The organism is Sulfolobus tengchongensis (assembly GCF_036967215.1).
GTDB classification, from domain to species: domain Archaea; phylum Thermoproteota; class Thermoprotei_A; order Sulfolobales; family Sulfolobaceae; genus Saccharolobus; species Saccharolobus tengchongensis_A.
The window spans coordinates 1,997,152-2,227,837 of sequence record NZ_CP146016.1; the positions used below are offsets into that span (position 1 = coordinate 1,997,152).

Annotated in this window: 246 protein-coding genes, 8 tRNA genes, 1 rRNA gene, 1 other RNA gene and 2 pseudogenes (2 of these 258 running past the window's edge); 113 read left to right on the forward strand and 145 right to left on the reverse strand. The window is 33.7% G+C overall.

Features of this window, described 5'->3' with window-relative positions:
- On the forward strand, window positions 1-574 hold the 3' portion of the coding sequence (locus V6M85_RS09465; protein WP_338599196.1) for a DUF981 family protein. Its footprint begins 35 nt before the window's first position; the window shows 574 of its 609 coding nt (coding positions 36-609); its start codon lies off the left edge, out of view; it ends in the stop codon at window positions 572-574.
- A 78-nt stretch (window positions 575-652) separates the two neighbouring features.
- Here the strand turns inward: V6M85_RS09465 and cedA are convergent, their stop codons facing one another.
- Window positions 653-1,450 carry a DNA import protein CedA gene (gene cedA / locus V6M85_RS09470; protein WP_338599200.1) on the reverse strand — a complete coding sequence of 266 codons (798 nt, stop codon included), beginning with the start codon at window positions 1,448-1,450 and terminating at the stop codon, window positions 653-655.
- 67 nt (window positions 1,451-1,517) lie between these two features.
- Here cedA and V6M85_RS09475 point away from each other — a divergent pair, with 67 nt between their 5' ends.
- Window positions 1,518-2,762 carry an MFS transporter gene (locus V6M85_RS09475; protein WP_338599203.1) on the forward strand — a complete coding sequence of 415 codons (1,245 nt, stop codon included), beginning with the start codon at window positions 1,518-1,520 and terminating at the stop codon, window positions 2,760-2,762.
- On the opposite strand, the gene V6M85_RS09480 is transcribed toward V6M85_RS09475, so the two are convergent.
- From V6M85_RS09480 to V6M85_RS09500, 5 genes are all read right to left on the reverse strand, one after another.
- Window positions 2,748-3,725: an amidohydrolase family protein gene (locus V6M85_RS09480; protein ID WP_338599206.1), complete on the reverse strand. Its 978-nt coding sequence runs from the start codon at window positions 3,723-3,725 to the stop codon at window positions 2,748-2,750. The two genes, V6M85_RS09475 and V6M85_RS09480, sit on opposite strands and share 15 nt — an antisense overlap.
- Window positions 3,726-3,748: 23 nt before the next feature.
- A complete protein-coding gene (locus V6M85_RS09485; RefSeq protein WP_338599208.1) occupies window positions 3,749-4,771 on the reverse strand; it encodes an NAD(P)/FAD-dependent oxidoreductase in 1,023 nt (340 codons plus the stop codon).
- Window positions 4,772-5,035: 264 nt separating this feature from the next.
- Window positions 5,036-6,163, reverse strand: coding sequence for a CaiB/BaiF CoA-transferase family protein (locus V6M85_RS09490; protein WP_338599211.1), 1,128 nt, complete (start codon window positions 6,161-6,163; stop codon window positions 5,036-5,038).
- Between the two features lie 204 nt (window positions 6,164-6,367).
- On the reverse strand, window positions 6,368-7,780 hold the full coding sequence (locus V6M85_RS09495; RefSeq protein WP_338599214.1) for an MFS transporter: 1,413 nt from the start codon (window positions 7,778-7,780) through the stop codon (window positions 6,368-6,370).
- 131 nt (window positions 7,781-7,911) lie between these two features.
- Window positions 7,912-9,066: a hypothetical protein gene (locus V6M85_RS09500; RefSeq protein WP_338599217.1), complete on the reverse strand. Its 1,155-nt coding sequence runs from the start codon at window positions 9,064-9,066 to the stop codon at window positions 7,912-7,914.
- Window positions 9,067-9,121: 55 nt separating this feature from the next.
- Here V6M85_RS09500 and V6M85_RS09505 point away from each other — a divergent pair, with 55 nt between their 5' ends.
- On the forward strand, window positions 9,122-11,032 hold the full coding sequence (locus V6M85_RS09505) for a protein kinase domain-containing protein (RefSeq protein WP_338599220.1): 1,911 nt from the start codon (window positions 9,122-9,124) through the stop codon (window positions 11,030-11,032).
- Here the strand turns inward: V6M85_RS09505 and V6M85_RS09510 are convergent.
- The 8 genes and pseudogenes from V6M85_RS09510 to V6M85_RS09545 all read right to left on the reverse strand — a co-directional run bounded on the left by V6M85_RS09510 (window position 11,029) and on the right by V6M85_RS09545 (window position 17,072).
- Window positions 11,029-11,799, reverse strand: coding sequence for an ABC transporter permease (locus V6M85_RS09510; protein ID WP_338599223.1), 771 nt, complete (start codon window positions 11,797-11,799; stop codon window positions 11,029-11,031). The genes V6M85_RS09505 and V6M85_RS09510 overlap by 4 nt on opposite strands.
- On the reverse strand, window positions 11,796-12,758 hold the full coding sequence (locus V6M85_RS09515) for an ATP-binding cassette domain-containing protein (protein ID WP_338599226.1): 963 nt from the start codon (window positions 12,756-12,758) through the stop codon (window positions 11,796-11,798). The genes V6M85_RS09510 and V6M85_RS09515 overlap by 4 nt, the downstream gene beginning before the upstream one ends.
- Window positions 12,759-12,809: 51 nt before the next feature.
- Window positions 12,810-13,203 (reverse strand): annotated as a pseudogene (locus V6M85_RS09520) (universal stress protein).
- A 98-nt stretch (window positions 13,204-13,301) separates the two neighbouring features.
- Window positions 13,302-14,705: an APC family permease gene (locus V6M85_RS09525; protein WP_338599229.1), complete on the reverse strand. Its 1,404-nt coding sequence runs from the start codon at window positions 14,703-14,705 to the stop codon at window positions 13,302-13,304.
- Between the two features lie 194 nt (window positions 14,706-14,899).
- Window positions 14,900-15,217: a hypothetical protein gene (locus V6M85_RS09530; protein ID WP_338599232.1), complete on the reverse strand. Its 318-nt coding sequence runs from the start codon at window positions 15,215-15,217 to the stop codon at window positions 14,900-14,902.
- Between the two features lie 37 nt (window positions 15,218-15,254).
- On the reverse strand, window positions 15,255-15,746 hold the full coding sequence (locus tag V6M85_RS09535) for a DUF2299 domain-containing protein (RefSeq protein WP_338599234.1): 492 nt from the start codon (window positions 15,744-15,746) through the stop codon (window positions 15,255-15,257).
- Window positions 15,739-16,641 (reverse strand): glycolate dehydrogenase, encoded by a 903-nt coding sequence (locus V6M85_RS09540; protein WP_338599236.1) that lies wholly within the window; start codon window positions 16,639-16,641, stop codon window positions 15,739-15,741. The genes V6M85_RS09535 and V6M85_RS09540 overlap by 8 nt, the downstream gene beginning before the upstream one ends.
- Window positions 16,642-16,682: 41 nt before the next feature.
- Window positions 16,683-17,072 (reverse strand): winged helix-turn-helix domain-containing protein, encoded by a 390-nt coding sequence (locus V6M85_RS09545; protein ID WP_338599239.1) that lies wholly within the window; start codon window positions 17,070-17,072, stop codon window positions 16,683-16,685.
- 231 nt (window positions 17,073-17,303) lie between these two features.
- Here V6M85_RS09545 and V6M85_RS09550 point away from each other — a divergent pair, with 231 nt between their 5' ends.
- The gene (locus V6M85_RS09550; protein ID WP_338599242.1) at window positions 17,304-18,851 is read left to right on the forward strand and encodes an APC family permease; all 1,548 of its coding nucleotides are present in this window, start codon (window positions 17,304-17,306) and stop codon (window positions 18,849-18,851) included.
- 45 nt (window positions 18,852-18,896) lie between these two features.
- Here V6M85_RS09550 and V6M85_RS09555 read toward each other — a convergent pair whose 3' ends face one another.
- The 6 genes from V6M85_RS09555 to V6M85_RS09580 all read right to left on the reverse strand — a co-directional run bounded on the left by V6M85_RS09555 (window position 18,897) and on the right by V6M85_RS09580 (window position 26,309).
- Entirely contained in the window at window positions 18,897-20,666 is a 1,770-nt protein-coding gene (locus tag V6M85_RS09555) for a molybdopterin-dependent oxidoreductase (RefSeq protein WP_338599244.1), read from the reverse strand.
- Window positions 20,667-20,744: 78 nt separating this feature from the next.
- Complete coding sequence (locus V6M85_RS09560) at window positions 20,745-21,674, reverse strand: sodium:calcium antiporter (protein ID WP_338599246.1); 930 nt, start codon at window positions 21,672-21,674, stop codon at window positions 20,745-20,747.
- A gap of 48 nt (window positions 21,675-21,722) precedes the next feature.
- Window positions 21,723-23,252, reverse strand: a complete 1,530-nt coding sequence (gapN, locus tag V6M85_RS09565) for an NADP-dependent glyceraldehyde-3-phosphate dehydrogenase (protein ID WP_338599248.1) — start codon at window positions 23,250-23,252, stop codon at window positions 21,723-21,725.
- 38 nt (window positions 23,253-23,290) lie between these two features.
- The gene (gene kdgK, locus V6M85_RS09570) at window positions 23,291-24,226 is read right to left on the reverse strand and encodes a bifunctional 2-dehydro-3-deoxygluconokinase/2-dehydro-3-deoxygalactonokinase (protein ID WP_338599251.1); all 936 of its coding nucleotides are present in this window, start codon (window positions 24,224-24,226) and stop codon (window positions 23,291-23,293) included.
- Between the two features lie 9 nt (window positions 24,227-24,235).
- Window positions 24,236-25,120, reverse strand: coding sequence for a bifunctional 2-dehydro-3-deoxy-phosphogluconate/2-dehydro-3-deoxy-6-phosphogalactonate aldolase (locus V6M85_RS09575; RefSeq protein ID WP_338599254.1), 885 nt, complete (start codon window positions 25,118-25,120; stop codon window positions 24,236-24,238).
- A gap of 1 nt (window position 25,121) precedes the next feature.
- Window positions 25,122-26,309 carry a mandelate racemase/muconate lactonizing enzyme family protein gene (locus tag V6M85_RS09580; protein ID WP_338599257.1) on the reverse strand — a complete coding sequence of 396 codons (1,188 nt, stop codon included), beginning with the start codon at window positions 26,307-26,309 and terminating at the stop codon, window positions 25,122-25,124.
- A gap of 37 nt (window positions 26,310-26,346) precedes the next feature.
- Between V6M85_RS09580 and V6M85_RS09585 the strand changes: the two genes are divergently transcribed.
- Entirely contained in the window at window positions 26,347-26,733 is a 387-nt protein-coding gene (locus V6M85_RS09585) for a phosphate-starvation-inducible PsiE family protein (RefSeq protein WP_338599260.1), read from the forward strand.
- Here V6M85_RS09585 and V6M85_RS09590 read toward each other — a convergent pair.
- The 3 genes from V6M85_RS09590 to V6M85_RS09600 are packed head-to-tail and all read right to left on the reverse strand — an operon-like array spanning window position 26,722 to window position 29,508.
- Window positions 26,722-27,102, reverse strand: coding sequence for a GIY-YIG nuclease family protein (locus V6M85_RS09590; protein WP_338599263.1), 381 nt, complete (start codon window positions 27,100-27,102; stop codon window positions 26,722-26,724). The two genes, V6M85_RS09585 and V6M85_RS09590, sit on opposite strands and share 12 nt — an antisense overlap.
- Window positions 27,099-27,698, reverse strand: a complete 600-nt coding sequence (locus V6M85_RS09595) for a sulfite oxidase-like oxidoreductase (protein ID WP_338599265.1) — start codon at window positions 27,696-27,698, stop codon at window positions 27,099-27,101. Before V6M85_RS09595 ends, V6M85_RS09590 begins: the two co-directional genes overlap by 4 nt.
- Window positions 27,699-27,747: 49 nt before the next feature.
- Window positions 27,748-29,508, reverse strand: coding sequence for a chloride channel protein (locus V6M85_RS09600; protein ID WP_338599269.1), 1,761 nt, complete (start codon window positions 29,506-29,508; stop codon window positions 27,748-27,750).
- Between the two features lie 380 nt (window positions 29,509-29,888).
- On the opposite strand from V6M85_RS09600, the gene acs reads away from it, so the two are divergent.
- Window positions 29,889-31,847, forward strand: coding sequence for an acetate--CoA ligase (gene acs / locus V6M85_RS09605; RefSeq protein WP_338599271.1), 1,959 nt, complete (start codon window positions 29,889-29,891; stop codon window positions 31,845-31,847).
- On the opposite strand, the gene V6M85_RS09610 is transcribed toward acs, so the two are convergent.
- Window positions 31,836-32,918, reverse strand: coding sequence for a glucose 1-dehydrogenase (locus tag V6M85_RS09610; RefSeq protein ID WP_338599274.1), 1,083 nt, complete (start codon window positions 32,916-32,918; stop codon window positions 31,836-31,838). The genes acs and V6M85_RS09610 overlap by 12 nt on opposite strands.
- A gap of 22 nt (window positions 32,919-32,940) precedes the next feature.
- Window positions 32,941-33,390 (reverse strand): 8-oxo-dGTP diphosphatase, encoded by a 450-nt coding sequence (locus V6M85_RS09615; protein WP_338599276.1) that lies wholly within the window; start codon window positions 33,388-33,390, stop codon window positions 32,941-32,943.
- Window positions 33,391-33,424: 34 nt separating this feature from the next.
- On the opposite strand from V6M85_RS09615, the gene V6M85_RS09620 reads away from it, so the two are divergent.
- Together V6M85_RS09620 and V6M85_RS09625 are read left to right on the forward strand one after the other, a co-directional pair.
- Complete coding sequence (locus V6M85_RS09620; RefSeq protein WP_338599278.1) at window positions 33,425-34,258, forward strand: CBS domain-containing protein; 834 nt, start codon at window positions 33,425-33,427, stop codon at window positions 34,256-34,258.
- Between the two features lie 24 nt (window positions 34,259-34,282).
- Window positions 34,283-34,663: a RidA family protein gene (locus V6M85_RS09625; protein WP_338599281.1), complete on the forward strand. Its 381-nt coding sequence runs from the start codon at window positions 34,283-34,285 to the stop codon at window positions 34,661-34,663.
- Here V6M85_RS09625 and V6M85_RS09630 read toward each other — a convergent pair.
- The 5 genes from V6M85_RS09630 to V6M85_RS09650 form a co-directional block, all read right to left on the reverse strand.
- A complete protein-coding gene (locus tag V6M85_RS09630; RefSeq protein WP_338599285.1) occupies window positions 34,660-34,848 on the reverse strand; it encodes a hypothetical protein in 189 nt (62 codons plus the stop codon). The two genes, V6M85_RS09625 and V6M85_RS09630, sit on opposite strands and share 4 nt — an antisense overlap.
- Window positions 34,849-34,885: 37 nt before the next feature.
- Window positions 34,886-36,898 carry a protein kinase domain-containing protein gene (locus V6M85_RS09635; RefSeq protein ID WP_338599288.1) on the reverse strand — a complete coding sequence of 671 codons (2,013 nt, stop codon included), beginning with the start codon at window positions 36,896-36,898 and terminating at the stop codon, window positions 34,886-34,888.
- 218 nt (window positions 36,899-37,116) lie between these two features.
- On the reverse strand, window positions 37,117-38,301 hold the full coding sequence (locus tag V6M85_RS09640; RefSeq protein ID WP_338599290.1) for a hypothetical protein: 1,185 nt from the start codon (window positions 38,299-38,301) through the stop codon (window positions 37,117-37,119).
- Window positions 38,302-38,326: 25 nt separating this feature from the next.
- Window positions 38,327-39,124, reverse strand: coding sequence for an aldo/keto reductase (locus V6M85_RS09645; protein ID WP_338599292.1), 798 nt, complete (start codon window positions 39,122-39,124; stop codon window positions 38,327-38,329).
- 3 nt (window positions 39,125-39,127) lie between these two features.
- Window positions 39,128-40,741 carry a thiamine pyrophosphate-requiring protein gene (locus V6M85_RS09650; RefSeq protein ID WP_338599295.1) on the reverse strand — a complete coding sequence of 538 codons (1,614 nt, stop codon included), beginning with the start codon at window positions 40,739-40,741 and terminating at the stop codon, window positions 39,128-39,130.
- Window positions 40,742-40,897: 156 nt separating this feature from the next.
- On the opposite strand from V6M85_RS09650, the gene V6M85_RS09655 reads away from it, so the two are divergent.
- Window positions 40,898-42,154, forward strand: coding sequence for an acetyl ornithine aminotransferase family protein (locus V6M85_RS09655; RefSeq protein ID WP_338599298.1), 1,257 nt, complete (start codon window positions 40,898-40,900; stop codon window positions 42,152-42,154).
- On the opposite strand, the gene V6M85_RS09660 is transcribed toward V6M85_RS09655, so the two are convergent.
- Window positions 42,151-42,543 (reverse strand): hypothetical protein, encoded by a 393-nt coding sequence (locus V6M85_RS09660; RefSeq protein ID WP_338599301.1) that lies wholly within the window; start codon window positions 42,541-42,543, stop codon window positions 42,151-42,153. The two genes, V6M85_RS09655 and V6M85_RS09660, sit on opposite strands and share 4 nt — an antisense overlap.
- A 134-nt stretch (window positions 42,544-42,677) precedes the next feature.
- Here V6M85_RS09660 and V6M85_RS09665 point away from each other — a divergent pair, with 134 nt between their 5' ends.
- Window positions 42,678-43,466 (forward strand): cytochrome C oxidase assembly protein, encoded by a 789-nt coding sequence (locus V6M85_RS09665; protein ID WP_338599304.1) that lies wholly within the window; start codon window positions 42,678-42,680, stop codon window positions 43,464-43,466.
- Between the two features lie 11 nt (window positions 43,467-43,477).
- On the opposite strand, the gene V6M85_RS09670 is transcribed toward V6M85_RS09665, so the two are convergent.
- The 3 genes from V6M85_RS09670 to V6M85_RS09680 are packed head-to-tail and all read right to left on the reverse strand — an operon-like array spanning window position 43,478 to window position 46,313.
- Window positions 43,478-45,793, reverse strand: coding sequence for a tRNA(Met) cytidine acetyltransferase TmcA (locus V6M85_RS09670; RefSeq protein ID WP_338599306.1), 2,316 nt, complete (start codon window positions 45,791-45,793; stop codon window positions 43,478-43,480).
- Between the two features lie 3 nt (window positions 45,794-45,796).
- Window positions 45,797-46,042, reverse strand: coding sequence for a MazG nucleotide pyrophosphohydrolase domain-containing protein (locus tag V6M85_RS09675; protein ID WP_338604729.1), 246 nt, complete (start codon window positions 46,040-46,042; stop codon window positions 45,797-45,799).
- On the reverse strand, window positions 46,032-46,313 hold the full coding sequence (locus V6M85_RS09680) for a hypothetical protein (protein WP_422398058.1): 282 nt from the start codon (window positions 46,311-46,313) through the stop codon (window positions 46,032-46,034). The genes V6M85_RS09675 and V6M85_RS09680 overlap by 11 nt, the downstream gene beginning before the upstream one ends.
- A 122-nt stretch (window positions 46,314-46,435) precedes the next feature.
- Here V6M85_RS09680 and V6M85_RS09685 point away from each other — a divergent pair, with 122 nt between their 5' ends.
- Window positions 46,436-47,878: a gamma-glutamyltransferase family protein gene (locus V6M85_RS09685; RefSeq protein ID WP_338599310.1), complete on the forward strand. Its 1,443-nt coding sequence runs from the start codon at window positions 46,436-46,438 to the stop codon at window positions 47,876-47,878.
- Between the two features lie 8 nt (window positions 47,879-47,886).
- On the opposite strand, the gene V6M85_RS09690 is transcribed toward V6M85_RS09685, so the two are convergent.
- The 8 genes from V6M85_RS09690 to V6M85_RS09725 form a co-directional block, all read right to left on the reverse strand.
- Window positions 47,887-48,786: an N-acetylglucosamine kinase gene (locus V6M85_RS09690; protein ID WP_338599312.1), complete on the reverse strand. Its 900-nt coding sequence runs from the start codon at window positions 48,784-48,786 to the stop codon at window positions 47,887-47,889.
- A gap of 17 nt (window positions 48,787-48,803) precedes the next feature.
- Window positions 48,804-49,565 carry a sugar nucleotidyltransferase gene (locus tag V6M85_RS09695; RefSeq protein ID WP_338599314.1) on the reverse strand — a complete coding sequence of 254 codons (762 nt, stop codon included), beginning with the start codon at window positions 49,563-49,565 and terminating at the stop codon, window positions 48,804-48,806.
- Between the two features lie 155 nt (window positions 49,566-49,720).
- Window positions 49,721-51,058: an APC family permease gene (locus V6M85_RS09700; protein ID WP_338599316.1), complete on the reverse strand. Its 1,338-nt coding sequence runs from the start codon at window positions 51,056-51,058 to the stop codon at window positions 49,721-49,723.
- 59 nt (window positions 51,059-51,117) lie between these two features.
- On the reverse strand, window positions 51,118-52,236 hold the full coding sequence (locus V6M85_RS09705; RefSeq protein ID WP_338599318.1) for a glycosyltransferase family 39 protein: 1,119 nt from the start codon (window positions 52,234-52,236) through the stop codon (window positions 51,118-51,120).
- A 10-nt stretch (window positions 52,237-52,246) separates the two neighbouring features.
- Complete coding sequence (locus V6M85_RS09710; protein WP_338599320.1) at window positions 52,247-53,065, reverse strand: class I fructose-bisphosphate aldolase; 819 nt, start codon at window positions 53,063-53,065, stop codon at window positions 52,247-52,249.
- 9 nt (window positions 53,066-53,074) lie between these two features.
- Window positions 53,075-54,547 carry a teichoic acid transporter gene (locus V6M85_RS09715; RefSeq protein ID WP_338599322.1) on the reverse strand — a complete coding sequence of 491 codons (1,473 nt, stop codon included), beginning with the start codon at window positions 54,545-54,547 and terminating at the stop codon, window positions 53,075-53,077.
- A gap of 5 nt (window positions 54,548-54,552) precedes the next feature.
- Complete coding sequence (locus V6M85_RS09720; RefSeq protein WP_338599324.1) at window positions 54,553-54,789, reverse strand: hypothetical protein; 237 nt, start codon at window positions 54,787-54,789, stop codon at window positions 54,553-54,555.
- Between the two features lie 34 nt (window positions 54,790-54,823).
- Window positions 54,824-55,213, reverse strand: a complete 390-nt coding sequence (locus V6M85_RS09725) for a CBS domain-containing protein (protein WP_338599326.1) — start codon at window positions 55,211-55,213, stop codon at window positions 54,824-54,826.
- 178 nt (window positions 55,214-55,391) lie between these two features.
- On the opposite strand from V6M85_RS09725, the gene htpX reads away from it, so the two are divergent.
- Window positions 55,392-56,369, forward strand: coding sequence for a zinc metalloprotease HtpX (gene htpX / locus V6M85_RS09730; RefSeq protein WP_338599328.1), 978 nt, complete (start codon window positions 55,392-55,394; stop codon window positions 56,367-56,369).
- On the opposite strand, the gene V6M85_RS09735 is transcribed toward htpX, so the two are convergent.
- Window positions 56,370-57,473 carry an ATP-binding protein gene (locus V6M85_RS09735; RefSeq protein ID WP_338599330.1) on the reverse strand — a complete coding sequence of 368 codons (1,104 nt, stop codon included), beginning with the start codon at window positions 57,471-57,473 and terminating at the stop codon, window positions 56,370-56,372.
- A 19-nt stretch (window positions 57,474-57,492) separates the two neighbouring features.
- Entirely contained in the window at window positions 57,493-58,887 is a 1,395-nt protein-coding gene (locus tag V6M85_RS09740) for a cobyric acid synthase (RefSeq protein ID WP_338599333.1), read from the reverse strand.
- 35 nt (window positions 58,888-58,922) lie between these two features.
- On the opposite strand from V6M85_RS09740, the gene cobS reads away from it, so the two are divergent.
- Entirely contained in the window at window positions 58,923-59,690 is a 768-nt protein-coding gene (gene cobS, locus V6M85_RS09745) for an adenosylcobinamide-GDP ribazoletransferase (RefSeq protein ID WP_338599336.1), read from the forward strand.
- The gene (locus tag V6M85_RS09750) at window positions 59,663-60,580 is read left to right on the forward strand and encodes a cobalamin biosynthesis protein (RefSeq protein WP_338599338.1); all 918 of its coding nucleotides are present in this window, start codon (window positions 59,663-59,665) and stop codon (window positions 60,578-60,580) included. Before cobS ends, V6M85_RS09750 begins: the two co-directional genes overlap by 28 nt.
- Here V6M85_RS09750 and V6M85_RS09755 read toward each other — a convergent pair.
- A complete protein-coding gene (locus tag V6M85_RS09755) occupies window positions 60,509-61,525 on the reverse strand; it encodes a zinc-dependent dehydrogenase (protein WP_338599340.1) in 1,017 nt (338 codons plus the stop codon). The two genes, V6M85_RS09750 and V6M85_RS09755, sit on opposite strands and share 72 nt — an antisense overlap.
- 65 nt (window positions 61,526-61,590) lie before the next feature.
- Here V6M85_RS09755 and V6M85_RS09760 point away from each other — a divergent pair, with 65 nt between their 5' ends.
- From V6M85_RS09760 to V6M85_RS09775, 4 genes are read left to right on the forward strand one after another with little or no spacing between them, the layout of a single operon-like run.
- Window positions 61,591-62,136 carry a M48 family metalloprotease gene (locus tag V6M85_RS09760; protein WP_338599343.1) on the forward strand — a complete coding sequence of 182 codons (546 nt, stop codon included), beginning with the start codon at window positions 61,591-61,593 and terminating at the stop codon, window positions 62,134-62,136.
- Window positions 62,137-62,144: 8 nt separating this feature from the next.
- Window positions 62,145-64,277: a glyceraldehyde dehydrogenase subunit alpha gene (cutA, locus tag V6M85_RS09765; RefSeq protein WP_338599346.1), complete on the forward strand. Its 2,133-nt coding sequence runs from the start codon at window positions 62,145-62,147 to the stop codon at window positions 64,275-64,277.
- 2 nt (window positions 64,278-64,279) lie between these two features.
- On the forward strand, window positions 64,280-64,738 hold the full coding sequence (locus V6M85_RS09770) for an RNA-binding protein (RefSeq protein ID WP_338599349.1): 459 nt from the start codon (window positions 64,280-64,282) through the stop codon (window positions 64,736-64,738).
- The gene (locus V6M85_RS09775; RefSeq protein ID WP_338599351.1) at window positions 64,731-65,432 is read left to right on the forward strand and encodes a polyprenol monophosphomannose synthase; all 702 of its coding nucleotides are present in this window, start codon (window positions 64,731-64,733) and stop codon (window positions 65,430-65,432) included. Before V6M85_RS09770 ends, V6M85_RS09775 begins: the two co-directional genes overlap by 8 nt.
- Here V6M85_RS09775 and V6M85_RS09780 read toward each other — a convergent pair.
- Window positions 65,410-65,730 carry a winged helix-turn-helix transcriptional regulator gene (locus V6M85_RS09780; protein ID WP_338604731.1) on the reverse strand — a complete coding sequence of 107 codons (321 nt, stop codon included), beginning with the start codon at window positions 65,728-65,730 and terminating at the stop codon, window positions 65,410-65,412. The genes V6M85_RS09775 and V6M85_RS09780 overlap by 23 nt on opposite strands.
- Window positions 65,731-65,791: 61 nt before the next feature.
- On the opposite strand from V6M85_RS09780, the gene V6M85_RS09785 reads away from it, so the two are divergent.
- Both V6M85_RS09785 and V6M85_RS09790 read left to right on the forward strand, forming a co-directional pair.
- Window positions 65,792-66,748 carry an ornithine cyclodeaminase family protein gene (locus tag V6M85_RS09785; protein ID WP_338599354.1) on the forward strand — a complete coding sequence of 319 codons (957 nt, stop codon included), beginning with the start codon at window positions 65,792-65,794 and terminating at the stop codon, window positions 66,746-66,748.
- The gene (locus tag V6M85_RS09790) at window positions 66,721-67,863 is read left to right on the forward strand and encodes a PLP-dependent aminotransferase family protein (protein WP_338599357.1); all 1,143 of its coding nucleotides are present in this window, start codon (window positions 66,721-66,723) and stop codon (window positions 67,861-67,863) included. Before V6M85_RS09785 ends, V6M85_RS09790 begins: the two co-directional genes overlap by 28 nt.
- Here the strand turns inward: V6M85_RS09790 and V6M85_RS09795 are convergent.
- Window positions 67,860-68,225 (reverse strand): PaREP1 family protein, encoded by a 366-nt coding sequence (locus tag V6M85_RS09795; RefSeq protein WP_338599360.1) that lies wholly within the window; start codon window positions 68,223-68,225, stop codon window positions 67,860-67,862. The two genes, V6M85_RS09790 and V6M85_RS09795, sit on opposite strands and share 4 nt — an antisense overlap.
- An 85-nt stretch (window positions 68,226-68,310) precedes the next feature.
- On the opposite strand from V6M85_RS09795, the gene V6M85_RS09800 reads away from it, so the two are divergent.
- From V6M85_RS09800 to V6M85_RS09810, 3 genes are read left to right on the forward strand one after another with little or no spacing between them, the layout of a single operon-like run.
- Window positions 68,311-68,664, forward strand: a complete 354-nt coding sequence (locus tag V6M85_RS09800) for a hypothetical protein (RefSeq protein ID WP_338599363.1) — start codon at window positions 68,311-68,313, stop codon at window positions 68,662-68,664.
- A 19-nt stretch (window positions 68,665-68,683) separates the two neighbouring features.
- Entirely contained in the window at window positions 68,684-69,154 is a 471-nt protein-coding gene (locus tag V6M85_RS09805) for an AAA-associated domain-containing protein (protein ID WP_338599366.1), read from the forward strand.
- Between the two features lie 47 nt (window positions 69,155-69,201).
- Window positions 69,202-69,945 (forward strand): VIT1/CCC1 transporter family protein, encoded by a 744-nt coding sequence (locus V6M85_RS09810; protein ID WP_338599368.1) that lies wholly within the window; start codon window positions 69,202-69,204, stop codon window positions 69,943-69,945.
- On the opposite strand, the gene V6M85_RS09815 is transcribed toward V6M85_RS09810, so the two are convergent.
- A complete protein-coding gene (locus V6M85_RS09815) occupies window positions 69,942-70,868 on the reverse strand; it encodes an MBL fold metallo-hydrolase (RefSeq protein WP_338599371.1) in 927 nt (308 codons plus the stop codon). The genes V6M85_RS09810 and V6M85_RS09815 overlap by 4 nt on opposite strands.
- Before the next feature lie 25 nt (window positions 70,869-70,893).
- Window positions 70,894-71,145: a hypothetical protein gene (locus V6M85_RS09820; RefSeq protein WP_338599374.1), complete on the reverse strand. Its 252-nt coding sequence runs from the start codon at window positions 71,143-71,145 to the stop codon at window positions 70,894-70,896.
- A gap of 100 nt (window positions 71,146-71,245) precedes the next feature.
- On the opposite strand from V6M85_RS09820, the gene V6M85_RS09825 reads away from it, so the two are divergent.
- The 7 genes from V6M85_RS09825 (at window position 71,246) to V6M85_RS09855 (ending at window position 77,524) form a co-directional block, all read left to right on the forward strand.
- Window positions 71,246-72,424, forward strand: a complete 1,179-nt coding sequence (locus tag V6M85_RS09825) for a glycosyltransferase family 2 protein (RefSeq protein ID WP_338599377.1) — start codon at window positions 71,246-71,248, stop codon at window positions 72,422-72,424.
- Window positions 72,421-73,029, forward strand: a complete 609-nt coding sequence (cas4, locus tag V6M85_RS09830; protein WP_338599380.1) for a CRISPR-associated protein Cas4 — start codon at window positions 72,421-72,423, stop codon at window positions 73,027-73,029. The genes V6M85_RS09825 and cas4 overlap by 4 nt, the downstream gene beginning before the upstream one ends.
- Window positions 73,030-73,068: 39 nt before the next feature.
- Entirely contained in the window at window positions 73,069-74,268 is a 1,200-nt protein-coding gene (gene thiD, locus V6M85_RS09835; protein WP_338599383.1) for a bifunctional hydroxymethylpyrimidine kinase/phosphomethylpyrimidine kinase, read from the forward strand.
- On the forward strand, window positions 74,265-75,158 hold the full coding sequence (gene rbsK, locus V6M85_RS09840) for a ribokinase (protein WP_338599386.1): 894 nt from the start codon (window positions 74,265-74,267) through the stop codon (window positions 75,156-75,158). The genes thiD and rbsK overlap by 4 nt, the downstream gene beginning before the upstream one ends.
- Before the next feature lie 66 nt (window positions 75,159-75,224).
- Window positions 75,225-75,911 (forward strand): MBL fold metallo-hydrolase, encoded by a 687-nt coding sequence (locus V6M85_RS09845; protein WP_338599389.1) that lies wholly within the window; start codon window positions 75,225-75,227, stop codon window positions 75,909-75,911.
- Window positions 75,904-76,635 carry a class II glutamine amidotransferase gene (locus tag V6M85_RS09850; RefSeq protein ID WP_338599392.1) on the forward strand — a complete coding sequence of 244 codons (732 nt, stop codon included), beginning with the start codon at window positions 75,904-75,906 and terminating at the stop codon, window positions 76,633-76,635. The genes V6M85_RS09845 and V6M85_RS09850 overlap by 8 nt, the downstream gene beginning before the upstream one ends.
- 40 nt (window positions 76,636-76,675) lie before the next feature.
- Window positions 76,676-77,524 carry a transposase gene (locus V6M85_RS09855; protein WP_338599394.1) on the forward strand — a complete coding sequence of 283 codons (849 nt, stop codon included), beginning with the start codon at window positions 76,676-76,678 and terminating at the stop codon, window positions 77,522-77,524.
- Here V6M85_RS09855 and V6M85_RS09860 read toward each other — a convergent pair whose 3' ends face one another.
- Entirely contained in the window at window positions 77,525-78,508 is a 984-nt protein-coding gene (locus tag V6M85_RS09860) for a histone deacetylase family protein (RefSeq protein WP_338599397.1), read from the reverse strand.
- A gap of 40 nt (window positions 78,509-78,548) precedes the next feature.
- Here V6M85_RS09860 and V6M85_RS09865 point away from each other — a divergent pair, with 40 nt between their 5' ends.
- From V6M85_RS09865 to V6M85_RS09875, 3 genes are all read left to right on the forward strand, one after another.
- Window positions 78,549-79,604, forward strand: coding sequence for a Xaa-Pro peptidase family protein (locus V6M85_RS09865; protein WP_338599400.1), 1,056 nt, complete (start codon window positions 78,549-78,551; stop codon window positions 79,602-79,604).
- A gap of 192 nt (window positions 79,605-79,796) precedes the next feature.
- Window positions 79,797-82,703, forward strand: a complete 2,907-nt coding sequence (locus V6M85_RS09870) for a hypothetical protein (RefSeq protein WP_338599403.1) — start codon at window positions 79,797-79,799, stop codon at window positions 82,701-82,703.
- Window positions 82,704-83,070: 367 nt separating this feature from the next.
- Complete coding sequence (locus V6M85_RS09875; protein WP_338599406.1) at window positions 83,071-83,667, forward strand: trimeric intracellular cation channel family protein; 597 nt, start codon at window positions 83,071-83,073, stop codon at window positions 83,665-83,667.
- Between the two features lie 185 nt (window positions 83,668-83,852).
- Here V6M85_RS09875 and sul7s read toward each other — a convergent pair whose 3' ends face one another.
- A complete protein-coding gene (sul7s, locus tag V6M85_RS09880; protein WP_338599409.1) occupies window positions 83,853-84,044 on the reverse strand; it encodes a winged-helix single-stranded DNA-binding protein Sul7s in 192 nt (63 codons plus the stop codon).
- 102 nt (window positions 84,045-84,146) lie between these two features.
- Between sul7s and V6M85_RS09885 the strand changes: the two genes are divergently transcribed.
- Window positions 84,147-84,764, forward strand: a complete 618-nt coding sequence (locus V6M85_RS09885; RefSeq protein ID WP_338599412.1) for a hypothetical protein — start codon at window positions 84,147-84,149, stop codon at window positions 84,762-84,764.
- On the opposite strand, the gene V6M85_RS09890 is transcribed toward V6M85_RS09885, so the two are convergent.
- The 4 genes from V6M85_RS09890 to V6M85_RS09905 are packed head-to-tail and all read right to left on the reverse strand — an operon-like array spanning window position 84,741 to window position 87,649.
- Window positions 84,741-85,124 carry a DUF1634 domain-containing protein gene (locus V6M85_RS09890; protein ID WP_338599414.1) on the reverse strand — a complete coding sequence of 128 codons (384 nt, stop codon included), beginning with the start codon at window positions 85,122-85,124 and terminating at the stop codon, window positions 84,741-84,743. The two genes, V6M85_RS09885 and V6M85_RS09890, sit on opposite strands and share 24 nt — an antisense overlap.
- The gene (locus V6M85_RS09895; protein ID WP_338599417.1) at window positions 85,114-85,974 is read right to left on the reverse strand and encodes a sulfite exporter TauE/SafE family protein; all 861 of its coding nucleotides are present in this window, start codon (window positions 85,972-85,974) and stop codon (window positions 85,114-85,116) included. The genes V6M85_RS09890 and V6M85_RS09895 overlap by 11 nt, the downstream gene beginning before the upstream one ends.
- A gap of 39 nt (window positions 85,975-86,013) precedes the next feature.
- A complete protein-coding gene (gene queC, locus V6M85_RS09900) occupies window positions 86,014-87,408 on the reverse strand; it encodes a 7-cyano-7-deazaguanine synthase QueC (protein WP_338599420.1) in 1,395 nt (464 codons plus the stop codon).
- Window positions 87,409-87,427: 19 nt separating this feature from the next.
- The gene (locus V6M85_RS09905) at window positions 87,428-87,649 is read right to left on the reverse strand and encodes a hypothetical protein (RefSeq protein WP_338599423.1); all 222 of its coding nucleotides are present in this window, start codon (window positions 87,647-87,649) and stop codon (window positions 87,428-87,430) included.
- 33 nt (window positions 87,650-87,682) lie between these two features.
- On the opposite strand from V6M85_RS09905, the gene V6M85_RS09910 reads away from it, so the two are divergent.
- Window positions 87,683-89,911 carry a DEAD/DEAH box helicase gene (locus V6M85_RS09910; RefSeq protein WP_338599426.1) on the forward strand — a complete coding sequence of 743 codons (2,229 nt, stop codon included), beginning with the start codon at window positions 87,683-87,685 and terminating at the stop codon, window positions 89,909-89,911.
- Window positions 89,904-91,757, forward strand: a complete 1,854-nt coding sequence (locus tag V6M85_RS09915) for a 4Fe-4S dicluster domain-containing protein (protein WP_338599429.1) — start codon at window positions 89,904-89,906, stop codon at window positions 91,755-91,757. The genes V6M85_RS09910 and V6M85_RS09915 overlap by 8 nt, the downstream gene beginning before the upstream one ends.
- On the opposite strand, the gene V6M85_RS09920 is transcribed toward V6M85_RS09915, so the two are convergent.
- The gene (locus V6M85_RS09920) at window positions 91,744-92,280 is read right to left on the reverse strand and encodes a molybdenum cofactor biosynthesis protein B (protein ID WP_338599432.1); all 537 of its coding nucleotides are present in this window, start codon (window positions 92,278-92,280) and stop codon (window positions 91,744-91,746) included. The two genes, V6M85_RS09915 and V6M85_RS09920, sit on opposite strands and share 14 nt — an antisense overlap.
- A gap of 15 nt (window positions 92,281-92,295) precedes the next feature.
- Window positions 92,296-93,111, reverse strand: a complete 816-nt coding sequence (locus V6M85_RS09925) for a hypothetical protein (protein ID WP_338599434.1) — start codon at window positions 93,109-93,111, stop codon at window positions 92,296-92,298.
- Between the two features lie 41 nt (window positions 93,112-93,152).
- Between V6M85_RS09925 and V6M85_RS09930 the strand changes: the two genes are divergently transcribed.
- Window positions 93,153-94,169: an FAD-binding oxidoreductase gene (locus tag V6M85_RS09930; protein WP_338599436.1), complete on the forward strand. Its 1,017-nt coding sequence runs from the start codon at window positions 93,153-93,155 to the stop codon at window positions 94,167-94,169.
- On the opposite strand, the gene V6M85_RS09935 is transcribed toward V6M85_RS09930, so the two are convergent.
- Window positions 94,157-94,597 carry a hypothetical protein gene (locus V6M85_RS09935; protein WP_338599439.1) on the reverse strand — a complete coding sequence of 147 codons (441 nt, stop codon included), beginning with the start codon at window positions 94,595-94,597 and terminating at the stop codon, window positions 94,157-94,159. The two genes, V6M85_RS09930 and V6M85_RS09935, sit on opposite strands and share 13 nt — an antisense overlap.
- 117 nt (window positions 94,598-94,714) lie before the next feature.
- Between V6M85_RS09935 and V6M85_RS09940 the strand changes: the two genes are divergently transcribed.
- A complete protein-coding gene (locus V6M85_RS09940) occupies window positions 94,715-95,317 on the forward strand; it encodes a hypothetical protein (RefSeq protein ID WP_338599441.1) in 603 nt (200 codons plus the stop codon).
- Here V6M85_RS09940 and V6M85_RS09945 read toward each other — a convergent pair.
- Window positions 95,297-95,944 (reverse strand): phosphatidate cytidylyltransferase, encoded by a 648-nt coding sequence (locus V6M85_RS09945; RefSeq protein ID WP_338599444.1) that lies wholly within the window; start codon window positions 95,942-95,944, stop codon window positions 95,297-95,299. The genes V6M85_RS09940 and V6M85_RS09945 overlap by 21 nt on opposite strands.
- 51 nt (window positions 95,945-95,995) lie before the next feature.
- Between V6M85_RS09945 and V6M85_RS09950 the strand changes: the two genes are divergently transcribed.
- Together V6M85_RS09950 and purT are read left to right on the forward strand one after the other, a co-directional pair.
- Entirely contained in the window at window positions 95,996-96,613 is a 618-nt protein-coding gene (locus V6M85_RS09950; RefSeq protein WP_338599446.1) for a hypothetical protein, read from the forward strand.
- A 7-nt stretch (window positions 96,614-96,620) separates the two neighbouring features.
- Window positions 96,621-97,814, forward strand: coding sequence for a formate-dependent phosphoribosylglycinamide formyltransferase (purT, locus tag V6M85_RS09955; RefSeq protein WP_338599448.1), 1,194 nt, complete (start codon window positions 96,621-96,623; stop codon window positions 97,812-97,814).
- Here the strand turns inward: purT and V6M85_RS09960 are convergent.
- Window positions 97,803-98,858 carry an acetoin utilization protein AcuC gene (locus V6M85_RS09960; protein WP_338599450.1) on the reverse strand — a complete coding sequence of 352 codons (1,056 nt, stop codon included), beginning with the start codon at window positions 98,856-98,858 and terminating at the stop codon, window positions 97,803-97,805. The two genes, purT and V6M85_RS09960, sit on opposite strands and share 12 nt — an antisense overlap.
- A gap of 47 nt (window positions 98,859-98,905) precedes the next feature.
- On the opposite strand from V6M85_RS09960, the gene V6M85_RS09965 reads away from it, so the two are divergent.
- Both V6M85_RS09965 and V6M85_RS09970 read left to right on the forward strand, forming a co-directional pair.
- A complete protein-coding gene (locus tag V6M85_RS09965) occupies window positions 98,906-100,048 on the forward strand; it encodes a CBS domain-containing protein (protein WP_338599452.1) in 1,143 nt (380 codons plus the stop codon).
- Window positions 100,045-100,761, forward strand: a complete 717-nt coding sequence (locus V6M85_RS09970; protein WP_338599454.1) for a carbon-nitrogen hydrolase family protein — start codon at window positions 100,045-100,047, stop codon at window positions 100,759-100,761. Before V6M85_RS09965 ends, V6M85_RS09970 begins: the two co-directional genes overlap by 4 nt.
- Here the strand turns inward: V6M85_RS09970 and V6M85_RS09975 are convergent.
- Together V6M85_RS09975 and V6M85_RS09980 are read right to left on the reverse strand one after the other, a co-directional pair.
- Complete coding sequence (locus tag V6M85_RS09975) at window positions 100,756-101,556, reverse strand: hypothetical protein (RefSeq protein WP_338599456.1); 801 nt, start codon at window positions 101,554-101,556, stop codon at window positions 100,756-100,758. The two genes, V6M85_RS09970 and V6M85_RS09975, sit on opposite strands and share 6 nt — an antisense overlap.
- A 753-nt stretch (window positions 101,557-102,309) precedes the next feature.
- Window positions 102,310-102,801, reverse strand: a complete 492-nt coding sequence (locus V6M85_RS09980) for a hypothetical protein (protein ID WP_338599458.1) — start codon at window positions 102,799-102,801, stop codon at window positions 102,310-102,312.
- 109 nt (window positions 102,802-102,910) lie between these two features.
- Here V6M85_RS09980 and V6M85_RS09985 point away from each other — a divergent pair, with 109 nt between their 5' ends.
- The 6 genes from V6M85_RS09985 to V6M85_RS10010 all read left to right on the forward strand — a co-directional run bounded on the left by V6M85_RS09985 (window position 102,911) and on the right by V6M85_RS10010 (window position 107,434).
- Window positions 102,911-103,573, forward strand: a complete 663-nt coding sequence (locus tag V6M85_RS09985; protein WP_338599461.1) for a ParA family protein — start codon at window positions 102,911-102,913, stop codon at window positions 103,571-103,573.
- Window positions 103,570-103,929 (forward strand): hypothetical protein, encoded by a 360-nt coding sequence (locus V6M85_RS09990; protein ID WP_338599464.1) that lies wholly within the window; start codon window positions 103,570-103,572, stop codon window positions 103,927-103,929. Before V6M85_RS09985 ends, V6M85_RS09990 begins: the two co-directional genes overlap by 4 nt.
- A gap of 80 nt (window positions 103,930-104,009) precedes the next feature.
- Window positions 104,010-104,456: a hypothetical protein gene (locus V6M85_RS09995; RefSeq protein ID WP_338599466.1), complete on the forward strand. Its 447-nt coding sequence runs from the start codon at window positions 104,010-104,012 to the stop codon at window positions 104,454-104,456.
- 44 nt (window positions 104,457-104,500) lie between these two features.
- A complete protein-coding gene (locus V6M85_RS10000; protein WP_338599469.1) occupies window positions 104,501-104,950 on the forward strand; it encodes a hypothetical protein in 450 nt (149 codons plus the stop codon).
- Between the two features lie 43 nt (window positions 104,951-104,993).
- Entirely contained in the window at window positions 104,994-106,733 is a 1,740-nt protein-coding gene (locus V6M85_RS10005) for an archaellin/type IV pilin N-terminal domain-containing protein (protein ID WP_338599472.1), read from the forward strand.
- Window positions 106,734-106,987: 254 nt separating this feature from the next.
- Window positions 106,988-107,434 carry a PadR family transcriptional regulator gene (locus tag V6M85_RS10010; protein ID WP_338599475.1) on the forward strand — a complete coding sequence of 149 codons (447 nt, stop codon included), beginning with the start codon at window positions 106,988-106,990 and terminating at the stop codon, window positions 107,432-107,434.
- On the opposite strand, the gene V6M85_RS10015 is transcribed toward V6M85_RS10010, so the two are convergent.
- On the reverse strand, window positions 107,429-108,013 hold the full coding sequence (locus V6M85_RS10015) for a thiamine-phosphate synthase family protein (protein WP_338599478.1): 585 nt from the start codon (window positions 108,011-108,013) through the stop codon (window positions 107,429-107,431). The two genes, V6M85_RS10010 and V6M85_RS10015, sit on opposite strands and share 6 nt — an antisense overlap.
- A 12-nt stretch (window positions 108,014-108,025) precedes the next feature.
- Here V6M85_RS10015 and V6M85_RS10020 point away from each other — a divergent pair, with 12 nt between their 5' ends.
- Window positions 108,026-108,310, forward strand: a complete 285-nt coding sequence (locus V6M85_RS10020) for a hypothetical protein (RefSeq protein ID WP_338599481.1) — start codon at window positions 108,026-108,028, stop codon at window positions 108,308-108,310.
- On the opposite strand, the gene V6M85_RS10025 is transcribed toward V6M85_RS10020, so the two are convergent.
- The 3 genes from V6M85_RS10025 to V6M85_RS10035 are packed head-to-tail and all read right to left on the reverse strand — an operon-like array spanning window position 108,303 to window position 110,450.
- Window positions 108,303-109,031, reverse strand: a complete 729-nt coding sequence (locus tag V6M85_RS10025) for a DUF1614 domain-containing protein (RefSeq protein ID WP_338599484.1) — start codon at window positions 109,029-109,031, stop codon at window positions 108,303-108,305. The genes V6M85_RS10020 and V6M85_RS10025 overlap by 8 nt on opposite strands.
- Window positions 109,028-109,528: an NTP transferase domain-containing protein gene (locus V6M85_RS10030; RefSeq protein ID WP_338599486.1), complete on the reverse strand. Its 501-nt coding sequence runs from the start codon at window positions 109,526-109,528 to the stop codon at window positions 109,028-109,030. The genes V6M85_RS10025 and V6M85_RS10030 overlap by 4 nt, the downstream gene beginning before the upstream one ends.
- On the reverse strand, window positions 109,494-110,450 hold the full coding sequence (locus V6M85_RS10035) for an AIR synthase family protein (protein ID WP_338599488.1): 957 nt from the start codon (window positions 110,448-110,450) through the stop codon (window positions 109,494-109,496). Before V6M85_RS10035 ends, V6M85_RS10030 begins: the two co-directional genes overlap by 35 nt.
- Window positions 110,451-110,478: 28 nt before the next feature.
- Between V6M85_RS10035 and V6M85_RS10040 the strand changes: the two genes are divergently transcribed.
- Together V6M85_RS10040 and V6M85_RS10045 are read left to right on the forward strand one after the other, a co-directional pair.
- The gene (locus V6M85_RS10040; RefSeq protein WP_338599491.1) at window positions 110,479-111,216 is read left to right on the forward strand and encodes an ABC transporter ATP-binding protein; all 738 of its coding nucleotides are present in this window, start codon (window positions 110,479-110,481) and stop codon (window positions 111,214-111,216) included.
- Window positions 111,216-112,217, forward strand: coding sequence for an ABC transporter permease (locus V6M85_RS10045; protein ID WP_338599494.1), 1,002 nt, complete (start codon window positions 111,216-111,218; stop codon window positions 112,215-112,217). Before V6M85_RS10040 ends, V6M85_RS10045 begins: the two co-directional genes overlap by 1 nt.
- A 493-nt stretch (window positions 112,218-112,710) precedes the next feature.
- Here the strand turns inward: V6M85_RS10045 and V6M85_RS10050 are convergent, their stop codons facing one another.
- The 3 genes from V6M85_RS10050 to lrs14 all read right to left on the reverse strand — a co-directional run bounded on the left by V6M85_RS10050 (window position 112,711) and on the right by lrs14 (window position 114,536).
- Window positions 112,711-113,460, reverse strand: coding sequence for an enoyl-CoA hydratase/isomerase family protein (locus V6M85_RS10050; RefSeq protein WP_338599497.1), 750 nt, complete (start codon window positions 113,458-113,460; stop codon window positions 112,711-112,713).
- Between the two features lie 30 nt (window positions 113,461-113,490).
- Window positions 113,491-113,886 (reverse strand): PadR family transcriptional regulator, encoded by a 396-nt coding sequence (locus V6M85_RS10055; protein ID WP_338599499.1) that lies wholly within the window; start codon window positions 113,884-113,886, stop codon window positions 113,491-113,493.
- A 260-nt stretch (window positions 113,887-114,146) separates the two neighbouring features.
- Entirely contained in the window at window positions 114,147-114,536 is a 390-nt protein-coding gene (gene lrs14 / locus V6M85_RS10060; RefSeq protein WP_338599502.1) for an HTH-type transcriptional regulator Lrs14, read from the reverse strand.
- Window positions 114,537-114,785: 249 nt separating this feature from the next.
- On the opposite strand from lrs14, the gene V6M85_RS10065 reads away from it, so the two are divergent.
- Complete coding sequence (locus tag V6M85_RS10065) at window positions 114,786-114,950, forward strand: AbrB/MazE/SpoVT family DNA-binding domain-containing protein (RefSeq protein WP_012712036.1); 165 nt, start codon at window positions 114,786-114,788, stop codon at window positions 114,948-114,950.
- Between the two features lie 29 nt (window positions 114,951-114,979).
- Window positions 114,980-115,720, forward strand: coding sequence for a TatD family hydrolase (locus V6M85_RS10070; protein ID WP_338599531.1), 741 nt, complete (start codon window positions 114,980-114,982; stop codon window positions 115,718-115,720).
- On the opposite strand, the gene V6M85_RS10075 is transcribed toward V6M85_RS10070, so the two are convergent.
- From V6M85_RS10075 to V6M85_RS10090, 4 genes are all read right to left on the reverse strand, one after another.
- On the reverse strand, window positions 115,688-115,885 hold the full coding sequence (locus V6M85_RS10075; RefSeq protein WP_338604734.1) for a hypothetical protein: 198 nt from the start codon (window positions 115,883-115,885) through the stop codon (window positions 115,688-115,690). The genes V6M85_RS10070 and V6M85_RS10075 overlap by 33 nt on opposite strands.
- Before the next feature lie 95 nt (window positions 115,886-115,980).
- On the reverse strand, window positions 115,981-116,172 hold the full coding sequence (locus tag V6M85_RS10080; protein ID WP_338599534.1) for a hypothetical protein: 192 nt from the start codon (window positions 116,170-116,172) through the stop codon (window positions 115,981-115,983).
- A gap of 5 nt (window positions 116,173-116,177) precedes the next feature.
- The gene (locus V6M85_RS10085) at window positions 116,178-117,236 is read right to left on the reverse strand and encodes an oxidase (RefSeq protein ID WP_338599537.1); all 1,059 of its coding nucleotides are present in this window, start codon (window positions 117,234-117,236) and stop codon (window positions 116,178-116,180) included.
- A 13-nt stretch (window positions 117,237-117,249) separates the two neighbouring features.
- Window positions 117,250-119,019 (reverse strand): cbb3-type cytochrome c oxidase subunit I, encoded by a 1,770-nt coding sequence (locus V6M85_RS10090; protein WP_338599540.1) that lies wholly within the window; start codon window positions 119,017-119,019, stop codon window positions 117,250-117,252.
- 352 nt (window positions 119,020-119,371) lie between these two features.
- Here V6M85_RS10090 and V6M85_RS10095 point away from each other — a divergent pair.
- The 5 genes from V6M85_RS10095 (at window position 119,372) to V6M85_RS10115 (ending at window position 121,146) form a co-directional block, all read left to right on the forward strand.
- Window positions 119,372-119,447, forward strand: a tRNA-Pro gene (locus tag V6M85_RS10095).
- 315 nt (window positions 119,448-119,762) lie between these two features.
- Entirely contained in the window at window positions 119,763-120,200 is a 438-nt protein-coding gene (locus V6M85_RS10100) for a hypothetical protein (RefSeq protein ID WP_338599543.1), read from the forward strand.
- Window positions 120,201-120,260: 60 nt separating this feature from the next.
- A tRNA-Asn gene (locus tag V6M85_RS10105) sits at window positions 120,261-120,347 on the forward strand.
- A 364-nt stretch (window positions 120,348-120,711) separates the two neighbouring features.
- An RNA gene (gene ffs / locus V6M85_RS10110) (signal recognition particle sRNA) lies at window positions 120,712-121,020 on the forward strand.
- A gap of 41 nt (window positions 121,021-121,061) precedes the next feature.
- Window positions 121,062-121,146 (forward strand) — tRNA-Ser (locus tag V6M85_RS10115).
- 651 nt (window positions 121,147-121,797) lie between these two features.
- On the opposite strand, the gene V6M85_RS10120 is transcribed toward V6M85_RS10115, so the two are convergent.
- From V6M85_RS10120 to V6M85_RS10195, 16 genes are read right to left on the reverse strand one after another with little or no spacing between them, the layout of a single operon-like run.
- Window positions 121,798-122,769, reverse strand: a complete 972-nt coding sequence (locus V6M85_RS10120; protein WP_338599545.1) for a glycosyltransferase 4 family protein — start codon at window positions 122,767-122,769, stop codon at window positions 121,798-121,800.
- The gene (gds, locus tag V6M85_RS10125) at window positions 122,770-123,765 is read right to left on the reverse strand and encodes a geranylgeranyl diphosphate synthase (RefSeq protein ID WP_338599547.1); all 996 of its coding nucleotides are present in this window, start codon (window positions 123,763-123,765) and stop codon (window positions 122,770-122,772) included. It lies immediately after the preceding gene.
- Between the two features lie 2 nt (window positions 123,766-123,767).
- The gene (gene fni / locus V6M85_RS10130) at window positions 123,768-124,874 is read right to left on the reverse strand and encodes a type 2 isopentenyl-diphosphate Delta-isomerase (protein ID WP_338599549.1); all 1,107 of its coding nucleotides are present in this window, start codon (window positions 124,872-124,874) and stop codon (window positions 123,768-123,770) included.
- On the reverse strand, window positions 124,867-125,586 hold the full coding sequence (locus V6M85_RS10135) for an isopentenyl phosphate kinase (protein WP_338599552.1): 720 nt from the start codon (window positions 125,584-125,586) through the stop codon (window positions 124,867-124,869). The genes fni and V6M85_RS10135 overlap by 8 nt, the downstream gene beginning before the upstream one ends.
- On the reverse strand, window positions 125,526-126,260 hold the full coding sequence (locus tag V6M85_RS10140; RefSeq protein WP_338599555.1) for a hypothetical protein: 735 nt from the start codon (window positions 126,258-126,260) through the stop codon (window positions 125,526-125,528). The genes V6M85_RS10135 and V6M85_RS10140 overlap by 61 nt, the downstream gene beginning before the upstream one ends.
- Window positions 126,187-127,044 carry an AmmeMemoRadiSam system protein B gene (amrB, locus tag V6M85_RS10145; RefSeq protein WP_338599558.1) on the reverse strand — a complete coding sequence of 286 codons (858 nt, stop codon included), beginning with the start codon at window positions 127,042-127,044 and terminating at the stop codon, window positions 126,187-126,189. The genes V6M85_RS10140 and amrB overlap by 74 nt, the downstream gene beginning before the upstream one ends.
- Complete coding sequence (gene rpsB, locus V6M85_RS10150; protein WP_338599561.1) at window positions 127,041-127,721, reverse strand: 30S ribosomal protein S2; 681 nt, start codon at window positions 127,719-127,721, stop codon at window positions 127,041-127,043. The genes amrB and rpsB overlap by 4 nt, the downstream gene beginning before the upstream one ends.
- A 14-nt stretch (window positions 127,722-127,735) precedes the next feature.
- Window positions 127,736-127,936: a DNA-directed RNA polymerase subunit N gene (locus V6M85_RS10155; protein ID WP_338599564.1), complete on the reverse strand. Its 201-nt coding sequence runs from the start codon at window positions 127,934-127,936 to the stop codon at window positions 127,736-127,738.
- Window positions 127,937-127,942: 6 nt separating this feature from the next.
- A complete protein-coding gene (locus tag V6M85_RS10160; RefSeq protein ID WP_338599567.1) occupies window positions 127,943-128,356 on the reverse strand; it encodes a 30S ribosomal protein S9 in 414 nt (137 codons plus the stop codon).
- Entirely contained in the window at window positions 128,353-128,802 is a 450-nt protein-coding gene (locus V6M85_RS10165; RefSeq protein WP_338599570.1) for a 50S ribosomal protein L13, read from the reverse strand. The genes V6M85_RS10160 and V6M85_RS10165 overlap by 4 nt, the downstream gene beginning before the upstream one ends.
- Window positions 128,799-129,158, reverse strand: coding sequence for a 50S ribosomal protein L18e (locus V6M85_RS10170; RefSeq protein ID WP_338599573.1), 360 nt, complete (start codon window positions 129,156-129,158; stop codon window positions 128,799-128,801). Before V6M85_RS10170 ends, V6M85_RS10165 begins: the two co-directional genes overlap by 4 nt.
- Complete coding sequence (locus V6M85_RS10175) at window positions 129,155-129,949, reverse strand: DNA-directed RNA polymerase subunit D (RefSeq protein ID WP_338599574.1); 795 nt, start codon at window positions 129,947-129,949, stop codon at window positions 129,155-129,157. Before V6M85_RS10175 ends, V6M85_RS10170 begins: the two co-directional genes overlap by 4 nt.
- Window positions 129,950-129,960: 11 nt before the next feature.
- Window positions 129,961-130,359: a 30S ribosomal protein S11 gene (locus tag V6M85_RS10180; protein ID WP_338599577.1), complete on the reverse strand. Its 399-nt coding sequence runs from the start codon at window positions 130,357-130,359 to the stop codon at window positions 129,961-129,963.
- Window positions 130,343-130,888, reverse strand: a complete 546-nt coding sequence (locus V6M85_RS10185; protein WP_338599580.1) for a 30S ribosomal protein S4 — start codon at window positions 130,886-130,888, stop codon at window positions 130,343-130,345. The genes V6M85_RS10180 and V6M85_RS10185 overlap by 17 nt, the downstream gene beginning before the upstream one ends.
- A 10-nt stretch (window positions 130,889-130,898) precedes the next feature.
- Entirely contained in the window at window positions 130,899-131,393 is a 495-nt protein-coding gene (locus V6M85_RS10190; RefSeq protein WP_338599582.1) for a 30S ribosomal protein S13, read from the reverse strand.
- A 20-nt stretch (window positions 131,394-131,413) separates the two neighbouring features.
- The gene (locus V6M85_RS10195) at window positions 131,414-132,691 is read right to left on the reverse strand and encodes an AIR synthase related protein (RefSeq protein ID WP_338599585.1); all 1,278 of its coding nucleotides are present in this window, start codon (window positions 132,689-132,691) and stop codon (window positions 131,414-131,416) included.
- Between the two features lie 230 nt (window positions 132,692-132,921).
- Here V6M85_RS10195 and V6M85_RS10200 point away from each other — a divergent pair, with 230 nt between their 5' ends.
- From V6M85_RS10200 to dnaG, 3 genes are read left to right on the forward strand one after another with little or no spacing between them, the layout of a single operon-like run.
- On the forward strand, window positions 132,922-133,254 hold the full coding sequence (locus V6M85_RS10200) for a hypothetical protein (protein WP_338599587.1): 333 nt from the start codon (window positions 132,922-132,924) through the stop codon (window positions 133,252-133,254).
- 45 nt (window positions 133,255-133,299) lie between these two features.
- Window positions 133,300-134,385, forward strand: coding sequence for a tyrosine--tRNA ligase (locus V6M85_RS10205; RefSeq protein ID WP_338599590.1), 1,086 nt, complete (start codon window positions 133,300-133,302; stop codon window positions 134,383-134,385).
- A gap of 19 nt (window positions 134,386-134,404) precedes the next feature.
- Window positions 134,405-135,607, forward strand: a complete 1,203-nt coding sequence (gene dnaG, locus V6M85_RS10210) for a DNA primase DnaG (RefSeq protein ID WP_338599591.1) — start codon at window positions 134,405-134,407, stop codon at window positions 135,605-135,607.
- Here the strand turns inward: dnaG and V6M85_RS10215 are convergent.
- Complete coding sequence (locus tag V6M85_RS10215) at window positions 135,594-137,954, reverse strand: DNA-directed DNA polymerase (RefSeq protein WP_338599594.1); 2,361 nt, start codon at window positions 137,952-137,954, stop codon at window positions 135,594-135,596. The two genes, dnaG and V6M85_RS10215, sit on opposite strands and share 14 nt — an antisense overlap.
- 50 nt (window positions 137,955-138,004) lie before the next feature.
- On the reverse strand, window positions 138,005-138,460 hold the full coding sequence (gene rimI / locus V6M85_RS10220) for a ribosomal protein S18-alanine N-acetyltransferase (protein WP_338599597.1): 456 nt from the start codon (window positions 138,458-138,460) through the stop codon (window positions 138,005-138,007).
- A gap of 18 nt (window positions 138,461-138,478) precedes the next feature.
- Here rimI and V6M85_RS10225 point away from each other — a divergent pair, with 18 nt between their 5' ends.
- On the forward strand, window positions 138,479-139,513 hold the full coding sequence (locus V6M85_RS10225) for an mRNA surveillance protein pelota (RefSeq protein WP_338599599.1): 1,035 nt from the start codon (window positions 138,479-138,481) through the stop codon (window positions 139,511-139,513).
- Here the strand turns inward: V6M85_RS10225 and V6M85_RS10230 are convergent.
- The 3 genes from V6M85_RS10230 to V6M85_RS10240 are packed head-to-tail and all read right to left on the reverse strand — an operon-like array spanning window position 139,484 to window position 141,711.
- Window positions 139,484-140,536 carry a radical SAM protein gene (locus V6M85_RS10230; RefSeq protein WP_338599601.1) on the reverse strand — a complete coding sequence of 351 codons (1,053 nt, stop codon included), beginning with the start codon at window positions 140,534-140,536 and terminating at the stop codon, window positions 139,484-139,486. The genes V6M85_RS10225 and V6M85_RS10230 overlap by 30 nt on opposite strands.
- Entirely contained in the window at window positions 140,484-141,062 is a 579-nt protein-coding gene (locus tag V6M85_RS10235; RefSeq protein WP_338599603.1) for a DUF1122 family protein, read from the reverse strand. Before V6M85_RS10235 ends, V6M85_RS10230 begins: the two co-directional genes overlap by 53 nt.
- Window positions 141,055-141,711, reverse strand: coding sequence for a nucleotidyltransferase domain-containing protein (locus tag V6M85_RS10240; protein WP_338599606.1), 657 nt, complete (start codon window positions 141,709-141,711; stop codon window positions 141,055-141,057). The genes V6M85_RS10235 and V6M85_RS10240 overlap by 8 nt, the downstream gene beginning before the upstream one ends.
- 9 nt (window positions 141,712-141,720) lie before the next feature.
- Between V6M85_RS10240 and V6M85_RS10245 the strand changes: the two genes are divergently transcribed.
- Window positions 141,721-142,836: a site-2 protease family protein gene (locus V6M85_RS10245; protein WP_338604737.1), complete on the forward strand. Its 1,116-nt coding sequence runs from the start codon at window positions 141,721-141,723 to the stop codon at window positions 142,834-142,836.
- Here V6M85_RS10245 and lysS read toward each other — a convergent pair.
- From lysS to map, 10 genes are all read right to left on the reverse strand, one after another.
- Complete coding sequence (gene lysS / locus V6M85_RS10250) at window positions 142,817-144,295, reverse strand: lysine--tRNA ligase (protein ID WP_338599608.1); 1,479 nt, start codon at window positions 144,293-144,295, stop codon at window positions 142,817-142,819. The genes V6M85_RS10245 and lysS overlap by 20 nt on opposite strands.
- Window positions 144,296-144,365: 70 nt before the next feature.
- Window positions 144,366-144,502 (reverse strand) — tRNA-Trp (locus V6M85_RS10255).
- 64 nt (window positions 144,503-144,566) lie between these two features.
- Window positions 144,567-144,950, reverse strand: a complete 384-nt coding sequence (gene rpl7ae / locus V6M85_RS10260; protein ID WP_338599611.1) for a 50S ribosomal protein L7Ae — start codon at window positions 144,948-144,950, stop codon at window positions 144,567-144,569.
- 62 nt (window positions 144,951-145,012) lie between these two features.
- Window positions 145,013-146,749 carry a glutamate--tRNA ligase gene (locus tag V6M85_RS10265; RefSeq protein WP_338599613.1) on the reverse strand — a complete coding sequence of 579 codons (1,737 nt, stop codon included), beginning with the start codon at window positions 146,747-146,749 and terminating at the stop codon, window positions 145,013-145,015.
- Complete coding sequence (locus V6M85_RS10270; RefSeq protein WP_338599615.1) at window positions 146,739-147,425, reverse strand: phosphoglycolate phosphatase; 687 nt, start codon at window positions 147,423-147,425, stop codon at window positions 146,739-146,741. Before V6M85_RS10270 ends, V6M85_RS10265 begins: the two co-directional genes overlap by 11 nt.
- A complete protein-coding gene (locus V6M85_RS10275; protein ID WP_338599617.1) occupies window positions 147,422-148,621 on the reverse strand; it encodes an HD domain-containing protein in 1,200 nt (399 codons plus the stop codon). The genes V6M85_RS10270 and V6M85_RS10275 overlap by 4 nt, the downstream gene beginning before the upstream one ends.
- 38 nt (window positions 148,622-148,659) lie before the next feature.
- A 5S ribosomal RNA gene (rrf, locus tag V6M85_RS10280) occupies window positions 148,660-148,778 on the reverse strand.
- A 33-nt stretch (window positions 148,779-148,811) separates the two neighbouring features.
- The gene (locus tag V6M85_RS10285; RefSeq protein ID WP_338599619.1) at window positions 148,812-149,009 is read right to left on the reverse strand and encodes a hypothetical protein; all 198 of its coding nucleotides are present in this window, start codon (window positions 149,007-149,009) and stop codon (window positions 148,812-148,814) included.
- Window positions 149,010-150,140 (reverse strand): DUF1512 domain-containing protein, encoded by a 1,131-nt coding sequence (locus tag V6M85_RS10290; RefSeq protein ID WP_338599622.1) that lies wholly within the window; start codon window positions 150,138-150,140, stop codon window positions 149,010-149,012. It abuts the gene before it with no gap.
- A gap of 43 nt (window positions 150,141-150,183) precedes the next feature.
- Window positions 150,184-151,089 carry a type II methionyl aminopeptidase gene (map, locus tag V6M85_RS10295; RefSeq protein ID WP_338599625.1) on the reverse strand — a complete coding sequence of 302 codons (906 nt, stop codon included), beginning with the start codon at window positions 151,087-151,089 and terminating at the stop codon, window positions 150,184-150,186.
- 53 nt (window positions 151,090-151,142) lie between these two features.
- On the opposite strand from map, the gene V6M85_RS10300 reads away from it, so the two are divergent.
- From V6M85_RS10300 to V6M85_RS10315, 4 genes are read left to right on the forward strand one after another with little or no spacing between them, the layout of a single operon-like run.
- The gene (locus tag V6M85_RS10300; protein ID WP_338599628.1) at window positions 151,143-151,826 is read left to right on the forward strand and encodes a metal-dependent hydrolase; all 684 of its coding nucleotides are present in this window, start codon (window positions 151,143-151,145) and stop codon (window positions 151,824-151,826) included.
- A 6-nt stretch (window positions 151,827-151,832) separates the two neighbouring features.
- Window positions 151,833-153,230: a phenylalanine--tRNA ligase subunit alpha gene (locus V6M85_RS10305; RefSeq protein WP_338599631.1), complete on the forward strand. Its 1,398-nt coding sequence runs from the start codon at window positions 151,833-151,835 to the stop codon at window positions 153,228-153,230.
- Window positions 153,231-153,235: 5 nt separating this feature from the next.
- Window positions 153,236-154,867, forward strand: coding sequence for a phenylalanine--tRNA ligase subunit beta (gene pheT, locus V6M85_RS10310; protein ID WP_338599633.1), 1,632 nt, complete (start codon window positions 153,236-153,238; stop codon window positions 154,865-154,867).
- Window positions 154,868-154,896: 29 nt separating this feature from the next.
- Window positions 154,897-155,658, forward strand: a complete 762-nt coding sequence (locus V6M85_RS10315; protein WP_338599635.1) for an alpha/beta hydrolase — start codon at window positions 154,897-154,899, stop codon at window positions 155,656-155,658.
- Here V6M85_RS10315 and V6M85_RS10320 read toward each other — a convergent pair.
- Window positions 155,639-156,436 (reverse strand): nicotinamide mononucleotide deamidase-related protein, encoded by a 798-nt coding sequence (locus tag V6M85_RS10320; RefSeq protein WP_338599637.1) that lies wholly within the window; start codon window positions 156,434-156,436, stop codon window positions 155,639-155,641. The two genes, V6M85_RS10315 and V6M85_RS10320, sit on opposite strands and share 20 nt — an antisense overlap.
- Before the next feature lie 41 nt (window positions 156,437-156,477).
- Between V6M85_RS10320 and V6M85_RS10325 the strand changes: the two genes are divergently transcribed.
- Window positions 156,478-157,683, forward strand: a complete 1,206-nt coding sequence (locus V6M85_RS10325; RefSeq protein WP_338599639.1) for a PLP-dependent aminotransferase family protein — start codon at window positions 156,478-156,480, stop codon at window positions 157,681-157,683.
- On the opposite strand, the gene V6M85_RS10330 is transcribed toward V6M85_RS10325, so the two are convergent.
- The gene (locus V6M85_RS10330) at window positions 157,676-158,539 is read right to left on the reverse strand and encodes a zinc-binding alcohol dehydrogenase family protein (RefSeq protein WP_338599642.1); all 864 of its coding nucleotides are present in this window, start codon (window positions 158,537-158,539) and stop codon (window positions 157,676-157,678) included. The two genes, V6M85_RS10325 and V6M85_RS10330, sit on opposite strands and share 8 nt — an antisense overlap.
- A 56-nt stretch (window positions 158,540-158,595) precedes the next feature.
- Here V6M85_RS10330 and V6M85_RS10335 point away from each other — a divergent pair, with 56 nt between their 5' ends.
- Window positions 158,596-158,964: a helix-turn-helix domain-containing protein gene (locus tag V6M85_RS10335; RefSeq protein ID WP_338599645.1), complete on the forward strand. Its 369-nt coding sequence runs from the start codon at window positions 158,596-158,598 to the stop codon at window positions 158,962-158,964.
- On the opposite strand, the gene V6M85_RS10340 is transcribed toward V6M85_RS10335, so the two are convergent.
- Complete coding sequence (locus V6M85_RS10340) at window positions 158,941-159,330, reverse strand: hypothetical protein (RefSeq protein ID WP_338599647.1); 390 nt, start codon at window positions 159,328-159,330, stop codon at window positions 158,941-158,943. The genes V6M85_RS10335 and V6M85_RS10340 overlap by 24 nt on opposite strands.
- A 66-nt stretch (window positions 159,331-159,396) precedes the next feature.
- Between V6M85_RS10340 and V6M85_RS10345 the strand changes: the two genes are divergently transcribed.
- Window positions 159,397-160,092, forward strand: a complete 696-nt coding sequence (locus V6M85_RS10345; RefSeq protein WP_338599649.1) for a DUF2192 domain-containing protein — start codon at window positions 159,397-159,399, stop codon at window positions 160,090-160,092.
- Between the two features lie 41 nt (window positions 160,093-160,133).
- Entirely contained in the window at window positions 160,134-161,036 is a 903-nt protein-coding gene (locus tag V6M85_RS10350) for a CBS domain-containing protein (RefSeq protein ID WP_338599652.1), read from the forward strand.
- Window positions 161,037-161,290: 254 nt separating this feature from the next.
- Here the strand turns inward: V6M85_RS10350 and V6M85_RS10355 are convergent, their stop codons facing one another.
- The 4 genes from V6M85_RS10355 to V6M85_RS10370 are packed head-to-tail and all read right to left on the reverse strand — an operon-like array spanning window position 161,291 to window position 166,558.
- Window positions 161,291-163,915, reverse strand: a complete 2,625-nt coding sequence (locus tag V6M85_RS10355) for an ATP-dependent helicase (RefSeq protein WP_338599654.1) — start codon at window positions 163,913-163,915, stop codon at window positions 161,291-161,293.
- A 40-nt stretch (window positions 163,916-163,955) separates the two neighbouring features.
- A complete protein-coding gene (locus V6M85_RS10360; RefSeq protein WP_338604739.1) occupies window positions 163,956-165,332 on the reverse strand; it encodes a glycosyltransferase family 2 protein in 1,377 nt (458 codons plus the stop codon).
- On the reverse strand, window positions 165,325-165,888 hold the full coding sequence (locus V6M85_RS10365; RefSeq protein ID WP_338599657.1) for a ParB N-terminal domain-containing protein: 564 nt from the start codon (window positions 165,886-165,888) through the stop codon (window positions 165,325-165,327). Before V6M85_RS10365 ends, V6M85_RS10360 begins: the two co-directional genes overlap by 8 nt.
- Window positions 165,875-166,558, reverse strand: a complete 684-nt coding sequence (locus tag V6M85_RS10370) for an endonuclease III (RefSeq protein ID WP_338599660.1) — start codon at window positions 166,556-166,558, stop codon at window positions 165,875-165,877. Before V6M85_RS10370 ends, V6M85_RS10365 begins: the two co-directional genes overlap by 14 nt.
- A gap of 56 nt (window positions 166,559-166,614) precedes the next feature.
- Between V6M85_RS10370 and V6M85_RS10375 the strand changes: the two genes are divergently transcribed.
- Complete coding sequence (locus tag V6M85_RS10375; protein WP_338599662.1) at window positions 166,615-166,878, forward strand: hypothetical protein; 264 nt, start codon at window positions 166,615-166,617, stop codon at window positions 166,876-166,878.
- Here the strand turns inward: V6M85_RS10375 and upsB are convergent.
- From upsB to V6M85_RS10410, 7 genes are all read right to left on the reverse strand, one after another.
- Window positions 166,859-167,266 carry a pilin subunit UpsB gene (gene upsB, locus V6M85_RS10380; protein WP_338599665.1) on the reverse strand — a complete coding sequence of 136 codons (408 nt, stop codon included), beginning with the start codon at window positions 167,264-167,266 and terminating at the stop codon, window positions 166,859-166,861. The two genes, V6M85_RS10375 and upsB, sit on opposite strands and share 20 nt — an antisense overlap.
- Window positions 167,267-167,280: 14 nt before the next feature.
- Window positions 167,281-167,721, reverse strand: coding sequence for a pilin subunit UpsA (upsA, locus tag V6M85_RS10385; protein ID WP_338599668.1), 441 nt, complete (start codon window positions 167,719-167,721; stop codon window positions 167,281-167,283).
- Window positions 167,722-167,794: 73 nt separating this feature from the next.
- Complete coding sequence (upsF, locus tag V6M85_RS10390) at window positions 167,795-169,315, reverse strand: membrane pilin protein UpsF (RefSeq protein ID WP_338604741.1); 1,521 nt, start codon at window positions 169,313-169,315, stop codon at window positions 167,795-167,797.
- Window positions 169,287-170,708 (reverse strand): type II/IV secretion system ATPase subunit, encoded by a 1,422-nt coding sequence (locus V6M85_RS10395; protein WP_338599671.1) that lies wholly within the window; start codon window positions 170,706-170,708, stop codon window positions 169,287-169,289. The genes upsF and V6M85_RS10395 overlap by 29 nt, the downstream gene beginning before the upstream one ends.
- 28 nt (window positions 170,709-170,736) lie before the next feature.
- Window positions 170,737-172,800, reverse strand: coding sequence for a protein UpsX (gene upsX, locus V6M85_RS10400; RefSeq protein ID WP_338599673.1), 2,064 nt, complete (start codon window positions 172,798-172,800; stop codon window positions 170,737-170,739).
- A 44-nt stretch (window positions 172,801-172,844) separates the two neighbouring features.
- On the reverse strand, window positions 172,845-173,930 hold the full coding sequence (locus V6M85_RS10405; RefSeq protein WP_338599676.1) for an RsmB/NOP family class I SAM-dependent RNA methyltransferase: 1,086 nt from the start codon (window positions 173,928-173,930) through the stop codon (window positions 172,845-172,847).
- A gap of 288 nt (window positions 173,931-174,218) precedes the next feature.
- On the reverse strand, window positions 174,219-174,881 hold the full coding sequence (locus V6M85_RS10410; RefSeq protein ID WP_338599679.1) for a hypothetical protein: 663 nt from the start codon (window positions 174,879-174,881) through the stop codon (window positions 174,219-174,221).
- Between the two features lie 73 nt (window positions 174,882-174,954).
- Between V6M85_RS10410 and V6M85_RS10415 the strand changes: the two genes are divergently transcribed.
- The gene (locus V6M85_RS10415) at window positions 174,955-175,857 is read left to right on the forward strand and encodes a pyridine nucleotide-disulfide oxidoreductase (RefSeq protein ID WP_338599682.1); all 903 of its coding nucleotides are present in this window, start codon (window positions 174,955-174,957) and stop codon (window positions 175,855-175,857) included.
- A gap of 107 nt (window positions 175,858-175,964) precedes the next feature.
- Here V6M85_RS10415 and V6M85_RS10420 read toward each other — a convergent pair whose 3' ends face one another.
- Both V6M85_RS10420 and cimA read right to left on the reverse strand, forming a co-directional pair.
- Complete coding sequence (locus tag V6M85_RS10420; RefSeq protein ID WP_338599685.1) at window positions 175,965-176,873, reverse strand: 4-hydroxybenzoate octaprenyltransferase; 909 nt, start codon at window positions 176,871-176,873, stop codon at window positions 175,965-175,967.
- Window positions 176,870-178,471, reverse strand: a complete 1,602-nt coding sequence (cimA, locus tag V6M85_RS10425) for a citramalate synthase (RefSeq protein ID WP_338604743.1) — start codon at window positions 178,469-178,471, stop codon at window positions 176,870-176,872. Before cimA ends, V6M85_RS10420 begins: the two co-directional genes overlap by 4 nt.
- On the opposite strand from cimA, the gene V6M85_RS10430 reads away from it, so the two are divergent.
- Complete coding sequence (locus tag V6M85_RS10430; RefSeq protein WP_338599688.1) at window positions 178,470-179,045, forward strand: hypothetical protein; 576 nt, start codon at window positions 178,470-178,472, stop codon at window positions 179,043-179,045. The two genes, cimA and V6M85_RS10430, sit on opposite strands and share 2 nt — an antisense overlap.
- Here the strand turns inward: V6M85_RS10430 and V6M85_RS10435 are convergent.
- From V6M85_RS10435 to V6M85_RS10450, 4 genes are all read right to left on the reverse strand, one after another.
- Complete coding sequence (locus V6M85_RS10435) at window positions 179,031-179,840, reverse strand: ABC transporter substrate-binding protein (protein ID WP_338599690.1); 810 nt, start codon at window positions 179,838-179,840, stop codon at window positions 179,031-179,033. The genes V6M85_RS10430 and V6M85_RS10435 overlap by 15 nt on opposite strands.
- A 56-nt stretch (window positions 179,841-179,896) precedes the next feature.
- Entirely contained in the window at window positions 179,897-180,919 is a 1,023-nt protein-coding gene (locus tag V6M85_RS10440) for a cobalamin biosynthesis protein CbiG (protein WP_422398060.1), read from the reverse strand.
- Complete coding sequence (locus tag V6M85_RS10445; RefSeq protein WP_338604746.1) at window positions 180,838-181,506, reverse strand: A24 family peptidase C-terminal domain-containing protein; 669 nt, start codon at window positions 181,504-181,506, stop codon at window positions 180,838-180,840. Before V6M85_RS10445 ends, V6M85_RS10440 begins: the two co-directional genes overlap by 82 nt.
- A 354-nt stretch (window positions 181,507-181,860) precedes the next feature.
- Window positions 181,861-181,956, reverse strand: a tRNA-Lys gene (locus V6M85_RS10450).
- A gap of 126 nt (window positions 181,957-182,082) precedes the next feature.
- Here V6M85_RS10450 and V6M85_RS10455 point away from each other — a divergent pair.
- Window positions 182,083-183,312 (forward strand): anion transporter, encoded by a 1,230-nt coding sequence (locus tag V6M85_RS10455; protein ID WP_338599697.1) that lies wholly within the window; start codon window positions 182,083-182,085, stop codon window positions 183,310-183,312.
- Here V6M85_RS10455 and V6M85_RS10460 read toward each other — a convergent pair.
- Entirely contained in the window at window positions 183,295-183,552 is a 258-nt protein-coding gene (locus V6M85_RS10460; protein WP_338599700.1) for a hypothetical protein, read from the reverse strand. The two genes, V6M85_RS10455 and V6M85_RS10460, sit on opposite strands and share 18 nt — an antisense overlap.
- 69 nt (window positions 183,553-183,621) lie before the next feature.
- Here V6M85_RS10460 and V6M85_RS10465 point away from each other — a divergent pair, with 69 nt between their 5' ends.
- A complete protein-coding gene (locus tag V6M85_RS10465) occupies window positions 183,622-183,939 on the forward strand; it encodes a hypothetical protein (RefSeq protein ID WP_338599703.1) in 318 nt (105 codons plus the stop codon).
- A 22-nt stretch (window positions 183,940-183,961) separates the two neighbouring features.
- Complete coding sequence (locus V6M85_RS10470) at window positions 183,962-184,858, forward strand: hypothetical protein (RefSeq protein WP_338599706.1); 897 nt, start codon at window positions 183,962-183,964, stop codon at window positions 184,856-184,858.
- On the opposite strand, the gene V6M85_RS10475 is transcribed toward V6M85_RS10470, so the two are convergent.
- Window positions 184,833-185,606, reverse strand: a complete 774-nt coding sequence (locus tag V6M85_RS10475; protein ID WP_338599709.1) for a hypothetical protein — start codon at window positions 185,604-185,606, stop codon at window positions 184,833-184,835. The two genes, V6M85_RS10470 and V6M85_RS10475, sit on opposite strands and share 26 nt — an antisense overlap.
- Window positions 185,593-185,886, reverse strand: coding sequence for a hypothetical protein (locus V6M85_RS10480; RefSeq protein WP_338599712.1), 294 nt, complete (start codon window positions 185,884-185,886; stop codon window positions 185,593-185,595). The genes V6M85_RS10475 and V6M85_RS10480 overlap by 14 nt, the downstream gene beginning before the upstream one ends.
- A gap of 427 nt (window positions 185,887-186,313) precedes the next feature.
- Here V6M85_RS10480 and hxlB point away from each other — a divergent pair, with 427 nt between their 5' ends.
- Complete coding sequence (hxlB, locus tag V6M85_RS10485; RefSeq protein ID WP_338599715.1) at window positions 186,314-186,943, forward strand: 6-phospho-3-hexuloisomerase; 630 nt, start codon at window positions 186,314-186,316, stop codon at window positions 186,941-186,943.
- 42 nt (window positions 186,944-186,985) lie between these two features.
- Window positions 186,986-188,788 (forward strand): DNA import protein CedB, encoded by a 1,803-nt coding sequence (cedB, locus tag V6M85_RS10490; RefSeq protein WP_338599718.1) that lies wholly within the window; start codon window positions 186,986-186,988, stop codon window positions 188,786-188,788.
- Here the strand turns inward: cedB and V6M85_RS10495 are convergent.
- Window positions 188,768-189,193: a hypothetical protein gene (locus tag V6M85_RS10495; RefSeq protein WP_338604748.1), complete on the reverse strand. Its 426-nt coding sequence runs from the start codon at window positions 189,191-189,193 to the stop codon at window positions 188,768-188,770. The genes cedB and V6M85_RS10495 overlap by 21 nt on opposite strands.
- Window positions 189,194-189,249: 56 nt before the next feature.
- On the opposite strand from V6M85_RS10495, the gene argC reads away from it, so the two are divergent.
- The 12 genes from argC to V6M85_RS10555 all read left to right on the forward strand — a co-directional run bounded on the left by argC (window position 189,250) and on the right by V6M85_RS10555 (window position 197,766).
- Entirely contained in the window at window positions 189,250-190,308 is a 1,059-nt protein-coding gene (gene argC, locus V6M85_RS10500; RefSeq protein ID WP_338599720.1) for an N-acetyl-gamma-glutamyl-phosphate reductase, read from the forward strand.
- A gap of 1 nt (window position 190,309) precedes the next feature.
- Window positions 190,310-191,104 (forward strand): [LysW]-aminoadipate/[LysW]-glutamate kinase, encoded by a 795-nt coding sequence (locus V6M85_RS10505; RefSeq protein ID WP_338599722.1) that lies wholly within the window; start codon window positions 190,310-190,312, stop codon window positions 191,102-191,104.
- The gene (lysM, locus tag V6M85_RS10510) at window positions 191,097-191,525 is read left to right on the forward strand and encodes an HTH-type transcriptional regulator LysM (protein WP_338599725.1); all 429 of its coding nucleotides are present in this window, start codon (window positions 191,097-191,099) and stop codon (window positions 191,523-191,525) included. The genes V6M85_RS10505 and lysM overlap by 8 nt, the downstream gene beginning before the upstream one ends.
- Before the next feature lie 65 nt (window positions 191,526-191,590).
- Entirely contained in the window at window positions 191,591-191,761 is a 171-nt protein-coding gene (locus V6M85_RS10515) for an alpha-aminoadipate/glutamate carrier protein LysW (protein WP_338599727.1), read from the forward strand.
- Complete coding sequence (lysX, locus tag V6M85_RS10520; protein ID WP_338599730.1) at window positions 191,758-192,609, forward strand: lysine biosynthesis protein LysX; 852 nt, start codon at window positions 191,758-191,760, stop codon at window positions 192,607-192,609. Before V6M85_RS10515 ends, lysX begins: the two co-directional genes overlap by 4 nt.
- Window positions 192,606-193,772, forward strand: coding sequence for a [LysW]-aminoadipate semialdehyde/glutamate semialdehyde transaminase (lysJ, locus tag V6M85_RS10525; RefSeq protein ID WP_338599733.1), 1,167 nt, complete (start codon window positions 192,606-192,608; stop codon window positions 193,770-193,772). Before lysX ends, lysJ begins: the two co-directional genes overlap by 4 nt.
- Window positions 193,720-194,760: an N-acetyl-lysine deacetylase gene (locus tag V6M85_RS10530; RefSeq protein WP_338599735.1), complete on the forward strand. Its 1,041-nt coding sequence runs from the start codon at window positions 193,720-193,722 to the stop codon at window positions 194,758-194,760. Before lysJ ends, V6M85_RS10530 begins: the two co-directional genes overlap by 53 nt.
- Entirely contained in the window at window positions 194,745-195,533 is a 789-nt protein-coding gene (uppS, locus tag V6M85_RS10535) for a polyprenyl diphosphate synthase (RefSeq protein WP_338599737.1), read from the forward strand. The genes V6M85_RS10530 and uppS overlap by 16 nt, the downstream gene beginning before the upstream one ends.
- Window positions 195,534-195,576: 43 nt before the next feature.
- A complete protein-coding gene (locus tag V6M85_RS10540) occupies window positions 195,577-195,978 on the forward strand; it encodes a 30S ribosomal protein S8e (protein WP_338599740.1) in 402 nt (133 codons plus the stop codon).
- The gene (locus tag V6M85_RS10545) at window positions 195,959-196,270 is read left to right on the forward strand and encodes a signal recognition particle subunit SRP19/SEC65 family protein (RefSeq protein ID WP_338599743.1); all 312 of its coding nucleotides are present in this window, start codon (window positions 195,959-195,961) and stop codon (window positions 196,268-196,270) included. Before V6M85_RS10540 ends, V6M85_RS10545 begins: the two co-directional genes overlap by 20 nt.
- A gap of 33 nt (window positions 196,271-196,303) precedes the next feature.
- Window positions 196,304-197,251 (forward strand): NAD-dependent epimerase/dehydratase family protein, encoded by a 948-nt coding sequence (locus V6M85_RS10550; protein WP_338599745.1) that lies wholly within the window; start codon window positions 196,304-196,306, stop codon window positions 197,249-197,251.
- A 440-nt stretch (window positions 197,252-197,691) separates the two neighbouring features.
- Window positions 197,692-197,766: transfer RNA gene (locus V6M85_RS10555), tRNA-Val, on the forward strand.
- A gap of 33 nt (window positions 197,767-197,799) precedes the next feature.
- Here the strand turns inward: V6M85_RS10555 and V6M85_RS10560 are convergent.
- The 7 genes and pseudogenes from V6M85_RS10560 to V6M85_RS10590 form a co-directional block, all read right to left on the reverse strand.
- Window positions 197,800-197,958 (reverse strand): annotated as a pseudogene (locus V6M85_RS10560) (putative integrase); the annotation flags it as partial.
- A gap of 365 nt (window positions 197,959-198,323) precedes the next feature.
- Window positions 198,324-198,419: transfer RNA gene (locus V6M85_RS10565), tRNA-Lys, on the reverse strand.
- A 53-nt stretch (window positions 198,420-198,472) separates the two neighbouring features.
- Window positions 198,473-199,594 (reverse strand): ATP-binding cassette domain-containing protein, encoded by a 1,122-nt coding sequence (locus V6M85_RS10570; protein WP_338599747.1) that lies wholly within the window; start codon window positions 199,592-199,594, stop codon window positions 198,473-198,475.
- Window positions 199,567-200,154, reverse strand: a complete 588-nt coding sequence (locus tag V6M85_RS10575) for a hypothetical protein (RefSeq protein WP_338599749.1) — start codon at window positions 200,152-200,154, stop codon at window positions 199,567-199,569. Before V6M85_RS10575 ends, V6M85_RS10570 begins: the two co-directional genes overlap by 28 nt.
- Window positions 200,151-200,705, reverse strand: a complete 555-nt coding sequence (locus V6M85_RS10580) for a hypothetical protein (RefSeq protein WP_338599752.1) — start codon at window positions 200,703-200,705, stop codon at window positions 200,151-200,153. The genes V6M85_RS10575 and V6M85_RS10580 overlap by 4 nt, the downstream gene beginning before the upstream one ends.
- Window positions 200,706-200,762: 57 nt before the next feature.
- Window positions 200,763-202,391 carry a thiamine pyrophosphate-binding protein gene (locus V6M85_RS10585; RefSeq protein ID WP_338599754.1) on the reverse strand — a complete coding sequence of 543 codons (1,629 nt, stop codon included), beginning with the start codon at window positions 202,389-202,391 and terminating at the stop codon, window positions 200,763-200,765.
- A gap of 40 nt (window positions 202,392-202,431) precedes the next feature.
- Window positions 202,432-202,545, reverse strand: a tRNA-Cys gene (locus tag V6M85_RS10590).
- Window positions 202,546-202,595: 50 nt separating this feature from the next.
- On the opposite strand from V6M85_RS10590, the gene V6M85_RS10595 reads away from it, so the two are divergent.
- Window positions 202,596-203,156, forward strand: a complete 561-nt coding sequence (locus V6M85_RS10595) for a nucleotidyltransferase (RefSeq protein ID WP_338599757.1) — start codon at window positions 202,596-202,598, stop codon at window positions 203,154-203,156.
- Between the two features lie 14 nt (window positions 203,157-203,170).
- Here V6M85_RS10595 and V6M85_RS10600 read toward each other — a convergent pair whose 3' ends face one another.
- Window positions 203,171-203,341 carry a 50S ribosomal protein L40e gene (locus tag V6M85_RS10600; protein WP_338599760.1) on the reverse strand — a complete coding sequence of 57 codons (171 nt, stop codon included), beginning with the start codon at window positions 203,339-203,341 and terminating at the stop codon, window positions 203,171-203,173.
- 62 nt (window positions 203,342-203,403) lie between these two features.
- On the opposite strand from V6M85_RS10600, the gene V6M85_RS10605 reads away from it, so the two are divergent.
- Window positions 203,404-203,916 carry a transcription elongation factor NusA gene (locus V6M85_RS10605; protein WP_338599762.1) on the forward strand — a complete coding sequence of 171 codons (513 nt, stop codon included), beginning with the start codon at window positions 203,404-203,406 and terminating at the stop codon, window positions 203,914-203,916.
- Window position 203,917: 1 nt separating this feature from the next.
- Window positions 203,918-205,207, forward strand: a complete 1,290-nt coding sequence (gene aspS / locus V6M85_RS10610) for an aspartate--tRNA(Asn) ligase (RefSeq protein WP_338599765.1) — start codon at window positions 203,918-203,920, stop codon at window positions 205,205-205,207.
- 2 nt (window positions 205,208-205,209) lie between these two features.
- Here aspS and truD read toward each other — a convergent pair whose 3' ends face one another.
- The gene (gene truD / locus V6M85_RS10615; protein WP_338599767.1) at window positions 205,210-206,343 is read right to left on the reverse strand and encodes a tRNA pseudouridine(13) synthase TruD; all 1,134 of its coding nucleotides are present in this window, start codon (window positions 206,341-206,343) and stop codon (window positions 205,210-205,212) included.
- Entirely contained in the window at window positions 206,340-206,702 is a 363-nt protein-coding gene (pth2, locus tag V6M85_RS10620; protein ID WP_338599771.1) for a peptidyl-tRNA hydrolase Pth2, read from the reverse strand. Before pth2 ends, truD begins: the two co-directional genes overlap by 4 nt.
- Window positions 206,703-206,765: 63 nt before the next feature.
- On the opposite strand from pth2, the gene V6M85_RS10625 reads away from it, so the two are divergent.
- The 15 genes from V6M85_RS10625 (at window position 206,766) to V6M85_RS10695 (ending at window position 221,057) form a co-directional block, all read left to right on the forward strand.
- Window positions 206,766-206,963, forward strand: coding sequence for a zinc finger domain-containing protein (locus V6M85_RS10625; RefSeq protein WP_338599773.1), 198 nt, complete (start codon window positions 206,766-206,768; stop codon window positions 206,961-206,963).
- 13 nt (window positions 206,964-206,976) lie between these two features.
- Complete coding sequence (locus tag V6M85_RS10630; RefSeq protein WP_338599776.1) at window positions 206,977-207,252, forward strand: elongation factor 1-beta; 276 nt, start codon at window positions 206,977-206,979, stop codon at window positions 207,250-207,252.
- Window positions 207,253-207,316: 64 nt separating this feature from the next.
- Window positions 207,317-209,623, forward strand: coding sequence for a CDC48 family AAA ATPase (locus V6M85_RS10635; RefSeq protein WP_338599779.1), 2,307 nt, complete (start codon window positions 207,317-207,319; stop codon window positions 209,621-209,623).
- 5 nt (window positions 209,624-209,628) lie between these two features.
- Window positions 209,629-209,871 (forward strand): hypothetical protein, encoded by a 243-nt coding sequence (locus V6M85_RS10640; RefSeq protein WP_338604750.1) that lies wholly within the window; start codon window positions 209,629-209,631, stop codon window positions 209,869-209,871.
- Window positions 209,868-210,923: a flap endonuclease-1 gene (gene fen / locus V6M85_RS10645; protein ID WP_338604752.1), complete on the forward strand. Its 1,056-nt coding sequence runs from the start codon at window positions 209,868-209,870 to the stop codon at window positions 210,921-210,923. The genes V6M85_RS10640 and fen overlap by 4 nt, the downstream gene beginning before the upstream one ends.
- Window positions 210,924-210,974: 51 nt before the next feature.
- Entirely contained in the window at window positions 210,975-211,616 is a 642-nt protein-coding gene (locus tag V6M85_RS10650; RefSeq protein ID WP_338599781.1) for a bifunctional precorrin-2 dehydrogenase/sirohydrochlorin ferrochelatase, read from the forward strand.
- Complete coding sequence (locus V6M85_RS10655; protein ID WP_338599783.1) at window positions 211,609-212,889, forward strand: glutamyl-tRNA reductase; 1,281 nt, start codon at window positions 211,609-211,611, stop codon at window positions 212,887-212,889. The genes V6M85_RS10650 and V6M85_RS10655 overlap by 8 nt, the downstream gene beginning before the upstream one ends.
- Window positions 212,819-213,829 carry a porphobilinogen synthase gene (gene hemB, locus V6M85_RS10660; RefSeq protein WP_338599785.1) on the forward strand — a complete coding sequence of 337 codons (1,011 nt, stop codon included), beginning with the start codon at window positions 212,819-212,821 and terminating at the stop codon, window positions 213,827-213,829. Before V6M85_RS10655 ends, hemB begins: the two co-directional genes overlap by 71 nt.
- Complete coding sequence (gene hemL / locus V6M85_RS10665) at window positions 213,802-215,082, forward strand: glutamate-1-semialdehyde 2,1-aminomutase (RefSeq protein WP_338599788.1); 1,281 nt, start codon at window positions 213,802-213,804, stop codon at window positions 215,080-215,082. The genes hemB and hemL overlap by 28 nt, the downstream gene beginning before the upstream one ends.
- Window positions 215,079-215,960, forward strand: coding sequence for a hydroxymethylbilane synthase (gene hemC, locus V6M85_RS10670; RefSeq protein ID WP_338599792.1), 882 nt, complete (start codon window positions 215,079-215,081; stop codon window positions 215,958-215,960). Before hemL ends, hemC begins: the two co-directional genes overlap by 4 nt.
- The gene (locus V6M85_RS10675; RefSeq protein WP_338599794.1) at window positions 215,941-216,645 is read left to right on the forward strand and encodes a uroporphyrinogen-III synthase; all 705 of its coding nucleotides are present in this window, start codon (window positions 215,941-215,943) and stop codon (window positions 216,643-216,645) included. Before hemC ends, V6M85_RS10675 begins: the two co-directional genes overlap by 20 nt.
- Complete coding sequence (locus V6M85_RS10680; RefSeq protein ID WP_338599797.1) at window positions 216,638-216,895, forward strand: hypothetical protein; 258 nt, start codon at window positions 216,638-216,640, stop codon at window positions 216,893-216,895. Before V6M85_RS10675 ends, V6M85_RS10680 begins: the two co-directional genes overlap by 8 nt.
- Window positions 216,896-218,548, forward strand: coding sequence for an alkaline phosphatase family protein (locus V6M85_RS10685; protein WP_338599800.1), 1,653 nt, complete (start codon window positions 216,896-216,898; stop codon window positions 218,546-218,548).
- Window positions 218,505-219,941, forward strand: coding sequence for an NAD(P)/FAD-dependent oxidoreductase (locus V6M85_RS10690; RefSeq protein ID WP_338599803.1), 1,437 nt, complete (start codon window positions 218,505-218,507; stop codon window positions 219,939-219,941). The genes V6M85_RS10685 and V6M85_RS10690 overlap by 44 nt, the downstream gene beginning before the upstream one ends.
- Window positions 219,942-221,057 carry an FAD-binding oxidoreductase gene (locus tag V6M85_RS10695; protein WP_338599805.1) on the forward strand — a complete coding sequence of 372 codons (1,116 nt, stop codon included), beginning with the start codon at window positions 219,942-219,944 and terminating at the stop codon, window positions 221,055-221,057.
- Here V6M85_RS10695 and V6M85_RS10700 read toward each other — a convergent pair whose 3' ends face one another.
- Window positions 221,058-222,044 carry an MBL fold metallo-hydrolase gene (locus V6M85_RS10700; RefSeq protein ID WP_338599807.1) on the reverse strand — a complete coding sequence of 329 codons (987 nt, stop codon included), beginning with the start codon at window positions 222,042-222,044 and terminating at the stop codon, window positions 221,058-221,060.
- Window positions 222,045-222,074: 30 nt separating this feature from the next.
- Entirely contained in the window at window positions 222,075-223,880 is a 1,806-nt protein-coding gene (locus V6M85_RS10705) for an ATP-dependent DNA ligase (protein WP_338599809.1), read from the reverse strand.
- A gap of 484 nt (window positions 223,881-224,364) precedes the next feature.
- Here V6M85_RS10705 and dcd point away from each other — a divergent pair, with 484 nt between their 5' ends.
- Entirely contained in the window at window positions 224,365-224,919 is a 555-nt protein-coding gene (gene dcd / locus V6M85_RS10710) for a dCTP deaminase (RefSeq protein WP_338599811.1), read from the forward strand.
- Here the strand turns inward: dcd and V6M85_RS10715 are convergent.
- From V6M85_RS10715 to V6M85_RS10735, 5 genes are all read right to left on the reverse strand, one after another.
- Window positions 224,873-225,565, reverse strand: a complete 693-nt coding sequence (locus V6M85_RS10715; RefSeq protein ID WP_338599815.1) for a CopG family transcriptional regulator — start codon at window positions 225,563-225,565, stop codon at window positions 224,873-224,875. The two genes, dcd and V6M85_RS10715, sit on opposite strands and share 47 nt — an antisense overlap.
- 45 nt (window positions 225,566-225,610) lie before the next feature.
- The gene (gene pdo, locus V6M85_RS10720) at window positions 225,611-226,315 is read right to left on the reverse strand and encodes a protein disulfide oxidoreductase (protein WP_338599817.1); all 705 of its coding nucleotides are present in this window, start codon (window positions 226,313-226,315) and stop codon (window positions 225,611-225,613) included.
- A 192-nt stretch (window positions 226,316-226,507) separates the two neighbouring features.
- Complete coding sequence (amrA, locus tag V6M85_RS10725; protein ID WP_338599819.1) at window positions 226,508-227,191, reverse strand: AmmeMemoRadiSam system protein A; 684 nt, start codon at window positions 227,189-227,191, stop codon at window positions 226,508-226,510.
- Window positions 227,118-227,648, reverse strand: a complete 531-nt coding sequence (locus V6M85_RS10730) for a Mut7-C RNAse domain-containing protein (RefSeq protein WP_338599821.1) — start codon at window positions 227,646-227,648, stop codon at window positions 227,118-227,120. The genes amrA and V6M85_RS10730 overlap by 74 nt, the downstream gene beginning before the upstream one ends.
- Entirely contained in the window at window positions 227,645-227,896 is a 252-nt protein-coding gene (locus V6M85_RS10735; RefSeq protein ID WP_338599824.1) for a hypothetical protein, read from the reverse strand. Before V6M85_RS10735 ends, V6M85_RS10730 begins: the two co-directional genes overlap by 4 nt.
- An 11-nt stretch (window positions 227,897-227,907) precedes the next feature.
- On the opposite strand from V6M85_RS10735, the gene rqcH reads away from it, so the two are divergent.
- The 3 genes in view from rqcH to V6M85_RS10750 are tightly spaced (at most 22 nt apart) and all read left to right on the forward strand, a layout consistent with a single transcriptional unit that may run on beyond the window.
- Window positions 227,908-229,737 carry a ribosome rescue protein RqcH gene (gene rqcH, locus V6M85_RS10740; protein WP_338599826.1) on the forward strand — a complete coding sequence of 610 codons (1,830 nt, stop codon included), beginning with the start codon at window positions 227,908-227,910 and terminating at the stop codon, window positions 229,735-229,737.
- A 22-nt stretch (window positions 229,738-229,759) separates the two neighbouring features.
- A complete protein-coding gene (locus tag V6M85_RS10745; RefSeq protein ID WP_338599828.1) occupies window positions 229,760-230,614 on the forward strand; it encodes an RIO1 family regulatory kinase/ATPase in 855 nt (284 codons plus the stop codon).
- On the forward strand, window positions 230,611-230,686 hold the 5' end (the start) of the coding sequence (locus tag V6M85_RS10750; RefSeq protein ID WP_338599831.1) for a DUF460 domain-containing protein. 1,745 nt of this gene lie beyond the right edge of the window; 76 of the gene's 1,821 nt are visible here — the first part of the coding sequence; its start codon is at window positions 230,611-230,613; its stop codon lies off the right edge, out of view. The genes V6M85_RS10745 and V6M85_RS10750 overlap by 4 nt, the downstream gene beginning before the upstream one ends.

Genomic DNA, 230,686 nt, shown 5'->3' on the forward strand with positions numbered 1-230,686 from the left:
AGTAGCTATGGCAGTTGCGTTTTTGGTAATGGCTTACGCGTTAATTAGAACATATAGAGTTCATAGCACCGTAACAGATTTCAGAAATGCTATAAAATCTGCTTATGTGCCCTTACTTACATTAGGAACCTTCATGGCAATAACGGGATTATACGGATTACTTTTATGGCCATTACCTGGTAGTTATAACATACTATTTTACGACTTATACCCGATTTTGGGAATAGGATTAATTGGAATTGCGGTAAGTATAAAAAATGACTACAAGCTAGAAATTATGGGCTTCATGGCATTGCTCTATGGCTTAGTTACCATTTATTATGGAGCCGTTGGATACTTAAATAATATGACCTTAGAACCCATAGCATTACTAATACTCTACACGTTAACGGGATTATCCTCAATATTCTTCTATCCAGTTGCAATATTCTTGGACAATGCTAGGGCTGGTAAAGTATTCCTAATATTAGACGCAATACTGTTAATACTATCAGCACTGGTCGCAGGATACATAGCATTAGAGGCAGTACCATCACACTTAGTTGGCTTCTCTAAGTGGACTCCACTATTGTGATTTTAAATCTAACTAATTTTTATATTTCCTCACTAGGAAAAATAATAAGGTATCAGATTTTTTATATATTGAATTAAATTAAATTTCTATCGGAATTGGCAATTTTCCAGCATAACCCCCTATAAAGCTCTCTAACACTATGGAGAATCCAGCTAACACTCCAATATACGTTAGTGGAACTATTATAAATGAATAGGATAATGCAGGGATATCTCCGAAGAATTCCTCTGTTTGCAATGCTATATCTTGAAATATAAGATTTTGCGATTGAAGAGGAGAAGTAGAAGATATCAAAATCGGTAAAAGCGGAAATCCTATATAAAATACAATGGTAAAAGCTATTAGTAAGCTACCAATCCCTTTACCCATTTGAAATGGAAGAGACATTAATAAGACTCCTATAGCTATCAGTAACATATAAGATGTCTGTATGAATGCCCCTAGATTCATATAGAAGTTTAGCAGTATTAATAAATCAGTTAAAAATGAGATATACTGTAAAATAGGAGTTATGAAAGAAGAAAGAATAGTGGAGATCCTAGAATAATAAAGTATTGTAGCTATAACAACATAAATGATCTTGGCCATATTTAACGCAGTAACCATTTGAACTTGAAGAAGACCGATATCTAAGTAAAAAACATTCCAGCTTACTCCTAAGACCGTCTGCAACTGATTTACTAGAGAGATAATAAAGCCAAAGATATTTGATAGGACAGCCACATAAAGAGAATTTAGTATCATCTTATATCCCATATCCTTAACTGCACGTACTGGAATTGGAGAGCCATAAAGAATAGCTCCTAAAGAATAGGAAAGCGAGTCTATCACAATTGCTAAATATAATATTTCAAATGGGGAGTACACAACGTTCATAAAAATTATATCTAGCTGAGAGAGAACCGATAGTATTTTTAATTAATCTTTTTAGGTATTAAGTTAGATGAGTTCATTATCAACTAGAGAAATTAAGTTAATATTCCTAAATTTCATGAGTTACACCTTCCTAGTTTATAACTACTCCATACTTCTAGTGTTCAACTCTCCTTATATTTCGCAATTATTGTTTAAGGGGTCATACATATTTTCATTATTGGGTATATATGGGCTGATATTAATTGACGTCATAATGAGAGTACCCGGAGCTTATGTATTAGGGCCACTGAGTGATAAACATGGTAGAAAGTTCGTCACAAGGATAGCTAGTATAGGTTCAGCTTTACCTTTAGTCATAATAGCATTGTTGCCTAATCCTTCCTCAATAATTTTAATGCTATTATATGCAATACAAGGTTTCTTCACTGGAGGTCTTTCAGCAGGTATAACGGTAATAGGTCTTGAGGATCTGCCAGAAAGACATAGAGGTTGGTTTGGTGGTTCAGGTTTTGCAGTTGGTGGTTCAGCATACCTAATTGCGTCCATAGTGTTCTTTACGATAATTAGTTTCTTGGGATCGTCGCTTTATACTGAAATAGGTTGGAGAATAATGTTCTTGACGTCTCTTTTGATTTTACCCTTTGGCTTTCTAATGCCGGAATCGTTAAGGTTTAGGAGAAATAAGGAAAAAGTAAAATCACCGATAAGACTACTTATTTCCTCGTATAAGAGACAGTTCATTTTTGCCTCAACAATTACTGCTCTTTGGGCTTCAATTAATGCCTTAGTAAATGTTATGTTACCCAATTTCCTTTATAGCGTAGATCACTTGTCGAAAGTTGAAATAGGATATATGTCCCTAATTTACAGCATCGTAGCAATTGTATCAGCATTTATGGGGGGAGAATTAAGTGAAAAAATTGGAAGGAGAACTGTATCAATAATAGGTGGTATATTAGGGATTTTATTATCGATTGTCTTTTTATTAATGGCCTCATCTCCATCATTAATAATATTGTATGTTATAATATTAGGGTTTGTGTCAGTATTTGGCGGAGGAGGAATAATGAGTTATGTCAATGAGAATTTCCCCACTAAGATTAGAAGTACCGGAGTTTCCTTAAGCTGGAATATAGGATTTTTAATAGGAAATACTGTTCCGTTATTGCTTACATTAGCCCTCTACTATTCTTCAATAACGTTATTTCCAGTAGTTGAGACAATAGCGATGGCTACTTTAAGTATTTCAGTAGTAATTATAAGCCTTATCTCTCATGAGACCAGAGGAAATATAGAGTTAGAAAAGCAGTAGCTTCTTAGCATTTATCTCACATATTTTCTCTTTTTCTTCATTACTAAGATGTTCAATCGCGTCATAAGGTCTAAAGTAACCCATCTTAAATGGATAATCACTACCTAATACTATATTATCAACACCAACAAACCTTATCATGAAATCTAATATTTCATTATTAAACAATAGCGTATCAAAATAGAAATTAGATAGAAAATCACTAGGTTTTTTACTAATTTTTTCTCTGACATCACTTCTGGTTTTATAACCATGATCAAGTCTCCCAATTTGATATGGGAGAAAACCCCCACCGTGAGGTAAAATGACCTTTATATTGTAATCTTGTATTATCCCACTAGTTATCAAGTAAGCTGCAGCGATCGTATCCTCAATTGGAACACCTAAGATATTCGTGAAGAAATACCTTCTTAACCTATCTTTTCCAATCACGTCAGTTATTTGGGGATGAATGAAAACTGGTATTCCTAAAGAGCCTATAACACTGAAAAATTCCCTAAATTCGTCTAAATTTCTTCCATTTATATGAGTGCCTATCTCAACCCCTTTTAATCCTAAATCTTTCACCGCTCTCTTTAGTTCATCTACAGCCAAAGAAGGATATTGGAGAGGAACGCCTGCAAATCCTAATAGCTTACCGTTACTTTTCTCTGAAAGCTTTGATAATTCATCATTGAACCTAGTGTAAAATTTCATTGCAGTTTTCTCATCAAGGTCATAAATGTATGATATTGGAGCTAATGATAAGACTCTTATATCTACTTCTCCTCTTACTGTTTCCTCAATGATCTTATCTTCCTCCAATAATCCGAGATACGCTTCGCCATTCCAAACAATATTTCCAATTCGTATGGATATTTGGTTACTCTTGTCAATCCTTTCTACGCTAAATTTAAGATCATCTTTCATATCTTTCATAATTTTTAACGGAAAGTAATGAGCATGAAGATCTATTTTTAACATCAATACTAATTTGTAAGACTAGCTTATATAGCTAAGATTATTTTGTTTAACCTCTTAACCTTATTTTCTAAAGAACTTATAGCAAAAGATTTCACAAGTGCAGAGATCGGACCTTTTATTACAGTACCTTTTATACTTCCTATGTATTCGTCTCCAATTTTTAGCACTATAGCCCTCTGAATTGGTTTGAATTCAATTTTATTATCCTTTAACGCGTTATTAATAGCTACCTCACCAGCTTGTAGGGCAACTTGAGCTGATTGAGGAATAAAACCATCTTTAAAGTTAGCACAATCACCAGCTCCATAAACAAAATCATAATCGACCGATTTTAGAAATTTATCAACTAACATTCTATTGTTTTTATTAGTTAAACCTAGATCTTTTATTATTCTAGGACCAGAAAATCCTGCAGAAAATATAGTATAATCAGTTTTTATAACCCCTTGAGTGGTAATTATTTCGTTTTCTCTTATTTCATCTATTCTGGCTTTCAAGATTACATTAACACCCTGCTTTTCTAAGATATTCTGAACTTCTTTAGAAAAATCTGGAGTCAAATATGGCACTAATCTGCTCTCAACCTCTATTACATTAACTTGATAACCCCTTTTGCTTAATGCACCAGCTAGCTCAACGCCTAGTGCACCGCCTCCAAGAACTGAAACTCTAGAATTCGGTTTAAGGGACTTAATTCTTTCAATAACCCCCAAAGTGAATCCCAATGCGAACTTATCGGCTCCTTTAATTTTACTTAAATCTTGTTCATACCCTAATGCAATTACTAATTTATCAAATTTAATGTTTCCTTCTGTAGTAATTACCTTCTTTTCTTTAAAGTCAACATTCAAAATTTTACTCTTAAAGTCTACCTTCCTAGGGATTAGCGCATAAGATACCGGAAGATCCCTTTCTATAGTTTCTATTAATCTTGGGGTATTTACCATAAAATCGTTTTCATCTACAAGTATAGCATTAGGATAAGCCAATTTTGCAGAAATTCCTGCAAATCCTCCACCTAATATTACTATTCTTTCGCTTGCCATATGTTTATACTTTACATGTTAGTATTTAAATATTACAGCTAATATCTTAATTAAGTAGCTAGTTTTTATATACTTTATTTATTCATGCCTTGCAATCATATATCAAATAGACTTATTAATGAAATTTTCTCCAAATAATATCAATAAAAATCAAAATTTTGACTGATACACCGATATTGTCTAAAAATAGGTTAGGAAAATTAAATACAAGGTAAAATAAGATTCATGCCCCTATCTTATCTCGAAAATAAAAGCTCATTGGATCTATTTTTCACTTAGAACTATTCCCTTTTCAATTAACTTATTTATTTCATCATCGTTATATCCTAATTCTAACAATATTTCCCTTGTATGCTCGCCAAGTCTTGGAGCTTTCCCTTTAACACCTAAACCTTTAATAGGGAAATGAACATATTTAACACCGTCTAACTCATAAGTCAATTTATTTCCATATTCTCTAAAAGCTTCCTCTATATTAAGAACCGGCGCAACTGGTACATCAGCCTCGCTTAAAACTTTAACCCAATAGTCTCTATTGTTTTTCTCAAAAATCTTCTGTAATTCACTCGTTATATAACTCTTATTTTCAAGTCTCTTAGAAACAGTATCAAATTTGGCTAAATCCTTACGATTTAGTACGTCACATAATCTTTGATATTGCTCATCGGTAAATACTGCAACGTATATGTAACCATCTGAAGTTTTAAAAGCTTGATAAGGAACCAAATACCTATGTGAAGATCCAGATCTTTTAGGTATCCTGCCGGTATTGAGATACATGTAAGCGTCTTCTAGAGTTAAATAAAATTGAGTATAAAGCATTGGTACATCTAAAAAGGCTGGCCCTCCACGATACAATGCCCACAATATTAATACCGTAGCAAATAATCCCGTAGTTATATCTGAAATGGAAGTAGCAAATTTAGCTGGCGGGCCATTTTCCTCTCCAGTCATGTCCATTAGACCACTCAAAGCTAATATAATAGTATCATAAGCTGGCCTGTCAGCTTCTTCAGAAAAGTTTCCAAAACCAGTTATGGAGCAGTAGATTATATTAGGATTTAACTTTACCACGTTTTCATAATCCACCTTAAGCCTCTTTAATGCAGAAGGCCTATAATTAGTTACTAAAATATTAGCAGTTTTTACTAGCCTCCTAAAAATCTCATATCCCTCTTCACTTTTTAGATTAATGGCAATACTCCTTTTGCCCTTATTAGTACTTGCAAAGTAAATACTAATGCCATTTATTTCAGGTTTCACTTTCCGCCTGTCATCTCCATAAGGCGGTGGTTCCACTTTGATTACATCAAAACCTAGATCAGCTAATATTTCACCCACTAATGGTGAGGATATATTACTTCCAAGCTCAATAACTCTAAGCTTCGACATATTCACTAACTAAAAACATTAAAATCTAATAATTAAGATTACTTGACATCCTAACTAACTGATCTCTTGATAATTAAGTCAACTCGAGACCTTTTTCCTTAATAATAAAAATTTCTAACGTATTACTAATTCTTTAACACATAAGGAGAAAGAAATAACCAAACTATGTAAATAAAATGGAGTGATCGCACTAAAAAACTTAGCTTATTGTGCTTGTTGTTCTTGAATTATTATTTCTTCTCCTGTTATTTCCTCTAAACTTTTACCCTTAGTTTCCTTAACAGCTATAATAGTTAATACAGCACCTATAATTGAGAGTATTGATAGCATTACTAGAATGTTCTTTAAGCCCATTGAAACCAAAAGCGATGGAAATACATATGTGGTTATTGCGGCGCCTAACTTACCAGCTGCAGCGCTAATACCATGACCAGTAGTCCTAGCCCTAGTTGGATATACCTCCGCGGGAATTACGAAAGTTGTAGTATTGGGCCCAAAATCTATGAAGAAGAAAGATAGCGCATATATTAGAAATGCTAGCTCAGCTGGAATTGTCAAACCAATTATTTTAGTTCCCTTAGTCAATATTAAGGATGAGACTACTGCATAAATTATTGCCATCATTATGAAGCCTTGAGTTTGAATAACTTTTCTACCTAACTTATCCATCAACGCGACAGCAGTGAAATAGCCAAAGAATCCAACCATATATGGTAAGCCTTGCTCTATTATTAAATTAGCTATACTAGATGGACTCCCTAATATTAACTGTGTAATTGTACCAGAATAAATCCCTGTACCATAAAATGCAATATCTAAAATAAACCATGTCCCCGCAGTGCCTATTAACGTTAACCAATATTTTGATAGAAATTCAGAGACTGACAATGGTTTTGCAATGGCTTTCTTTTCCTCAATCTTAGCTCCTAAAAATTCAGCTGCCTTTTTAGCTCCCTCTACGTCTCCTTTAGCTAGCAAAGAATACCTCGGAGTTTCTGGGGTTTTCCTTCTAAGGTAAATTACTGTAGCTGCGGGTATTGCACCTATTGCCGCCATTACTCTCCAGGCAGTATCCAAAGGAAAAACTAGAGCTGCACCTGCACCTACTGCAACTGCTGCCAAACTACCTAATCCTTGATTTGCGAAAACTAACGCTACTAACTTACCTCTATCTTTTACATTTGCGTATTCGCTCATTATTGTAGCTGAAATTGGATAATCACCACCTATTCCTAGACCCATTATTGACCTAAACGCTATTAACCAATAAATATTTGGAGAAAATGCTGAAAATAAGGCGCCTAATGTCATTAATATGGCCTCAACTCCATATATGGCCTTTCTTCCTATTTTATCACCCAGAAAACCAAAGACCAATTGTCCTACTATTGCAGTGAATAAGGCAGAAGAGGCTAATAGCCCAGTAGTTACCCCATTTAATGGAAAATTAGGACTATTTAATTGTTTTAAGACATCCAATATCGCGCTTATTATAAATAGATCATAAGCATCAGTGAAAAAACCCATTCCAGCTGTGTACCAAACCTTTATATGGTTAAATGTTAGCTTCAATGAATCAATAGGACCTAAAGGTGTTTTTGGTATTCCCTTATCCATTCCGTCTCATGTTTTTCTTCGTTCTTACCATTATATATTTTACCTATAAATTAAATATAATCTATTGTTAACTACATAGTCTATATAGCGACCTCAGTTGCTTAAACATTAGTAATTGAAATTAAAATATCCTAGCGGAATATCTTATTTATAAGTAAAATTAAAATAGTAAATATAGAAGATATAATCGTTGAAAAAAGCAGTACCGTTGGGTTTACCTTTAATGGGAACGTTTTCGATAAAGCGAAATAATATCCTCTTCCTAAACTTAAAAAGTATGTAGAATTAGAAACCTTAATATAGGGTACACCTAGTAAATTGTAGTTACCAGTAATTCGATAAACTCCGGGATCACTAATAAAGATTGAATAACCTAAAAGTAATTTATTATTAGACAAGATATAGCTCGGTTCTATTGAATATACATCATAAATTGGCTCATCAATTACACTTTTATTATTCAATATCAATAAGGCAGATGTTGAATTTATTATTATAAGTGATGAATTATTTTCTAATATGGACCCTAAAATGGGAAATGGAGTTTCGACTCCATTATTGGTTATAACAAAATGGTCAGTTATGCTAGTAGCAGGATATACTCGTTGATTAGTAGTGTTGTAAATATAAAATGTGAAATTCCTATAATTTATAAATCCGACCTCTAATACTGTTACCCCATTAAGACCCTTGACTACGTCAACTTCGTAGTATGATGAATTAAATACTGTCACTGGGGCATAAGTGTAATTAAATGGTAATATCAGATTCGCTGAGAGAGATGAATGAGAGGGAATCACATAATGACTAACTTCTGTAGCATTAATTATCTGTTCTTTAAAAGTGTAAAGGTTATTAATTTCACCTGGAATAGTCACATCTTCTCCCAAACTCACTGTCTCATTAAAATGAATAACGAATGGGTAATTCATTACCCAAATTACTATATTTAACGGATTCATATAAGGTATGATAAAGGTTTCGTTTAGCCCTTCAGTTTCAAAACCACTCCACAATATGTATTTATCTACTACTATTGAAAAGATATTTGGTAAATTCGTGGAGATATATAGTGTCCAATTTGCATTGTATGATATATGAATGACGTAATTTATAGACGTAGTGTTTATGGGAATTAATTTCTCCTCAATAAAATACGGGAAATTAAAGTAAGAATACAATATACATGAGTCATGAAATGTGTAAGAAGAGTAATTTATTGAAACTGAACCCATAGTAATAGTTGAAAAGAGAATTAGGCATAAAAGTACCAAAATAGTTTTCATATTACTTATAGTTGGACTAATCATTTTAAGCCTTATCGCTAAAATAATAAACACTATGAGAATTACTGTACTTCAATACGTTGCAGGATTTCTGGGATTTGTATCAATTCCTTACGGAATTCTATCTCTCATCAAAAGTGGCTCAATCATCGGAATAAAATCCATAGAGGATATTATATTAATTTTCTTTGGATTCTTCGCTCTTTCCTATACTTTTACAACTAAAATTATGATAGAAAAACCTTTCGCTTTAACTTTTTCTGTAATTCTCTTTTATCTTTCTCTATTTACCCCAATGCCCCTTCTAAATAAAGTATTACTAATAGCAGGTGCAATTGTGGAAACGCAAATAGCATCCAGGAGAAATATTGGTGGCACAATATATACTATAATTGGTATATTAATATTGTTATATTTTATATACGAATATTTCTTAGGAGTGTCTCTAATGTCCTTGGCAGGAGTTGGAATATCATCACTAATTATAGTGTTGGCCAATAGGGATAAGGGGATAAAATACATTTCTTATTTTGCTTTTCCAATAGGGTTACCATTAATACTATATAGTGTTACAAGCCTATTTCCCATCTCGATAAACCCAGTACCGTTAATTATAGGAGTAGCCCTAATTTTACTTAACATAGTCCCAATAGGAAAGAGTCAACAACCTAGCATTAGTCATGATTCTAAGCTTGCTGAGAGCCTCTGTAGCAATATACAAAAGAGCGATTGTAAAGGGGCAATTGAAATTTACAAAAAATATATGGTATATATTCCACAGAATTGTCTAGAGAAGATAATATTGTGTGCAATAACACAAAATAATATACAAGATTTCAATTTGATTATAAATAATAATAATGCGAGAAGCTTAGCTGAAAAGTACGTTGATAAAATGACCCCAGAAATGATATACTCTTTAGCATTACTATCAAGTAAAAAGAATGAATTATTAGACCTTGCATGTAAAAAGGGTTTTAAAAAAGCTTGTGAGCAAACTAAACCAATATTGGATTTGAATAACTGGGATCCTAGAATTTGGATGGGAAAAGAGTTATATGATTACAAAGTAGTGGATATAATAGGTGTAGGTGGTACAAGTTACATACTAAAGGGCGAGAAAGACGGTAATCTTTATGCCTTGAAAGTACCCCTAGCAAAGTATTTAAATAACATAATGGATCTAGTTGGAGAATCATCAAAATTAATTGAATTATCCAATAAATCTCCTTATATAGTTAAATTATATGCTATATATGCAGACCAACTCGACGTTAAGGAAATAATCTCAGGAAATGCTGAAATTTATTATAATAAGCCACCAATGCTAGTAACTGAATTAATGAAGGGAGGCTCTATAAACGATATATTAGCTGTTAGAGAAATTGTTCAGTCCGAATTTTGGAGAAAAATTGTATTCATTACAACGAGTAAAATCTCTGAAGCTTTAGAGGTAATACACTCTGAAGGTTACGTTCATTGTGACATAAAACCCCAAAATATACTATTAAGTGAAAAACTTCCCCCCTATGCTAAATTGGCTTATGATAACATAAGGGCTAATAAGATAGTAGTTAAGTTAGCTGATCTTGGGTCCTCAGTTAGAGCTGGTCAAAAACCATTCAGTTATACTCCAGCGTACGCCTCATTTGACCTAGTCAAATCTACTGTATTTGGTGGGGTTTCACCAATGTCAGATATATATGAACTAGGTGCAACAGTCTATAAATTGCTAACTGGGTCAACTCTAAATACAAAAGAAATGATAGATGCAATGGACAGATTTGACGTGAGTAGAGATGTAAAATACTTAGATTATTCATTATATAGCGCCAGAAATTTGAGCTTATTAAGGAAATATGTAGATAGAGATACCTCGTCTTTTATTACGAGAATGGTAGACCCAGATCCCAATAGGAGACCAACAAGCAAAGAAGTTAAGGAATTTTTTAGCTCAAAAATCTAATCTACCGTCAAATATTTTTCTACTATAATACTTCCCAATATTAACATTATTACGCCGAACGCAACTAGATATAATATATATAGAGGATCTGGAGGATCTGCATAAAGTAAAGCGTCTCTTCCAAGTTCTGCGGAATAGGTTAGCGGGTTTACATTACTTATCGCCTTCAACCATGAGGGGAAGAATTCTTCTGGAAATAGTGCTGTACTAGAAAACATAAGAGGTAGATTTAGCAAGTTAGAGACAACTCCTGGAGCCTGCCAATCTGACGTATTAGTAGTTATTATAGCATAAACCGATGAAAAGCCCACGCCTAAAAATACGAGTCCTATTAACCATTCAATTAACCCTAACCAATCTATATTATATGTAACACCTAATGCTAAACTTACTAGAATCATTATTGGAACTTGAATTATACCTCTAGTCATCCCACCTAAGACTTTTGCATAAAATATAGCTGATTTTCTAGTAGGGGTTATCAATATTCTTCTTAGATAGCCAAGACGTTTATCTTGGATGAGACTCATTGAACTAAAAGAACCAACCATCATCATAGATACTGACAGTTCACCTGGCACGATGAAAGCTATATAATCATTCGTATGGAAAAACGTTTGCAAGAACTCACTTGGAACTTGAGAGAAACTACTTCCAAAAAATATTATCCACATTATTGGTTGCGCTAAAATCATTATCCACATATATCTGCTTCTGAAGAATCTCTTCATCTCTCTTTCATAAAGAGCTAAAACTTTGTCTATCATCTCCTAGCCCTCCTAATAGTCATATAAAATCTTCTAGCATCAAATTCCCCTTCTTCTATCGTAGTTCCAGTTAAGGTTAGGAAAACCGTATCTAAACTAGTCTTATTTACTCTTACTGCTTTAACTTTTACATCGCTTAACTGCCTTAGTACGTCTGCAACGATATTTTCAGCATTTTTCGTTCTAATTCTTATCCTTCCATCATTAATAGAGAGTTCACCAAATTTTTCTAATTTTTTCTTATCTGGAGTACCCTCATAATCTATCTCAATAACATCAACTCCGTATTTCTCTTTTAATTCATTAGGACTTCCAATTGCCACAATCTTGCCTTTATTTATAATTGCTATTCTCTCACACAACATGTCAGCCTCTTCCATGTAGTGTGTAGTTAAAAGTACACTAACTTGAAAATCCTTATTTATTTGTCGTATTATATCCCATAACGCTTTCCTAGTACTCACATCTAATCCAATAGTAGGTTCATCCATAAAAACTACTTCAGGGGAATTAAGTAACGCCATAGAAATTTCTAACTTTTTCCTCATACCAGTAGAGAATTTACCTACTTGCTTATCTTTGAACTCATATATGCCAAAATACTTTAAAAGATCAGTAGCCTTATCTTTCCAATCCTTAATACCTTCAAGTTTAGCTTGAAGCTCTAGGTTTTCCCACGCAGTTAAGTCATCATCAACAACAACCTCTGCTGCAATCCATCCTATTCTTTTCTTGACCTCATAAGGTTGCTTTATAACGTCATATCCTGCTACCAAAGCTTTGCCGCTCGTAGGCTTAGTTAACCCTGTAAGTATTTTTATTGTAGTTGTTTTTCCTGCTCCATTTGGTCCTAAAAGTCCAAATACTTCTCCCCGCCTAACTTCAAAATTTATATGATCTAAAGCTAATATATCACCATAATTTTTAGTTAGATCTTTTACAAAAACTGCAAGTTCCATTGGGAAAAAGATATGCTATAAAAAATAAAAACTTTTCGATATCGATATCGATTACTTCACCACCAGAACAGGAACATTAGATTTTGAAACTAATGCGCTTGATACACTACCTAATACTGCTTTTTTAATTCCCGTAAGTCCTCTACTACCGCTTACTATAAGGCTACAACCAATGTTGTTACAGTACTGTATTAAAGCGTCAACTACGTCATTACTCTCAAGGATTTTTTGCACAACCTTATAATCAGTTAACTCACTTAGAACCTCCTTTTGTATTTCCTTTGCTTTTTGCTCATTTTGAATTATTACTTGCTCAGGACTCCTAGGGGCTTCTTTTACTACAGTAACTAAATGTATCTCATCTTCCTTTCTTATTAAATTTAAAGCGAAAAAATAAGGCCTTTTTTGACTGGTCTGATCCATCATAGGCTATAACTACTTTCATATAGATAATTCTCTAGGTATGCCATTTTAAAAATTTCTATCGCTAATACTAAAAATTTTATAAAAATAAGTCATAAGAGGCATGTGAATATTAAGAAACTATCTAATAGTAGCATGTTTTTCAATTTTCTTAAGGTACTCCTCTATAGTCATAACTTGATTATTCTCATCAACTACTAGCGTTCCAGGAAATCCTTTTCTAGCTTTCAACAAATACCATACTACTACAATAACGCCAAATATAATCATCATTATGAGTTGTATACTATCCATCCCCAATATTGATTGAATATCTCCCCACGAGTTTATTAAAGTTGCTATAATAGGTATTAGGATATAAGTTATTTTCAGATCATTTATTCTCCAATAGAACACGGGAGCACCGAAGCCATCTAGTATTCTTCCTAAAAGCCAAAGCACGCCTTCCACTGCTGCAACCTCAGTAAAAGCTGTACTAATGCCCAAGGTCATAACTGAAAGTACTGTTACTGATGCAGTCGAGGCTCCAATTAATACAGTCGCAATTATCGGTTCGCCACTATCATTCACATTCAAGAAAATTGATGGTGCAGCTTTCTCTCTAGCTAAATTAAACAGAATCCTAGCTGCTCCTACGGTTGTTCCTATATTCGACGTTAATAGGCTATTAAGAGACAATATTATTGCAACATAAAGTGATATAGCTCCATATTTCGCCATCTCTACGAACAAAGGTTGGTTGGATTGAGATAGACTAGCTATCGTACCTGGCCATAATACTATCATGGCATAGGTTCCTAAAAACATAGATACGCCTCCTATGATTAGTGCTAGCCACATTCCTTTAGTCACGTTTTCATGGGGATTTTTAGTTTCCTCGCCTAAGTAAGTGGCTGCTCCAGCACCCGAAATACTCACAGTCGTTAACACAAATGCTGTAGCTAAATCACCTAGACTCTTAAACTTAGGGATAAAGTAATCAAAATGAACGCCTTTACTTAAGGATAAAACGAACAATGAAATAAGAAGAACAGCTTCCGCGGTTGCACTAATAGTTACAACGTAACCTAACAATTTCTTAACGTGCGTAAGTGAAATCAACGTGGGGTAAATTATGCTGAAAATAATAATTGCGTATAGTAGCCAAGATGGAATTGATATCCCTAATACGTTAAAGGAAGTAGAAAGGATGAGGTATATTGAAATTACATTAACGACATTAAGAAGAGTATACGCCACCATTTCTGTAAGAGCTTCTAGAAAGGCCAATTTCTTACTTCTCCAAGCCCCATAATTAAAGTTGTAATATCCTCCCGCGCTTGCTAATTTCCTAGTATACATGGATAAAGTGTAGATCCATAATGCGCTTGCTATTAGGGATAAAAAAGTAGTAAATACTACTGATGAACCCGCATACATTATTGCTGCAGTAGTTGTTGACACTACACTACCAAGGGGTGCAGTAACTGCCATTGCTTGCGCGTAATTTTCCTTAAATGATAAAACAGCTTTCCTAAGCTCCATTGTATCTCCCTTTAAGCTTTACTGTCCTAAAAGTTTAAAAAATTTCCCTAAATTAAGATGAGGGATTTCATAAAAGCTTAAAAGACATTCCCTTGAAAATTTTAAAAATGAGCTTAAAGGTTATATTAAAAGTATTTACATTAAGGGTCGATACTTTAATCTCTATGCTTTATAAAAGGCTGTTAAAAGAAAAACTACTTATTTGTTTTCAAAATTAACTCTAGATTTTTCTTTAAATCTTCGAATCGTATTTTCATTTCTGGTGGCATTGGTTTTTTAGGGTTAATAGAATTTATAAGATCCAAGGACTGCTTAACTTTTTCAATAGCTTCTCTCTTATTTTTATACGAATTGTAATATGCTTCTCTAAGCAACCTAACAGCTTCTCTCCATTTTTTAAAATCATCATCGGTTAGAATACCTTCCTTAATATGGTATAATTTTATATCATCCTCAACAAGGGGTGCCTCATTATTTACAACTTTCCATAAAACATTTTTAACATCATCCATACGTGATAATCTAAATCACATAGTAGAATAAAAATTCTTATGTGTATTTTAAGGAAGTTTGTTGTTGAGGTTCATAAGGACCAAATTTTTGTGTAAATTTCAACATGATACTAACTCCCGCATTTCTCACATTTAATAAAGTATTCATAAAATCATTTGCAGATAATCCTTCCATGAAAAGAGGTTTAGAAACTTGAATTACATTAGGGACTTCTTGATTTGGAGGTAATGCTATGAAATCCACACCATAACGTAAAGCTTCTAGTTGTAAATCAATTACGAATTTAATTCTTTCCTCTCTATTTAATGACATTAATGCACTAACGTGAGATGGATGTATTCCTATCCCCATAGCTATTACGTAAAATTTTGAACTATCACTAACTCTTACTATGCTAATTGTAGGACCTCCTTGAGGTGGAGAGGCTACTATGTGAAAGAACTCCTTAGCTTGAGGAGGTCTACTAGTAGTTAATCCCAATTCCTTTAACCACTCCTCTATTTGCCTATCCATTGATCTATCAAACATAATCTTCCCTCTTTACTTCATTTTCAGCATTTCCCTTATCTATATATTTTTTCACATTTAAGCATGCTATAAACATTGCTCGCTTCATTATATTCTCATTACCATAAGCCCCAGCAGTATGTAAAGTTCCAGTAAAATTCTCCAGTTCCCACAACTTAGTATTATAGAATTCCTCTTTACCATTCTTCCTCCAAAAAACGTCTGTTGCAAATCTAACATCGGGCCTCTCTTTAAGTAATTTATAGATCCCTTCCTCATCTACAGTTTCACCTCTTCCCACATTGACAATTATTGCATTTCTTTTTACATTTTTTAAGAGGTCATAGCTCAATAGATTCCTAGTTTGCTTGTTTAAGGGTAACGTATCTACTATTATGTCAGCTTCATTAATTTTCTCTTTAAGCATCGACATACTATGTTTTTCATCAAACCACTCTGGTTTTTTAAAGGATCTCGAAATTCCTATAACATAATTCCTAAATGCTGTCTTACCTATTCGTGCTACCTCTGATCCAATACCACCAGCGCCCAAAATCAGCAATATTCTCTCAGAAACGTCATATACAATCGTTCTTTTTTTAGTCCCCACTCCTTTAGCTGAGGCCAAAATCAAAGCCCATGCATGCTCAGCCACTGAAAGAGAATACGCTCCAGCATTTGAGAAAACCTTAACGTAAGGAGGAACCACAGAGAAGTCTAAATCATCAACTCCAGCAGAAAAAGTCTGTATCACTTTAAGATGAGGCATCTTACTTATTAAATCTTTATTAATTCTACTTGGCCAAGTTAACAATATTTCAGCACTTCTATAGTCTTCATCTGTCAGATTTTCATCTTTAACTTGAATTACATTTTTGCATTCATCAGGGACCCTTTCTGTTGATATAATTTTCATGTGATTTACATTAACATGGAAAGATATATAGTTTTCAACATTCAGAAACCACTTAGCCTAATCTTATTTAATGTTCTCTTTCCCTCATCAGTTATTTTATATTTGTCCTCGAAACATGATACTAGACCAAACTTCTCTAGTTTATTTAAGTGAGTTCTAACGACTTTTCGACTTAGGTTCAAAGCAGTAGATATGTCTTCTACTTTTGCTCCATTCTCAAATTTCGCTGTAAATTCTAAAACTTTAATTAAATTATACCTAGATTTACTATTTATAATAATATCGGATGAAGACGAAGAGGATTTTGGATCTAAACTTAAAGGAATAATAAATATATTACCCCTAAGAAAAGGACAACTAAATGATCTATAGCTATGATGCTTTGACATTAGTAACGCTATATGAAATAAGAATATACTAATAACTAGCAACAATATCTGCCTTAAATACATTTAATAGTAGCAATGAGGCATATAATATATTTCTTATCCCAAAATTTTCCATGTTGTCAACGATATGTCTACGAAATTTTTAGGAGCAACATTTATTAACCACTGAAGACATATTTGCTTTTACTTAACTAAGTAAAAAATTGACAGAACATTGTTTCATACTTTTAAACAGACAAGTAAATTTAAATATGGGGATTTATAAGATAGCGTGTGAGTAACAAAAACAGAATTTTCGTTAGGGAAACTTCTGGATTAATAAAAAACGTATCCATGTTAGACGCGGTTGCACTCAATATTGGTAATATGTCAGCAGGAGTAGCACTGTTTGAATCAATCTCGCCGTACATTCAACCAGGAGGAGTGCTATGGCTTGCATCAATAATAGGCTTTGTATTCGCTATACCTCAACTGCTAATTTATGTATTCTTAAGTATGAAAATACCAAGAACCGGTGGAGATTATGTGTGGATTTCGAGAAGTTTAAATGGCGGCTTAGGTTCTACGATGGCTATGGCACTAATGATTGAGTCTACTGCATATTTCGCGTTAGTTGCGTTCTTTACATCTTCTGCCATAAATACTGTACTAACTGTAATTGGGGAATACCAACACTCAAATGCACTGTTAAATATTGCAAATAATATTATAGTTGACCCTTATACAGTAACGCCGACATTTGAACAGAGCTTGATAATATATGGAATTTCTGCATTAATTTTCGTTATAATTATACTACTTAACATTTTTAGAGCTAAATGGGGTTATAGGCTGGTATCAATACTGGGCATATTCTCTATGTTAACCTTAGTACTAGCCATGATTGTATTGGCTATTAACTCTGGAGATTTCTACTCTAAGATTTCTACATTAATAAACGCTAATAATTTAAACGTTACAATTCCCTCGATAAGAGGGCCTGCATTACCTACATCAGTATCGTTGACTGCAACGTTATTTTTGTTGCCATTTTTCGCACTATATACATATCCTTGGATGCAAGCCGGTCCAGCTGTTGCTGCAGAATTTAAAGGTAAGAATACTATAAAGTGGAATTTACCTATAGCATTGATAATTACTGGAGTTTTAGTAACAGCAGCGTTTCTTGAAATGGACATTATCGCTGGCTACAATTTTAATCTTCAAGCATATCCAACTTTCCTATATAACTTCTGGACTGCTGCAATAGCAGTGTCATCGAACCCAATTCTCCAATGGATAATTGGGTTAGGTTTAATCATATGGAATATTTATATCTTAGCTTACGGTGTTATAGTTTTCGCCAGATACGTATTCGCATTGTCTTTTGATAGAGTGTTACCAGAGAAATTTAGCCAAGTGAATAAATATGGTTCACCAGTCTACGCTCACGCTTTAGATCTCACATTGACATTGGTACTCTTATTGGTGCCCGTATTCTCCATAGGTGCTGCAATATCATTATATGGAGCTACAATATTAGGTAGCTTGTATTTCCTTATCGTAAGCATAGCTGGAATCGTATTTGGAATTAAAGACAGAAACTTAATCTTACCTATAGCAGGCATAATATCGGCTGGATATTTCGCTTACTTAACCTATATTGCGGCGACAAATCCAGATTTCGGCTTCATGACATCTAGTGGACCAAACGTAATTACAACTGTATTTGTTGTAGGGACTTTGATAGGAAGCGCTCTAGTATATGTAGTTTCAAAAATCTTACATAAGAGAAAAGGTATTGACATAGATCTGGCTTTCAAGGAAATACCGCCAGAGTGAAGATATTTTTTATTTTTAAACGTAGTAAAATAGAAAGATATGTTTTTACTCCCTACTATTATTATCTACTTCAATTTCCTTTATTATCCTTATAGAATCGGTATTAAGTATTGGGGTGTTACCGTATTTACCCTTCGTAAAACCTATAATACTATTAAATGGCTTACCATTCAAATCAAATAATGAGGATTTAAACACGAATAATACGCCTTTTTGCATGGAACTATCTTTTTTAAACAGAACCTTAACCTTTCCGTATTTCGTATGTAAGAAACCGACTCCCTCATATTCGGAATTATACACGACTGTAGCTTTATTTCCATAAACTTCCTTAAATTGACTATTAGTATAATTAGGATGAGATGAAAAGACTACAACATATTCATTAGGTTTTACTAGTTGCTTTGGTAAGGGTTCCACTTTGACCTTTCCATCAGGGTATTTAGGAGTCACCTTTATAAAGCCCTTAATCTTTAACTCTTCGACGTCAACGTTGGTGGCTTTACTTATCGCCAACCATTCGTTTTCATACAATATTTCGTCTAGTATTTCCAATCTATTAGCTAGTTTTCTCATTAACTCAATCTCTGTTATCCCTATCTTAGGTAAAATGGGCCTATTATATACAAGATAATTATGCCAATAACTGTATACTATATCCTCTTTTTCAAGATATGTCGGAGCCGGCAAAACCACATTAGCAATTTTTGCAGTCTCAGACCAGAAAGGATCATGAACCACCAAGAATAATTTACCTTCTTTTACGGCTTCCTGTATCCTATCAGACATGGGTAAAGAGTGTAAGGGATTAGAATTCCAGACAAACATAAAAGTTATCTTACCTTCTTCCACTTCCTTTCCTACATCTGCCATGCCTACAATCCTTGAAGGAGAATACTTATGAAGACCCCTTAGGTACCGAAAATCTATCCCAAGTCCTTGAGAATTTGAATAATAGAATCCTCTTCTCATTCCAAGTAGTGCAGGTATAAGAGAGATTAACGAAATTGCGTCTCCACCATTTAAACTTCTACCTAATGCAAACCCAATTATGGTTAATGGTCTCCTCTCATAATAGATTTCAGCCAATTCCTCAATCTGAGATTTAGATAAGCCAGTATTTTCTTCTATCTCATCATCTTTAAACGAAAAGACGTATTCTTTCAGTTTAGTTGGTTCATCTAAGAGCGATGTATTTGCCCAGTTCTTCTCAAATAGTTTTTTCATGATACCTATTGCTAGATACGCATCACTACCGGGCTTTACAATATATCTCTTATCACTTCTTTTTGCGGTCTCTGACAGCCTTACATCTATAGTTATCTTAAACTTATCTTTAATTAAATTCCATCCGTGAATGAAACTAAATGCAGATTCGCTCCCCCATATTACAAAAGACTCAAATTTCAGAAAATCCTCTGGGAAAGCGCCAACAGAACTACCATAATGGAGTTTAATGGCTTCATGCCCCTCAGAACTGCAAATTGAATAGTCAGTTGACGCAGTTCCCATGACATTCCACAGTCTTGCAGGAAAATACCATGTTAATAGGCCTTGATTACCGTCGTAATCTACATGAAGGATTTCCTCTTTTCTCCTCTTCCTTATCTCATTAGCAATTAAATCTAATGCTTGCTCAATACTAACCGGCTTTCCTTCTATATAAGCAGTATCTATTCTATTCATGTAGTTTCGTTTTAGATCAGCTATTCCTCTAGAGCACGTAAACCCATTAATGGGAAATATGTTAAGAGGTGTATGATTATCGTCAAATATACAAGTATCATAGCAGTCTCGTGTGCAAGCATGAACCATAATATTTTATAAGGTGAAATCTAAAATTAAAAAATTAAGTGAAGAGAGCGACCGTAGCTGAAAGATGAGGATATTCCTTTAAGCTGAAAATCTAAGCAAAATAGCTACCGAAAGTGCATAAATTCCAAATAGTGAAAGCCCCTCATTTATCTTTATATTTCTATCCCTTATTATTCCTAGAGTTAACACACTTACAGCTACTATTAACAGTAAATATAATAAAGATGGTCTGAGGCTAATTGTCTGTGAAAGTCCTATTATACTTAAAAGGAGAGTCATGTTCTCTAACTTACTTCCGATAAAATTCATTAAAGCTGTAGTAGCACTTGAAGGAGAGTCTAATATAAGCTTTATTGCGGTTAGATTTTCCTCTAACTCTGCTGCAATAGGAGTTATTAACACAGCCAATAATATGGGTGACATTTTAAAAATTGTTGCTACATCAATTATAGTTGTAATAAAATACTTAGAAATGAAGATTAAAGGTAGACCACCAGCTAGAACATAGGTTAATCCCCTTATTGTGTTCCCACCAATTTTTATTTCGCTTCTATAGTTTTTGTATCTCCTATAAACGTAGTACACATAGGGAGATAATAGAAAGATTGCTATATAATAATTTAATCTACCGTATATAATTGCAACAATAAAAATTACAAGTGCCATTAAAAACGAGTTATACTCTATATTTATGTCCTTATCTAAACTGATCGTACCAGATTTATATTTTGCGTAATAAAGAATAGAAACAAACCCTATTCCTAAAGTAAATAACAAAATATTACCTCCTAAAGCAGATCCTAACGCAATATCATAAGAACCGTTAAGCACTGCGAAAAGAACTATTATTGTTTCTGGTAAAGAGTTAATGAAGCCTAATATTAACCCTCCTGCTATCCCTTTGCCAAAAGTTTTTTCTAATTCTTCCGTGCCTCTAGCCATTAAACTGGCTGATACACTAATCAAGATAATCAGAGCAATTAATTGTAATATTAATAACCAGATCAACCTAATAAAAATTTATGTTTTAGTTCCCTATAAGCTGTAATTAAAAAATTACAAGTATTCCCATATACCTTTCCCTTTATAATTATAGACTATTGATTTGTAAGCCGTTACATATTGTATAGTATAACCTATTCCTTCTCTTCCTATTCCGGAATCCTTCCTACCTCCAAACGGGAAGTAACCTATTCCGTGTCTAGGATAGTCGTTAATGTAAATCGCACCAACTTCCAAGAACCTTTGAAGCTTTCTTATTTTGTTAATATCTTTTCCAAATATTGCAGCATCTAGCCCATATCTTCTATTATTGGATATCTCTATAGCCTCGTCTATATTCTTAACCTTTATCAAAAGTGCTACTGATGCAAACACCTCCTTGTTATACAAATACATTTCTTTAAGCGTCTCCCTAGGTGCTTCAATTAGAGCTGGCTCTATATAAGTAGGACCAATTCTTTTGCCTCCAAATAGTACTTTACCGCCTTTCTCTACAGCATCCTTTATTGCTTTTTCCCATTCGTCAGCAGTTTTCGTATCTATAACTGGGCCAACAGTTGTTGACGGATCTCTGGGATCACCGACCTTTACCGATTTCATCAACTCCTTTACTAATAGATCCTTTAAGGTATCATAAACTTCTTCCTCAACTATAACTAGCTTAACTGAATCACATCTCTGTCCGGTATAACTTATTATACCATTAGCTATTCTTTGTGCTGCCCAACCTAAGTCTGCGTCACTTAATACTATCGCTGGATCTCCTCCACCTAATTCCATGATAAACTGCTTAATTCCGGCATTCCTTATTACCTCCTCTCCAGTTTCTGTACTTCCAGTTAAAGATATTGCCTGAATCCTTTTATCCCCAACGACTTTATTCATCTCCCTACCTGGAACCGTAAGTATTGCAAATGCGTCTCTTGGGAATCCCGCTAACTCCATTACTTTTGCTAACATCAAAATAGGAATTGGTGTAGATGAAGGAGGTTTAATTATAATTGCGTTTCCAATTACTGTAGTGTATACTATCTTATTTACGGTATCAAAGAGAGGGTAATTAAATGGAACAATGGAAAGAACAACTCCTACAGGCTCTTTCCTTACAATCGCCTCAGTTTCTAACGTTTCTGAACTCCAATCACCGGGTACATAATCTCCTCTGGTTTCCTTTACATCTAAATCAGCGCGTTGTAACCTTTCAATTGACGCTTTTACTTCACCTTCTGATGCAGATCTAGTTTTACCATTATTTATCATCAAAGCATTAATGAAATCTTCCTTAAATTTGTCTATTAGTGAAGCCATTCTCTTATAGATCTCTAGCCTTTTTTCACCCGGTGTATCTCGTATACTCCACCTTCCTTTTCTATAAATATGATCTATAGTATTATCCATTTGATTCCAATTTAACTTAGGGAATTTAGCTATTACATTTAAGTCAATTGGACTTACAACATCCTGCCATTCATCTCCACCAATCCATTGACCAGCTAAATAGACTTTAAAGTATGGAATTCCGTCCTTTATTTCATATATCTCCGTAAGTTCCTTTGATTTAATCGTCAATGAAGTTTTCTCCATAATATAAAACTGCCAGTGAAAAATTTTAAGATTGAGCTTTACGTTTTAAATTCATTTAAAAATCTATCGGCATCCTCCGGTGTAGGTGTCATCTCGTTATCTCCCCTTACAGTTATAACTAACGTAGACGCTACTATTCCATGCTCAAGAGAGTATTCTATACTTTTTCCTTGAAGATACAAAGAAACGAACGTACCTGCCATAGCATCGCCTGCACCTGTTGGATCTTCAACGGGAACTTTGTACGCCTCTTTAAAGGCTTTAGTTCCGTCATGATAAGCGACAGCGCCTCTAGCGCCTAATTTATATAATAATACATTTACGCCCAGTTCCTTATACTTCCTATATGCCTCATCTGGATCTGTGATACCCAATAAGATCTTAGTGTCATCTGGATCTGTAATTAAAACCTCTATATCATACTTCCTTAAAATGCCCAAGATAGTTTCCTTAGCCTTCTCTGCAGACCAGAGTTTAGGTCTAATATTTGTATCGAAGCTTCTAGATCTAGCTAATTCGAAAGCTTTAATCACAGCATCCTTTGCACTATCACTTATGGCTAAAGTGATTCCAGTTGAATGAACTAGTTTAGAGCTTTTAATATAACTCTCATCTACATCTTCCGGTGATAATTTACTTCCAGCGCTTCCTTTTCTATAATATATCAACTCACTTTTCATGGGTATTGGATAACCTCTCTGTATGAAATATATTCCAGTGAATGAGTCATCAATCTTAATATGTGTAGTGTCTATACCTTGAGCTCTAGAGTATTCTATAATGTTTCTACCAAATTCATCATTCCCTACTCTGGCTATTATACCACATGTCAAATGATTCCTAATAACCGCTATACAGAAATTAAGTTCAGAACCAGCTATATGCTTCTCGAAATAGTTAACAAACCTTAGAGGTCCAGGGGTAAAAGAATTGAATTGAATTAGGGGCTCTCCTAAAGCTACTATATCAACCATAGGGTTATATTATTGTTTCAGTATTTTAAGCTCTATAAGCTTGGCTTTAATACCTTCCACCTTGCTAATAAGTTGCTTTTCCTCCTCGCTGTCCAATGGGAATATTGGAGGTCTGGGATAACCTAAATCATAACCTTGGAAATATTTAGTTAGAACGTAATTTGAAGATAGGCTACCGAATATTCTGGAAGCCTCTATTACCTCATCATGCAAGAATTGTAACTTTAATGCTTCATCTATTCTCTTTTCCATGGCCAATTTCTTTATGGCAACCGTAACTTCTGGCAGGTAATTGGACCCTGCTGCAACACTTCCATCTAACCCAGTAGAGATTACAGTTGTAATTAACATATCTGAACCACTATAAACTTTCATGTTAGGATTAAGACGTTTATAGTCAAGCGTATGTATTATATTTTCTATAGTATCTTTAACTCCTACTAAACAACCTATCTCTTTAGCTATCTTAGCATCTATATCTTTCCCTGTAGCTGAGGGATAATTATATAGATAAACTGGATGTGGAGAAATTTCGCATAATGTTTTAAAATATTTAACTAAATGTTTCTCTGGCATTCTAGGATAGTAATAAGGAGCGTATGATGCTATCCCCACAATATCGTAGTCTTTACTTAATTTCGCTAGTTTTATTGACTCTTCTAGATTAAGCCCACCAACTTGAAATATTATCCTATTTGTAATATCATACACTACTTTTAGATTCTCTAATTTCTCCTCTGGAGACAGAGATGGGCCTAAACCAGTAGTACCATTTACAAATATTTTATCTATTCCCTTTTTAATTAGATTCTCGGCATGAATCTTCAATTTTTCCTTATCTATTCTGTTATCCTTAGTAAAGGGAGTAATTATAGGAGTTATTATCTCTGCCATCTCACACACCGTATCTCTTCCAGGTCCCTTTAACTACCCAAACTGGTTCTTCCAATACTTCTAATGGAATTGGTTCAGCTCGCAACTCTTCTATTAGCTTCTCGTTAATTGATACTCCTATTCCGGGCTTATCTGGTACTTTAACGTGACTTGATTCAACTGGAGTCTCATTATATACTAAGTCCCTTTTCCATTGAGGGAACCAATCGTAAAAGTTTTCAAGTAAGTATAAATTCTGTGTTACTGCACTTACTTGAATCGACACAGCATTTTGAATTGAACCAAATGCGTTATGAAACGCTACTTCTACGTCACTAGCTTCGGCTATTTTTATAACGTTTTTAGTTACTGTTACACCACCTATATTAGTTAAATCTGGTTGTAAGATATCCACTAACCCTTCCTCAATATAAAATGACGCCTCTTTTTCGCTTATCAGTCTCTCACCTAACGCGACTCTTAGAGAGGTACGACTCTTATACTTCTTTAGTCCAATTACATCTTCATGATGAACTGGCTCTTCCATAAATCCTGGATTGTATTTTTCTAATCTTTTAGCTATCATAATTGCGGAGTTAGCGTTGAATCTGCCATGATGCTCTATCAAAATATCAACGTTATCACCGACGGCTTCTCTAACAGCCTTTACTCTTTCCTCGGCTTCTACTAATCCCTTTTCGTCTATCCAATCATAATACGGACCAAATGGATCGAACTTCAAAGCTCTATAACCCTTCTTTACTACTTCCTTAGCCTTCTCTGCAAAATCCTCTGGAGTTACACAATCTTGATACCAACCATTAGCATATACTGGAACTTTATCTCTAACCTTTCCACCTAGTAATTTGTAAATTGGAGCACCTAGCTCTTTTCCTATTATATCCCATGATGCAATATCAATAGCACTGGTTGCTGTAGCTGACTCGAAAGATCTAGCTAGATAGAAATCCTGCTTATACCACTCGTGGTAATTCTTTTCAACTTCCTCTACTTCTCTTCCTATATAACCCTTAGCCACTTGCTTAATTGCATTATATACTGATATAACTCTTAACGTGGGTACTGCTTCGCCATAACCTACGGCTCCATTTTCAGTTATAACTCTTACAACTATCATTGTAGAAGCCCAAGTTGCACTGCCTTTCTCTTTAGAGGTAAGTACTATCGGTTCTACTTCTCTTATCTTCATAAGCTATATTTTGGGGAGAAAAATATAAACTTGAGAGATGCGAAATATTAGTGACAAGGATATAATAAAAATTATAGGCTATATTATAAGAGCTATTTTATTATTTGGTATAGGAGTCGAAATAGTAGTAACAATATACGATATTGTGACTAGCGTAATTGCCCATAATATATCAACATTAACTAATACAACAATAACTGGACCTTTACTAATCCTAGTTATTATAGAACTTTATATCGCAATTAATAATTATCTTTTAGGGAAAGAAAGAAGTATAACAAACGTTATAGATGCAGGTATTTCCTTCTTCGTTAGAGAGATTATCCTTGAGTTATTTTCTGAAAGTTATGATGTGACCAAATTACTTATCCTTGCAGGAATAGTTGGCATATTAGCTTTCTCAAGATTTATATCAAATAAATAACAATTTACGTAAATCATCAACTAGAAATAAATGAGATAAATTTTCCCTATCATCACTAGATCCAAAATCCTTAATGTAATCATGCATATGCAGGAACAAAGCAGAGGCTACTTCTTTTTCTTCTCTATTCAGAATTAAAACTGCTATTGTCTCACAATCACTATTACTGGTTAAGAAATCGATATGCCAGTGAAACTTATTCTTTATTTTAGACAGATGCCTTTCTATTCTTCTATTACAATATTTTCCACAAGAGCCCACATACGCGTAAATCCCTCTCTTTATAAGAAAAATTTTATTACTCTTAGTCCTTATTTTAACATCTTTATTGCAACGTATAAGTAAAATATAGCTCTTCTGTTGTCTCATATTACTGGTCTTCTTCTTAAGTGCTTTCCGCCTTGACCTTTAAATCTCTCTTCTTCCCAAACGTTTCCTCTCTCATGATATCCTCTTTCTTCCCAATAACCGTCAACGTAGTCTTTTAAGAATTCAACTTCAGTCAACCATTTTGCACTTTTCCACGCATATAAATGAGGAATGATAGGCCTAGCAGGAAAACCGTGTTTTAAAGGTATTTTTTCTCCATTCATAAATAACGCTATGATAACGTTATCTTTTAATAAATCTTCATATGGCACAATTGTCGTATATCCATCTAAACTATAAAACATCACCCAGTTTACTCCTTCTTTAACGCCTGCCATTTCTACTAACAATTTAAATGGAATTCCCTCCCATTTCACACTTTTGACAGACCAGCCAGTAACGCAATGAAAATCCTCTACTATTTCCTTCCTAGGTAATTTCAATAATTCTTCATAAGTGAATGAGAGCGGTTTCTGAACTTCTCCACTAACCTTAAACCTATATGTTTCTAAGTTAACCTCTGGGATTCCAAACTCAGCATAAATAATAAAGTTCTTTATATATTTTTGATTTGGTGGTTTCTGAACTTCTTGCATAATAAGATATTAGAAAGAACGTTTAAAAAGATGCATTAGTAAAAACTAACTATTCTGTCCTTTTAATCATATTTACCTCCTGCATATATGCCTTCATTATTGAGTCATACGTAAGAATTCCTAGGAATTCTCCTTTATTACTGAGTACTGCAACCCACCTAGTTTTATTATTAGCCATTATTTCTAATGCCTGCTCTAACGTTGAAGTTAATAATACATAAGCAGACCCCTTAGTTAAATACTTACCTACAGTATCTTCTGATTTAGCTTTTTCTAAGTCCCTTAAATACACTAGCCCTAGAAAAGTATTATTATGATCGATTACCGGCAAACTCATAAAATTGTTTTCAAACATTATTTTAATTGCTTTATCTACCTTATCATTTATATAAACACTTATATTTTCTAGTTCACATTTCTCTACTTTTATAGACTCCATAACTGGAATCTCGTATTCAGCCTTATGTGCAGGAGAATCCTTTCTCGTTGGGAGTTGCGAAATATATATTGTATTTCCACCAGAAATCAAATAAGAAATTGCGACCGCAATCATAGCCCCAGGTAATAACTGAAGGCTTGATGTCATTTCCGTGACCATTATTAAAACTGATAATGGAGCCTTACCAGCACCAGCGAAGAAAGCCATCATACCTATGATTACAAATGGTGCGATATTTGGCACAACGTTAGGAAAGAGATAATGGAAAAGCAATCCGACACTAGCACCTAAATAGGCACCTATAAATAAGCCAGGGGCAAATACTCCTCCACTGCCTCCAGAACCTACCGAAAATGAAGTGGCAATGATCTTTATAAAAGGAAGTAGAACTATTAAGAGAATTGGTGGAATAACTGGAGAATACATTACAGAAAACTTTCCGTATTCGACAAGGTTTATCCATCCATATCCGACTCCAAGTACTTCGGGTGCTAATAGACCAATAAAGCCAGTTATTGCACCACCAATAGCTGGCTTAACATGATTAGGAATATTAAGTCTCTTAAAGACTTTATTAATACCGTAGAAAGTTTTAGGGTATAGAATAGCCATTAAACCCGCAATTAGCCCTAGTACAGCATACATCGGTAACCTAAGTGGATTAAAAACCCCAGTGTAGTATCCAAACACTGGGGTAAAGCCAAATATACTGCCAAAGATTGTATATCCAATTGCAGAGGCAATAATAGATGGATAGATCACTTCTGGTTCTATATCCCTTTTATAAAGGATCTCAGCTGAGAGAATTGCACCGCCAATAGGTGTTTTAAATATTGTCCCTATACCAGCTCCTATACCTACAGCTAAAGCTATTCTCCTATCTTCCGGACTAAGACGTAGCAAATCAGCTATAACTGAGCCTACACCAGCTGAGAATTGCGCAGTCGGGCCTTCCCTACCCGCACTACCTCCAGAACCTATAGTTATAGACGATGCTATGATCTTTACTGGGATCACAATCCATCTCACTTTTCCTTGAAAATAATGATAAGCCCTTATCGCCGAGTCCGTGCCATGACCCTCTGCCTCAGGAGCCAATGTATATACAATAATACCAGATAGTAACCCGCCAATAGCTGTCGAAACTGGAATAAGTAAATATCTTCCTGGATTAAAAATAAAATTTAACGTACCTCCTTCTCCAAGGGGCTTAGGATAGCTCATCCCCACAAAATTAGATAAAAATAAACTCTCGAAAAAATGAAGAAGAAGATAAAAGGAAGTTGCAGCTAGTCCAGCCACTATCCCTAAAATAATTCCAAGGATAAGCCATTTCTCAAAATAAGGCAATGATGATAGATTTCTCATCATAGAATTGTTAGAGAAATTGTGGCACTTAAGGTTTTTGAACAAATCCTCTAATTAAATTTATAGGTGACATCTGCTTTGTAGGGGTATTTATAAGCTATCTGGTTTGTTACGTTATTTATACTACGAGGAGAATATGAAAAAGTAAAGTAAGTTTTGAAAAACCCCCACAAAGTAGGTGACATCTATTATTTTTGCATTCCAATTTACTGTTTACGACGCATTAAAAAAATAGAACTAGAATTAAGTTTATTACATTAGGAAAAGTGAAAAAGATCACTCATTTCCATATTTCTAATTATTCCTTTTATTTTAACTTTATCACTAACAATAATTCTAAGTAAAACTTTTTAGTATGGTATAAACAATTTATATGATACTATATGGGAGAGAAAATTATCGAAAATCTTAAGGAGGTTGAAGAAAAAATAGACTATAATGTCAGACTTTATAAGGAAATATATAAAGAGAGCATACAAAATCCATCAATTTTCTGGAGTAAATTAGCTGAGGAACTTATAGGCTGGTTTGAGCCATGGAGGGAAGTCTTTAAGCACGAAACAGTAACTAAATGGTTTATAGGTGGAAAGTTAAATGCAAGCTATAACGCAATTGATAGACATCTAAATACTGACAAAAAATTTAAAGCAGCAATAATTTGGGAGTCGGAAAAAGGAGAGAAAAAAGAACTCACCTACCAAGATCTATTTTATGAAGTTAATAGATGGGCTAACGCATTAAGGCAATTAGGGGTAAAAAAAGGAGATAGGGTTACAATATATATGCCCTTAACCCCTGAAGGAATATTAGCAATGTTGGCGTGTGCGCGAATAGGTGCTATCCATAGCGTAGTTTTTGCGGGATTTGGATCGCAAGCACTAGCTGATAGAATTGCTGATGCACAATCAAAAGTAGTTATAACTACTGATGGCTATTGTAGAAGAGGAAAACTTATAGAACTTAAAAAGACTGTAGATGAAGCCTTAGAAAAATTACATAACAACCCAGTAAAACATGTTATTGTATTCAGAAGGAGTGGCGTTGAAATTCAATATAAGGAAAATAGAGATATTTATTTTGACGAAATAGGAAAATACAAATATGTTGAGCCAGAGCCAATTGAGTCAACACACCCCCTATTCATACTTTACACGTCGGGGACTACAGGTAAACCGAAAGGAATAGTACATTCTACTGGCGGGTATCTAGTAGGTACAGCTACAATGTTATTATGGAGTTATGGACTAAGTCAAGATAATGACGTATTATTTAACACTTCTGATATAGGCTGGATAGTAGGTCACTCCTACATAACGTATTCTCCCTTAGTTATGGGTAAGACAGTAATTATATACGAGAGTGCGCCAGATTACCCGTATCCAGATAAATGGGCTGAATTAATAGAAAAATATAGGGCTACTACGTTTGGGACTTCCGCGACTTTTCTAAGATATCTAATGAGATACAATGAAGAGTACTTCAAAAACCATGACTTATCATCACTTAGAATTTTGGTAACAAATGGTGAACCATTAAATTATGCACCGTGGAAATTTGGACTAGAAATAATAGGTAAAGGTAAAATCTATATCTCACACCAATGGTGGCAGACTGAAACGGGCGCGCCAAATCTGGGATACATGCCAGGTTATCCTATATTTTTACCAATGAAGTCTGGTCCGGCATGTGGGTTCCCATTACCGGGTAGTAAAATAAAGGTGTTAGATGAAAACGGAAATATGACGAAACCCAGAGAAAGAGGTTATCTAGTAATGGAACCACCTTTCCCACCATCTATGATGATAGGAATGTGGAACGATGAAGGAAATGAAAGATTAATAAAGACGTATTTTAGTAAGTTCCCTAACTTGTACTACACTGGTGATTTTGCTATGATAGATGAAGATGGATACGTGTGGGTCTCTGGAAGAGCGGATGAAACTCTAAAAATTGCAGGCCATAGAATAGGTGCAGGTGAGGTCGAATCTGCGATAACTTCACATCCTGCAGTAGCTGAAGCTGCAGTAGTTGGCGTACCAGATCCAATAAAAGGAGAAATAGCCCATGCATTTGTCGTTTTAAAGCAAGGCTATACTCCAAATGATGAACTAGCTAAAGATATACAAGATCATGTGAGAAAAGTTATGGGATCAATAGTGATAATAGAGATTCATTTCGTCAACGCCTTACCAAAAACCAGATCTGGAAAAGTAATGAGGAGAGTTATAAAAGCCGTAATAACTGGAGCCACTGTAGGAGACCTTTCCACATTAGAGGATGAAGCATCAATGGACGAGATAAAAAGAGCTATAGAGAAGTTAAAAAACCAATTAGGTCCATGAGATAACCGTTTTTATTTCTCCTTTAGGTTTTGCATACAACACATCTGGCGCTTCTTCTGGCTTAACAACTTTAGTCACCATTTTATTTAGCAATGAAGGATATCTATATTTCCAGACAGTTAGAAAATTTACTCCATCTTCAAAGTCTTTCTTGCTAGCATTTACACTTCCAAATAGTAGTACGTTATTTTCCACAAGAAATGTAACTAATTCGGCAGTTATTTCAGATGCTTCTCCCCCAGTTGTTCCAAATAAAATTAAAGCAGAGTTCTTATTTAGCTTATTTAACAGCGGAATGAAGGCAGAGGGATGTCCAGAGGTATCTATCAATACGTCTATATTAGTGGAGATGGATTCTTTTTTTATATTAATAAAATTCGCACCCATTTGCCTAGCAATTTCTAATTCAATTGGAGATGGATCTCTTTTGTTCAAAATCGTCACGTTAAAGTTTTGAGATGAGAAAATTAGCGAAAACAATAGTCCTATTGGCCCAGATCCTATTATCACAGCATTCCTGCAGTCATAACTTCCATCTTTACACCACCATATCATTCTCCTTTGCGTCTGCATTAGCTCGTTATATGCCTTAACAACATTGGATAAGGGTTCAAGTAAAATAGCTACGTCAACTATTTCTGAGGGAATCTTAATCAAATACTCCTCGTCGTCTATAAACATTTCTCGCATAAATCCGTCTAAACCTCTAATTCCTGCCTCAACGAATTCTCCTGTTTCACAAAAATCTTGCCTTCCAGATAAACAGTTTGAGCACTTACCACAACCTCTTCTTACAATGGAGACAACGTAATCTCCCTTTTTGAATCTAAGTACTTTAGATCCAGTTTCAACAATTTGGCCTAAGTTTTCATGCCCTAAAACTAAACTATTTTTACCAGCCGGAGGTCTTGAAAATTTTAGTAAACCAGAGACAATACCCCTATCAGTTCCACAAATACCATTAGCTATTGTCTTTATCAAAGCCTGCTTCTCGCCTATAGATTTAACATCGTATTCTATTTCTCTTACTTCGACACCTTTATTTGGAGGATTAACAACTATTGCCTTCATAAAAATAAATACAGTATTTAAACTATTTAAAGATACAAGATCCACCATCAAATTTTTCCCAATTGTTTGAAAAATAAAACTCACACTCAATCTTCCTTCCCTCTATAACTAAAGGTACCCAATGTTTGTCATCTTCCCACATCTTATCATAAGGGATCTCATCAATGTTAACCCAAATTGGTATTGCTTCGTCGGTTTCCATCGGAATACCTTCAAACTTTCTAACTATGTAAACTTCCATGGTCTCAGCGTCTTCCCCATCAACCTTAAATAAAATCTTACCAGCGCATTCAACTTCTTTAGCAATTAGCATTGTTTCTTCTTTAAGTTCTCTAATTGCGCATTCTTTTCCATTTTCACCATGTTCAACCTTACCTCCCGGAAACGAGAATAATCCCCTTCCTAGTCCTCTTTTCTTATATATCATCAAGATTTTATCTTTATTAAGAACTAATGTAATACACGTGTACATATACTTTTATAAAGTAAGGAGACGGATAATAAATGTGAATATAGAAACTTTAATGATAAGAAATCCTCCAATAGTGTCTAAGGAAGATAAGCTAATTAGTGCATTTAAGAAAATTAACGAAGGAGGAATAGGCAGAATTATTATAGCAAATGAGAAAATTGAAGGATTAATAACTACTAGAGATCTGCTATCATCTGCAGTAAATTACTGTAAAGATATCTGCACTCAAGGCGATTTGTATCGCATATCTTCATCACCGGTTACTGATTATATGACTCCTAATCCTATTACAGTATATAATAACACTGATATATTTACTGCAATAAATATAATGGTTACAAGAAATTTTGGATCGCTACCAGTTGTTGATATTAATGATAGACCTATAGGAATAGTTACTGAGAGAGAATTTTTATTGCTTTATAGAGATCTAAGCGAGGTATTTCCCGTCAAGGTTTTTATGACAAGTAAAGTACAGACTATCTATAAGGAGGTTAGGCTAGATCAAGCAGTAAGATTAATGATGAAGAGAGGTTTTAGAAGATTACCTGTAGTCGATGAAAATAATAAAATAATAGGAATAATAACTGCCGTTAATGCTATTAGACAATTAGCAAAGGCCGTGGATAAATTAGATCCAGATTACTTTTACAATAAAACGGTAAAGGACGTTATGGTAACGAGTTTAGTAACGATCGACGAAATGGAATCCCTAAATAAGGCAGCAGCTGAAATGGTGGTAAGGCGAATAGGTTCTCTATTAATATTAAACAAGGATAATACTATAAAGGGAATAATAACAGAGAGGGACTTGTTAATAGCTCTACATCATTTATTAGTAATGGAGAAATTTAAGGAAAAACTTTAAACTAATTTAAATCTACTAGATCGCATGAAGGAAATAATTTACACGGAGAAGGCTCCTAAGCCAATAGGTCCCTATTCTCAAGCAGTAAAAGTTGGAGATATACTTTACGTATCTGGTCAACTTCCAGTAGACCAAAAAACAAATGAAATCGTAGGTAAAACCATAGAAGAACAGACCACTAAAGTACTTGAAAATATAAAATCAATTTTGGAAACTGCTGGTTATACATTAGAAGATGTTACAATGTCTTTTGTATATCTAAAAGATCTAAAAGATTTTCAGAAATTTAACGAAGTATATTCTAGATATTTTACCCAGAAACAGCCAGCACGAGTTACGGTAGAAGTATCTAGATTACCAAGAGATGCATTAATAGAAATAGCGGTTATAGCTCAAAAGGGTTAAGAAAAAATCTTTTTTAATAGTCTTTCTACGTGTGGGCAGTCTAGGTCAAATAGTTCATGATTTCCATGTTCAACGCAACTCGCTTGAATTGGCTTACCTTCTAATAGAACTACACTGGCTTCGTCGTCCTCCAATATTGTATATGCAAGCCCTTGGAACACTTTTCGGAATGAAGTTTCTGTCATTCTTTTTCACCGACTCTTTTATTTTATATAACTGTTGTCAATAGCTTATAAGCTTTTCTGCTTCATTCTTCAGATTATTAATGTCGATGTTATAATTCTCAATTAGAATCTCTTCTAATTTTTTATCAATTTCCAACATACTAATCTCTCCTTTTAGCCCTCTCATAATAAGATCCTTAAATTCCTCAGGTACATAATCAAGCCTAGGAGTTGCATTGTGGAAGTCTTCTAAAGCCTGCCTTCTCTTTTCTGGACTTTTGACAGCCTCCTCAATTTCATTTTCTAACCATTCTGGAAAGGGAAAATTATTAGTTAGTGATACATACAGCGACACAGTAAATGAGTAAACATCAAACATCGTTTCAGCCTTATTTCCGAAACGTTGCAATGGATGCGCATAATAAGGAGTATAGTGCATAACGGGAGTACCTATTTTAACTGAAGAACCTAAATCTGATAATTTAGGTAAAGCGTCGAAGCTCATTAATGCGTTTAATGCATCTTCACCATATCTTGGAAGCTTTTTATTAAATAGTATGTTAGACGGTTTTATGTCACAGTGGACGTATCCCTCCTTATGAATCTCTATAACCGCTTTAGCTAATTTCGAGAATACAAACGCAATAACTTGTGGCCATTTCACAGAATGACGTAGTGCAGAATATTCTTGGTCTACTAAGATTGATCTGAGATCTCCTCCTTCCATATATTCCATTATTATAGCTGGTGGAGAACTGAAATAATCGGTCCAATTTTCATCTAAGAAACTTGCAAATATTTTGACTAGATGCTCTGATCTTTTTGAGATTTCTTGCATTTTTGCAACCTCATAGAGCATTTCAGTAAACGTATATTCCTTCTTCATCACTTTCATAGCGTACTTTCTACCATTTCTCTCAACTAATAGTACGTAACCCATTCCGCCATTTCCTAAAACTTGTTTTACCTCATAGCCATAAAGAACATATCCTAACCACACTGATGGATCAAAAGGTTCTGGAACATAGAGTCTGTAAGATTTAATCCTCATACAAGCATCTACTATTCCTTCTCTACACGCGTAAAGGAATTCTCTTTCAGCTTGTAACGGAGCATTCAAACCTTCTAAAGCTAAACCCTTTATATAAGCTGATCCTGCATTACGCTTTATTTTTTCAGCCTTATCGATAATCTCTAACGCTTTCTTGTAATCTTCACTTCCTATTAACGCCCATGCGTAGAGTAAAAGATTATGAAATGTAGGTACTCTTTTTACTGCCTCTTCAAAATATTTTACAGCCTCATCGAATTTCCTCTTATTTACATAATACCAACCTAATTCAATCAATGGTGCATCATATGTAGGTAGCATCTTAATTGCATCATTTAAAAGCCTAATATTGCCTTCTTTTTTATACTGTTCTATTATAGAGTTTACCTTCTCCCTTATCTTACTCTCTAATTCTCTATATTTCTCTTCAGATAAGAAAGAATAAATTTTCAATGCTTCTAATTCTTCACCAACACTTTCCATACATTGCGCAACAGCCAAGGAGACCTCAGGATCTGAAACTTTTAGCTCCTTATAGTATTTTATAGCTTCCTCACATTTTCCAAATTTAACTAATGATATAATTGAATTATTTACTATATTAACATCATTTCTAAATTTTTCTAAAGCATATAATGCTACCTTGTAATCCTTTTCTACCGCACTTATAATCTCAGACTTAGATCCTAATGATATCGGTATACCATGTATAATCATATATGGAAAATTAAATTTAGGGCTAGCAATCTCTCCAATGTAAGCGTATATTGTACCATTGTCATCTTCGAACAGATATAAATTTAGTTTCTCGATTTTCTCTTTTAATATTGCATGTGAAACTACACTTGAGTTATTTATGATAAGTACTTTGTGCTCGTTCAAGATCTTAACTTTTCCTGCATCATAAATAACTTTATAACCTATTATATCATCCTTGACCTTTATCTTTCCATCAAAAGGCCTAGTAACTCCATCAACGTATAAGTATCTCTCATCTTTTAATTGTAATACTAATTGCACATTAACTTTGTTTTTAGGAATATCTTAAGTAGTCTTAGCCTAATAATACTCCGCCTATTATTTCAATCTTCGAATTAGTTCATTCAGAGACAATAACATGTAATGCATACAGACTAGCGACGTTACTTTGTAGTCTATTTGAGGAGATAGTACTTGATGTCTTCTCCGATATTTAAATTGAGACCTCCTTTGAGACTACTCTCAGATTAAGACTTGACCTAAATCTCATCGAGATTATAGATGCCATGTTTTTTAAGCCACTCCATAAAGGCATTTTTATTATCCAATGCAAATTTATATGCAAGTTCTCTAACATCTAAATTTATTTTAATTCCTCTTACCATATCCTCCGCTAGATCTCTAAACTTTTTAGTATTGAATCCAACGTCATCTAATATGACTATATCGTCTGATAATTCTGATTTGATGCCTTCATCAACTTTTACTCTACTAACTAAAACTCCTTTATCTGGTTTATACACTTCCTTATAAAGTTCTATTACTTTATACTCTCTTATTCTTTTTCCCTTATTATCATTAAAACTAGGCAAGTCATTGGGAACTTTCTCTAGTGCGTCCATTAACCCCTTGTAAAGTCCGCTTATCCACCTCGCTCTCCATTCGTTACCACTTAATGGCTTATATCCTTTAAGATATCTCCACCTATTCCACCAATTTTCGAGTTCTTTAAATTCAAGGATATAATTAGGTCTTTTTATAGGAATATTACCGTTATCAAGATCAACAATATTCATCTGAAAACCATCATAAATCATCATGTCTGGTCTTAAGGTCGAGTAGAGTCTCCAAACTTTCTCTAAATCAGAACCATCTTCCCAAGATATTGGTCTTGGAGCTTCTAAAAAGAAGCTAAATGAACTACCAAATACGTTTTCAATAACAGCATTAGGCGGTATTATGCCATTTTTCTGTTTTCCACTCCTATCAAAATTAAGATAGCCATGTTCAGGGTAGGTTAATCTGTATCCATAATTTGACAATGAGACGAGAATAGAAGCAAAACCCCAAGTTTGATAGATTGACCTCATGTTTGAACCAAACGAACTGTTTATCGCCTGCCTACCTTTAATAACAAACTCGTTTACGGTGATCTTACCCCTTACTAAGTCATGAAAATAAATAAATAACTTCTTTACTAAATGTCTTAACGGATCTTTAATAAAACTACTCATCTCCCTACTAAATAGCCAGCCTTTTACATTAAGTCTCTCTTTAGCCTCTCCTAGTATGGAGTTCATCTCATCTATCCAGTTCTTAGCTTCGTAAACCTTATCTCCAATTACGCTTTTTACAAACTCCAGTTTAACCTCTTCTGCCCATTCTGGTACATTATTACCATATTTGTCAATTCCATAAATTTGTTTCAGCCTTTCCTCTAACACGGTAATACTTTAGCATAGGTATTATTTAAATTTTCGAAATTCTGTCATAATCATCATTACTTAAATTCCATCCTAAAGCACCTAAAATTTCATCTACATGCTCTTTTGTAGACGCTTTAGGTATTGGTATTGATCGCCTCATTAAGTAATTTAAAGCAACCTGAACCGAAGTTTTGCCATATTTACGCCCAATTTCCTCCAGTATTGTATTATTTTTTACATTACCTCTAGAGAGCGGAGAATAAGCTATCACTTTTATGTTATTTCTTTCACAAAATGGTATAATATCTCTTTCAGCAGTCTTATTATCGACGTTATACTCTATCTCATTAGCTACTATTTCATATTTTTTAGTTAATGACATAGCTCTTTCCAAAAGCATCACATCAAAATTGCTTACGCCAATACAATTGACAATACCTTGATCCACTAAATACTCCATAGCCCTTATAGTTTCCTCAAGAGGTATAGAAGAATTTGGCCAGTGAATCAAATATAAGTCTATATACTTACTATCAAGTCTCCTTAAACTATCCTTTGCCGACTTTATTAAATCATCATATCTCAAGTGATTAGGCCATACCTTAGTTATAATAAAGATACTTTCTCTATCAAAATCCTTCACTGCCTTACCTACTAACTCTTCAGCATGACCTCCCCCATACATTTCTGCAGTATCGATAACATTTACCCCTTTGCTTATGACATATTTTATAATTTCAATATATTTGTTATCGTTGGAATAATCTGGACTCCAATATCCACCCCCCATTTTCCAAGTTCCAAAACCTATCTGTGAAACTTCTTTATTACATAATTTCATCTCTTACCTCACCTTATCCACTATAACTTGAATTACTGATATTTTATTCTCTTTTCTCACCTTCTCAATGCCTCTTATCAATGCAGACCTAATTTCCCAAGGATCTTCAACTAACTCATAGTAACCGTGGAAAGCTTCAACAGTTTTACCTATTTCAAATCTTCTCTCAAATCCTGCTCCAGGATAATATCTCTTCGCCTTAGCAAGTCCCTCTGGGAAAACTTCATTTACGGCCTCAGCTGAGGCTAACCAACCCCCATTATCAAATATAACTACCATCACTGGATACTTCGAAGCTATAAAGTAAAATGCCTCAGGGACACCAAATATGAAAGAACCATCACCAGTAGTTATAATTACGTCTCTATTAGTTGCAATCTTATAACCTACTCCAGCTCCTAACATCAAACCTAGATAGCCTACAGAAAGATCTGCAAAATAGGAACCATACTCGTTTAATTTAGCATATCTAGGATTAAATTGATACTCATTAAATATTGTAAAACCGTAATTTGAAGCTATGTTCCCTATTTCATATGATAGATACTTAGGATGAATGGGTTTTACATCTCTTAATCTCTCAATTTCTTGCTTCTTATGCTCTTCCTGCTTAATCCTTAGTTCCCTAATCTCTTCATAATTTTTAGGTTTTATTGAAATCAAATCAAAAAAGTTACTAGGAGTAGATTGAATACATAAGTCGCATCTAAAACCGTAATAGGGTATATAAGAATACGAAGGTTCTACATCCACTTTTATAATTGGTATATCTATATCAGTCTTCTTTGGAAAGTACGGAACTTCTGCTTCAACTACAATTAATAAATCAGCCTTTTTTAAGTCAAACTTATCTAATGCCATATCTCCATTACTGGGATAATTTAATACCTCACCAGTGTAATTTAAAACTGGAATGTTATGCTTTTCGGCAAATCTCTTTAGGGAATTAAACCATTCCTTTCTTCTTCCTGCTCTCCAAGTAATTATAACTGGTCTCTCTGAATTTTCTAACATTTCTTTTGCCTTGCTAACTTTCTCTGGAGAAGGGGCAGGTTCATAATAGTCCATCGGTATTTTCATAACTTCTTTAACTTCTTCTGTACTAACCTCTCTAGGTAATATAATATAAACTGGACCTCTAGGTTCACTCATCATTATTTGAATTGCTCTAGATAACACTGCAGGTATTTGATCTGGCATTCGTATTTCGAAATCGTATTTAGTATACTGTCTAACTAGCTCCCCTTGATCTCTAGCCTCTTGGGTCCAATGAATCCTTAAATTTCTACTTGCATTATAGCCTTTTTCAGTATATGGGCTTCTTCCCGCAATTACCAAAAGTGGTATCCTAGAAGTATAAGCACCCATTATTCCGCCTAACGCGTTTGCAGTACCGGGAGTTGTATGAACGGCAACCACACCTAATTTATTTCCTAATGCATAACCTATTGCTGTTGATATAGCAGTTATCTCATGAGGAACTATTTCGAACTCCGGCAAATTAGGATCCTCAACTTTTGCCTCTATAAATGAAGCATAATCTGTACCAGATACCATAAATATTCTATCTACTCCACTTTCCTTGAGAATCGATAAGAACGCTTTACCCGCGTTCATAATTAATTATTTTATCATGACTATAAAATATTATCTTCATTTATCGAGAAAATATTAGTTATTGTTAATTTACTGTTGTACGATAAATAAAATTAAAACGGAGAAATCTTACGATAAACGGAAAAATTAATATACTATGTGTTCGAATCATAAACTATGACCGATAAAATTTTTCAGATCATAAAAGATGATCAAGAGTACCTAATGCAGTCCTTTAGGAGATGGTACCCATTCATAATTGATCATGGTTCTGGATCACTAGTTTATGATGTGGATGGTAAGGAATATATTGATTTTAACGCAGGTATTGGAGTAATAGCCTTAGGTCACGGTAATACCAAAATAATTGACGCAGTTAAAGCTCAGATGGAGAAATTCTTCCACTACAGTCTTACTGACTTTTATTATGAAATAGCGGTTGATGTAGCTAAAAAATTGTCCTCATTTATGCCGTATTCTGCTAAAGTATTTTACACGAATAGTGGCACTGAAAGCGTTGAGGCTGCAATAAAAATTGCTAGAGGACATACCGGAAGACAGTGGATCATCGGATTTATCAACTCCTTTCATGGAAGAACTTTAGGTTCGTTAGCTTTTACCTCTAGTAAGGCAATACAAAGGAAATCGTTCTCACCACTTTTACCATCTACATATTTAGTACCATATCCAGATAAGAGAGATCCATTATGCAAGGAGGATTGCACTGAGAGTCTATTAGCGTTCATAGAAGATTGGATTTTCAAAAAGATAGTTGACCCTACAGAGGTAGCGGCATTTATCGCAGAACCAATACAAGGGGAAGGTGGAGTTATAGTACCGCCTAAAGATTTTTTCTATAAACTAAATAGTTTGCTCAAGAAATATGGGATATTACTAATTCTAGATGAAGTTCAGACAGGTATCGGAAGAACCGGGAAGATGTTTGCCTTTGAGCACTTTAATGTAGTTCCAGATATAATATGTTTAGCTAAAGCCTTAGGTGGAGGAATTCCACTTGGCGCGGTAATTGGGAGAAAGGAAATAATGGATTTACCACCAGGTTCCCATGCAAACACTTTCGGAGGTAATCCACTAGCGTTAGCTGCATCAAAAGTAATCCTGGATGAAGTTCCAAAACTTTTAGACCATGTAAGTAGCGTAGGTAAGGAAATCATGGAGGAACTAGAGAGCACAAAATCGCCATATTTATATGAAGTTAGGGGATTAGGACTCTTAATAGGAGCTGAGTTGAGGAAAGACAATAGGCCATTTTCAGAAGGTTTAGAGAAAGTACTATATAATTCGTTTAGAAGAGGAGTTTTAGCCATTGGAGCAGGTGAATCGGTTGTGAGAATAGAGCCTCCACTAACAATTGAAGAAGAACTTGCAATCAAAGGAACAAAGATAATAAAAGAGGAGATAGAAAAACTCTAATCTTTTTTGCTAATGAATATTAGCATCAATGAGAGTAGTATTAGAACTACATCGAGAATCAGAGAAAGATCAACATAGTAGTTAAATGGTAGTTTCTTTCCTACAAGGAGAGCCGGCCCCAATCTGGTTTCACTGAGTAAAGCTAAATCTATCCCGTAAAAAACTGCTATTAATGGATAGGTGTATTTTAAACCTAAAACTAAAAGTAGAGCAGCCATTATTGCCAATGAAGAAACAAAACCAAAGAAAATATCATAAATCATTGTAGCTGTTGGATTAGGTAATATTGCATGCGTTAATACTAAATGGACACCTGCCCATAGAGAAGATAGTAAAGCAGCCATCCATCTTATCACAAGGTTTGTTAAGCCAAGTTCTTTCTCTGTCATTAATGGAAAGTATAAGTGAAAACAAAAAGGATTTTTCCCAAATCTTTCATTAATTTGAAATATAGTTTAATAATACTCAGCGTTAAGCAGTAAGGAAAAAGATATTTTTAACAATAACAACTATACTTAAGGACATGATTCTAACTTATATCTCGGGCCTTGAGGCAATATTAGCGGGAACTACAATAGTTTTCGGTGGAATAGTAGAAGGATATGGATATGGCTTATCGTTAGGTACCAATTGGCCATACACTCATGACATTATGCAACTTGCTGCAAAAAGAGATCCCGAGGCAATACATAGAATCTTAGCCACAATAGTAGGTATTATTTCACTTATAATATTAATTATACATCCATCTCTCATATCCATAATTGGTTTTGTAGCAGTGATTTTTACCGCGTTATTAGGTATGGCAACTCTTTACGTCCTAGCGGGAAAATTGCCTTCAGTGTTTCAGGGATTACACGATATAGCAGCTTATACTACATTCGTATCATATCTACTCATTACGCTACAAGGATTAGGGATCTTTAAAGTGAGTTTGGTATCGTTCTTAATTAGTGCAATTATACCACCACATTTTCTATATTTCGTTATTTTTATGGGGGGTGTAGTTACTGGCACCAGAAGAATGAAACTAAAAATAGGTAGACCATGGGATAATAGTGATAAAGAGAGAAATATATGGCTTCAGGTTGCCTGGACAATTCATGGGATTCTTGCCCTAATCTTTATAATTGCTGTAGTATTATTGCACTACTGGTTAACATTAGGATTCACAATTTTAGAGATAATTGCTGGATTGTGGGTATGGGATTCTACTAACAGAAATCCATTAAAACCAGGAATCTCAGTTGCGTTACATCAGTTGTTTTCAATTCTTGTAGTTATCGCAATAATATTAAATAGCATCAGCTGAGATGCATCAAATCATCCATCATAGTGTTGTGAATTCATCACATCTTTTAACGTCAAACCTACCTTATTATCTGCAGTTAAGTTATAATATTTTTTCATTATTTGAGCTACAGCAGAATATATTAATTCGTATACTTGAGACCTATTAGTACCTAAAACTGTAGCTACATAGCTCCATGGCTTACCTTGAAGAATTTTCGCTATTAACACCAATTCTTCATCGGCAGCTAAGTTCCAGTCTCTTTTTCCATCCCAGAAATATTTAATAGTTAGCATATGTAACGCATCAGCTGATGATTCATAAGGACTAGTACCTTGAAGAAAGGATATAGTTTTGTCTAACAATATTGGACTTACGAAAACATCTTTATGTGCGACTTTAGTTCCTATTAGTAACATTCTTGCTATCTCAGGATGCATATTAAAGTAAACATCATGCAAAGTATTCAGCAACTTCTCTTTTAATGTGTATGCAGATATCTTAACAATCTCATTTGCTATCTCACTTATTGGCTTAATCACGACAACTGGATAATCACCTAATTTCTCATTTTTCTTAGGTGAGATGTGAACTGGAATAAAATCATTTTTTATCCAAAAATTAAGAACTTTCTGGTCTGACATAAAGGAAGAACCCACCCAATCTATTCCTTTATCCTTAGCCTCATTATATATCATTCTCAGTAATTCTGTTCCAAAGCCTTTATCCTGTAATTCTGGAACTACTGCAATTCTAACTATTCTCCAACCCTTCAATTTTGCAAAATCCCTAATTCTAACATGCTTAAGTATTCTATCTGGTATTAAATCCCCATCAAACGTGCCGCCTTTTAGTGCTATATCTATCATGTTGTCAGAGAGCTCGCCCTCTTCTGCTATTTGACAAGCTCCCACATAACTATTCTCTCCCATACGTATCGCTTTTATCTTATGATGAACTCCATCTAGCATTATCATTAAATCGTCTGGATTATTCTTGTAATGGGCTGTTACCATTATTCCATAAATCGATCTTAGTTTACCATCATTTTCAGATAGCTCCATTTTATCTACATCTTCATAAACTAATACGCTGTCAAGATATTGAAATTCTGAAGGTTCTGCATCAAGAAGCAAAGCGTCATATAGCCACTTCTCTATTGGATCACCCATTGCATATCGTAATGGTTGTTCCATATCAATCCATCTTACCTTTATTTTCTTACTTTGAATTATCCTCTTTAAATACCTAAGAAAAGCTTTACTAGACCCCTCGTAACCATGCACAGTAGTTACTAGTGCAACTTTCTTCCAAGCTCTGAGTACTAAATCTATATAATTTACACCTAAAGCAGCAGCCTCATCTACTATCAATAGCTCACCTTCATCGTCTAATGCTGCGTCTGGCGGAACGTATTCTACCTTGAAATCGTACCCCTTAATGTACTTTATATAACCGGTATCACTAATTTTCAATGAGAACTCTTCATTTAGAGCTTCTAATCCAGTCTTTGCGAATGTCATTACTTGAGATGCACTTGATATCGATGGTGCTGTAACGGTTATCTTAATGCTTTTTTCACTTCTCTTTCTGAGTTTTTCGATTAATCCAGCTATAGATAACCCCGCTGCGGCGCTTTTTCCGCGTCCTCTTGCAGCAGTCAAAACAAGAGCTCGCTTCCCACCACTTAATAGATAAGAGAAGTTTTCTATAACCTTGTTTTGATCTTCACTTAATGAAAGTTCATGAATCTCCCTTGGCATTATAGGATTTCTAGGGATTTTCTTCTCAACTTTAGGTATCAACGTATCTGAAAATGGACGTGCCACATAACCGTTAGTATCTGCAATAAAAATACCATTATGCTCATATAATTTTCTCTTGAATCTCTTCTCATATCCATCTAATACTAATCCGTTCCTAATTATCGAACTCCTAAAAACTTTACCGTTGATTAGGTTATCGGTATACATTATTATTAAGCCACCACCTCTAGCTAAGTCAGCAAGTCTACCCACATTGATTGGTTGGAAGTTATCTACAGTGTCTAAGATTACCAGATCGTAAGTATTACCTAAATAATACTCTGCATTAGCATAGTCAATATCATCGAACTTCGTAAAGTACTCTTTTATCTGTTTCATTCTCTCTTTAGATCCGTTAGCCCATGGTACAAATCCATAAGCTACTGAGGGATTTGGTTTCAAACTTAGAAATAAATTTATGACGTCCTTAACTAAATCAAGGTAATCTTTCCTTTCTATGTAAACTAAATTCCTATAATATCTTGCATTTCCATCTTCTAAGGCCTTTTTTAATTCATCATAAAATACTTCTTTACTTACCATTAGTTACAATTTATACTTCTTCTTTAAAGCTTCTTCTATATCTATACCTTTTAAATTGGCTATTGAGACTGCCCATGCTATAACATCTGCTAACTCCTCTTCAATAGACTCTTGATTATCAGATAAAAGAGCCTCAGCCAATTCCCCTACTTCTTCAACTAACCATGTAAATGTAGCATAAATACCTCTTTGAGAATCTTTCTCAAAATACAATTCCCTCATCTTTTGTTGTAGCTCTTTAAGTTCCAAGTCCAATTTCCCTCCTCATAATTCTTATCTCGTCATCGGAAAAAGTTATTCGAATTTCGATTTCTTTATTAAAACTCTCATCAACAAAAAATATACTAAGCGACTTCTTACGTGAAATCCTCTCTACAAAATCGGCGTCTACAGCATATTCAACTGTTAATGGATTTGAAGGATCATCCATGATCACATGCCTAAAAATTACATCTTTACCTTCTCTGTCTATTTCAAACAATGTTTCTACGTTTGAAGACTTAGGATAGTCGTCACTCATACATACTACGCTATCGTTACAGCATATTAAACATACACCGCTACTTAAATTATTTTTTACATCTGCTGGAAGCTCCATAATAATAATTAAATATTTTATGTTTAAACATCTATTAAATAATTATGCCTTCTGCAGCAGGGAAAAAAATCGTCGCTACCCAAAATTATATAGCTAGTTATGTAGGAACTAAAGTTTTAGAAAATGGTGGAAACGCTTTCGATGCAGCTATAGCAATCAGTGCAACACTTTCTGTTGTAATACCACATACCAGTGGTCTCGGAGGAGATGGGTTTCTGCTAGCGAAAACGCCAGAAGGTTTAGTTGCGTATAGTGCGTCTGGTTGGGCACCAAAAGAATTGAAAGTGGAAAAAATCGAAAATGATAGAAGTCCTCACACAGTAGTAGTTCCAGGTCTAGTAGATTTATGGGAATTTATCTACGAAAACTACACTTCTAAGCCATTGAGTGAGTTACTGAAGCCTGCAATCTCATTAGCATCTAATGGATTTATGGTAAGTAGGGGATTGCACCATGCAATTGTCAGCTCATTCAAATTATCTGAAGATTGGGATAAAGTTTATGGCAATAAAAGATTTGGTGATGAGATAAGGCTTAAAGGAATTGCCAGAGTCCTAAAGGAGGTGGCTAAAGATCCAAGAAACTTCTATGAGGGTAAGGTAGCTGAGGAATTGGTTAAAGGGTTAAGAGAAAGAGGTGTCCCTATGAGTTATGAAGATTTTAGTGAGTTTCATGGCGAGACTGTGTCACCATTAAAAACAACCTACAGAGACTTTACATTGTACGAACTACCTCCAAATACGCAGGGTATAACGACGTTAGAATTACTTAAAATGGTGGAATTATCTGATATTAATAAATTACCATATAACGATGTAAGAAGAATAAATGATCACGTTAGGTTAAGTGCATTGGCATACGATGACAGAAATAAATACGTTGCTGATCCCAGATTTGCAAAAATTCCCATAGAAATGTTATTGTCGGAAAAATATCTAGCAAATAAGATGGCAGAATACGGTATTGAAGCTAAAGTAAAAGTTACTGGAGATACAACATTTTTCGTGGTGGCTGATGGAGAAAACGAAGTCGGATTTATACAAAGTTTATTTTATCCGTTTGGATCTGGAATAGTCGTAAACGATATACCCTTTAACAATAGAGGAGCCGGGTTTTCTGAAGGAAATAATAGACCAGAGCCTAGAAAAAGACCTTTACATACTTTATCAATCCTAATGGCTGAGAAAAACGATGAAAGGATAATAATAGGCTGTGCTGGTGGAGATTTAAGACCACAAATACATGCGGAGGTATTTGAATATTATGTTGACTATAAGATGGAAATCGACGAAGCAGTTTACGCACCTAGATTCATGTACCTGGGCAACAAAGTTATAGCTGAAAAGAGACTCGGTGTACCAGCTACACAGACAGATTATTATTCCCCAGAGGTTGGAATAGTACAAGCGTTAAAGTATAAAAATGGAAGATATATAGGAGTAGCTGATATTAGAAGTGAAGGGATTGCTCTACCAGTAACAAGCTAATTTTTTCTTTACTCTATTTCAATTAATCTTGTGTCACAACCAGCATATTTAAATGCAAGAAGTAATGCTCCATACTCCGGATCGTGTTGTGAGATTAACCCCTTTATATTGTTATTATCTAAATATCCCCTAAACAAATCAAAATATATTGAGGAACTGAACATTCCTCCTTTAAGGTATATCTGATTAACTCCTATCTTCACTGCCATTTGAACGGCGTAACTAGCCAATTCATATGCGGCATTTTTTAATATAGTTAAAGCTACCTCATCTCCCTCTTTAGCTGCCTCATCTACAATTTTAGCTAGAGATGCAATCTCTTTTACTTTGTGACCCTCATGATACGCCCATTTTATGAGATCATCCAAATCCTTTATACCAAGATTCTCCATCATCTTATTTGCAAGCAAACCCCTATCCATCCTACCATCTAGTATTTTACCTAATGTCCTCAATGCCTCTCTTCCTACCCAGTAAGCTGAGCCTTCGTCAGCAATTAACCAACCTAAACCCCCATATCTAAATCTTTTATTACCATCATAACCCACTATAACACTTCCAGTGCCTGCTATAACTATTACACCCGGTTTCCCCTTAGTTTCAGCATATAGGGCAATAAAACCATCATGATCCACATAACTGACATTTGCAACATTCTTTAATGCTTCTGACATGACATTATAATCATATCTGGAATCTATCCCAGCTAATCCTATATATGCCACATCTGGCTTCATACCTTTAGTTGCAGAAAGTATAGCATTATTTACATTTTTTACTGCTTCTTCAACACCCACATTATGGAAATTTCCTGGCCCAGCAGTACCTTTACCTATAAAACTCCCACCACATGTGTATGCTATCGCTGCTGTTTTGCTTCCCCCACCATCAACTCCAACAAGTATCATACAAAAATATTATGTTGTTAAAGCAATTTAAATGAATAGTTTAAAGCATCTAGATAACTTTTAGGATCTCCAACGTTTAACCATTTCTCATCATCTCTCATCTCTAACGCGTAAACTTCTTTTCCATCAGAAATTAATTTACTTATACCATAAGTGAGCTCTACCTCTTTACCTTCTTCAACCCTAATGCTCTTTAATGCTCCAAATATTGTAGGTTTAAAAATATATACCGCAGCTATGGCCAAATTTGACTTGGGTTGTTGGGGTTTTTCTTCAGCTCCAATTACCTTGTATAATCTATGATTATCATAGGAACCTTTATCTTGTACTTCAATTATCCCATATCTTTTTGGATTTTCGACTTTTCTAACAAAAAGTACTGCATCTGGTAATATTTCTTCAAAAAGGGATTTAAGCGAACTGTAACCATCAGTTAAAACACCGTCATCAGCATGAACGAAGAAAGGCTCATTTGAGGAAAAATCTTCCGCTCGCAGTACTGCATCTCCAAATCCTTTAGGAATTTCTTGGAAAACAAAAGTTGGAGTTCTTTCAAACAAATATTCCATTAGTAATAATCCATTTCTACCTACCACAATACAGAACTTTTCAATTCCAATTCTAGCTAGAGATTCCATAATTAAATCTATTACTGGCCTGGTGACTTTACTCCCGTTTTCAGTAACAAATAACGGTAATAACGCTTTAGGTAATACATTGGTTATATGTTTCATCCTGCTTCCTTTACCTGCAGACGTAATTACAGCCTTTTTCAGCATCTTCTCTTATTTTAATTACTGAATTATTTAAACTCATTGCATAGACTGAGACACAACTAATTTGACGACTCATAAATTAATTACCACAATCCCATTCTCTAACAAGAGTTAACAACCCACTGCATTAGAGAAAACTTAGAAAATAGCTACGTTTTTCATTCCTCGTCACTCTCACCCTCTATCATATTTATTGTTTCAGCTGTTAGAAAGCCTATTATTATGAATGCCATAAATATGTAGACCTCTATTGGAGACGCCTGCATAATAGAGTTAACTAACTCGAACACGCTAAATATAACAGCAAAGGTTCCTATTGAGATCTGAAAGATCCTTTTCCTAATCTTCTTAATTGAAATCTTTATTAGTGAAAAGTTGGCAGCTATATGGACGAAGAGACTTGCAAATAGTGCAAGTGCACCCATTACACCAAATGCAATAAAAGGATTATTTATGAAATATAGTCCTAAAACTACAGCAATTAAATAAAATATTACAGATAAAAATACTGCATTTGTAGGCCCTCTATAATTTTCAAATTTGCTAAAAACCTTAGGGAAGAGATTAGTATATGCCATTGCGAATATTGTCCTAGAAGTAGCAGTGAGAAAACTCAAACTACCTAAAATTCCATCATTAATCGCAGCAAATAACACGAATATAAATGTAATAATTCCAAATCTATTTTCTATAAGCCTTAAGATATCAACATTATTTGCAGGAATTTTGAAAAATAATAGATGATCACCTATTGCATAGATATCGAATGCAGCTAATAGCCCTCCTAACAGGATTACTGTAATTATTGCCCTACTAATGGTTTTTCTTGCATCCTTTGCCTCCCCAGAAACTGGTGTTATAGAGCCATATCCAGTAGGTATGCTAGATCCAAATAGCACGGCATACGCTATAGCTCCTAAATTCAAATGGAATGAAAACGGATTATATAGATGAAAGCCAGTTGAACTTAGGAATATAATGGCAATAATTGTCATTATACCAATTTCTATGGAACTTGCAAAAACTGCATATTTAGTACTAACCCTTATCCCCATAATTGCAAATAATGAAGTAATAGATAGCAATCCTAATCCAATTATCCACGGATTTACTCCTAGAACATGGTAAATTATATATGCTGTTCCAAAAATGTATGCAACACCATACGTAGTGGAATAAAATATGTAAAGCCAACCTGTTTCAAAGCCTAAACGCTTTGTTAATGAATAAAATGCATATGTATAATATCCACCTTCTTTTGTAAATCTTTTAGAAAGCTCATAAACAACAAGACCATTTACCAATACTAATAAAGTACCTAAAATAATAGCAATGGGGGCGAAGAAGCCTGCGATAATAAATGTCTCAACTCCATACGTAAGTATACTAAGAAAAGGTGATTGACCACCCATTGAAAGAAAGACAATATCCATAAAACTTAAGTGTCTTTTTGGCACTGTACGTTGCTGCTCTTTGCTAATTGACGAAGTACTCATCCGAGAATCCACTTTTCCTTAACTACTATTTAAGTTCTTCTCCATTCGTCATTAAAAAATTACTTTAGAACATTTATCTTTTGAGCTAATTTAAATAGTGAAGTAACTACATAGACGTCAACAGCTGGCATGAAATCAGTAACGTAAAAACTAAACAATGTATGATTACCTAATATATAGACAATGACGAAACCTATCCAAATAGTCCACGCCCACATAGTTGTAGTTATCAACTTACTATCTCTAAATATAAACGCTAGAGGAGTTGTAATTATCCATAATATTAAAACAAAGGGATTAGTAGTAGCATACAAGTTGTAACCTAGATAGAAAGGGTGTATGTTTAAGAACCAATCCCATGGTGTTGAAATTTGTGAAGTTGCAGTCAAAGCTATATGACCATTAGTAACATCCCATAGAGCTCTGTGTATAACAGTAGAGCTTAACCAACCGCTTATGCTACCATAATATGCGATTAAAGGGGTTGAAAATACCGTATAGGTTAACAGAGGAATTCCTAAGCCATAAACGGCTCTACTCTTTACACTGCTAGTGATCTCCCCTAGGTAATAAAGGAAAGGAAATATTAGAACATAAGCGGACTCTTTAGATAACATAGCTAACGCTAACGCTACTCCTGCCCATAAAGGCTTATCACGTAATAGAAAGTACAATGAAAGAATACTGAAAAAAGACATATATATATCAAGTAATGCTACACCATGGAGAACCCAAACATTAGGATCTAGAGCTATAAGAAGAGCTGAGAGGATTCCTGCCAAGTTGCCTAAAATACCGTTATTAACTAATTTCTTGCCTAGAAAGAAGGCTACCATGAGCATAAGATCTCCTAAAATCCAGCTTGGAAGCCTCCATGCTATTGGATAATATCCCATAAAATAAATAAAAACGGCCATAATGTATTTCGCTAATGGAGGGTGCTCTGGATTAATATATGTTTGAATATTTTGCTCATTAGGATAGCCTATGCTTGTCATTGGGGGTGGTGTGACGTGAAAGACCAGCCTTAACATGTTGTAGGCTGCCGTGGGATACCAAACCTCATCTCCTATATAATTGTTAATTGGAGCAAATGTAATTACTGTTTCGTAAGTATACAATATAACTAATACAGCTAATGCGATATAAAAGAAAAAGTTTATCCATTTTATTTGCATAAAGTAGGCTTTACTTTAAAATTTTTAAAGCTTCTCCAATATCTGCATTTTCATGAACAACCTTAGATATAGCCCTTGCTAACTTATCTGGTTGATCCGATTGCCATAAATTCCTTCCTACAGTTACACCTCTTGCTCCAGCCTCTAAAGCATCTTTTAACATTTTTAAGAACTCATCATTAGTATTGGTTTTGGGGCCACCTCTAATTAGAATTGGGCTGAAGGCTACGTTAACTACTTCCTTAAAAGATTGTTTATCTCCAGTATAATCAACTTTTAAAATATCTGCCCCTATCTCTGATGCTAATCTTGTCACATATTTTACTAGGTTAGGATCCTTAACGGAGTCCGGATTATCCCTTGTAACATATAACGGTTCAATAATAAACGGAATACCATAATCATTAGCCTCCCTCCGTAGTAAAGCTAAAGTACTTAAATTATAACCCTCTATTGTATCGTTACCATATCCTACTACGAGATATGTTACTACCGCATCTGCACCACTATTTACAGCATCTTTTATTGTGTAAACGTTCGAATAATAACCTTCATTGTACATTTTGTATCTCTGCCTCCACACATTTGCTGTATCTAACCTGGCTATTAACAACGGCGAGCCTCTTGAAAAGAAGTTCTCCTTAACTAACTTTACCATTGCTGGCGTCATTTGTAAAGCATCTGGACCATTCTTAGCTATTTTAGCAACAACTTCTACCGGATTCTCTATTCCCTTTATTGGTCCCATAACCAAACCGTGATCTAACGCTACAACAAATGCTCTCCCCTTTTCAAACAGTTTCGCAATTCGAATTTCCAAACCTGTCATAAAAGTAGATTAAACCCATTGCTTAAATTCTCTTATTATCGCTATCAATAATCTTCTACCATACGGATTAAGAGCGTAATTAAACGCACTGAAAACTAGAATTCCTAAGATACCGTACACTCCCATGTACAAGAAGGTTAGAGGTTTATATATCATCGATAATGGTAAACTGATTAAGGCCAGTAGCAAAGGTATCAAAAACTCCTTTAATGGAAAAGAAAAATTGTAAATTCTATTAGAAAGTCTGTATGAAGTAAAAAGTAACGAAAACGAGTTAATTAAAATTCCAATACTCATAAAAGCAGCCAAGATGTATGGAGGATAAGAAGAAAATAAATAGAGCAATAAAGTTGATACGCCTAAACCTATTATGGAAAGAGTGAAATTTGAGGATGTTAATCTAAATAGATAGCCTTTAAATTCGTCTTTAGATTCAGTAGAAAGAGTTGGATCAGCCATCGTAATTCCTTGATAGAAAATGCTGTATATCCCCCTAACAAAATTTGAAAATGTTAGTACATACAAGGCGTATATTGCTGCTGTATAATCGGGTCTCAATTTGTATAAGAGCCCATATCCATCAACATATATTAGCATTAGAAATAGGCTACCTGCTAGTGAATAAAGCTTAATTGCTTCAGCAATCACTGATGAATCTCTATTTTCTGCTAATTTAGCCATAAGCCCAGTATATACGGCTTGTGTCCATACTTGAATATTGCTTACCAATATTGCCGATTCAAAATACGCTACTACAAGATCTGAGTTAACAATTGCTAAACTTATCCATACTATTGATGCTTCTAATATGTATTGAAGATAGTTTGCAATGTAAACTACTGCTTTTCGTGTAGCTGCAATTGCAACTTTAAAATCGATTTTAAGGTTAGCCCTTATGAAGAAAATATTAAACATTATTTGAGAAATATAACCTATGTCGTAAGCTAGAATTACAGCTAGAATTGACAGATTATATACGAACATTAATACGAGCCCAGTAATTAATCTTAAAATCTGGAAAATTGTTGCTGAGATACCAACTATCTTAGGTGTTCTTCCTTGAGCTATCGCGTTTGTAACTTTTAAGAAATAGGTTAAGACAATTAAAGATATAGCAGAGTAAAAATATATTGGAACGTATAGCTTAGTGATCGACATGTAGTATGGCACTAAAAAAGCAAATATTAATCCAGCAACAGTACCAGAAATTAAATTAAATATTACTATTCCCCCAACGTTTTTCCCTTCTGCAGAATATCTTGATGTAATCAATGAGAATAAATCAGCAGGTATTGTGAAGTAACCAATCGTGAAGACATATAGAGTTTGCCAAGTAGCAAAGTAAACTGTACCATAAGGATAATTAGATAAGTATCTTGCAACCAAGAGTGTGAAAATAAACGAAATAGGTGCTACCGACGCTCTAGATAGTAAATTAATTATCCCTATTCTGGTAAACCTTACGGTATCCTTTTTTTCCATTGAATTCACCTACAAAATAAAAAGTGCTTTATCTTGTTTTCCACTTCAGTACTAGAGTATTTATACTCTATCGAAATCGAAACATTTAACTGTTTATATGTAGTGGGTTCGACATAAGGTAAATTTAGACATTCCTCCGTAGTAATCAGCTCAGAAATGAGTTGGTTAATTGAAATTCTTCTGTCAAGAGCAAGTTTCCTTAGAATTTCATACCATTCTTTCGGTATTCTTATCTTTATCATTTCCGATATGAAGAATGTTCCTAAAATGAAAAATTTATGCTTCTAGAATATCATCTATGGCTCTTGCAATATCCCTTATGGAAATTATACCCTTTAGCTTTCCATCGTTATCAGTAACTGGTAAATGCCTAATATTATACGTCCTCATTAAGCTCAAAGCTCCACTTATCGGGGAATCCTCTCTAATCGTTATTAGCGAAACTGTCATTATTTCCTCTGCTTTGGTTTCCAGTTCTTTTCCTTTTCCAATTGCCCTTACAATATCATGCTCAGTTATTATACCAACGGGTTTATCGTTTTCTACAACAATTACTGACCCAACTTTATTTTCTGTCATAATTCTCGCTACTTCTTTGAGTGTGACCCTCTTTTCCACTGTAATCACTTTAGTCTTCATATACTCTTTTACGAACTCTTCCTTCATTAAACTCGTATTTAATATAAAACAAATAATAGTTATTATGAGTTGTGGATCTTAGCACGTAATAATTAAAACATGCAGAGAGCGGGATCTTAACTTTTTGTAAGATTAAAATATGGAAAAAGAAATAACATTGTAACATAGGAAAAAATTTTTAAACTTCGTTTTAGCATACTAGCATATGAATTGGGAGGTAATTAAATTAAGATTAAATATGGCGCTAGCTACACTAGGGATTGTTTTGTTAGGATTTGCATTAGCGTTAGCAGTTGCTGATTATGTATTTGGTGCGCAATTTGGGGTTGGTCTAATACTCTCTATTCTAATATTCCTATTCTTCTTTAACGTTATCCAATGGCTATTTGGACCATACTTAATAAACTGGGCCTATAGAACAGTAGAGGTAACACCTACTGATCCAGTTTACGGATGGCTTTATAGTGTAGTTGCTGAAGTTGCAAAGTATAACGGATTTAAAAGTGTACCCAAAGTTTACATAGCAGATGTCCCATTTCCCAACGCTTTTGCGTATGGGAGCCCAATAGCTGGTAAAAGAATAGCGTTCACATTACCTATACTAAAATTGCTAAATAAGGATGAGATAATGGCCGTTGCGGGACATGAGCTAGGACATTTAAAGCATAAAGATGTTGAACTATTGATGGCAGTAGGTTTGATTCCCGCTTTGATTTATTACCTAGGTTGGTGGTTATTTTGGGGAGGTATATTTAGTGGTGGAGGAAATGGTAGAGGAAATAATGGGGGATTACTCTTCTTAATAGGAATAGCAATGATGGCGGTTAGTTTCGTCTTTCAATTATTTGTATTATTCTTAAATAGAATGAGAGAAGCATATGCTGATGTTAATTCTGCATTAACGGTCCCTGGAGGAAAAGAGAACTTACAATTAGCATTAGCTAAATTAACATTATCAATGGATCCACAAGCATTAGATAGATTCAAGAAGAAGAATTCCACAAACCAGCTTGCAAGTATGTTATTCTTTACTAATGCAATTGAGGAAGTTCCAGCATGGAACGCAAGAGAACTAGTTGAAATATGGAAAACTACTAAAGTACCTTGGTATGCTGATTTATTCATGGATCATCCACATCCTGCAAAAAGAATACAGTTATTAGAAAAGGTTTCAAAATACTAATCATTCGAATTCTATTGTTGCAGGAGGTTTTGAAGTTACATCGTAAAGGACTTCCTTCACCATGGGAATTTTTTGCAATATTTCTGAGCTTATTTTCTGCAAAATATCAAGTGGAATTCTAGCATAGTCTGCAGTCATAAAATCCTCAGTTACTACTGCTCTTATAGCTACACTATATTTCCCACTATCCCTTTCATCTAAAATGCAAAGAACATGAGTGATATCATACTTTACTAACAAATCTACAGTAGATTTGACATCTGTAATATCCTCACATTCAACTTTAGCTACATTGCCATAGGCTCTAACATCCCCTTTTACTCCAGTAGCTCTAGTCTCATATAAAAATACCTTGATACCATCTAATGTAACCCATTTACCGTTTGATTCAAATGCTACGCCAAAATATTGTGAATAACCTAAATTATCTAAGTATCTCTCTACAATGTCATTAGCTTCTCTTACAACTTCTAGTTTTTCTCTAGTCAACTTCCCAACTGCCCTTACTAAAAGTCCAGGTCCAGGAAATGGCTGTCTCTCTGAAATCTCCCTAGGTAATCCTAAATACCTAGCCAATTCTCTTACTTCGTTCTTGTAAAGGTCTGCTAATGGTTCAATAAGTGTAAATCCCCATTGTCTTTCAGTATTTATACCTATTTGCACTAAAACATTATGCTGAGTTTTAATTCCGCCTTGAGTTTCCACCCAATCGGCAGCAATTGTACCTTGCATAAGGTACTTAGCGTTAAATTGTTTCATCAAAGACGCAATAGTAGAGTAAAATAATTCTCTAAACTTCTTTCTTTTCTCTTCTGCATCCCACATTCCCTCAAGGGCTGAAATAAATAACTCCTTCTTATCTATTACAATAAAATTCGGTAATATTTGCTTTAAATAAGACCTAACTTTTTCTGCTTCATTCTTCCTTAAAAATCCCGTATCTATCAGAACAGGGATAACTCTTTCCCCTAATATTTTGTAAGCGAGAACTGCAGCTGTAGTACTATCTACGCCACCACTTACTGCAGCCAATACTTTCTCATTGGCTATTTTTTCCATCAATTGCGGCTTTATTTCTTCAATAAACGAAGCAGGATCAAACATTTGTTTAAGATTAAAAAACTCATTCCTTATAAATATCTACTATTTCATCAATGTGTAGATACTTTCTTAAAGTTCTCTCTACAAGAAGAGCTTGTTGTTGTATTTCGCTCACCATCGTCTCTGAATGTATTTTAATATTAAATTCGTTCAATAAGTTTTTCATCCCATCAGAAAATAAACTGCCATGAACACTTAGCCCAACGAAATTACTTTTATATACACCGTCCTTAACACTAACTCTCTCACCATTTCTAGATACTATCTCCAATAATGGTTTCTCACTCCCATATTTTATCACTCCTCGCCTAATCTCATAACCATCAATCTTTCCATAATCTGAGATTCCCTCAGTTAATGACACTGTTTTTATTTTTTCATAGTATACATCCATATCAAAGATCCCTAACCCGTTGTACTCTGTGGGATTACCAGTCTCGATACCATATGGATCAACTAACCTTTTGCCCATGATTTGGAAACCACCACAAACACCCAATACGTTCTTGCTTTTTCTTAGATAATCGATAAATCCTCTATCAGCTAGCCATTTTAGTGACTCTAACGTATTCCTACTACCTGGAAGAATAACTAAATCAGCTTTAGTGATCTCTTTAGGCTTTCTAACAAATCTCACATGAGTATTGGACTTACTTAAAGCATAAAATTCATTAAAATTACTCATATAAGGGTAAGCTATTATGGCTACTTCTACATCACCTTCGCCGAAGTTATAAACGTTCATGGAATCTTCTGGCATTATGGGAATTTCGTCAAGAAAAGGTATGTAGCCTAAATATCTCATATTAGTCTTCTGCTCAAGCCATTTTATCGCATCATAGAGGAAGCTTTCCTCTCCTCTAAACTTGTTAATAATAAAGCCCTTTATGTTTTCTCTTACAGACTGAGGTAGCATCATATATGTTCCATAAGCTGATGAGAAAGCTCCTCCTCTATCTATATCAAGGACTAAAATGGCTGGAATACCTCTCTCTTTCATAACCTTTATTGCAGTTATGTCTCTATCGATAAAATTAGGTTCACCAATACCTCCTGCGGCTTCTATAACTAGATCGTCATTTAGGTAAGGGGAAATTTTGCTCCATAGCGTATTATTTGCTAAAGTATAGTATTCCTTTCCGTTCATTATGCCTAAGGAATAACCCATAAATACGACTTCAACACCTTTTCCCATTGGCTTAAGCAGTATAGGATTCATATACCTTTCCGGTCTAATCCCTGCTCCAATTGCTTGGTATGCTTGAATAAATGCTATTTCTCCCCCATCCCAAGTTGATATACTATTTAAGGACATATTTTGAATCTTAAGTGGTTTGGCGTTAAGTATCCTAACTAAACCAGTAGTCACAAACGATTTGCCAGAATCGCTCATTGTGGAAGCTATTATTATTGACACTAAACCATATCAACTTAGAGGATAAATAAATCCACATGAGAGGAAAAGGAATATTAGCGCAATTTTCGTTCTTCACAACAATACCAGTAAAGACCAATATACCATTAGAGGAAATTGCCGAATACTCTTATATCTCCCCGATAGTTGTAGGAATAACATTAGCTATAATAGAGTCTGGTCTCTACTTTATTCTCTATAAAGTTCTTGGAATTGGAGAACTATCCGGAATATTATTGCTGGGAGTAATAGAGCTATTAAGGGGATTTAACCATTTAGATGGACTATTGGATCTGGGAGACGCATTAATGGTTAGAGGTAGTAGAGAAAAGAAGGTAAAAGCGTTAAAAGATGTGGAAATAGGATCTGGTGGAATAGGCTTACTATTAGTATACTTATCTATAGAAGTTGTAGCGTTATTGAAACTTGGATTTTCAATCTATACAATTTTATACTTAATCTCATCTGATGTAATATCCAGATCATTTAGTCTATACGTTCTCTCAACTATAAAACCACTTCCCGAAAGTGTACTAGGAAAAATATTTCATGAAAAATTAAGAAATAAATCATTGATATTGATAATTGAGTTAATACCTTTCATCTCCTTGTATAACGTTATACTCTATATTGTACTCTACATTATAATGTATAAAATATGTAAATCACTGGGAGGTTCATCTGGAGATATAACTGGGGCTTCAATAACAATTTCGTTTCCAATATTCTTACTAACTAACGAGGTAACCAATTTAAACTACTCCATAATATCTATCTTGTGTTATTTGTTCTTGCACTTGCACTAGTATGGGATCTTATCTTCTCAGAACCTCCAATTTACATACACCCTGTAGTTTGGACTGGAAAGATATCTGAGAAGATTATCAAACCGTATAAGGGATACGCCTATGGAATTCTTTTGTGGATAGTTTCTGTTTTACCCGTATTATTCGTTTTCGTCTTTCTCCCTATAATAATGCCCATGCCAATTTACATCAGAATTATAATATTAGCGTTTTCACTAAAAACTACGTTTTCTATAAAAATGCTTTATGACATCGTCAAAAAGGGATCTGTATTAGATGATCGAGCTAGATACTATGCGCAACAGATCGTAAGAAGGGATCTAAGTAAAAGCGATAAAGAGCACATAGCCTCTGCGTTAATTGAATCATTATTTGAAAGTACAGTTGACGGAATTACCTCACCTATCTTTTGGTTCCTAGTACTTGGGATTTTGGGAGCAATGTTACAGAGACTTGCAAATACTATGGATAGCATGGTAGGTTACAAGACGGAGGAGCTTAAAAAAGAGGGTTGGTTCTCAGCAAAAATGGATACAGTAATTAATTACATTCCAGCCAGGTTAACCGGAGCAATAATGCTTCTTTCTGGGCTCATATTAGGTCTTAACGTTAGACAAGGATTAAAAGCTCTAAAAAATGCAAGAATGGAAAGCTTAAACGCAAAATATCCAATAGCAATTGCAGCTGGACTATTAAATGTAACCTTGGAAAAGACTGGATATTATAGTGTTGGATTTGGAAATTTACCTAGTAGGAAAGACATCGAAAATGCACTAAAATTATTTAAATCAACTCTTATCCTCTATTTCGCCTTAATCTTAACTATTTATTATTACCTTTATGGCATTGCCTTCCTTAGCTATCCTTACGGCCTCATTAAATTCATCTAATGTAAACCTATGGGTTACTAATCTAGTCACATCAATTTTCTTTGAGGCTATTATCGATAAGGCTTCTCTTGTGTCCTCCTCCACTGCGGCATTACTAGAAACAATAGAAATTTCATTATTTAGTAATTCACTTATATCATAATTAAGGATGGTGCCCTTATACGGTACTCCAAACAATAAAACTCTTCCACCTTTTCTAGTTGCGTGTATACCAGAGAGTATAGCTGAAGGCGATCCAGAGGCAATAATTGTAACGTCAGCACCTCTTCCTTCAGTTAGTCGTTTAACCTCGCTTACAACATCATTTTTCTTTGCGTTAAGAGAATAATCCACTCCAACTTTATAGGCAAAATCCACTCTGAAATCACTTATATCTGAGGCTATAACTAGGCCAGCCTTATTTATCTTAGCCATCATAGCGTGTAATAGTCCCATAGGGCCTATACCTACCACGAATACTGTATCTCCATCATCGATACGTATTCTTCTTTGAGCTCTAACTACAGTTGCTAATGGCTCTATAAAAGATCCTTCTTCAAAGCTAACATCATCTGGTAACTTCAAAATTCCACCTCTGACTACATTCCACGCTGGGACTCTAAAATACTCTGAAAATCCACCCGGGTCTAAATTGGTTTTTCTATAATAAGGACACATCGTAGGGCTTCCTTTTTTACAATAATAACACTCATAGCATGGTACATGATGGTGTGCAAATACTCGATCGCCTGGCTTTAACCAATCTACTGTGGATTCTTCAATTATGCCAGATGGTTCATGTCCCAATATTGGCTGTGAAGCAGTGTATTGCCCATATATCTTCTCTATATCAGTACCACATAACCCACAAGCCTTCATTTTGATTAAAACGTCGCCTTGTTGTAATTTCGGCTTTGGTAATTCTTTTATTACAACTTTACCATTTTCCATTATCACACTTTTCATTAAGAGACGTACCCCCTTACCGTCTTAAATAAGGAATATATGGTAATACAAACATTATATTAATTGTGGATTTAATTATTACTTTCGGCTTAGTCACACTGGTTATTATGTTACAGTTTGCAGTAGTACCTGGAATAATCCTTAAAAGAGCTACAAAAGTTTCAGAACTAAACGGTTACCCAATATATATGATAGAATCTAACGATATTAACGCTTTTTCGCTTATCTCCATCTGGGGAAAGCACATATTAGTTACGAAGGGATTATTAAGTAAAGAAGATAACGAACACATAGCTGCTGCATTAATGCACGAAATCGGTCATATAAGACTGAATCATCACATTAAAATGAGTCTTTGTATAATTTCTATTATAATAGTATTCACGTATCTTCTTAATTATGTAATTTTCCTAGTACCATTTGTAATTTCAGTTCTGGCTATCCAGAGATATTTACAAAGAAGATTTGAGTTAGAAGCTGATAAATTTGCTACGAAATTTATAAATGCGAAATTATTACACGATTTGATAACAAAATATGGTGAGAATAAAATATCATTTTTATCTACTCATCCTAACATTAAGATAAGACTTAAAAATATTAGCAAATAAATTGAAATGTGTACGTTGGCAAACCCGTTAAAAGACTCGAAGATCCAAAATTTTTAACTGGAAGTTCAACTTATGTGGATGACATTGAGCTTCCGGGTACATTATTTGTAGCTTTTCTTAGATCTACTAAACCACATGCAAAAGTAAGGGTAAGGAAAAGTGGACATAATATATTTACGGGTGAAGATATAAATCCTGGTAGTGATTTCCCGATACCGGTTGAAGAGGTAACTTATGTTGGACAGCCAATAGCCGCAGTAGTTGCAAGAGACAGATATGAGGCATATGATTTACTAGAAAGTATAGAAGTTGAATATGAGGATTTACCATACGTAATTGACCCACAATTAGCTTTAAAGAATGATGTGAAGGTGTACACTAAAAAAGAATCTAACATTTATGAATATAAGAAATGGGAAGCAGGAAATATAGAACAAAGCTTCAAAGAAGCTGACGTTATCGTTGAAGGAGAATTATACAATCAAAGAGTCATAGCGAATCCTTTGGAAACTAGAGGAACCTTAGCTTACTTTGATGGAAATAGATTAAACGTATGGTCATCAACCCAATCAGCTCATTATCTTAGGAGAAATTTAATGAACTTTTTAGGAATTAATAATATAAGAGTAATTCAGCCAGATGTTGGCGGAGCATTTGGAAGTAAAATTATAGCACATCCAGAAGAATATGCAGTAGCTAAATTGGCTTTAAAAATAAGAAGACCATTAAAATGGATTCCTACTAGATCTGAGGAAATACAGACAGCTGGACACGGAAGAGACAAGAGATTGAAATTCAAGGTTGGTTTAAAGAAAGATGGAACAATATTAGGTATAGATGGCACCTTAATTGCAGATTTAGGGGCGCCATATCCAGATGCAAATGATGACGAGATAGGTAATGTACATAGTACAGTTAGGATGATGTTAGGGCCTTATAAGATTCAGAACATAAGAATTGATGAATACGCCGTAAATACTAATAAATCTCCTACACAATCTTATAGAGGTGCTGGTAGACCTGAGGCTACATATTTCATAGAGAGAATCATTAATATTGTTTCTATGGAATTAGGAAAAGATGAATTTGAAATAAGGGAGAAGAATTTAATAAAAGAACTCCCATACAAAAACGCTTTAGGTATAACTTATGATTCTGGTGATTATTTAACACTTCTAAATAAGGCAAGAGAGTATTATGAAAAATTAAAAGCTGAGACACAGCCTAATGAATGCGTCGGCTCTAGCATGTACGTCGAGATAACGGGATTCGGACCTTGGGAAACTGCAAGGATTTTCGCTAAAAGTGATGGTAAAATCGTCATAATAACTGGAAGCGGTCCTCATGGACAAGGTGATGGTACCGCATTTGCACAAATTGTTGCCGACATACTAGAATTACCTATAGAAGATATTGAAGTTAGGTGGGGCGACACAGACATAATTTCAGATGGTATAGGAACGTGGGGAAGTAGAACAGTTACAATAGGAGGTTCAGCAATGTATAAGGCTGCAGAGGAATTGAGGAAAAGACTAACTGAAATTGGAGCTAAGATGTTGAATGCGGATTTAGAAGAAGTTGAGTATAAAAATGGTTCTGTTATTCATAAGAAGAATGGTAAAAGCGTTACAGTAAAGGAAATAATACAAAATGCATATTCTTTAGGATATTCCTTAGATATAACATCTGTGTACAATGTAAACAAGCCAGGATATACTGTACCTTATGGCGTGCATCTAGCTTTAGTTAGCATTGATAGGGAAACTGGAAGTATAAAGGTTAAGAAATATATAGCAATTGACGATGTTGGAAGAGTTATAAATCCTCTGCTTGCTGAGGGACAAATAATAGGTGGAGCTATTCAAGGAATAGCACAAGCTATATATGAAGGAGCTATATATAGCAAGGAAGGATACTTGTTAAACTCTAACTTAACAGACTATGGCTTTCCTACAGCAGTTGAGGCTCCAAAAGTAGAGTGGCATTACATTGAAAAAGGCTTTTCATCTCATCCTATTGGAAGTAAAGGTATAGGCGAGGCTGGGACAATAGCTTCAACCCCTGCTGTAATTAATGCTGTGGAGAAGTGCATTGGAAGAAGGATACCTAACATGCCAGTTAAGCCGGAAGAGGCTATCTGAAAATGCAAAGACACGTAATGTCATCTAAAGATGCTAAAGTTTTCATAAACAAAATTAAGGAAAAATATAATATTGATGTATCAAATGCTAAACTAGAAGTAGGTAAAGAAAAGAAAGAAGTATGGTACTATGTAGATGGCTTATTGGCTTTTTTTGATGATTTTATACCCACACTTTGCGGTGTAATGAAACTTAAAATAGCAATCCCTTACGTAATAATAGATGAAGGTGCTGTAAAGGCTGTAAGTAGAGGAGCTGATCTTTTTGTTCCCGGTATTGTTGAATATGACTGTGAATGTAAGGAGGGAGATATTATTTTAGCTAAAACAAAAACGAATTTGCCTGTGGCTATATTAAGAGTAGTAATGCCCAAAGAAAAAGCATTATCTGAAAAGAAGGGGAAATTTGCAGAAACGCTCCATCATGTAGGGGATAAATTATGGGAGATGTGCAATGGTTAATTTTTCTATAGTTATACCCACTTATAATGAGAGAGATAACATTGTAAAACTTATAGAGGAAATTAATAGAACAATTTTCTATAATACAAGGATTCTCGTAATTGATGACAATAGTCCAGATGGTACTGCTCAAGTCTTACAAAATCTAAATTTAAGTAATTTGATAGTCTTTGTAAGAAAAAATGAAAGAGGTTTAGGCTCAGCCTTAAGGTATGGAATTAAAAAAGCAATAGAATTGGAATCTGACTATGTAGTTACCATGGATGCAGATTTTAGTCACGACCCAAAGTATCTGCCAGAAATGATGAAAGTCGCACAGGAAGAGAATTATGACCTAGTTATTGGTTCAAGATATATTAAAGGTGGTGGGATAGAAAACTGGCCATTAAGCAGAAAGGTTATAAGCAAGGGTGCAAACTACTTATTCAAATTAGTCTCTCGCTCACCAATAAATGACAATACATCTGGGTTTAGAATATACTCACGTAGGGCAGCAATATTAGCATTAGAGTGTGAATCGACGGATGGATACGAATTTCAGATATGCACGGCATTTAAAATTATTAAGTCGAATTTAAAATTCAAGGAGTATCCTATCTTATTTAGGAATAGAACAACAGGAAAAAGCAAATTAGGTTTTAAAGAAATTATAAAATGGTTCTTCTATATAATTAGGCTTTCCCTTTCTTCTTGAGCTTTTCGAGTTCTACTTTAATTTCTTCAATTTCTTTCTTAAGTGACGCTATTTCACTCTCATGATTTTCTAATGTTTTAAGTAATTTCTCTTTGTCAACATGCTCTTCTTTCTGTTCTTTAAGTTTAAGATTGCCATCCTGGTCCATTTCCACTAAACCTAATCTCTGTAACTCTCTTGCATATCCCTTAGCGGTCTTCGGTGAAACCTTTATTTCTAATGCCAAATCTTTTACATTAATATTACCCTTATTTTTTAGAATGTTTATTATATCTTGAAGCCTAGGAGTAAGTTCCATATTTATAAGCTTTAACATAGAATGTCTTTTAAATATAGAGTCATATCAATTTAGGAGAAAATTGACACTATTGCTGAAGGAGAAAGAAGTAATAGAATTGCTAGATTATAGAGAAATATATAATTCCTTATTAAATGCATTTATATCTTTTGAAAATAAACTTGCGCTTAATTTGGAAAGAAGTAGAATATCGTTTCACGGTGCAACGCTAACATTTCAAGCCGCAGCTATGGAAAAGTACATAGGATATAAAACATTTATTTCTGGAACCCATCTGACGTTTTTATATGATACTTCAGGGAATCTATTAAGTATAATTGAATCTGATAGACTTTCACAAGCTAGAACCTCAGTATTATCCATCCTAGCTACGGACTTCATATACGGCGATTTCACATCCCTAGGGGTAATTGGGCTTGGAAAATATGGTTTAGCCATTGTAGAAATAGCGAATGAACTAAAGAAGGGAATTAAAATTAACGTTTTCACTCCTTCTCAGCAAAGAATGGAAAAGGCATTAGAAGTATTCAGTAATGAAGGAATAGACGTATCACCTAAGAATTCAATAAAGAAAGTTTGCGAAGAAAGTGAGGTTATAACTACAATAACCAAAGCGAAGGACCCATTCTTGAAATTAGAATATGTAAACTCTCAAAGAAAGCACATAAACGCGATGGGTTCCAATATACCGGAAAAAATTGAAATATATCCAGAGGTTATAAAGGCCTCAAAGCTGATTGTAGTTGAAGAATTAGAACAGAGCCTAAAGGAATCAGGAGAATTAGTGATTGCCAAAAAAATGGGCATGCTCGACACAAGTAAGATAGTAACCTTATCTGAAATACTTTCAAAGAAAATTAATCCAAATAAAGAAGGAATTACAATATTTAAATCTGTAGGTATTGGACTTGAAGATTTAGCAGTAGGAAAGTTAATTTATGAAAAAGCTTTAAGGAAAGGTTTAGGTACTGAAATAGAGGTAAAGGGGATTTGGTATCGAGAATTGGCAAAGAAATAGAGATATCTCCAGTAGAATTAGGCTCTCAAATAGCTAAGAAGGTTAAGATCAACTTAGCTAGCGGAACTCCGGATCCAAAAAAGATGCCAGTAAGAGAAATTAAAGAAGCATATGCCGAAGTAATCGATGAGTTTGGCCCAAAGGTATTATTTTACCCTGGAGCAGGAGGACAAGAGGAATTAATAAAGGAAATTGAAGTCAATTTTTTACCACTTTTAGGTTTGTCAAAGCAGAAGAATGAAAAAATTGTTGTAACTAGTGGAGCTCAACATGCCATGGAGCTATTAGGGAAATACTTTTTGGAAAATGATATTGTTGCAGTAGAAAATCCCACGTTCATAGAAACATTTAATGCGTTGAAGCTAAGAAGTTCGTCTACAGTACCCATTTCCCTAAAGTCTGACGGAATAGACGTAGATGAACTTGAAATGTTATTAAAGATAGTAAAAATAAACTTACTATATGTTATTCCGAATTGTCATAATCCTGCTGGTGTTAATATGTCGGAATACAAAAGAAAAAGATTAGTAGAACTTGCCGAACTGTACGATTTTTACATTATAGAGGATGACCCATATAGGCCTATTGCAGGAAGCGTACCCCAGCCAATTAAGAATTTCGATAAGAGTGGTAGAGTAATATACGTGAGTAGCTTTAGCAAAATTATAGCTCCAGGTTTAAGAGTGGGATTTATCTTAGCAAGAGAGGATATAAGCAACAAAATAAGCCTATTAGAGCAGTTGGACTTCTCCACATCTACTATAAATCAGTACGTCGTAGCGAGATTAATAAAGAAGGGATTACTAAATGAAAAGTCAAAAGAATTATATGCGTATTATAAGGGGAAAATGAAAGTATTGATAGATTCGCTTAAAGAGAAAAGAATGGATAAATTTAATGAGTCTATGTGCGGTTTCTTCTTGCTCTTAGATCTAGAAAAAGATAGTTGGAATGTTTTTCATAAGGCAGTAGAAAAAGGCTTAAGCTTTGTACCAGCTAAACCATTCTTCTTAAGAGGAGGAGACACGATGGCTAGGTTAAGTATTTCTGTAGCAACACATGACGAAATTATCGAAGGAGTAAAGCTACTTTACGAAAGTGTAAAAAGTGTCTAATCGAAAACCACTTCTTGAACTTTTGATATGAAATCTTTAACTTGATTCTCATAAAAAGGGATATCGTTTTCATCTACATTTCCACTTAAATAGCAGTCATAATGTAATGTTACACCTAAATTCCAGTATCTTTCTACCCAGTCACCTAATATATTTGAAAGCTCCTTTACTATTTCGCTTCTTGACTTATCTTGTAAAGAAAAATAGTAAGCTAAAAGCTTAATACCAGCATTTATAGCCTCGTACAACATCTCGCACACTATGCCTGGAGAATTGACCGTATTACTAAGATCATAATAAAATTTTGACGCGGATATAAAATATGTATAAAATTCCTTTTTACTTTCATTTAATGCTTCCACGATATTATACTTAAACTAGTATTATTTTAAAAAGTGACTATGCCACTATTACGTTTTATAAGGAAGAAATAGAGACTATATTGAAATGAAACTAATGTACCTCTCACTTATAATAAGCATAATTTCCCTTTTCCTAGGTAGTGTTCTATTATTTAACACAGTTCCAAGAATTCTTATATCAGGCACACTGATAATAGTAGCATTCCTAGTTGTATCATTATTTCTTATTAACAAATACCCAAAAGTGAGATACGTTCTATTCTTTCTGGCAATATTAGCTATAGTCATTTCTTCATTTTCTAATGCACATTTACAAGCACTAAGAGAATTTGGGCAGTCAACATATATTACCTCTTTAGATATCTTGATGATTTTAGGATTCTATGTAGGGCCGATACTATATATAATAGCACTTCTTAGGGATAATTTAAAAAGGTAAAAAACTATTATTTACCTCTGTGGAAGTTATAGATCCGCATGCGAGAGTAGCAGACTTAGTAGGTCTATTATACTCTTTAGAAAATACTTTTAATGGCAAAACAGACTTATATATGCTAGAAAAAGAAATGGAAGTTGACCTAGACGATCTAATGCCTATTGTATATACTGCTGACTCTTTAGGATTTATAACTGTAGGGGAAGGCGACATAATAATAACTGATAAAGGAATGGAATTTCTAAAATCAAATCTAAAAAAGAGAAAAGAAATAATCAAAGAATCTATAAGAAAAATAGAACCCTTTAAAACTGCATTAGAGCTAAAAGAATTCACATTAGAAGAATTAAAAGATATCTTAGAAAGCAAGGGAATACAACTATATAATAGTCCAGAAGGTCTTTATGATTTGCAAATAACTTTAGTAGAGTGGGGTGTGTATTCAGGATTGTTGAAAAAAGAGGGAGACAGATTTATAGTATCTACGACTTAGCGTAATGCTAGAGAAGTATTTATAGCAAATTAAGCAAGAAGAGTATCATGGAAGAAGAGAAGGGAGAAGAACTAACCCATTATATTCATCAAGCAGATGTATTTAGAACTAAAGTGTTTGGCATACAAGATGGTTTAATCGGAGTTGGAGCAATTGTACTTGGCGCAGCAGGTTTCTCTCACGATGCTATCGCAGTGTTAATAGCAGGATTAATTGCTACTATTGGTCAAGCATTTTCCATGGGTATTGGAGAATATATAAGTACTAGAGTAAGAATGCAGGTAATACAAAATGAGATAAGAAAAGAGAAATATCAATTAGAAAAGTTCCCAGAAATGGAAAAACAAGAATTAATAGATTTTTATATGAAGAAAGGATTTAGCAAGGACGTGTCGGAAAAAATAGCCGAATATCTACTTAAAAATAAAAATGTAGCTTTAGAAGAAATGCTAATGCACGAGCTTAAGGTTTTCCCGGAAGAATTTGAAAGCCCTGTTAAGCTAGGTTTTTTAATGTCACTATATCTGATAATAGGAGGCTTAATACCAATATTTCCGTTTGCTATAAGCGTATACTTGCAACAATTTCAATTTAATTACGCATTGATCACTTCAATATTATTAGTAATTTTGACTCTTGGAATATTTGGTATATTAGGCACAAAATATACTGGTTTAAGAAAATATAGGGGGGCGTTTGAACAAATAGGGACCGGAATGATAGCACTTATAGGAAGTTACATAGCTGGTATGCTACTTGCACATTTTATATCAGTTTCGTATCTACCCTAGCCCTCTCCGGCAGTTAGTAATTTAGCTAAGCCTCTTGGTATTCTGGCTGGCCTATTATCCTCCTTAAATAATTCCTTCCTTTTAGCTTCCAATATTAATGGTTCGACCTTTAAATACTCGGCCGCAGTAGCTACTTTAACGTTCAAATCTTTAGCAACATCATATACCGGTTTCAAAACATTAGCGTAATTTATATCTCTTAAAACATGGTGATCTATTATTGCGGTCTCTAGACCATTCTTGACTATTTCCTCCATATTTTTAATAGAACTTTGTAATTCTTCTTCTTTTAACGCTCTACCTAATAGATAACTTAAAGGTCCATCAATTATTATTGTATTAGGCTTAGTTTCTTTCGTAAATTTTAAATGAAGGTCTTTAGGAGCACCTTCTATATCTGAGGTAAATAATACAGATGAATCGTTATCCCTTATGAATACTTGTACTACATAGCCCAATCGTTCATCAGCACCGTGAGGAACTGCAGGGGAAAAAGAAATAGTGGTATCTCCAATTTTAAATGTTCTGCCATCTGCTATTTCTATGTTTTTAGGTTTATCTTTTATTGAACGTAAAAACCTAGGTGCTCTTCTATATTTTTGACTATTATTTATCATATTTTGGGGATCTTTAATGAATACTATTTTATCTTTGTAAATATCCGTTGGTATTACATACCCCGGATCATGATGATCGTAATGATAGTGAGAAACTACAATGACGTCAACATCCTTGGCAATATTTACGAGAACTTTGGCTAATTCGGTTAACCTATCGACTTCCTTTTGGTGTGGAGGCAGATTATATCTCCTAGGCGCTAATGATATTGCTGGATCTACTAAGATTCTTAAGTTCTTAGTTTCCACTAGTGTTGCTTGTGATCTTACGCCCAAACTTTCAAATGCTATTGGAGTAATTCTCATCTAAAAATACCTTATCTCTACTAAGTTAAAATCTAATAGTGGAGATATCTAAGATACTTTCCCTAATCTCCTTCCTAATATTTTCTATATCTAATTTCGCCATTCTAATGCCATAATTTGTTCTTTTCTTTTCTATATATTTTCCTATGCCGTATATAGTAAATCCAGTTATAGTAGTGATATGAAATGGATCGTCTAAACCAAGAGCTATAAATCTCCCTACTCCTTGGACAACTTTTCCTTTAGCTTCATAATCTCCTAGCAGATCTCTGAACATAATTATATGATTAAGCTACTTAGAAATAAAAAGGATGAGGAAAAGAAATGAGTATGACGGCTAACAAAAAATATATTATAAGACGTAGGTATGAAAAATAATGCTAGATATTTTGATAATAACGTTAAGTGGTATAGTATCCTCATGGACTGTATATAACAGTATATTGGCAATTATTGGAGTGGCATGGAAACCATTTGAAAGCAAAAACAATAGTGGAATAACGTTTAGCTTAATAGTTCCAGCTAAGAATGAAGAAAACGTACTTCCCAGATTACTAGATAGATTAGTAAATCTGGAATATGATAGATCAAAATATGAAGTTATTGTAGTGGAAGATAGTTCAACTGATAGGACACTTGATATTTGCCAAGAATACGAAAAGAAGTATAATATAGTAAAGTGCTATAGTCTTCCAAAAGCTAATGTACCTAATGGAAAGAGCAGAGCGTTAAATTTTGCATTAAGAGTTAGCAAGGGGGAAATTATTGGTATTTTTGACGCCGATACAGTACCGCGTCTAGATATCTTAGAGTACGTAGAACCTAAATTTGAGGATAATAAAGTAGGAGCGGTACAAGGTAAGTTAATTCCAATTAACGTTAGAGAAAGCGTCACAAGTAGATTAGCTGCAATAGAGGAATTGATATATGAATATTCAATAGCTGGAAGAGCCAAAGTGGGCTTATTTGTTCCAATAGAGGGAACTTGTTCGTTCATAAGAAGAAGTTTAATAGAAGAATTGGGCGGATGGAATGAATATTCATTAACGGAAGATTTGGATATAAGCCTGAAAATTGTAAATAGAGGCTATAGAATTGTTTATTCCCCAACTACTATAAGTTGGAGAGAAGTGCCAATAAGTCTGAAGATTCTTATTAGACAAAGATTAAGGTGGTATAGGGGTCACTTAGAAGTATCTTTCGGAAAGATTAGAAAGGTTGATTTGAGAATAATAGATGGTATGTTAATAGTGTTTACTCCCTTCTTCATGGTTTTAAACCTTATTAACTACTCCTTAGTGTTAGTGTATTCCTCATCATTATATATAATTGCAGCTAGTTTAGTTTCGTTAGCCTCTCTATTTTCATTATTGCTGATTATTCTAATTGCAAGAAGACATATGATAGAATACTTTTACATGATACCCTCATTCGTTTATATGAATTTCGTCGTAGCGTTAAATTTTACAGCGATATTCCTAGAGTTAATAAGGGCTCCAAGGGTTTGGATAAAGACTGAAAGGAGTGCAAAAGTTACGGGTGAGGTTATAGGATGATAACAGAGTTTATACTCAAAAGAAAACTCGAAGATTATCTAAGTCATGTCAGAGACGAAAATACTATTTATGTTACAGATCTGGTGAGATGCCCTAGGAAAATAAAGTACGAGAACCAATATAAGGAACTTTCAATTACACAAGTCTACGAACCATCTGCTATTCTAGGTGACCTTCTACATATAGGTCTAGAGACTCTATTAAAGAATAATTTTAATGCTGATGCTGAAGTTGAGGCTGAAAGAAATATCCAAGTTCTTGGAAAAACATATAAAATAAAGGGAAAAGCCGATGTTCTAATTAAAAACGAGAATGATAAAAAAATCGTAATTGAGATAAAATCTTCCAGAAGTGATAAGGGATTACCGCATATTCATCACAAAATTCAATTACAAATATATTTATGGCTTTTTAGTGCAGAAAAGGGAATACTAGTTTACATAACGCCGGATAGAATAACGGAATATGAAGTTAACGATCCGCTAGACGAAGCCACGATAATTAGATATGCGGAAGATATTATAACGTTAAGAAACGCGCCAAAATTTAATTGGGAATGTAAGTATTGTGTTTTCTCCGCTATATGCCCGTCAAAGTTATCTTAGAAGAAAGGATTATTATTTTTATAGATACATTATTAAATTGTGCGAACCAGACCAGTTGTACTTACAATTGCTGGTAGTGATAGTGGTGGGGGTGCGGGATTACAAGCCGACTTAAAGACTTTCACAGCACTAGGAGTGTTTGGAACTACAGTAATAACTGGTTTAACAGCACAAAATACAAAAATTGTAACGAAAGTTTTAGAAGTGCCCTTAGACTTCATTGAGGCACAGTTCAACGCTGTATGTGAAGACTTAAAACCTACCCACGCTAAAACTGGTATGTTAGCTTCTGGTAAAGTTATAGATTTAGTACTGAGAAAAATTAAAGAATATAATTTGAATTTAGTTTTAGATCCAGTTATGGTAGCTAAGTCTGGATCCTTGTTAGTCACAGAAGATATTTCAGAACATATAAGAAAAGCTATGAAAGAATCATTAATCTCTACACCTAACAGGTATGAGGCTGAAATAATTGCTAATACTAAGATAGATACACAAGATGATGTTAGAAATGTTGCACGCGATCTTTATTCTAAATATGGAAATATAGTAGTTAAAGGATTTAACGGAGTAGACTATGCCGTAGTAGATGGAGAGGAGATTGAGCTAAGAGGAGAATATGTTAATACAAAAAACACTCATGGCAGTGGTGACGTATTCTCAGCTGCAATAACTGCATATTTGGCCTTAGGATACAAGCTTAAAGATGCCGTAATTAAAGCTAAAGAATTCGTATCCTTAACAATCAGATATGGTTTAGAATTAGGAAAAGGCCATGGACCAGTAGATCCATTTGCGCCAATAGAAGCTATAGTAGAGAGGGAAGAGGGAAGAAATGAACTAGAAAAATTATTATGGTATTTGGAATCTAATCCCGACATCACACTCAGGTTAATTAATGACACTACAAAAGCTAACGTTGCGTATATGACAAACTATCAAGATGTATTGAGTTTAGCTGGCGGCTTCATAAAATATTTAAATAAAATAAAAATAGATGGTCCTATTCTAAATAATATAAACAATGAGATAAGTTCCATTATGAAGAAAATAAATGGTAAAATAGGTGTATTATTGCCAGTATCTGATAAGATACTAAGTTCCGCAGAAAGAGGCAAGATAAAGCTAACAAAAAGTGGAATAGATGGTGATGCATTATTAAATTATAACATGGTATTGATTACTGCTAAGAGTAGAGATGAATTGATAAAAAAACTAAAGGAGGTAGCTACGAGTTGATAACTGTAGTAGGTAGTTATAATATCGATATAATACTTAAAGTTAACAAGATACCAGAAATTGGAGAAACTGTAATAGCTGATGAGGTTTATATGAATCATGGCGGAAAAGGGTCTAATCAAGCAGTTTCCGCTTCAAGATTAGGAAGCAGAGTGAAGATAGTTGCTGCAGTAGGAAATGACAACTACGGTAAAAATGCAATAGAATTTTGGAAGACAGAAAATATAGATATCTCTGACGTAAAAATAAAAAATAACGTCAGTACTGGTACTGCATATATATTTGTTGATAAAAGGGGAAGGAACGTAATAGTAGTAAATAGAGGAGCAAATTATCATCTTACAGAAGAAGATATAAGCGAAAGCTTAGATGGTAACATATTATTAACGCAGTTAGAGATAAGGGAAAATGTAGTAAAAAAGGCTCTGAAAGAGTTTAACGGTATACGTATACTTAATCCTGCACCTGCAGTTCTCAAAGATACCGATATTCTATCATTAACTGACATAATAACGCCAAATGAAATCGAGTTTAAAGAATTGGTGAGTACTGACGACCTAGAATATGGTCTTCATCTATTACTTAAAAAAGTCAAAAGAGCAGTGATTATCACATTAGGTGAAAGAGGTGCATTATTAGCTACAAAGGATGGCAAGAGAACACTTATCCCAGCCCCTAAGGTTAACGTTGTTGATGAGACTGGAGCCGGTGATGTGTTTAATGCTGCATTAGCAGTTTACTTAGAAAAAGAATATGATCTAGAGACTGCAGTTGAATATGCTAATAAAGTAGCTGCGCTCTCTGTCACCAAGATAGGAGCACTCGGACCTAAATTGGAGGAGGTGAACAAGTTCCTTGAAGAGATCAATAAGGATGAAGAAAAAGATTAAGGATGAACATTGTGTAAGAGGATTTTGTGATCTAGATTTCGTAGATATAACAGAGCGTGATGATCTATGAAAATAACATTCCTTGGGACAGGTGCAGGAGCTAGTATAGGGACAAAAAGGGTAAAATCTGGCATATTAATTAACGATTCAGTTCTTTTCGACCTAGGTCCCGGTGCAGACCTAAGAATTGAAGATCTCAGAATACATCCAAACGCTCTTTTCATAACGCATCTGCATATAGATCACTTTAGCGGAGTTTTTGAATATCTTGTCCAAAGGAAAATAAGACAAATACCAGAATTAGAAATATATTCTCCAAATGGTTTTTCTAACGTACTTAATGCATATGTCAATGCAGGTAATAATATCTCGGCAAAAGTTTATGAAAAAGAACTTCCAGAAGGAAAGATTAATGAGTTAGAAATACATGCAGTTAGAGCATGTCATTCAATTTATGCCGTAAGTTATATTATAAGTGATGGCAATACTAGAGTACTATATACTGGTGATACTAAAGAGCCATGCGATACCATATTAGATAACGTAAAAGATGTTGACCTTATTATTCACGAATCTACATGCATAGATAATTGTGGCAACTGGGGACATACTTCAATTAAGCAAATACTCAACATATTTAAAGATAAAAAAGTAGTTGTAACACATATTCCAGTAGATATAGAGGAAAAAATAATAAGCTTAGTTAATAATAAAATACTTGTCGCTTTTGATGGGTTGACATTAAATGTGTAGATTTATAGCATTTCGCACTAAAGGCGAGATTTCAAAGAAATATGTAGACGCTTTAATACGTGCTAGTAAAAATGATGTTTTCTCGAGATATGGGAGTCACCCAGATGGCTGGGGTCTGAGTGTATTTGTTAAAAGGAATTCTAAGTGGAGAGTTATTTACTACAGATCGGAAGATCCAATATATGAGGATAGCTACGTTAGTTACCTATTAGAGATAGCAAAAGGAGATGAAATAGTGGGTATCATCCATGCTAGAAAGGCTGGAAGTAAATTTCTTATTGGACTATCTCATTCACATCCATACCATATAAGAGTAAATGCGTATGACCTTTATTTTGCACACAATGGTTCTGTTAGTAGAATTGCTTTTAGTAGTAATAGCAGTAAACCGTATACTGATAGCTATTTAATCTTGGAAGAAATCAAGACGTTAGTAGAAAATAATATGACACCGTTCGATGCGTATTCATTAACTATAGAAAAACTAAAAGATTTCTCAACTAGCTTAAATTCCAGCTTAATCTCCTATGCCAAAAGTGAGGGACCTTCAATATTAGTAGCATATTATTACAATAAAAATAGACTCCTTAAGGAGACTAAAGAGGAATATTACAAACTATACACCGATAATAAAGGATACGTATTTTCATCCACAGTGAAATATTATCTTGAAGAAGGGGCAGATGCAGAAGAACTTACAATGGGGAATATTACACATCTCTAGAAGTATAAATTCTTAAGCTTAGTGTCTTTAATATTAATCTATGAAAGAGAGACTTATAGAAGCAAAGATTTTAGATTATGGTAAACTAAAGGAGATTCAGAAAGAGATAGTTTATTATAAGCTTTATGTTGATGCATTGAGAAAACGCGGAATTAAAGAAAAAGTGGATCCCCCACCTACTTTACCTAAGTCTCTGCTAACTACTATAATTACTGGTGGAGTCCCTAGAGATGGTCCACTTCAAATAGATTTCATCAGCAATGATGTAATTAGAATAAAAAATTACAATGCGTTAGTAAAAGTGCCGAATGATGCTAATTCACCATTATACGCAATAGTAGAATACAAAGAAAATGAAATAAAGGTATATCTTGCGTATCAAGAACGGCCAAGCATTGTGGGGATAGATGTGGGATTAAGACATTTAATAACAGTGGTAGCAATAAGAGATACTAAACCGTGGAAAGTAAGATTCTTTGATGAACCTAAAGTTATGGAGTATTTTGTAAATTTTTTAGGAGATGACCAAGGAATTCTTGAATTAGAGGAAATAAAAAATAATGCCAAAAAGATCGTTTATAACGCTGTTACGTTTATAGAGGAGCTAGAACCAAAAATAATTGCAATGGAAAATTTAGAATACTTTGATACTAAAGCAGGTAAGGGATTAAAAGTATTACAAAGTATGTTGGAGGCCGAGATAAGGAGAAGAGGCATGAAATACAAGAAACTAGATCCTCATAATACTTCTAAAGTCTGCGCAAAATGCGGATATAAGAAGGGTGAGATCTTAGGTTCGTTATTCGTGTGCCCCGCTTGTGGATATAAGGCAGATAGGGATTATAATGCCGCATACAATATAGCGCTAAAGTGTTACTACACTTGCTAATTATATACTCCAGTACTTTCTAAGAATATTTTTCTCTTCACCTAGATAATTCATAAACCTCGATTTAACGCTATCATTCGACCTGTACACCTTATATTCTTTATCAATACCGGAGAAACCTTCTAAAAATGCTTTCAGACCTTTTCTCAAACCATCACCATATCCTCCTTCTAAAACTGCATACTTTCTAACAAAACTATTACTGATTCGACCTAAATTGTAAAATGAATACTCAGTTATATTAGTTGATGCTAGACCATCGCCTTTATACGCATCAAAACCTGCTGAATAGGCTAAAATCGTTGGCTTAAAATCATCTAGAATACTCTGAATAATTGGCAGTAATTCTTCATATAGATCGTCACCACCTAATGGGGGTATTAGTAGATTTACTTTAGTTCCCTCTGCCTCACCTCTTCCTACCATGTCTGGATAACCGGTTCCCGGATAAATAGTTCTAGGGTCTTGATGTATATCTATATGTAAGACTTCAGGATCCTCATAAAAGATTTCTTGAGTTCCATTTCCATAATGTACATCAAAATCGATAATTGCCACCCTCTTCAATCCAAACTTCTTAATTGGATACGCTACGTTATTAAAGATACAAAAACCTAAAGTAGGAGCACCGAATGCTCTACCATAAGTACCTGCATGATGACCTGGTGGCCTTACTAGTGCAAATCCATTAACTTCAAAAGCCCTCAAAGCTCCTCCTAAAGCATAAAGTGCAGTTTCGTACGTATACCTATTTACATAAGTATCTGCATCCAGATCTTCTTCCATATTAGAAAATTTTTCAACTAATTTAACATATTCTTCTGAATGTACAATTTGCGGGTCACTAACCTTTACTGGTTTCTCTATCTTCACTTTAATGTCTGCAAAGGCGGAAAGTGAGTAATCGATCCTAGTAGGATTTTCTACATGATATCGCTTTGGAGCATGATACTTATAAATATCGTCATAGATGATTGTGATCATAGTATTATCTATTTATAGCAAGACGTATTTAAAGTTCAATATGGACAGAATAAAAAAGGTGCAAGAGGAACTTGAAAGACTAAATGCGGATTATATAATCATAGGGACAACTAGCAATATGCAATATTTAATAGGATTCTCAGAAGAACAGATGGAAAGACCATTATTACTATTTATCACTAAAGATGATTATTTCGTACTAGCCCCGAAACTTTATGAAGAACAGTTAAAACACTTGCCACTTGTAGTATATAGTGATGGAGAAGATCCGTATTCTAAAGTAAAATTGAAAGAAAATTCTTTCATGCTAGTAGATGATACGATGTTCTCTCTTTTCACTGTAAATATACTAAATAAATTTCGACCTAGAAGAATTGAAACAGCATCAATAATTCTAAAAAAGCTACGACAGATAAAAGATGAAAACGAAATTGAAAAAATGAAGAAAGGAGTAGAAAAATCTGAAAAGCTTCTTCTAGAATTTATAAACTATCTAAAGGAAGGTGTAAGCGAGTGTGAAATAGAGAGAAAGCTGAAGAGCTTCTTAATTGAAAATGCGGGAAATGTTTCCTTTGAACCAATACTGACGTCTGGTCCAAATACAGCAATGCCTCACCTAAGATGTACAGAAAGGAAAATTAGGCGAGGTGATGTAATAGTCATAGATTATGGCATAAAATATGAGGGTTATTCAACAGATACTACTAGAGTTTTTTCTCTAGGAAACCCTAAAGATCAACTAGTGTTAGATGTAGTTGAAATAGTTAAGAATGCAAATGAAGAAGCTGAAAAGTTTGCAAAAGAAGGAGTGAAGGCAATGGAGATTGATAACGTAGCTAGAAGAACTATAGCCAGTAAAGGATATGGGGACTTCTTCATTCATAGAACTGGGCATGGAATAGGTATAGAGGTCCATGAAGAGCCATATATATCCCCAGATAATAATGAGATAATAAAGGAGAAGATGGTATTTACAATTGAACCTGGGATTTATATCCCAGAGAGATTTGGCATCAGAATAGAAGATGAAGTTACAATAATAAATGGAAAAGGAAGATCTCTAAATACGTTATCAAAGGATCTGTTTATTCTCTGAAAAGAACATATATAATACTCTTATTATCCTTATTATTACAAAATACAAGATTTTTACTTCTGTTACAGAAATTTTATTCTTCTATAATAGATTTCCAATATTAGGTTCTTTATATTGTTGCAAGGCCATGCTTCCAATAAAGGAGGAAAACACTTAAAAGTATTTAGATATATCTTTTTGAAGGGTGATTCAATGAGGAAAAGCTTAATTATAGTACTTTTAGTGATATTATCTTCATTTACTTATTTAACCTTGCAATTATCTTCGCAAACTACACCATTTCAAGGATATGCTACAAGTAGTGAATTGCTCGCAGCAGGAGAGACTGAGGTGCCAATAACCTTTCATTTAATCAATACATATTCAACGTTATACGATGTAACGATATATCCCGCATCTACTTATCCATTTTACGTCTACAACTATAATAATGGAACTCAGCTTACACATATACCAGTCTGGAATCAAGGGCAAATGGTCAATGTTACTTACTTGTTCGACATTGCTAATACAGCAAAGACTGGCACATATAGTGAAGTAATAATAGTTCAAGGTATTTCTGGCGCTGGGGAAGAATTCTCTTACGACGTATTAGTACCAGTAGTTATTGCGGGATATGTGAATTTCTCTGCAACATCAGTATGGGGTACAACAACAAACCCAATGGTCGTAGGACCAGGAGAAAACAACATACCACTAACAATAATCCTACAAAATCTTGGAAACACGCTGGTTACTAATATAACTTTGGAATTAAATTCTCAGTTCCCAGTAGAATTTCTGCAAAAGAATGCTACTATCTCAGCTATTCCCGCTGGATATTATGGAGAAGCTACAGTAATGGCTTCAGTATATCCAAACGCAACTGAAGGTTTGTATTACATAAAAATAAACTTAATATATTACCACAATGCAACAACAACTGTACTAGTTCCCATCGATATAGGTTCTTCAAATCAAATAGCATTAAATGATGCATGGGGTACACCATCAGATGCTACAGTGGCTGCACCAGGAGAAACTATGTTACCACTTACGATTTATGTGGAGAATCTTGGAGAGAATCTATTATCAAACGTCAGCTTAACACTACAATCACACTACCCCATACAATTCCTACAAAACAACGCAACAGTAGGCTTCGTACCAGCAGGTGGTTATAACTACGTAACAGTCATAGCTAACGTATATCCAAACGCGACACCAGGAGTATACTACATACCAATAACACTACAAGCATACGGAGGCTTCAAAGAAACAATAATGATGCCAGTAGACATACTAGGATATGTGAATTTCTCTGCAACATCAGTATGGGGTACAACAACAAACCCAATGGTCGTAGGACCAGGAGAAAACAACATACCACTAACAATAATCCTACAAAATACTGGTATAGCTACTGTTACGAACGCAACTTTAGTCTTACAGTCACAATATCCGGTAGAATTCCTGCAGCATAATGTAAGCGTAGGAAATATACCAGCGGGTTACCCTGTATCGTTAACCGTTTTAGCTAGCGTGTATCCAAATATTACAAATAGCGGTGTCTATTATATCACAGTGAAAATTACTTACTATAAAGGTGAGATACAATTCATTAAAGTACCAATTTATATACAAGCATTAAATCAAGTATCGTTAGAAGGTGTATGGGGTTCTCCATCCAACCCAGTTTTAGTTGCACCAGGTCAAAATAACGTGCCTCTTACAATTGTGGTGGAGAATCTTGGAGAGAATCTATTATCAAACGTCAGCTTAACACTACAATCACACTACCCCATACAATTCCTACAAAACAACGCAACAGTAGGCTTCGTACCAGCAGGTGGTTATAACTACGTAACAGTCATAGCTAACGTATATCCAAACGCGACACCAGGAGTATACTACATACCAATAACACTACAAGCATACGGAGGCTTCAAAGAAACAATAATGATGCCAGTAGACATACTAGGATATGTAACAATACAAGCACAAAGCGTTTGGGGAGCAATATCTTCACCAATAACTGTCTCACCTGGAGAAACGCAAGTGCCTTTAACAATTTTACTTAAAAACACCGGCGATGTGAATATTCTCAATGCTACTTTAGACTTTCAGAATGTGGAATACCCATTAGTATTTCATCAGACAGTTGCCCAAATTGGAATAATACCAGCAGGTCAAGAGAACTATGCTACAGTTACCGTAAGTGTATATCCAAACGCGACACCAGGAGTATACTACATACCAGCAACATTATATTATTTCAATCACGAGACTACAATTACTATTCCAGTAATAATTTCCTCTCCCAACATCTCAGTAAATGTAGTCACTATTCCACCCCAAATATTCCCAAGTTATTTTGATGTAAGACTACTAGTAATTCTCACTAACTTTGGTAGTGGTATAGCAGAGAACGCGAATGTGTCAATACAGTCTCCATTTGAAATAATATCTTCGAATCCAATACATCTAGGAGCACTACCTATTGGAGTTCCAGTCAATGGTACATTTCTTATAAATATTCCTAATGATACCGTACCTAAGACTTATATTATAAATATTACAGTAACATATGATGGAGGAAAGGTAACTTATAGGTACCCGCTACAGATATACCCAAAGGCTAACTTAATTGTAGTTGGAGTATCTTACCCTACTTTAAGTGCAGGAGATAGTAGCGTCCCAATTACAGTAACTCTTAAGAACACTGGCAATGCCACCGCTAAAAATGTAATAATTAGGCTAGGAACTTCTAACGTCATATATCCTCATGTAAGTTCATCAAATCCGTTACAAGCTTTAACTGCATCTGAAGTATTTGCGGGCGACATTCAACCAGGACAAGCAATTAATGTAACATTTATAGTAGATGTAAGCAGCGGTGCCTCGTCTGGAACATACCCATTAGCAATCGCATTGGTATGGAATCAGACTGGTGCCTTATTCCCATTTGAGCAGTCTGATACTTTCTACGTTACGATATCACCACCATTATATGTTCAAATATTTAAGTCTCCAGTAGACATAGCTGTAATTGTAGCAGTAATAGTAGTAATAATAGTGGCTATAGTGATCATGCTAAGAGTAAGAAATAAAAGAAAATAAGACATCTTTAATTTAATGATAAGAGTTTTCCTAATTATGACCTTATTTTTTAGGCCAATTTATTCTGAATTATCCATATTGTTTTCTTTATTAACAATACTTCTAATTGCATTAATATCTCTCGTTTCAGTGTTTATAAGATTCTTGCTATTATTTAGAAAATAAAGTAGTTAAGCAAAATTTGAATAATTTCTGGTGTTTTCTCAGCTATAAACTTTTGTAAAATTTACCTATCTTGTTATATTTGCATATCTTGGCTGGCTCTCTTTACGATACCACTATCCTCAGAACTTCAACAGCTTGAAAAATTATCACTAATTGGCTGAAAAGAAGATATAAACCTAGTAAAACTTCTTTATAATTAAGTATGATCTTAGAATTGCTTAATGTCATCGGAATAATCGCGTTCACAATATCTGGCTCTCTTAAAGGAATAAATAGAGGACTTGATATTTTTGGCGTAACAGTACTTGGCGTGATAACTAGTTACGCTGGTGGTATAATTGCAGATATCCTTCTGGGAATATACCCACCAGAGATACTTACTGAATGGAACTACTTATTGTTAAGCATATCCGTTTCCATTTTCGTTTTCTATTTTTACAAATGGTTAGAAGCTAATCCAGTTAGAACAATAATTATGATCACTGATGCAATAGGCCTTTCCACATTCGCTACATTGGGTGCGTCTCTAGCGTATTCTCATGAACTAAATCCAATATCAGTGGGATTAATTGCTGCTATCGTAGGAACTGGTGGTGGAGTGATAAGAGACTTATTAGTGAATGAAATACCACTTGTGCTTACTAGGGAAATATATGCTACCGCAGCATTATTTGGTGGTCTATTATATTATTTCGCCACGCCATATTTGCATCAACTTAGTATATTTGCAAGCCTAGTATCTGTACTCATCTTAAGGCTAATTGCGCTAAAGTATAATTTGCATCTACCGAAACGCTAGTCGTTCCGTAAAGTTTTTAAGCTAGTAATAGTATGTGGAGAAATAGAAGATTTACAAGACGTTTATGATATAATCTAATCCTAAAGATATTTAGAATAGTGTGCTTTTTATGTAAAGGTGTTATGATTAAAGACCCATATCGTACAAAGACTTTCTGAAAACAGTAGCTAGTTCAATAAAAATCACTAAGTAGTCTGTCTATTCTTTATGTAATAAAGATACTTTCCTCTTCTTCCTACTTTATTTTCCTTTATTAGTTGAGATAGTGCGTCATAAACTACTGGCGCAGGATACGGTAAGTATTTTAGCAGATCGTTAAATGTTACCCATTCTCTATCCTTTATTATTTTTTCTACAGACTGTTTAACATCTTCCATTATAATATAATACGACTAGATGTAAAATAAGTTTGTGTTAAAAAGGTTTCTAGCAATTGCATAGGATAATTTTATATTCTTCACGCATCTTTTACCTTTGCATTGTTACTATACTTTAAGCCAGCTAAAAAAGAGAAAGACATAAATGTGGCACTAGAGATTGTATCAGAGCTATTCGCTTCAAAAATAGGAAATATATTAAGCTTACCGATCCCACAAATTTCTCTAGTTAGATATGGGGAAACTATAGGACTTTTAATGGATTATTTCCCAGATAAATCAACTAAAAACATATCTAACTTAGGCGAAATAAAAAGAAGTTTAGCGTTTGAAGAATGGATTCTAAATATAGACTTGAAGGAAGAACATGTACTCTCAAAAGAGAGTAAGGGGTTTATCATAGATCATGGACATTCATTGTCTGCATGGAAACCATTATACTACATAGTTCAGATATTAGATAAGAGGGTAAGTAGATTTGATTTGTGGGCTAATGAAGAAGATTTCCGTGATGGTATAGAACTAATAAAATCACTAGATCAAACAACAATAAAAAATACACTCAAAGAAAGTTTTAATGTTGTGATTGAAAGTAATGTTTGCAAATTATTTACAAAGCAAATCGCAGATGAATATATGGAGTTAAATTTAAGGATATTAGAAAAAAGAATGAAATATTTGCTAGATGGTAAAATCTCATTTGCCTATAATTATAGGTAATATAAATATAGCAAACATTAAATTAAAAAATACTATAGCTGTAATTATTGTATATAACTTATTTTTCTCTGATGCAAACTGTGCGATACCTAACAATACTCTAATTACCGGGGTAGCTATCAAAACCATTAACCCTAAATAAATGTAATCAAGGCCATAAAGTTTAGGTAAACCACTAAATATTTCAGTAGGTTTAAAGATTGAACTGTTAACAATTGAATGGGAACTAGCTATTTGTGATATAGTAAAATTATTTGAACCACCGCTTAAAAACAATAAGATCACACCTATTACTATTATTATCGCACTAATTACTACACCTATTCTTAACGCATAACCTATAATATCATTAAAATCCATACCCAAACCCCCTCAGTATCATTTGAATTCCTAAGAAAACTAAAATAGCAGTGAAGATATATCGAATAGTCTTGTTAGTTACCCTTACTAAAATCTTAGTTCCAATAAACGCCCCTATTAAAACACCTAATGCAGTACCTGCAGCTAAGAATGGCTGTATGTACCCAAATAGCCAATAAATTGAGCTACCAGTAGCTGCTGTTACACCGATCATGAAATTACTAGTCGTAGTGCTAACTTTCATTGGAAGATTCATAGCCCAATCCATACCTAAAACTTTTAGTGCACCTGAACCAATTCCTAGTAAACCAGAAATAAAACCAGCAAAAAACATAATGATCTCGCCTAGCCACCACCTTACGCCATAGTATTCTACTTCTTGCTTTAATGCTGAATCATAATACTTACCGTAGAGTTGAAACACTTTAGTTGTCCAATCAGCTTTAATAGGTTTTGGAAGCTCAAATCTAGACTTAGTAAGTTGCACGTAAACTTGTGAAAGCAATACTATTCCAAAAATTATATATATTATAAATTCTAGATGATGTGCATAAATATATGCCACTGTGAGAGCGCCAGCTATGGAACCGGTTGTAGTTGCTATTTCAAGTCCCATTCCTATCCTGACATTAGTTATCCTATCCTTAACATAAGCACTAGCTGCACCACTAGAAGTCGCTATGGTAGAAATTAAGCTAGCTCCAGAAGCGTATGCAATAGGTATATTTAGATATAATGTGTAGATTGGAACTAGAAATGTAGCACCGCCGAGACCAGTCAATGCACCTAATATCCCTGAGAGAGCACTAATCAACACCACTATGACAAAAAATTCTATTGGCGGTAACATAAAATAGTAGTACTATATATCACTATTAAAGTTACTCTACTATTCATCGTACTCGTATTCTACTGGATCCTTAAGCCCATTAATCTTGAATGCAGTTCTTCTCATATAACATGGACCACATTTTCCGCAATGTTTCTGTCCTCCTTCATAACAACTCCATGTTAAATGTAGTGGTGCACCAATTTCATAGCCTAATTTTACTATCTCATGTTTCACTAAATTACCTACCGGCATTAATACGTCAACCTTTTTGTTGGGACCAGTAGCATAAGGACTTAGTTTCCTTAACATTCTTATGAATTCCATTTCATTATCCGGATAAGCCCCGGCTTCTTCAAGATTAATTCCAGAAGCTATAGCGTCATAACCATAAGCTTCAGCTATTGCCAATGCAACTGAGAAGAAAATTAAATTCCTCGCAGGAACCCATTCATGAGCAAATTCTGCTCCTTCTTCTCCTTTTCTATCTTTTACAATATCTCCTCCTCCTTTTATTAATGTAGCATGACCTATCATCTTAAATAAATCTGTGTTGATCTCAATTAGAGGAACTTGTAGGTATTCTGAGATCTTTCTCACTGCCTCCCTTTCTTTTTCCTCAGCTTTATGGTGATAATTAAAGTGTATCAACGTAACCTCGTAGCCATCTCTTATAAGCTTCGTAGCCGCTACTGTAGAATCTAAACCACCACTAGCTACAACTAATACTTTACCTTTCTTTTTCTCAATTAGTGGTAAACTAATAATTTCTTTATTTAAGGTTACCATAGATATTGAGTATGGTTCAAGCTTAGTTACATTCACTGGATCGAAAGGTTTTACATCAAAGTACTCATCAAGAGATGTGAAAAATGCCGCTTCAAGAGAGTGATCATATGCCATATATAATGGCTTAAAGTTCTGGGCTAGGAATATCCTATCCGGATTCTTCTTATCTCCTATTACTAATGCGAAACTGCCTCTAATTTGTGTTAGTATCTCCCTTAATGTTTCCACTCTACCATCCCATAACCTATCCAGAAGTAATGGAAGAATTGCACTATCAATTTTGGTCTTCCTCTTAAGTTCGTACTTCTTTTCTAGCTCCATATCATTTGCTATGATTCCATTATGAGTGACAATGAATCTGTCACCAACAAAAGGTTGTATATCTTCTTCACTTTTCTGCTTAACATATTCAGTAGTAGGTTCAGCCCTGTTATTGGCTATTACTACTCTAGAATTTTCATCTAAAATACCGTATAGTAACTCTTCTTTTTCTGACGGTCTGCCTATAGATTTTCTTATCTTTAACGTACCATCTTTTTGAATTACAATTATACCGAAACTATCTCTTCCTCTGTCCTCCGCTCTCTTAAGAATATTAGCTAATTTCCTTTCTATCTTATCAACGTTTTTCGGATTAAATATTAAGACTCCGGAAACACTGCACACTTGTTTATACCTTTATCTGTCACCTAAAAATCTGTCTAAATTCTAATCTCACTTTAATAACATCTTCCCCTATATTCTCACCATCAATCATAGAAAATCCATATTTAGATACAATTGTAGGAATATCCTCTAGTACGCTCTCTGATATTACAATATCTATAATATCTCCAATTTTACATTTATCTTTATTTTTGGATAAAAAGACTTCAACGTCTTTTTTACTGCTAAGAACTTCCACCATGCTTTTAACCTATATATGACAGTTAATAAAATTGTGGAAATTCTAAGTGAAATAAATGAGAAGCTAAAAACCTTTAATGCAAAATTGGCTCACGTTTACACAGAAACGTTTCTTGAACCTGAATTAGGTCCGAATGTTATTGAACTAGATATAGATGAGAAATTGAAGAAATCAATTATACAATATGGAATAGAAAGGCTATATAAATATCAATATGAAGCATATAGAAAAATTAAGAATGGAGAAAATATTATGATAATATCTGGAACTGGCACTGGAAAAACAGAAGCGTTTCTAATTCCCATTTTGGATCTTGCATTAAAAGGAGAAAGAAGCGTTCTAGTATATCCAACAAAAGCACTGGCAAGAGATCAACTAACAAGGATTTACAGATTAGCAGGAGAGTTAGATCTGAATGTTGGGATATTTGATGGTGATACACCAGAAAAAGAAAGAGAGAGATTATATAAAAATCCGCCTCATATACTAATAACAAATCCTGATATGATACATTTAGGCTTAGCTTTAAGTAACAGATTTAGATTTTTACTAAGAACTGCAGATCATTTCATTTTTGACGAGGTCCACGTTTATGAGGGAGTCCTAGGAGCGCATATTAGAAATTTAGTCGATAGAATTAGAGAATTCAAAAAAGATATTCACATAATAGCATCAAGTGCTACTATAGGTGCGACTAAATACCTTTTTGAGGAATTATTTGGTATAGAAGGAGATATTGTAGAAGGAACCAGAAGAAGAAAAGGAATAGCAATTCACGGTTTAATAGACAGCGGAGGCTCTAGTAGATGGACATTGGCTGCTTATCTCTCTGCGGTTTTAGTTAAGAACGGATTAAAAGTACTTGTGTTTACAGATTCTCAACAAATGGCAGAGTTAGTTGCTAAAATAGCAGATAGATTTAGGCTGAATCTAGAGGTACATAGAGCTGGTTTAGTAGCTGAAGATAGAATAAAAGTAGAGGAAAAACTTAGGAAAGGTGAATTAGATGGAGTAGTAGCTACTCCAACGCTCGAATTAGGTATTGACATAGGAAGCATTGATGCGGTAATCATGGCTGAAAATCCTCCAAGTTACACCAAATATGTACAAAGGGCAGGAAGGGCAGGAAGGAGAAATAATGCAGGATTAGTGTTCACCATTTTAGGAGATGATCCCATAGATAGCTATTATTTAAGGCATCCTGAAGAGTTCTTCAGTAGAAAGATACAATCGCTTACTTTTGATCCAACAAACCTAGAAGTTATAAAAGTGCATGCAGCTGCATATTTAGTAGAGAAATATAAAGTCAAAATAGACACTGTTCCTCCTTTATGGAAAAAAGCCTATGACCTATTAAATGAAGAAGGGAAGGTTAGAATTTCGAACAACTACGTTTTTGCTACACCAGAAACTAAGAAATACGTAGCTGCTACATCTCTCAGGAATGTAGGGCCCATTATAAGAATATATGAAAACGAAAAGAAAATAGGAGAAAGAGAACTACCAGCAGCACTTCACGATCTATATCCAAACGCGGTATATTTGATCTCGAAAAAGACGTATATTGTAGAAGAACTTGATATAAATAGACTAGTTGCAAAAGTGAAAAAAGCTAATAGCGAACTACCTTATTACACTAAACCACTTTACTCAATGGACCTATTAGAATTTGACAAAAAGGATGAGAGAGAAGTATATGGCGTAAAGGTTGAATATGGGAATATGAAACTACTTATGACTGTAGAAGGTTATGTAACATACGATATTTTCTCTAAAAGAGAAAAAGGTGGAAGGAATGAATATACTTATGAGAATCCTATCTCTTTCACTTACAACACTAAGGGATTGCTAATCTATCACCCCCTAATAGAGGACTTTACTTTAATAGACCATATGGAAACCTATCATGCTACAGAACATGTGCTAATATCTGCAGCTAGAGTAGTTGCTGGTTCATCATTAACCGATTTAGGAGGGATAAGTTATCCTAGTGGTCACGTGGTAATATATGATTCTTCTATAGGTGGAAGTGGAATTTCTAAACTGCTTTTTGAGAGACTTGAACAAGCTTATGAAGTGGCTTTAGATATAGTTAAAAGCTGTAATTGCGAAGATGGGTGCCCTAACTGTGTATACAGCCCATATTGCGGTAATAATAACAAATATTTATCAAGGAAAAAATCATTAAGATTAATAGATGGTTTAGTCAAGGGAGTTTTCAAGGGGGAGAATAGAGAAAGAGAGGGAAGTCCAATTGCATAGCATACTTTACAAAATACTTAAACCTACAAAAATAGCAGGCGTTGAAATAAAGAATGTAATAAAGTATAGTGACGGGATAAATTTATTGCCTAATACAGTACCTAGGTATGAGTACTTTAGGGGAGTAGAAGGAGAGAGTATACTGGATTTAACTGAGTATAAGGGAATAGAGGACAATGGAGATAAAATAAAAGTTAAGGCAGGTACTACATGGGGAGAGGTCTTAGAAAAATATAACGTCGAATTTTGGTCTAACGCTGATTTTAGTGTAGGAGGTTCAGTATTCTTTAACGACCCAATTACAGGTTTCAATGAGTTTGGAAAAATAGGTGGAAGAGTTGAAGTTGATGCGTTTCTAGATGGCAAATACTATTCTGGAAAATATAAAGGTGGAATAGTAATAAATGTATATTTAAGAAAGGAAGATAAAGAAATTACATATAGAAGATTAGATGGAAATATACAGGATTTGATCTCAATTATAAAGAGTTGGTACTCCTCAAGGATACCAGTATTCAGAGAAGTTAGTGTTATAAAGAAAGGTAAGGAAAGTTACATTTTAGTATCCTACCCTAAGATAAGGGAAGTACTACTTCAGAACTTCATAAAAGAATTCTCGATGGAGAATTCTCCCATTATCGAACATCTAGAATATAAATATTGGTATTTTGGGTATTTACAACTAAATGAGATTGAAAAAATTTTAAATATGATTAATAATTCTGATTTTTCAGTAATAAGATTCAGAAAAGATGAAATTGCATTCTCAATATACTCAAATAGACCTCTAGAGTCTATAAAGAATATACTAGACTATTCAACAACTGAAGGAGATAACTTATTTAACGGGTGCATACTCTGTGGGAAGTGTGTAAACGTTTGCCCATATGGTAAACAAGTTGGAGATATATTTCATACCCCCCTAGGTTTCTACACAATCTCATTTTTCGAGAAGGATAATGAGTTGGCAAATTGCCATATGTGCGGATTATGCGAGCAAGTATGCCCAGTTTCATTGAATATTACACAACATCTCAAGAAATCTGCTAGACTTAATGAGATAAAACCTAAAAATGCTTTTAAGAGTGTCGGTAATTCCAGTAGCGTATTAATTATAACCCCAATATCCGAAAATCTTATAGATGAAATAATTAAGTCGCTTATATATTTACTGAAAAAAGGTAAAAAAGTAAGTCTTTTGTATTTGCAACAAGATTTTTCAAAAATAATAAAGGATGAGTATTACTTCGAGGAGCTAACCAAAGTTAAGGAAATCTACACTATTACTCCCGAGGAGTACTTCTATCTACAGAGGCTCAAGAAAAATACGGTAGTTGATATTTACAATATCCAACTATTAATAGCTAATGAGATGAAATTGATGGATAGTAAATTACATATACCTTGCTTACTGAAGAATGAAGTAAACGTTCCAAGAATAAGCTGTAGTAACGTTTTCCTTAATATACTTAATGGTAAAAATAATATAAATAAGCTTGATAAAGAAGTTACACTGTGCCCGCTAACCGCACGACAATTAAATATAAAGACGCCTTTAGATCTACTTGGGATTAACATGGATAAGAATTACATTGACGTATTTTTGAAAAAAATGGAAATAGCTACTAAGGATTTGAAAGACGATATTGAAGAAGATTTGAGTTGGTATAATGATATTGACAATAATATAATTAACGAGGTATATTCAAATATAATAAATAATATGCTTAAAGATGAGAGTATAGAAAATTTGGTATTGCTTTATTTTAATCTAGACAAAATCAATATGGCAGAAAATATGAAAAGATTGTTAACAGATAAAATAGCCAATATTATTTTCTCCTAATCAAATACAATAGATGCCCAACCTCTGGTAAAATTAACTCTTTCATTGCTAATTTAACAGCATCAGGAGAACCAGGTAATAAGAAGAGTAGTTTATTATTTACAATTCCAGCTGTAGCTTTTGTCAAGTACGATGCAGATCTCACTTCAGGATCGTTATAACTTACTAGTCTGAATACGTCTGCGAACCCCTCTATTTCCCTATCAAATATCTTCCTTATAGTTTCTACTGTAACATCAGTTTGTGTATAACCAGTTCCACCTGTAGATATAATTACATCTACTTGAGGGTTATCAAGCGCATTTATGAACGCCTTAAGTATTTTTATTTTATCGTCTGGAACTAAATCATATCCTATGACGTTATATTTATACTCAATTATGAATTGTTTTATGATATCTCCTGATTCATCAACGACTGGTTCCTTTTTAATCAATTTATCGTATCTTGAGGTACTAATTGTAATCACATAGAAATTTATATTGCTAGGAGCGTGTTCTTTATGGGATCTATGAGCAGACATCAGTTAATTTAAATCCTAAAATGATTTTAACTTTACTACTTCTGCTAGATCTAAATCCATATCGTTAAAATTGTCCCTTAAGAGAATTTTACCTTTTACGTAAATTAATGAATTGACTGGAAGTTCGGTGAATCTCGTCCTAAAGCTTGTTAAAATAAATTGATTTCCGTTTTTATCAATTCCTAAATATTTAACCGGTAACGTGAAAGGCTTTATTAGCTTTATAACCTTTACTTCACCGTCAAATTCTTTAATCCCCTTAACTGTTCCAAAATCTTCACATTCAACTATTTTAAACGTATATCCAATACCCTTAAACATACCCTCAAGGATCCTTTTACTCTTCAATAATTTAAAGGAAGCAGAGTCTAGAGTTTCTAATTCAGACTCTTCGATATTAGTTAGGGGTTCTGTAATTCCCTTTTCTCTTAGTTCCTCAAGTGTTCTATAATGTTCTGCCTTAAAACTTAGAAAATCAATATCTTTACCACTACCTAAGTATAAATAGCTTCCCGTAATTCCTATCTCGTTATTAAAAAAATTTAAGAATGTTTTAATTAATGGCTCATTTACTCTTGCTTTAAATGGATCCAAAATCTCGCTTTCATTTAAGGGAACTAACGGGACTTCAAATCCTATTTCGCTCACATGCTTCAATAAGTATGAAAAGTGATTTCTTACCAATTCCATTGCAGTACTAAGTTTCTTAATTTTCATTCCATTAAACATTCTAGGCAATGCTACGGCATATCCCTCAGGGTGATAACAGCCCTTTACACTCCATATGACGTTTCTATATCTCAAAAAATAACCTTCAAGTACTTGGTTCATTAGTTAATTTTTTAATAAGTGCAACTTATCAACATTTCGATTTGAGAGTTCTCATAGTTGGAGGAGGAATTGCCGGAAGTTCAATATATAGGATGTTAAAGAAAAACGGCATAGATGTAACTTTGATTGAACCGAGAATAAAGAAACCATTTCCAAGTCTAATACATTCTTTACTACTAAAAGGAAAGGATATTGATCTGTCTAAATTATCACTAGATTTCTATAGGAAATTTAGTATACCTTACTTCCCATTTAAATCTTACACTTTAGGAAATATTGACTCTAAAATTATTGATTCATGGACATCTGCTGGTGTCAGTATAAATATAAGATATGTAAATTGGTTAAATGCAGAAGCAATAGAAGCTATAGGTGGTGATGGACTAGTTCTAGTTGGAAACTTGATAAATAATACAGAAAAAGTCAATAGTCCAGCTAATATAATAATAGATAAGCGCAAAAACTTAGGCTTTGTAAAAATAGACGATAAGCTACATAATGCAGACCTCATAATACTTTCAGCTGGAGCATGGAGCAAGTATCTAATTAACATTAAACTACCTATAAAAACTTATTATTGCTGGGCATCGCTAGTCTTAAGCAAGAGAAAAGAAGTGGGCTCAAACATAATATATGATTATAAAAATTATTTCTATTCTAGACCAGTACTAGGTATAGGTTTACCTTTTGCAATCATGGGAGATGGGAAAACAATAGAAGCTAGTCCATATCAAAAACAGATTTGTATCGATGACAAAGAAGAGGTCATGATGAGAATTTCTAGGAGATTAGGTGAAATAAAAGACCTATACACTACGGGGAGCTTCTGCGAGGCTACGCCTGATATGAAGCCTGCTTATGGAAAAGTAGCCGATAATGTATACTATATTGGTGGATTTGATGGGTATGGAGCTGAAGTAGGGCCAGGATTATCTAGCGTGCTAGTTGAAGAGATAATATCTGGCAAAGAGTCTAATGAATTTAAAGAATATAAGTTGGACAGATTTAGCAATTTTTCTGACAATTTTGAAATAGGTCAAGAGCCTCACGAGTTATAAATTCTAAGGTGAGCTTTTATCAATTCATCTATAATTTTACTACTTCTGTTAATTTCCAAATGAGCCCTCTGTTTTTCTTTACAATTGTAACAATCGTATAATAGCCAAGCTCCAAGAAATTCATCATTATAATAGTATTTTATCCCCCTCCATCCTTTAAGGTTAATAAAGTAATTAGCTACTTCCTCATAAATAGTTGGAAAAGTAACAAATCGCTGTAACTTTATATAATATAGATTATAACTCTTAAAATACTTTGCATGCACTAAAACTGAAAATTGAGTATAGAATTCGTCTATATCACTTACTTTGACAATTTGAATAATATTATTATGATCTGTATATACTGCAACATTTCTGTAGTCTTGAAATAAATCGCTAAGATAGGACCATGAAGGCGCTTCTGAGCCTAATAGCCAAGATATCATAGTTAGCAGAGTTTTTAACTAAAATAAAAAATTAGTTTAATAGTGATGAAGTGACGGTTTACTGATTTGTGAAGACCATTCCCCTCACTGAGGTGAATGTGTACGAGATCTAAATTGATGTTTATCAATGATATAGAGAAATTAAAACGAAAACTAGAAGAAAAATACAAGGGGGTAGAATTAGATGAAATAGAGCAAAAGCTTGTAAATTTTTATGATATAGGTCTTTCAAATATCAACCATTCAAGTATTCAGTTAATATTATCTGCATATTTCAAGAGTCTAGGTTATAGAGTGTTCGTAGAATATGAGAAAAGAGGAAGGCTTTTGGATATATACATAGAGGATAAAGATATGGGAATTGAAGTGGAGTATGGTTATGTTCCTAATTTTACTGCTACAATGGCTGAGGAGTATTTAAAAAGTAGACTTGCATTAAAGATTGTAAGATATAGTACTCTAAGTTCTGAATTCTATATAGCAGTACCTTCTTTTTATATACCGCCAATTCCAGATGAGATATTAGATGGAAATAAAAATGATGTATCACTAAGAAAAATAATTAGGATAATTAGAAAATTTCATAAGATTACTGATGTAAGATTAGATGACTTCAAATCGGTTAAAATAAATGGGATAATAACCGTAGATATAAGCAAATTGAATATCAATATAATTGACATTGATAAATATAAGGCTCTAAAAAACCTTTACAAATAAATAGAGAACTAAAAACGACAAGAATGGAACTGAAAGATTATCATCGATATAAGGTAAGATTTCCGCAATTGTTGCAATAATTCCAGCTATTACTCCAGCTAAACCTAACAAAAAATAGCCTATCACAGTACAGAATATTAGCATCCCAATTGAGCCCCAGAAACCTTTAACTCTCCTTTTATATACAAAATTCCTTATTATCCCAGTTATACCATCACCAAAGGACATAAATATTAGTGGAAGTATTGCAACATATACCAATCTGATATTACTCCAATAATTATTATCTAAAAGAAGCATTATCAATAATATAGTACCAAAGGAAAATGTAAAAAACACCTCACCTAAGTTCTCTTTTTCCATAAACCAATTCATTTCTTTCTTTAGGATCCTTATTACAATTAGATAGCTCATAAGAAGATAAGAAGTAAATATGGGGACAATGGGAGAAGTAAACACTAATGGGGACACGACTGCAACTATCCCTCCACCTAACATATGTATTGCTTTTCTTGAAACATATGTCCCAAATTTTTTTGAAATCATTTTTGAAAAGTATAGAACAACTACTCCAACCCAAATAGTTAAAACTACACCCCAAATAATATCATTAATAGTTATTATCATCCTACATAACTGTCAGTGAAACCTTATAAAAATTAACTCAATAAAGATACTGTGAAATTATACAAATATACGTTAAAGAATGGATACTTAATTCCAGATGAAAACGGAGATTTCATGGTTTTTATAGAAAGAAATATGGTATATGTAGTGGATAAAAATGGAAATAATGTAAAGGAATTTAAATTCAAATATCTAGGAAATGAATATATCCATCTAGAGAAAGTTAGATATATTGCAAAATTAGTAAATCTAGAAATTGATGAGAATATACTTCTAGCATATCCTACGCTTAAACAGAGAATACTTGCAATAAATAAACTTATGGGAGAGTTATTTGAATTATTTATATATAATCTCATATTAGCAAAAAATTATAAAGTAAATAAGCAAGTTACGATTTACCCTTCAATGTATAATTTCACTTTAACTAAGTGGCATAATAGGCCAGACTTTATAGTAGAGGATAAGGTTGTAGTAGAAGCTAAGATAAGAAAAAATGACTATTTGCAGACTCTAGAATATTCAAAGTACTTCAAGAGCGGTATGGTAGTGTTTCCATTTACTGGTGAATGTAGAGTACCTAAAGGATGGTTGTGTGTATATAACACGATAAAGGATAACTCTAGATTCTACTCTCTTCTTGAAGATTTATTATCTAGATCCAAGTAATTGCCATATGGAAATAGGTACTCCCCTATTTGATGGCTCTAAAAAGATATTACTTTTAGGAAGCGGTGAATTAGGTAAAGAAATGGCAATCGAAGCCCAAAGAATGGGTTTAGAGGTCGTTGCAGTTGATAGATACGATTTTGCCCCGGCAATGCACGTAGCACATAGGAAGTATGTAGTAGATATGATGAACTCTAATGCAATTAAGGCTATAGTAAGGAGAGAAAATCCTGATGCAATTATAGCAGAAATAGAGGCAATAAATACAGATGCATTAGTTGATCTTGAAAGCTCTGGATTTAAGGTAATACCAAATGCAAATGCGGTAAGGATATGCATGAATAGAGTGGAGTTACGAAGATTGGCAGCAGAGAAGCTCAAATTGCCCACTACTAAATACGCATTTGCCGACAATGCAGATGAAGCAAAACGGGCGTGTAAGGATATTGGGTTTCCTTGCTTAATCAAACCAGAAATGAGTTCTAGTGGTCATGGGCATGTGTTAGTAAATAAAGTTGAAGATGTAGAAGAAGCCTATAATGAATCAATATCGCATGCAAGGGGTAAAGGCAAAAGAGTAATCGTAGAAGAATATGTAAAAATCGATACTGAGCTAACAGTACTAACTTACAGGTATTACTCGAGCTCTACTAACATTACTACGAGAACCATAGAGCCAATAGAGCATAAAAGGCCTAGCTATTACTATGTGGAATCTTGGCATCCATCAACGGTAAGAGAAGAAGTTAAGGATACTGCAAAAAATCTTGCACTTAAAGTAGTAGAAGAATTAGGAGGTTTAGGCATATATGGTGTTGAGATAATCGTAACTGGTAATAGAATACTCTTTAGCGAAGTGGCACCTAGACCGCATGATACTGGATTAGTGACATTAGCTAGCAGCGATATAAGTGAATTTCAAGTTCACGTTAGAAGTGCTATAGGCTTGCCTACTCCTGAAATAAAGTTAGTATCTCCTGCTGCATCTCATGTAATATTAGCACAATCAGAAAATATATGGGGACCTAAGTTTATCAATGTGGAAAAGGCATTAGAGATACCAGGAGTTCAAATTAGATTATTCGGAAAACCTACAACTTATGAAAAAAGGAGAATGGGAGTAGTATTGGCAACTGGAAATAATGTAGAAGAAGCTATAGAAAAAGTTAGAAAAGCTTCTTCATTAATATTAGTCAAGTGAATGTATTTTCTTAAGTTGATTTATAGTGTTTCTTATTTTTTCCATTACAAATTGAGAAGATTTAGTAGAAAAAGGATCATGAAGAGATTGATATTCAACATCATATATCCCAGCTATCTCTGCTATAGAAATAGACCATACCCTTGCGGTAGCATCATAGTTATAACCTCCACCTCCTAACATTATCAGCCTGCCATTAGAGTACTTATGGGCTAGATTATGAACCTTCGTAACTACATCTAAATACCCGTGTGTCGATAGTTTTAGCTCTACTAAAGGATCATTAAAATGAGAATCCCCTCCTGCTACAAGGATAATTAATTCAGGCTTATATCTTTCAATAATTGGAACAACTATCTCGTCAAATGCTAATAAATAACCATCATCCCCAGTACCTGGAGGTAAGGGAATATTTACTGCGTATCCTCTACCTTTACCATATCCTATTTCATTTACATTCCCACTACCTGGAAAGAAATTAGGATGAAACATATGCAAGGAGATCTTTAACACTTTTTCATCGTCATTTAATAGTTCTTGTGTACCATCTGCATGATGGCCATCAATGTCCACTATAGCTATTTTGGAGAAATACCTTTCACCTAATTTCGCAATTAGCGCCACATCGTTAAATACACAAAACCCGCTTGCCTTATTCTTCTTTGCGTGATGAAAGCCACCACCGATATTTATAGAATGATCGTATTTGTCATTAAGTATCACAGACAATGCCTTCACGCTACCGCTTACTCTAATTAAGGCTGCCTCATATATCCCCTTAAAAGCTGGAGTATCCCCTTCATCAAGGTATCCTTCACCTTTTGCACTTTTATCCTTTACAAAATCTATGTATTCTTTTGAATGAACCAATTGAAGAATTTCTTCTGAGATTACTTCTGGCTCTATTAGAGTAATGTAATGAAATGCACTTCTCTCTTCTAATATTCTTTTGGTCATGCTTTCTCTTAAAGGCTTAAAGGGGTGATCTGCAGGAAAGGAATAATTATAGTATTCATCACTCCATATAAAAGCCGTTTTATGCAAAGTATATCACTACTTTTTTATTTTTCAATTTAAAATACTTATCTAGTATGATAGATAGTACACTAATCACAAAACCTCAATATGTTGCACATAGCATGGATAAATTGAGTGATATTATTTCTAAAATGAAAGAATATAAAATGTGGACTGTGCCAGTAGTCAAGGAAAAGAAGTTACTTGGCCTAATATCTTATAAAGATCTTCTCTCTAGAAGAGTGAGTCTAGAGACTAAAGCAATTAATCTAATGAGTCCCAGTGTTACTGTTCAAGTGGACGAGGACATAAATAGGCTCATTGCGAGATTCTACACTACTAAAGCTAGAGTCATTCCAGTAGTTAACGAGAAAAAGGAATTCTTAGGATTAATAACTAGGGAATCTTTACTTTCGTACTTATTAAAGGCTGATGAGATACCGGAGAATAAAAACGCTAGAGAATATATGTCATCGCCTGCAACTACAATAGAAGAGAATGATTCCATAGCCAGAGCCAGATGGCTAATGATAAGGGATAATATTAGTAGATTACCCGTAACTAAAGAATATAAACTGACAGGGATTGTAAGTGCTAGAGACATTGTAGACTCACTTTATAGCGCAAGTGGAAGAAAAAGGGAATCAATAATGAAAGACGAAGAAAGGATAATGGCAATGCCAGTTAAAGAAATAATGAAGTACCCAGTAATAACTGCTAATGGAAAGGAGCCATTAACTGAGGTAGCGTCTAAATTGCTTAAATTTAGAATTTCTGGTATGCCAGTTATGGAGGGCGATAGATTAAGCGGAGTAATAAGTGGATTAGACATAATTAAGGCCGTTGCAGAAAGGATGCAACTTTCAATGCCAATAGAAGCCAAGATACCTCAAGAATTAAAGTCGAATTTAGATTTTAAGGCAAATATAGATGATATACTCGAAAGATATTTAAGCAAAATAGAGAGGCTCACTGATGTTATAAATTTCAGAGTCTCATTTAAGAAGGAAATGAGGAGTAAAGAAGGAAATAAGCAATTGTACACTGCTACAGTAAGAGTTACAACTAAGATAGGAGATTATGTAGCAAAAGATACAGATTGGGAACCTGTAGTAGCATTGAAGAATGCAGTGGAAAAGATAGAGGAAAGAATATTAAGGAAAATAAGAAAAATAGAGGAAAGTAATAAAAAAGGAATCAAGGCAGAAGAGGCTTGAAAATTGGAGTAGTACAACCTTTAGAAGCAAAGTCTGCTATTTCCCTAACTGAACGAGCACTAAAAGATGGAGCAGAATTAGTATTATTACCAGAAAAGTGGGCTAAAAATATAGACGATGTGCCACTAGCAGAATTTCAGAAATTAGCTAAGAGATATACGGCTTATGTAATACCAGGAGCATTTGAAGATGGTGTATCTGTAATCGCACCTTTAATTGATGATAACGGAAACCTAAAGGGAATAGCAAAGAAGATACATTTATTTAATGAGGAACGATTACGCTTAATACCAGGTAATGAGGTTATTATATTCAACTATAGAGGAATAAAGTTTGGCATTTCTATATGTTATGATATAGATTTTCCTGAAATAGTAAGAGAGCTTTTCCTAAAAGGTATTGAAATACTTCTTGTACCTTCAAAAGTAAAGGATTTCGGTATGGATATCTGGCGTGAATATTTGAGAATACGGACACTAGAAAATAGAATAGGAATAGTAAACGCAAACGCTTATAGTCCTCCAGATTTCCCTGGGAAAAGTGTTTCAATGGTTCCAGAACAAAGTCCGACTGGAATAGTCGTGCCTAAAATAGTAGGGGAACTCGGGAGTGAAGAAGGATATATGATAGTTGATATCGATCCCTTAAAATACATGTACCTCAGAGGAGATAGACTAAAAGAGTACGTTAAATTCATAGTAAAGGAACTATAATGGAATCTTGTAAGCTAGTCCCCTAGCCATTTCCTCCTTTAAGATCCTTTTAGATTTATAATCATAGTAGACTTCAAGCTTAAATCTAGGATTCAAGGTATCACCCATCATTATCTGTTTTCTCTCAGCTTTTCCATCAATCACTTTGAAATCAAGTGCTTCTTCATCTCTAAAAATAATAACCTCATTATTAAATGGGATTACATTCATCGCAAGAATGGAAGGTATTAGATAATAAGTAGTTGGCAGAGTCAAGTTTAGCAAAACCTCTTTATTAGACGATATTATCTTACTTACTACATTTGCATCTGTAAATATGTTTCTTTTCCTACTATGTGATTTGACTTTACCATCTTCAAACTCTATAACTATATCATCCTCCTCTCTAGATACGACATGAGATTCTAGCTCTTGGAAGCTCTTATATGGCATGAATGTAAATCTAACTGTTCCTTTTGTTATTATAGCCTTCGGTGGTATTGTGGAGTTATCAATAAACTTTACCCTAGTTTCCTTACTAATTGGGAATGCATAGTATGGATAGTATGCGAAATCATATTCCTTAATCCCTAATATCTTAGACGCATTCTTTACAAACATAGTTCTATCAAATCTATACTCTTCATATATACTCTTTACTTTGGGCTCTAGACTCTTTACTATGTTAGATATAATCTCATCCTCAAAATATGCATGAAATACAGGAATTAACTGTAACTTATTTGCATAATTAAGCGCTACTTCCAAAATTTTACTCAGATTATTATATTTCGATAGAAGCTTAAGAGAGCTCATTAACTATACTTCTTCATAATCAGCTAAAATACTTAACTAGTGTTGAAAAAATATCATGGGTTTCTCTAAAAAATAGATGTTAAAATACCTTATTCTTTAAGTCGATAATATATACAATATTATAAATCTATTATGTTTTTGCGAAGTTCTATTTTAAGATCCATAAAATACTAATCTGACTTCCTCCCCGCCATCAAAATGGCGAGGATTCCCCTCATCGATTCGGGATTACATCTCTCATGTAAAGCTCTGTTAAACAAGAAATATTATGAGTAAGTTTATGCGTTAATAATTACGGAAAGACGTAACATGATATACCTATGGCAATTCCACTAATTTGCATTACAAATTAGTAGGAGTCTTTTAGACTAGCTTTTATGTAAAAGTACTATGATTAAACACCCATATCATACAGGGACTTTTTGGGATACAATAGTTTTAAATCAGTCACTAAAGACACAGTTTTAATAAAAGTATGGAAAATCTCTTTCAAACTTCTTTGAAAGTAAACTTATGATAAATACATGTTATCTAATTATCTAAATTAATTATTTTTAAATAGTAGCTAAGATACCATTAACGATTACCTAAATTATGAGAATAATTTACACTTCTCGCAGTTACACAACGTAAGATAAGAATATAAACTACGTTATCTACTTAAAAGTAAATACCTATTTTATCAGAGCCGGCTAAGTTTATCAGCATCTTTCAGCATGGGGCTTAATCATCATGATGATGATCGCGCTCTTATCAGAGCCGATGAAGAATACCACCGGCGCTGATTTTTCTAAGTATTTCCTTTTTAATATTTAGCCTAATACTACTAATATCTAGTCTCTTCTCTATGATTTTCATAGTCTTCTCTTTAAAATTTTTACTAATGAATATTCTAGGTTCTAGTGACTTAGACTCTAGAATATCTTCAGGCCCATACCCATTTTCTGATACCTTGACTACAAATTTAGCGCCATCACATCCAATGCACACACCATTAGTATCCCTTGGGATAGCATACAGTTTATACTCATGTGAATACGCTCTACCAGATGGTGTTATATTAAACACTACATCTAATCCCATTCTTAGAAAACCAGCACATATATTCTTACCAATAATGGGGATATTATCGTAGAGAAGCGCTATATACGCTGATGCTACTTCTAAATTACTTACACTTTTTCCTGTCAATATTTTTTTAAACTCATCAGCGTAAATTATTGCGTGGTAAAGTTTCTCAAACACATTTATACTTTTTAAAAATACCCCATATAAATATTATCATTATAATTCCACATGAGATACGTATTATTAGAAATTCCCTTTTAAAGGATATACTTAGAAGAGTCTAGACATGATAGTTACAGTGATAAACCAAAAGGGAGGTGTGGGTAAAACTACTACATCTGTAAATTTAGCATATTACTTAAGCAAGGATAAGAGAACCGGTCTACTTGATTTAGATCCAGAGGGAGGAGCAACTATATCTTATGGAATGAAAAGAGAGCTAAAAGAACTTGAATTAGGTGGTAAAAGTGTGAATATATTTAACGTAGAAGTATATCCGTCCCATATAGGCCTATTAAAATTAGAATTAAATGGTGATGTCGATGAAATCAGTAACAAAATTAGAGAAATAGGCAGACAATTTGATTTCTTGGTAATAGATACCCCACCTAATCTAGGAACATTAGCGATATCCGCAATGTTAGTGGCTGATAAGATAATATCTCCAGTAACTCCACAACCTCTAGCATTAGAGGCAATAAGAAACTTAGACTCTAGACTAAAGAGTATAGGTAAAAGTGCGTTTTCTTTTACGAATTTTTCTAAAAAAGTAGTTAAACTTAATGATCTTTCATCAGTTAAGTTTACTGAAGTTGCTATTCCACCGTCTAGATTATTTATTGAAGCCTCTAGACTCGGAGTTCCAGCATTAAGATATGAGGAAGTTAGAATGAAGAAGCCAAAGCTTGTGAATTACTATCACCAACTAGCCAAGGTGATTACAGAATGAGTGAACTAGATTTCTTGCTAAAGAAAAAGAAAAAGAGTGAAAATAATGAAATAGAAGACAAAAACGGCAATAACTTAGAATTTAGAGATGATACGAAAAACGAGAGTGAAAATAAGAACGAGAAAGAGGAAGACAAAATTGAAAATGAAATGTTAAAGTATATTGAGAAAGACCCAAAGATAGGCGTATGGAGTTATCCTGCATATCTAGTCCTTCAATATCTTTATCATACTGTACCAGGCTTTAGAGTAAGCAGAACAGCCAAAGAGGCGTTAGAAAAGGGGTTAAAAGAAATGTATCCTTCACTTTTTGATATAGCAGAGAAAATTACAAAAGAGAAAATTAAAGGTCAATAACTAGTAATATTACTAGGAAGTAATACAAATCAAGTTTAAAAGATAGGGTTATATGTTTTGTTAATGATTGAGGTGATTTTATGGATATTTGTATTAAGATAAAAAATGACGATGAACTTTCTAGGGCTTTACACTTAAACTATAAGTGTTTTGTATACAATAAACATATAGAAAATGTACTAACATTTATACCAGATCAATATATTTCTGATATAAACAATGTAGGTAACTCAGTAATAATAACAGATAATATGGAATTAATTAATGAAGCAAAAAGCAAAAATATTAAAATAGCATATAAGGTTAATAAACCAGTTATGAATATTTTAAATTATGAATATTTTATATTAGAATTTATTCCTAAAAATATAAGAGAATTAAGATTCTTTAGGGGTAAGATTTATATAGATAATATTGATGATTTAGATACATACAATAAATTATTAGATTTGAAGATAGATGGAATATTCACAAATAAGATAGATTTTATTTTGAATATTAAAAAATTAATGATGTATAAAAAATGAGATTGTGTGGAAATTGTGAAATATTGAGTCTAGAGAGCATAACTATGGATTGGAGAGAGAAGAAAGTAGAAGAAAGAATACATAATGATGTAGATAACTGTATAGATTTAGAATTCAAGATATATGATAATAAATATTTAGCATATAAAAATCTAATTATACCATTTTTCACTAATTATAAAATAGCTTTAATATTAACTGCAATAGGAAGAATAAAGGAGTCCCGAATGTATTACAGAAATCAAAACACGTCAATCTACGTTGAAGATAAATTTATCTTTGAAATTGATACCAATAATGTAGAAATAAGGAAATCTAAAATATGTGGCAATTTTGGATCAACACAATTAAATTATTGTATAGGAAATAAGCAATTTATGATAATTAGTAAGAATAAGGAATTAGCAATAAATGCGTATAAGGAATTTAATGATTTAATAAACTATGTAAGGAGAAATAGGCAATACCTATGTAACTCAATTCCGCTCTGGTAGTTTCATTAAACACTGACCCAACCAAAACAAGCTTTTCTTAGGTATGAAAAAAGGAATATCCTCGATCTTAGGCGCCATTATACTAATCCAAATAGTGGTGTTATCCCTCTCGCTAATTCTCTATTTAACGTCACTAAACGCCAAAATATACTCTACTGGCTATTCGCAGATTTATAACGAACTGCAAAAAACACCAATTTCTGTAATACCAACATATCAAGGACCAATGATAGTGTCGAGCAGTGCATCACAGTTAATAATAAAATATATAATCTATCCAAATGGTCAAGTAAATTCGGTAAATATACCAGTAACACAAATGGGTACCTACATAAATTTCCAGAATAACCCATGGGCCATAATAGTACTTAACGACGGCAATTGGTACAATATTTCATACAATGACAGACTAGTTAATCCTAATACTACAGCATTAGGTGGAATCAAAATATATAGTCCCTATAGCTACGTAATAACTCAAAAAGGGACGATAGATACTACTTATATTATAACTCCACCAATATATGGTAACGACGTGAATCCATCAGAATGGAATCTTCTTTCAGATACACCAAGCTCAATTACACCTTACGGAATTCAAAACGCTGTAATTTTAGTACCTGAAACTATGGGATCATTAACTATTCCAATTAATGTAAATTTGACTTCTAGTAATCCCTTTTTCGATATAGTTGTACCATATAATAGTCAAGTTTTCGTAGCCGTACCTCCCTATTTCACGCCGGGGATCTATTATCCCTCTTCTGCGCCGCAGCTCTCATATTACTTACCATTAGAGTTCAGCATCTCGGAGCAGAAAGAGTATATAGTGCCAGTTTATAATGCTACATTTAAGTACTCTTCATATGTTGACGCTGCCACATATCTCGTAAGGCTTAGCTATGTGACATATAACATGATTTATTTCATGGAACAAAATGGTAACGTAATAAAAAACGGCGGTGCTACAATTCAATTACTAAATTATACGTTCCTAGGTTACATAGTAGCTTCTAAAATAGATTATGGTTCTGTAGAATTTGGAGTATATACGACACTATCTGGAGAGTACGTAACTTCAGTTGCAATTCCAGGATACAATAATTACACTCTCTACTCAAATTCCGAGATTATAAATTCCGAATACGACATTATCTCCTCATCTGGCATTATATCGCCAACACCAATCATAGAACAGATACTAGGCAGTCCAGAATATTTAAACGTAGCTAACATTACTAGTAAACAGTCAATAGTCGTTTCAATGATGATAAGTGGAGGAAATTTGAATTATAATATAAGTAACAATGAGCTAATACCAATACCGAATGTCATGAACTATACTTATTTCTGGTACTTTTTCACAAGTCCAAATAATTCTACATGTACTCATTTCCTCGTCTCTATTACACCTACCTCACAAATAACCGTAACTATCCAAACTGGTACTAACCAGATAGAATACCCGACAATATCTTACATTAGTTACATTCTAGCAAAAAAGTATAGCAAATCAGTTAACAATGCAGATTATCCTCCCATAAATAACGTAGTCGAAAATTATGAATTTGGAACGCTAATGTATGGAAATAGTGAGGGTTATTTACCACTGGGATATCCGGTAGTACATGCTACTTATTATTATAATTATTTTGGCTATGGTTTCTCCTATTCTGAAACTGCTAGTTATAGTTATTTTGAACCAATCATAAGCGAAATCAATTACAATGCACCATTCATGATACTTGTACCAACAGATGTGTACTATCCCTACCCTACATAACACACATAAAGTTATAATTTACTTCTAAATTTTTCTAATTAAATTTATAAAAAAGATTGCATTATCTAGAGGCTAAATATTACCAATTTATTTCTATATCTAGTTAAAAAAGAAGAATTAAATTATAAAATAAAAATAAGCTATAAATATTAAAAAATCAGACAGAATTATAGCATATCAAATTTAATGAAAGCTAAAACTATCGTCAATGAATTGCCATTAAATATTAATTTTTTATTTCTATATTTTTACATGTGATTTCAAAGTTTAGCTTTCAAAGACTTAAGAAGGGTGCACTCAAATACTTAGTGTTAGAGTGTCTTAATGATAAACCCATGAGGACATACGAGATAATAAAGACAATTGAGAAAAAGTTTGAAGGATCGTATAGGCCTAGTACAGGTTCAATATATCCAGTTTTGAAAAATCTTCTTGAGAAAGACTTAATAAGAGTAAGAACAGAGGGAAATAAAAAAATATATGTCATAACTGATCGAGGGAGGAAGGAGTTAGAAGAAATTAAAAATAAATCACTTAAACTTCTTGGTGAAAATGCAAATTCATCCAGACAAATATTACAAGAATTATTACAAATTGCGTTTTACCTATATGAAAATAGATCTAAAATAAATGAGGAAAAGACGCAAAAGATTCTAGAATATTTAAAGGCATGTAGAAAACAAATTGAAGATATATTATAGAATATATTGTAATAACTCGATGGCTCTATTTACAACTTTAATAGGATCTTCATCTAAAATAAAAATTGAAGGCTCCTTGCCAAAATCTCCTAAATCTACAATATAATTAGGCACCTTACCCAATTTATTATAGCAACTTTCGATCATGAAGTTCATTGTACCACCTTCCTTAAGTTTAATGTCTTTAGGTTCTGTAGATCTGTCAAAAATACAAGTATCTTGAGCATTTAATTTATTAACGATCTCTTTATAATATTTTAAATTTATGGCACTTCTAATTTTCCTATCAAATTTCATTGCAGTCAGAATTACTCTTGCAATATGATCTGAAGCACCAAAGGCAGGAAGCATACAATATATTACCCTATTAAAGGCTACAGTCAACCTGCCTGGAATCGCTGCTACATCATTCGTATTATTAGCATTTGGTAGAGCGTATCCAATGTTAGTCCTAATTTCTGGGACAAGTAAATATACTTTATCGCTAGACACAAACAAATCCACTGCTTCCTTAAGTTTCTTTAATACAATTTCCCTTTCCTTGCTATCCTGCATAGAAAATAAATAGTATTTTCGCATATAATTTTTTTGATGAGGGGTCTCAATCATTATAAACTATTTTTATTTAAGGCCCCTCAAAGACTTAGGAGAGAAAGCGATAAAGATTATGCCTACAAGATATTACAATTGGTATCTATTAATCTAAACTTAGGAAAACCCTTGAGATACAAAATATATAATGAGGGAAATTATAAGAAAATACATGCAATAACTGACAAAGGTTTAATAATAGTTAAGTATGTCGAAGAAAAGGAAGCAATTGCAATCGTAAAAATAAGGAAGCAAATACGGACTAGGTTCAGATATTTCAAATAATAATAAGTTCACTTAAAAACACTGATATTATACCAGATACAAATATGCCATCAAACGTACCCATTCCACCAATACTTATAATTTGTGGTCTAGCTTCATCAATAATTTTCTTCAGATTAAGCAAATCAGCACCTATAAGAGTTCCTAATACACTACCGATATAAGCTGATACTGGTATGAGAATATGAAGCTTGTAGAACAGAATGTAACTGGTCACTACAGAAAATACACTAGGAATAATTGGGTGCATTACCACACCAACACCTCTTATTACCCTAGAAAATAATTTTGAAATGAGAGCTACTATAATTATATTTATTAGAAAATATAAAATATAAAATTTTAATTCATACATTAAAAACAATGATATCATAGCTGGAATTAAAGCACCACCAAAGTTTACTGCAACTAGAGTGTTAGTACTTAATTTTAAAGCACGTGGTATAAAAATTGGATATCCGAAGAAAAATACCACATCTTGTTCAACCACTATCGCTTCCTTTTTTATTTCCTTTAATACGAGATTAAAAGGACTAGTGAATAGACTTAGAAATGAAATAGAAATAGAAGTAAATATTGCTATATCTCTATTAATACCTATTAACGAGAAAAGTTGAGAAAAATATCCAGCTGAGATTAAAGCCATAATTAAACCTAAAAGAAAATACACTACAGACCTTAAGAGACCCCTAAATGGAGAAAGAACAATTACCCTCCTCAACGTTTATTACACTCCTTATTGGCTTTTATATAGTCCTCCCAAGTATTTATATTATATAATCTTTCTCCCCCTTCGATAACTATATCTTTGTAATTTTCAAAATTTAATCCAGTCCAGTACGAAATACCAAAATATTCACTATTACCCTTTAGGTTACATATATCAGTATCACACTTATCTATTAAAAACTTTAATACATTGCTATTAATATAAGCAATGTCAACTGGCACGATTAAAATTGGAGGCTTTAGATTCTCAACAACATATTTAATATCACTTTCATAACCGTCATCCCTAGTTAGAAATATTTTAAAAACTGAATTTTGAAATATTTGAAATAGAGGATGAGAGGAACTAATACCTAAATATATATCATCAGCTATTTCAGATACAGACTCATAGACCCACGAAATCAAAGGCTTACCACATACCACCAGAAACGGCTTGAATAACGATATTCTCTTACCCTTTCCCCCCGCCAGGATTAGAGCTTTCAAATCTAACCAACTCCTCCTCAAAGTCTTCACTGAAGGAACCAACACCTTGAACTTCCAAAACCGGATCTCCCTTTCTTACCTCACCTATCACATAAGCCTCGCTAGTCTTCTCCAGAACTTTCTCCGGATTCTCAGTAACTACTAAAAAGGCGCCAGAGGAGATTAATTTTAATGGATCAATGCCTAAAGCAGAAGTTATTATCTTAGTCTCATACCTAACTTTAATCTTATCCAGGTTAACTGAAATAGTATAACCAGAGGCTCTTGCTATTTCAACCAATGCCTGCATCACTCCTCCTTCAGTAGCGTCGTGCATAGCAGTAGCATATTCCACTACATTTAAGGCCCGTTCTTGTACTATGATATCATATTTAAATTGTTTTGCCTTAAATATGACTTCTTTACTAACTCCTTTTCTTAATAATAAATCTTCATAATCTTTAGCGAGAATCCAAGTTCCTTCTATCCCTGGACTACCCACTAGTATGACTTTCATTCCGTCCATTACTTTATCGTAGCTTAAAAACCTATCAGACGTCCCCATTGCAGTAGTTATAACAATATCTTGTTTCACACTATTGGTAACTTCAGTGTGACCACCTATTACCTTACACCCTATCAGATTACAAGCTTCAGCAATTCCAAAAATCACATAAGTGAGATGTGAAATATCGGAGAGTAAAATAACGTTATTTACCCATTTACATTTAGCCCCTTTCATATTGATGTCATTGCACGCTACAGCTACTGAAAGAAAACCACTATCGCTCTTTGACTCTGTAATTGGATCTGAATGAAGTATTATATATTTTTCCTCAGGCTTAAGAATTGCAGCATCCTCGCCTATTGAAGGACAAATTACGCAATCACCTATTGGTAAATTATAAATAAATTTATTGATAGAAACTTTACCGAAATTCACATTAACTATTATGTAAAAATTAGCATATATGAGTAATGTTACAATTATCGAAGTTGATAACTTATATAAAAACTATAAGGAAAAGGAAGTACTAAAAGGAATTTCGTTCACTGTTAATAAAGGCGAAATATTTTCGTTATTGGGTCCTAATGGTGCAGGAAAGACAACTACCGTGAAGATACTGTCTTGTGTCCTAAAACCCACTAAAGGAAAAGTGAGGGTAATGGGGTATAACGTACCAAGTGAATGTAATAAGATTAGAGAAAGAATAGGAGTAATGCCACAAGATTACCAGGGTTTTTTAGATCTAACTGTCAGAGAAAACATAGAATATTTCGTTAAGTTATATAATGGGATGAAAAAGGAAGTTGATGAACTAATTTCAATGCTAGATTTAGAGGAGGTGAAAAATCAGAAATTAAGATACTTATCAGGGGGCTACATGAGAAGAGTTGGTCTTGCGTCTGCGTTCGCAGGTGGCCAAGAAATTCTATTCCTAGACGAACCTACTGTGGGATTAGATCCTAAAGCGAGGAGAGAATTTTGGGAAATTTTAAAATCGATGAAGAGCAAGGGAGTGACAATATTTTTAACCACTCACTATTTAGATGAGGCACAAAAACTATCTGATAGAGTAGCTATATTATATAAAGGAAAACTAATTAAAGTTTCTACGGCAGATGAGATAATAGCTGAATTTAAGGCAAGCACTTTAGAAGATGCTTACCTAGAATTAATTAAATCACTAGAGGAGAGTGAAAAATAATGAATAGAATCCTACTTACTGTTTCTGCTTTAGTCAAGGACAACCTAAGAAATAGATTCGTAATATTTTGGATTGTCGTGTTTCCTATCTTAATAACGTTACTGTTTGGTCTTGTATTTGGCGGGTTTAGCAATTACTTTCATATAACGGTAGTGGTGGAGGGTAATCCAAATTTAGCTAAGTACCTTAACACGACTAATGTGTTCCAAGGAGTAACTAATGTAACACTAGCTTATGCAATAGAACACGATTATATTTACATAAAGATAAACGGAACTAATTTCACAATATATACCAGTAAGCAAAACCAAGAATTCGTACCAGTGCTAGAGTCAGTAATTGAGCAGTATTATCAAAGGACAAATAATACATACCATTTTACAGTATCCCAAATATCAAACTATACTTACTATTATTATTTGATTTCTGGAATAATAGGGATAATTTCACTATCTAACGGAATACTTAGTATGATAGGCGTATCTGCAGGGTATTATAGGGATAGGGTTATTGAAAGATTAGCTACATCACCGCTAAGAAGTTATGAATGGGTGATCTCATTAATAATTTATGTGATTATCATAACTCTTATTTCTACAACTACAGTAATCATTTTGGGAATAATTTTTGGTTTTATACCATTAATAAGCTTAGCATTTATCGGATTCCTAGTAATCTCAACGCTATTATTTGGCGGTTTAGGTGCAATAATCTATGGATTAACACCTAAGGATAAAATATTCCTCTCAGAAATTGTGGCTAATGTTCTAGTATTTCCCCTAATGTTCTTGAGCAACGCATTCTTTCCTCCTACGGTATATCCCCCACTCATAAGAGTATTTATAGAATATCAACCCTTGTCAATTATTATAACTGTCATAAGGGATCTAATAGTTTACGGAGTTGCACCAAATCCAATATTAGTTGTTATGATTTTGATCTTTACATTGGTTTTTCTTTATGCTGGAGGAAGACTATTGCGGCTAAGAGAAATTGATTAAAACCAAATGGAATATAACGTTTGAAAGTTGTTTAAAAAAGAGAAAATCAATTTATTAAAGCTAATTGCATAATGCAGCCAAGCTGAGATAGAGCAGAAACGTATAATATATTATTTCATACATGTCCACTGAGAGACGAACTGGAAGTCTTAATGTGAAAAACTGCATCAGTACCCAAGCATAAATATATGCCAGAATATTCGTTATACCACACCACCGCTCTCTTTAAATCCTTGGAGCTTTCGTTACATTAGTCATAGATAATGGATATGCGTCTGGACCATTAATATCAGTAATATTAAGTTTAAGGAATGTAACATTACCTACATTAATTAGCTCTGTATTTTCACTGCAAACATTATCTTAGGTTTTTTTTAGAATTATTAAATAGAGGACCCATATGTTACCATAAGATATAAGGGATGAAATAAATGTAAAAATTACATAATAAATAATTTATACCTTCGTGATGATATCATGACCCAATCTACCATTAAATCCAAGAAGGATTAGACTTGTTAAGAAAGCTTAATAGTCCTTCTCTTGCCTCTTCACTTTGGACTTGAACTACAAGGTCGTCAAATGCTTTGTCAATGTATTGTCTAAATGGCCTTAGCATATTTCTTTTCACATATAATGTGGCGAAAGGTGCTGAAGACGAAATCTCCTTCATTAAACCTTCTGTAGCCTTATCTAAGTTATCACTTACTATATGAACTAAACCCATTGATTTAGCTTCATCTGCATTAATTACCTCACCACTTATAGCCAGCCTCTTAACGTTATTGTAACCTATTATGAAGGCGCCTATTGACGAGAGAACTGGAGGAAATAATCCAATTTTCACTCCTGGAGTGGCAAATTTAGCGTTAGCCTCTGATACTACATAATCTGAGAGAAGCAATAATTCCATAGAAGCTCCATATGCTATCTTTTTTACTTGAGAAATCACTATCTTATTTAAGTCCAACATCTTATGAAAGATCTCCCTCATGTAAGTAAAGAAGGTTATAGCAAATTCACTATCATTTGTAGCCCTAATTAGTTCCCTAATATCCGCTCCAGCTCCGAAATTGTCCTCTCCTCTAATAATTAGGAATCTTTTATTTTTATTCTCATTAATTGATGAAAGAGTGTCTATCACCTCAGTCATAAATTTTACATTAAACAAGTTATATTTATTTTCAGGCTGAAAGAATTTCAACAATATATATTTATCGTGCTCATAAACTTCTATAGGCATATTATTAGAACTATTTACGAAAAGAAAAACTTATTGTAAAACCTTATTTAACTCTTCTAAAATACCTTTCACTCTTTGCTTATCCTCACTACTTAACCTCTCTAAATTCTCTATTATATACCTAACTGAAAATTCTAGTTGGGCTATAGCTTCCTTTATTTTATCTTCTTCTGACATAACTCCGACAACTTTCTTACCTTCCGGAGTTAGCTCATAATATTTTTTCCATCCATCAACCTTACTGATTCTTATTAAACCCTCAGACTCTAAAGCGTCTAAAGCGGGATACACTGAGCCAGGAGATGGTCTCCACATACCATAACTTATCTTCTCGATCTCATCCATTATCTGAGCACCAGTCATGGGCCCTTTTGACAACACATACAATATAAGCCATTTTAACCCTCTTCGATGATGCCAGTGCATAAATTCTCAATAACTATTTCTCTTTAACATTTATATAATCTGTTATTATTACTTCAACGGATAGTTCTAGTTAATTTTACAATTAATTGTATCAATACATGTTAGTAAACTCTCAGGCTGTATTAATCATACTACTTTAATAGCTACTTTAGTTATCTTTTTTACCGAAATGAGATTTAACGTAATTCCAAAAATTTTGTCATAAGATTAAAAAGATATATGACTATTTTAACTTTTAATTATCAAAAAGAATAGAAAAATTATAATGGCTTAAACTCCTTTTCAACTAACTGAGCCATTTTATCTGCACAGTCCTTTATATCGCCAAGCATCTTAGATTTGAGCTCAGCATAATCCCTAGCCTTATATAAATATCTTGGTCTTCCTGCTTTATTACCTGGTTCTTTTATTCTCATTACTAATCCCATCTCGAGTAATTTATTTAAGCTTCTATTGATAGAGGCCTTGGAAAGTTTAAGATCGCTCTCTAATTCTTCAGTTCCCCTAGCATCACCTTTCATTAAAGCTAACAATACTGTTACATCAGTCTCTGATAAGCCATAGCAAAATGACAAAATATCTACAAGACCGGCATCCTTTCCAGATGGTAACTTTATTCTTGTACCCTCACTTAATTGCGTTTCAGACATTTATCTCACTAATAAAGAATCTAACAACTCACATATAAAAATTTTTTCCAACCACACTAAGGTAACTATTGAATCTATTAACCTCTTATGCAAGTATTATACAAAAATAAATAACCCCAAGTATTACTAATATTCTTTGGATATAAAGCATTACTACATCATTCTCACTTATGTGCTACTATCTATTAATTACAGATCTGAGTAAGATTTATATATTAGACTAGTAATAGTGTATTATGGTGAATATATATGGCAGTAGAAGAAATAGTTAAAGTATCAAGAAACTATCAAGTAACAATACCTGCAAAGGTTAGACAAAAGTTCCAAATCAAAGAAGGAGATCTAGTTAAAGTGACTTACGATGAGAGTGAAGGAGTAGTAAAGATACAATTGCTTAAAGAACCTTGGAAGTAGCTTTTTAACTACAATCTTTTTTCTATATTGTGTTAATAGATTCTCATGCGCATATAGATACGAAAGAATTTGATATGGATAGAGAAATCATAATAAATGAGTGTGATATTTTAATAGTAAATGCTGGTGTTGACTTGGAAAGTAACTTAAAAACATTAGAGCTAGCAAGAAAATATAGAAATATAGTACCTGCAATAGGCTTTCATCCAGAATTTGTAAAAGATAAGGAAAATGAAGTAGAAAAATGTTTGGAACTCACAGAACATGGAAAAATAATAAGTGAGATAGGGCTAGATTATTTTTGGATAAAAGAAAGTGAATTTAGAAAAAAGCAGATAGATATTTTACATAAGTTCCTTGAAAAAGCCGAGAAAGAAATGAAACCTGCAATAATACACATCAGGGGAGGAATGAAAGATTTCCTCGAAATAATAAAGTCGTATAAAGTTAAATTCGTTATACATAGCTTTGAAGGAAACGTAGCAACTGCTAACAAAATAATAGAGCTTGGAGGATATATATCAATTCCTCCTATTATAGTGAGAGATAAGAATAGGCAAAACGTTGCTAAGGATATACCCATAGACTATATACTTACGGAAACAGACTCCCCGTTTATGTCTGCAGAAAAAATGAGCAGAAACAAACCATGTAATGTTAAAATAGTAATAAAAGAACTTAGCAATTTAAAAAAGATTGAGGAGAAAGAAATTGAAGATATCATATATAAGAATTTCCTACTTCTCCTCGGCAGTTCTACAGCACACTAGCAGTACAGAGGAGATTATGAAACCTAAAGTTGGTATATAATATCTTGGCTCTGGCGCTAACCATGCAAGCATAGAAGAAGAGAAAATAGCCATTAGTAGCATTATAAGTGACAATCCTAATACTACCACACCACTAATTGCCATTGGCTTATCGATCTTATACATACTAACCAACCAATATATAATAATTAAATTTAGCTTAAAAAGTTTTACTCTGTATGAGAAAAATCAAAAATAATTAAAAAAAGAAATTACCTTAATTAGTTATGCTTGTCTTCTGGCGCAAAATAGACAAATAGAAAGAACGATATGAACCCTATAAATGCGCCAATCGTAAATGGCAAAATGTAGTTCGTAGCTGCTGCATGAAGAGTCTCTTCAGATAGTTCCCACACTAATAAGGCTATAGCTAATATATAGCCTATTCCTAATAATTTAAAGAAACTTACCATAAAACTCACCCCTGTTCAACCAAAATGGAACCCCATAAACCCATAACATAGCCAGTCTGCTCACCAGTCAACGTATTTGACATATCCATGAAATTATAATTGTAGTACACCGGAGTTATCAGACCATATAAATATGCCGGTGCGTTAGCATTAAAGGTTAATATAATTGTCTTATTATACTGTATTGGAACCTCTTTTACTAACGTAATTGAACCATTCCACCACACAGCGTAAATCCCCACATATACGTTACTTACTGCATACGGAGTTCCATCAGCAGAGTAATTATACAGGAAATTATGATCTGAATGTGGCATTGGGATATACATATTTAGGGTAACAGTTGAATTTGCTAAAACTATGGCAGTTGGTCCTGGAACTGAGTTATTGAACAAAGCGTATTGATTAGCTACTAGATTAATAACTGGAGATTTAGTAGTATTGTATAGTATAATGGGTGGATTATAGGGGTCGCCAACTAACATTGTAGCCTGGGCGAGATGTGTTTGTGTAACATATTTGCTGACATCAATGGGGCTCATATATCCTTGATAGGGTATTACCAACAGTAAACCTACTTGGTAACTAAACCATGGACCATTATATTCACCATTTAAAAATGCGAAGGCACCGGTTATATTTGGAACTACAACTGGTGCGTATTGTACAAGTCCAGGAACTATTTGAACATCGTCCACATGAGTGGCATAATCTGGAAAGTAAAAGTTAGCTGTTGCCTCACCAAACGGAGCATACATTGTTAGATTAATATACTCCCCAGGATGTGCAACCATAACATTATAATAAAGAGAATTGCCTAGCTCATTTGAAGTGATACCGCCACCATTTTCTTTTATAGCAAAATAATACTGGTAAGAGTACAATGTTCCCTGAATAACTTTATCATTACTCACAGCGGTTTGTGGAATTACCGTTCCAGCTTGCACAGATGAAGAATTACCGCCCACAGTAAATACTGAAGGTGCAGTAGCCCCAATAACTATTGCAAATAATATAATAACGTATATAACCCAATAAAGCTCAAATTTCTCTTTCTTATCCATAAACTTACACCTCCTATATCGACTTCATACCTTTAAGTGATCCAACAGCTGAAAAAATAATCCCAATTGTAAGAAGAATTATCCATATCCAAGTTTGAGTGGTATAGGCATCACCTGCAAACGCCAAAGTAAACGTACTAATTACAATTAATATAGCTCCAACAATAGCGATAGCTAACATAGAAGACAATCCCTTTTTACTGGAATTATGAGCTTTCATAAATTGCATTATGGAACCGAAGGAAACATTGGAGGGCCATTCTAAACTCATGGCCACTGCACCTGCAATCTGCTGTAATGATAAACCTTCTAGTTTAATTAATCTGCCTTTAACTAATGTTAATACTAAATTCAAGAACCAGACCATCGTTGATAACTCTGCTATGAGTGCACCTACAGTAGCTAACACCTCGGCATCAATCAATCCGGGAAACCTAGGATATATCTCAGCCCTTCTCACTACACCATAGAAACCTATTAATTCAAAACCTACTATTAAAAGCGTAGTACCTATCATATATCCCACGTAGTGTATCCACGCCATTCCTTTAGAGAACCACATTCTACCACTCATCATAGATATCATAATGTATAGTACTGCCCATGCCGCAGGCACTATAGAAAATAGTATCATTGCGTGGAAGTGACCCACAACCCAATCTGTATTATGGACAATTGCATCAAAACTTATCGTAGCGTTAGAAATACCAGTAACACCAGCTGCAATTGCGCCTGCAAATGAGGTTACGGTCCATGCTGTGATAATATTCCAGTTTACATTAGCACCTTTTGCAGTAGCCCATAAATTAAAGAAAGTCATCATTGATGGGATAACTACGGAATATGTTAATACTTCTTGAAGGAATTTTAACGTTATAGGCAGATTAACCATGTACAAATGATGAATAGGAACGTTATTTGAAAATATTAAATATAGTAGGGCTGATATTCTTCCCATCCTATCACTATATAACGGTTTATTAGCGAGCATTGGTATTAACAAGTATAAGGCACCAACAGCCGGAACCCAAGCCATATATACTATAGCATGACCAAATATCCAGAAAGCTATCTGATTAGCTATTGGATCTAAACCAACTAAGTGATAAAATGCTAAAACGTCCCACACATCTGCTGCTGTGACGCCAGAGTACCCTATCATGAACATTAAAGTAACCATTAAGAAGAAAACTAGTGGCACTGGAAGTTTTTCTTTCATATTTTTACTAGCTAAGTAATAATGATAAACAATCCAGAAACCATCTATATACGTAAAGGCATCTAGTAGAATCCATCCCCAGAAGAATAGAGGACTAACAACATATTGCGAATAACCGGGAATACCTAAAGGTGAAAGATAATACCAAATCGTGGCTGAAAAATAATTATCAAACCCAGCCGCTGGAATAATCAATATAGGACCTTCCATGAACATCATTGAAATATTAATTAATATAAACCCAAGATTTAGCATCCATTTTGCTCTTGGTTCAATATTCAATAATTTTATAGTGAAATAGATAAATATAGCATAAATTACTTGCTGTGCGAAACCAAACAAGTCCCTTTCCGCATGTAATGTTATTCCGGCATAGTATTCTTGAGGAGTTAAAACGAGATTCGCGGAAAGACCCCAAGCAGCCTCATCTAATCTCACCATCAAGGAGTCTATGACTCCTAATAAGCCCCATATAACTCCTAAAACCAACATGGCCATTACAATCCTAGTAACCCAATCTTTGTCAAGTTGGAAAAGATCAACAATTACATCTTTTAATCCCATATCACTCAACTCTAACTATAAAAAGTTCTAGCTAACTTAAATATTTTTCTTATTAACTCTTTATAGGTTTATTTTAACAATGTTTATGGTTTATCTAGTTTACTGAATTAATTAAGTTTATTCTATCTTTTATGGAAAATGAATAAACTTATACTATTTCGGCAAAGATCCTAAACTTATTGGATTAATCAAAAACGCTTATTATACCTGAATAGTATATGTAAATCACCTAAAATAGTACAGAAGAAACTGCCACAATATATTACATATGAGGACATATACTGGATCCATCCCATAGTTAGAGGGAATAGAGTAAATCATTTATAGTATAATTAATATCCATTTAATAGAAGGGGCCGTAGTCTAGCTTGGACCAGGACGCCAGGCTTGGGCCCTGGTGATCGCGGGTTCAAATCCCGCCGGCCCCATCTGATCATTAATGAATAAACTTTAGTAAAAATACACCTTTTTAGAGAAGGAAATTATCTTATTCATGTTACCAAATTTGACGTGGATTATTTGTAGTGTTATAATAAAGATTTAAAAATACTTCTAAATTTTTTAGAGTATAATAGTTAAGTGCTTATCTAAAATCTTCATAATGAGATTGAAAATGTAAAAATTTTATCTATTTTAGAGCCTGATACGATGATTAAACATCGTCTGAAAACGGCTAGATGCTGGCACAAAAACCTCTTACTGAACGGAAAAATCATTATAATTTCAGTTAAATAATAATGATTATGACTAGAGATTCCATATCATATCATGTTTTGCAAGCTTTAAGAAGGATTCGAGTTGCGACTTTTTATCTTGAAAGTGGGATGATTGACGAAGCTAAGAAAGAAGCGTTAAAGTCATGGAGACAAATTATGTCATCACTTTTGATAATGAACCTTTATAAAGAAGAATTAAAGCTTTCATCATATAATGTACCAAGATCTAAAATCTTCAGTGTATCAAAATCGCTTGAAGATAAAGGATACAACGATTTAGTCGAAATATCAGCAATTTATTTTTCTCTTCTACAAGATATTCCACAAAGCGAAATAAAGATCTTAATAATTAAACTAATTGAAGATGAGATGAACCACATTAGAGAATGGTTTAAATCAACATGGAACCAAAAATTAGAATCCGAATTTATCGATACAACTAGCTCGTTAAAGAATGTCTTATAAGATTTTGCTTTATGGTGCCGGAAGATAACTTTTTAATCGATTGTTAGTATTTTTATTTGTGCCGGAGTAGCTCAGTCGGCAGAGCGCCCGGCTGTTAAGCCGGGTGCAGAAACCGGGTGGTCGGAGGTTCGAGTCCTCCCTCCGGCGCTATTGTCTGTTGCGTTAATTAAGATATATTAACACATATCGTTAGCTTATTCTCTTGAGAGTAAAGATTAGGTCAATACTTTAGAAATATAGCGTAGGCTATAACTATGAGATAGCGGAAGTCAAGCTAACAACTTTGAATGCAGAGATCTTTCTATAGTAACTTACCGGAAATGCAATGTATATATCTTTATAATCTACTGTTAGTATTTCAAAATTAAAAATTTTTGAAATTATTTATCATCCAAATTCCTTCTACAAATTAATGTGCTACTAACCAATAATGTCCAGATTCAAATAGTCAAATCCACAAATGATCCATAAAGATAACTCTTAAATAAATCAAAAATACAGTATATAGATGGGGTCAGGGAGGGTGGGGGGTCTCGCCATCCCCTGTGACCCGTACGGCGTAAAGCGGGCACCAGTAACCTCTATCCTATGGTATCTCCTATCTGTAGGTCCTAGCGGATCAATGAAGGCTGCCCAGTGGGGCTTGGCGGTCGTGGGCTCCTTCTCCGGAGGGAGAAGGAGTACCACGTTAACTGGGGGAATCGGTCAGGCCCGGAAGGGAGCAGCCGTGCCCGGACGCCAGCGTTCACTGGTCTACAGCCTGAGTGAAGCTGGGGTTAAACCTACAGATAGGTAGGCCATGGGATAGGGGAGCTGACCCCGTAAAGAATAAAAGGGTAAGTGATACATAATTTAAGTAGTGCCGAGGTCGCCTAGCCAGGTAGGGCGGCGGCCTGCTAAGCCGCTGGGGGTCCTCCCCACGCGGGTTCAAATCCCGCCCTCGGCGCTTGGGGGGAATACCCCCCTTCAATTTCCAATTTAGTTTTTCATGAAGTCCTTTGATGTCATTCAGAGGTATAAATTTCTTTATCTTATTACTTGCATCCCCCTTCTCATCCTCATAATCATTAATTACTACAAAATGTCTTCCTGCATTTTCACTTAAATCGCTACGCTAATTCTTTTCAGTAAAATCTAATTAGATAATTGTTTTTCTTTTTGAATTCTACCAAATAGATATCCCATTAGGTTAATCTCGTTAATAGTTTGACAAAATACTCTGCTAGCTAGTAAGAGATACTTAATAGCAAGATCTAAAGTAATAAGGTACTTAATACTGAAAAATTTTGTACAGTTTTATTTAAAAATTAAAGATACAAAGAAAGAATTTGTAGATCTATACTTCAATTACTTTTGTATAAATATTGCATGGAGATTTTAGAAATTGTTAGTTAAGTTCTTAGAGCTTTCTATGATAAATACTACTTGAACTTTAAAACAAATTTGCAAGAATATTGTAAACTATCGTATCTTATTACTCTGTTTCTAAGATAAAGAGATACGAAATAGATCACAGATTTCTAAAAATAATAAAGTACATAATTTTTTAATCAATTTCAAAAATAATATATACTTCTGGCTTCTCAAAAACGTTGCTTTATATAACTATTGTCGTAGTTTGCAATATCACAGCAATTATTGCGAATATAGCCTCTATTATCCATAATATTATAACTACTTGATATTCTTTAAAATGCCCAATTTTCATCACAATGTGCGTTAACGAATTAGGTTTTTCATCCCAGTATAGTCTGCCCAAGGAATCTACTTTACCAAATGAGACTCCCTTAAATCTAGTTCTTGCCTTTAAAATGAATTCGATAACGTATGGTACATATAGCACAGCTAAGGCTGTATACATATATCCTGCAATCCCTATTGCTCCAACTAAGGCTCCTATGAAATAGGTTCCTATATTGCCAGGGAATACTTTAGCTGGATACTTGTTAAATAGTAAAAATGCCATTAGTGCAGAAAGAGCAACAAGTGAAATAAGACCTGCTTGGTATGTTGGACCACTGCCATGTGATAAGCCTATATAGGCGAATGTTGCAAGCATTATTATACCCATACCTGCCCCTAATCCGTTTAGACCCTCTAACATATTGAATGCATTAGAGGCTATAGTTAGAGCAAATGGTATTATAATAACATAATAAAATATTCCAAAATTCACCTGCCCCAAAAATGGTATCGATATTACGGAGTGACCCACACTATAAACCACCAGTGGAACTGACGCGAAAATCGGCAAAAACGCTCTTATGGACTGTCGTACATTAAATATGTCATCTAATAAGCCAAGAAACGCTATTAAGAGAGAAGATAATATTACTGCTGGTATTACTCTTTCACTTCTAACATCAGAAACTAACAAGGTAAAAGCACCTGCAACAAACCCTGCTATCACACCTATTCCTCCCATTAAAGGCACTTCTGGCTTATTTGGTTTATTTATATCCTTGCCTACAAATCCACTTTTCCTAGCTTGTTTGATTACCCAAATCGTAGATAAATATCCTATTAAAAAAGATATGAAAACAGACAATATTACAGATGCTGTGTTCATTCACTTTCTCCTTTTAATCGTAAACTGTGCTAGGTATTTTAAAGCCTTTTCAGCAGTCTCATTTGAAACTGGAATTTTACTTAAATTTCTTATTGCAAGATCAGAATATTTTTCGGCTAAATCATATGCATATTTCAATGAATACTCTCTTATTATTTCAGCAACTTTTTCTAGCTCGTCCTTTTTAGCATCTTTGTTTCCAAGTACGGAAAGTATAATTTTTCTCTCGCTCTCCTTAGCCTCCCTTAAAGTTTTTATTACTAAAATTGTTTTCTTACCTTCTCTGATATCACTGTATACTGGTTTACCTAATTCTTTTTCATCAGCGATAATTCCTAAAATGTCGTCTACTATCTGGAATGATATACCCAAATTTAATCCGTATTGTAGAAGATTCTCAATTACCTCATCGTTAGCTTTATTTATTATTGCTCCTAATCCTGCAGAGCAAGAGAACAACATAGCAGTTTTTTTCTTTATCATTTCTATGTACTCATCTTCTGTTACGTCATCTCTATTCTCAAACATCATATCCATAGCTTGACCTTCAGATATTATCTCTATTGACTTAACGAACAGTGAAAATGCTTTATAGAACGTCTCTGCGTCTAAACCCTTTAGTGACTCGTTTAATACCTCAAACGCTTTTGCGTGTAAGTAATCGCCAGCTAGTATAGCCATAGGCTCTCCCCATTTTACATGTACCGTAGGTAGCCCTCTCCTCAAGTAATCTCTGTCCATTATATCATCATGAACTAAAGTAAAAGTATGAAGAATCTCTACAGACGCTGCAGCCTTATATGCTCTCTGTCTATCTCCTCCTATTAGGTCTGAAGATGAAACTAACACTAATGGTCTAAGTCTTTTGCCACCGGCTGAAAATAAGTGAAGGGAGGCCTCCTCAAGTGTTTTAATGTCACTTCTCACAAATTTTCTTATTTCTAAGTTTACATTCTCAATTATACTGTTAAAATACGAATCTAATTCAGTCTGCATTTTTACTCTCCTCTTCTAATTTTCTCATATATAGATAAATTTATCCCTCTATATTCTACCCACTCCCTGAGCTTACCTAAAATTACTATGCTAGTTCTTTTTAATTTGCTAATATCTTTAGAACCAGTAAGCATCATAGCGGCTTTTAACTCAAATATTACTTCTTTAAAGAACTGCTCTAAGCTCTCTCTACCTTCTATAGTTCTCTTAAGAACAGGTAATGCCATTCCTGCGATATCCGCCCCAAGCGCTATTGCCTTAGCAACATCAAGTCCATTCCTAATACCACCACTCCCTATTATAAAAGCATCAGGTACAGCATATCTGACTTCCATTATAGAGGCTGCTGTAGGAACACCCCAATCTAGAAAAGCCTTTGCGCTTTTAGCCTTCCAATTACCCTTTCTTATGTCTCTTATCATTTCTATCGCTATCCAATTTGTACCACCTTGGCCAGACGTATCGAAGTTCATTATACCATACTGGTGAAGAAGCTTAGCTGTCTCCATCGAAATTCCATTACCACTTTCCTTAACTATAATAGGCACAGATAACGCTTTAGAAATGTCCCTTAATTTTTCTAATGCGTGTATCTGATACTCTGGTTCGCCTTCTGGTTGAAAAACTTCTTGAGCAGGATTTAGATGAACAGCTATTGCATCAGCCTCTATCATCTGAATAGCATCTTCAAATTCTCTTAGACCGTATCCTTTAACAAGCTGAGGCATTCCCAGATTAGCTACAATTGGAATAGTAGGTGCTACCTTTCTAACTATAGTAAAACTCTCTCTAGCCTCGGCTTTTTCTATTGCAACTCTCTGACTCCCAACCCCCATGGGAATTCCAAATTTTTCTGCTACTTCCGCAATAATCCTATTTATTCTTCCTAATTCAGTTCTCCCTCCTGTCATCCCTGTTACCATCACTGGCGCGTCTATCTCCTTTTTAAAAAATTTAGTTTTAGTATTTATTTCGTTAAATGATATACCAGGAAATCCTTGATGAACTAAAATTACATCGTTCAAGAATGTTGTAGATGACAAACCATCTACGTTCTCAAAGGCAGCTATTTCAACGTGCTCTACCTTTCTATTTACTATGTCAGGCATTTATCTTACCTCTTACTAGAGTACCTATATTATATCCCTTTAATGCTAAATATATGTTTCCAGTTTTGCCGCCATTAAAAATTACAGCATCCATATAATTTTCCAATATCTTCTTTACCTTAGAATATATTCCACCAGTAACGTCATAACGTTCTCTTTGAATTACCATTCCAATCTCGTTTACACTGCTTATCTCACTTATCACTTTCCCATCTTTTCCTAGAACTCCATCTTTATCTATAGCGTAGAGCAATTTAGCATTTAACTTTTTTGCAATCTCTATACTTATATCGTCGGCGGAAATTATAGAACCGTCTAACCTAATATCGCCATAGATCAATGGTATCAAATCACTATTTATAGCTTGACTAACTATCTCAAAGGAGTAAAACTTACCTGGTATACTGATAATTTTTAAATTCTCCCTTAAGAGCTGTTTAGTTACCATATAGTTCAATTCCTGCATGGCTTCTGAAGTTCTTACAATTACCATATCATCAACTATCGATGCTTCGTAATGACCAAAGCTACCTCCACCATGTAACAAAATAACCTTAACGTTAGAATTTTCATCAACAAATTTCTTAATTTCGCTTGCCACGTTTCTTAATACATCTAATCTTATACATCTAGGTAAATCCTTACATGTTATTAGACTTCCTCCAAGCTTGAGAACTCTATAAGAGTAACCCAATTCAGATCCCATATCCACTTCCAACTTTTAATATAAAGATAGGGTAATGAGTAAATTGCACTCCATAACCCATTTTCAACTTGAATGAGATCAACTGATCTACTTTCAGCATACTCTACGGGGAGAATACCAACTAGATGTATTAACGAATTATCCATGTATCTGGGATTTTGATCTAAAGGGAAAGAAGAAAGTGTCTTTATCACAATTTTCTTTAATGAAACTTCTACTGGCTCCTCTCCCTCTCGATAAAGGATTTGAGCATCAAGCTGCTGTGCAGTTCTAAGTGCTTTAACTAGATAATTCTGGGGAAATAGAGCTTCATCTATCAGATGAAGGATCTCAAATTTCTCTTTCTCATCTATGGGAATTCCGCATTTACGTATGGAATCCTCTGCTATTTCATTAGTGATATAAATATAATATGAAGAGAAAGGAATTGAGGCATCCCATTGCTTCTTCTCACTAGCACATTCAAATCCTATTGCTTCATTAAATTGTGTTAAAAAATCATCAATTATATCAATCTTTATGAAATTATTTGAAGGTTTAACTATTGCGTCTAAAACTAAAATTGGATTATTTACGCCTTTAAGCGGAATACCAAAAAAGGGGATTTTAACTTCCAAAACGTGCTGCAAGATAGCCCACAACTGAATCCTTAGGTCCTGAGGTATCGCCCGATGTTGCATGCTTTAATATGTAAGCTTTCTTATTGAACTTCTTAGCTAAAATTAAGTTAACCATTATTGGAGCGTAACCACACAATGTCACATCCTTTTCCTCAACTACCTCATATAATCCCTTATAATCTAATTGTTGAATTTTCTCTATTGCCTCTTCATCCTTTTTCAATGTAACCTCGTGTGGATCATAGTGATTCATATCACTACTTGCTAGTACTACTATATCTTTCTCTGGATTCTTCTGAATAATTTTGTATATAGCATCTGCTAAAAATTCAGCAATTTCAGCAGTCTGCATCATTATAACAATTGGAACTATCTTAAAGTCTCCCCCAAAAAAGTACTGCAAAAAAGGCAGTTGAACCTCTATGGAATGCTCATATAAATGCGCTTTGTCATCTAAATCTATTACCTCAGATTCTTTCACTAATTGCATTAACACTTCTTCATCTATTTTTACACTACCTAAAGGAGTCTCCCATTCTCCTTTAGGCCAGGCAGAAACGTAAGAACCCAAGCCAGTATGATTAGGTCCCAATATTATTACCGTATCCGGCTTTCCTTCTGAGACTAGATGAAAGTAAGAGTGAGCAGCTACGGGACCACTATAAATATAACCTGCATGAGGCACTATAAAAAACAAATTATCCCTTTTCCTATTCTTTTCGGTTGGCAACTGAGGAAGAAAGCCAGGGCCTACCTTATGCTTAAAAGACCACTCAATTTGAGCTTTTAGTTTATTGGGTTCTCCCTCATAAAACGAACCTGCGACCGCAGGTAACCTCTTCATTGAGCTAGCCTCATTTCGAATTCATTTATTGGCACTGCTAAATCACCGTCTGGGGGTATTATCCTTCTTTCTCTAAGTACTTGTCTCGCTAATAGCCAGTATAATAATGCCAATGACTTCCTACCTTTATTATTAGCTGGTATTATGACATCAATAAAATCTACTTTAGCGTCAGTATCCGCAAACGCAACTATTGGTATTCCTACTTTGGCTGCCTCCTTTATTGCTTGTGTATCTGTCCTTGGATCAGAAACGAGTAATACTTTTGGTTCAAGATATGTTGATAAATGTGGATTTGTAAACGTACCCGGTATTATTCTTCCTACTAATGCTTTACCACCTATAACCTCAGCGAATTTCTGAACTGGTCTGTACGCATATGGTCTAGCTGCTACTGCAACTACATCTTGAGGTTCATATCTTGCTAGGAATTTGGCTGCTACTCTTAATCTCTCGTCAATTTTCCTAACATCTAAAACATATAAACCCTCAGCCCTTACCCTATATACAAACCTCTCCATGTATCTAGTACAACTATGAGTACCTATATGAACGCCAGCTGAAAGATAAGTTTCTACTGGTACCAATAGTTCTATTATTGTTCCTTTCTCTGACTTCCTTAATTCCTCTTTCTCTGCCTCGGTTAATTCTCCTCCTTTTTCTTCTCTTTCACTCAATATTACCCACCTTTTCAAATTGGTCTGGTGTAATGGATTACTTCGTTAATTATATCAATATGAGATAAAAACATTCTCCTACAACAGTATCTTTTTACTCCTAACTCATCAAGTACTTTAGCTGGATGATCTCCAGCATTTACTCTCGCTATAAATGGCTCCCACTTATCTGCAATTAACGAACCGCATGTAAAGCATCTAACTGGGATCATCATATAAAATCACCTATACGATTTCTGCCTCCATCTCCTAGCACTATATCTCATCCACTTTTCAGACTCTGTTTGCCTTGGATCTCCAGCTAACATAGTTCTATCATATGACCTATAAATTTTCTTAAGCTCATCACTATTTGTAAATTTAACTAAAGCTCTCGCTAAAGCCATTCTAGCAGCATCTGCTTGTCCCATTATTCCCCCACCAGTAGCTACTATTTTAGCATCTATTTTAGATCTGACATCGTTACCTGCAAGCAATAATGGTTCCATTATTTTTAGCCTAACCATTTCTATTGGTATCAACTCGACCGGCACGTTGTTAATAAGTATTCTACCCTTACCTGGGAACAGATAACATGTCGCCCTAGCCATTTTCCTTCTAGCACTAGTAATAATAACTTGCTGTTGTTGACTCATGCGTTCCACCCTAATTCTTTTGCAACTATTTCTACAGTTACATACTTACCTTTAAGTCTACCCACATCAGCATCTTGAAACCTTATATATTGCTTCCCTTCAAACTCCTTTGGAATCCCAATATATATCTTCACATTCTTTAACATTCTGCGTCCTTTACTGCTCTTAGGCAACATTCCCCTTATAGTCCTCTTAACTATATTTATAGGTGATCTAGGCCTCCTAATACCATTTTTGTAAGGATTAAAAAGTGTCCTCACTGTTAAAAGCAACTTATAGGACTGTACAACTCGGTTTTTATCGCCGCTTATGACCGCTTTCTCAGCATTTATTACAACTACTTTTTTACCCTCCTTTAACAGCCTAACTATATTACTCGCCATTCGCCCTAAAATTTGTCCTTCAGCATTAATTATTACTAATTGTTCTTGAACTTGCTGACTCATTGTTTCATCAACCTCACAGTCTTACCCTTAAAATCTTTAAAAGTTTCTAATGCTTTGTTTATGCTCATTACTTCTCCTCCAGCTGTCCTAATTTTTTCTATAGCCGATCTGGAGAAATCTAAAGCTATCACCGTAACTGGATGATCTAACTTACCTATTCCCAATACTTTTCCAGGCACTACAATTACATCATTAGGCTTACTGTATTTGTTTATTTTATATAAGTTTATATAAGGCCTCTTCCTAGAAGGAGATGACAATTCCTCTGCAACTCTTCTCCACAACGGTCTTTTAGCTTTCTCCAACTTTCTAATAAGTTTTCTAACCATTATGTTTGTACTACCTGTTACCTTCATTTGACCACCTCTAACAGTTTCTTCTCCAATTCTTCAACCTTTCTTATAATGGTTTTTCCAGCCTCTAATAAAATTCTCTCTGGTTTAAGAGAACCAACACTTTCGAGTTCAAAAATGTATTTGTCTTCAACTGAGGATATTTTAATTGAATCACAATATCTTATACACTCCTCACATAAAGTACACGCTAATTCATTCTTTACATATAACTTGCCATCTTTTAATTCGAATACACCTTCTGGACAAACTTCAACAGCTTTATCACAATTACCTATAACCTCAACTTTAGGATAGTATCTTACAACAGCTACTGAAACTGGTATAAACTTAGCATGTTCTTTCCCATATCCAAGCCTTAATCTAGCCTCAAGGGATATTTTTTGATTTGAGCCCAATAGTACAATTGGAATATCTCCGCTTACTGGAACTACGGAAGGATCTTCTGATTTAATATCTTTAGAATAGACCATTTTAGGCCCATTTATAGCCTCTGCCTCAATATAGATCTTAGTGAAACATTTCTCACAATTCTCTGTACATTCAATGCATTCTTCTGGCCATCTATATGTATCAAGCGCATCATCAGAGGAAAAGGGAATTAAACCTAATCTATGAGCTAAAATTTCATCATACAAAGGACTATTGTTTTCAATAAAATAAACATCATCAACTGCCATAACTGGAACATATAACATTGCCGCTCTTCTAATAGCGTTGACAAACTCTAGAGGATAATTCTCAAAAACAATATTCATACGCTTATCGTCCTTATATAATAAATTAATTGGCATGGATGAGCCGCCTATACTCTTCTTCCCCTTCTTCCACCGGGTCTTCTTATAGTATCATGAGGAATAGGCGTAACATCTTCAATTCTACCTATTATAAACCCTGCTCTCGCTAATGCTCTAATCGCTGGTTGTGCACCGGGTCCAGGAGTCTTACTACCATATCCTCCTGGTGCTCTAACCTTTATGTGAAGAGCCATTATACCTTTTTCAAGCGCGTCACTAGCTGCTTTGTTAGCAGCTAACATTGCAGCATAAGGTGATGGTTTTTCTCTATCAGCCTTTACTACCATTCCACCACTGGCTCTAGATATGATTTCCGCTCCACTTAAGTCACTAATCGTTATCAAAGTATTATTTTGAGATGCATAAATGTGTGCTACTCCCCATCTAATTTCACGCCTGCTTGACATTTACTTCACCCCCCGATTCTTGAGATGAGACTAGTGGTCTTGACTTGAAAGGAGATGTAACATAATAATCTATTAAGTTTTCCTCATCTACACTTACAATATATCCTGGAGAGGTAACTCTTTTACCATTAACTGCAATATGCCCATGAACTATTAATTGCCTAGCTTGATATATCGTATTAGCTAGTCCTTTTTTAAATACTATTGTTTGCAATCTTCTCTCTAACAAATCCTGCTCTGTTAAGCTAAGAATATCATCTACCGTAGCAGTTTCTTTTTTCAATAACCCAATTTTTAATAATTTGCCCACTAACTGTTTTTCTCTAACTGCCCTTTCTGCAGGCGGTAATGCTAGTAATGATCTAGCCTGGTGCCTAAATTTCCTAATTATAGACTGTGCTATCCAAATCTCCCTTTTATTTCTTAATCCATACTTTCCTAATAGCTCTTGCTCATAACTAAGCCTATCCTTTATCCAAGGATGACCAGGGCTTTCCCATTTTTTCCTACTTTTTCTCGGATCTCCCATTTATATCACCTTAAGAGGACTTCTGCTGTTGAGATGACTGTTGTGCTTGAGGTTGAGCTGCCTTCTTTCTAGCAACACCTACAGTCATTCCAGTTCTCCCGGTAGTTCTTGTTCTTTGTCCTCGTACCTTTAAACCTAATGAATGTCTAACTCCTCTCCAACTCCTAGATTTCTTCTCTCTCTCTATGTCATTTCTTACGTAAAAGATGAGATCAGAAGTGACTAAATGTAGATCGGATCCGCTCTCATAATCCTTACGCCTATTATAAATCCAGCTAGGTAAACCCTTAATAGTGTGATCAGATAGTGTTGATTCTATCCTCTTTAAGTCAGCATCTGACAATTCGCCCAATCTCGCATTAGGATCCATATTTAACATACGTATTATGGCTTTAGCCGTATTGTATCCAATTCCTTTCACCATAGCCAATGCATAAGGTAATTTCATAGTTCCATCTACATCTTGCCCAAAAATCCTGACAACGTACTTAAACTGTTGACTCATTAAGTATCAGCTTGTATGGTCTATGTAAAACTAGTTTTTAAGTTTTTCAATACGTTATCCATTTTTCTTTTAGCCTCACTTATAGCGTAATCTAAGCGTTTTGATATATATTCAATAGTATAAGGAGAATAATTCCCTATGTACTTCTTTATGGGAGTATATGGGCTCTCTCTGAACTGTGGCTTTAACTCTCTACCATTATATGTCATTATAGGGTATTGTTTTAGATCATCAACATGCCCTATAATTTCACTTTTAATTCCGTACTGTTTTAGTTTTTCCATAACTAAAGATGGATTATCTGTAAAAATCAGTATTGAATCAATTGAAATACCAAATGGGTCTATGTTAAGCTCTTCTAACATCTTCTTTACTTTTGGATTTATTAATGATAGGAACTTTTCATCATCAATAACGAAACTTAGGTTAGTCATCTTAGAAACTTCAAGGGCATCAGCTCGTATTCCACCATTGGTTACGTCCGTCATAGAGTAAACGACGCTTGGTAGATAATCTCTTACTACCATACAAGCAATTAAGTCATTTACGTATAAAGTTTCTGAGACTATCTCTGGCATTCCGTTGTAAATTGCAGTAGTTGCAATTGTACCTCCACCACTTCCCTCTGTCATTACGATCTGCAATCCTTTTCTTATTCTCCTTCTTAAGAAGTCCTTTGATTTCAGTATACCCACAGAGCCCACTGCGCCACTTATTCTGTCTCCTAAAACCAAATCTCCGCCTATTCTCAATGTACTTCCTGCCAAAATTGGGATTTCTAATGCTTTGCTTATAGTGAAAACACCAGCTTCAAAGTCAACTAGCATTCCTACATCACTATCGTCAGAGAGATGTATGTCTACAATTAATCCTATGGGATACGCGCCTTTAACTAATATATCCCTTAATGTAGCTCTTGTAGCGTAGAATCCCGCTAAGAAAGGAAAATAAGATAATCTTGAGTGAATTCCATCAATGGATACAACTACGTTTTCTCTTATTCCTGCATCATCAAATTCCTCAAGCTGTTTACCCACTAACTCAAATAGTTTAGAATGTATCAAGTTGTCCCCTAGACCTCTAGATCCTAAACCAGCATCACCTGCAGTTACGGCTGTTTTAGGGAACCCAAATAAGTTATCAGCCTTCATGGAGTTAATGACCTCGGTTAATATTACATTCGCGATTTCTTCAGCATTGTACTTATTTCCCTTATAGAATTTAATTTCCTCAATAAGCTTTTCTTTAGCTTTGTCGATATTTGGATAAAGCCTTCTTACAATTCCTTCTAGGTCCATTAACGTAAAATTCGGTATACAAATAATTAATATTTCTCTCACTTAGTTGAATGCTGACTGAACGCCTTTCCTATACAATTATGTAGTAGAGATATTTAATACTATTTAAGTTATTTTCTCAGACTCAGTTGAAATAGTTCAAGACGAAAATTAAGGACGTTTTTATCGTAAAAATATGGGATAATAATAGCTTTTTTAGTAGTTATAACGTAATAAATATGGGATAAAATTTGCCTCCTACAAACAGACCTTCTTTTGAAAGATTATATGATTGTGAAAGTGAAACTTGCATTCAAAAGTTAGTTGATGAATATATTTTCAATTTAATTTCAAGCGATAACAATAGTTCTCCCGCCTTTAAACTACTTAGAGATGAAGATAATGAACGTAAATTTATATTAAATGAGAAAGTAATGTTAAATAGCTATCTATTTATTAAAGTTCTTTTGAGAAGAATACTGGAAACTGACTTAGATTTCGAATACGTAGTAGATGATCTTGAGAAAAAGTTGGGGAATACACACCCTGTTGTTCTCTTCCTAAAACAATTTAAAGATGATTAGTGCTTTTTTACTTAAACTTCTGTTTAGTTTTTGGGGAAACTGATTATGAGTATCGATGAAAAGTTACATCTCATAACGAGAAATACCGCTGAGATTATAACTGTAGACGAGCTGAAGAAAAAAATAGAGAATAATAATAAATTAAAAGGCTACATAGGTTTCGAACCAAGTGGATTATTCCACATTGGATGGCTAATTTGGACTCAAAAGGTAAAGGACTTGATAGATGCAGGAGTTAATATGACCATATTAAGAGCTACATGGCATGCATGGATCAATGATAAACTAGGCGGTGATATGAATCTAATTAAGATGGCCGCCGATTATACGATAGAGGTAATACGAAATTATGGAGTTGACGTCTCTAAATTAAACATAGTAGATGCTGACGATATGGTTAAAGACAAGGATTATTGGGCTTTAGTTATAAAAGTGGCAAAAAATGCTAGCTTGGCTAGGATAAAGAGAGCGTTAACTATAATGGGAAGAAAAGCAGAAGAAGCTGAGATAGACGCTTCAAAACTCATATATCCTGCTATGCAAGTGAGTGATATATTCTATCTTGATTTAGATATCGCATTAGGTGGTACAGATCAGAGAAAAGCTCACATGTTAGCAAGGGACGTAGCGGAAAAAATGGGCAAAAAAAAGGTAATATCAATACATACCCCACTTCTAGTAGGTCTGCAAGGAGGACAAAGAATGAGTATAGTAGAAGGGATGGATGAGGATGATATACAAGCTGAAATAAAGATGAGTAAGTCAAAACCAGAGTCTGCAATTTTCGTTAACGACAGTAAGGAAGACGTTGAGAGGAAGATTATGGGCGCGTACTGCCCTAAGGGTGTAGCGGAAAATAACCCAGTACTCCAAATATTGAAATATATTATATTCCCACGCTATAATAATATAAAAATAGAAAGAGATATTAAATATGGTGGAGATGTAGAATTCAGAAGCTATGAGGATCTGGAGAAAGCGTACATTGAAGGAAAAATTCACCCAATGGATTTAAAGAGGGCTACTGCGAGAAAATTAAATGAAGTACTAGAACCCATAAGAAAAAGTTTAGAAAAGAAAGTTGAATTCGAAGAAATGATTCAAAAAATATCTAAAAATGTCACAAGGTAATGTAAAGGTGAGTTTCCAAATGAAATACAATATAAGATTAAAATTTGAAGTAGAGGGTATAGTTGAAAAAACCGACGTAATAGGTGCAATATTCGGCCAGACTGAAAACTTATTTGGTGATGAATTTGATTTAAGGGAATTACAAGATAAAGGAAGATTAGGAAGAATCATAGTAGAAGTTAAGACCAAAGGCGGTAAGAGTGAAGGAGAGGTAATAATACCATCTAATCTAGATAGAATAGAAACCGCGTTAATTGCGTCGATGGTAGAAAGCGTAGATAAAGTAGGGCCATATAACTCGAAGTTCGAACTAGTAGAAATAGAAGATATACGTGCTGAAAAACTCAAAAAAATCATAGAAAGAGCAAAAGGAATCTTATCAAGTTGGAGCAAAGAGAGATCTTTAGATATTAAAGAAGTATTAAACGAGATAAGCAGTGCGGTCAAAGTCGGGGAAATAACTGAGTATGGACCAGAAAAATTACCTGCAGGACCAGATGTAGATAAAGATCCTAATCTAATAATTGTTGAGGGAAGAGCAGATGTGATAAATCTGCTAAGATATGGTTATAGAAACGTAATTGCAATTGAAGGAGCTACATCAAGAATCCCAGAAACTGTAATTAATTTATCAAAAATGAAAAAAACAGTAATAGCTTTTCTAGATGGTGACCACGGTGGAGATCTTATTCTAAAAGAATTACTAAGTAATAATGTCAAAATAGATTTTGTTGCCAGAGCTCCAGTAGGAAGGGAAGTAGAGGAATTGACTGGAAAGGAAATAGCAAAGGCATTATCTAATATGATACCACTATCGCAATATCTAAAGAAGCTTCAAGAGGCAGAACAAGCTATTGCTAAAAATATAGCAAAGGAAGAAGAGTCTGCACGAGTAGAAACTAGCCAATTAGTTCAAATAGCATTACCACAAAATATTTTGGAGGAAGTCAAAAAATTACCGGGTACATTAGAAGGAGTTCTTTATGATAGTAATTGGAATTTGATTGAAAGAGTTCAAGTAAGAGACATAATACCTAAATTGGAGGCCTATCAAGATAATAAGGTATCTTATATAATATTTGACGGAGTGATTACACAACGATTATTAGACTTAGCATCTCAAAAGAACGTTAAAATGATAATAGGAGCAAGAATAGGAGGAATAAATAAAAGACCGCAAAACGTTGATATATTAACGTTTACTGATATCATTTCTTCTTAGATGATCCGAAGAAATCTAAGATATCCGTTATACTAGTTTTTTTAAGCTTTTCTTCATCAACTCCAAGAGATCTAAGTAGTCTTGAAGATTCAGATAAAATTTGGTTAATATAGTATTCTATATCTATCCTGTTTTTCTCCTTAATTAAAAAATACGGCTCTGCCCTATCTGCAACTCTCCCAGCGCCCTTAACTATTACAAAGCCTATCTTTGAACCTACACTAACAGGGTAATTAGCACTAATTGCCTTTTTTGCTGCAACAATGTGAGGAGCGGTGGTTTTACTCGTAGCCAGGTCAGTATCTATGTATCTCCAGGTTACCAATTCTTCAATGCTATATTCTCCTCTCCTTAATCTTATCATAGTGGCTCTTACTAACTTTATAGCTTTTGTAACATCTCCATCAATTAATATTGTCTCTACTATTTTTCTTTGTAAGTCTTTAGTTAATTCACAGAGATTCTTATTATTCCTTTGTAATCCTACAATATCTATTTTATTCTTATCTGTTAATCCCACAAATCTTCCAAATTTATCTATTATTAGTAAAGTTTTATAGATTTTCTGTACCTCTATCTCTAAGCCATATAGGGAATTTAACCTGTTTACTAATTCAACTAATTTATCGTTAGATCCTTTTACGAATATCGATCTATTATCAGCATATATTATTTCAAATCCAGAATTGCCGATCAAATTTATCAGTGTCCTAATAGTATGTTTGCCCCATTCTTCTACTGCTTCGGATATCTCCTTTGAGTACCATCGTGAGTTTACAAAATTAATATAATCATTGAAATTATTTAGAATCATCTTAATTGCTCTCAATTTGTTCTCTAGCTCACCTAAACTTTCACCAATATCGCCTTTTTTCAGTTTTTCTTCAGTAATTCGCATTACATTATCCAATTTATCTAGAATTAATTTATAAAAACTCGGAGGTTCTTTTCTAAATTTATAACTTGAATCTGGCGATAAATAACAATTCTCACATAAATCTTTGATTAAAGCGTCTGGACCAATATTAAACTTTCTGATTACTGAAGGATAGACTGATGTCACGTCTAACACATAAACGTGTTCCTTATGAATTCCAATTTTAGGTTCTATAAGCAAATCACTCTTTTTCAAAGAATCCTTACTGACATTTACGTTTTCCACCTTAGTTGGAACTAATTCTCCGAGTTGAATTGCCTCTCTTATCACTAGCGATTCAATCCTACTTCCCCAACTAGCTGATGATAACTGATCTAAAGGCAGACCAATTATTTTGACTAATTCCTCATACAAGGGAAGCAAAGAATTGCTTAATAGGTAAATAGATTTAGCGTTATCTAAGCTATATTGTTTTACTAATTCCCTATTTTTAATATCGTCCCAATATTTAGATATCTCGTACCAATTTAATATAGTTCTTTTAGATTTAGGAATTATATTTAAGTAATCTGCGACGTCGATCAAATCTTTATTTTCGGTTCCTAATATGTCTGCAATCAAATCTGCAAGATCTACGTTAAGTCTTCCTACTATCGAGTAATGACCATATGTACCTTGACTTACTTCAGTACCTATCTTTCTTCCTATATCAAGTTTTATTCCTAATGTTTTCGCTCTATCTAAAACGTAGCTCCAATGGAAAAAATTTGTATTATATCCAACAATTAGATCAGGGTCATATTCTATTACCTTACTAACGAAATTCCTTAAAAGCTTTAAATCGTCTTTAGCGTCATCCACGCTTAACTGCGTACTTCCATCTCTTCCCCACAAACTTATTAGTATTATTGGATCTTTTCTAGGATTTGGAGAGCCGTACTTATTATAGATTTGTATGTCAATTGCAAGTATTTTCAGTTCTGGTATCTTACCCTCATATCTAGAAATAATCTTATTTAATTCATATACCTTAGGTGTACGCATATCTCCTGATTTAACTTCACTTACCTCAGCAGTAAACCAAGTGAAATGTCTAAGATTCATATCAATTGAATATCTCATAGTAAAACGAATATCTGCATCAAAGATTCCTTTTACACCATTTATTTGCGCGATTATTTTTCTATATCCCCTAATTTGCGACGGTATTAATGTTTGTAGCATTAAAGCATTTACTACATTATTAAGGTATCTTTTTTGAACCTTATTTATTGAAATTAAGCCGATTTTTCTTATATTTTCAATGATTTCATTCTCATTACCCTCATAAGTCACATAGAAATATGGTCTAAAATTCTTCTCTAATACGACACATCGATTTCCTTCCTCATCAATGCCCCAAATGTAAACTATTGGTTTATCATCTTTTATCTCATAGGAGAAGTCTAATATAAAGAAATTCTTTATCATATATTACTAATTAATAGTGAGGGTTTTTAATCTATTTAAAATTTTGATACTCAGTCTAGAAATTTATAATATAAATTCTTTATCATAACAAAGGCATGTTTGCCTCTTCCGTAATAATTTTTACGTAAATAAGATATTATATACCCATTAGTGTAATAGAAAGAAATAGCTGACAAGTTACTTATACTAACTTCAAGATAGGAATATCTTGCCCCATTTTGTTTAAATCTTTGTTCAATTTCATTTAATAATTCACTACCGATACCTTGGTTCCTATATTCCGGCTTTACAGCTATCGAGACAATGTGACCTCTATACCCATATTGAATTATACCTATAACGTACCCTACTACCTTATCTCCATTTTTAGCTACCAAATAAAGCTTGCTAGCCAAAAATAGATATGCCCGCAATAATGAATATGGATAAGGATTATCAAAGCTTTTTGATTCTATTTCGTATATTTGATTCAAATCAGCTTCTGTCGCATCAGCTATAATTACCATGATCAATAAATTATAGTTGTGAGGATATTAGAATTTGATGAAAAACGTCAAGCAATGAGACTACACATAGAGTCAGAAGACGACTTATGGCTATTACACCTAATTTTAGAAAAAGGTGATAGTGTAGTAGCGAAAACAACTAGAGATGTAGGATTGGGAAAAGAAAGTCGAAGAGTGCCAATGACTATCGTACTCAAAGTCGACTATACCGAATTTCAAGAATTCACAAATAGATTGCGAATACATGGAATAATAGAAGACGCTCCAGAAAAATTTGGCATTAAGGGGGCACATCATACAATAAACTTGGATATAGGTGATGAAATAATAATTATAAAACAGCAATGGAATAAATATGTAGTAGACAGACTTAAAAAACAAGCTAGTAAAAGAAGTAAAGTTTTAATTGCATTGGTAGATTTCGACGAATATTTAATTGCTATTCCATATGATCAAGGAATAAAAATACTTTCAGAAAAATCATTAAAATCACTAAGCGAAGAAGAAGGGGTTATTGAGGAAAATGCTAATGAAATAACTAAGGAACTTGAAATTTACATAAGTCAATACAATCCGGACGCAATACTTATAGCAGGCCCGGGATTTTTTAAGGAAGAAGTTGCAAAAAAATTAGGCAATATAATTAAAAATAAAAAAATATACGTTGATAGTGTTTCATCTGCTTCTAGGGCTGGGCTTCATGAAATACTGAGGCGCGAAATCATAGATAAGATAATGACAGATTATGAAATTGCAATTGGGGTAAAACAGATGGAGAAGGCCATGGAACTTTTAGTCAAACAACCAGAGTTAGTAACTTACGGCATACAACAAGTAAAAGAAGCGTCACAGTTGGGTGCTGTACAAACTGTTCTAGTCATAGAGGACTTTTTATCCGCAGACGAGCAACAAAGGCTGGAAATTGAAAAATTATTGGAGGAAATAGAAAGTAAGAAAGGCGAAATAATACTAGTACCTAAAGAATCACCTATATATTACCAGTTAAGAAATCTGACCGGTATACTAGCTATCTTGAGATTTAGAATAAATTAACTTTTCCGATACTCTTAATCTCCTAGAATCTGGATGCTCTTCGACTACATAAATTTCGTCTATTAATTCCTTGTATTCTGCTATTATATGATTAATAAGAGATGGAGATGTTACATATTCATTTTTACTGATAGGTGATCCTAAGTCCTCTAGATCTGGTACCGGCATTCTCACTCTAACTATTGCTCTTACTATTGTTGCCTCATTAGTGTATTCTTCATAAGGTTTAGAGTTGTATTTAATTATTCTAAAGAATCTACTTCTTGTCTCAACGAGATCCTTATATATAGAACTACAATAATGAACAGTTATTCTTCTTTCTTCTTCAAATCTCTTTAAAACGTCTAAAGCGGTCTCAAAACTACCTTTTACACCAGTTATACCATGTTTGGCATGAAATCCTTTACCATTTAAATGTAAATAATTTCTGGAATTTAACTCCAATTCGTTTAAGTTAACAAATTTTACATTATTTTCAATAGCCCACTTTATAAGCTTGATTATCCTATCATTGTCATTAGGAATAGCAGGTAATTCTAAGCCAACATCAATATTATATTTTAAAGCAACCCTTATTGCATTTAGATATTGTTCTTTAATAGGGTGAAAACGTATTTCGTCTAACCCTGCCCTAACTAACTCCCTCATTACATCATCATTAACGTATCGTCCTGTGGTGTATAGGTGAATATGAAAGTCAGAACCAAATTCGTCCTTTAATGTTCTAATTAATTCAACTAATCTGTCTATTTTAAGAATAGGATCTCCACCAGTTATTCCTGCACCTAAAGCCTTCATTCTATACGCTTCATATATTACGTCCATGACATCAACTACTTCGCTTTCATTTGCATATATTTTGTCTTTTCCAAATCTATCTTCACTTACAGGGCAATAATAGCAGTTATCATCACATTCCCCTGTTATAAATAGAACTAACTTTGCTCCTAATCGACATAACTCGCATCCTTTAGGTAATTTGCCAGTATAAAGGCCTATCTCCGGATTTCCTGTAATACTCAATTATTTCCTCCACTTTCCTTATGATATTTTGATTTTTAACTTCTTTCTTTATCTCTTCCAACTGTCTTATTGCCTCATTTCTGTTTAGGGGCTTATTTGACTGAAGTTTTTGAAAGCCCTCATTTCCGCCCTCTGGAAAGTACCAATCCTTAAACCAAGTAAATCCAGCTGATAATAACGAAAAACCTAATGGAGTTTCAACGGGGTGGTTACCAACATATAACATATTGCGCGTTTCTTCATCTCTAATATAAGTTACAAATAATTTTCCTCCCGGAGGTAGGAAATTGTATATAACTTTAAATAAATTCGCTTCCGCTTTTTCATTTCTTAAATAAGGATAATAGTCTATTTCTAGCCATGGTGTATAATAATCTCTGCCTTTAAAATAATTACACTTACCTATCAGTCTTCCATCATCTAAAAATAGGTCAAAGTATATAAGTTCCTTTATATGGGTGTTTCGTACATTTTTTATTTCTAATTTATGATTCTCATTAACACGTTTACCATTTAGCTCAAGCATTTACCATCCTCTTAAAAAACTTATTAGTTTTGTATATTTTGTTAAATGCGTCATATATACTTTCATTTCCATCTAGGTCATATCTTAAGAATATACCGCTATGTCCTCTTTCTGATCTTTTTAGCAGCAAATTCTTTCTTTCCATTATGGTATCTAGGGAAATTTTAAGCAATTTTGAGGCATAATCCTCATTTCCATCCAGCTGAATTTCCATATGTCCTTCTCTAGTTGGAATAATTAACATCAGTTTTTTATTAACACCTGCTACTCTCTTATTTTCCAAGAGACCCTTAAGTTCTATCATACCGCCGAATGCATAAAATTCAATTTCTGTTCGTCTTAGTTTTCCTAAAGGAAATGATACAACAATTTTTTCCTCTTCATCAAATGAAAGGTACGCCTTAGGCACAGAATTAGGGGTCGCTTGAATAATATATTTATGGTGCACTTTTAATGTATCCAATATGATATAATTTGGATTAAATACAATGACGTCTATGTCACTTTTTTCATTAACGTCACCTCTAGCTACAGAACCGTAAACGAAACCTTCCATTCCATAGCGTTTCAATAAGTTTAAGACTTCTATAGCTGTGGTCCTTTTTTGGCTTAAAATTTGCCAATGTTCCTTAGTATACTCTATTTGCACATATTTTAAATTCCACTAGCTGTTATTAGATTTGTGGATAGTCTTTACTTATTTCTGATATTATTTGTTATCTTCTGGATTATAGTCTATGCCTTTAAAAAAAGATTGGAAAAATATAATTTGCTAGTTTATCCATTTTTTATCTTGTGGAGGAAGAAATCTAGAGAGTATTGGTTCCCTAAGTTTTCTAGATCAAAAATATATAAAGTTTATGAAAAATTAGCAATACCTCTAGGATTCTTACTCATGATAGGAGGAATAGCTACAATCTTATATGTTGTAATAGAAATGCTAACTATTAAACCAAATCAAACGCCAACTATCGCTCTAAGACCAATAATTCCCGGAGTCACTATAGGATTTTCACAACTGCCTTACATACTATTAGCAATAGGAGTCTCAGTAGCTATTCATGAAATCTTCCATGCGTTATCTGCAACATCTAATAACGTCAAGGTAAAAAATGGGGGAGTTCTACTACTTGGAATATTTCCCGGGGCATTTGTGGAACCAGATGATAATGATTTCAATAAAACTACGACTACTGCTAGACTTAAGATAATCGCAGCTGGAATAGTAATCAACTTAATCCTTGCCTTAATATCTCTTCCATTATCTTTTGAACTTCCATATTTACCATCAGCCCTTTCTAAGGGAATAGAAATCGTCGGAGTCGTTCCAAATTCTCCTGCGTATAATGCTTCAATAAGTTCTGGAGATATAATATATTACGTTAATGGATTTCGTGTAACTACTTTAAATCAACTTCATCTGATTTTAGAAAAATATAGTAATGTAATAATAACCCTTAGACTTTCTAATGGGACTTTTCATAACGTATCAGTAAATATTCCTAACCATCTTTTAGGAATTTATGTAACATATTATATTCCAGATTATTTATTATCCATTCTGACATTCTTTACGTGGCTATTCATAGTTAACTTTAGTCTTGCACTATTTAACGCAGCACCTCTAGTGATAACTGATGGTGGAAAGTTACTTACTGAAGCTTTAAAGAAAATATTTGGAGAAAATGGAGAGAAAATTTCGTTCTACGTCCAGTCAGTGGTGTTGCTGATTTTCATATTCGCAATATTTTTGTCTAATCGTCCTCTAGGATAACCTTGCTGCTTATCATGGGGAAAGGTATAACTTCCTTAATACTGTAGTTATTGGTTAGGAGCATAACTAGCCTATCTATACCAATACCTAATCCACCAGTTGGTGGCATACCATAACTTAAAGCTCTTACAAAATCCCTATCATATGGATGGGCCTCCTCATCTCCCCTTCTAAACATCTCTTGTTCCTCTTTAAACAACTTATCTTGCAGTATTGGATCATTTAACTCCGTATAAGCATTAGCTAATTCCATGCCTGCTACAAACATCTCAAATCTTTCTACTAAACCTGGCTTGCTTCTATGAGGTTTACAAAGAGGTGTAGTTTCTATGGGATAATCTGTTATAAATGTTGGATTTACAATGTTAGGTGTAACCAACTTATCGAATAGTTTCTCTATCATAAGACCTCTGACATATTGATTTCCTCTCGGTATAAGATTGTACTTCTTCATTAAGTCTTTGAGCTCATCGTCGCTCATGGTTTCAACGTTTTTACCTAAAGCTTCAGATAAGGCTTCACTCATACTAATTCTCTTGAAGGGAGACTCAAAATCTATTTCGTACTTTCCATAAACTATCTTAGTGTTACTAGTTACTTTTTTAACAACATGTTTAATTAACTCCTCAGTCAACTTCATGATATCATTATAATCAGCATAGGCCCAATAGAGCTCTAAAAGCGTAAATTCTGGATTATGAGTAACATCGATATCCTCATTTCTGAAAACCTTGCCTATTTCGAATACCTTGTTAAATCCACCTATAATGTACCTCTTAAGATATAATTCTAGTGCAATCCTCAAATACCAATCTTCATTTAAATAATTGACATGGGTTTTGAACGGTTTTGCTAAAGCTCCACCATATACTGGCTGAACTATTGGTGTCTCAACTTCCATAAAACCTTTAGAATAAAGGAACTCCCTTATTTCCCTTATTATACTATATCGTACTTCCATTGATTTCCTTGCATTATCATTATAAAGGAAATCCACATATCTATGTGCATATCTAAATTCTGGTGAAAGTTTAGTCCAATCTGGTGGTTCTAGAAGTGACTTTGAAAGCATAACGTAATCCTTTACTAATAAGCTCAATTCACCTTTCATCGTATAGAACAAATCTCCTTTTACACCTATAATATCTCCCCTACCAATATATTTGAAAAATTCCTCATATTTATTTTTCAATTCATCAACTCTTAAGTATAATTGTAACTTCTCGCCCTCATCAAATATATCGACAAAGGATGCTTTACCGTGTCTTCTTATATTAGCTATACGTCCTGCAGTGGAGACATTATACATAAACGGTTCATGAGACTTATTAGTTTGAGACAACGCTATTTGTCTAATTTCTTTAATTGTATGTGTAATCTCATATTTGTGAGGATAGGGCTCGATGCCATTCTTCCTTAATTCTTCAACGATTTTTAATCTCCTTTCGTCCCAGTGCATCAGCAATTAGATAATTTTGCAGAATTAAAATCTGTCTTCTTTCCTCACTTATATAACATTATAATATGTATGGGCCCGGCGGGACTCGAACCCGCGACCACTGGGTCTCTCCTCTCCAGATACACTTCATCCCCTAAAGGGTCTTAAGACCCAATGCCTAGCATAATATCTGGAGCCCAGCACTCTACCTGGCTAAGCTACGGGCCCATTCCTCAAATATAAGATAGAACCAAAAAGAAAATAAGTTTAGTGGTAAAAAAGAAGGTTGACTTTAACTTGAAGTTTTACCTTTAATTTCATTTACCCTCTTAATTATTTCATCAATTAGATCCTTGGCCTCACCAGGTTCTAGGATAGCTGCTGAAGCAGCAGCGACTTGTAGGCCGCATGCTTCGCCTAAAGCCTTTTTAGAAGAGACATATACATATGGTATTTTTTTCTCATCACATAAGAGCGGTAAATGAGCAACTATTTCCTCTGGCTGCACATCTTCTGCAATAACAACCAACTTTGCTTGTCCTCTTTCAACAGCTTTTGTGGTTTCGTTTGTTCCCTTCTTAATTTTACCAGTTTCTTTAGCCTTTCTTACTGCCTCTAATACCTTGTCTGCAAGATCTTGAGGTACTTCGAATTTAACGTAACTAGCTTTTGACATCGCGTTCATCCTCCTCTAGATTCGTCACGCAACTCTTTAAAAGTATTAGCAAAAAATAAAGTTTACTCGTGTGAGAAAACCACAGTTATTTTTTCACTCTCCTTCCTATCAACTCTAACGAAACCAAATCTTAGAAATTGTACAATCTCATCTACTGCTAGGTCTTTTACAGCTTTTTCTGCATATCCGGATATAGTTTTTATAGCGTCATTTTCGGCTTTTTCTACTGTTACTGAAACTTTTTCGTCAGACTTCACCCACTGAACTATCCTAGCGTTATATTTCTTAGCTTCCTCCAACGTTCTGCTCTTACAAAGTAACTTATGATTGCTCTTATCAACTTCCGCATTGCATAATTCCATTAGCCTTATAATATTACTATCCTTAACGTCACTAGCTTCTACCAAAATTTTATCACCAGCATTTACTATAATTGTTCTATATAATTCGGACTTAGAAGGAATTAATGGTATCTTAGCGACTAACTGTTGAGGCATCCCATTTGCCATTTCAATTGTAAATTCCTCTACATCCTTTACAAACATAAGTCTCTTCGCTATAGGATCTAATTTTTTTCTATTAATTGCGGCAATATTTTCGAAACTTATCGTTGCATCAGTTACTTTTAAACCCACATCAATTATCACATCTTTAATAGTATCTGGTAAGATGCCTCTTCTTCTAAGTCCAGCTAGAGTTGGTAATCTAGGATCATCTCTGCTAGTACCTTTCTCTAACATTCCCTTTATTTTAGATTTACTCATCATAAAACCTTCTAATTTTAATCGTCCAAACTGAAGCACATCAGGGAACTCCCAACCCATATATTCGAAGATATATTTTTGCTTTTCAGTATTTGCCATATGCTCTTTAGCTCTTAAAATGTGCGTAACACTAAATTCATGATCGTCAATAGCTGAAGCAAAATTATATGTAGGCCATACCCAATATTTGTCTCCTACTCTGGGATGGGGGTTCTTAGAGGTATTAATTATTCGTAGCATTACCCAATCTATTTGAGATGGGTCTGGATCTTCTAAACTAGTTTTCAACCTTACAACTGCTTCCCCTTCTCTATATCTTCCCTCTAACATTTTTTCAAAAAGAGATAGATTATCTTCACTCGAAGAGCTTCTATGTAAACATTCTGGTTCTTTAATTTTACCCCTACTGTCTCTAAACTTCTTAAAATCTTCATTGCTACACGTATCAACATAAGCATGTCCTTTTTCTATTAGAGTCTTAGCGTATCTATAATAAATTTCTAGTCTATCTGAAGCATAAACTTCTTGACTCCATTTAATTCCCAACCACTTTAAGTCTTCTTTAATCCATTCATACGCTTCAAGGATTGGTCTCTTGACTTTTGGATCAGTATCGTCAAATCTTAGAATAAATTTGCCATTATACATATTTGCATATTCATAAGACAGTATTGCAGCCCTGGCATTACCTAAATGCAACGGACCATCTGGGTTAGGTGCAAATCTGGTTATTACTTGTCCTTTAACATTCTTAAGAGGAGGCAAAGTTTTTTTCTTCTCTTCAGATTTCTTTTCTTCTAATAATTCAGGGTATTTAGTTTCAATCTCCACTTTTTGTTGTTCTAACGTTAATGAGTTTACTTGATCTACAATTTCTTTTACAATTTGTACAATTTCCTTCGCTTTAGATCTCAAGTCTGGTCTTTCAGCAATAATTTTACTTATAACGGGACCTACTTCAGCTTTACCGTTATGTTTTACAGCGTTCTGTAACGCATATTTGTATACAAGTTCTCGTAGACTATCAAATGACATTAAGTTCCCCTTTCAATAGTTTGTCCACGAATTCCCTTACACCCTTCCCACTTTTATTATTTGTCACATAATCTGCAATACTCTTTAGTTCTTCATCTGCATTTCCTACAGCCACTTTAAATCCAACTTGCTCAAATAATTCAACATCAGTCGACGAATCTCCAATTCCAACAACTTCCTCCTTCATAAGACCTTGTAAATCTAATAACTTTCTCACCCCTATACCTTTACCTGCAGGATGATAGGCTAAATGAACAGCATACCCACTACTCTTGATATACAAATTCTTCTGCTTAGCCCATTCTAACATCTCATTATTCAAATTCGCTGGTACAAATCCGAAATCACATTCTCTATATTCATTCTGCCACGTATCTCTTAATTTAAATAGAGATTTAAATTCGTTAATTAAATTTTTATCCATTTGTCTACATACTCTGTATTTCTCTTTTCCAAAAAATACTATACAACCATTTTCTGCAACAAATCCACCATCTAAATGCAGGTAAGTATATAAACCCCTTAGTACTGGATAGGAGTTTCCACTAACAAGTCCTACTTTGATACTATTTTTCTGCAGAACCCTTATCGCATATAAAGCGTCTAAGTCTATCCTTGTAGTATCCCTATCCTCAGTTAAAGTTCCATCCAAATCCATTAAAACTAGCTTTATCATGAGACAACCTCTCTAGCTTTCTTAGCATATTGGTAATCTACATAAATCCTTCTGATAGTTAAAGTCTCTGGTATGTGGTTTATTAAAGTTGCCTTATAGTTTCTCACGTCGACTTCCTTATTATTTGTGAGTATTTTTATTTTTTCTTTATTAAGTATTTTTATTTTTTCCTCAGTAGGATATATCGAACTAAGTGGAATTTGATTCTTATCTAAAAGATCTACTAATTCTCTGATTGTTCCGCTACCTTCTTTTACCTCCTTATCATAAGAAATCTCCTCATAAACTACTTTAGGCCCTCTTCTATCTAGAAAATTCCTAATTTTCTGCTTCAAGTACTCTGGGGAATTAGAAGAATGTAAATACGTATAAAGAACCATATAAACCCACTCATCGTCCCAATAAGATATTGATGAGTCATAAACTAAATTCTTTATATCATTGATATCTATGATTGAGGGATCGCAGCATTCAAAAATTAACTTGAAAATTTCTCTTAGCATTAATTCGTAGCCTATTATAGTTTTATGGTAATATACTGCCTGGTACATATGAAGCCTCGATATAAAGAAATTCTCTAAGCTGTATATACCTTTGTCTTGAATTATAATCTCATTGTTACTTCCATAGAAAATGGTGTCTAAAAGTCTATACAAGTCTATATTACCTAACTGTACACCAGTATGACGAGAATCTCGCACTAAATAATCCATCCTATCAACATCTACATCACTATTAATAACTGATGAGACCATGGAACTGCCATTCAAAATTTCTAGGATTTTATTATAATCAATAGATTCCTTATCAAAAAACTCCCTAAAATAAGGAGATCTAGAAATAATCAGAGCCCTTAGGTCTTTATTTGATAGTCCCTTCTCTAAATATAACGGCTCAAGGCTATGACTAAACGGAAATTGTCCTACATCATGGAGTAGAACAGAGAGCTTTAGGTAAGTTAACTCTTCATCAGTTATTATTCCAATTTGCCTAAACCTTTCTCCTAAAATTGTGGCAAGATAAAAAGAACCTAAAGAATGACTAAATCGACTGTGAGTAGCTCCAGGATATACTAAATACGCTAGGCTAGTCTGCTTTATCCGCCTTAATCGTTGAAATTCAGGCATGCTAATTAATTCCGTCTCTCTATCATCAAGCTTTATATAACCATAGATTTCATCATAAACCTTCTTCATTTATACCAGATTTGTTTATAATAACAAGAATATAAAACCCATCCCGGCTTGACAGGGCTGCGGATCCTCACGGTATCCACGGCCCTGCCAACGTGAGCGGCTTAACTTCCGGGTTCGAAACGAGTCCGGGTGTTGCCCGCTCACTATGGCCGGGTGGGCAAAAATAACTACTCATAGCCACTATAAAAAATTAACTACTCTCCTTTTCTCCTGGTACTACAGCATAAATACCCGAGATATATAAGTTACCTCCATCCTTAGGACAAGTTCCTACTATTTTAAGTACAAAATCACCATCTTGAAATGGTCTCTCAGTCTCGTAATCTCCGTTCACACATTTAATTACCGTGTAAACGGTTACAGTTTGTTGTTGTTGGTTAGAAGACATTTATTGTGCCACCCCTACAGTATTTCCAACACCTACAACTACTACAACATCTCCTGCTTTGGTTCTTTCTAGAATTATTTTCTTGACTAATTCCAATGCCTTTGAAGCAGCTTGATAGATTTCTTTTCTCATTTCCGTAATTGCTTCTTCCATACTCATCTTTACGATCACTGCATCTATGGGTATATTATATTTCACTGCAACTCTCTCTATACTGATCTTTTCCGGACCCGGATCACCCATTGCGACACCAGTACCTTCAGCTATAGATCCCGTTTTTTCTCCTTCTAACTTTAGCGCAGCGTCCACGGTAATTATTCTCGAGACTTTTCCTCTATATTCTTCTATAACATTAGCCACAGCTTCACCTGGCCTTCCTACAGTAGCCATGGGTCCCTCGGCTTTTACTACAATTAACTTTCTGCCTTCAAACTCCAGTTCACCAGCAACAGTGTCTCTACTAGGGCTCCATTTCTTATCAGCTTTCATGAATAGATAAGCAGCAACTAAGGGACCTAAAGAATCGCCAACCGGTATTCCTCTTATAAAAGTGTTCATGGCCTTAGAATATGCTTCAGACATTTTAACTAGTTGAGGAACTACAAACTGTAATTGATAAAGGAGGACAACGCTATTTAATTTTTTAGCTAAAATTAAATAATGCCTTATCACTTTGTATATTAGATTTAATGAATTTACCACCTCTGCGGACACTTCCAATTTGCTTCTATTTACAGAGTCAATATTTGGGACCATAAGAGTTATTAAATCTCTTATTTTATCTTCTCCACTTCTAATTAACAAGCGCATTCTGCTTATTATATCAGTAGGCTCTACGCTAACGGGATCTATTATAAACATCTCAGAGATCCTTTCAATAAAAGGCTTAGGATCTTGAACACCTCTTTCTTTAAGTAATTGCTCCATCTTGCCTTTAGACTCGTTCAAATATTTTTCGATCATACTTAACTGGGATTCAATGCCTCTAGCTAACATGGACACAGTTAGCCTTGTATTAACACCTGGCAAATATAGTAGAAATAGTAAGACAAAGAATAATACATAAGTTAGGATATAGTATAATGAATTAGCTTGGTTTAGAGATGTTTGAGCTAAAGCAATTAAACTCATTTTTACCGTTAACCTTTACTCATTCTAATTAATTAAACTTTTTTCAAAGAGATCTTGTAGATACGATAACTGATTTTTCTGTAACTACAACCGTGTGCTCGAACTGAGAAACAACGCCTTTTCTAACCTCTATTAGTATAGGATAACTTCTTAAAGCGCCTTTTTTTGTTAAGTTCCTTATATTATTTCTTAATTCATCTATATTCGTAGAAAAATCCTTTAGCCACCTCTCTGAAAATGGTAAATAATTAAAGCGAGATTGAATATAATCCAAAAGTTCTTTCTCCTTCACAGAAAGGCCTCTCACATTAGGATTCTTCAAGGAATATATGGTTACATCCTTACCTTCTATTACTTCTCCACCACCATCAGTTGCAAATGGCTCAATTGCGTAGACTGAATTAGACTGTATCACACCAGCTCCTCTTTCATAAACGTTAGGGATGAAAACACCAGCATGTAGTTCATAACGCCTTATAAGATGACCTCCTAGATTTCGTATCGGCTTATATCCCTGCGCTCTTATCGCTTTTTCGATGACTTTACCTATTTCACCTATGCTTAAACCGACTCTAAAGTTTGCAATCGCAGCATCTAGCGCCGTCCTAGAAGCGTCTAATAGTCTTTGATACCTAGAGTCTAAACTTATAGTTACAGCGGTATCACTTATGAACCCATCGATTTGTGCACCTAAATCTAATTTGACTACTGCACCTTCTGGTATGGTCTTCTCATCATTTATAACTGGACTATAATGGGCAGCTTCATAATTTATAGAAAGATTACAAGGAAATGCAGGAAAAGCCTTATTTTCAATTATTATACTTTCTACCTCTTCACAAATATCTAAAACTTTTGCATTAGCTTTTATATGTGGAGCAACCTCATCTCTGGCCTTGGCGGCAATTTTCCCTGCCATTAATAACTTATTAAGCTCGTCTTCGGTCATGAATGAAATTTATGGTGTATAAGCTTTATTTTTTTCTCACGAAAATCTTTTGTATGGCACAGTTAAGATGGTTAGGCCACGCGGCTACTCTAATAACATTTGGAAATAAGAATGTAATAATAGACCCCATGATAAAAGATAATCCATTAAGCCCAGTAAAACTAGATTTCTTTAGGAATAATCTTGACATAATAATCGTGACTCACGATCATTATGACCATTTAGGCGATACTATAGATCTACTAAAAATGAATCCTAAGGCAAAACTTTTTGCAACTTATGATCTAGAAGCGTATTTAGCTGAGACCTATAAATTACCATGGGAAAATATTATACCAGCGAATGTAGGCGGATTTGTTGAAGTAGACGGAATAAAATTAGCTTTAACTAAGGCGGTACACTCGAGTACACACAGCGATCCCACTGGCGCAATAGTATCTTCAGAAGGAGTTACAATATACCACGCTGGAGATACTGGATTATTTGAAGATATGAAAATAATAGGAGAGGTTTTCAAACCAGATTACGCGTTATTACCTATCGGTGGAAGATTTACTATGGATCCGTATCAAGCTTCCATTGCAGTGGATTATATAAAACCAAGAAAGGGAGTAATACCAATTCATTATAATACTTGGGACTTAATAAAAGTCAATGTAAATGATTTCGTAACATTAGTCAAAAATAAGGGATACAATCCAATAGTATTACAAGCCGGTCAAACTATTACGTTGTGATTCAAAATGTTGAGTGAAAACGAATTAAAGATATTATTTTTTTTGAAAAACGTAAAAAAGGCTAATTCGGTAGAGATTGCAAAAAATACTGGTCTTTCTGAAAGTTCTGTCCTAAGTCTAATTGAATTACTAAAGGAAAAGGGTTTAGTAAAAACAGAAGTGATCTACCAGAAATATTATGCGTTAACCGAAGAAGGAAGTAGAAGGAAGGAGAAAGGATTACCAGAGGACATTTTAATAAGTATATTAAACGGTAAAGAAAAAGAATTGAACGAAATAAAAAACCTAATGGGAAATGATTTTAATATCGCAATAAGCTGGGCTAAGAAAAAAGGTCTGATAGAAATAGAAGGAGGTAAAATAATACCTAAAGTAAAGACATATACGTCTAGTGAATATTACGCCCTTAATAATATAGATCAAGCTGATAAGAATACGATACAATTACTTCAAAGAAGAGGTCTTATCGAAGAAAAAGAAAGGAAAATAGTTATCGTAGAATTGATAAGAGAACCTGCAGAAAATGAAATAGGAATTTCTAATCTCAGCCGAGATCTAATAGTGAGTGGAGCATGGGAAAAGTTCAAGTTTAGAAAATATAACGTCGAAGCTTTTCCTCCATACTATACTATAAGTAAGAAACATTATTTCAAAGAATTCTTAGAAAAAGTAAAGGATATAATGATAAATTTGGGATTTAAGGAAATAAATACAGGATATATAGAAATGGAATTTTATAATTTCGATCTTCTATTCCAACCTCAAGACCATCCTGCGAGGGAAATTCATGACAGTTTTTCAGTAGAGGGATCAGGGAAAATAGAGGATAAGGAATTACTAAACAACGTAAAACAAATACATGAGAAATTCTGGAAGTACAAATGGAGGCAAGATATTACACTCAGGTTAATGTTAAGAAGCCAGACAACTGCTACTACTGCCAGAGTTTTGGCATCAAAGCCCAAAATACCTATAAAAACGTTTACATTAGGTAAAGTTTTTAGACCAGATGCAATAGATGCAACTCATTTAATAGAATTCCACCAGTTAGACGGTTTAATCATAGATAATAATTTCACATTTAGAGATCTACTAGGAGTTTTAAAGGAAATATTTTACCGCCTAGGAATTAAGGAGATTAAATTCAAGCCTGCTTACTTTCCATTTACTGAGCCTAGCGTTGAAGTCTATGGATACTTAGAGAAGCTGGGCTGGGTGGAAATGTGTGGGGCAGGGCTTTTAAGACCTGAGATCATGAGCGCAGTTGGCATAGATAGTGTCGCAGGAGCATGGGGAATGGGAATTGAAAGATTAGCAATGAGCTTTCTTAATATTAATGATATAAGACTACTTTACTCAACCAATATTGATTACATAAGGAATGTTAAGATACGGATAGAGTGAGACATATGGTAACAATAGTATTAAACAAATATAGCCTATTAGGTAAATTAAAGATAACTGAAGATCAATTAGATAACTTGTTATTTAATCTCAAATCAGAAGTAAAACCTATTGATGAAAACAATATAGAAGTCGAAATAAATGCAGATAGGCTCGATTTATTATCATCAGATGGAATCGCTAGAGCGATAAAAGGCTTATTAGAAAGAGAGCTAGGAGAAGCTAAATATGAGGTTGTAAATACAGATTACAAGTTAATAGTCAATAATGTTAGAACAAGACCTTTTGCTCTAGCTGCAATAGTTTATAATTCAAAAATAGATTTGCAAGAGCTAATTCAATTTCAAGAAAAGCTTCATGCTACAATAGGAAGAAAAAGAAAAAAGGTCGCTATAGGTATACACGATTTAAAGAAGATAGACTCAAAGATAATAGAATATAAGGAAATTCCTCTCTCATATAGATTTGTCCCATTAAATGGTAGTATAGAACTTACAATTAGTGAAGTAATTGAGAGAACAGAACAAGGAAAGCTTTACGGACATATTTCAATTTCTAATGGAGTATCACCAGCTATATTACAAGATAATGGGCAAATATTAAGCGTACCCCCAATAATAAATTCAGATAAAACCAAACTTGACCAGAGTACTAGAGATTTCTTCATAGACGTTACCGGAACATCGTTTGAAGCTGTAGTACAAACGCTCGATCTAATAGTTTCGAACTTGGCAGAAGCAGGGGGAACTATAGGAAAAGTAAAAGTAGAGACTCCCATGAATTCGGAATCCCTATATTCGCCTCTACTTACTCATAAAACTCAAACAGTTAAAGTGGATTATATAAATAAAATTCTTGGGGTCAATTTAAGTGAAGAGGATTCATGCAAACATATAATGAGAATGAGAATGGACTGTAAAGCAGAAAGTGAACATATAAGGGTAATAGTTCCACAGTATAGAATAGATATTCTGAATGAGATAGATCTTGTAGAAGATATTTCAATGAGTATTGGTTATAACAACCTAGAGCCTTCTAAATACGTTCCTACAAATTATGGTACTTATGACTATATGACCTTAGTTGAAAGGAAAATTAGGGAATTAAGCATTGGAGGAAACTTCGTAGAGATATTTAACTTCGTACTAACTAAAGATACAAAATTACTTGAAGGAAATTACGTGAAGATACTTAACCCTATTTCTGAAGAATATAACGCGGTTAGAAATTCGTTAATCCCAATACTATTGGACTTCATATCTAAAAATCAACATGCGAGATTTCCAGTTAGAATTTTTGAAATAGGAGATGTAGTAGTTCAAAATGACCATAGTGACACTGGATTCATTAATGATAGAAGAATAGCCTATGCAATAATGGATAGTAAGGTAAGCTATGAAGATATACAAGCTCCAGTTCACTATATTCTAAAATCGTTAGGAATTGAGGCATACTATAAAGAAACAAAAAGCGAAATCTTTATAGAAGGTCGTGTAGCGTCTATAATGTATAATAAAGAGATAATAGGAATTATAGGCGAAATCCACCCATCCGTACTTAGAAAATTTGATATAGAATATCCTACAGTAATAGCGGAATTATATCTTACAAAAATAGCTGAAAAACTTAAGAGCTAATATAACAAGCGTATATGAGATGAGATTCAATGCCATTCCTATTTACTGATGACGCGCGCATTTATTATGAAACAAGAGGAATTGGAAAGCCAATTGTACTTATTCATCATTTAGCCGGCAGTTATAAAAGTTGGAAATTTGTCGCGCCGGAGTTGTCATTAGATAACACCATTATCATTTATGATCTAAGAGGACATGGAAGATCATCCGTGTTAAATACGCCTTATTATATTGAGGATCATACAAGAGATCTAAGGAGTTTATTAGTTCAGTTAAATGTAACGAAACCCATTATTGTAGGGCATTCGTTAGGTACCCTAATAGCACTAGATTATGCTTTAAATTATCCAGTAGAAAAGCTAATACTCATCGGTGCTTTATATAAGGCGCCATCACGTGAAGCTTATGAAAAGTACGTACGAATAGCGTTAAATTTTGGTATGCGTGCACTAGCAGAATATAGAAAAATATACAAGGAATTTGCAGAAAGTCTAACTGCAAATTATCAGGCGTGGAATTCTCTTTTGGAAGTATATGAGGAAACTACACCCATAGGTTACAAAAATGCAGTAGAAGGTTTGTTAAGAGCTAAAGATTACTCTGATGAGATGAGTAGAATAAGTGCGAAAACTCTTGTTATTTATGGAACATATGATGGATTAATCATAAACCAGTCAATTTTTAAGAATAATATGAAAGATATAGAGGTAAAAATTGTAGACGGTTATGGCCATTTTCTTAACTTCGAGAATCCAATACTATTATCGCAAATTATAAAGAGTTTCTTATGATTCCATTCAATTTCTTTATAGCGTCAATTAGTTCATTCTTAACATTTTGTATTTTCACTTTGGCTTTATCTTCCTCTTTTTCATTTAATGCTATTTGTATTTCTAGTATTGGATGAGAGAGTTCATAACTCTTAGGATGAGTTTTGATATACACATCATATTTCTTTACAAGGTCCTTCACGTACGGTGCTAAAGCTGATTCCATAACGTTTTCCACGTATATATAATCCTCGAAATACTTTACATTAGGTTTATTTCTAATTAAGCCAGATTTTATGAAATTCTCTAACACATCTTCCATTTCTCTTGGAACGCCGGGTGTAGCTAATATGTCGATATTGTTATAGTAAATATATATACCTGGAGCTATTCCTTGTTGATTATTTACCGGAATAGCACCAATAGGCATATAGGCCATCTTCTTTCTCTCTTCTGTAATAGGAATATTTCTTTTTCTATACTTTTCAAGAACCATTTCGAACGCTACTTTATTTAATTCTAATTCAACGCCTAATGCCTTTGCTAGTCCTTCCGCTGTCTTATCATCCCACGTAGGACCTAGCCCACCTGACGATATTATTATTTTTGGTTTTCTCGCTATAGCTTCTTTAAAAGCTGATACTATCTCATCTATTTCGTCCATAACTACGGTTATTCTTCTAACTACAAATCCTAATGATGTAAGCCTACGTCCAATATGAGATGCATTAGTATTTACAGTTTTTCCACTAAGTACCTCATTACCTATGGTTATTATTTCCGCGAACCAATAATCCATAAAAATATTAACTATCAGCATAAATTAAAACTTGAGTCTTTATGTTCGAGAGATTTTTATCCAGCGAAACTAAATATCTACGAACTTCTGAAATTAGAGATTTGTTGAAATTAACTGAAGGAAAAAATGTAATTAGCCTAGCTGGAGGACTACCTGATCCCCAAACTTTTCCAGTAGAAGAGATTAAAAAGATTACTGAAGACGTTTTAACAAATTATTCCGATAAGGCTTTACAATATACTGCGACGCCTGGAATATCTGAGTTTAGGAAAGAACTAGTAAATTTATCTAAATCAAGAGGTATTAGTGGAATAGACGAAAAAAATATTTTTGTGACGGTTGGAAGCCAAGAAGCACTTTACATGTTATTTAATATCTTACTTGATACTGGAGATAACGTATTAGTTGAGGCTCCAACTTATCTAGCCGCTCTTAATGCTATGAGAAGTAGAAGACCAAATTTTATCTCAGTTACGGTTACCGAAAAAGGACCAGATTTAAACGAGTTGGAAAGAAAAGTTAAAGAAAGTAATGCTAATGGAAAGAAAGTAAAGTTAATGTACGTTATACCAACAGCTCAAAATCCGGCGGGTACTACGATGAGTACAGAAGATAGAAAGAGACTTTTGGAAATTGCCGTAAAGTATGATTTTCTAATATTTGAGGATGACGCTTATGGGTTCTTAGTATTCGAAGGAGAAAGTCCTCCACCAATTAAAGCCTTCGATAAAGAGGGAAGAGTTATCTACACTAGTACTTTCAGTAAAATACTCGCACCAGGTCTAAGATTAGGATGGGTAGTTGCCCATGAGGATTTCATAAAGGAGATGGAGTTGTACAAGCAAAATGTTGATCTACATACTCCCTCCTTATCACAGTATATTGCGATGGAAGCCATTAGAAGGGGCGTAATCCAGAATAATTTACCTAAAATAAGAAGAATATATAAGGAGAAAAGGGACATTATGTTAGAGGCAATAGAAACCTATTTCCCTAAAGGATCTAGATGGACCAGACCAGTTGGGGGGATGTTCATATTTGCATGGCTACCGGAGAAAATCGATACAAGTAAAATGCTAGAGAAAGCACTACAAAGAGGTGTTGCGTATGTTCCGGGTGCTAGCTTTTATGCTGATTATAGCGGAAGAAATACAATGAGATTAAACTTTAGTTTTCCAAAAAAGGAAGAGTTAACTGAAGGTATACGACGATTAGCGGAAACAATAAAACAAGAACTTTCTACTTAAAAATTTCATCTACCTTTATTATAACACCAGCCTTTGACGCTGGAAAGGAGGCTAAAAGATCATTAGAGAAAGCAACTAATTCGCTAAATAATTTATCACTAATTTTTTTATCAATAAACTCTAAGGCTCCATCAATTTCCTTAGGAATAATAAACCTTATTTTATTGGAAGAGACAAGAGGCCACGTATTCATTAGCTTAGGCATTATTACCCTAGTATTTGATTTTGATATATCGTCTAAAAATGCTCTTACCCACGATTTAAATGTTGTAATTATAATGTTGTCCCACTCTTGTGAAAGATGTCGAGTTTCCTCTACACCTATTATTTTTGGACTTACACCATCCTCTCTATATATGATAACCTTACTTACAATATCCTTTAAATAGAGAGCTGAGATAATTCCATAAAGTCCACTTCCTATTATTAGCGTATTGCCATTATTAATATAATTGGGTAATTGTAAAGCAAAGCTTGCATAAGGATAAAGTATGTATTTCTCACTAAATTTTGACTGAGGTAAGAGGACTATACTATCAAAAGGTATGGAAGCCTTCTCCGATAACAATCCATCTATCTCTGTTCCAATTCCACCATACGTTTGTGAATACGGCAGTACCAGTACCAATTTTCCTTCTAAACTTTTATCAATATCTAATCCTACACTTTCAATCTTTCCTATACCAGTAGAACCCAATATTCTAAACGGCTCTACCCACAATAAACCAACATATATAGCGTTCTCTAAACCATTTATAAGAACCCTTGTTGGCCTTATTAAGACAAAATCCCTATTAACTTCTTTTTCTGGGACGTCATTTATAGTAATACCAAGGTTAAATGTTAGTGCTTTCATCTGAAGGACTTACTCTTACTGCTTATTAAAGTTTATAATTTAAGCTAGTAACGCAGATGGAAAAGGCAATTCATAATCTAGGAAAAGATGCTAGGCTTCATATAATTCATATACTTTTACGGAATAGAGGAAAAAAAGAATTAGCTGATGAATTGGGAATAACACCAGCTGCAATTACTAAGTACTTGAAGGGGATAACACATCCTAGTGATGAGATAATTAAAAAGAGTATCCAAATAGCAAGTGATGAGGAGTATAATGAGATAATTAAAACAATAATTACTGACTTAACTGAGGCATTGATAGAACTTATAGAAAATGTGGATATAGAAATGATTATAGAAAATGAAAATACAGTAAAGCTTAAAAAAATGCTAGAAAGGGCTTTCAATGAGGCATTATCAACTTCTTCTAGCCTCGTATAACGGACATACAATACATATTTCTGGAAACTTTGAAACAACTACCCTTTTAGTTCCATCATCATTTATAATTATAGCCTCATTAGGTATTCCAAGTTTATTTTCATCACTTATATTCCATGCTTGACACGCAAAGTTTAGTACGTGTTTGCAAGTTTTAGATTTCCATATACCTTGTGATTTAGCTACATTAATCCAGGTGAGATTTCTAGTTAAATTGTCAATTATAGTGTAAATTTTCTTATGTTCCTCATCATTGCTATTTTTAATGTTCTTAAGTTCTTCCGCTAATTGTCTAATTTCTTGTTCAAGGTCAGACGTAGATAGAAGAATAACATTCGGTTTTAAATTATCCTCTATAGAACTCATGATAAACTACTTAATATAGTACACCTTATAAAGAAATGTGCACATAAAGTTAAGAGGGAATTAACAATGGTAAAGGAGATCTACAGAGAGAGAGTTAAAGTCCTTACTGATATATGGAGCTTATTGACAAACAGTTGGGAATCACTAAATAGAGAAGATGTGATAGAAATTATAAAGGGCGCATATAATAAAAGAAATATTAAACCATTTAGGGGATTCAATGCTGATGGTCTATATGAAAAGGAGCTAATAAGCCTCTTTGTAGTGGGAAAATATGGATTAGGCCTTTTTGAAGATAACAAACCAATATTTGACAAATTACTAGTTAAAGAGGAAGAATATGACAATATTTCAAAAATAATATTAAATGGAAATGCTGACGAAGCATATGAGAAATCTGGTAATAATAAAGAGACTTTGGCTAGAGCTTTAAGGACAATATTCACTCAAATAGTATTTTCTTTTGAATCAGAAGATAAAATGTACAAGTCCCTTAGAAATCTTAATACATCTAATAAAGACGAAGTTAAGCATACCGCTAAAAGCTTTTCTAGATTTTACACTGCATTTAAGCTAGCTGAAGGTATAGCTGAAGGAACAATAAGAGATAAACTTACTTACATCGCAACTAAAAAAGCTTTGGCAATATCTATAGGTATAGAATATCCGTTACCTAAAATGAACTATGTGGCATTAATAGCTAAAGAGGTATTTAATGTAAATAAGAAAACATTAACAAAGATTTTAGGTACAAAGGTATAAGCATAGATATTTTAAACTACTAAATAAATTATAATTAAGGTATGCAGAATCTTTCACCTACTCAAAGGGAGATATTATTAGCGCTTACCGATCTTTACAATAGACAAAAAAGAATGATAAAAAGTAAAGAAGTTGCTGATATTATAGGAAAAGATGAGGGAACTGTAAGAAATATTATACTAAGTTTAAAAGTACTAGGACTAGTCGAGTCTAAACCAGGGCCTAATGGAGGATATATGCCAACACTAAAAGCATATGAGATTATAAATAACCCTACATTAACCCCCATTTTAGATAAACTAAATCTCTACAAGGGAATGATAGAAACTGACATCAAAGTGGAAAATATTGAAATTATAGATATAACTAACCCTACAGCTAACAGAGTTCTACTTAAAGTGGAAGGAGATCTTAGAAAACTAAAGGTGGGAGATCCGGTTAGGCTTGGCCCTACTCCATATAGCAGATTAGTAATTGAGGGTTTAATCTTACATTTAGATGAAAATAGTAAAGAAGTAGTAGTTGATGTTAAGAGAATGATAAGTATTCCTAAGGAAAAGGTAAGAAATTTAATATCTAAGAGACTAATTGCGCTGAAACCAGAAACTAGTCTAAGAGAAGCCTCTATGATCTTCTATAAGGAGGCAATAAGAGGAGCACCAGTTATAAATCAAGAGGAAAAGGTAGTCGGAATTCTCACAACTGCTGATATAATTAAGGCTTTCTTTGAAGGCAATTACGATGCTAAGGTATCGGATTACATGAAGACTAATGTGATTAGCATAAATGAAAATGAAGACGTATTAGATGCTATAAGAAAAATGATAATATACAATGTAGGTAGGTTATTAGTGATTGATAGTAACAGCAAGGCAGTGGGTATCGTGACAAGAACCGACATATTAAGATCAATAGCGGGTTTAGAAGGATTATGGACAGTTTAAAAGAGAGATGCGGAATAATATGCGATAGTAATTTTTATGAAATAGAAAATGTAAGTATTATAGATCAAGAATTCGTATGTGACCCTATAAAATTTTATGAGATTTTAATGAAAATATGTAAAGGTAATATTCAAGCTATAGTACACACTCATAATGAAGAATGTGAACCTAGTTATAAGGATATTAGTTCAATGAAGATATGGGATGTGGTATGGATTATTTTATCTAAAAAATGCATTAGGGGTGTAATTTACCTAAACGGACGTATATTCGAGATCGATATTCACTCCTTTCTGTCTCAAGAACTCTATAACTCTATCATGAAGCTTCTTCATTAATTCTCTTCTATCTTCAGCCAATACAACATCTGAGTGACCCTTCAATATTATGCTATGTGAGAATGGGCTAGGCACATTTGTTGGCCCAAAAGTATCGATTTTTATCTCACCTTCATTAACTTTCTTAAGAATCTCCTTGGCTCTCATTATATCCATATGATCTTCTAGTATTTCTCTAATGGTTTCCTTAAGCACTGGAAAGTTGTCCATTTCTTTTACCGCTTTAAGCAAAATTTCTGAATTTAATTCTCTTCGCTCTAAATTTGTCTCTCTTCCCTTGTATTTGCGTAAAATCATAAATGACCTTTCCGCACAATGTCTAAATCGTCTTTTTAACATCTCTGTTCTCATAACTGCCTTAGCTACAATTTCATAAACATTATCCACTGTAACCTTTGAAAACAGACTAGTAATATCATAATTTGGTAGTTCATTCTTCACACCTAATACGAATCCATTATCTGTAACAGATACCTTTACGTCAGTATCTAACTCCTCACTAAGTACATAAGCGAAAGCCCTGGATAACGCGTCTAAAGCTCTCCTTCCATATAAAGCATGAAATATATAATTCCTAACCCCCTCTTCATCGTCATATATTTCGATTAAAATCAGATTATCAGATGGCACCTTCCCATTAGTGAAAAGATATTGCTCCAGAATATAAGTGTATATAGATATAGCTGCAGATTTACTAATCTCGTATTCCTTCGAAATTTGTTCTATTATTTCCTCTTTACGAACTCCCCTACGAATCATATCAGCAATCTCTCTTCTAAACTTACCTACCTCTAATGCGGATTCGTAAGCCAACGGAAGCATCTCGGAAAACCAGCTTGGAACAGTTGGCCTTTGTCCTATAGCCTCTTTCACAATTACCTTAGAGCCCTTACTCCCAATAAACTCATAGGTTCTACCACTCAAAACAAAAATATCACCCGGAGTTAGTATTTCTACAAATTCTTCTTCTAAATTTCCTACATATCTGCCCGTTTCTGTAATTACACTTATCATTGCTTCATCCGGAATGGTTCCACTATTCGTGTAAAATATCATCCTGCTACCTTTCTTAGGATATATTAGCTTTTCATCCTTTATCCTTATCTTCGCGTAAACATTTTTTAACTCTAATCCGAAGAAATCACCACTTAGATACCGTAATATCAAGGAATACTCATCTTCACTAAGTTCTGAGAAGTTGTATGATCTTTTTATAATATTAAATAACTCTTCTTTATCAAGAGTTGAAATCAAACTTGCACCTACTATTAACTGTGAGAGAACATCTAACGGATTCTTAGGAACGTGTATGTTATCGATCTTCCTATCTCTAGCTAACTTTGCTAGCACGGAGCACTCTACTAGATCGTCCCTATCAACTACAATTATCCTCCCTTTACTAATGTTTCTAATATGATGGCCCGCACGTCCTATTCTTTGCAATAACCTACTTACACTTTTAGGACTACTAAGCAGTATCACTAAATCAATATATCCTATATCTATTCCTAATTCCAAGCTTGTTGAGGATACTACTACTTTTAATAGGCCCTTTTTAAGTTTCTCTTCCACATCCAGTCTTACATCTCTACTAAGACTGCTATGATGAGCCTCTATTGAGTCAGTATCTAGAATCTTCTCGCTTTCAGCCAACTTCCTTAATTTATACGCGACTCTCTCCGTAGCATGCCTAGTATTTGTGAAAATAAGAGTAGTTCTATGCTTTTTTATTTCATTCAGTATAGTCTTATATATTCCCTCATCTACTTCACTTTCAGACGAATGTACTAGATCCTTGACTGGAGAAATAACTTTAATATCAATAGGTTTTACGAATCTTGCATCAACTATTCTATATTCTCTACCTTTACCTACAAGAAACTGTGCTATTTCTTCTAAAGGAGAAACTGTAGCGCTTAGACCTATTCTAACGAATTCCTTTTTAGTAATTAAACTTCTAAATATCTCTAACATACCAGAAAGATATGCCCCTCTTTTGCTATTAGCCAATTCATGTATTTCGTCAATTATTACCCATTTTACATCAGTGAGTTTCTGACTAAACTTAGGTGAAGTTATAGATATACCAAAAGATTCTGGTGTTGTTATTAAGATATGTGGTGGTCTTTTTAGCATTTTTTGCTTTTCATATGAAGTTGTGTCACTTGTTCTAATTCCAACTCTTACATCAGGTAATTTAGGATTTATTTGTCTTAGCTCACTAAGAGGTTCTAACAAATTCCGTTGCATATCGTTATTTAAAGCTCTTAATGGTGAAATGTAAACAGCGTAAACTTTATCCTCTAGCTCACCCCGATCCCCCATTTCAAATAATGAGTCTAAAATTCCTAAAAATGCAGCTAATGTCTTTCCACTCCCGGTAGGGCTAGATACTAACACGTTGTAGTTTTGCTTTATTAGTGGAATTGCGGCTCTTTGAGGAGGCGTAAATGCTCCATATTTATCTTTAAACCATTTTGCAACATAAGGTCTAAGTAAATTGTATATTTCTTCGTCTGAATAAAAGTAAGTATTACTCAACCCATACTCTATTATCGTTGTTATTTAAAAAATACTTCTTTCATAATCCCTTAATAAATGCCACAAATGTATAAAGATACGCAACGGAATAATACGCAAGCCAAATGAACGTTAGTAAGTTGTTATGAATAACATATGCTATTGAAGCTGACAAGAAAAATATGCCAAAAATCAATATCGGATATCCTATATTACTCTTAGCTCTTTTACCTTTTGGAGTTACAACGTATTTTCTATTCTTTCTAAATGCGCTAATGGTACTAATTAAGAGAAATGGAGAAATTGCAACAGTATAGGCGGATAGTCTCCCTAAAGCTTTTATGGCTGTTATAGTGGTAAAACCAGTTCGCCTTGCACTACGTACAAAGATAACCGCATAAACCGACAAAGTTAGTGCCCATATTATGAAAAATTGTAAATACATACTAAGTTCTACTCCCAGAAAAATGGCTATGGCATAAATAATTGCACTTATAAATGTTAATATAATGGGAATATATTGCAATAAATAAGCTACAATCTCAAGCTTCTGCCAGAACTTTATCTTACTGCTTACAATATATTTAAATCTTCGAAGTAGTACTTCCATAGTTCCCATTGCCCACCTAGTTTGCTGTACGTAAAATGAAACCAAATTATCAGGAACTTCAACAAAAACTGGAGAGGAAGATGCGCATATTCTAAAACCTTTATTTATGAGTCTTGCTCCTAATTCATAGTCATCTTGAATCATGTTGTAATCCCAACCATTTACAGCCTCTAAAGCCTTGCGTTTAAAAATCGTACCACAACCTATTGGAAGTACTTTAAACCCTAGTCTATCCCTGCCCCTCAATATAGATTTACTAGTTAATACCGTAGATATCATCAGTGCCCTAGCAAGAGAAGAGTGCAGAGAGTTTGTATATCCGTGCCATTCCATAGTAACCGCGTCACAACCTAAGTTTATCATATGAGAATACGCTCTAATTAAAGAATCCTCTTCAATTCTAGCATCTACGTCTAAGGTCAAAATTAAGTCTCCACTACTTCTTTCTAATCCATATGTAAGTGCACCACTCTTATAGCCAAGTTTTTTCTCTCTTCTAAACACCTTTACGTTTAAACCAGATGGTATTTCAAGCATTGACAAGAGTTCATTAAAATACTTTTCATCGTCATCAGATACTATTATTATTTCAAGTTTGCTCTTGTCCCACTTAGCCTTATATAAATTGTCAATCAGACCTTGTATTACATCTATACGCTCACCTTTAGTTGGCACTATTATTGACAATTTAGGCAAACTATTATTATCATATGACAATAAAGAGTATATATATTCTTCATTTTTACCAAAAGTGTAGAAAATAATTTGGTTCCAAACTACGATGGATGGGACTATGAAAATCAGTAAATTAAGTAATATGTTAAGTATCATCTATAGATATTGCCTTTTGGGGAATAATAAATTCATACACGTGTCTAGTAGTTTTAGGTGGAAATCTTAAGCCCCTATTGGCAATATCAATAATGTGCTGTTTATCTATCGCTGGTGGTACCAGATGTCCTATTAAGTCTTTTTCCACTGATATGCCCAAAGAAAAGAGGAAACTCTCTACTATCTCTAATTTCCAATATAATTTATAAATACTATCAGCGCAGATAGATACATCTTCGTATTTTGCACATATATTACCATCAGTATTTATAGAAGATAGTATGATTTTTGCCATTTGAGGTTTAGAGAACTTCCTATACCAAACATTGACGTGAATTGAAGGTGATTTATAATCCACATAAATAACGGGTATTTTAGGTAATGAAACACGTAAAGCTGCTGTATATCTATGATGACCATCAAGAATAACGTGAGTATTCTCGTCAACTACAATAGGTTTTATCGTCTTTAATCTCTGTAACTGCATAGAAATGTCAATAACTTTCTCTATTATTACATCTTCATGTGGTATTAAGTTTTTAGGCCTTTCCATTTCTATTCGAATAGTAGTCACAACACTCTTTAATTATACACGAATTACATAAAGGTTTTCTGGCTTTACAAGTTTGTCTTCCATGGGCTATTAACAAATGATGAAGATGAAGAAGATCATAATTCGAAAAAATGTCTCTTAGCGTAGATGATATAACATTATAATTAGCGTTCTCTGGAACTATTCCTAATCTTTTACTAACCCGCGAAATATGAGTATCTACTGGAAAAACCTTATACCCCTTACATGTTAGCAATACTACATCTGCAGTTTTTTCACCAATACCATCAAATTTAAGTAATTCATCCCTAGCATTATCTTTATTTAAAATGTTCTCAATTGATCCATCATATCTTTCCAATAATATTTTCGAAATATTCTTTAACCTATTAGCTTTAGTTTTATAAAGACCCGAAATCTTTAAGGCCTCTTCTATTTCACTTAAACTTGCACTAGCTAAATTTCCTGGATTTACCCCAATTTTTGTCTCGAGTAGTAAATATGCCCTGAGTGCGGATTTGTCGGTAGAGTTCTGCGATAAAATTGTAGCCACTAACACTTTGAAGCAGTCCTTGAACTTTAGCCAAACATAATAGGCTATGTAATCCTCAGCTTTTATAGTATAAGAATTTGAGAGCTTATCATAAAGAATGTTAGGTTTACATCTCATAACTCCAGAATACGCACTTTAGCTTATAAGACATTTTTAAAATAGCTTATTACTCGATGTATGAGATAGAAACAATTCTTGAAGCCATAAAAGATGGTGCTGTAAATCCAGGAGATGCAGTGATAAGAACTGGATTGCCAAGATATGAGGTTTTGGCGTTATTCCACATACTAGAAGAGTTGGGCTTAATAGAACCTATTTATTCTAAGGGGTCGCATAAGGCATTTAGACTTACCAAGAAAGGAGAAGAGGTTTTAGAAGGCTTAAAAAAGGGATATGAGATAAGTATAGTGGTAAAGACTAATCTTGCCCAAAGTTAAAGTAATAATAGTTACCATTTATTTCTAATATTATAGTAGTATTCTGATAAGACAAGTGTAGATTGTTTCCTATTATTTCACTTAATGGGACTAAGTCACTTGCACCTACAGTATACTTTACGTTAAATGTAAGAGTGTTTATAATTACCTTATTTATCACAACTGGGTTCTGCCCATAATTATACACAAAGATTTCATTCGTGGAACTGCCTAGAGGTATTAGACTGACCTTAGTACTCACAATATTTAGATATTTACCATAAGCCTCATTTGCTAACATTTTGTTATCTCCATATATCTGGTTGAAATATAAGTATAATGGCAAAATTAGAGAAATCGTAATCATAATTACAATTAAGGTGGAAAAAATAGATGATATTGCCTTCAATATTCCACCCCAGATTAAGCTACTGACGCTAATACGTTCTGAACTACACTATAGGGCTTCCCATTTGGCAGATGACCTATTATTTCCACAGTATAATATTGCCCTGCAGTAATTTGACCGTTAATTTCACTTATATTTTGAACAGATTGTCCGGGTTGTAAAAGTTCTGGTTTAAACGTAACTGAAATAGTAGTATTGCCATTGATAATTTGGATACCATCTAAGTACACTTCAACACTCCCAGTATTTGATATATAGTATTGCAAAAAGGCCTGATTGGCATTAGGATTTACATAAATACTTAGTTGTATCTGAAGATTAGCGTTTTGGGTTAACGAGCTAAACATACCATTAGAATAGGCGTATAACAAACCGCCTAATACTAGAGTTATCGCTAACACTATTACTGTGCCCAGAATCGATGAGATTCCTCTTCTCTTTTTGGAGCTATACATTCTTTTTCACCATTATCTCTTAACAAAAATATTCGAGGCACAGATTCCCGAAAATAACCTTAATCTTTAGCTATTAAATAAAGGCTAGGATGAAGTGGCCAAACGTTAATACGAGGGCTATACTTATAAAAACGATAACGAGTAATGGAAAGTTAAATATAGTAAATCGAGATATCCTGGCATACATTATACTGAGCGTTATACTATATATTAATGAAATAAAGTCGAGACCACCTATTGTTCTAATTTTACTCATAATACCTAAGGCAAAATAGAATATAAATGGAGTTATAACAGCGAGAGCACTAAACAATTGAAGGCTCTTTAATACTTTATTACGTAAGGATATATAGTTATTAAGAATCAATGATGCATCTTTAAAGGTAAAACTATCTGCAAATCCTTTTTTATCTATATTCTCTATAAGCTCCAAAATAGAATTGACTATCCAGATATCTGTATTAATGGTTGACAAAGGTCTGTTACTTCTGATAGTAACCGCAACCTTGTCTAAGAATTTTTTAAAATTAGGGTTGTCAGAGCTGATCTTTAATAAGGCACTTTTTAGGCTATATCCTAGTCTTAAATAATCAGCGATGTCAGCCAAAACAGATGGCAAATTATTCAAAATATTATCACCAAATGATATTCTACGATAGACTATGAAAGAAAAAACTACAAACAATAAGTAAAATATTAGAAGATCATATTTTAAATTAAGATGCAGTAAAAACACCAATACAAGAGGTATTGGTAACATAAATAATGAATTCTTGATCTCTTTCACATTTATTTTAACCTCATAACCTATGTTAGGTTGTATCGCAGTAATGTAAAAGAAGATCATAGGAGCTAATATTAGTGGCATCAATAAAGTAAATATATTTACTGATGAAGAAATATATTGAAATGCAAGTAAAATCATTGGAGTTACAAGAAATAACATGAATAAAATTTCTACTAGTTCATTTACCCTTTCAATATAATTTTGAAAGATAATATTTAAGTTCTCAATAGCCTCTGTTAATAGGTCCTTCAGCCTTTCTGACATGGAGATTCCTAATATTTCTCCACTAGTATAAATGCTGTATATTTTACCTAAAAAGTCCGATCTATGAACTTTAGCTCTACTTTCCATTGCAGAAAGAGAGGATTTGCCTAATACCTCCACTTCCTTAGTGAGCAATAACGCCTCCTTTTTGAAACCTTTAAATACAGTGGAACTTCGTATTTCTTCGAATGTTTTGTATAAACTCTTACCTAAGAGGCTATTAACATAAGCGAAAAGAAGAAACATGGGTATTTCGTTTTCTATATTTTTTCTTTGTTCACTCTTTCTGATTTCAGTAACTATAAAAGGATAGAAATAAATAAAGATGTTTATCGTATTTATCAAAACAAAATAGTAACTAACTTTAATATATAAAAAGATAGAAATAAATGTGAATAATGGAATTAGCAAAATTAACTTCTTGTATTCCTTATGAAGTTTCTCTATATCATCTCCGTAATACGCTATATTCTCGCTTATTCTTTTGCCTAAAAGACTAAATACGCCAAATTTCTTAACTAGTTCTTGTTTCAATTTTATCACCAACAGTAATTCTGTTTAAATATAAATTGAAATCCTCTTGATCTAAGATATTGTCCTCTGCCAGTTTAGTGAGAATTTTAACTCGTCTCTTAATGTCATCTGCTATCTCAGATTCTGGTCTTTCATATACTTTAGAAATATACTTAATTCTATAGGATCTCTTTATCAATTCGTTTACATCGTTAGGTAAAAAGGAATTGGAAGAAAATGACCACTTGAATATCTTTTTAAACTTAATTTTTCCCTTAACGTATACTAGCTCATATATTGACCTTACAATACGCCTTATACTATCATTTTGATCTCTCTGTGAACCCAAAACTATGATGCCCCACAAATTTTGTAAAAATAATTTAGTTACATCCCTATTTAGAAGGCTTATTAACCTAGTTAATGCCTCTTGAGGATTTCCTGCATGAAACGTAGCTAGTGAACCGTGACCAGAAGCAGAAGCATGCACTAATGCCTCTATTTCCTTACCTCTAACTTCTCCAATAACTAAATAATCAGGCCTATATCTTAATGATAATTTAGCTAAATCCATTAATGAGACCTCGAATTGTGAAGAAATGGACTGCCTTGCGAAAAATCTAATCCAATTGTCATGAACTATATTTATCTCTGGAGTGTCTTCAATGGTAATTATCTTATAGAAGGGATTAACCATACTGAGTATTGAGTTAAGTAATGTAGTTTTCCCAGATCCAGTAGATCCCACAATTAAAAAGAACGGTTTATAGTCTAAGAGGAACCATAAATAAGCTAGCATTAAAGCACTTATTGAACCATTCTTCAGTAGTGATATGGGGCTTATTGGTTTTAACGGAAATTTCCTTATATCAAATGTAGAGCCTGGCAAGGAAATTTCTCTAGATATAGTTGCAGCAACTCTATGGCCTTCTGGCAAGGAAAACTCTAGATATGGTTTTGCTATATTAACTGGTTTATCCGCTCTATTGGCTAGCTTCTCAATAACTTTTAGCACTTGATCCTCAGATTCAAATATAATATTAGTGTATAATCTTGGAAATTTAGTAACTGTTCTGTGTACTACTGTCACAGGATACGAGAAACCTTTACACTCGATTTCCTCTACATAGGGATCAGCTAAGGGAACAGTTAATGCATCATAATTTAATTTTTTTCTTAGATGATATATAATTTTCTCAATAGTGTCTTGACTGGTTACTCCTTTATCCCTTAGTAGTTTAATTGTAGTCTCTTCTAAATTAGATATCGTAGGAGACGAATAAATGTAATTCAATATATTAGCAAGTAGTGCGTTTTCTTTCTCACTTATCTTAGGCTCATCTATCTTATAGTAGGCTACTCCTTTCTCCTCAAATATAGTCACCTTAGCATTTAGGACCGAATACTCTTGCAAAATATTCATATTATTTTTGAATCTAATAAAAACAAACTCAGAGAATCCCGAAACTGGTTAATATTTCTCTTATCTTCATAGCTTGATTGCTGGCAATAATTAATGATGAGTTAAGGATATTTGTGTCATATAAAACCTCCCATTTAAAACCATGTGAGAATGCTCTAACTTTTATTGAGTTATATGTTGGTTCTATAGGAAAGTGTATCTCATTATTACCCTTAGATACACCTCTATAGGAATGAGGTCCATAAAATATTTCAAAAGGAGTGTCCACGTCGATTTCGATTTTTAAAATCATTAAATTACCTTTTATCTCTGTCTTAAGATCTCTAATTGGGTTACTAACACCTATTATTAAATACTCTCTAATATAATTACCATTATCTTTAGATATAGTTATCAAATTTGGCCCATTTCTTACAAATATCTTCTCTCCATCAATCTCTATTTCTTCCCCCTCTTTTCCAAATATTATTCCTTGATATTCTGAGGGACGCTCAAAGATTTCTTCCCACTGAAATATGTTATTCCTCTTTGCGATAATTTCTCTGGTTAGACTATTTTTAACTACAAGAGATTTTGAATAATCTTCAGCATTATTATCTATCACTTCTATAGGTGCTAAGAACTCCAACGACGCTATTAATCTTTCATCTACATACGCGTTAACCTTCACTTGGATGTTAGCCATTTCCAAACTACCAATTCTCAAAGGAATCTGAATTAGTTTTTCAGTACTGTTTTCTTCGGAAATTATTCTAAAGCTATCGTTTAAAATATTTATATTAAATGTCAATTGAGATCGAGTCGGAATGCTGTATTTTATAATAAAAGATAATAGTGCATTTTTATCAGGATTTTGAATTAAAGTACCACCTTTACTTGCTACCAACACCTTTGCACTCACGAATTCTATTTTTGGGATTTGTGATGTATATGAAATAGTGTACGATATAGTATAAAATCTGTTACCTACTTTAACGTCAAGTAAACCTTTTCGATATTCATACGGTTCTATTAAAATAAGTTTCTTGTTAATGCCGTTGACTTTTTTAATTTCAACTATCTTTCCGTTTTTTACAGAAAGATCATGAGAATAATTCTCATCAACTTGTATAACTATTGAATTATGTACTGTATTATTCCTATTTATAACCTTTAATGGCTTATAATTCTGCGCAATTACTGCTGATCCAATACTGCCATCATCAGATAATAGATGAATCCTCCTAGAATCAAAAATGAACGACTTAATGTTAATGAAATTTAGCATTTTATTAAAATCATTGTCATATACGTATAATATGCTCCCTTTTAAAATACCAAGCGTATTCTTATTTAGATTTACAGAGAGCTCAGAGTCTATACTCCTATCTATCTCTCTCCAACTTGTATTATAGTATTGTTTTAACTTATCTCCACATAATATTATAAGTCCTCCAGCCATTTCACCGATCAAATAGGTTTCATCGACACATATTCCAATATTACCCTTCTTATTAGAGACTATCACGCCTTGTTCGGATCTATATACATGACCATAAGATGAGATGAAACCAAGATATTTACCTTTAAAATTAAACTCAAGTATCGAACCTTTCTGATCAATAACCTTAGTACCATTATTATATTCCATGGAAAAATAATATCTTGATATATAGTATTTTATACCACTTTCTAGGTCTATCTGTTTATCCCTTAAGATTACAGTTGTCTTATTTTTACCTATTAGAACTTTCTTGTCTAAATAAGAGATATATTTTTCATACTCTTCACCATTAAAAATATACCTTCTGTTTTTTAAATAAATTGGATATATCTCGTCATTTCTATATAATACATAGTCGACAACATATTCACTATCATCTCTTCTGATCAAGGTTTCCTTATTATCAATTAATGCTATAACGTTTCTACCCTTTCTGAAGATCCATTCCTGACCATCTATGATAATACTATCACCTTTAATTACTATCGAGGGATGACGTAACGCATCACATATTAACTTTACTGTCTCGTTATCTTCTAACTCAAACCAACAATTAAGTTCCGTAATCAAGTCTAGTTTATTGTAAACCTCAAAATTAGGAACAATCACACTGTTATCTTGTTAATAATTAAGGATAGAGTGCAGATCGAAATTTATAGTCTAGTTAACTTTAACCTCGATATGAAAAATCCTTCTGTAAAGTCAATATGTGGAAAAACCCTATTCGATTTAAAGGAAGATCTAAAATTAGGATAGCCGTAATTATAATTATCGAATGGCCTTTCGGCTATTTCGTAATACTCATCTATGATCTCTTCACCTTCTTCAGGAAATAATGAACAAACGGAATATACAACATCGCTAGCCTTCATATTCACCGCTTCCCTTAAAAGGGTCTTTTGTAATTTGGAGAATTTATCCACTTTCTCACAGCTATTTAAGGTTATTAGAATGCTTGGATCATTATTTATCATTCCAGAGGAAGAACAAGGAGCATCTAGTAAGACTTTATCAGCTTTAATAAGACTATTTCTTACAGAGTCTTGATGTACTATATGTACCTTATTCATGTCTACTCCACATCTTTTCAATAGTATCATTTCTTTCGAAATTCTGTTAAAATCGATATCTGCTAGAAAGACTTCATTTTTATTTTCCGTTAACATCATGTAAAGGGAAGCTTTAATTCCGGGTGCTGATGAGAGCTCAACTAACCTTTCTTTAATTTGAGGTCTAAGTGCCTCAACTACTAACGAGCTAGCCTTATCTTGTGGAATTATCCTACATTCTTTTACTATATCTAGAGAGGACAATCTAATTTGAGGCTCTTTTACCTTTATCATGTAATAAAGGTCCTTATCTATTTCAAATTCCACATTATACCTTTCAAGTTCCCTAATTATTTTATCAATATCAGCCTTAAGCAAATTTACACGAATCCATACAGTTTTTTCTTTTAAGCTAGATTTTAATGCATTAACATCTAATAAGCTTCCCAATTTCTTCTCCATCCATTGTGGAAATGAAACATTAAGATTTCCCTTATTTTCTAGCCAATACTTTATTCTGACGGTCCTTCTAGCTTGTGGCAAAGAATAATAAGATAATAGTAGTTGCCTTGCATATTCAAATAACAGATTTGAATCTACGCCTCTAGGCCTATTTAGGTTAAGCGAACGTTTAAAGGCAACTGCTAATGGATATCTTCTTTCCTCAACGTAGTATAATACACTACTCAAAAACCTAATTATCTCCTTCAACTTGATATTAATAACTAATAATATCTAATATTCCTATTGTCACATAGCATAGGGTAATATTATAACACTCGTTAGATTACTCTATATTGTATCATGAGGAATAGTACATATGAACGTAATGATATTTGTGTATTTGACATTGATTTCGTTGTTAGCCTCCATAATATCAACAAGGGCTGATAACCAGGTATTGCAGTATGCACTAGCAGCTAATTCCATGTTTGTGCTCCTAGGAATGCTTATATTAATAAAAAATTCTAGAAATTCTCATAAAATTTGAGGATAAACATAGCTCCTACACAAACCCTTTTTTAAACAAAGTTGGAAGAAGCATTCTATTGATTGCCTACCCTTAAGTCCCAATTCTTTCCCGTATTGACTAATCTTACCTTTAGATTCTTGCAAAGCAGCGGATTCTCTAATTACAACTTTAATCTTAGAAAGAACGTCATCATTTAGCCTTAATGATCCTATTAAACTTATGACTATTGGGAGGTCGCCACAATTATCCCTCCATGCCTGATCCAATGAAATATTATAGTCATCATAACTTATTCTTGCATCGCCACTTATACATATTTCTTCCCTGACTATTTCTATCGGATTCTTATAATTTGTTAACATTTTAAATAGATAGTATTCTGTAGAATTTGAACTATTGATACATATTTTTGATATTTTATCACTTATAGTTTTTAAGCCAATTTTGTTTACTACAAAGGCACCATTACTAATAAATTTTATATTATCAAAGAAAATAGATAGAGGCAAGGGTACGTAGGCTAAATCTAAATCTTTTAATTTAAATTTAAGTTCATCCTCTTTTACACGTACTAATTCTAGATGTACGTTTCTCTTTATCTCATTATCTAATATTGGTCTTATAGCTTCTAATTCTCTTTCGTTTACGTAACCTAAAGTCAGTTTCACGTAATAGAACTTTAACTGAAGCGTTATTTTAACTTATCTTTTAAAGGAGATATGTGAATTAATAACTCGTAACATGGCAAATGCAAAGGTAATAATCGCAGGGGCAGGATACGCAGGGCTAAATACCTATTACGAATTAGATAATAAGATATCTAGAATATTAATAGCTGACAAAGCGCAGTTTATGTTCTATACTGCATATTTACAACGTCTTATATTTAATAGGAATATACGATATATTGCAAATATAAGATTAGATGTAATAGATAAGATAAAAGAAATAGATTTTGAAAGGAAAGTAATAAAAACCAAAGGTGGAGCCGAAATACAAGGAGATAAACTGGTTTTAGCATTAGGTTGTAAAAGAGAAAAACAACTAGATTTCATAAGTAGAATATTAACAAAAGATAAAATATCACTAGGTGTTGAGAACTACCTTGATGAATACTTGGGCATCCAACTAGCTTTTTACCTTAAGAAATTAAATAAAGATGTCTCATATAATGGGCTACTCTTAAAATGGTTAGGAAATAATATAAGTAATGCAATATTAGCATTATTGGAAAAATATAAGATAAAAGTTTCTGAGAAATCTGAAGACGTACTCCCTACTTGCGAACCAAATGATGTAGTAGGCGAATTTTTACAAGTAAATGATAAGTTAGAGTATAAAGATGGAATATATGTAATAGGGGATATGGTTAAAAATTATCCTAAATTAGGAGAATTAGCAATGAGAGAAGGAATATATGTAGGAAAATTATTATCTAAAAAAGTTAATGAAAGCTTTAAACCGATTTACATTAACATTATAGATACTGGTAATGGTGAAGCTATACATATAAGATCTAATTTGCCGTGGAGCGGAAATTTAGTAAGTGTTAAGGTATCAAAGATAAGAAGTATAATGAAACGATTCATAGAAAGGTATTATATTATCAGAAAAGGAAAAATGGGAATACTTTATTATTTATAGGAGATATCCAGGGACCTTGGGGGGAATATCAAGGGGCTCCTCTCATTTGTCCTAAGGTCCCTGGATACCTCTAAATTACTTTTGTATTAGGGGGTTTTAACTTTTTCCTAAAATGGTATACCTAGTACGACATCTATATCAACTCCTAGACCTAAAACAATAGATGAATAAATATTATAATAGAATGCTTTACCAAAATTATTTTTCTGCGATGCTAAATAATAAGCATAAGCCATTATAAGACCATGTATGATAGTTGCCACTATTGCTATAGGACCTAATCTATAATATAAATCACCTGCAAGATCAAGAACAACAGAGAGCAATTGATTAAGTCCCGCGAAAGTCAAAGCCTTATCTCCTAATAACACTGCAAAACTGTGTAGTCCCATCTCCTTATCAAACTTAGCATCAGGGATATGATTATATAGATCAAAGCCCACAGCCCATAATATCGTGCCAATCACGAAAAACCAAGGAACTCTTAGCAATATCTGACTTAACGAATCGTAATATAACCCTAGTGCTGCTACTGCACCACTGAATACAGCTAAACCTTGAATAGATGCTAAATGATAATTTGCAAATGCGGTATACCTTTTCATATAAGGATATGTCATCACTATTAAAGCCACAATAGGGGACAAAACAAATGCCCAAATGTTAACAAAATACGCAGTAACAAAGAATAGAACAAGCGAAGTAACTATCATCACTTTAGCCTCATTTATTTTTATTGCACCTGTTACTAAAGGCCTATTCCTAGTTCTCGGGTTCTTAGCGTCTATATCAACGTCAGCTAAATTATCGTTAGTCATACCCGCAGCTCTTAAGAAGAATAATGCAAAAAAAATCAATATCATGGTTGAAACTGGTGGAACTCCCCTGATTGCTACGAAGGCGCCTAAATATGCCATTGGTAAACTGAAAAATGTCTGCTCTATCCTTAGGAATTTCATAATTATGTAAAACTTGTTTTTCGTATTCTTGTTTAATCCGCCAGGATCCCAACTCACGTAATATATTTATCAGGAAGCACTTTTAATGTCTTCTTTAATTGAAGGTAATAGTCTAACCCATCTATTAACGCCATGACAGATGCCTCTACGACACTCTTAGATACTCCCTCAGTTCTCCAATTTATTTTGCCATCAGTAAATTCTATTGTAACTCTTACTACGCTCTCCGTATTCTTAATCTCACTAGGCAATATTACTCTATAGTCTATTAATTTTACATCACTAATTTCTGGATATACTCTTTGAAGAGCCATCCTCAATGCCTTATCTATTGCATTAACTGGACCTACGCCTTCCGCAACTTCAAGTTGTGAGTTAACCTTAACTATTCCTATTGAAAGACCGCTATTTTCGTTTATAACCTTCCAATATTCCACATTTATGTAATTCTCGTACATGTTTAGTTCTCTCAAAGTAATCAGTATGGCGGAAGCTGGACCTACATCAAAGCTATAACCTTTAGTCTCTAATTCTTTAATTTTATTTAGTGCTCTCTTAAGTCTTTCATCTTTCTTATCAACAACTATCCCTATTTTTTGTAAATATGACACTAGGTTAGCAGTTCCAGATAATTCCGAAATTACAAACTTTCTATCATTTCCTACTAATGAAGGATCAATGTGCTCATATGCTCTGGGAACTTTCATTACAGCGTCTACATGCACACCAGCTTTGTGAGCAAATGCGTTATCGCCAACATAAGGTTGATAGGGATTAGGAGGTAATCCTAGGATTTCATATATTAGTCTCGAAACCTCACGTAACTTCTTTAAACTCTCTCTTCCATTTAATACGTTAAATCCCATCTTTAACATCAATGTCGGTATTATTTGTACTAGATCTGCATTACCAGTTCTCTCTCCTATTCCGTTTATCGTACCTTGGACATGCCTTACACCTGCCTTTACAGCCATTAAAGCGTTCGCAACTCCACAACCTATATCATTATGCGTATGAACACCCAATTTTACATTTAATATTTCCCTAACTTTTTTAGTAATCTCAAAAATCTCGAATGGGGGAGTACCACCATTTGTATCCGCTAGAGCAATTACATCAGCTCCGGCTGCCTCTGCAGTCTTAATTACCTCAATAGCATATTCTGGATCTTCTTTAAATCCTTGGTAGAAATGTTCTGCATCAAATATTACTTTAAGTCCATGAGATTTGAGGTACTTTATACTATCATATACAATATCTAGATTCTCTTGCTTAGTTACTTTTAAAACCTCAGTCACATGAAGGGACCAAGATTTACCAAATATTACAGCAACATCGACATCCGCTTTTATTATACTATTTAGGCTAGTATCTTCATTAACGCTACTATCTTTTCTTTTTGTACTTCCGAATGCAGCTATTTTAGCTTTGGATAAACTATACTTTTTTATCTCTTTGAAGAACTCCTCGTCTTTAGGATTAGATCCTGGCCATCCTCCCTCGATGTAGTCGACACCAAGCTCATCTAACATCAGCGCTATCTTAATTTTATCATTTAGAGTAAAAGATATATTTGCGCCTTGTGAACCATCTCTTAATGTTGTATCCAGAACCTCAACAGATTTCTTGAACACCAGACATAGGTGAAAAAATATGGGAAGGTTTAAAAGTTTTCATGATAATAGTAGAAAATCATATTTCATTTTTGGCGCTATAATGTTAATAATCTTTTTAATAGTAACACTCCTTTTCTTAGAAATTCCAAACTACTTTCCCAATTATAAGTATATCAATAATGTTTACGGTAGCAATCTCAAGCTACTTGTGATACCTGCCGGTGTAGGTATTAATGTAATAAACGTCACTATAAATAATTTTAATAACACACTAATAGCATTTGTCAAGAATTCGTCTATAGTAAATATTACAGTTATAAATAATGAGGGTATTACTATAGCCAATCAGCAGGGATATTTAGGAATAAAATTGAGAAATGGTTCATACAAAATATTCTTGGTAAATCTAGGAGACAATACGGCTCACATAGTATTTGATTATGGTGTGTTTAACTATAATTTAATCTCTTCTTTCTACTCATCACTGAGTTTACTAAAAGTAATATATGAAATTATAATGGCAGGGAGTATCGTATTAGGACTATACTCTATGATAAGAGGAATCGCACGAGGAAGTAAATTAATCAAAGGGCAAAAATCAAGAAAGTACTGATTTTAACCATAACAGTGTATCGGTTATAAAACTAGGACCCATATGAGCAAGATAATCCCCTTTGGATAGAATTATACGTTTACTTAGTAATGAAACTAAGCCTCGCTTCTGCAAAATATTAAAAAATCGCTCTTTCTCGTATTCTGTGAGTCTCTTCGGCTCGTAAATGATAATGTCTGGATCTCTTTCTAAAATTTCCTTATCTTTAGGTGTAAAGTAAGCTTCTGAAATATCGTCAAAAATGTTAGTGCCCCCAACAAGCGAGATACCATCACTGATATGAGTAGGGAAACCTACTGTTATAGGACCACCTAGATCTAACTCAACGTAAACCTTAATTTTCTTATCACGAGCAACTCTAAGATTGTATATAACTTCGTATAGATTGTAATACAATTTTCTCGCTCTGTTAAAAACACCTAATACATTACCGATTAGCAGGATATTATTCAATATCCCAGAAATATTAACTGGAACAGGTAAAGGATATAAATTAAATCCCAAATTTATTAATTTTTTCGTAAGTTCTTTTTGAGCTCCTCCAGTAGTGAAAATTATATCAGGTTTAATTTGCTCTAAAAGCTCAACATTTACATGAGTATAACTCCCTATTTTAAGAACCTTCTTAGCTTCACTTGGTCTATAACTAAAGGCGTCAGTCGCGACAATCTTATCCCCTAAACCTAAAAGAAACACTGTTTCAGTAGAGGCTGGATCTAGGCTAACTATTTTATTAATAGGCCTTATAACTGTAACATAGTCGTCTAAAAACTGATTATAAACTCTCACATTCACATCTATCCTTTTAGATTACCTAAAAATAAAATATTAAAGTACTGATATATCTATTCCTAATTCTTAACACCTAAGCAAGTCATAACTCCAAAGGCCCTTTTTACCTCCCTTAATAGAACCTTTACGCCTATTTTTTCCAGTAAGGTGTTACATGAATAGAAGTCCTCCGCTTCATTTACGTATACGATACTGGACGAATAATATTTTGCTAATTGATCTAATTTTTTATCATTTCTCAGATATTGTGGAACTACTATATAATCAACCCTATTATTTAGGATGTAAAGAGATTTTAATGTCATCTTAATTGAATATACTAGAACTTCTAAAGGAGTTGATTCCAAATATCTTAAACCTACGTATATACCAGCTGGTATTAAAATGAAATTGTTATTGATAGTGTTATAGCTCTTGATTATATAGCTACTATTAGCAGCATTAGTGAGTATCAAATCGGCATCCCTTTCATCCTTAACTACGTTGTATCCCTCATACACTGTATAATGGCCCTCATAGGAGTCCACGTATATATTAATTTTGCCATCTTTTACTAACTTCCGATTTAGCGAACTTGCTATTTTATAATTATAGTTGGATATAGATAAACCATTAAGCCAACTAAACTCCTCTACGCTGTATAATCCTTTAACACCAGTGGGTGTTGTCAATATTAAATTAGAACCTAAGGAATCAGCCAAAAAACTAGCTAATAGGGATCCGCCTAAGTGTTCTTTAGTTAAAGGTATAACCGAACTCCCATCTTGTACTACGTTTATTATAATTTTATTATGAAATTTTCTAAAATATTTTCTTATAGTATAATTAATAGAATTTACAGAAATTATAATATCCGGTTCATAATTTACAATTGGATAACCAAGCTCATTAAATAAGTTTCTTATCTGCATTACAAGATTCTTATTAATACCATCTACTAGGACCTTGGATACATACAACGCATATAATATTTTTAAAAACACCTTTTTAATCTTAATTACTAAAAAGGAAATCCTATGATTAGCGATAACACATAGCCAGCTAACATAAAGGGAATAACTGGAATACCCCATGTTACCCATATATAAGTTTCCTCTGAAATTTTTCCTTCTCTGACTAATTTTGCATAATATTCTCTCCAGTATTTGTCATCCTCTTCAACAGAAAAATACTCTCTTAATATTACTGAACCGTCTTCCCTTATTTCTGTTAAAGGAAATAAAAATTTCGAATTAATAAAATCTTTTATCTTAACCCTTCTTGCAGAAAGTGCAAAAATAATTCTCTTTGAAAAAGGAAGATTTTTAACATATCTGTAATACTTAACAAAGTTCAGCATACTAAAAATAAGAATTATAATTGATGAGTATAAAACAATTATTAAAGGTTCTAATCCAATAACTGAAAAATTACTGGGAATCAAGGGAAAAACTGATGCATTAGCTAGACTAAGAATCAAGTTTAGAAATAAATCTGCACCACCCATCAAGGATAATTTATATAAAATGAAAAATAACACGTTAGTAATTATAAATGAATATATATATATAGGAAGAAATAAGTAATGGATATTAGCAATTATAAATAAAGACAAAAAGGAATAGTATATCCAAATTTTCGGATCAACTTCCCTATATTTTATATCTAAAATAGAAGTATGAACGAGCATTATTAGAGAAAGCAAAATTTGCATTAAATATATGATGGTCACGGCAGGAAGTCCCTCTCATACACTACCCTTCTGCGGGGCTGTCAAGGGACCAGATACCCCACATGGTTATAATTATTATAGTGCAGATAAAAAGCTTGTGCTTATCAAGATTTCTCCTCGTCTTTATGGAATCCAGTTATATTATTTTAAATAGATTTTATTGAACTAATAGAATTACGTAAATTTTGGAATAGTGTTCATTATCACCTTGCATACTAACATTAACGCTAAGAAAATACAGTTTACATGCGATATCAATTTTTAAAGGATCGTTAGACACATCATTGTTAAAGGGAAGTTAGTTTTAGTGCGCGGGCCCGCCGGGATTCGAACCCGGGACCTACGGGTTGCTTCCCGCAACCCATGCGGTTAAAAGCCCGCCGCTCTACCTGGCTGAGCTACGGGCCCAACGTAAGTAGATAAATGAGAGTTGGTTAATTAATTTTTCTTCTGCCTTTTACCTTAGGATATCGTAAATAGTTCACATATGTAATAGGCTAATTTTATTTAGCTGACACGCAAGCTATTGATAATATGATAATTACAGCGCTAATTGTTATTATAATCACTTATGGGCTTATAATTTCTAGAGGTGTAACTAGAATCCCGCCTTGGGCTTCCATGTTTTTTGGAGGTATTCTGATGATAGTTCTAGGAGTTATCACTCCAGAGGAGGCAATACAGGCCGTGAATATGGATGTTATATTATTTCTTATCACACTTTTTGTGTTTGCGTCAGCATTAGAAGTTTCAGGATTTTTAAAACTGCTCGCATATAAAATCATAGAAAGATATAAAGAACCAAAAAAAGTTTTATTTTACATACTTTTGTATTCTGGTTTACTTTCTAACTTAGTTACAAATGACGGAGTATCGGCAAGTTGGACTCCAGTAATTTTAGAACTAAGTAGAAACATGGGTATATCAGAGCTTCCATTTCTTTACGCACTTGCTATAGGAGTTACTGTTGGTAGTGTTATAATGCCTACAGGGAATCCACAAAATTTATTGATAGCGTTGGAATCTGGTGTTAAAAATCCGTTTATTGAGTTTGCAAAATACCTAATCTTGCCTACTGTAATTAGTCTTATAGTTGCTTATTTTATACTTTATAGAATGTTTAAAAAATCACTATTGCAAAAAAATATAAATAATGTAATAAACGAAAATGAGATAGACTTTGATAGAAGACTTGGTTATTTCTCATTGGCTTTACTTATGATTAGTGTGATTCTCTTTTTTACTTTAAGTTTCTTTAGAATAGATATATTATTGGGTTCTCTAGTTACATCTTCAATATTACTTCTTATCACACAGAAGCGGAGAGAGATTGTCAGGAGAATGGATTGGTCTACCATATTATTTTTCATTGGATTGTTTATATTCACTGAGGGAATATTAAAGTCAGGGATAATAAAATATATATTTATGTACTTACCTCCGCCAGATAATGTCGCGAGTATAATGATCGTAAGTATCTTATTAAGTCAAGTGTTAAGTAACGTTCCATTAGTAGCCATATACATACCAATAATGATTTCTCATGGAAATACTAGTGTAATAGACTGGCTCGCGCTAGCTGCGGGTAGTACCATAGCAGGTAATTTCACTATATTAGGGGCTGCTAGTAACGTAATTATATCTGAAGCCTCTGAAAGTAGAGGTGGAAGAGGTTTTAATTTTATAGAATTTATGAGATATACTGTTCCAATACTGATACCAAATGCAATTATTATTTACGTATTTTTAGTCTTTCTCAGATAAAGGGTTTTCAGGTATTTTTACTATTACGACATAGCCCTCTTTAAATTGACCCATATCAGGATCTATATCTATTATCTCTATCCTATCTTCTGCGTTTGACAAATTAAAGATTTTTACTTTTAATCCCTTATATACACTCCTGGCTTCTCTTAACGCTCTTTCGGCGTCTTCATAATCTTTACTATAGTGATACACTGCAGCTTCTTGTAAAGACACTAACGTACCTAAAAATGAACGCATTACGGTGTATTATTTATCCCTATTGGTTATAAATCTTAGCAACATACAGCAAATATAATTGACAGTGGCATGGTATTCATCAAATTAATCTTTGGACCAACTGGAGATTTAGGCTTATTTAAGACCATATATGATTTAAAAAATACATATCCGGCAATAGATGTTGAAACTGAGTTTAACTTAATGTGTAATACGCCATTGCTACAGATAGGAAGTAAAGTGATAAGCGTAAGTGAATACACCGATGAAGAGCTAAGGGATCTAATAGAAAGTGTTGTAACAAATCATATGAAGAACAACTATTTAAGAGAAAACCAGCAAGATCTTTTCCAGTATTATTACAGGGATTTTCCTCCTGGTTCTAATTTTTCAGAGGCTTTAATTTAATCTTTAATATACCTATAGATTGATGATAGTTGTTATAGGATCAGGCATTTCTGGATTAATTATAGGCAAAAAAGTTAATGCTAATTTGATATTAGAAGAACAGCCACTCATAGGTGGAGTTTTAGCTTTTGACAGCATATTCGGTATTGAAATACCTTACATTTTACCGATTACATATAAACCGTTTCAATTAAATAATTTTGAATTTAAATATAAAGAGTATGAAATAAATATTGTATATAGAAAATATGAATATTTTCATAATAAAATATGCGAATTTTGTGAAGAATTACCAAAATGGTTAACATTTGACTCAGTAAAGAAGATATATATTATAGAAAACATACCAGAGTTTATCTATGAATTGTCGAGAAATATGAAAATTGTTAAGGAATATCCAATAAGAATAGATGAAAATAAAATAATAACAAATAAGGGAAATGTGTATAGGTTCTCGAAAATATATAATACTGGTTCCCTTAAAAGAATCAGTAGATTACTAGGATTAGATACTTCATTCTTAGGACATATCTCAGCTTTTACACTCTTAATTTTGGCAAAGAGAAAAGAAAATAATAAAGACTGGAATGTATATCTAAGTGGAGATTCAGCTGAAACATATGCGGTAGTAATTAGAATAGATGACGTTATTAAAGATTTTCAGCTCTATTACATATATTCATTTCTCAGAACGAATCAGAAAAATATGGATATAGAAAGAATCCTCGTAGACCTTAAAAGAAGACAAATAATAAGCCCTAACGAGATAGTTGCTTTTAGAAGCAGACTGTTATCAGAAGCCATATTGTTTGGTCATCTTAATGAGAAAGTTCCAATCAACATGATAAATTGTGGAAGGTTAGGTGAATGGAGAAACTACAGTATCGATGAGACTATATTAAGAGCCCAGAATTGCTGAATTCTTCAGTAAGTTTTCCAGCAATCATTGTAGCCTCAGGGACTATTAATCCGCTTAATCTTAATGCAAAATATACGCCAAGTAAGAAATCTCCAGTTCCTATTTCATTTTCACCTATCCTATTAGGCTTATAGGTATATTTCCCATTCTTCTTAGTATAAACTTCAAAACCCTTATATCCATCAGATATAATTACTTCTTTAAAACCTTTTTCAAATAAAGTATCTACTTTTATTTTTGAGAGTTCAAATTCTTCTTTATTACCATGAATAACCATGTATTTATCATTTTCAGGAAATGTGATATCTTTTTCATACTTAATTTCCTCATTTTCAGTGCAATCTCTGACAAAACCTTGTATATCAATTGCTATCGGTACCGAACTCGCTATTGAGGTAATATCTACCTCTTGACATACTGGGTTTATTAAAATTCCGTCTACATTGTTACTATCAATTATTTTTATTTTTCTTTTAGGTTTCTTAAGTAATATCAACCTCCTACCTTCATCAGTTAATTCAATTCTGAATCTGATACTATGATCGTCATATATTAAATGTTTTTCAACGTCAGTGAGGAAATCTATCTCAAAATCAAAATCCTTTCCTATTAACCCATACAGTTTTGGTACCCCGCCTCCTCTCATTACACCTAAAGATGAATAAATTAAAGGTCCACCTGGTCTTAGTTTACCTTGTATTTCGTCTATTGTGAACCCTCCAACTATTAATATTCTACTCCTCTTCACCTTCCTCTTCACCAAAAGATATTTTAGATTCTTCTTCCTCCTCTTCACTTCTTATTCTTTTCTTTAACCAAAATCCTTCCTTATGCGCGTCTAAATGTCTTTTCAAATCCTCTAAGTTAAAGAAATAACTACTATAGTCAGTTGATACGCCCTTAGCACAATTAGGTGAACATATAGGGCAAACGTAAAGTTTTGTTGTTTCATCATAACAAACCACTGTCTTCTTGTTGTTATACTCAATTTCTATAGCTTTCCATTTAGGTGTCCATCTTGTTGACATTACTAACATATCTATTCTGGTTAGTTTATAATGTTAAGTGCTCTTATCTACTCTCTAAAAATCTATTGCATAAACTAGCCTTTTATAAGGCAGAGACGGAAGAATTACATAAATCGTGACAAGTGATTTTTAATTAATTAAAAATAGATGGAAATTCACATAGTGTCGTCAAATAGCTAAAAATATAAGGTAGTATATCCTCTTTATAGAGAGCAAAAGATGGCATTTGTGTGAAAATGTATGTAAAAGACATAATAATTTATACCTTCATGGCAAGACTATTGGAATTCTTATCATAGCTTATAATACTAACAGATTTAATAGCATTGAAGATATGTAATACATTAACTTCCATCAAATAGATGCAAATGAAGAATAGCAATGCTTATATAATGAGAAAGAGAAAGAGATAATTGGCGGTCCGAATTTGTCATCTTCTCTTGATGACTATCCTCTTTCTTTAAAAACAATGTATGACATAGCTGAATTTATACTCAGAGCTGCTAAGGCAGTAAAAGCGGAGCAAGCTAGTAAAATGATAAGTGAATTAGAGAACTTTTACAAAAATAATCGCAATGGGAAAGTTCTAGTAATGGGTGCTGGAAGAAGTGGACTTGTAGGAAGAGCTTTTGCAATGAGACTTCTACATCTAGGTTTTAACTCGTACGTTCTAGGTGAAACAATAGTACCTGCAATTGGTAAAAATGATTTAGTAGTTGCAATTTCTGGTTCTGGTAGGACTAAATTAATATTAACAGCAGCAGAAGCCGCAAAAGAAGCTGGGGCAAAGCTAATAGCTATAACAAGCTACTATGATAGTCCACTTGCAAAGATTTCTGACGTATTAGTCGAGATACCTGGTAGAACAAAATATTCAAAGAACGAAGATTATTTCGCTAGACAAATTCTTGGAATAACTGAACCATTAGCACCTTTAGGTACGTTATTTGAGGATACCACACAGATATTCCTAGATGGTATAGTTGCAGAGCTCATGATAAGGTTAAAGAAGACTGAAGAAGATCTAAGATTAGTTCACGCAAATATTGAATTATAGTTTCTCTTTACCCACTCACAATTTTAATCTTAATTAGAAAGCGTGGATTTAAGAAAAACTGAACCAAGAGTAATTATTATTGCAATAATAGTAATAGTTATTTTAATAATGCTAATATATAAGATAATATATATTATACCTATAATATTAGTAACGCTACTAATACTACAATATCGTGATAAATTCATACATCTAACGTCGAGCAAGGCCAAACAAAATAATGAATATAAAATTGAAGATGGCGTATTTTATGATGAAAAAAATGCCAACGCAGTATTAATAATTGATGACATACAAATGGATTATCGAGATACTAATGATGCAAATCTGAGGTCATATATAGCTTCATTTCATAAAATTTTAGATATAGCTAAAAATGTTAATATAATATTAAGGAGGGAATATATTAATAAGAATGAGTATATAACATCACTTGCTCAGAAGATCCAATCACTAAGAATAATGATAGACAGTGACCCATCTAATGAAAAAGCTAAAAGAAAGTTAGAATTGATGGAAAGCATAATATCCAAGATCGAGGCTGGTGAAAGTCCGTTTAAGTATGAGATGTACATCATAATAACTTCTGGGGATAAAGGAAGTGCACTAGCTACTGCATCTACAATAAAACAAGGATTAGAAGGTCTTGGAATAAAAAGCAGATTCGCAACTTCCTATGAAATAAGAAAATATATTAGAAACTTTTTTCGTTTAGGGCTTAATTCTAATAAAATTTTATTACCGAGTACAATCCCGTATTTAACTCCAATATCTATGGAAAAGAGACCTAAATATAATCTCGTATCAAATGGAATACTGTTAGGCAGAGAAATAGATGGTAAAAATCTAATATTTTGGAACATAGACTATAGTCAAAACAGTCACGTACTTTTAATTGGTCCTACTGGATCTGGAAAAACAGAATTTATAATATGGATTTCTACATTGTTAAATTTAATATATGGAAATACAGTCGTCCTATTTGATATAAAAGGAGATATAAAATATAGACTTTCTAAATATAAGGTTCCATTCCACTTAATAAATCCACTATTTTACAAATTGGGTCTCCTCGATGAATATGAAATACCATTAAAATTAAAATTGTTACAAATAGAAAAAATCTTGATTAACTCCTTTAGATTAAATAAATTTCAAGCGTCCATAATATATACATATCTAAATAGACTATTAGATTCTAGCCCTTTTAAACATAGAATTAAGTGGAAAGATTTGGAGAAATATATAGATGAAATAAACGACTTGCAACTTAAGTATTATTTCAACAAACTCATAAGCATTCTATCCTCAATGGATGACTCTGATTTGCCATCTTTACTTTCTGGTATTAATGAAAATGAGATTAATGTTATAGATTTAACATTAATAAAAAATGAAGAAATTAGACGACTTATAATATATACTATATTACAGGAATCTTATAATAAAATGTCTTTAAATAAAATGTATGACATACCTAAAATGTTTCTCGTTATGGACGAAGCATGGACTATATTAAGAAGCGAATCCGAAGATTATCCCATTGTAGCAGATCTCATAAAGAGAGGAAGAGGACATGGAATATCAATTATAATGGCTACCCAAAACTTAGAAGATCTAGGAGAGCTAGCTAACGTATATCTAGATAACATAGGCTTACTTGTATTTATTAACAATGGCGATAGAAAATTCTGGGAAGAGGTAAAACGATTCGTAACTATAGATGATAACACGTTGCATAAGAGTTTAATGTTCTTAAGTAAAGGAGAGGCAGTAATACGATTTTTAGGCGATCCTAGACCCGTAATTATAAAGTTATATACATTAGCTAATAGCCCTCTCTAATATAGCTTGAATGCCAGTCTTTATTTTATTATATATTATATCATTATTTATATTTTTTATTATGATTTCTTTTATATCACTTTTATCCATTTCTATACTATAATCTATCTTATTCAATTCCTTTTCCGATTCTAGAATTTTACTTAATGCTGAAAAGTATGATTTATTTAGCGTAATTTTAGTCTTAATAACAAACTTTGCAACTGGAGGAGTGAAGTAAATTTCAGCTAATATTTCACCTCTTTTATTTTTTATATACTCAATAGTTCCCTTATTACCTTTAATCGATGATACGTAACCGGATTCTATAATACTTAACAAAAACTCATAAAATTCTAATTCTTTTCTCAAGGCAGCTATCTTATTTTCAAGGAATTTTTTCAACTCATCAGTATTTACACTCATCATAAATATCTATACACATTAAACTATATATAACCTAAATTGCAATAGTTACTGTAATGAAGGATAGAGTTAGAGTTGCCGTAATTGGAGGTTCAGGATATACTGGAGGAGAATTACTAAGAATACTAGTTATGCATCCGAAGACCGAAATTACAATAGTAACCTCTAGAGAATATGCAGGAAAACCAATATCATTAATCCATCCTAATTTGAGAAGTCTATTATCACTTAACTTTACTACTTTTTCTATAGACAAGCTTTCTGATAAAGCAGATGTAGTATTTCTAGCTCTACCTCACGGTGTGTCATTAAATTATGTACCTAAATTACTAGAATTAGGTTTAACTGTGATAGATCTAAGTGCAGACTATAGACTTAAAAATCCTAAACTTTATAAGGAGTGGTATGGCTACGAACATCCTTATCCCGACTTGTTAGATAAAGCAATATATGGATTGCCTGAACTACATTATGAAGAGCTAAAAAATGCTAAACTTATTGCTTCGCCAGGATGTAATGCAACGGCAACCATATTAGCATTAGCTCCAATAGTTGCAACAAAAATAACAGATGAAAGAAGATTTATCAGCGATGTCAAAGTTGGCAGTAGTGAGGGTGGAGCTAAACCATCCGAGGGGAGCCATCATCCAGAAAGACAAAACGCTATCAGACCATATGAAGCTGAAGGACATAGACATTCTGCAGAGGCTGAACAAGAACTTTCAAGAATAGCTAAATCAGATATAAGCGTGAGTATTGTTCCCCATGCTGTCAGCAGTATTAGAGGAGCTTTAGCGTCTGCACATACATGGCTATCAGTTGAGATGGAAGAAATCGAAATATGGAAAAGAATAGCTGAATTTTATCGAGGTAAAAAATTCATTAGAATAATAAGAGGTAATATTCATCCTTATCCAGATCCAAAATTTGTTATTGGGAGTAACTTTGCCGACATAGGTTTCGCAATCGAAAAAAGAGTGCTACGATTAACAACCTTTTCGGCAATAGATAACCTAATGAAAGGTGCTGCTGGTCAAGCAGTGCAAGCTTTCAATATCTCCATGGGATTCAATGAGGACGATGGATTAAAATTAGTACCTTTGAGGCCTGCCTAAAATGATAGTAGTAAAAATAGGCGGAAGAGTAGTAAAAAATTCATTAGAAAAAGTTATTTTAGACATAGCAAATACAAATGAAAAGATTATTTTAATTCATGGAGGAGGTGATATCGTAACGGAATATTCTAAAAAATTAGGAATCGAACCAGTATTTGTAACATCACCGGAAGGAATAAGAAGTAGATACACAACAAAGGAAGAATTAGATGTCTACATAATGGTAATGAGCCTTATAAATAAAAAAATTACATCCAGATTATCTAGTTTAGGGAAAAGCACAATAGGCATATCTGGGGTTGATGCTAGTTTATTAATTGCCGAAAGAAAGAAAAAAATTGTGATTATTGATGAAAGAGGAAAGAAAAGAATAATAGAAGGTGGATACACGGGTAAAGTTAAAGAAGTTAAAAACGAAATACTAACTAATTTATTGAAAATGTTTGATGTGATAGTTATCTCACCTCTGGCACTAGATCCAGAGGAAAGTACACCATTAAATATTGATGGGGATCAAGCTGCGTTTGCAATAAGCAAAGCAGTAAAACCCGATGCACTTATACTCTTATCTGATGTAGAAGGAGTACTCTTAGAAGGAAAAGTAGTTAGCAGACTCACTTCTAACGAAGCTAGGGAACTCTCGAAAAAGATAGGCCCAGGAATGAATAGAAAATTATTAATGGCAGCAGAGGCTATAGAAAATGGTATAAATAAAGTAATAATAGGATCTGGAATGAAAGATAAACCGATAACAAGCGCACTAGAACTTAATGGAACGGTGATAGTGAATGGGTAATGCGAACGTTGATGAAAATGATTTGAAAATTTTGGAAATCCTAAAGAAGAACGCTAGAACGCCATATACGCTAATTGCTAAAGAGCTTAAAGTGAGTGAAGCCGCAATAAGAAAGAGAATAGAAAAATTAATACGACAGGGTATTATTAAGAGATTTACTATAGAATATGAATTGGAAAATGAAATAAAAGCGATAGTTATGGTTCAATCTACGCCACAAATACCAACTCCCGAGATCTCTAAAAAGATAGCTAAAATACCGGGTGTAGAAGTAGTATATGAAACTACTGGAGATTATGATATCCTAGTAATAGTTAGAGGTACTAATATAACTTCAATTAATAGGACTATAGATGAGATTAGAAGTATTCAAGGCGTTGTAGGAACAAATAGTACTATTATCCTTAGGACTTGGTTCTAAGATCGTACCTTTTATTACTAAAAACTTTTTCTACGCAAAACTAGTTTAGTATCTACTGATCTTTAATGGCAATCCTAAAATGTCCTATCTGTGGTGGAGATGTAAGTGTAGAAGACGATGCCTTGCCGGGAGAGCTTGTTGAACACGAGTGTGGAGCCCAATTAGAAATTATAAAACAAAATGGAAAATTATCGCTCAGGCTTGCAGAGCAAATAGGTGAGGATTGGGGAGAGTGAAAATAGGAATTTTGTACGACATGCTTAGATGGGAGGAAAGGAATCTAATTGAGGAAGGTAAAAAATTAGGCTATCAGATAGATGCAATATATAGTAAGGGAGCTGTATTTTTTTCTGATGAAATAAAAATAGATACTGAAGCTAATTCGTTTATACAAAGGAACGTTTCCCATAATAGGGCTCTTATTACTTCATTTATAGTAGAGCAGGCTGGTTATCCAGTAGTGAATGATTATACAACATTACTCAGATGTGAAAACAAGATTTTTACGACATATATCTTAGCAAGACACAACATACCCACTCCTAAAACCTTTATAGCGTTTGACAAAACTAACGCATTGGAATTTTCAAAAAAACTAGGCTATCCTGTGGTTATAAAACCAGTAGAAGGAAGTTGGGGAAGAATGGTAGCTAAAGCAGATAACTCAGACGTACTATATAGTTACTTAGAGTATCAGGAATTTAGTACACAAAAATATAAAGATGTTTACTATATCCAAGAATTCGTTAACAAACCAAATAGAGATATAAGAATATTTGTAATAGGTGATGAAGTGCCAGTTGGCATTTATAGGGTAAATGAGAATAATTGGAGAACTAATACTGCTCTAGGAGCTAAAGCATACCCCCTTAAAATCAATGAAGAACTTAGAGAACTTGCGCTGAAAGTTAAAGAGATACTCGGAGGGTTCTTCTTAGGTATAGATATATTTGAAGATAAAGATCGAGGGTACCTAGTAGACGAGGTAAATGGAGTTCCAGAATACAAAAATACCGTCAGGGTTAATAATTTCAATGTATCTAAATTCTTGTTGGAAAAAATTGCGGAGTGGGTTAAAAAATGATAAAGATACTAAAATTTTATCAAGATCGAGGTCTTAAAATAGTTAAGGGAGAGGGACAATATGTATGGGATGATAAAGGTGATAAATACTTAGATCTACATGCAGGGCATGGTGTTGCTTTTCTTGGACATAGAAATAAAACAGTCATAAGTTATTTAGAAAAACAAATGAACGAAATAATGACTCTTTCCTTAGCTTTTGACACTCCAATACGAGAGGAAATGACGAGAGAACTTGATGATTTAAAACCAAATAATCTGGAACATGTATTCTTATTAAACAGTGGTTCAGAGGCAGTAGAACTTGCATTAAAAATTGCAAGGAAAATCACGAAGAGAAGAAAAATTGTAGCATTTAAAAATTCTTTTCATGGTAGAAGTATGGGAGCTTTGTCTGTAACTTGGAATAAAAAATACAGGGAACCTTTCGAACCATTAATTGGACCTACTGAATTCTTAGACTACAACAATATAGACTCATTAAAAAACATTACAGAAGACACGGCAGCCGTAATAGTGGAGCCAGTTCAAGGTGAAGGTGGTGTTATTCCAGCAAAAAAGGAATTCATGAAAGCATTAAGAGAGATGACAGAAAAAGTAGGTGCTTTGTTAATTATAGATGAAGTCCAGACTGGATTCGGTAGAACGGGTAAGATTTGGGCTTATCAACACTTCGATATTAAACCAGATATATTAACAGCAGGTAAAGCAATAGGCGGCGGATTTCCAGTGAGTGCAGTGTTCATACCAGAATGGATAAGCGAAAAAATTGAAGAAGGAGATCATGGTTCTACATATGGTGGAAATCCATTAGCAGTAGCCGCAGTTACTGCTGCTTGCAAAGTTGCCAAATCAGAAAAAATAGCTGACCAAGCACAAAAGAAGGGAGAGTTGTTCTTAAAGATACTTAAAGAAAAACTAGAAGATTTCAAGATAATTAGAGAGATAAGAGGGTTAGGTCTCATGATTGGAATAGATTTGAAAGTAAATCCCTCTACTGCTATAAAAATATTACAAGATGAGAAAGTACTCTCGCTAAAAGCAGGACTCACTGTAATAAGATTCTTGCCTCCATACGTGATAAACCAGTCAGATATGGAGTGGGCGGCTGATGCAGCAAGAAAAGGAATTAGTGAAACAGAAAGCAAAAGACTTGCTTCTTAAATTACTATCAATATATACACCATCTAAGAACGAACGAAACGCTGAAAATTTTTTTGAGGAAGTCTCCAATGATTTAAATCTTAGACTTGAGATATTACCTCAGTCTAACTCTTTTATCCTTGGAGAAGGAGATATCTTGTTGGCATCGCATGTAGATACTATACCAGGTTACATAGAGCCTAAGGCCGAAAATGATACAATCTATGGAAGAGGTGCTGTAGATGCAAAAGGACCTTTAATAGCTATGATACTTACAGCATGGTTACTTAATGAAAAAGGAATTAAAGTTAGGGTAGCTGCTCTTGCAGATGAAGAAAGTACAAGCATTGGAGCTAAAGAGCTTTTAATGAAAAACTATAATGTAAAACACATAATAGTTGGGGAACCATCGAATAATACAGATATTGTAATTGAGTATAGAGGATCCATACAATTGGATATAATTTGTAAAGGTACTCCAGAACACTCCTCTTCTGCTAAGGATAACATAATTGTAAATATTGCCAAAAAACTATTAGAAGTTTATAAACTACCAGAGGGGTATGATAAACCGTCAATAGTGCCCACAATCATTAACGCCGGAGAAGTTTATAATGTTACCCCAGCAAGATTATATTTACATTTTGATATAAGGTATGCAATAAATAATGATAGGGAAGAACTAATATCGCGGATAAGGGAAGAATTTTCAGAATGTAGAGTTGAGATTGTAGATGAAACTCCACCAGTAAAAGTAAGCGCAAATAATCCAGTAGTAAGATCACTGACAAGGGCTTTATTAAAACAAGGGATGAAACCTAGATTAGTTAGAAAAGCTGGGACAAGCGATATGAATATCTTACAAAAATTGACACAAAATATAGCAACTTATGGACCAGGTAATTCCACGCTAGAACATACTAATCAAGAAAAAATTTCCTTAGATGAAATATATATAGGAGTAAAAACGTATATGCTAGCAATAGAAGAACTATGGCAAAGAACTTGATAAGGAGCTATATTCTAAGGCCTATTTATAAGCTCTATGAGGTAGTGTTATGGAATCAAATTCGTAATGGTCCATTGCCAAACCACGTAGGTATAATACCAGATGGAAATAGAAGATGGGCTAGAAATAACAATCTCACACTTAACGATGCGTATTTTTACGGCTATAAAAAACTAAAGGAAGTTTTAATTTGGTTGTTAGAACTAGGAGTAAAAGACATAACAGTTTTTGCACTATCCACAGAAAATTGTACAAAAAGAGAAGAAACTGAACTTACAATAGTAATGAACTACATTAAAAAGGGTTTGCAAGATTTATTAGAAGATCCAATTGTGGATAAATATAAGGTTAAAGTGAACGCAATAGGTAAATTAGATAAGTTACCAAAAGATCTTCGTGAGTATATATTCAAAGTAATAGAGAAAACTTCATCATATAATAGTAGAAAACTTACTTTGGCAATATGCTATGGAGGTAGACAAGAAATATTAGATGCTGTAGTAAAACTTCTAGATGATTATAAAAGCGGAAAGTTAGACAAAACTAATATAAACGAAGAAACGTTTAGGAAATACTTTTATGATAGCGAGCTACAAGATATTGACCTAGTAATAAGAACTTCTGGTGAGGTTAGAATTAGTAACTTCTTACTTTGGCATATAGCGTATTCAGAACTGTTCTTTTGTGAGGCCTATTGGCCAGAATTTAGAAAAATAGATCTGTGGCGAGCCATAAGATCATTCCAAAAAAGAAAGCGCAACTTTGGAGCCTAAGTTTTTTAAGCTTTTACTCACATTTTAAAAATGGCGTAAAATTATGGGTTTTTATCAAGGTCCAGATAACAAGAAGATAACTGGTGGCTTAAAGGGCAAGCATAGAGATAAAAGAAAATATGAAATAGGAAGTCCTCCTACATTTACAACACTATCAACAGAAGAAATTAGAATAAAAGATAGAGTACTTGGAGGGAATTTTAAGATTAGGTTAAAATATGCTTCAATTGCAAACTTAACAGATCCGTCTACAAATTCTAGCAAAAAAGTTAAAATTCTTGAAGTAGTGGAGACACCTGCCAATAAAGAACTAGCGAGAAGAGGAATAATAGTAAAAGGAGCAAAAATTAGAACAGAGGCAGGATTGGCAATAGTCACTTCTAGACCTGGGCAAGATGGTGTAATAAACGCGGTGTTGCTAAAGAATGAGCCTCAGGGAGCTTAAAGAACAGAATAGAATAGTTATCTGGCCCTCATATTTTTTATCACAAACAAGATCTAAAGGTAGACGCGTGAGAAAAATAACACGCAAAATAAGAACTGAAGAACTAATAGAAATTATGAAAGAACTAGATCTAGACCCAATAGTAATAGAGAATAAAAAGTATCCTAGAGATAGAAAAGTTAACTTTATAATAACTGTGAAAAAGGTGAAAAGCAAAAATAATACATTAAAAATAATATATACTAAGCTTATGAACCAGTCAAACATCAAGGGATTAGAGAATAACGATTAATTTAATAGTCCAAAATTAATTAACTAGCTTATAATGCCATATATAGTTACAGGCGGAGCAGGTTATATAGGTGGCCATTTAGTAGATTATTTAGTCTCAAAGGATCTTGAAGTAACAGTAATAGATGATTTTTCGAGTGGACGATATGTAAATAATAAAGCAAGACTTATAAAATATGATTTACGAGAGGGAGATATACTTAATAAAGTAAAAATAGAAAAAAATCAAATAATTTATCACTTAGCTGCTAATCCCGACGTAAGAACCTCTATGATCAATATCGAAGAACACTTCGAGAGGGATGTTAAAGTCACGTTAAATGTTATGGAGTTAGCTAGGAAACTAGATGCTGAAAAGGTTATCTTTACCTCTTCATCGACAGTTTATGGGGAAACAAATACAATTCCAACGCCTGAAACTGAAGAGCCTAAACCTATTTCTAATTATGGTTTATTTAAATTATTATGTGAGAATATAGTTAAATACTATGCAAAGCAATATAATATAAAAAGTATAGTCACTAGACTGGCTAACATTACTGGTGGCAGAGTGAGCCATGGTGTAGTTATCGATTTTATTAAAAAACTTAGAGAAAATCCTAAAACACTGGAAATCTTAGGAGATGGCAGGCAAAAGAAAAGCTACTTATACATTGACGATTTGATAGAAGCTTTCGTAAAGTTAGAAAATAATGTAAATGAAATTTATGAAGTCTATAATATTGGTAATACGGATTGGATAACAGTAAATGAAATTGCTAAAATCGTAACAAACGAAATGAATCTAAATCCAGAAATAGTATATAAAGATACAGGAGAGGGAAGAGGATGGCCAGGTGATGTAAGATTTATGTTACTTGATATCTCGAAGATCAATAAAATAGGATGGTCACCAACAATGAATTCCAGAGATACGATAAGACAAGCAGTAAGAGATATCTTGTATGGATATGGAAGTAACAGGAGGTTTGGGTCTCATTAAATCTCATAATACTTTTATACTTTATATTCAACCCTTTACCCTTAGACTTCATCGAAGTTATGGTTACCCAATCATCCTTCTCCATCACCTTCGTGAAAAATCCCACTCACGATAGTGAGCTTTGATTATCTTACTTAGATTAAGAAGTTTGAATCAAGCATTCTAGATTATCCGTATGCAATAATCCATACCTTAAATTTTTGCCTATATGACGCATTATGGATTATTTCTACAAATATAGTATATTCATAAAAACTTATTTTTTATCTCTCTGCTGTCTCACTTTTTTACCATATAGGATTTAATGCTATCAGTTTATAATTATGTGTTTTTGGAAATAGTAAAGATATAGAAAGGATTTTACATGAACTCCTTAGAAAACATTATAAGCCGGTATATGAAGAGTAAGAATAGCATTTGAGCAAGAGCTACTCCTTAATGGGCCCGTCGTCTAGCCTGGTTAAGACGCTGCCCTCACACGGCAGAGATCGCGGGTTCAAATCCCGCCGGGCCCATTGTGGGGGATCAACCCCCACACCCCCACTTTTAATTTTAACGTAAGTTTTTACGACGTCATCTAAAGGACCTACGTAACGCTCCTTTACCTCACCATTTATCGTTTCCAATTTATAGACATAATACCGCCCTTTCCTCTCACGTATAATTATGTTACCATATTTATATCTCGTCTTTTCTTTAGGGGACACTCCCTAAAACACCATCTTAAATTATCGGTTGCCAATTTTCATTTATAAGCTATTGGCAACCGTTAAATTTTGCTGTCATCTTACGATAAATTGAAAGGAGTTATACAGAATGAGGGTAAATTATTGTTAGACGATAACTTACAAAAATTACTAACCGAGGTGGTTTATTGAGTTTTTAAATATTCCAAAAAATTTCCGAAGAATAGTCCATCGACCCATAGCACTTAGTAATAAATCTTAGAAATAAGTAAACAAGTAATTCAAGATAAGAAAGATTTTAAGAAATTAATTGTTCATATCTAAAAACTTTTACCAACATAAAAATAGAAAATCTAAATAATTAGAAATAAGTAAGTTTTAGTGCGCGGGCCCGCCGGGATTCGAACCCGGGACCTACGGGTATCTCCGCTTTGTTGACATGGTTAAGAGCCCGTCGCTCTACCTGGCTAAGCTACGGGCCCATCAGATAAGAACTAATATAAATAATATATAAAGTAAACGGTGTCCAAAGAACTTAAGTTATAACTAATTGTGAATCGCACAAGTTTATTAAATCCTTGTCATGAGTAGCAATTATTAATCCTCGTTTCTCGTCTTTAAGAATTTTTACCATCTCATAGAATGAAAGTAGTGCTTCGCCATCCATTCCTACACTAGGTTCATCTAGCCCTATTATTTTAGATCTTGAGGCGAAGGCTGAAGCTATTAAAACTCTCATTTTCTGACCAAAGCTCAAAGTGTAAGGGCTTTTGTCAGCCAGATTCTCTAAATGAAAAAGCGATAATATTTTTTTGTCATTCACTACATCGTTTACAGTAAAATCAAAAAACTGTAGATCAACCTCTTGAAATATTGCAAAAATTTTTCGTGACAATTTTCTGAGTAATGTAGTTTTTCCACTTCCATTTTTCCCAAGTAAACACAGTACCTCGCTTTCCCTCAATTTAATTCTATAATTATTTACAGTAACGTCTAGTATCTGACCACCAAGTTTACTATCTATTCTAGGCAATCCAAATCCCCTTAATCCTTCCTTCTTTAAAAACTCTATATCGAATAATTTTTCTTTATCTATCTCATTTACTTCTTTATTATTTCTAATTATATAAACTCTATCTATAAGCTTGCGTAATTCTTCAATACGATGTTCCGCTATTAAACTACTCTTAGGTATAATTGTTTTGATCAAGTTCACCGCTTCATCATCTAAATTGGCAAAAGGTTCATCTAGTAGTACATAATTTGGATTAGATGCTAATATGGATGATATCACATACCTCCTTTTATACCCATCTGAGAGTTTATTGAATTCAGTCTCATAGTAGGGACCCATTAACTTTTTCGGTATGTCCTCATTCACAAAGTGAAACCTCTTCATCAGTTCTATTTCTTCTTTACATGTAGGAGCTAGTATTTGAGAAGAAACGTCTTGTAAAACTGCGGAAAGTTTAGAATAGTTTCTATTTTCACAGAAATCTACTTCGTCTGTAATAACGTTTGAATTTTTCTGATCTATACATAAAGCTGATAGAATTAACGTGGTTTTGCCACTTCCATTTTTACCTACTAATCCTACTATTTCTCCTTTCTCTATTTCTATTTTTCCATTCAGATATTTAGGAATAATGACAAGCATAATGTAGATACACCTATGACTAAAAATAATATGTCCTCTCTAGCTGGTTTTAAGTTCTTTTTATTATTGTAATTATATTCTCCAAAGAGCTTAACAGTATACGCTACGTACAAATTATCGGCTATTTTTATTATTTCAACTATTATTGGCAATAATATCTTTTTTAAATTTAATAAATTTATTCTTCTTATTCTTGCATAAAAACTTACTTTTTGCATAATCTCGTAAAATCTAGGGTAGTACGTAAATGCAATAACTATGGGAATTCCCTTATAACCGAATAAATCTATTATCGAAGACCTATCCGTATAATCACTCGAAATTAAAAAGACATTAACCAACGTGAGTGCCCTAAGTGTATATTCGTAAATAGAGGCTTTGCTAAGAACGTGTAATAGAAAGAAAGAAAAAACTGTGATAATGATTTCTATCACAATAACCCATGTTCGTCTATATAATATAAACAGTGTAACAAGAAATGGTATAATGAAGGAAAAGAAAATACTACTAATGTAAACCAAAATAGAAAAAATAAGCATAAAAAATATTTTAACTTTCATCTTATTACACCTATCTTTATTAGGTATGACACTATATAAAATGCGATTAATCCCATTAACGCGCTCTCGATAAACATTCCAATTGATACTGCTGTCCAAATATAGGGAGAAGTGACTATAGGTGCAGGTACTTTAACCATATAGAGAGCTAATATCGTACTTAGCACTCCTTCTAGACCACCCGCAATGCTTGTATACGTTACTACTGCTTTTAACGATCTATATCCCATAATTCTTGTTATACCTTCTACAATGAACGATATAATGATTAATGGTATTGCTATAAATGGAAGAAAACTAACTGCGTAAAGTCCCGCACTAATTAAACCTATGAGAATAGGCCCTAATTTCCTATTAATAACTTGTATACCCACAGAAAGAAGTATCAAGGGAACTGTTAAATTTAGTAGCGGATCTGCGAATATACTTATAGCATATAGTGCAGTAGATAAGGAGAAACCAGCTGCTACAGCGTAGGATGCGATAGAGAAGACCACAGCGTAGACTAATGCCCTTTTTAATGAGATGTAATTGGTAGGTTTGTCATTCACATTTTAAATTAACATTAAGATAAAATAAAATTACCTCCGTATATGGCTTTAAAAAATCTAAATTCTCGAAACCACCACTGACTCGAAATTGGGATCAAGTTTTATATTTATAATTTTCCTTTCACTACTTTTTAAGGCCTCTTCTAATTCTGAAGGTGTAGCTACGGTAATTCCACCTACAGATTTCTCTATCATCTCATCCAACTGGCCATTAATATTAGTTTGTGACCTTAAAATTGTGGGTAAGTCTGCGTTGGAAACATCAATATAGTTTGAATTACCATCATTTAGTATAAGTATCTTACCTTTAATTTTATCTACTTTATACTTTAATAATGGTAAATAGGGCAATATACCCTCTAGGTCGGTTACACCGTATGCCTTATACTTAGAAGCCACAGTACCTCCCACTGCAATACCTCTTTCGAGTAAAGACTCTGCAGTATACCACATTTTCTTTGAATTTATTGGTAGTCTAACAAAATCTATGGTAGTAGCAGTAAGATCAACATATATTTTTTCAAATCCGCCTAGCTTGTTTAACATCTCCACTACATCAATAGGCCACAATCCAGTATGAGACTTTATAGAATTCTTTTGTTGTGTTTTGTAAATAATTTCACTAGCGCCTCTGTTAATCTTCTCCTTAATTTTAGCTTTAAGTTGAGCTAAAAGTTCCCTCAAAAATAATCCAGTATCAGCAACAACTGGAACATGAGGCATGAAGACCTTACCGATATCCTCTCCATCTACATTGTTATGTACTAAAATACCCTTATATTTCAACGACCAACCTGCGGTTGATAGTTGGGTAAATCTAGTACCTAAGGCTAATATTACATCAGCGTTCTCAGTTAAATAGTTTGCAGAATATGTGCCAAAAGCACCCAATCCCTCACCAGCAAATAATTTATGATTTGATGCTATTACTCCTTTAGCCTTAAACGTAGTGATTACAGGCGCGTCTATTAGTTCAGCTAATTCAAGTAGCATATCTTCTGCATCGCTTAAGACAACACCATAACCCGCAATTATGACGGGTAATTTAGCATTTGTCAGTAATTCAGCCACTTTGGCAACAGTATTTTTATCAGGAGTCTTCTTTTCGGGCTTTTGACCTGCAGTTGATAATGGATACGCTTTGGCTCTAAACAAATCCTCCGATATCTCAACGTAAGATGGTCTGGGTCGATTACTTATTGCCTCCTTATAGGCCTTCTCTACAGTTATAGTTATCTCTTCTATACTTATCACTCTTTCCCTTACTTTAGTTATTGGTGAGAGGATGTTAGATAGATCGTCTATTGTTCTAAATTCGCCAATTCTAGCTCTCCCCGTATCTTTATGAGACCTAATGCTTGAGATTATAAGAAGAGGAACCGATTCGTTATATGCTTGTGATATTACATTCACTGCATCGGTTAATTTTGAACCAGGAATTTGAATAATGGTCCCAACTGTATTATTTTCTAATGCATAAGCATAAGCCAACCAGCTTGCTTCTCTAGTCGTTATAGAAAACTCTACATCTATGTTGTATTTCTTTAACATTTCTTTTAATATATTTGGCAATGAATAAGTAGTAAATACCTTAGTTATACCAATATCATTAAGAACGTAAGCAAGAGCCTCTTCACCTTTCATCTCTACGCCTACTGTTTCCTCTTTTCTTTTAGGTTGGCTCATACTAGCATTATAACTAAGACTAGATTTTAAATCTTATAAAAGCCGGGGGCGGGATTCGAACCCGCGAGATAACGGGTTTCAACAATAACCACTGCGGCCCCTAGCGCTACCGATGGGCAGGTAGTGCCGCCTTAGACCGCTCGGCCACCCCGGCAACAATAATAACTAATAAAACCTACTTAAAAACTATATTGGTGTGGTTTCATGATACCTTTCGACAAGGTTGGAGATGTACTTTATGAATTCGAAAGCCTTACAAAGTTTGTAATAATTGGAGATACAATAGTTGATGTACTTCTAAAGAGAAAAGGGACAGAAAGCGACATAGACCTTTTTGTATTAGATATCAGTGTATTGGTTGATGATGATAAAATAAGGAATTTTGCTTATGATAAAGGGTGGGATTATGGGAGGACTCCAATAGATACGCCAAGGCTGTTAGTACCAGTTAATGATGATCAATTACAAATAGATCTATATGAGAATATACAAGACTTCTTTGTCCCAAAAGAAATTCTAGATAGTGCAATTAATATAAAAATAGGCAATCATGAGTTCAAAAGTGTTACATTAGAAGATTACATTTTACTTAAAGCAAACGCTTTTAGAGAAGAGGACGAAGATGAGTTAAGGACTCTTATATATCTTTTAGGAGAAGGTAAAATTAAGATAGATAAGGAATATTTGAAGAAACATTTAAACGCGTTCGAAGAAAATAGTGATAGCATAAGGGAACGTTTATCACTAATCGGAATAAAAATTTGATTAAGTAAAAAATTTTATCCTTTCTTAGTTGGCAATTCTTTCTTCTTTAGCCGTAAATTTGTACTATGGCACCTTCTGCACTTAGTCGCTCTTATTGGATTTAATGCCCCGCATTTCCTGCAGACTTTCTTCATAAACACCCTTTGTTGGACTATTTGAAGCTTCGCGGGATCGGTTAGCGGCATTTATTTATCCCGGCTATAATTATTTTATCTCGCATTCATAAGTATTGCGGTAAACGGAGTGAATGAAGATGAAGATCCCGCTAGATTACGTTTGCGTCAGAAGTGGGCTTCTCTGTAACAGGTGCCAGTCTCTTATAGATAGTGGTGAAGTATTTGACTATGAGGTTCAAGTAATAAAGATATTACTAGACTTAGAAGAGACTCAGTTTAAGGAGTTGAAGGATTGTGTATATCATAAAGCTTACAAAGTAGATGATCTGTTAATATTACTGGTAACTAGTGGACCAGATATGACGCAGCAGAAGTGGATTAAAATTGCTAGAATCTTGCAAGAGAAATTAAATATGAAGGTTAGAGTATTAGAAAAAACCAATAGTATAAAGAACAGTGCAGTTCAATTGCTTTCGCCCGCAAGAGTACTTGGCGTTAATACTGTATGGATGCCAGATGGCTCCGTACAATATGTGATTCGCGTATCTAGGTCTGAAAAAAGATTGCTCCCAGCTGAAGCACAACTTTTAGAGTCAGCGTTAACTAAAATACACTCAACGCCAGTAAGAATAAGGGTAGAGTAAGGTGCTTAGAACACATTTAATTTCAGAAATAAATCCAAAAATGGATGGAACAGAAGTAAAAATAGCAGGATGGGTACATAATATAAGGAATCTAGGTGGGAAAGTATTTCTCATAATAAGAGATAAGAGCGGGATAGGACAAGTAGTAGTGGAAAAGAACAATGCCGCGTACGATAAAGTAGTAAATATTTCATTAGAATCAACAATAATGGTAACCGGAATAGTTAAAGCTGATCAGAGGGCACCAAATGGAGTAGAAATTCATGCTAAGGATGTGGAAATTTTATCTTATGCGAAATCACCATTGCCTCTAGATGTAACTGGTAAAGTTAAAGCTGATATAGACACGAGGCTTAGAGAGAGATTACTAGATTTAAGAAGACTAGAAATGCAGGCAGTGTTAAAAATACAGTCAGTAGCCGTAAAGTCGTTTAGAGAAACATTATATAGGAATGGGTTTATAGAGGTCTTTACACCTAAAATAATTGCCAGTGCCACTGAAGGTGGAGCTCAACTATTTCCAGTTCTATATTTTGGAAAAGAAGCATTTCTAGCTCAAAGTCCGCAGTTATATAAGGAATTGCTTGCAGGTGCCATAGAAAGGGTGTTTGAAATAGCGCCAGCATGGAGAGCAGAAGAGTCAGATACACCTTACCATCTTTCAGAATTTATCAGTATGGATGTAGAAATGGCATTTGCTGATTATAACGATGTTATGGCTCTAATTGAGCAAATAATTTACAATATGATAAATGATGTAAAGAGAGAATGTGAAAATGAGTTAAAAATCTTAAATTACAATCCACCAAACGTAAGCATACCTATAAAGAAAATTCCATATTCAGACGCCATAGAGATTTTGAAAAGTAAGGGTATTAATATTAAATTTGGAGACGATATCGGAACTCCAGAACTTAGAGTGTTATATAACGAGATAAAGGAGGATTTGTATTTCATAACTGACTGGCCTTGGTTAAGTAGACCATTCTATACTAAACAAAAGAAAGATAATCCACAACTAAGTGAAAGTTTTGATTTGATTTTTAGATGGCTAGAAATAGTTTCCGGTAGTTCTAGAAATCATATAAGGGAGGTATTAGAAAATTCTCTTAAGGTTAGGGGGCTGAATCCAGAGAATTTTGAATTCTTCTTAAAGTGGTTCGACTATGGTATGCCTCCTCACGCAGGTTTTGGAATGGGCTTAGCAAGGGTAATGCTCATGCTAACCGGGCTACAAAGTGTAAAGGAAGTGGTACCATTCCCAAGGGATAAGAAGAGATTAGTACCATAAAGTCAAGTAAATTTTCTTGGATCTCCTCTTATAATCTCCCTAAGTAGGATCGTAGCATACATCCCTCTATCCAATGTGAAAGAAATTGTGCCTGTTTTTTCATTAAATTGTAAATTCCTTATTTTCATAAATGCTTTTCTAATAAAGTCCTTTAATGAAATTTTAAACTCTTTTAATTTAAAGAAACCTCTCTCTATACCCTCGTCTAAATAAATTTGTTTACAAATTTCATCACAATCGCCAAAATAAGTCGGTATTTTTATAATTATATTATCTTTATCTTTAATCTTCCTATATTCATCTAATTTTCTAGAGAGATATAAGTTAAAGAGATAGCTTTGATATGCGTCTAAATACAATGAAATAGGAATAAAACTATTTTTTAACGCAAGATAATAGGAATTAAATTTAATATAGTTTTTTATCAATAACTTTTCTTGTTTGAACTTTGACGGAATTAGCTTGATCACCTCTTTAAAGTCGCCGTCACTTATCATTTTTCGTATGCTAGCAATATCTTTTGATTCAGAAAGGAAAGGATATGTTAAAATCGAATAAAATGCACTTTCCCAGTCTTTTCTTAGCAGATATCTTCCTATCACATGAGTTATAGGTCTACGCGTTCCAAATCGCTGATATCCGACAAATGCGGGAAGATAAGGCTCTATAATAATTTGCTTGATTCTCTCTACAATAGAATTAACATATGGTGTAGTTAAGGATATCTCAAATATATTTCCAGTGTGATTAAGCTTTTTTGAAGCAAATCCAAGAAATTTTATTTGAAAATTAGGTGTTTGATACTCATTAATTGGTTCTCTATTATTATCCGTTAATATATATATTAACTGAATTGTAATTGCATTTGCATCTTTTATACCAATATAACGTACTTTAGAGCGTAGTATCTTTTGAACTTCAGATATCGCAGTAAAATGATCTATGCCTCGTTTTGTTAGTAGATAAATTGCGTATTTTCCATAAATTTCACCTTTCCATTCTTGAGCTGGCTTAAAATCAATCTCCTCTATAACTTTAAATCCGTCAGGCCTATCAATCGTTACGTCTATTTCTTTCCAATCATCGTAATAATACCTTTCCATACCAAGGGCTATATCTATTTCATGGGGAGTCAAAGTAATTTCAAATCACCCGTAATAGAGTCTACCAAATTTTCAGGAGCTGGACCTATACCTAAGCAGGTTACAGTACCCGGCTCTAGTTGAGTTTTTCCCGCATCTTCGATAATTGAGAATGGTAAATTCATTTCTTTAGCTCTATTAGATCTAGAGATAATATCGTCTAGCGAATCTGTTTTTACAACTATCTTAGGTTGTCCTTCTTGTAACCATTCACTTAACCATTCTTTCCATCGTAAATTGTTGGAATTTAACACATTTAGCACTAAAGTTACGGCAGCATGTGCTACTTGAGCAGCTATCTTACCTTTGCCCATTTTGATATCAGTCCTTACAACTATCACCATCTTAAACATTTATAGTCGGAAAGCAACAAACACTTTTAAACTTTTATTGAGGTTAAATAAAGGGGAAATAATATGTCAGTCAAATTAAGCATAAGAGAAGAAGTAGAACCACCAATATGCTCAAGCTGCGGAAAAATAATACACCCTAGGGAGAAAGGTGTAGAGTTCTATTGCCCAAATTGCGGTGAAGTATTAATTCGACGAGACTATATGTGCAGGAAGCAAGGTGTAGAATACACTTGCCCAAATTGTGGGTTTAAAGGACCATAGGAGGGTATTTAAAATGGCAGACGTTCTAATTGTTCTTAAAGTTTTCCCAGATAGTGATGAAGTTAATTTAGATAACTTATATGCAGATATAAGTAGTAAATTACCCAAAGAGTATAAAATCATTAGAAAGGAAACAGAACCAATCGCCTTCGGATTAAACGCATTAATTCTCTATGTGCAGATGCCAGAGCAAACTGAAGGAGGCACAGACAATTTAGAGGAGATAGTAAATAATATACAAGGAGTTAGCCATGCCGAAGTAGTAGGGATAACCAGATTAGGATTCTAATAAACTCTTTGGTACGTTAGTTCTTATATATCCTTTATACGTTAAAATATTTTGGAGATAAAAATTGAGCGCTAGTTCTGGAGAAGAGCAAAAACCGCAGAGGAAGGAACTAATACTTAGAGTAATGGAAGCAAGACAGAAGGATGTTGGTAGAGGAAAAGTACGAATTGATATTGATTTACTTTCTCAAATTGATGTTAGTCCAGGTGACGTAGTAGAAATTGAAGGCACTAGAAAGACTGCTGCAATTGCATGGCCGTTATCGCCAGAGGATGCTACGGGAGAGAAGGATATAATAAGGATGGACGGAATAACGAGGAAAAATGCCGGTGTTTCTATAGGAGATAAAGTAATAGTAAGAAAAGCTATGGTGAAGCCAGCCAGTACTGTTAAATTAGCTCCTTCGAACTTTTCAATAACAGTAGATCCTGGCTTTATTAGTTATGTTAAAAAAAGGTTGAAGGAGTTTCCCTTAGTTGAGGGTGATACAGTATTAATCCCAGTTCTCGGTCAAGCAATACCATTTACCGTAGTCCAAGTAAAGCCTGCAGGTATAGTATTAGTAAATGATGAAACGATAATAAGTATATCAGACAAGCCAGTAGAGCCTTCCAGATATCCCAGAGTCACATATGAAGATATAGGTGGAATGAAGAATATAATTGAGAAGGTTAGAGAGTTAGTAGAGCTTCCTTTAAGACATCCAGAATTATTTAAGAGGCTAGGAATAGAACCACCTAAGGGTATATTGTTATATGGACCGCCTGGAGTCGGGAAAACTCTACTAGCTAAAGCAATAGCTAATGAGACAGATGCTTACTTCACTTCAATAAATGGACCAGAAATTATGAGTAAATTCTACGGAGAGAGTGAACAAAGACTAAGGGAGATCTTCGAGGATGCTAAAAAACACGCACCCGCCATAATATTTATTGATGAAATAGATGCAATAGCTCCTAAGAGAGACGAGGTAATAGGGGAAGTGGAAAGAAGAGTAGTAGCACAATTACTTACTCTAATGGATGGTCTTGAAAATAGAGGGAATGTAATAGTGATAGCAGCAACTAATCGACCTAGTGCTGTTGATCCAGCATTAAGAAGACCAGGAAGATTTGACAGAGAAATAGAAATACCATTACCTGATAAACAAGGCAGATTAGAAATATTACAAATTCACACCAGAAACATGCCTTTGTCCAAGGATGTAGATTTAGAGAAACTTGCTGATATGACTCACGGTTATACTGGAGCTGATTTATCTGCACTAGTAAGAGAAGCTGCCATGAACGCACTGAGGAGATATTTACCAAAAATAGATTTAAACCAAGATAAAATACCACCGGAAATCTTAGAGTCTATGGAAGTAAAAATGGAAGATTTCATAAATGCATTTAAAGAAATAGTGCCAAGTGGGTTAAGAGAGATTTATATAGAGGTCCCAGAGGTTAAATGGACAGATATAGGAGGTCTTGAGGAGATTAAAGAGGAACTGAAAGAAGTTGTAGAATATCCTCTAAAATACCCAGAACTTTATCAAAGTTCCGGAATAGAACCACCTAAGGGTATATTGTTATTTGGTCCGCCGGGAACTGGTAAGACTATGTTAGCAAAGGCCGTGGCGACAGAGAGTGGAGCAAACTTCATAGCAGTAAGGGGACCAGAAATACTATCAAAATGGGTAGGAGAAAGTGAAAAAGCCGTAAGAGAAATATTCCGAAAAGCTAGAATGTACGCACCCGCCGTAATATTCTTTGATGAAATAGATTCAATAGCGCCAATAAGAGGAATCTCGTATGATTCAGGCGTAACAGAAAGGATAGTAAATCAGTTACTAGCTGAAATGGACGGAATAGAGAAGCTAGAAAATGTAGTTGTAATAGCTGCAACGAATAGGCCAGACATACTAGATCCAGCGCTACTAAGACCTGGAAGATTTGAAAAATTAATATATGTCCCACCACCTGATAAGAAGGCTAGGATAGAGATACTAAAGGTACATACTAGAAATATAGTCTTAGCAGAAGACGTCAGCTTAGAAGATGTCTCAGAGAAAACTGAAGGCTACACTGGGGCTGATCTGGCAGCTTTAGTAAGAGAGGCTGCTATGAGAGCTATCAGAGAGAGTATGAAAATGTGCATAGACAAAACCAATGAAGTGTGTAAACCTACTGATGCTGAATGTAAAGATAAGACTATGAAGGAATGTATGAAGGTTAATGGTGTTAAGGTCTCGATAAGACATTTTGAAGAAGCTATGAGAAAAATTAAACCATCAGTAACACAAGACATGTTACAATTCTATCAAAACTGGATAGAGAAGGCTAGACAACAATTACCTAAAACTACAGTTAAACCAAGTACTTATGCGTGAATAGAATGTGGAGAAGTGTCCCATTATATAATATTGTTTTAGAAAAAATTTTAGATAAGGTAAGAAAAAATAATAATAATATTAGAGATGACGATCTTTTCAAAGAGATAAAAGATTCTGTAAATTACGAAATATCATATAATGATTTTCTAAAAGCATTAATGGCTCTAGAGATTAGAGGTTATATTTCTGTATCATTAATTAAAGAAAACTTGAGAATGATTACATATTTAGGTGATAAGGAATAGGAGTAGATCTAGCTGATTTGACAAAAGAAGTAAAAAGGGAAATTTCGTTCGCAGAACTTAAAGGTAAGAAGGTAAGTATAGATGGATATAACGCTTTATATCAGTTCTTAGCTGCAATAAGACAGCCCGATGGAACACCACTAATAGACTCCCAAGGAAGAATAACTAGCCATTTGAGCGGATTGTTTTATCGAACAATAAATATCTTAGAAGAGGGAATAATACCTATTTATGTATTTGATGGTAAACCGCCAGAACAAAAAAGGGAGGAAATAGAAAGAAGGAAGAAAATAAAGGAAGAAGCAGAGAAAAAACTAGAAAGAGCTAAAACTGAAGGTAAGATCGAAGAAATGAGAAAATATTCTCAAGTTGTAGTAAAATTGTCTAATGATATGGTATCCGAAAGTAAGAGATTATTGAAAATAATGGGAATCCCAATAGTTCAAGCACCCTCTGAAGGAGAAGCGGAAGCAGCATATTTGAACGCCATCGGATTAAGCTGGGCCTCGGCAAGCCAGGATTATGACTCATTGTTATTTGGAGCTAAAAGATTAGTACGTAATTTAACAATTACAGGAAAAAGAAAACTTCCTAATAAAGATATATACGTAGATATAAAACCAGAATTAATAGAAATGGACTTATTACTTAAGAAGTTAGGAATCACAAGAGAGCAATTAATAGATATAGCGATACTGATTGGGACCGATTATAACCCAGAGGGGATCAAAGGAATAGGACCAGAAAGAGCATTGAAAATAATCAAAAAATATGGAAAAATAGAGAAGGCTATAGAATATGGAGAGATACCTAAAAAAGATATAACTTTCAATATAGATGAGATAAGAAACTTATTTCTAAAACCTCAAGTAATTAAACCAGATGAAATTCTAGAATTAGGAGAACCAAACGAAAAAGAAATAATGGATCTTTTAGTTAATGAACATAATTTTAACGAGGAAAGAGTAAAAAACGGTATTCAGAGATTAACTAAAGCAATAAAAGAAGCAAAAGGAGCATCCAGACAAACAGGATTAGACCAGTGGTTTTAGCACCAATTTACGAAGTTAAATTTAAAGTTAGTTAATCATACTTACTAACTTGTGACCATAAAGGATTATTACCCAATTTTTATTGATCTTTCTCACTTTCGTGTTCTCATAATTGGTGGAGGTAAGATAGGCACTAAGAGAGCATTAACATTTAAAAAATATGGCGCAGATGTGACTGTTTTAAGTTTAGAATTCTCACAAGATCTTCTTAACTCGGATATAAACTTAATAAAAGAGGATGCAAGTAAAATTGATATTAAAGCGATAGAGAATTACGATATTATCTTAACTTGTACTAATAACTATGAGCTTAATAGTAAGATATGCGATTTAGCAAAAATGCTAAAAAAATTATGCAATAATCCTACTAATCCAGAGAACTCAAATTTTATCGTGCCTATATTTTACTCAGATGAAGACTTTGAGATAGCTGTAACAACCAGAGGAAAGTCTAGTATTTTAGCCAAAGAGGTTTTATCGAAAAGTATTGACGTCGCGAAAAAGAGTGATATAAAAAACTTACTAAATGCAATGTATAATGTAAAAATCTTACTAAAGAAAAGAATAAGTGATCCCTCTCTCAGATATTCCCTATATCATAAGATATATAATGATCACATCTTCAAACGGTACGCAATGGACGGATTTATTGATAAGGCGTTGAGCAGAGCGGAGGAGATTATAAATGAGTAACGATCAAAGTTTCCTTCAGAATTATTGCTCAATACTATTCACATATAAGACTGTAGGAATTAATAACTTACATTCGTATTATATTAGAGAGACAGAAATAAAATTTCTTCGCCAATTAATCAGCGCAGAGCTTGCTATATTACAAACGTGTAATAGAGTTGAGCTATATCTTTACTCAAATAGGAATACGCTTAACGAGGTAAATAAAATAGTAGAATACTTAAACAGCATTCATAAGGAACCTATCGGTAATCAAGCAAGAATACTTTGTGGAAGAGATTCTATAAGACATTTATTCTTAGTAGCGAGTGGTGCAGATTCGCTATCTATTGGAGAATACGAGATTTTATCCCAAATTAGATCTACCATAGATATGTTCAGAAAATTAAATATGAGCGGAAAATTTCTGCAAATACTTTTCGAAAGAGCAATAAAAATAGGTAGAAAGGTTAGAGAAGAAACTAGTATATCTCGGGGAAAAGTAGGCATCTATTCGTTAGCTATAACTGAGGCAAAAAAACGATTAAATGACCTTAGTGATAAGAAAATCGTAATAGTGGGTGCGGGTGAAATGGCGCAGAAAATAGCAGGTATGCTGTACAATGAAGGAATAAAAAACGTAACTATAATGAATAGGACTATGGAAAAAGCGTCAATAATTGCTTCAAAATACGGTTTTAAATTTGAGGGTTTAAATTTAGACCAATTAGGCAATTTTGACGTTGCATTCATAGCAATTCATCATGAAAATATAAAACTTGAAAATAAATGGAACACGTTAATTATTGATATAACGATCCCACCTTTATTTAGTGGAAGTAATGTTATAACGCTAGCTGACTTAGAGAAATTATCAATACTAAATCTAAGAACTAGAGAGGAAGAACTGAATAAAATTGATAAGATAATAGATGAAGGGATAAATGAATTTATATATGATTATAAAAAAGAAATATATAGCGAATTTGTGTCAAAAATTATGCTACGCATTGAAAATATTAGACGGAATGAAGTTTTAAGAGCGTATAAAGAGCTCGAAAAAATAGGAATAACAGATCAAAGAATGAAAGAAATAATAGATTTAATGTCAAAGTCAATGATCAAAAAATCCTTCCAACCACTTTTTGACAATATAAAGAATTTAATGTTTAATGAAACAGACTCAATTAACTACATTAACTTCCTAATTGATATTTTTAAAGATGGTGACATTTCCTACCCTAAGACCAAGAAGATTGAGGAAAAACAAATTAGTGAGAGATCTGGTAGCTGAAACACATATCTCTGAGAAAAATCTAATTCTTCCAATATTTGTGAAAGAAAATATTAATGAACCAGAACAAATAAATTCAATGCCAGGTATTTATAGATATCCATTGAATGATAAACTTTTAAACTATGTACAAGAGAGCTACGAAAATGGAATAAGAAGCATCATATTATTTGGAATCCCAGCGTATAAGGATGATATTGCGTCTTCAGCTTATGATAAGAATGGAGTAATACAAAGAGCAGTAAGAATGATAAAAGATAGTTTTAAGAGCAAAATTCTAATAATCACTGATGAGTGCACTGATGAGTACACCTCTCATGGACATTGTGGACTTGTTAAATATCAGAATGAAAATTACGTAATAGATAATGATGAAAGCCTAAGAATTCATGCAAAGATTGCACTAAGCCAAGCTGAAGCAGGAGCTGATATTGTTGCACCTTCAAGTATGATGGATGGTGTGGTTAAAGCAATAAGAACGGCATTAGATGAAGCTGGTTTTTACGACACATTGATAATGTCGTATAGTGTAAAATATGCATCAATAATGTATGGACCTTTTAGAGAGGCTGCATATTCTAAACCTGCTTTTGGAGATAGAAGAGGTTATCAAATGGATCCTAGAAATGCGTATGAGGCTTTAAAAGAAGCTAGACTTGATATAGAAGAGGGAGCTGATATCTTAATGGTGAAACCTGCTCATACATATCTTGATATTATAAGGTTAATTAAAGATAACTTTCCAGAATATCCCCTAGCGGCATATCATGTAAGCGGAGAATACAGCATGATAAAAGCTGCAGCTATTAACGGATGGATAGATGAAAAAACAGCTGTTTTAGAGATCACTACTGCTATAAGAAGAGCAGGAGCTGATCTAATCATCACATATTACGCAAATGATATTGCAAAATGGATAAAAGAAGGTGTACCATTTTGAAAAGTGAAGAACTCTGGAATCAAGCTAAACAACTATTTGCTGGAGGAGTTAATAGTCCAGTTAGAGCTTCAGTAAAACCTTATCCTTTTTTCACAGAAAGAGGAAAAGGAGCTTATATTTATACTGTTGATGGGAAAAAACTAATTGATTATGTGTTAGGTTATGGACCTTTGATCTTAGGTCATTCACCAGATTCCGTAAAGATAAAAATCGCTGAACAGTTAGAGAAAGGCTGGCTCTTCGGAACTCCTACTGAGCTCGAGATAAAATTAGCGAGAAAAATCACATCCCATATACCATCAGCTCAGAAGGTTAGATTCGTAAATAGCGGAACTGAAGCTACGATGGCTGCAATACGCCTTGCGAGAGGATATACTAATCGGAACAAGATATTAAAATTTAGCGGTAACTATCATGGGGCTCATGATTATGGGCTCGTAGAAGCAGGAAGTGCAGCTACTGAATATAATGTAGCTACTTCTAAAGGAGTCCCATATGAAATTATTAACACTATAGAAATTTGTGAGTATAATGATATACAATGTGTAGATAAAAAATTACGAAAAGAGGATATCGCAGCAGTTATAATGGAACCTGTAATGGGTAATGCTGGGGTTATTTTACCAGAAAGAGAATTCTTGAGTGGAATAAGAGAACTCACGAAGTCTTATAATTCATTACTAATTTTCGATGAAGTTATAACTGGATTTAGGGTCAGTATAGGTGGTGCACAATCTTTATATCAAATTTATCCAGATATTACCACATTAGGTAAGATAATAGGTGGAGGATTACCTATAGGTGCAATAGTTGGCAAAGCTGAAATTATTGAAAATTTTACCCCTTCTGGGAAAGTATTTAACGCAGGTACATTTAATGCACATCCTTTATCAATGGTAGCTGGAATTGCTACTATAGAAGAATTAGAAAAAGAATATCCATATATTATCGCAAATAAGGCAGCTAAAATACTTGTTGAGGAAATTGAAAGGATGATAAAAATTAAGCACACTATAAATCATATCTCAAGCATGTTTCAGATATTTTTTGGAGTAGATCAAGTTAAAAATTATTCCGACGCCAAAAGAGCCAATAAGGAGTATTACATGAAGTTACACGAAATGTTATTAAAAGAAGAAGTATTTATACCGCCAAGTCAGTACGAAACAATATTTACTTCAGCCTCACATACCGATGATATTATTAACAATACTTTAAATAAGCTTAAAAAGGTGATAGGCGAACTAAATTGAAAATAAGAATAGCTGCGAGAGGAAGTAAACTAAGTAAGATACAAGTAGACATGGTAGGAGAAAAGCTAAGAAAGTTAGGTATAGATTACGAATTAGTTGAAATCAAAACTAAAGCTGATCTTTTTTTAAATGAACCATTAGCCAAACTGGGAAAGGGAGTATTTGAGAAGGAAGTTAATGAAGCAGTATTAATGGGAAAAGCTGATATCGCAGTACACAGCATGAAGGATATATTGTCAGAGTTCAATCAAGAACTTGAGATATTTGCAGTTTTAGAGAGAGACCCGCCTAACGATATATTAATTACAGAAAAACCTTTACATAAGTTAGAACCAAATACAGTCATAGGAACAAGCAGTATAAGAAGAAAGAACTTTCTTACATATATAAAACCAAATGTCAGTGTTAAAGATATTAGAGGGAATGTAGATACAAGAATAAGAAAGTATCTAGCAGGGGAATACTCTGGTCTAATTCTAGCTGAAGCCTCAATAAAGAGACTTAAACTTGACCTAAAATATTATAGACTTAACGTGTACGATTTTACTCCGGAAGCCAATCAAGGCATTGTGGTCGTATTGGGTAGGAAAAATGATGAAAGAATTAAGAAAATACTAAAAGACATTAGTGATCAGAATACATTAGATGAGGCATTAGCGGAAAGGGCTACCATTAGTATAATTGGAGGAGGATGCCATTCTCCAGTAGGAGTACTATTCAAGAAAGAGGGAAAAGAATTATATGGTATTGCAAGCTACAGCGACGGAAGGAAGAAGATTACCGTAACCATCAGTAAAACCGGAGACCCAAACAATTTAGGAACTGAATTAGGATTATTACTAAGGAAGGAGATAAAAAATGAAGGTATTATTTCTTAGGCCAATTAGCGAATATGAGAATACTGATGAATACTTTTTAATACTACAACATAAAAATATCGAAGTATTAAATATACCTATCTTCAAAATTTCATGCCTCCCTTACTTCTTGTCAAATTATGATTATGAGGCTATAGCATTTACTAGCAGAAATTCTGTTTTATGCTTTAAAGATTACGACATACTTAAGAAGAGTAAAGTATACGCGATTGGAGAAGAAACCGCAGACTTGCTTATAAAAATGCTTAGAATAAATCCAGTAATACCAGATAAATTTACTAGTATTAGTTTAGCTGAAAAAATACTTAAGGATAAAATAAATAATGTATTGGCTGTAAGGAGTAAAAAAGCTTCAGATGACATGAAGAATTTACTTAAGGATAAGATTAAGTACGATGAAATCTATGTTTATGATTTAGAAATTTTGGCAGAAAACGTACAAAAAGTGATTGAAATCATAAGGGAGTGTAAAATCGATGCAATAGCATTAACTAGTTCAATGATGGCTAAAATAATAGGACCTGCTATTAATCCGCAATGCCAAATTAAAGTATTCAGTATAGGACCTATGACGACTGACGCATTAAAGCGAGTTAATAATGAGGTAAAAATAATAGAAAGTAAAACTCATTCTATTAAAGGTATTGTAGAAACCATTTTAATGGAGATGGAACAAAATGGATAATATTAAAGATTTAACACTTAAAGTTCTTAAAAAAATTGATGATACTATAATTGATGCTAGCCTTCAAATCAAATACTATCAAGGCTTTAAGGACAGATTTGATGTATTTGGACAATATGAAAATGCTTTAGGTATTTTTGAATTTGCAATAAGTTTCGATAGAAAAGGTAATTTAAAGAGGTCTCACATTAACATGATATCGCCTAAGAATATAAGAAAGGAATTAGAAAAGAAAATATATAAAGATTAGGTGCATAATTTGAAGACTCTATTAATGGTCATTGATGGAGTTAGTTACACTATCTTTGATCAATTCAGATATAATTTGGAAACAATGAATAATCTAGTTGAAAATGGCGTATTTGGTAAATTAGAAAGCGTCTTTCCTACAGTAACACCTGTAGCTCTAGCTTCATTATTCACGGGCAAACTACCTGCAAACCACGGCATAACTTCGACAAAGATTTTTGTTAAAGGAAATAGCTTAAGTAAACCACTTTTAGCACATAGTAGTATATCATTAAATGCTGATCCAATATGGTATATCTTAGCAAAAAATGGATATAAAGTATTAGTAGTTTCTGCTCCTCAGGCATTACCAGATAAATGGAAATTAAATAACTTGCTATTATTTGATCCATATAAAGCTAAAATTAAAGAATGTAGTAAGGGATATCTACTTAATATAGGGAATAATACTATAAATGGTGTAAAGATAAATGTTGAAAATAATAATGGGAAATATAAGCTTGAAATCATTGATATAGAAAATAATACTTTAACACTTAATTTAGATTTAAATGAATGGACACCTCCCCTTGAGGTAAAAATGAAGTGTAAAGATAAGGAAGTTAAAGGCGTATTTAGATTAAAAGGCTTAAGCAGTGGAATATATATAACTCCACCTACATTTTTAATTCCTAATTGGTCGAATAATCATGAATTACAAAATGAAGTTTGGGAAAACGTTGTTAAAAAATATGGAATGATACTAGATGGAGACTACCTATCTCTAAAATCGAATATTATCAGTTTTAACGACTATTATGAAACCTTAAAATTTGCATATGAGTTCTTCTATAATTACTCTCTGTTTCTACTTAAACGAGCAGATTGGGATTTTGCAATAACATATTTACCAATAGTTGATAATATACAGCATTTACTTCTTGGTGTGAATGACTCTAAATCGTTAGATTATATATTTCAAGTATATAAATTAGCTGATAATTTCGTAAAAGCACATTTAGAATTAGTCGATAATATAATTATTTGCTCGGATCATGGAATAAATAAAATTAAAAAAAGAGTATATATTAATAGATTATTGGAAAAACTTAATGTGTTGAAGATATCTGATGACAAAATAGATTGGAAAAAAACTAAGGCCTATTATGGAGGAGGAGGGATTATAAGAATTAATCTAAAGGAGAGAGAAAAATTTGGAATTGTTAGTAAAAATGAATTTACTAAACTAATTAAATATCTGACGGTAAATCTGGAGAAACTAGAAGATCCAGAAACTGGTGAGAGGATATTCACTGTGATATATTCTAATGAAACACCTGCTAGCGATAGACAGGGTGATATAATTATTAAAGGAGTTAATCCAAAATATTCAATTTCAAGTAGCATAGAAAAAAACGATATATTTGAGAGTGTCATTCCCTATAATACAGTCACTGCTGATCATGGTTACTATGGAAACGATGATATTAACGGAATTGTTATATTTTATGGGAAGAGTTTTGCAAAAAGAAGAATAAATATGAAGATAATTGATATTGCTCCAACAATATTGAAAATCTATGGATTAATTTATAGAGCCGATGGGAAAATTATTAATGAGGTCTTCAGAAATGAATATGCCAGTAGTGCTAAGCAAAAAACACAGAAGGCCTAGAAGTTTCAAAGATTGTGAGCCAGGATTACCATATACTGAGATAATAAATAATGGTAAGAGAATAAATTTATGCAATTTTAATTATCATAAGAAATATGTAAAAATAGGGATTCCTTTTGAAAATGATATATTACATAATAAGGTGCTACGTAAATTTCCTAAACTTGTGAAATTCTACTCAAGGCATATAATTAATCTACCGAATACAATAGAAGCTGAAAGCAAAAATAAAGAAGTGGAATTCATTAACGTACAAAACCTTATCATAGGAAGTGGTACAGCCGGATTAGGAGTACTATCTGAAATAGACAGAAAAGAAAGAACAATCTTAATCTCATCTGACGTAGAATCGAACACCAACATAGAATATCCGTTACCACAGATTAATAAAGATGAATTTTCAAAATTATTAAAGAACATTATAAAAGAAAACCAAGATAGGATATTGGAGGGCATTCTATTAGGAAAATTCGATGAAGGAATAGGATTTCTCACTAAAAATAAAATATTAGTAATAAGGGCTAACAAGATCTTCTTGACAACTGGTAGTAGATATATCCCACCATTATTTGAGGGAAATGATACGCCAGGTCTCATATCTAAGAACCTTTACTTAAGGCATATGAAGAATGAAGAAGATATAGTTACAATAGGGAATAGTGACGATATTCTTAAGATTCTGTCTAATCTAAAGAAGAGAAGAATTCTGATAACCAATGGTATCCTCTTCCTTTCGAAATATTATAGAGAATTGATGAATGAACTTGGGATAGAAATAATAAAGACAAGCGATTTAAAAATACATAGAGAGAGAAACAAATTGAGAATAACAACTGAAGAATACGAATTCTACTCTAATATTGCAATTTACGCAATAGTTAAGCAACCAAAGATAGATCATTCTTCCAATATAGGTGTTCCATATAGTTTCGATAATTATTATCATATTTACATGCCAAATCATAATATACAAGGTAAATTTAATGAAAACGTATACTTAGCGGGGGGAATGCGAGGAATATCGGATGAGTACACATCATTTATAAGCGGAAGAGCTACCTTAAATGAAAAATATCTGGACGAGCTTATATATAATTTGAGAGAGTATACATACATTTATAACTACTATTACCAAAAAGATAATAATAAAAGAAATCCTTCTCCTTACATATATGGGAATAACGGTTATGTATGTGAATGTGAAGACGTAACATTAAAGGAGATAATGAAACAAGTTAAAAGAGGGTTTAATAAAGTCGAACACATAAAAAGAACAACAGGTTTAGGTACAGGTGAGTGTCAAGGAAAGTTTTGCACATATTCTTTAGGAAGCTTTCTAAATGATAATCAACTTATCACGTTTAGAACACCTCTTTATAGGCTGGTGATTTAGTTGATTATAATAATAGGCGCTGGATCTCACGGATTAAGTTTAGCATATCATCTAATAAAAAAAGGTTATACAAAAAACGATATAGCATTAGTAGAGTGGAAGAGGATAGGTTATGGGTCAAGTAGTAGAAATGCCTCTCGTTACAGATACCATTTTAATAGTAAAGAGAACGTAGAGTATGCATTAGAAGCTATAAAATATTTAAAGAAACAAGCAAAAGAACTGGAATATAACACCATGCTAATGAGAACTGGTTATTTATGGCTCATTGATGGAGAGCAAGAATATAAACTGTTTAGAAAATTAGATAGTTTTTGGAGATCATACAACATAGGTGGAAAATTCATAGACTGCGAGAAATATTCGTATTTAAAGTTTGATGGAAACTGTTATTTAGCTCCTCAAGATGGTGCTTTTCATCATGATTATATATTATATAGTTATTACTACTCTATAAAAGATAAGGTCTCAATAATTTACGATAAAGCAGTTTCATTAATAAGTAGTAGAAATAGGGTAGAAGGCGTAAAGTTAAGTAGTGGAAAAGAACTACAAGGAGATAAGATCGTAATTACTGCAGGAGCATGGAGTAACGAAATAATGTCAAGTATAGGCTTAAATGTACCAATATTTCCCGAGAAGAAAGAAATCTACATAACAGAACCATTAAGATATTTTATCGAACCTTTAATCATAAACTCCAAGCTTCAGATCTATTTCTCACAGACCTTAAAAGGAGAAATAATAGGAGGCATAGAAGATAAGAGAGAATACAAATTTGAGGAATTCACAATATCTATAAACACGATTATAAAATTCCTCAAAACTATTAAAAATTTGGTAAAAGGAATTGATGGAATTGGCATATTAAGGGGCTGGTCAGGATATTACGAAATGACCCCAGATAGTTCTCACGTTATGGGGTATTCTGATGATTGGCCAGAGGGATTATTCATAGATGCGGGATATAGTGGTCATGGAATGATGTTTGCTCCTTACTCTGGTAAAATAATGGCTGATCTTATTGCAGATAGCTATAAAAGTAAGTTTATTGATATATTCTCTCCCTCAAGATTTAATATGAATAGACTAATAAATGAGACATTAGTAATATAATCATGGCATGCTAATTGCAACCTTTCCAAGTTTTCTAGAAATATAATCAGCAAGTTCTTTAGCATAACTTTTTCTCCCGCCATCAGTTATGATGTATTTTGCGGACGTAGTAGATGCGTAATATATTAAATCATCAAAGTCTGCGTGATCACTAAATGAAACTATATAAGATTTGCTATCTAGCTTTCTCACTATATCTCTGAACTCCCATCCACTTAATAAGAAATTAAAATAATTGCCATTTCTTCGTTTGAATTCATTATAATGTGAGAAAATTATATACCAACTATCTCGCATTATCTCTTTAGCTTCAGCCTCGGTTTCATCAAAAACTTGTGTTATATTGTAGCCATGTTTTATCGCTATTTTGGTCATTTTAGAAATTTTACCGCTTGTTATAAAAGGAGCATCAATACCCATCTTTCTTAAACTAACCATTACTTCTTGTAATTTACCATGGTAGCCGTAAATTCTAACTGGTCCATAAATCAATGCATCTTTAACATAGTCTGCAAAAAGACTTTCTATATCATTTTTAAAAGGTCTCCTAAACTCTGGTTTTCCATATGTGGCTTCCATAATTAAAATATCTGGATGCAAAATAGGAGTGCCTTTTTCTGGATTCTTAAAATCACCAGTATATCCGACTTCAAGACCGTTTCTTAATTTTACAAGGACTTGAGCAGATCCCATCACGTGATCAGATTTTTTTAGTATTATGGACTCGTCTTCGAAGGTCATTTTTATATCATAATTTAATCCGAACGTCTTCCTAGGCGGTATAGGATAGTCTATACTTAAAATTTCAAGTGTAAGCGGAGTTGCAATAACCCCGTTGCATGTGATAATACTCTTCTCAAGGCCTATCGTATGATCCGAATGAAAGTGTGTAACTATTCTAAATGGACGTTCATAGTGCCCATCCACTGTGAAATTTTCACCAATTAAAACCGCACCGTTAGGAAGTATTTTGACAAGATTCTGCACATATAACGTATATTGCTACTATGTTATATTTTAAACGCTCTCATCTACTGTAGGGGACTCAAGTTTCTTCTTAGGCTGTTTATTATACATTTCAAGTATTTCATCAGTAGTAGTCGCATCTTCTGGACTCTTATCCTCTCTCCATCTAATAAATCTTGGAAATCTAATAGATAGGCCTGCATCTTTTACAACTAAGTTCTGACAACATGTATGCAAAGGAGATATAGTTATCTCTGCACCAACAATCTCTGCGACGTATACAGGTTCTACCCATATATCTGGTTCCATCTTAGAATTTACTCTAGGATGCTTTATCTCCCTCTTTATTTCCATAAGTTTCTTTTGTAATTCGTCTAATTGTTCATCTGAAAAACCACTTGCAACCTTGCATACGGACTCAAAAGTATCAGTTTTAGGATTATACGCAGCCATCAATAGTGAACTTATCTTACCACCTCTTTTACCCTTTCCATAAAAACCTCCAATAACAACCAGATCAACTGTATCTGCCATTTCACTCTGATAGTCACGTTTAAGCTTAATCCATAACCATCCTCTAGCGCCTGCTTGATAAATTGCATCTTTTCCGATAGCTTTTACCATAACACCCTCAGCACCGTCAGATATAGCCTGATAGAAAAATGACTTTAGATCTTCAACATTATTAACTTGAATATGATGAGCCACTTTCACGTAATCGTTTGGGCTTATTATACTTTCTAGCAATTGCCTTCTAACTTCTAATGGCTTTGTCGTATAATCTTCATTATTGTAAAGCATAATGTCGAAAAGGAATAAATTAACTGGATATTCCTTTATTGCCTCATATATATCTGACTTTCGTTTTCTATGCATTAATTCTTGAAATGGTTTCATTTCACCGCTTTCCGGATCTACTGCAACTATCTCACCTTCTATTATAAACTCATTACCATTTACGTATTTACTAACATATTCTACTATATCTGGGTACTGAGATGTAATATTCTCTAAACGCCTAGAAAAAATGAGAATTTTATCATTCTTTTTATGTATTTGGGCTCTCTCTCCATCATACTTATAATCAACTAAAGCTATACCTCCAACCTTTTTTAGAATCTCCTCGGGATCTGCTAGCCGTTCTGCTAGCATTGGCCTAATTGGTATTCCAGCCTCAGGCTTTAATGATTTTAAAGCTTCAATGCCATGTTCTACTATTGCTTTAGCTATATTTCCTAAATCTGCTCTTAGATTATATGCCCTTTCTATTATTTCTGAAGCAGATTGACCACCACCGAAGGCTATTGCCAATGCATCTAATACTGTGGCATCTCCTATTCCAACCCTAAGCCTGCCTTCCACAAATCTAACCAGAAACTTCGCTTCTAATGGGTCCGCTCTCTTTAATAGTCCAGCTAATAGTCTTATCTTTAAATCTCTACTTCCCTCACCCGTAGTTAACGCTATCTTTGAAAGTATAGAGTAAACCTCTTCTACCGTTAAGCTTTCCGTATTAGTCGTGCCCAAAAATCCTAAAATTCCACTATTTTGTTGCTTACTTTTTAGCCTTCGCGTTACTTCGCCTAGATCTCCAACTGTCTTATAAAGATTTTCTATTGAATTCTCGTCTGTGGCTGTAGCTATACTGATCGCTTTTATTAAGAATTTTTCTCCTATTCCAAGCTCTGGATATCCAAGAAAATCCGGCCATAACTTACCTTGTATAAGATATACTACCTTATCTATGACCGACCTATCAGTCTTATTTAGAAGATCTGCTAATAATGCTGTAAGTTGAAGCCTAGAAGATATCTTCTCCAGTTTATCAAAGTATTCTGCGATAACTTTAAACTGCATAATTATTTTATACTATATGCAGTTATTTATAATCATTTATAGATGAATGATGAATACTCGGCAATATCAGAATTTAAATGAAGAATCAGAGTTACGCTGAAAACATGGTTATTTAGTAGTTTTTGGAATTCGCTTTACGCTGAAGAGTTCCTTAGCTTCATTATTCTCACCAATTCGTTTAGTTAGTTTAGTCTTTTGACTACGGTCTCGTAATCTAGCCTTGCTAACTGGGATCTCCTTTTAAGCTACCTTGCTTCATCGCCATCAAGAGTTTCTTCATCAACTCTCATTTTCATTTCCCTAAACTTCACATACTACTGTTTCCCTTTGAGTATTAACTCCTATTTCAGCTTCCTTAGTTGGCTTCTGATGCACATTATTCAGATTACTAGTCTAAAAAACCTTTAACGGGAGAGAGTTCCACGTCAATTTCAGGCTTTGATACTTCTTGCTTTTTAATCTTTTATGCCACAATACTTTTAACATGATACTCTCTGATAGGGATTTAAGATATTACCTAGAAAAGGGATGGATAAAAATAGATCCTCTCAATGGGGATACTGTTAGGGAAAATGGAGTAGATCTGAGAGTCGGTAATGAAATAGCTAGATTCAAGAAGACTGATAGGATTTTCGATCCAGATAATCCAGATCCCTCATTTTTTGAGATAGAGAAAGGAGAGGAATTTATAATCTCACCTTATGAACATGTATTACTAACTACTGAAGAGTACGTAGAACTGCCAAATGATATAATGGCATTCGTTAATTTAAGAAGTAGCTTTGCAAGACTAGGTTTGTTTATCCCACCAACGATTGTTGATGCTGGATTTAAGGGGCAAATAACAATAGAAGTAATAGGATCAGAATTTCCAGTAAAACTAAAGAAAGGGATGAGATTTATTCATTTAATTTTTGCTAGAACGTTAACGCCAGTTGAATATCCGTACCAAGGAAAGTACCAAGGACAAAAGGGAGTTACATTGCCTAGATTTAACTCACGAATTTCCAACTCTTACTCTCAGCATCAAAGTATATAATGCTACTTTGCCTTAATCTCTGAAAGAGTTTATATTCTTGTTTTGAGAGATATTTTTGCGCCTCCATTTCATCAGCAGTAGGTATGCTAGTTATTTTCTTTTTGAACTCATCGAAGAAATTAGAATCTATTGCTATTCTTTCTGCATCAGTTGCTATTACAACTGCACCTTGACTTTGTAGTCTATCAAAAAAAGCGTCTGGATTATTAAGCTTTAATTCAGATTCATATATTGCACCTTGTTCTCTCAATATATCTATCGCAGTCTTCTTATGCTGAGTTTCCGCTTTTATATTACTAGGCTTAGTTTCAAAACCTTTCTTTGATTTTTTACTTATATCCTTTGAAGTCTCTTTGTTCTCACCTAATTTTTCCTCTAATGCTTCTATTCTCTCTGTTAAAATTGCTATCTTTTGTTTTAGATCTTCAATCTGGGAGGTAAATGGATTTATCATATCTTGTATCTTTTTTTCTATTCTCGGTAATATCTGCTGAGAATTGTCTACTTGTACGTTATGAGAATATGATGAAGGTGATAATATGAGTGCTCTAATAAAATCGCCTACTAATATATATCCTTCTTTTCTTGCACGTTCCTCTAACTCCTTATACTCATCATCTGTTAATTTTATCGTTATGATTTTCATTACTCTCTACACTATTATTATTTAGGATATTATGATAAAAGAGTTTTAGCTTATCTTTTGCTTCTCTAATATCGAATTGATGAAGTTCTCCTCGTAAGGTACCCCTATAAATTCCACAGATTCATTTATTGCTATAGTTGGAACTGACATGACTTGGTATTTTTCAGCTATATCTTGGTTTTCATAAGCTTCTACTACCTCAGATACTACATTGCACTTCCCTATTTTACAAGCCTCGAAGGCAACCATGTGTGCCATTAATGCAGCATATGGACAATAAGGACAAGAGGGCGTAACCACGGTCTCTATTTTAACTTTACCATTTAATTTAGATTTAATTGCTTCTACCGTTTCCGGGCTTAAACCGCTTTCGCCTTGAGAAATTCTCACTATTGTTTCGATTAACGCTCTTATTTCTTCACCTAAAGGAGCACCTGTCCACCTAATATAACCTTTATAAAACGCCACAGTTGGCACTCTTTCGACGTTAAACTCTTCGAAAAGTTTTCTATCTTCCTCCTTCGTCCTATCTATTATATGTACCTTTAATAAACTATCACCATTACCATCTTTCGGTGCAGTGGATGCAATGAATTCCATAAATTTCTTAGTTACATCGCAATACTGACAATTACTATCACTATTATCTATAAACACATACACATCGACTGTATTTTTCATATCTTTTAGAGCATCTTGCAATGCATTTTTTACTTCATCACTAAATAATTCTGCATATTCTTCTTCCATTCTTAAACACCGTATATACAACATATCATTACTGGCATAAAAAGGTATTTCTAATCTTTTTATCTAAATCTCGTTCCTTCTACTTTATAATTATTATATTTTTTAAGTATATATTATAGCGAAACGTGATTTATTAATGATATCTTTACATCACCTAAAGGTACATTTGATTACTATACACGAATTAGTTATTCAAAAAACTGTTAGTAAATCTCCTAATTTACATTTAACTTCATTGGGCCTTATAACTAAAACATCATCTCCGTTTGGATTACTTTCTCTGAATATTATGCCATTAAATCTCTTTACCTTAACAGAATTATCAAGCCAACAGTCTGGCTCTAATGAGGCTTTAATACACGTCTCAGCTAAAAAAGTCTCAGCATCCCAACAGTACTCCTTAGGTACTTGAGGTAACAAAAGACCACTATATAGTATTCCTTTTTCAATTATTAAACCATCTTCCCCGACTTTTATAACCTTAGGTAGCTCCCATCTATCTTTGACCCTAATTTCCTCTGGTTTTGTTAGTATGGTAACCTCAACTACTATTTGAGATAACTCATCTCTTTGCAACGGATAGAATCTAGGATCTGAAAATGCCGATGCTTTTGCTGCAGATGCTACTATCTGTTTTAATGAAGCGACTGCTTCAATATAGCCAATGCATCCTCTTAAGGAAGTTGTATTACCATTTATCTTTTCTAAGGTAACGAAAGCTAGGCCCTTTTTATTCAATATAGGATTGTTATATTCTTCCAAATTTAATCTATCTAGATTAAATTTCTCCTTAATAGCTTTCCTAGCTATTTCTATTAATAATCGCCCTATCTCCTTGTTTAGCTCTTGAATCTGTACTAGATCCTCTTGCATCATTTTTTGCTTCTAATTTTACTAATGTAGAATTGGCTTTAATTATTACTTCCTCAATTGTTCGCCAATGCTTGCCCTTCCAATATTCTTTTTTACACTTAGTACACATCCATTTATTCTCTGAAATTTTATTCAGTATTGAGTTACATTGTGGACATCTAGTAGCATCTACATTTACTGATAGATCAATTTTAGACTTTAAAGCAATATATGCAAGATCTTGAATTATATCAAAATCCGGTGAAAGTAAAATACATTTTAATCCTCTCTTTACACTTCTAGAATAAAGCCCTCTATCCCTAGTTATAATTATCCTTTTTTGAGTCTCTGCAATCTTCAAAATTTTCCAATCTTCCAGTTTATTACTATATAATGTATCATAACCCATGATTCTTAACCATCTAGCAACCTTACCAAGCATTGCGTCTACAACAAACTTTTGTGATAACATTTCGATCATCTCAAAGTAAAATTATAAATAATAATTAAACTGAGAAACCATGTTGCGACATATATTGCAGTACCTTTACCAAAAATATTCCACATTTTCTTCTGTTTGAACAAAAAAAGTGAAAGCATCGCCGAGAATAAATAAAATGATAGAAGAAGCATTAATATTGAAATTGATGAGTTAAATAATATTGAAATACTCCCACTTATAACGCCTATAATACCTCGCATAATTAATATTTTATCTTCTACTTCCACATGTTTAGTGAATGAATTCTCAGAATATAAAATTACAGAGAAAAACCTCTATGACATACTTTGATCTAATAGCATGGGTCACAGAAAATAAGAAGATCATAGAAGGCTGCATTATAGATAACGTATTCTTGGTACAGAATAGTGAAAACACCTATATTTTTAAACTTCATTGTAGTGGAAGAGATCAAGATTTAATAATTGAGCCTGGTAAGAGAATAAATTTGACAAAATATAATTATCCAAAAATTTCATCACCAAAAATAACTATACTAAGAGAATTAGTAAGAGAAGATATAATTACAGATATACATATTATAGACAAGGAAAGAATAGTAGTATTAGAACTTAGAAGAGATGGGAAAAAAATAATAGCTGAGCTGTTACCGAGAGGAGTTCTTGTAATAACAGATAAGAATAACAAAATACTATTTACAAGCGAAAATAAGGAATTCAAGGATAGAATAATAAAATCTGGGGAAACCTATAAGCCCCCGCCTACACTGCAGCCAAGAAAAGAAGATATAGAAAAACTAATAAAAAATGGAAACATTGCGAAAGCATTAGGAATTCCGCAAGAAGTCGTAAGTTACTTAAATTTACAAGATTCCTTATTTGATCCTGAGATAGCGAAATCAAAAGTGGATAACCTAGAGAAATCACTTCTTAGTGGGAAAATAATCCCATGTATGATAAAGGATGTAACTGTAGTACCTTTTAAACTCAATGGCTGCGAAGAATATCAGAAGTTTAATGACGCATTAGACGAATATTTTTATAACATTATACAAAAGGAATTAATAGAAAGGTATTCTAAAAAAATATCTGAGGAAAAACAGAAAATAATGAACACTATAAAACAGTTAGAGGAAAGCATAAAAGAGTACGAAAACAAGGAAAAAACCTACCAAGAAATAGCAAATACAGTACTCTTGAAGGCTTACGAAATAGATCAATTACTATCTGAACAAAAACAGAAAAACAATAAAAAAATAATATTAAATCTGAATGGAGTAGAAGTGGAATTGGATACCTCTCTTACTGCAACTAAAAATGCAGAAAAATTTTTTGATAAGGCAAAAGAATATAAAAGAAAAATCGCTAAAGCATTAGAAAGTTTAAGTGAATTAAAGGAAAGATTAGAGAAAATAGAAAAACAAGAATTAGAGAAGCAGAATGAGATAAAACTTATCTTAAGAAAGAAGGAGTGGTACGAAAAGTATAGGTGGAGTATTTCTAGAAACGGATTCTTAATAATTGCAGGAAAAGATGCTAGTCAAAATGAAAGTATAGTTAGAAAATTCCTAAAAGATAACGATATATTTCTTCATGCGGATATTGTAGGTGCTCCCGCAACAGTGATCTTCACACAAGATAAGACTATTAATGATGAAGATATCTACGATGCTGCTGTAATGGCCGCATGTTATTCAAAAGCATGGAAATTAGACTTAGCTGCTGTTGATGTGTTTTGGGTTTTCGGAAATCAAGTCTCTAAATCACCACCTAGTGGTGAATACTTAAATAAAGGATCTTTTATGATATATGGAAAGAAAAATTTTGTAAAGAATGTAAAATTGGAACTAGCTTTAGGAATTGTCATAAATGGAAACACAGCCACGATAGTTGTTGGCAGTGAGGAAGCAGTAGCGTCTAAGACGAAGTTCTATGTCATTATAGCTCCCGGCGATGACGATAAGGATAAAATATCACAAAAAATACTAAAAGTATTTGCAAGGTCCCTCCCAGAAATAAGTGGCATAAATGCATTAAAGGTTGAAATTGAAGATAAAATACCAGGCAAGAGCAAAATCGTTAAGACAAGTGTAACATATAATAGTTAAAAACTTTAAATATATGTTAGGAATGAGACTTTCACTAGCAGAAAAAGCTTCACTTGTTGGAGCCTTTGACTATATTGTATTAAAAACATTATATAGCCTTAGAGGTAAAAGCGAGTTTGTGTCTTTCAACTCCTTAAGAAAGAAATTGGATGTGAAAAATGATGAAGAACTTAAAATTTCGTTATTAAAGTTAAACGAATTAAAACTAATCTCAAAAGACCCAACAGAATTCTCTTTTAGACTTACGTTTTCTGGGCTTGATATTTTAGGAATAAAAATGCTCTATTTAAATAGGATCTTATACAAATTAGCTGAAATAATAGGAGAAGGGAAAGAAAGTATAGTATATCACGGATATGATTTTGACAATAATAGAATAGTAACTAAGTTTCATAGGGTTGGTACGGATAGTTATAAGAAAATCAAGTTCAGAAAAGATTTAGAAAAAAAGGATTGGCTTTCTATAACTGTAGAAAATGCAAAAAGGGAATTTGATGCGTTAGAATGTATAAGAAGAGAAGGAGGTTATGTACCTAAACCATTAGGCGTTCAGTATAATGCAGTTGCGATGGAACATATTAACGGAAAAGAGCTTTATAAAAAAGCCGATACTGTTAACCTTAAAGAAATCTTGGAAAAAATTTTGGAAACTATGAGAATAGCTTATAATATTTGCAATATCACACATGGAGATTTAAGCCCATATAACATACTAATAGACGAGAGTGGAACTCCATTTCTTATAGATTGGCCTCAAGCTACAGATTCGGAAGAGATATTAAAAAGAGATTTAATAAATATAGCAACATTCTTTAAAAAACATGGAATAGAAGTAGATGTTCATAAAATGTTCGATTATGTAAGAGGGGTATCATGAAAATCATGGGTGTAGACATAGAGCCCATGGAAAGTCCTTCGAAATCTCAGCCAATGTATTCTGTGATTATTA

Bases quoted from the DNA above. Each gene is read 5' to 3' on its own strand.
- cedA (WP_338599200.1), bottom strand. From the start codon at position 1,450: ATGAACGTTGTGTACTCCCCATTTGAAATATTATATTTAGCAATTGTG.
- V6M85_RS09475 (WP_338599203.1), top strand. From the start codon at position 1,518: ATGAGTTCATTATCAACTAGAGAAATTAAGTTAATATTCCTAAATTTC.
- V6M85_RS09480 (WP_338599206.1), bottom strand. From the start codon at position 3,725: ATGTTAAAAATAGATCTTCATGCTCATTACTTTCCGTTAAAAATTATG.
- V6M85_RS09485 (WP_338599208.1), bottom strand. From the start codon at position 4,771: ATGGCAAGCGAAAGAATAGTAATATTAGGTGGAGGATTTGCAGGAATT.
- V6M85_RS09490 (WP_338599211.1), bottom strand. From the start codon at position 6,163: ATGTCGAAGCTTAGAGTTATTGAGCTTGGAAGTAATATATCCTCACCA.
- V6M85_RS09495 (WP_338599214.1), bottom strand. From the start codon at position 7,780: ATGGATAAGGGAATACCAAAAACACCTTTAGGTCCTATTGATTCATTG.
- V6M85_RS09500 (WP_338599217.1), bottom strand. From the start codon at position 9,066: ATGAAAACTATTTTGGTACTTTTATGCCTAATTCTCTTTTCAACTATT.
- V6M85_RS09505 (WP_338599220.1), top strand. From the start codon at position 9,122: ATGAGAATTACTGTACTTCAATACGTTGCAGGATTTCTGGGATTTGTA.
- V6M85_RS09510 (WP_338599223.1), bottom strand. From the start codon at position 11,799: ATGATAGACAAAGTTTTAGCTCTTTATGAAAGAGAGATGAAGAGATTC.
- V6M85_RS09515 (WP_338599226.1), bottom strand. From the start codon at position 12,758: ATGGAACTTGCAGTTTTTGTAAAAGATCTAACTAAAAATTATGGTGAT.
- V6M85_RS09525 (WP_338599229.1), bottom strand. From the start codon at position 14,705: ATGGAGCTTAGGAAAGCTGTTTTATCATTTAAGGAAAATTACGCGCAA.
- V6M85_RS09530 (WP_338599232.1), bottom strand. From the start codon at position 15,217: ATGGATGATGTTAAAAATGTTTTATGGAAAGTTGTAAATAATGAGGCA.
- V6M85_RS09535 (WP_338599234.1), bottom strand. From the start codon at position 15,746: ATGTTTGATAGATCAATGGATAGGCAAATAGAGGAGTGGTTAAAGGAA.
- V6M85_RS09540 (WP_338599236.1), bottom strand. From the start codon at position 16,641: ATGAAAATTATATCAACAGAAAGGGTCCCTGATGAATGCAAAAATGTA.
- V6M85_RS09555 (WP_338599244.1), bottom strand. From the start codon at position 20,666: ATGGTTCATGCTTGCACACGAGACTGCTATGATACTTGTATATTTGAC.
- gapN (WP_338599248.1), bottom strand. From the start codon at position 23,252: ATGGAGAAAACTTCATTGACGATTAAATCAAAGGAACTTACGGAGATA.
- kdgK (WP_338599251.1), bottom strand. From the start codon at position 24,226: ATGGTTGATATAGTAGCTTTAGGAGAGCCCCTAATTCAATTCAATTCT.
- V6M85_RS09575 (WP_338599254.1), bottom strand. From the start codon at position 25,120: ATGGCAGAGATAATAACTCCTATAATTACTCCCTTTACTAAGGATAAC.
- V6M85_RS09580 (WP_338599257.1), bottom strand. From the start codon at position 26,309: ATGAAGATAAGAGAAGTAGAACCGATAGTACTTACCTCTAAAGAGAAA.
- V6M85_RS09585 (WP_338599260.1), top strand. From the start codon at position 26,347: ATGCGAAATATTAGTGACAAGGATATAATAAAAATTATAGGCTATATT.
- V6M85_RS09590 (WP_338599263.1), bottom strand. From the start codon at position 27,102: ATGAGACAACAGAAGAGCTATATTTTACTTATACGTTGCAATAAAGAT.
- V6M85_RS09595 (WP_338599265.1), bottom strand. From the start codon at position 27,698: ATGCAAGAAGTTCAGAAACCACCAAATCAAAAATATATAAAGAACTTT.
- V6M85_RS09600 (WP_338599269.1), bottom strand. From the start codon at position 29,508: ATGATGAGAAATCTATCATCATTGCCTTATTTTGAGAAATGGCTTATC.
- acs (WP_338599271.1), top strand. From the start codon at position 29,889: ATGGGAGAGAAAATTATCGAAAATCTTAAGGAGGTTGAAGAAAAAATA.
- V6M85_RS09610 (WP_338599274.1), bottom strand. From the start codon at position 32,918: ATGAAGGCAATAGTTGTTAATCCTCCAAATAAAGGTGTCGAAGTAAGA.
- V6M85_RS09615 (WP_338599276.1), bottom strand. From the start codon at position 33,390: ATGTACACGTGTATTACATTAGTTCTTAATAAAGATAAAATCTTGATG.
- V6M85_RS09625 (WP_338599281.1), top strand. From the start codon at position 34,283: ATGAAGGAAATAATTTACACGGAGAAGGCTCCTAAGCCAATAGGTCCC.
- V6M85_RS09630 (WP_338599285.1), bottom strand. From the start codon at position 34,848: ATGACAGAAACTTCATTCCGAAAAGTGTTCCAAGGGCTTGCATATACA.
- V6M85_RS09645 (WP_338599292.1), bottom strand. From the start codon at position 39,124: ATGAAATTATGTAATAAAGAAGTTTCACAGATAGGTTTTGGAACTTGG.
- V6M85_RS09650 (WP_338599295.1), bottom strand. From the start codon at position 40,741: ATGAACGCGGGTAAAGCGTTCTTATCGATTCTCAAGGAAAGTGGAGTA.
- V6M85_RS09655 (WP_338599298.1), top strand. From the start codon at position 40,898: ATGACCGATAAAATTTTTCAGATCATAAAAGATGATCAAGAGTACCTA.
- V6M85_RS09660 (WP_338599301.1), bottom strand. From the start codon at position 42,543: ATGACAGAGAAAGAACTTGGCTTAACAAACCTTGTGATAAGATGGATG.
- V6M85_RS09665 (WP_338599304.1), top strand. From the start codon at position 42,678: ATGATTCTAACTTATATCTCGGGCCTTGAGGCAATATTAGCGGGAACT.
- V6M85_RS09670 (WP_338599306.1), bottom strand. From the start codon at position 45,793: ATGGTAAGTAAAGAAGTATTTTATGATGAATTAAAAAAGGCCTTAGAA.
- V6M85_RS09680 (WP_422398058.1), bottom strand. From the start codon at position 46,313: ATGAGTGACGACTATCCTAAGTCTTCAAACGTAGAAACATTGTTTGAA.
- V6M85_RS09685 (WP_338599310.1), top strand. From the start codon at position 46,436: ATGCCTTCTGCAGCAGGGAAAAAAATCGTCGCTACCCAAAATTATATA.
- V6M85_RS09690 (WP_338599312.1), bottom strand. From the start codon at position 48,786: ATGATACTTGTTGGAGTTGATGGTGGGGGAAGCAAAACAGCAGCGATA.
- V6M85_RS09695 (WP_338599314.1), bottom strand. From the start codon at position 49,565: ATGCTGAAAAAGGCTGTAATTACGTCTGCAGGTAAAGGAAGCAGGATG.
- V6M85_RS09700 (WP_338599316.1), bottom strand. From the start codon at position 51,058: ATGAGTACTTCGTCAATTAGCAAAGAGCAGCAACGTACAGTGCCAAAA.
- V6M85_RS09705 (WP_338599318.1), bottom strand. From the start codon at position 52,236: ATGCAAATAAAATGGATAAACTTTTTCTTTTATATCGCATTAGCTGTA.
- V6M85_RS09710 (WP_338599320.1), bottom strand. From the start codon at position 53,065: ATGACAGGTTTGGAAATTCGAATTGCGAAACTGTTTGAAAAGGGGAGA.
- V6M85_RS09715 (WP_338599322.1), bottom strand. From the start codon at position 54,547: ATGGAAAAAAAGGATACCGTAAGGTTTACCAGAATAGGGATAATTAAT.
- V6M85_RS09720 (WP_338599324.1), bottom strand. From the start codon at position 54,789: ATGATAAAGATAAGAATACCGAAAGAATGGTATGAAATTCTAAGGAAA.
- V6M85_RS09725 (WP_338599326.1), bottom strand. From the start codon at position 55,213: ATGAAGGAAGAGTTCGTAAAAGAGTATATGAAGACTAAAGTGATTACA.
- htpX (WP_338599328.1), top strand. From the start codon at position 55,392: ATGAATTGGGAGGTAATTAAATTAAGATTAAATATGGCGCTAGCTACA.
- V6M85_RS09735 (WP_338599330.1), bottom strand. From the start codon at position 57,473: ATGTTTGATCCTGCTTCGTTTATTGAAGAAATAAAGCCGCAATTGATG.
- cobS (WP_338599336.1), top strand. From the start codon at position 58,923: ATGAGAGGAAAAGGAATATTAGCGCAATTTTCGTTCTTCACAACAATA.
- V6M85_RS09755 (WP_338599340.1), bottom strand. From the start codon at position 61,525: ATGAAAAGTGTGATAATGGAAAATGGTAAAGTTGTAATAAAAGAATTA.
- V6M85_RS09770 (WP_338599349.1), top strand. From the start codon at position 64,280: ATGCAAAGACACGTAATGTCATCTAAAGATGCTAAAGTTTTCATAAAC.
- V6M85_RS09775 (WP_338599351.1), top strand. From the start codon at position 64,731: ATGGTTAATTTTTCTATAGTTATACCCACTTATAATGAGAGAGATAAC.
- V6M85_RS09780 (WP_338604731.1), bottom strand. From the start codon at position 65,730: ATGGAACTTACTCCTAGGCTTCAAGATATAATAAACATTCTAAAAAAT.
- V6M85_RS09800 (WP_338599363.1), top strand. From the start codon at position 68,311: ATGAAACTAATGTACCTCTCACTTATAATAAGCATAATTTCCCTTTTC.
- V6M85_RS09810 (WP_338599368.1), top strand. From the start codon at position 69,202: ATGGAAGAAGAGAAGGGAGAAGAACTAACCCATTATATTCATCAAGCA.
- V6M85_RS09815 (WP_338599371.1), bottom strand. From the start codon at position 70,868: ATGAGAATTACTCCAATAGCATTTGAAAGTTTGGGCGTAAGATCACAA.
- V6M85_RS09820 (WP_338599374.1), bottom strand. From the start codon at position 71,145: ATGTTCAGAGATCTGCTAGGAGATTATGAAGCTAAAGGAAAAGTTGTC.
- V6M85_RS09825 (WP_338599377.1), top strand. From the start codon at position 71,246: ATGCTAGATATTTTGATAATAACGTTAAGTGGTATAGTATCCTCATGG.
- cas4 (WP_338599380.1), top strand. From the start codon at position 72,421: ATGATAACAGAGTTTATACTCAAAAGAAAACTCGAAGATTATCTAAGT.
- V6M85_RS09845 (WP_338599389.1), top strand. From the start codon at position 75,225: ATGAAAATAACATTCCTTGGGACAGGTGCAGGAGCTAGTATAGGGACA.
- V6M85_RS09850 (WP_338599392.1), top strand. From the start codon at position 75,904: ATGTGTAGATTTATAGCATTTCGCACTAAAGGCGAGATTTCAAAGAAA.
- V6M85_RS09855 (WP_338599394.1), top strand. From the start codon at position 76,676: ATGAAAGAGAGACTTATAGAAGCAAAGATTTTAGATTATGGTAAACTA.
- V6M85_RS09860 (WP_338599397.1), bottom strand. From the start codon at position 78,508: ATGATCACAATCATCTATGACGATATTTATAAGTATCATGCTCCAAAG.
- V6M85_RS09865 (WP_338599400.1), top strand. From the start codon at position 78,549: ATGGACAGAATAAAAAAGGTGCAAGAGGAACTTGAAAGACTAAATGCG.
- V6M85_RS09870 (WP_338599403.1), top strand. From the start codon at position 79,797: ATGAGGAAAAGCTTAATTATAGTACTTTTAGTGATATTATCTTCATTT.
- V6M85_RS09875 (WP_338599406.1), top strand. From the start codon at position 83,071: ATGATCTTAGAATTGCTTAATGTCATCGGAATAATCGCGTTCACAATA.
- sul7s (WP_338599409.1), bottom strand. From the start codon at position 84,044: ATGGAAGATGTTAAACAGTCTGTAGAAAAAATAATAAAGGATAGAGAA.
- V6M85_RS09890 (WP_338599414.1), bottom strand. From the start codon at position 85,124: ATGGATTTTAATGATATTATAGGTTATGCGTTAAGAATAGGTGTAGTA.
- V6M85_RS09895 (WP_338599417.1), bottom strand. From the start codon at position 85,974: ATGTTACCGCCAATAGAATTTTTTGTCATAGTGGTGTTGATTAGTGCT.
- V6M85_RS09905 (WP_338599423.1), bottom strand. From the start codon at position 87,649: ATGGTGGAAGTTCTTAGCAGTAAAAAAGACGTTGAAGTCTTTTTATCC.
- V6M85_RS09920 (WP_338599432.1), bottom strand. From the start codon at position 92,280: ATGTCTGCTCATAGATCCCATAAAGAACACGCTCCTAGCAATATAAAT.
- V6M85_RS09925 (WP_338599434.1), bottom strand. From the start codon at position 93,111: ATGAACCAAGTACTTGAAGGTTATTTTTTGAGATATAGAAACGTCATA.
- V6M85_RS09935 (WP_338599439.1), bottom strand. From the start codon at position 94,597: ATGATATCTTGGCTATTAGGCTCAGAAGCGCCTTCATGGTCCTATCTT.
- V6M85_RS09940 (WP_338599441.1), top strand. From the start codon at position 94,715: ATGTTTATCAATGATATAGAGAAATTAAAACGAAAACTAGAAGAAAAA.
- V6M85_RS09945 (WP_338599444.1), bottom strand. From the start codon at position 95,944: ATGATAATAACTATTAATGATATTATTTGGGGTGTAGTTTTAACTATT.
- purT (WP_338599448.1), top strand. From the start codon at position 96,621: ATGGAAATAGGTACTCCCCTATTTGATGGCTCTAAAAAGATATTACTT.
- V6M85_RS09965 (WP_338599452.1), top strand. From the start codon at position 98,906: ATGATAGATAGTACACTAATCACAAAACCTCAATATGTTGCACATAGC.
- V6M85_RS09975 (WP_338599456.1), bottom strand. From the start codon at position 101,556: ATGAGCTCTCTTAAGCTTCTATCGAAATATAATAATCTGAGTAAAATT.
- V6M85_RS09985 (WP_338599461.1), top strand. From the start codon at position 102,911: ATGATAGTTACAGTGATAAACCAAAAGGGAGGTGTGGGTAAAACTACT.
- V6M85_RS09990 (WP_338599464.1), top strand. From the start codon at position 103,570: ATGAGTGAACTAGATTTCTTGCTAAAGAAAAAGAAAAAGAGTGAAAAT.
- V6M85_RS09995 (WP_338599466.1), top strand. From the start codon at position 104,010: ATGGATATTTGTATTAAGATAAAAAATGACGATGAACTTTCTAGGGCT.
- V6M85_RS10000 (WP_338599469.1), top strand. From the start codon at position 104,501: ATGGATTGGAGAGAGAAGAAAGTAGAAGAAAGAATACATAATGATGTA.
- V6M85_RS10005 (WP_338599472.1), top strand. From the start codon at position 104,994: ATGAAAAAAGGAATATCCTCGATCTTAGGCGCCATTATACTAATCCAA.
- V6M85_RS10015 (WP_338599478.1), bottom strand. From the start codon at position 108,013: ATGCGAAAATACTATTTATTTTCTATGCAGGATAGCAAGGAAAGGGAA.
- V6M85_RS10020 (WP_338599481.1), top strand. From the start codon at position 108,026: ATGAGGGGTCTCAATCATTATAAACTATTTTTATTTAAGGCCCCTCAA.
- V6M85_RS10040 (WP_338599491.1), top strand. From the start codon at position 110,479: ATGAGTAATGTTACAATTATCGAAGTTGATAACTTATATAAAAACTAT.
- V6M85_RS10045 (WP_338599494.1), top strand. From the start codon at position 111,216: ATGAATAGAATCCTACTTACTGTTTCTGCTTTAGTCAAGGACAACCTA.
- V6M85_RS10050 (WP_338599497.1), bottom strand. From the start codon at position 113,460: ATGCCTATAGAAGTTTATGAGCACGATAAATATATATTGTTGAAATTC.
- V6M85_RS10055 (WP_338599499.1), bottom strand. From the start codon at position 113,886: ATGCACTGGCATCATCGAAGAGGGTTAAAATGGCTTATATTGTATGTG.
- lrs14 (WP_338599502.1), bottom strand. From the start codon at position 114,536: ATGTCTGAAACGCAATTAAGTGAGGGTACAAGAATAAAGTTACCATCT.
- V6M85_RS10065 (WP_012712036.1), top strand. From the start codon at position 114,786: ATGGCAGTAGAAGAAATAGTTAAAGTATCAAGAAACTATCAAGTAACA.
- V6M85_RS10075 (WP_338604734.1), bottom strand. From the start codon at position 115,885: ATGTATAAGATCGATAAGCCAATGGCAATTAGTGGTGTGGTAGTATTA.
- V6M85_RS10080 (WP_338599534.1), bottom strand. From the start codon at position 116,172: ATGGTAAGTTTCTTTAAATTATTAGGAATAGGCTATATATTAGCTATA.
- V6M85_RS10085 (WP_338599537.1), bottom strand. From the start codon at position 117,236: ATGGATAAGAAAGAGAAATTTGAGCTTTATTGGGTTATATACGTTATT.
- V6M85_RS10090 (WP_338599540.1), bottom strand. From the start codon at position 119,019: ATGGGATTAAAAGATGTAATTGTTGATCTTTTCCAACTTGACAAAGAT.
- V6M85_RS10100 (WP_338599543.1), top strand. From the start codon at position 119,763: ATGACTAGAGATTCCATATCATATCATGTTTTGCAAGCTTTAAGAAGG.
- V6M85_RS10120 (WP_338599545.1), bottom strand. From the start codon at position 122,769: ATGAACACAGCATCTGTAATATTGTCTGTTTTCATATCTTTTTTAATA.
- gds (WP_338599547.1), bottom strand. From the start codon at position 123,765: ATGCAGACTGAATTAGATTCGTATTTTAACAGTATAATTGAGAATGTA.
- fni (WP_338599549.1), bottom strand. From the start codon at position 124,874: ATGCCTGACATAGTAAATAGAAAGGTAGAGCACGTTGAAATAGCTGCC.
- V6M85_RS10140 (WP_338599555.1), bottom strand. From the start codon at position 126,260: ATGCAACATCGGGCGATACCTCAGGACCTAAGGATTCAGTTGTGGGCT.
- amrB (WP_338599558.1), bottom strand. From the start codon at position 127,044: ATGAAGAGGTTACCTGCGGTCGCAGGTTCGTTTTATGAGGGAGAACCC.
- V6M85_RS10155 (WP_338599564.1), bottom strand. From the start codon at position 127,936: ATGATGATCCCAGTTAGATGCTTTACATGCGGTTCGTTAATTGCAGAT.
- V6M85_RS10160 (WP_338599567.1), bottom strand. From the start codon at position 128,356: ATGAGTCAACAACAGCAAGTTATTATTACTAGTGCTAGAAGGAAAATG.
- V6M85_RS10165 (WP_338599570.1), bottom strand. From the start codon at position 128,802: ATGAGTCAGCAAGTTCAAGAACAATTAGTAATAATTAATGCTGAAGGA.
- V6M85_RS10170 (WP_338599573.1), bottom strand. From the start codon at position 129,158: ATGAAGGTAACAGGTAGTACAAACATAATGGTTAGAAAACTTATTAGA.
- V6M85_RS10175 (WP_338599574.1), bottom strand. From the start codon at position 129,949: ATGCCAATTAATTTATTATATAAGGACGATAAGCGTATGAATATTGTT.
- V6M85_RS10180 (WP_338599577.1), bottom strand. From the start codon at position 130,359: ATGTCAAGCAGGCGTGAAATTAGATGGGGAGTAGCACACATTTATGCA.
- V6M85_RS10185 (WP_338599580.1), bottom strand. From the start codon at position 130,888: ATGGGAGATCCGAGAAAAAGTAGGAAAAAATGGGAAAGCCCTGGTCAT.
- V6M85_RS10190 (WP_338599582.1), bottom strand. From the start codon at position 131,393: ATGAGTCAACAGTTTAAGTACGTTGTCAGGATTTTTGGGCAAGATGTA.
- V6M85_RS10195 (WP_338599585.1), bottom strand. From the start codon at position 132,691: ATGGACCTAGAAGGAATTGTAAGAAGGCTTTATCCAAATATCGACAAA.
- V6M85_RS10205 (WP_338599590.1), top strand. From the start codon at position 133,300: ATGAGTATCGATGAAAAGTTACATCTCATAACGAGAAATACCGCTGAG.
- dnaG (WP_338599591.1), top strand. From the start codon at position 134,405: ATGAAATACAATATAAGATTAAAATTTGAAGTAGAGGGTATAGTTGAA.
- V6M85_RS10215 (WP_338599594.1), bottom strand. From the start codon at position 137,954: ATGATAAAGAATTTCTTTATATTAGACTTCTCCTATGAGATAAAAGAT.
- rimI (WP_338599597.1), bottom strand. From the start codon at position 138,460: ATGGTAATTATAGCTGATGCGACAGAAGCTGATTTGAATCAAATATAC.
- V6M85_RS10235 (WP_338599603.1), bottom strand. From the start codon at position 141,062: ATGCTTGAGCTAAATGGTAAACGTGTTAATGAGAATCATAAATTAGAA.
- lysS (WP_338599608.1), bottom strand. From the start codon at position 144,295: ATGCACTGGGACGAAAGGAGATTAAAAATCGTTGAAGAATTAAGGAAG.
- rpl7ae (WP_338599611.1), bottom strand. From the start codon at position 144,950: ATGTCAAAAGCTAGTTACGTTAAATTCGAAGTACCTCAAGATCTTGCA.
- V6M85_RS10265 (WP_338599613.1), bottom strand. From the start codon at position 146,749: ATGTCATTTGATAGTCTACGAGAACTTGTATACAAATATGCGTTACAG.
- V6M85_RS10270 (WP_338599615.1), bottom strand. From the start codon at position 147,425: ATGATAAAGCTAGTTTTAATGGATTTGGATGGAACTTTAACTGAGGAT.
- V6M85_RS10275 (WP_338599617.1), bottom strand. From the start codon at position 148,621: ATGAAGAAGGTTTATGATGAAATCTATGGTTATATAAAGCTTGATGAT.
- V6M85_RS10285 (WP_338599619.1), bottom strand. From the start codon at position 149,009: ATGTCTTCTAACCAACAACAACAAACTGTAACCGTTTACACGGTAATT.
- V6M85_RS10290 (WP_338599622.1), bottom strand. From the start codon at position 150,140: ATGAGTTTAATTGCTTTAGCTCAAACATCTCTAAACCAAGCTAATTCA.
- map (WP_338599625.1), bottom strand. From the start codon at position 151,089: ATGACCGAAGACGAGCTTAATAAGTTATTAATGGCAGGGAAAATTGCC.
- V6M85_RS10300 (WP_338599628.1), top strand. From the start codon at position 151,143: ATGGCACAGTTAAGATGGTTAGGCCACGCGGCTACTCTAATAACATTT.
- V6M85_RS10305 (WP_338599631.1), top strand. From the start codon at position 151,833: ATGTTGAGTGAAAACGAATTAAAGATATTATTTTTTTTGAAAAACGTA.
- pheT (WP_338599633.1), top strand. From the start codon at position 153,236: ATGGTAACAATAGTATTAAACAAATATAGCCTATTAGGTAAATTAAAG.
- V6M85_RS10315 (WP_338599635.1), top strand. From the start codon at position 154,897: ATGCCATTCCTATTTACTGATGACGCGCGCATTTATTATGAAACAAGA.
- V6M85_RS10320 (WP_338599637.1), bottom strand. From the start codon at position 156,436: ATGGATTATTGGTTCGCGGAAATAATAACCATAGGTAATGAGGTACTT.
- V6M85_RS10325 (WP_338599639.1), top strand. From the start codon at position 156,478: ATGTTCGAGAGATTTTTATCCAGCGAAACTAAATATCTACGAACTTCT.
- V6M85_RS10330 (WP_338599642.1), bottom strand. From the start codon at position 158,539: ATGAAAGCACTAACATTTAACCTTGGTATTACTATAAATGACGTCCCA.
- V6M85_RS10335 (WP_338599645.1), top strand. From the start codon at position 158,596: ATGGAAAAGGCAATTCATAATCTAGGAAAAGATGCTAGGCTTCATATA.
- V6M85_RS10340 (WP_338599647.1), bottom strand. From the start codon at position 159,330: ATGAGTTCTATAGAGGATAATTTAAAACCGAATGTTATTCTTCTATCT.
- V6M85_RS10345 (WP_338599649.1), top strand. From the start codon at position 159,397: ATGGTAAAGGAGATCTACAGAGAGAGAGTTAAAGTCCTTACTGATATA.
- V6M85_RS10350 (WP_338599652.1), top strand. From the start codon at position 160,134: ATGCAGAATCTTTCACCTACTCAAAGGGAGATATTATTAGCGCTTACC.
- V6M85_RS10365 (WP_338599657.1), bottom strand. From the start codon at position 165,888: ATGGAAAGGCCTAAAAACTTAATACCACATGAAGATGTAATAATAGAG.
- V6M85_RS10370 (WP_338599660.1), bottom strand. From the start codon at position 166,558: ATGAGATGTAAACCTAACATTCTTTATGATAAGCTCTCAAATTCTTAT.
- V6M85_RS10375 (WP_338599662.1), top strand. From the start codon at position 166,615: ATGTATGAGATAGAAACAATTCTTGAAGCCATAAAAGATGGTGCTGTA.
- upsA (WP_338599668.1), bottom strand. From the start codon at position 167,721: ATGTATAGCTCCAAAAAGAGAAGAGGAATCTCATCGATTCTGGGCACA.
- V6M85_RS10395 (WP_338599671.1), bottom strand. From the start codon at position 170,708: ATGAATATTTTGCAAGAGTATTCGGTCCTAAATGCTAAGGTGACTATA.
- V6M85_RS10415 (WP_338599682.1), top strand. From the start codon at position 174,955: ATGGCAAATGCAAAGGTAATAATCGCAGGGGCAGGATACGCAGGGCTA.
- V6M85_RS10430 (WP_338599688.1), top strand. From the start codon at position 178,470: ATGGGAAGGTTTAAAAGTTTTCATGATAATAGTAGAAAATCATATTTC.
- V6M85_RS10440 (WP_422398060.1), bottom strand. From the start codon at position 180,919: ATGGGTAACATGGGGTATTCCAGTTATTCCCTTTATGTTAGCTGGCTA.
- V6M85_RS10445 (WP_338604746.1), bottom strand. From the start codon at position 181,506: ATGCTCGTTCATACTTCTATTTTAGATATAAAATATAGGGAAGTTGAT.
- V6M85_RS10455 (WP_338599697.1), top strand. From the start codon at position 182,083: ATGATAATTACAGCGCTAATTGTTATTATAATCACTTATGGGCTTATA.
- V6M85_RS10460 (WP_338599700.1), bottom strand. From the start codon at position 183,552: ATGCGTTCATTTTTAGGTACGTTAGTGTCTTTACAAGAAGCTGCAGTG.
- V6M85_RS10465 (WP_338599703.1), top strand. From the start codon at position 183,622: ATGGTATTCATCAAATTAATCTTTGGACCAACTGGAGATTTAGGCTTA.
- V6M85_RS10470 (WP_338599706.1), top strand. From the start codon at position 183,962: ATGATAGTTGTTATAGGATCAGGCATTTCTGGATTAATTATAGGCAAA.
- V6M85_RS10480 (WP_338599712.1), bottom strand. From the start codon at position 185,886: ATGTCAACAAGATGGACACCTAAATGGAAAGCTATAGAAATTGAGTAT.
- V6M85_RS10495 (WP_338604748.1), bottom strand. From the start codon at position 189,193: ATGAGTGTAAATACTGATGAGTTGAAAAAATTCCTTGAAAATAAGATA.
- argC (WP_338599720.1), top strand. From the start codon at position 189,250: ATGAAGGATAGAGTTAGAGTTGCCGTAATTGGAGGTTCAGGATATACT.
- V6M85_RS10505 (WP_338599722.1), top strand. From the start codon at position 190,310: ATGATAGTAGTAAAAATAGGCGGAAGAGTAGTAAAAAATTCATTAGAA.
- lysM (WP_338599725.1), top strand. From the start codon at position 191,097: ATGGGTAATGCGAACGTTGATGAAAATGATTTGAAAATTTTGGAAATC.
- V6M85_RS10515 (WP_338599727.1), top strand. From the start codon at position 191,591: ATGGCAATCCTAAAATGTCCTATCTGTGGTGGAGATGTAAGTGTAGAA.
- lysJ (WP_338599733.1), top strand. From the start codon at position 192,606: ATGATAAAGATACTAAAATTTTATCAAGATCGAGGTCTTAAAATAGTT.
- V6M85_RS10530 (WP_338599735.1), top strand. From the start codon at position 193,720: ATGCAGCAAGAAAAGGAATTAGTGAAACAGAAAGCAAAAGACTTGCTT.
- uppS (WP_338599737.1), top strand. From the start codon at position 194,745: ATGGCAAAGAACTTGATAAGGAGCTATATTCTAAGGCCTATTTATAAG.
- V6M85_RS10540 (WP_338599740.1), top strand. From the start codon at position 195,577: ATGGGTTTTTATCAAGGTCCAGATAACAAGAAGATAACTGGTGGCTTA.
- V6M85_RS10545 (WP_338599743.1), top strand. From the start codon at position 195,959: ATGAGCCTCAGGGAGCTTAAAGAACAGAATAGAATAGTTATCTGGCCC.
- V6M85_RS10550 (WP_338599745.1), top strand. From the start codon at position 196,304: ATGCCATATATAGTTACAGGCGGAGCAGGTTATATAGGTGGCCATTTA.
- V6M85_RS10570 (WP_338599747.1), bottom strand. From the start codon at position 199,594: ATGCTTGTCATTATTCCTAAATATCTGAATGGAAAAATAGAAATAGAG.
- V6M85_RS10575 (WP_338599749.1), bottom strand. From the start codon at position 200,154: ATGAAAGTTAAAATATTTTTTATGCTTATTTTTTCTATTTTGGTTTAC.
- V6M85_RS10585 (WP_338599754.1), bottom strand. From the start codon at position 202,391: ATGAGCCAACCTAAAAGAAAAGAGGAAACAGTAGGCGTAGAGATGAAA.
- V6M85_RS10595 (WP_338599757.1), top strand. From the start codon at position 202,596: ATGATACCTTTCGACAAGGTTGGAGATGTACTTTATGAATTCGAAAGC.
- V6M85_RS10600 (WP_338599760.1), bottom strand. From the start codon at position 203,341: ATGCCGCTAACCGATCCCGCGAAGCTTCAAATAGTCCAACAAAGGGTG.
- V6M85_RS10605 (WP_338599762.1), top strand. From the start codon at position 203,404: ATGAAGATGAAGATCCCGCTAGATTACGTTTGCGTCAGAAGTGGGCTT.
- pth2 (WP_338599771.1), bottom strand. From the start codon at position 206,702: ATGTTTAAGATGGTGATAGTTGTAAGGACTGATATCAAAATGGGCAAA.
- V6M85_RS10625 (WP_338599773.1), top strand. From the start codon at position 206,766: ATGTCAGTCAAATTAAGCATAAGAGAAGAAGTAGAACCACCAATATGC.
- V6M85_RS10630 (WP_338599776.1), top strand. From the start codon at position 206,977: ATGGCAGACGTTCTAATTGTTCTTAAAGTTTTCCCAGATAGTGATGAA.
- V6M85_RS10640 (WP_338604750.1), top strand. From the start codon at position 209,629: ATGTGGAGAAGTGTCCCATTATATAATATTGTTTTAGAAAAAATTTTA.
- V6M85_RS10655 (WP_338599783.1), top strand. From the start codon at position 211,609: ATGAGTAACGATCAAAGTTTCCTTCAGAATTATTGCTCAATACTATTC.
- hemB (WP_338599785.1), top strand. From the start codon at position 212,819: ATGGTGACATTTCCTACCCTAAGACCAAGAAGATTGAGGAAAAACAAA.
- hemL (WP_338599788.1), top strand. From the start codon at position 213,802: ATGGATAAAAGAAGGTGTACCATTTTGAAAAGTGAAGAACTCTGGAAT.
- V6M85_RS10675 (WP_338599794.1), top strand. From the start codon at position 215,941: ATGAAGGTATTATTTCTTAGGCCAATTAGCGAATATGAGAATACTGAT.
- V6M85_RS10680 (WP_338599797.1), top strand. From the start codon at position 216,638: ATGGATAATATTAAAGATTTAACACTTAAAGTTCTTAAAAAAATTGAT.
- V6M85_RS10690 (WP_338599803.1), top strand. From the start codon at position 218,505: ATGAATATGCCAGTAGTGCTAAGCAAAAAACACAGAAGGCCTAGAAGT.
- V6M85_RS10705 (WP_338599809.1), bottom strand. From the start codon at position 223,880: ATGCAGTTTAAAGTTATCGCAGAATACTTTGATAAACTGGAGAAGATA.
- dcd (WP_338599811.1), top strand. From the start codon at position 224,365: ATGATACTCTCTGATAGGGATTTAAGATATTACCTAGAAAAGGGATGG.
- V6M85_RS10715 (WP_338599815.1), bottom strand. From the start codon at position 225,565: ATGAAAATCATAACGATAAAATTAACAGATGATGAGTATAAGGAGTTA.
- pdo (WP_338599817.1), bottom strand. From the start codon at position 226,315: ATGGAAGAAGAATATGCAGAATTATTTAGTGATGAAGTAAAAAATGCA.
- amrA (WP_338599819.1), bottom strand. From the start codon at position 227,191: ATGATGCAAGAGGATCTAGTACAGATTCAAGAGCTAAACAAGGAGATA.
- V6M85_RS10730 (WP_338599821.1), bottom strand. From the start codon at position 227,648: ATGATCGAAATGTTATCACAAAAGTTTGTTGTAGACGCAATGCTTGGT.
- rqcH (WP_338599826.1), top strand. From the start codon at position 227,908: ATGAATTCTCAGAATATAAAATTACAGAGAAAAACCTCTATGACATAC.
- V6M85_RS10745 (WP_338599828.1), top strand. From the start codon at position 229,760: ATGAGACTTTCACTAGCAGAAAAAGCTTCACTTGTTGGAGCCTTTGAC.